Annotated in this window: 225 protein-coding genes, 1 tRNA gene, 4 pseudogenes, 2 riboswitches and 1 other annotated feature (1 of these 233 running past the window's edge); of the genes and pseudogenes, 47 read left to right on the top strand and 183 right to left on the bottom strand. The window is 36.4% G+C overall.

The genetic code is table 11. The annotated features are described in order from the left end of the window. The 7 genes from CEF19_RS22075 to CEF19_RS22045 form a co-directional block, all read right to left on the bottom strand. A protein-coding gene (locus tag CEF19_RS22075) for a glycoside hydrolase family 31 protein (protein WP_100408045.1) crosses the window boundary here: on the bottom strand, positions 1-2017 show its 5' portion. 1334 nt of this gene lie to the left of the window's left edge; the window shows 2017 of its 3351 coding nt (coding positions 1-2017); the start codon lies at positions 2015-2017; the stop codon falls past the left edge of the window. Between the two features lie 103 nt (positions 2018-2120). Further along, on the bottom strand, positions 2121-3974 hold the full coding sequence (locus CEF19_RS22070; RefSeq protein ID WP_100408044.1) for a glycoside hydrolase family 125 protein: 1854 nt from the start codon (positions 3972-3974) through the stop codon (positions 2121-2123). Between the two features lie 66 nt (positions 3975-4040). Continuing rightward, the gene (locus CEF19_RS22065; RefSeq protein ID WP_100408043.1) at positions 4041-5369 is read right to left on the bottom strand and encodes an ABC transporter substrate-binding protein; all 1329 of its coding nucleotides are present in this window, start codon (positions 5367-5369) and stop codon (positions 4041-4043) included. A 111-nt stretch (positions 5370-5480) separates the two neighbouring features. Continuing rightward, positions 5481-6323, bottom strand: coding sequence for a carbohydrate ABC transporter permease (locus CEF19_RS22060; protein WP_406565398.1), 843 nt, complete (start codon positions 6321-6323; stop codon positions 5481-5483). A 34-nt stretch (positions 6324-6357) separates the two neighbouring features. Next, the gene (locus CEF19_RS22055; RefSeq protein ID WP_100408041.1) at positions 6358-7242 is read right to left on the bottom strand and encodes a carbohydrate ABC transporter permease; all 885 of its coding nucleotides are present in this window, start codon (positions 7240-7242) and stop codon (positions 6358-6360) included. Positions 7243-7258: 16 nt separating this feature from the next. Continuing rightward, a complete protein-coding gene (locus tag CEF19_RS22050) occupies positions 7259-8482 on the bottom strand; it encodes an ROK family transcriptional regulator (RefSeq protein WP_100408040.1) in 1224 nt (407 codons plus the stop codon). A gap of 900 nt (positions 8483-9382) precedes the next feature. Then, a complete protein-coding gene (locus CEF19_RS22045) occupies positions 9383-10396 on the bottom strand; it encodes a hypothetical protein (RefSeq protein ID WP_100408039.1) in 1014 nt (337 codons plus the stop codon). A 790-nt stretch (positions 10397-11186) separates the two neighbouring features. Here CEF19_RS22045 and CEF19_RS22040 point away from each other — a divergent pair. Then, complete coding sequence (locus CEF19_RS22040; RefSeq protein WP_100408038.1) at positions 11187-12845, top strand: pectate lyase family protein; 1659 nt, start codon at positions 11187-11189, stop codon at positions 12843-12845. A gap of 603 nt (positions 12846-13448) precedes the next feature. Here CEF19_RS22040 and CEF19_RS22035 read toward each other — a convergent pair. The 7 genes from CEF19_RS22035 to CEF19_RS22005 form a co-directional block, all read right to left on the bottom strand. Further along, positions 13449-15068, bottom strand: a complete 1620-nt coding sequence (locus CEF19_RS22035) for a GMC oxidoreductase (protein ID WP_227522061.1) — start codon at positions 15066-15068, stop codon at positions 13449-13451. Between the two features lie 98 nt (positions 15069-15166). After that, a complete protein-coding gene (locus CEF19_RS22030; RefSeq protein WP_100408037.1) occupies positions 15167-16006 on the bottom strand; it encodes a ThuA domain-containing protein in 840 nt (279 codons plus the stop codon). A 288-nt stretch (positions 16007-16294) separates the two neighbouring features. Beyond that, complete coding sequence (locus CEF19_RS22025; protein ID WP_100408036.1) at positions 16295-17383, bottom strand: GerAB/ArcD/ProY family transporter; 1089 nt, start codon at positions 17381-17383, stop codon at positions 16295-16297. Between the two features lie 54 nt (positions 17384-17437). Beyond that, positions 17438-17680 (bottom strand): hypothetical protein, encoded by a 243-nt coding sequence (locus CEF19_RS22020; protein ID WP_100408035.1) that lies wholly within the window; start codon positions 17678-17680, stop codon positions 17438-17440. Between the two features lie 27 nt (positions 17681-17707). Beyond that, the gene (locus CEF19_RS22015; protein WP_227522128.1) at positions 17708-18817 is read right to left on the bottom strand and encodes a Ger(x)C family spore germination protein; all 1110 of its coding nucleotides are present in this window, start codon (positions 18815-18817) and stop codon (positions 17708-17710) included. Positions 18818-18888: 71 nt separating this feature from the next. After that, complete coding sequence (locus CEF19_RS22010; protein ID WP_100408033.1) at positions 18889-20445, bottom strand: spore germination protein; 1557 nt, start codon at positions 20443-20445, stop codon at positions 18889-18891. Positions 20446-20978: 533 nt separating this feature from the next. Further along, on the bottom strand, positions 20979-21440 hold the full coding sequence (locus CEF19_RS22005; RefSeq protein WP_100408032.1) for a hypothetical protein: 462 nt from the start codon (positions 21438-21440) through the stop codon (positions 20979-20981). A 131-nt stretch (positions 21441-21571) separates the two neighbouring features. Here CEF19_RS22005 and CEF19_RS22000 point away from each other — a divergent pair, with 131 nt between their 5' ends. The 4 genes from CEF19_RS22000 to CEF19_RS21985 all read left to right on the top strand — a co-directional run bounded on the left by CEF19_RS22000 (position 21572) and on the right by CEF19_RS21985 (position 24467). After that, the gene (locus tag CEF19_RS22000; RefSeq protein WP_100408031.1) at positions 21572-21910 is read left to right on the top strand and encodes an aminotransferase yhxA; all 339 of its coding nucleotides are present in this window, start codon (positions 21572-21574) and stop codon (positions 21908-21910) included. Positions 21911-21919: 9 nt separating this feature from the next. Continuing rightward, entirely contained in the window at positions 21920-23146 is a 1227-nt protein-coding gene (locus tag CEF19_RS21995; protein WP_100408418.1) for a glutathionylspermidine synthase family protein, read from the top strand. Between the two features lie 24 nt (positions 23147-23170). Beyond that, entirely contained in the window at positions 23171-23557 is a 387-nt protein-coding gene (locus CEF19_RS21990; protein ID WP_100408030.1) for a DUF350 domain-containing protein, read from the top strand. Between the two features lie 271 nt (positions 23558-23828). Next, positions 23829-24467 (top strand): GDSL-type esterase/lipase family protein, encoded by a 639-nt coding sequence (locus tag CEF19_RS21985; RefSeq protein WP_100408029.1) that lies wholly within the window; start codon positions 23829-23831, stop codon positions 24465-24467. A gap of 51 nt (positions 24468-24518) precedes the next feature. Here the strand turns inward: CEF19_RS21985 and CEF19_RS21980 are convergent, their stop codons facing one another. From CEF19_RS21980 to CEF19_RS21965, 3 genes are all read right to left on the bottom strand, one after another. Next, positions 24519-24764, bottom strand: a complete 246-nt coding sequence (locus CEF19_RS21980) for a hypothetical protein (protein ID WP_100408028.1) — start codon at positions 24762-24764, stop codon at positions 24519-24521. Between the two features lie 595 nt (positions 24765-25359). Beyond that, positions 25360-25875 carry a type 1 glutamine amidotransferase domain-containing protein gene (locus CEF19_RS21970; RefSeq protein WP_100408026.1) on the bottom strand — a complete coding sequence of 172 codons (516 nt, stop codon included), beginning with the start codon at positions 25873-25875 and terminating at the stop codon, positions 25360-25362. A gap of 104 nt (positions 25876-25979) precedes the next feature. After that, positions 25980-26330: a hypothetical protein gene (locus CEF19_RS21965; RefSeq protein ID WP_100408025.1), complete on the bottom strand. Its 351-nt coding sequence runs from the start codon at positions 26328-26330 to the stop codon at positions 25980-25982. A gap of 469 nt (positions 26331-26799) precedes the next feature. Here CEF19_RS21965 and CEF19_RS21960 point away from each other — a divergent pair, with 469 nt between their 5' ends. The 3 genes from CEF19_RS21960 to CEF19_RS24055 all read left to right on the top strand — a co-directional run bounded on the left by CEF19_RS21960 (position 26800) and on the right by CEF19_RS24055 (position 28099). Continuing rightward, complete coding sequence (locus CEF19_RS21960) at positions 26800-27657, top strand: type II toxin-antitoxin system SpoIISA family toxin (RefSeq protein ID WP_227522126.1); 858 nt, start codon at positions 26800-26802, stop codon at positions 27655-27657. 40 nt (positions 27658-27697) lie between these two features. Further along, on the top strand, positions 27698-27862 hold the full coding sequence (locus CEF19_RS23395; RefSeq protein ID WP_157801057.1) for a hypothetical protein: 165 nt from the start codon (positions 27698-27700) through the stop codon (positions 27860-27862). 105 nt (positions 27863-27967) lie between these two features. Next, positions 27968-28099, top strand: coding sequence for a hypothetical protein (locus CEF19_RS24055; RefSeq protein WP_264755148.1), 132 nt, complete (start codon positions 27968-27970; stop codon positions 28097-28099). Positions 28100-28598: 499 nt separating this feature from the next. Here CEF19_RS24055 and CEF19_RS21955 read toward each other — a convergent pair whose 3' ends face one another. The 6 genes from CEF19_RS21955 to CEF19_RS21930 form a co-directional block, all read right to left on the bottom strand. Beyond that, positions 28599-29447 carry a cytochrome c oxidase assembly protein gene (locus CEF19_RS21955; protein WP_100408417.1) on the bottom strand — a complete coding sequence of 283 codons (849 nt, stop codon included), beginning with the start codon at positions 29445-29447 and terminating at the stop codon, positions 28599-28601. Next, entirely contained in the window at positions 29404-29922 is a 519-nt protein-coding gene (locus CEF19_RS21950; protein ID WP_100408023.1) for a DUF2243 domain-containing protein, read from the bottom strand. The genes CEF19_RS21955 and CEF19_RS21950 overlap by 44 nt, the downstream gene beginning before the upstream one ends. 214 nt (positions 29923-30136) lie before the next feature. Next, entirely contained in the window at positions 30137-30568 is a 432-nt protein-coding gene (locus tag CEF19_RS21945; RefSeq protein WP_100408022.1) for a VOC family protein, read from the bottom strand. Between the two features lie 204 nt (positions 30569-30772). Then, positions 30773-31720, bottom strand: coding sequence for a DMT family transporter (locus tag CEF19_RS21940; RefSeq protein WP_100408021.1), 948 nt, complete (start codon positions 31718-31720; stop codon positions 30773-30775). A gap of 115 nt (positions 31721-31835) precedes the next feature. Further along, positions 31836-33572, bottom strand: coding sequence for an ABC transporter ATP-binding protein (locus CEF19_RS21935; RefSeq protein WP_100408020.1), 1737 nt, complete (start codon positions 33570-33572; stop codon positions 31836-31838). Between the two features lie 2 nt (positions 33573-33574). Continuing rightward, positions 33575-35335: an ABC transporter ATP-binding protein gene (locus CEF19_RS21930; protein WP_100408019.1), complete on the bottom strand. Its 1761-nt coding sequence runs from the start codon at positions 35333-35335 to the stop codon at positions 33575-33577. Between the two features lie 195 nt (positions 35336-35530). Here CEF19_RS21930 and CEF19_RS21925 point away from each other — a divergent pair, with 195 nt between their 5' ends. Next, positions 35531-35728, top strand: a complete 198-nt coding sequence (locus CEF19_RS21925) for a hypothetical protein (protein ID WP_100408018.1) — start codon at positions 35531-35533, stop codon at positions 35726-35728. A 103-nt stretch (positions 35729-35831) separates the two neighbouring features. On the opposite strand, the gene CEF19_RS21920 is transcribed toward CEF19_RS21925, so the two are convergent. From CEF19_RS21920 to CEF19_RS21905, 4 genes are all read right to left on the bottom strand, one after another. Then, positions 35832-36773 (bottom strand): AAA family ATPase, encoded by a 942-nt coding sequence (locus CEF19_RS21920; RefSeq protein ID WP_100408017.1) that lies wholly within the window; start codon positions 36771-36773, stop codon positions 35832-35834. A 148-nt stretch (positions 36774-36921) separates the two neighbouring features. Further along, on the bottom strand, positions 36922-41247 hold the full coding sequence (gene pelA, locus CEF19_RS21915) for a pectate lyase (protein WP_100408016.1): 4326 nt from the start codon (positions 41245-41247) through the stop codon (positions 36922-36924). Between the two features lie 111 nt (positions 41248-41358). Further along, on the bottom strand, positions 41359-42234 hold the full coding sequence (locus CEF19_RS21910; protein ID WP_100408015.1) for an AraC family transcriptional regulator: 876 nt from the start codon (positions 42232-42234) through the stop codon (positions 41359-41361). Positions 42235-42596: 362 nt separating this feature from the next. After that, entirely contained in the window at positions 42597-42788 is a 192-nt protein-coding gene (locus CEF19_RS21905) for a DUF4177 domain-containing protein (protein WP_100408014.1), read from the bottom strand. Between the two features lie 171 nt (positions 42789-42959). Between CEF19_RS21905 and CEF19_RS21900 the strand changes: the two genes are divergently transcribed. Further along, the gene (locus CEF19_RS21900; protein ID WP_100408013.1) at positions 42960-43616 is read left to right on the top strand and encodes an SGNH/GDSL hydrolase family protein; all 657 of its coding nucleotides are present in this window, start codon (positions 42960-42962) and stop codon (positions 43614-43616) included. 174 nt (positions 43617-43790) lie between these two features. Continuing rightward, positions 43791-43991, top strand: coding sequence for a hypothetical protein (locus tag CEF19_RS21895; protein WP_100408012.1), 201 nt, complete (start codon positions 43791-43793; stop codon positions 43989-43991). Positions 43992-44193: 202 nt separating this feature from the next. On the opposite strand, the gene gvpU is transcribed toward CEF19_RS21895, so the two are convergent. From gvpU to CEF19_RS21815, 16 genes are all read right to left on the bottom strand, one after another. Continuing rightward, positions 44194-44598 (bottom strand): gas vesicle accessory protein GvpU, encoded by a 405-nt coding sequence (gvpU, locus tag CEF19_RS21890; protein WP_100408011.1) that lies wholly within the window; start codon positions 44596-44598, stop codon positions 44194-44196. Positions 44599-44622: 24 nt separating this feature from the next. Beyond that, complete coding sequence (gene gvpT, locus CEF19_RS21885; protein WP_100408010.1) at positions 44623-45324, bottom strand: YtxH domain-containing protein; 702 nt, start codon at positions 45322-45324, stop codon at positions 44623-44625. Between the two features lie 40 nt (positions 45325-45364). Then, positions 45365-45676: a gas vesicle protein gene (locus tag CEF19_RS21880; RefSeq protein ID WP_100408009.1), complete on the bottom strand. Its 312-nt coding sequence runs from the start codon at positions 45674-45676 to the stop codon at positions 45365-45367. A gap of 25 nt (positions 45677-45701) precedes the next feature. Next, positions 45702-45986 (bottom strand): gas vesicle protein K, encoded by a 285-nt coding sequence (locus CEF19_RS21875; protein ID WP_100408008.1) that lies wholly within the window; start codon positions 45984-45986, stop codon positions 45702-45704. Further along, the gene (locus tag CEF19_RS21870; protein WP_100408007.1) at positions 45952-46227 is read right to left on the bottom strand and encodes a gas vesicle protein; all 276 of its coding nucleotides are present in this window, start codon (positions 46225-46227) and stop codon (positions 45952-45954) included. The genes CEF19_RS21875 and CEF19_RS21870 overlap by 35 nt, the downstream gene beginning before the upstream one ends. Positions 46228-46243: 16 nt before the next feature. Further along, positions 46244-47050 (bottom strand): GvpL/GvpF family gas vesicle protein, encoded by an 807-nt coding sequence (locus tag CEF19_RS21865; RefSeq protein ID WP_100408006.1) that lies wholly within the window; start codon positions 47048-47050, stop codon positions 46244-46246. 10 nt (positions 47051-47060) lie between these two features. Next, positions 47061-47315: a gas vesicle protein GvpG gene (locus CEF19_RS21860; protein ID WP_100408005.1), complete on the bottom strand. Its 255-nt coding sequence runs from the start codon at positions 47313-47315 to the stop codon at positions 47061-47063. Further along, positions 47315-48082, bottom strand: a complete 768-nt coding sequence (locus CEF19_RS21855) for a GvpL/GvpF family gas vesicle protein (protein ID WP_100408004.1) — start codon at positions 48080-48082, stop codon at positions 47315-47317. Before CEF19_RS21855 ends, CEF19_RS21860 begins: the two co-directional genes overlap by 1 nt. A gap of 15 nt (positions 48083-48097) precedes the next feature. After that, the gene (gene gvpN, locus CEF19_RS21850; RefSeq protein WP_100408003.1) at positions 48098-49018 is read right to left on the bottom strand and encodes a gas vesicle protein GvpN; all 921 of its coding nucleotides are present in this window, start codon (positions 49016-49018) and stop codon (positions 48098-48100) included. Between the two features lie 25 nt (positions 49019-49043). Next, the gene (gene gvpO, locus CEF19_RS21845) at positions 49044-49310 is read right to left on the bottom strand and encodes a gas vesicle protein GvpO (protein ID WP_100408002.1); all 267 of its coding nucleotides are present in this window, start codon (positions 49308-49310) and stop codon (positions 49044-49046) included. A gap of 71 nt (positions 49311-49381) precedes the next feature. Then, a complete protein-coding gene (gene gvpJ, locus CEF19_RS21840; RefSeq protein WP_100408001.1) occupies positions 49382-49642 on the bottom strand; it encodes a gas vesicle protein GvpJ in 261 nt (86 codons plus the stop codon). 28 nt (positions 49643-49670) lie between these two features. Next, on the bottom strand, positions 49671-50120 hold the full coding sequence (gene gvpQ, locus CEF19_RS21835; RefSeq protein ID WP_100408000.1) for a gas vesicle protein GvpQ: 450 nt from the start codon (positions 50118-50120) through the stop codon (positions 49671-49673). A 33-nt stretch (positions 50121-50153) separates the two neighbouring features. After that, on the bottom strand, positions 50154-50618 hold the full coding sequence (gene gvpT / locus CEF19_RS21830) for a YtxH domain-containing protein (RefSeq protein WP_100407999.1): 465 nt from the start codon (positions 50616-50618) through the stop codon (positions 50154-50156). A gap of 46 nt (positions 50619-50664) precedes the next feature. Then, positions 50665-50925 (bottom strand): gas vesicle structural protein GvpA, encoded by a 261-nt coding sequence (gvpA, locus tag CEF19_RS21825; protein ID WP_100407998.1) that lies wholly within the window; start codon positions 50923-50925, stop codon positions 50665-50667. 442 nt (positions 50926-51367) lie between these two features. After that, positions 51368-53086, bottom strand: a complete 1719-nt coding sequence (gene cysI / locus CEF19_RS21820; protein ID WP_100407997.1) for an assimilatory sulfite reductase (NADPH) hemoprotein subunit — start codon at positions 53084-53086, stop codon at positions 51368-51370. Between the two features lie 26 nt (positions 53087-53112). Then, positions 53113-54927 (bottom strand): assimilatory sulfite reductase (NADPH) flavoprotein subunit, encoded by a 1815-nt coding sequence (locus tag CEF19_RS21815; RefSeq protein WP_100407996.1) that lies wholly within the window; start codon positions 54925-54927, stop codon positions 53113-53115. Between the two features lie 330 nt (positions 54928-55257). Between CEF19_RS21815 and CEF19_RS21810 the strand changes: the two genes are divergently transcribed. The 4 genes from CEF19_RS21810 (at position 55258) to egtD (ending at position 58272) form a co-directional block, all read left to right on the top strand. Beyond that, complete coding sequence (locus tag CEF19_RS21810) at positions 55258-55476, top strand: hypothetical protein (protein WP_100407995.1); 219 nt, start codon at positions 55258-55260, stop codon at positions 55474-55476. Between the two features lie 146 nt (positions 55477-55622). Beyond that, the gene (locus CEF19_RS23390; protein ID WP_157801056.1) at positions 55623-55781 is read left to right on the top strand and encodes a hypothetical protein; all 159 of its coding nucleotides are present in this window, start codon (positions 55623-55625) and stop codon (positions 55779-55781) included. 293 nt (positions 55782-56074) lie between these two features. Then, entirely contained in the window at positions 56075-57307 is a 1233-nt protein-coding gene (egtB, locus tag CEF19_RS21805) for an ergothioneine biosynthesis protein EgtB (RefSeq protein ID WP_227522060.1), read from the top strand. Continuing rightward, the gene (gene egtD / locus CEF19_RS21800; protein WP_100407993.1) at positions 57304-58272 is read left to right on the top strand and encodes an L-histidine N(alpha)-methyltransferase; all 969 of its coding nucleotides are present in this window, start codon (positions 57304-57306) and stop codon (positions 58270-58272) included. Before egtB ends, egtD begins: the two co-directional genes overlap by 4 nt. 135 nt (positions 58273-58407) lie before the next feature. On the opposite strand, the gene CEF19_RS21795 is transcribed toward egtD, so the two are convergent. From CEF19_RS21795 to CEF19_RS21760, 8 genes are all read right to left on the bottom strand, one after another. Beyond that, complete coding sequence (locus tag CEF19_RS21795) at positions 58408-58617, bottom strand: hypothetical protein (RefSeq protein WP_100407992.1); 210 nt, start codon at positions 58615-58617, stop codon at positions 58408-58410. Between the two features lie 32 nt (positions 58618-58649). Beyond that, entirely contained in the window at positions 58650-58928 is a 279-nt protein-coding gene (locus CEF19_RS21790) for a hypothetical protein (protein WP_157801055.1), read from the bottom strand. A 193-nt stretch (positions 58929-59121) separates the two neighbouring features. Continuing rightward, positions 59122-60408, bottom strand: coding sequence for a glycoside hydrolase family 27 protein (locus tag CEF19_RS21785; RefSeq protein WP_100407990.1), 1287 nt, complete (start codon positions 60406-60408; stop codon positions 59122-59124). A 120-nt stretch (positions 60409-60528) separates the two neighbouring features. Continuing rightward, positions 60529-61413 (bottom strand): carbohydrate ABC transporter permease, encoded by an 885-nt coding sequence (locus tag CEF19_RS21780; protein ID WP_100407989.1) that lies wholly within the window; start codon positions 61411-61413, stop codon positions 60529-60531. Then, on the bottom strand, positions 61403-62275 hold the full coding sequence (locus CEF19_RS21775) for a carbohydrate ABC transporter permease (protein ID WP_100407988.1): 873 nt from the start codon (positions 62273-62275) through the stop codon (positions 61403-61405). Before CEF19_RS21775 ends, CEF19_RS21780 begins: the two co-directional genes overlap by 11 nt. Before the next feature lie 70 nt (positions 62276-62345). Next, positions 62346-63674 carry an ABC transporter substrate-binding protein gene (locus CEF19_RS21770; RefSeq protein ID WP_227522059.1) on the bottom strand — a complete coding sequence of 443 codons (1329 nt, stop codon included), beginning with the start codon at positions 63672-63674 and terminating at the stop codon, positions 62346-62348. A gap of 591 nt (positions 63675-64265) precedes the next feature. After that, positions 64266-64592 carry an antibiotic biosynthesis monooxygenase family protein gene (locus tag CEF19_RS21765; protein ID WP_100407987.1) on the bottom strand — a complete coding sequence of 109 codons (327 nt, stop codon included), beginning with the start codon at positions 64590-64592 and terminating at the stop codon, positions 64266-64268. A gap of 156 nt (positions 64593-64748) precedes the next feature. Then, positions 64749-65468 carry a 3-ketoacyl-ACP reductase gene (locus CEF19_RS21760; protein ID WP_100407986.1) on the bottom strand — a complete coding sequence of 240 codons (720 nt, stop codon included), beginning with the start codon at positions 65466-65468 and terminating at the stop codon, positions 64749-64751. A 189-nt stretch (positions 65469-65657) separates the two neighbouring features. On the opposite strand from CEF19_RS21760, the gene CEF19_RS21755 reads away from it, so the two are divergent. Further along, positions 65658-65981 carry a 2Fe-2S iron-sulfur cluster-binding protein gene (locus CEF19_RS21755; RefSeq protein ID WP_100407985.1) on the top strand — a complete coding sequence of 108 codons (324 nt, stop codon included), beginning with the start codon at positions 65658-65660 and terminating at the stop codon, positions 65979-65981. 117 nt (positions 65982-66098) lie between these two features. Then, positions 66099-66473 (top strand): YidH family protein, encoded by a 375-nt coding sequence (locus CEF19_RS21750; protein ID WP_100407984.1) that lies wholly within the window; start codon positions 66099-66101, stop codon positions 66471-66473. Positions 66474-66815: 342 nt separating this feature from the next. Here CEF19_RS21750 and CEF19_RS21740 read toward each other — a convergent pair whose 3' ends face one another. The 10 genes from CEF19_RS21740 to CEF19_RS21695 all read right to left on the bottom strand — a co-directional run bounded on the left by CEF19_RS21740 (position 66816) and on the right by CEF19_RS21695 (position 75470). Next, positions 66816-68888: a peptidoglycan D,D-transpeptidase FtsI family protein gene (locus CEF19_RS21740; RefSeq protein WP_100407983.1), complete on the bottom strand. Its 2073-nt coding sequence runs from the start codon at positions 68886-68888 to the stop codon at positions 66816-66818. Between the two features lie 427 nt (positions 68889-69315). Continuing rightward, complete coding sequence (locus tag CEF19_RS21735) at positions 69316-70590, bottom strand: IS110 family RNA-guided transposase (RefSeq protein ID WP_100405507.1); 1275 nt, start codon at positions 70588-70590, stop codon at positions 69316-69318. Positions 70591-70860: 270 nt separating this feature from the next. Beyond that, on the bottom strand, positions 70861-71292 hold the full coding sequence (locus tag CEF19_RS21730) for a DUF4362 domain-containing protein (RefSeq protein ID WP_100407982.1): 432 nt from the start codon (positions 71290-71292) through the stop codon (positions 70861-70863). 129 nt (positions 71293-71421) lie between these two features. Then, positions 71422-72663: an MFS transporter gene (locus CEF19_RS21725; protein ID WP_227522058.1), complete on the bottom strand. Its 1242-nt coding sequence runs from the start codon at positions 72661-72663 to the stop codon at positions 71422-71424. A gap of 158 nt (positions 72664-72821) precedes the next feature. After that, positions 72822-73475, bottom strand: coding sequence for a peptidylprolyl isomerase (locus CEF19_RS21720; protein ID WP_227522057.1), 654 nt, complete (start codon positions 73473-73475; stop codon positions 72822-72824). A 207-nt stretch (positions 73476-73682) separates the two neighbouring features. After that, complete coding sequence (locus CEF19_RS21715) at positions 73683-73976, bottom strand: spore coat protein (RefSeq protein ID WP_100407981.1); 294 nt, start codon at positions 73974-73976, stop codon at positions 73683-73685. 14 nt (positions 73977-73990) lie between these two features. After that, complete coding sequence (locus CEF19_RS21710) at positions 73991-74194, bottom strand: hypothetical protein (RefSeq protein WP_100407980.1); 204 nt, start codon at positions 74192-74194, stop codon at positions 73991-73993. Between the two features lie 178 nt (positions 74195-74372). Further along, positions 74373-74636, bottom strand: a complete 264-nt coding sequence (locus CEF19_RS21705) for a hypothetical protein (RefSeq protein WP_100407979.1) — start codon at positions 74634-74636, stop codon at positions 74373-74375. A gap of 100 nt (positions 74637-74736) precedes the next feature. Further along, the gene (locus CEF19_RS21700) at positions 74737-74928 is read right to left on the bottom strand and encodes a hypothetical protein (protein WP_100407978.1); all 192 of its coding nucleotides are present in this window, start codon (positions 74926-74928) and stop codon (positions 74737-74739) included. A gap of 149 nt (positions 74929-75077) precedes the next feature. Then, positions 75078-75470 carry a hypothetical protein gene (locus CEF19_RS21695; RefSeq protein ID WP_100407977.1) on the bottom strand — a complete coding sequence of 131 codons (393 nt, stop codon included), beginning with the start codon at positions 75468-75470 and terminating at the stop codon, positions 75078-75080. Between the two features lie 144 nt (positions 75471-75614). On the opposite strand from CEF19_RS21695, the gene CEF19_RS21690 reads away from it, so the two are divergent. After that, positions 75615-75914 (top strand): hypothetical protein, encoded by a 300-nt coding sequence (locus tag CEF19_RS21690; RefSeq protein WP_100407976.1) that lies wholly within the window; start codon positions 75615-75617, stop codon positions 75912-75914. A gap of 152 nt (positions 75915-76066) precedes the next feature. Here the strand turns inward: CEF19_RS21690 and CEF19_RS21685 are convergent, their stop codons facing one another. The 5 genes from CEF19_RS21685 to CEF19_RS21665 all read right to left on the bottom strand — a co-directional run bounded on the left by CEF19_RS21685 (position 76067) and on the right by CEF19_RS21665 (position 80282). Further along, positions 76067-77074 (bottom strand): anti-sigma-I factor RsgI family protein, encoded by a 1008-nt coding sequence (locus tag CEF19_RS21685; protein WP_100407975.1) that lies wholly within the window; start codon positions 77072-77074, stop codon positions 76067-76069. A 1-nt stretch (position 77075) separates the two neighbouring features. Continuing rightward, a complete protein-coding gene (gene sigI / locus CEF19_RS21680; protein ID WP_100407974.1) occupies positions 77076-77789 on the bottom strand; it encodes an RNA polymerase sigma-I factor in 714 nt (237 codons plus the stop codon). A 109-nt stretch (positions 77790-77898) separates the two neighbouring features. Continuing rightward, on the bottom strand, positions 77899-78678 hold the full coding sequence (locus tag CEF19_RS21675; RefSeq protein ID WP_100407973.1) for a hypothetical protein: 780 nt from the start codon (positions 78676-78678) through the stop codon (positions 77899-77901). 12 nt (positions 78679-78690) lie between these two features. Next, on the bottom strand, positions 78691-79161 hold the full coding sequence (locus CEF19_RS21670; RefSeq protein WP_100407972.1) for a hypothetical protein: 471 nt from the start codon (positions 79159-79161) through the stop codon (positions 78691-78693). A gap of 107 nt (positions 79162-79268) precedes the next feature. Next, positions 79269-80282, bottom strand: a complete 1014-nt coding sequence (locus CEF19_RS21665) for a phosphotransferase (protein ID WP_157801054.1) — start codon at positions 80280-80282, stop codon at positions 79269-79271. A 75-nt stretch (positions 80283-80357) separates the two neighbouring features. Here CEF19_RS21665 and CEF19_RS21660 point away from each other — a divergent pair, with 75 nt between their 5' ends. Then, the gene (locus tag CEF19_RS21660; protein ID WP_100407970.1) at positions 80358-81194 is read left to right on the top strand and encodes a deoxyribonuclease IV; all 837 of its coding nucleotides are present in this window, start codon (positions 80358-80360) and stop codon (positions 81192-81194) included. On the opposite strand, the gene CEF19_RS21655 is transcribed toward CEF19_RS21660, so the two are convergent. Together CEF19_RS21655 and CEF19_RS21650 are read right to left on the bottom strand one after the other, a co-directional pair. Beyond that, positions 81182-81859, bottom strand: a complete 678-nt coding sequence (locus tag CEF19_RS21655) for an SIMPL domain-containing protein (protein ID WP_100407969.1) — start codon at positions 81857-81859, stop codon at positions 81182-81184. The two genes, CEF19_RS21660 and CEF19_RS21655, sit on opposite strands and share 13 nt — an antisense overlap. Before the next feature lie 60 nt (positions 81860-81919). Beyond that, positions 81920-82579 (bottom strand): TVP38/TMEM64 family protein, encoded by a 660-nt coding sequence (locus tag CEF19_RS21650; protein ID WP_227522056.1) that lies wholly within the window; start codon positions 82577-82579, stop codon positions 81920-81922. A 151-nt stretch (positions 82580-82730) separates the two neighbouring features. On the opposite strand from CEF19_RS21650, the gene CEF19_RS21645 reads away from it, so the two are divergent. Together CEF19_RS21645 and CEF19_RS21640 are read left to right on the top strand one after the other, a co-directional pair. Next, positions 82731-83429, top strand: coding sequence for a hypothetical protein (locus CEF19_RS21645; RefSeq protein ID WP_100407968.1), 699 nt, complete (start codon positions 82731-82733; stop codon positions 83427-83429). A gap of 85 nt (positions 83430-83514) precedes the next feature. Next, positions 83515-83667 carry a YpzG family protein gene (locus tag CEF19_RS21640; RefSeq protein WP_100407967.1) on the top strand — a complete coding sequence of 51 codons (153 nt, stop codon included), beginning with the start codon at positions 83515-83517 and terminating at the stop codon, positions 83665-83667. A 53-nt stretch (positions 83668-83720) separates the two neighbouring features. Here CEF19_RS21640 and CEF19_RS23385 read toward each other — a convergent pair whose 3' ends face one another. The 7 genes from CEF19_RS23385 to CEF19_RS21610 all read right to left on the bottom strand — a co-directional run bounded on the left by CEF19_RS23385 (position 83721) and on the right by CEF19_RS21610 (position 88782). Next, positions 83721-83876, bottom strand: coding sequence for a hypothetical protein (locus CEF19_RS23385; RefSeq protein ID WP_157801053.1), 156 nt, complete (start codon positions 83874-83876; stop codon positions 83721-83723). A 173-nt stretch (positions 83877-84049) separates the two neighbouring features. Next, positions 84050-84640, bottom strand: coding sequence for a molybdopterin-dependent oxidoreductase (locus tag CEF19_RS21635; RefSeq protein ID WP_100407966.1), 591 nt, complete (start codon positions 84638-84640; stop codon positions 84050-84052). 94 nt (positions 84641-84734) lie between these two features. Beyond that, a complete protein-coding gene (locus CEF19_RS21630) occupies positions 84735-85571 on the bottom strand; it encodes a sugar phosphate isomerase/epimerase family protein (RefSeq protein WP_100407965.1) in 837 nt (278 codons plus the stop codon). A gap of 18 nt (positions 85572-85589) precedes the next feature. Beyond that, positions 85590-86693: a beta-galactosidase BglB gene (bglB, locus tag CEF19_RS21625; RefSeq protein WP_100407964.1), complete on the bottom strand. Its 1104-nt coding sequence runs from the start codon at positions 86691-86693 to the stop codon at positions 85590-85592. A 206-nt stretch (positions 86694-86899) separates the two neighbouring features. Continuing rightward, positions 86900-87919, bottom strand: coding sequence for an NADH:flavin oxidoreductase/NADH oxidase (locus tag CEF19_RS21620; protein ID WP_100407963.1), 1020 nt, complete (start codon positions 87917-87919; stop codon positions 86900-86902). A gap of 306 nt (positions 87920-88225) precedes the next feature. Next, on the bottom strand, positions 88226-88411 hold the full coding sequence (locus CEF19_RS21615) for an H-type small acid-soluble spore protein (RefSeq protein WP_406565374.1): 186 nt from the start codon (positions 88409-88411) through the stop codon (positions 88226-88228). Positions 88412-88491: 80 nt separating this feature from the next. Beyond that, positions 88492-88782 (bottom strand): hypothetical protein, encoded by a 291-nt coding sequence (locus tag CEF19_RS21610; RefSeq protein WP_100407961.1) that lies wholly within the window; start codon positions 88780-88782, stop codon positions 88492-88494. Between the two features lie 99 nt (positions 88783-88881). Here CEF19_RS21610 and CEF19_RS21605 point away from each other — a divergent pair, with 99 nt between their 5' ends. Further along, entirely contained in the window at positions 88882-89700 is an 819-nt protein-coding gene (locus CEF19_RS21605) for a YwaF family protein (protein WP_227522055.1), read from the top strand. A gap of 157 nt (positions 89701-89857) precedes the next feature. Here CEF19_RS21605 and CEF19_RS21600 read toward each other — a convergent pair whose 3' ends face one another. Genes CEF19_RS21600 through CEF19_RS21585 form a run of 4 tightly spaced genes read right to left on the bottom strand, consistent with a single transcriptional unit; the run spans position 89858 to position 92574 of the window. Next, positions 89858-90559, bottom strand: a complete 702-nt coding sequence (locus CEF19_RS21600) for a hypothetical protein (RefSeq protein ID WP_100407959.1) — start codon at positions 90557-90559, stop codon at positions 89858-89860. Next, complete coding sequence (locus CEF19_RS21595) at positions 90559-91311, bottom strand: hypothetical protein (RefSeq protein WP_157801052.1); 753 nt, start codon at positions 91309-91311, stop codon at positions 90559-90561. The genes CEF19_RS21600 and CEF19_RS21595 overlap by 1 nt, the downstream gene beginning before the upstream one ends. Then, positions 91295-92191, bottom strand: coding sequence for an ATP-binding cassette domain-containing protein (locus CEF19_RS21590; RefSeq protein WP_100407957.1), 897 nt, complete (start codon positions 92189-92191; stop codon positions 91295-91297). Before CEF19_RS21590 ends, CEF19_RS21595 begins: the two co-directional genes overlap by 17 nt. Beyond that, positions 92188-92574, bottom strand: coding sequence for a GntR family transcriptional regulator (locus CEF19_RS21585; protein ID WP_100407956.1), 387 nt, complete (start codon positions 92572-92574; stop codon positions 92188-92190). Before CEF19_RS21585 ends, CEF19_RS21590 begins: the two co-directional genes overlap by 4 nt. Before the next feature lie 169 nt (positions 92575-92743). Between CEF19_RS21585 and CEF19_RS21580 the strand changes: the two genes are divergently transcribed. Continuing rightward, on the top strand, positions 92744-93619 hold the full coding sequence (locus tag CEF19_RS21580; protein ID WP_100407955.1) for a manganese catalase: 876 nt from the start codon (positions 92744-92746) through the stop codon (positions 93617-93619). A 36-nt stretch (positions 93620-93655) separates the two neighbouring features. Here the strand turns inward: CEF19_RS21580 and CEF19_RS21575 are convergent, their stop codons facing one another. Beyond that, a complete protein-coding gene (locus tag CEF19_RS21575) occupies positions 93656-94945 on the bottom strand; it encodes a glycoside hydrolase family 18 protein (protein ID WP_100407954.1) in 1290 nt (429 codons plus the stop codon). 202 nt (positions 94946-95147) lie between these two features. On the opposite strand from CEF19_RS21575, the gene CEF19_RS23620 reads away from it, so the two are divergent. Then, positions 95148-95324: a hypothetical protein gene (locus CEF19_RS23620; protein ID WP_198510344.1), complete on the top strand. Its 177-nt coding sequence runs from the start codon at positions 95148-95150 to the stop codon at positions 95322-95324. A gap of 101 nt (positions 95325-95425) precedes the next feature. Here the strand turns inward: CEF19_RS23620 and CEF19_RS21570 are convergent, their stop codons facing one another. From CEF19_RS21570 to CEF19_RS21505, 14 genes and pseudogenes are all read right to left on the bottom strand, one after another. Next, positions 95426-97039, bottom strand: coding sequence for an ATP-binding protein (locus tag CEF19_RS21570; RefSeq protein ID WP_100407953.1), 1614 nt, complete (start codon positions 97037-97039; stop codon positions 95426-95428). Positions 97040-97138: 99 nt separating this feature from the next. Continuing rightward, positions 97139-98095, bottom strand: coding sequence for a calcium/sodium antiporter (locus CEF19_RS21565; RefSeq protein WP_100407952.1), 957 nt, complete (start codon positions 98093-98095; stop codon positions 97139-97141). A gap of 121 nt (positions 98096-98216) precedes the next feature. Then, positions 98217-99023 (bottom strand): adenosylmethionine decarboxylase, encoded by an 807-nt coding sequence (speD, locus tag CEF19_RS21560; protein WP_100407951.1) that lies wholly within the window; start codon positions 99021-99023, stop codon positions 98217-98219. 131 nt (positions 99024-99154) lie between these two features. Beyond that, on the bottom strand, positions 99155-99850 hold the full coding sequence (locus tag CEF19_RS21555) for a hypothetical protein (RefSeq protein WP_100407950.1): 696 nt from the start codon (positions 99848-99850) through the stop codon (positions 99155-99157). 97 nt (positions 99851-99947) lie between these two features. Next, the gene (locus CEF19_RS21550; RefSeq protein WP_100407949.1) at positions 99948-100799 is read right to left on the bottom strand and encodes an SDR family oxidoreductase; all 852 of its coding nucleotides are present in this window, start codon (positions 100797-100799) and stop codon (positions 99948-99950) included. 53 nt (positions 100800-100852) lie between these two features. After that, positions 100853-101428, bottom strand: a pseudogene (locus CEF19_RS21545) (peptide-methionine (S)-S-oxide reductase); the annotation flags it as partial. A gap of 221 nt (positions 101429-101649) precedes the next feature. Then, the gene (gene dacB, locus CEF19_RS21540; RefSeq protein ID WP_157801051.1) at positions 101650-103116 is read right to left on the bottom strand and encodes a D-alanyl-D-alanine carboxypeptidase/D-alanyl-D-alanine endopeptidase; all 1467 of its coding nucleotides are present in this window, start codon (positions 103114-103116) and stop codon (positions 101650-101652) included. 86 nt (positions 103117-103202) lie between these two features. Further along, the gene (locus CEF19_RS21535; RefSeq protein ID WP_100407947.1) at positions 103203-103850 is read right to left on the bottom strand and encodes a hypothetical protein; all 648 of its coding nucleotides are present in this window, start codon (positions 103848-103850) and stop codon (positions 103203-103205) included. 157 nt (positions 103851-104007) lie between these two features. After that, positions 104008-104922 (bottom strand): EamA family transporter RarD, encoded by a 915-nt coding sequence (gene rarD / locus CEF19_RS21530; protein ID WP_100407946.1) that lies wholly within the window; start codon positions 104920-104922, stop codon positions 104008-104010. A gap of 127 nt (positions 104923-105049) precedes the next feature. Next, positions 105050-105685 (bottom strand): PilZ domain-containing protein, encoded by a 636-nt coding sequence (locus tag CEF19_RS21525; RefSeq protein ID WP_100407945.1) that lies wholly within the window; start codon positions 105683-105685, stop codon positions 105050-105052. A gap of 146 nt (positions 105686-105831) precedes the next feature. Then, positions 105832-107163, bottom strand: coding sequence for a hypothetical protein (locus CEF19_RS21520; RefSeq protein WP_100407944.1), 1332 nt, complete (start codon positions 107161-107163; stop codon positions 105832-105834). Continuing rightward, entirely contained in the window at positions 107160-108266 is a 1107-nt protein-coding gene (locus CEF19_RS21515) for a DUF58 domain-containing protein (RefSeq protein ID WP_100407943.1), read from the bottom strand. The genes CEF19_RS21520 and CEF19_RS21515 overlap by 4 nt, the downstream gene beginning before the upstream one ends. Then, positions 108263-109237 (bottom strand): AAA family ATPase, encoded by a 975-nt coding sequence (locus CEF19_RS21510; RefSeq protein ID WP_100407942.1) that lies wholly within the window; start codon positions 109235-109237, stop codon positions 108263-108265. The genes CEF19_RS21515 and CEF19_RS21510 overlap by 4 nt, the downstream gene beginning before the upstream one ends. A gap of 246 nt (positions 109238-109483) precedes the next feature. Beyond that, positions 109484-110425, bottom strand: coding sequence for a manganese-dependent inorganic pyrophosphatase (locus tag CEF19_RS21505; RefSeq protein WP_100407941.1), 942 nt, complete (start codon positions 110423-110425; stop codon positions 109484-109486). A 194-nt stretch (positions 110426-110619) separates the two neighbouring features. Here CEF19_RS21505 and CEF19_RS21500 point away from each other — a divergent pair, with 194 nt between their 5' ends. Next, a complete protein-coding gene (locus CEF19_RS21500) occupies positions 110620-111252 on the top strand; it encodes a 3'-5' exonuclease (RefSeq protein ID WP_100407940.1) in 633 nt (210 codons plus the stop codon). Between the two features lie 56 nt (positions 111253-111308). Here CEF19_RS21500 and zwf read toward each other — a convergent pair whose 3' ends face one another. The 3 genes from zwf to CEF19_RS21485 all read right to left on the bottom strand — a co-directional run bounded on the left by zwf (position 111309) and on the right by CEF19_RS21485 (position 114269). Beyond that, complete coding sequence (gene zwf / locus CEF19_RS21495) at positions 111309-112811, bottom strand: glucose-6-phosphate dehydrogenase (RefSeq protein ID WP_100407939.1); 1503 nt, start codon at positions 112809-112811, stop codon at positions 111309-111311. Positions 112812-112951: 140 nt separating this feature from the next. Beyond that, positions 112952-113851 carry a 50S ribosomal protein L11 methyltransferase gene (locus CEF19_RS21490; RefSeq protein WP_157801050.1) on the bottom strand — a complete coding sequence of 300 codons (900 nt, stop codon included), beginning with the start codon at positions 113849-113851 and terminating at the stop codon, positions 112952-112954. Between the two features lie 232 nt (positions 113852-114083). Next, positions 114084-114269, bottom strand: a complete 186-nt coding sequence (locus CEF19_RS21485) for a hypothetical protein (RefSeq protein WP_100407937.1) — start codon at positions 114267-114269, stop codon at positions 114084-114086. 231 nt (positions 114270-114500) lie between these two features. On the opposite strand from CEF19_RS21485, the gene CEF19_RS21480 reads away from it, so the two are divergent. Next, a complete protein-coding gene (locus CEF19_RS21480; RefSeq protein WP_100408411.1) occupies positions 114501-114995 on the top strand; it encodes a ribonuclease H-like YkuK family protein in 495 nt (164 codons plus the stop codon). 34 nt (positions 114996-115029) lie between these two features. Here CEF19_RS21480 and CEF19_RS21475 read toward each other — a convergent pair whose 3' ends face one another. From CEF19_RS21475 to CEF19_RS21450, 6 genes are all read right to left on the bottom strand, one after another. Then, positions 115030-117612, bottom strand: coding sequence for a helicase-related protein (locus tag CEF19_RS21475; RefSeq protein ID WP_100407936.1), 2583 nt, complete (start codon positions 117610-117612; stop codon positions 115030-115032). A gap of 207 nt (positions 117613-117819) precedes the next feature. After that, positions 117820-118464: a hypothetical protein gene (locus tag CEF19_RS21470; protein WP_100407935.1), complete on the bottom strand. Its 645-nt coding sequence runs from the start codon at positions 118462-118464 to the stop codon at positions 117820-117822. A 340-nt stretch (positions 118465-118804) separates the two neighbouring features. Continuing rightward, positions 118805-120433, bottom strand: a complete 1629-nt coding sequence (locus tag CEF19_RS21465; RefSeq protein WP_100407934.1) for a Na/Pi cotransporter family protein — start codon at positions 120431-120433, stop codon at positions 118805-118807. Between the two features lie 324 nt (positions 120434-120757). After that, complete coding sequence (gene copZ, locus CEF19_RS21460) at positions 120758-120964, bottom strand: copper chaperone CopZ (protein WP_100407933.1); 207 nt, start codon at positions 120962-120964, stop codon at positions 120758-120760. Between the two features lie 25 nt (positions 120965-120989). Further along, positions 120990-121304, bottom strand: coding sequence for a metal-sensitive transcriptional regulator (locus CEF19_RS21455; RefSeq protein ID WP_100408410.1), 315 nt, complete (start codon positions 121302-121304; stop codon positions 120990-120992). 236 nt (positions 121305-121540) lie between these two features. Beyond that, positions 121541-123952: a heavy metal translocating P-type ATPase gene (locus CEF19_RS21450; RefSeq protein ID WP_100407932.1), complete on the bottom strand. Its 2412-nt coding sequence runs from the start codon at positions 123950-123952 to the stop codon at positions 121541-121543. A gap of 130 nt (positions 123953-124082) precedes the next feature. Here CEF19_RS21450 and CEF19_RS21445 point away from each other — a divergent pair, with 130 nt between their 5' ends. Continuing rightward, positions 124083-124337: a hypothetical protein gene (locus CEF19_RS21445; protein WP_100407931.1), complete on the top strand. Its 255-nt coding sequence runs from the start codon at positions 124083-124085 to the stop codon at positions 124335-124337. 131 nt (positions 124338-124468) lie between these two features. Here the strand turns inward: CEF19_RS21445 and CEF19_RS23380 are convergent, their stop codons facing one another. The 5 genes and pseudogenes from CEF19_RS23380 to CEF19_RS23615 form a co-directional block, all read right to left on the bottom strand. After that, positions 124469-124627 (bottom strand): hypothetical protein, encoded by a 159-nt coding sequence (locus tag CEF19_RS23380; RefSeq protein WP_157801049.1) that lies wholly within the window; start codon positions 124625-124627, stop codon positions 124469-124471. A 112-nt stretch (positions 124628-124739) separates the two neighbouring features. Then, positions 124740-124829 (bottom strand): annotated as a pseudogene (rpsN, locus tag CEF19_RS23905) (type Z 30S ribosomal protein S14); the annotation flags it as partial. A gap of 64 nt (positions 124830-124893) precedes the next feature. Then, a complete protein-coding gene (locus CEF19_RS21435) occupies positions 124894-125454 on the bottom strand; it encodes a class I SAM-dependent methyltransferase (RefSeq protein WP_100407930.1) in 561 nt (186 codons plus the stop codon). Positions 125455-125507: 53 nt separating this feature from the next. Continuing rightward, the gene (locus CEF19_RS21430) at positions 125508-126065 is read right to left on the bottom strand and encodes a class I SAM-dependent methyltransferase (RefSeq protein ID WP_100407929.1); all 558 of its coding nucleotides are present in this window, start codon (positions 126063-126065) and stop codon (positions 125508-125510) included. 426 nt (positions 126066-126491) lie between these two features. Further along, on the bottom strand, positions 126492-126644 hold the full coding sequence (locus tag CEF19_RS23615; protein WP_198510343.1) for a hypothetical protein: 153 nt from the start codon (positions 126642-126644) through the stop codon (positions 126492-126494). Between the two features lie 382 nt (positions 126645-127026). Here CEF19_RS23615 and CEF19_RS23375 point away from each other — a divergent pair, with 382 nt between their 5' ends. After that, complete coding sequence (locus CEF19_RS23375; protein WP_157801048.1) at positions 127027-127182, top strand: hypothetical protein; 156 nt, start codon at positions 127027-127029, stop codon at positions 127180-127182. 139 nt (positions 127183-127321) lie between these two features. Here the strand turns inward: CEF19_RS23375 and CEF19_RS21425 are convergent, their stop codons facing one another. From CEF19_RS21425 to CEF19_RS21400, 6 genes are all read right to left on the bottom strand, one after another. Further along, positions 127322-128122: an alpha/beta hydrolase gene (locus CEF19_RS21425; RefSeq protein ID WP_100407928.1), complete on the bottom strand. Its 801-nt coding sequence runs from the start codon at positions 128120-128122 to the stop codon at positions 127322-127324. Beyond that, on the bottom strand, positions 128123-128914 hold the full coding sequence (locus CEF19_RS21420; protein WP_100407927.1) for an alpha/beta hydrolase: 792 nt from the start codon (positions 128912-128914) through the stop codon (positions 128123-128125). Positions 128915-129017: 103 nt separating this feature from the next. After that, positions 129018-129611 (bottom strand): YsnF/AvaK domain-containing protein, encoded by a 594-nt coding sequence (locus CEF19_RS21415; protein WP_100407926.1) that lies wholly within the window; start codon positions 129609-129611, stop codon positions 129018-129020. A 136-nt stretch (positions 129612-129747) separates the two neighbouring features. Further along, positions 129748-130221 (bottom strand): YsnF/AvaK domain-containing protein, encoded by a 474-nt coding sequence (locus tag CEF19_RS21410; RefSeq protein ID WP_100407925.1) that lies wholly within the window; start codon positions 130219-130221, stop codon positions 129748-129750. Between the two features lie 243 nt (positions 130222-130464). After that, positions 130465-130941, bottom strand: a complete 477-nt coding sequence (locus CEF19_RS21405) for a hypothetical protein (RefSeq protein WP_100407924.1) — start codon at positions 130939-130941, stop codon at positions 130465-130467. A gap of 122 nt (positions 130942-131063) precedes the next feature. Further along, positions 131064-131438, bottom strand: a complete 375-nt coding sequence (locus CEF19_RS21400; protein ID WP_100407923.1) for a group-specific protein — start codon at positions 131436-131438, stop codon at positions 131064-131066. Positions 131439-131710: 272 nt separating this feature from the next. Between CEF19_RS21400 and CEF19_RS21395 the strand changes: the two genes are divergently transcribed. Both CEF19_RS21395 and CEF19_RS21390 read left to right on the top strand, forming a co-directional pair. After that, positions 131711-132748 carry an AbrB family transcriptional regulator gene (locus CEF19_RS21395; RefSeq protein ID WP_227522053.1) on the top strand — a complete coding sequence of 346 codons (1038 nt, stop codon included), beginning with the start codon at positions 131711-131713 and terminating at the stop codon, positions 132746-132748. A 70-nt stretch (positions 132749-132818) separates the two neighbouring features. After that, complete coding sequence (locus CEF19_RS21390; protein WP_100407921.1) at positions 132819-133826, top strand: LLM class flavin-dependent oxidoreductase; 1008 nt, start codon at positions 132819-132821, stop codon at positions 133824-133826. 13 nt (positions 133827-133839) lie between these two features. On the opposite strand, the gene CEF19_RS21385 is transcribed toward CEF19_RS21390, so the two are convergent. From CEF19_RS21385 to CEF19_RS21375, 3 genes are all read right to left on the bottom strand, one after another. Beyond that, a complete protein-coding gene (locus CEF19_RS21385; protein ID WP_100407920.1) occupies positions 133840-135024 on the bottom strand; it encodes an MFS transporter in 1185 nt (394 codons plus the stop codon). Positions 135025-135140: 116 nt separating this feature from the next. Further along, complete coding sequence (locus tag CEF19_RS21380; RefSeq protein ID WP_100407919.1) at positions 135141-138425, bottom strand: EAL domain-containing protein; 3285 nt, start codon at positions 138423-138425, stop codon at positions 135141-135143. Between the two features lie 62 nt (positions 138426-138487). Continuing rightward, positions 138488-138569, bottom strand: a riboswitch (cyclic di-GMP riboswitch). Positions 138570-138685: 116 nt separating this feature from the next. Next, positions 138686-139849 carry an iron-containing alcohol dehydrogenase gene (locus CEF19_RS21375; protein WP_100407918.1) on the bottom strand — a complete coding sequence of 388 codons (1164 nt, stop codon included), beginning with the start codon at positions 139847-139849 and terminating at the stop codon, positions 138686-138688. Between the two features lie 187 nt (positions 139850-140036). On the opposite strand from CEF19_RS21375, the gene CEF19_RS21370 reads away from it, so the two are divergent. Then, complete coding sequence (locus CEF19_RS21370) at positions 140037-140657, top strand: trimeric intracellular cation channel family protein (protein ID WP_100407917.1); 621 nt, start codon at positions 140037-140039, stop codon at positions 140655-140657. A gap of 94 nt (positions 140658-140751) precedes the next feature. Here the strand turns inward: CEF19_RS21370 and CEF19_RS21365 are convergent, their stop codons facing one another. Together CEF19_RS21365 and CEF19_RS21360 are read right to left on the bottom strand one after the other, a co-directional pair. Beyond that, positions 140752-142197 carry a DEAD/DEAH box helicase gene (locus CEF19_RS21365; RefSeq protein ID WP_100407916.1) on the bottom strand — a complete coding sequence of 482 codons (1446 nt, stop codon included), beginning with the start codon at positions 142195-142197 and terminating at the stop codon, positions 140752-140754. Positions 142198-142312: 115 nt separating this feature from the next. After that, complete coding sequence (locus CEF19_RS21360) at positions 142313-142765, bottom strand: GDYXXLXY domain-containing protein (RefSeq protein ID WP_100407915.1); 453 nt, start codon at positions 142763-142765, stop codon at positions 142313-142315. A 204-nt stretch (positions 142766-142969) separates the two neighbouring features. Here CEF19_RS21360 and ilvD point away from each other — a divergent pair, with 204 nt between their 5' ends. Further along, entirely contained in the window at positions 142970-144661 is a 1692-nt protein-coding gene (ilvD, locus tag CEF19_RS21355) for a dihydroxy-acid dehydratase (RefSeq protein WP_100407914.1), read from the top strand. A gap of 150 nt (positions 144662-144811) precedes the next feature. Here ilvD and CEF19_RS21350 read toward each other — a convergent pair whose 3' ends face one another. Next, positions 144812-145420, bottom strand: a complete 609-nt coding sequence (locus tag CEF19_RS21350; protein ID WP_100407913.1) for a class I SAM-dependent methyltransferase — start codon at positions 145418-145420, stop codon at positions 144812-144814. A 207-nt stretch (positions 145421-145627) separates the two neighbouring features. Between CEF19_RS21350 and CEF19_RS21345 the strand changes: the two genes are divergently transcribed. Then, positions 145628-146266 (top strand): YesL family protein, encoded by a 639-nt coding sequence (locus CEF19_RS21345; protein WP_100407912.1) that lies wholly within the window; start codon positions 145628-145630, stop codon positions 146264-146266. A gap of 88 nt (positions 146267-146354) precedes the next feature. Here CEF19_RS21345 and CEF19_RS21340 read toward each other — a convergent pair whose 3' ends face one another. From CEF19_RS21340 to CEF19_RS21330, 3 genes are all read right to left on the bottom strand, one after another. Beyond that, positions 146355-147254, bottom strand: a complete 900-nt coding sequence (locus CEF19_RS21340; RefSeq protein ID WP_100407911.1) for a carbohydrate ABC transporter permease — start codon at positions 147252-147254, stop codon at positions 146355-146357. Positions 147255-147294: 40 nt separating this feature from the next. Next, on the bottom strand, positions 147295-148152 hold the full coding sequence (locus tag CEF19_RS21335) for an ABC transporter permease (RefSeq protein ID WP_227522123.1): 858 nt from the start codon (positions 148150-148152) through the stop codon (positions 147295-147297). 181 nt (positions 148153-148333) lie between these two features. Continuing rightward, a complete protein-coding gene (locus tag CEF19_RS21330; RefSeq protein ID WP_100407909.1) occupies positions 148334-149941 on the bottom strand; it encodes an extracellular solute-binding protein in 1608 nt (535 codons plus the stop codon). Between the two features lie 458 nt (positions 149942-150399). On the opposite strand from CEF19_RS21330, the gene CEF19_RS21325 reads away from it, so the two are divergent. Continuing rightward, complete coding sequence (locus tag CEF19_RS21325; RefSeq protein ID WP_100407908.1) at positions 150400-151308, top strand: AraC family transcriptional regulator; 909 nt, start codon at positions 150400-150402, stop codon at positions 151306-151308. A gap of 120 nt (positions 151309-151428) precedes the next feature. On the opposite strand, the gene CEF19_RS21320 is transcribed toward CEF19_RS21325, so the two are convergent. The 11 genes from CEF19_RS21320 to CEF19_RS21270 form a co-directional block, all read right to left on the bottom strand. Further along, entirely contained in the window at positions 151429-153714 is a 2286-nt protein-coding gene (locus CEF19_RS21320) for a glycoside hydrolase family 127 protein (protein ID WP_100407907.1), read from the bottom strand. A gap of 213 nt (positions 153715-153927) precedes the next feature. Then, entirely contained in the window at positions 153928-155046 is a 1119-nt protein-coding gene (locus CEF19_RS21315) for a glycoside hydrolase family 88/105 protein (protein ID WP_100407906.1), read from the bottom strand. Between the two features lie 116 nt (positions 155047-155162). Then, positions 155163-157214 carry a glycoside hydrolase family 65 gene (locus tag CEF19_RS21310; protein ID WP_100407905.1) on the bottom strand — a complete coding sequence of 684 codons (2052 nt, stop codon included), beginning with the start codon at positions 157212-157214 and terminating at the stop codon, positions 155163-155165. Positions 157215-157265: 51 nt separating this feature from the next. After that, entirely contained in the window at positions 157266-159542 is a 2277-nt protein-coding gene (locus CEF19_RS21305) for a helix-turn-helix domain-containing protein (RefSeq protein WP_100407904.1), read from the bottom strand. 529 nt (positions 159543-160071) lie between these two features. Further along, positions 160072-161391: a Gfo/Idh/MocA family protein gene (locus CEF19_RS21300; RefSeq protein WP_100407903.1), complete on the bottom strand. Its 1320-nt coding sequence runs from the start codon at positions 161389-161391 to the stop codon at positions 160072-160074. 97 nt (positions 161392-161488) lie between these two features. After that, positions 161489-163042 (bottom strand): type 2 periplasmic-binding domain-containing protein, encoded by a 1554-nt coding sequence (locus CEF19_RS21295; RefSeq protein ID WP_100407902.1) that lies wholly within the window; start codon positions 163040-163042, stop codon positions 161489-161491. Between the two features lie 61 nt (positions 163043-163103). Then, positions 163104-163973, bottom strand: coding sequence for a carbohydrate ABC transporter permease (locus CEF19_RS21290; protein ID WP_100407901.1), 870 nt, complete (start codon positions 163971-163973; stop codon positions 163104-163106). Continuing rightward, positions 163973-164836: an ABC transporter permease gene (locus CEF19_RS21285; RefSeq protein WP_227522122.1), complete on the bottom strand. Its 864-nt coding sequence runs from the start codon at positions 164834-164836 to the stop codon at positions 163973-163975. Before CEF19_RS21285 ends, CEF19_RS21290 begins: the two co-directional genes overlap by 1 nt. A gap of 115 nt (positions 164837-164951) precedes the next feature. Further along, the gene (locus CEF19_RS21280) at positions 164952-165176 is read right to left on the bottom strand and encodes a hypothetical protein (protein WP_100407899.1); all 225 of its coding nucleotides are present in this window, start codon (positions 165174-165176) and stop codon (positions 164952-164954) included. 322 nt (positions 165177-165498) lie between these two features. Continuing rightward, positions 165499-166674, bottom strand: coding sequence for a TraB/GumN family protein (locus CEF19_RS21275; RefSeq protein WP_100407898.1), 1176 nt, complete (start codon positions 166672-166674; stop codon positions 165499-165501). 152 nt (positions 166675-166826) lie between these two features. Next, complete coding sequence (locus CEF19_RS21270) at positions 166827-167828, bottom strand: DoxX family membrane protein (RefSeq protein ID WP_100407897.1); 1002 nt, start codon at positions 167826-167828, stop codon at positions 166827-166829. A gap of 255 nt (positions 167829-168083) precedes the next feature. On the opposite strand from CEF19_RS21270, the gene CEF19_RS21265 reads away from it, so the two are divergent. Next, positions 168084-168896 carry a LysM peptidoglycan-binding domain-containing protein gene (locus CEF19_RS21265; protein WP_100407896.1) on the top strand — a complete coding sequence of 271 codons (813 nt, stop codon included), beginning with the start codon at positions 168084-168086 and terminating at the stop codon, positions 168894-168896. Between the two features lie 140 nt (positions 168897-169036). On the opposite strand, the gene CEF19_RS21260 is transcribed toward CEF19_RS21265, so the two are convergent. The 3 genes from CEF19_RS21260 to CEF19_RS21250 all read right to left on the bottom strand — a co-directional run bounded on the left by CEF19_RS21260 (position 169037) and on the right by CEF19_RS21250 (position 172541). Further along, a tRNA-Met gene (locus tag CEF19_RS21260) sits at positions 169037-169110 on the bottom strand. 238 nt (positions 169111-169348) lie between these two features. Continuing rightward, positions 169349-171445, bottom strand: coding sequence for a diguanylate cyclase (locus CEF19_RS21255; RefSeq protein ID WP_100407895.1), 2097 nt, complete (start codon positions 171443-171445; stop codon positions 169349-169351). 90 nt (positions 171446-171535) lie between these two features. Next, a riboswitch (cyclic di-GMP riboswitch) is annotated at positions 171536-171622 on the bottom strand. Positions 171623-171758: 136 nt separating this feature from the next. Next, positions 171759-172541 carry a TIGR00266 family protein gene (locus tag CEF19_RS21250; protein ID WP_100407894.1) on the bottom strand — a complete coding sequence of 261 codons (783 nt, stop codon included), beginning with the start codon at positions 172539-172541 and terminating at the stop codon, positions 171759-171761. 285 nt (positions 172542-172826) lie between these two features. On the opposite strand from CEF19_RS21250, the gene CEF19_RS21245 reads away from it, so the two are divergent. Beyond that, positions 172827-173183: a VOC family protein gene (locus tag CEF19_RS21245; RefSeq protein ID WP_100407893.1), complete on the top strand. Its 357-nt coding sequence runs from the start codon at positions 172827-172829 to the stop codon at positions 173181-173183. 33 nt (positions 173184-173216) lie between these two features. On the opposite strand, the gene CEF19_RS21240 is transcribed toward CEF19_RS21245, so the two are convergent. From CEF19_RS21240 to CEF19_RS21210, 7 genes are all read right to left on the bottom strand, one after another. Further along, entirely contained in the window at positions 173217-174296 is a 1080-nt protein-coding gene (locus CEF19_RS21240; protein WP_100407892.1) for a Gfo/Idh/MocA family protein, read from the bottom strand. A 77-nt stretch (positions 174297-174373) separates the two neighbouring features. After that, entirely contained in the window at positions 174374-175189 is an 816-nt protein-coding gene (locus CEF19_RS21235) for an SDR family oxidoreductase (protein ID WP_100407891.1), read from the bottom strand. A gap of 36 nt (positions 175190-175225) precedes the next feature. After that, positions 175226-175633, bottom strand: coding sequence for a VOC family protein (locus tag CEF19_RS21230; protein ID WP_100407890.1), 408 nt, complete (start codon positions 175631-175633; stop codon positions 175226-175228). Between the two features lie 284 nt (positions 175634-175917). Then, the gene (locus CEF19_RS21225) at positions 175918-176799 is read right to left on the bottom strand and encodes a cell wall hydrolase (RefSeq protein ID WP_100407889.1); all 882 of its coding nucleotides are present in this window, start codon (positions 176797-176799) and stop codon (positions 175918-175920) included. 83 nt (positions 176800-176882) lie between these two features. Next, positions 176883-177857, bottom strand: coding sequence for a hypothetical protein (locus tag CEF19_RS21220; RefSeq protein ID WP_100407888.1), 975 nt, complete (start codon positions 177855-177857; stop codon positions 176883-176885). Then, positions 177850-179721: a V-type ATP synthase subunit I domain-containing protein gene (locus CEF19_RS21215; protein ID WP_100407887.1), complete on the bottom strand. Its 1872-nt coding sequence runs from the start codon at positions 179719-179721 to the stop codon at positions 177850-177852. Before CEF19_RS21215 ends, CEF19_RS21220 begins: the two co-directional genes overlap by 8 nt. Continuing rightward, positions 179702-181963 carry a hypothetical protein gene (locus CEF19_RS21210; RefSeq protein ID WP_100407886.1) on the bottom strand — a complete coding sequence of 754 codons (2262 nt, stop codon included), beginning with the start codon at positions 181961-181963 and terminating at the stop codon, positions 179702-179704. The genes CEF19_RS21215 and CEF19_RS21210 overlap by 20 nt, the downstream gene beginning before the upstream one ends. A gap of 306 nt (positions 181964-182269) precedes the next feature. Here CEF19_RS21210 and CEF19_RS21205 point away from each other — a divergent pair, with 306 nt between their 5' ends. Continuing rightward, the gene (locus CEF19_RS21205) at positions 182270-183163 is read left to right on the top strand and encodes an HNH endonuclease (protein WP_100407885.1); all 894 of its coding nucleotides are present in this window, start codon (positions 182270-182272) and stop codon (positions 183161-183163) included. A gap of 147 nt (positions 183164-183310) precedes the next feature. Here the strand turns inward: CEF19_RS21205 and CEF19_RS21200 are convergent, their stop codons facing one another. From CEF19_RS21200 to CEF19_RS21165, 8 genes are all read right to left on the bottom strand, one after another. Continuing rightward, the gene (locus CEF19_RS21200) at positions 183311-183520 is read right to left on the bottom strand and encodes a transposase (protein WP_227522121.1); all 210 of its coding nucleotides are present in this window, start codon (positions 183518-183520) and stop codon (positions 183311-183313) included. Beyond that, positions 183517-184860, bottom strand: a complete 1344-nt coding sequence (locus tag CEF19_RS21195) for a NosD domain-containing protein (RefSeq protein ID WP_100407884.1) — start codon at positions 184858-184860, stop codon at positions 183517-183519. Before CEF19_RS21195 ends, CEF19_RS21200 begins: the two co-directional genes overlap by 4 nt. Before the next feature lie 433 nt (positions 184861-185293). Then, positions 185294-186157 carry an ROK family protein gene (locus CEF19_RS21190; protein ID WP_100407883.1) on the bottom strand — a complete coding sequence of 288 codons (864 nt, stop codon included), beginning with the start codon at positions 186155-186157 and terminating at the stop codon, positions 185294-185296. A gap of 12 nt (positions 186158-186169) precedes the next feature. After that, a complete protein-coding gene (locus tag CEF19_RS21185; protein ID WP_100407882.1) occupies positions 186170-187636 on the bottom strand; it encodes a glycoside hydrolase family 32 protein in 1467 nt (488 codons plus the stop codon). Between the two features lie 263 nt (positions 187637-187899). Then, a complete protein-coding gene (locus CEF19_RS21180; RefSeq protein WP_100407881.1) occupies positions 187900-188769 on the bottom strand; it encodes a carbohydrate ABC transporter permease in 870 nt (289 codons plus the stop codon). A 15-nt stretch (positions 188770-188784) separates the two neighbouring features. Further along, positions 188785-189678 (bottom strand): carbohydrate ABC transporter permease, encoded by an 894-nt coding sequence (locus CEF19_RS21175; RefSeq protein WP_227522051.1) that lies wholly within the window; start codon positions 189676-189678, stop codon positions 188785-188787. Positions 189679-189737: 59 nt separating this feature from the next. Continuing rightward, the gene (locus tag CEF19_RS21170; protein WP_100407879.1) at positions 189738-191054 is read right to left on the bottom strand and encodes an ABC transporter substrate-binding protein; all 1317 of its coding nucleotides are present in this window, start codon (positions 191052-191054) and stop codon (positions 189738-189740) included. Positions 191055-191214: 160 nt separating this feature from the next. Next, positions 191215-192285, bottom strand: a complete 1071-nt coding sequence (locus CEF19_RS21165; protein ID WP_100407878.1) for a LacI family DNA-binding transcriptional regulator — start codon at positions 192283-192285, stop codon at positions 191215-191217. A gap of 390 nt (positions 192286-192675) precedes the next feature. Here CEF19_RS21165 and CEF19_RS21160 point away from each other — a divergent pair, with 390 nt between their 5' ends. Both CEF19_RS21160 and CEF19_RS21155 read left to right on the top strand, forming a co-directional pair. Beyond that, the gene (locus CEF19_RS21160; protein WP_227522050.1) at positions 192676-193407 is read left to right on the top strand and encodes an aspartate/glutamate racemase family protein; all 732 of its coding nucleotides are present in this window, start codon (positions 192676-192678) and stop codon (positions 193405-193407) included. A 188-nt stretch (positions 193408-193595) separates the two neighbouring features. Beyond that, positions 193596-194402 (top strand): histidinol-phosphatase, encoded by an 807-nt coding sequence (locus tag CEF19_RS21155; protein ID WP_100407876.1) that lies wholly within the window; start codon positions 193596-193598, stop codon positions 194400-194402. A 145-nt stretch (positions 194403-194547) separates the two neighbouring features. Here CEF19_RS21155 and CEF19_RS23370 read toward each other — a convergent pair whose 3' ends face one another. The 3 genes from CEF19_RS23370 to CEF19_RS23365 form a co-directional block, all read right to left on the bottom strand. Then, positions 194548-194700, bottom strand: a complete 153-nt coding sequence (locus tag CEF19_RS23370; protein WP_157801047.1) for a hypothetical protein — start codon at positions 194698-194700, stop codon at positions 194548-194550. A gap of 32 nt (positions 194701-194732) precedes the next feature. Continuing rightward, positions 194733-194999, bottom strand: coding sequence for an alpha/beta-type small acid-soluble spore protein (locus tag CEF19_RS21150; RefSeq protein ID WP_100407875.1), 267 nt, complete (start codon positions 194997-194999; stop codon positions 194733-194735). 75 nt (positions 195000-195074) lie between these two features. Then, the gene (locus tag CEF19_RS23365; RefSeq protein ID WP_157801046.1) at positions 195075-195233 is read right to left on the bottom strand and encodes a hypothetical protein; all 159 of its coding nucleotides are present in this window, start codon (positions 195231-195233) and stop codon (positions 195075-195077) included. 289 nt (positions 195234-195522) lie between these two features. Here CEF19_RS23365 and CEF19_RS21145 point away from each other — a divergent pair, with 289 nt between their 5' ends. Then, positions 195523-196500 carry an aldo/keto reductase gene (locus CEF19_RS21145; protein WP_227522049.1) on the top strand — a complete coding sequence of 326 codons (978 nt, stop codon included), beginning with the start codon at positions 195523-195525 and terminating at the stop codon, positions 196498-196500. Positions 196501-196741: 241 nt separating this feature from the next. Here CEF19_RS21145 and CEF19_RS21140 read toward each other — a convergent pair whose 3' ends face one another. The 8 genes from CEF19_RS21140 to CEF19_RS21100 form a co-directional block, all read right to left on the bottom strand. Next, positions 196742-197014, bottom strand: a complete 273-nt coding sequence (locus tag CEF19_RS21140; RefSeq protein WP_157801045.1) for a hypothetical protein — start codon at positions 197012-197014, stop codon at positions 196742-196744. A gap of 150 nt (positions 197015-197164) precedes the next feature. Continuing rightward, positions 197165-197869, bottom strand: a complete 705-nt coding sequence (locus tag CEF19_RS21135; protein WP_100407873.1) for an SAM-dependent methyltransferase — start codon at positions 197867-197869, stop codon at positions 197165-197167. Continuing rightward, complete coding sequence (locus CEF19_RS21130; protein WP_100407872.1) at positions 197866-198066, bottom strand: hypothetical protein; 201 nt, start codon at positions 198064-198066, stop codon at positions 197866-197868. The genes CEF19_RS21135 and CEF19_RS21130 overlap by 4 nt, the downstream gene beginning before the upstream one ends. Before the next feature lie 84 nt (positions 198067-198150). Continuing rightward, positions 198151-198400: a binding site (T-box leader), on the bottom strand. 838 nt (positions 198401-199238) lie between these two features. Next, entirely contained in the window at positions 199239-200876 is a 1638-nt protein-coding gene (locus CEF19_RS21120) for an ArnT family glycosyltransferase (protein WP_100407870.1), read from the bottom strand. Between the two features lie 21 nt (positions 200877-200897). Continuing rightward, positions 200898-201635 carry an SDR family oxidoreductase gene (locus tag CEF19_RS21115; protein WP_100407869.1) on the bottom strand — a complete coding sequence of 246 codons (738 nt, stop codon included), beginning with the start codon at positions 201633-201635 and terminating at the stop codon, positions 200898-200900. Further along, a complete protein-coding gene (locus CEF19_RS21110) occupies positions 201632-202999 on the bottom strand; it encodes an FAD-binding oxidoreductase (protein ID WP_100407868.1) in 1368 nt (455 codons plus the stop codon). The genes CEF19_RS21115 and CEF19_RS21110 overlap by 4 nt, the downstream gene beginning before the upstream one ends. Positions 203000-203054: 55 nt before the next feature. Continuing rightward, a complete protein-coding gene (locus CEF19_RS21105; RefSeq protein WP_100407867.1) occupies positions 203055-204017 on the bottom strand; it encodes a lysylphosphatidylglycerol synthase transmembrane domain-containing protein in 963 nt (320 codons plus the stop codon). Positions 204018-204034: 17 nt separating this feature from the next. Then, positions 204035-204883, bottom strand: a complete 849-nt coding sequence (locus tag CEF19_RS21100) for a decaprenyl-phosphate phosphoribosyltransferase (RefSeq protein WP_264755146.1) — start codon at positions 204881-204883, stop codon at positions 204035-204037. 406 nt (positions 204884-205289) lie between these two features. Here CEF19_RS21100 and CEF19_RS21095 point away from each other — a divergent pair, with 406 nt between their 5' ends. The 3 genes from CEF19_RS21095 (at position 205290) to CEF19_RS21085 (ending at position 208346) form a co-directional block, all read left to right on the top strand. After that, positions 205290-205982 (top strand): hypothetical protein, encoded by a 693-nt coding sequence (locus CEF19_RS21095; RefSeq protein WP_100407865.1) that lies wholly within the window; start codon positions 205290-205292, stop codon positions 205980-205982. Between the two features lie 569 nt (positions 205983-206551). Then, positions 206552-206740, top strand: a complete 189-nt coding sequence (locus tag CEF19_RS21090) for an OsmC family protein (protein ID WP_100407864.1) — start codon at positions 206552-206554, stop codon at positions 206738-206740. Positions 206741-207413: 673 nt separating this feature from the next. Continuing rightward, positions 207414-208346, top strand: coding sequence for an LCP family protein (locus tag CEF19_RS21085; RefSeq protein ID WP_100407863.1), 933 nt, complete (start codon positions 207414-207416; stop codon positions 208344-208346). A 227-nt stretch (positions 208347-208573) separates the two neighbouring features. Here the strand turns inward: CEF19_RS21085 and CEF19_RS21080 are convergent, their stop codons facing one another. The 10 genes and pseudogenes from CEF19_RS21080 to CEF19_RS21035 all read right to left on the bottom strand — a co-directional run bounded on the left by CEF19_RS21080 (position 208574) and on the right by CEF19_RS21035 (position 217547). Next, on the bottom strand, positions 208574-210085 hold the full coding sequence (locus CEF19_RS21080; RefSeq protein WP_264755145.1) for a malate:quinone oxidoreductase: 1512 nt from the start codon (positions 210083-210085) through the stop codon (positions 208574-208576). A gap of 630 nt (positions 210086-210715) precedes the next feature. After that, positions 210716-211099, bottom strand: coding sequence for an IolE/MocC family protein (locus CEF19_RS21075; RefSeq protein ID WP_100407862.1), 384 nt, complete (start codon positions 211097-211099; stop codon positions 210716-210718). Positions 211100-211344: 245 nt separating this feature from the next. Beyond that, a pseudogene (locus tag CEF19_RS21070) lies at positions 211345-211874 on the bottom strand (DinB family protein). Between the two features lie 78 nt (positions 211875-211952). Further along, complete coding sequence (locus CEF19_RS21065) at positions 211953-212381, bottom strand: hypothetical protein (protein ID WP_100407861.1); 429 nt, start codon at positions 212379-212381, stop codon at positions 211953-211955. A gap of 142 nt (positions 212382-212523) precedes the next feature. Beyond that, the gene (locus CEF19_RS21060) at positions 212524-212925 is read right to left on the bottom strand and encodes a hypothetical protein (protein WP_100407860.1); all 402 of its coding nucleotides are present in this window, start codon (positions 212923-212925) and stop codon (positions 212524-212526) included. A 729-nt stretch (positions 212926-213654) separates the two neighbouring features. Continuing rightward, positions 213655-214269: an FMN-dependent NADH-azoreductase gene (locus CEF19_RS21055; protein ID WP_100407859.1), complete on the bottom strand. Its 615-nt coding sequence runs from the start codon at positions 214267-214269 to the stop codon at positions 213655-213657. A gap of 50 nt (positions 214270-214319) precedes the next feature. Beyond that, on the bottom strand, positions 214320-215699 hold the full coding sequence (locus tag CEF19_RS21050; RefSeq protein ID WP_100407858.1) for an MFS transporter: 1380 nt from the start codon (positions 215697-215699) through the stop codon (positions 214320-214322). Positions 215700-215807: 108 nt separating this feature from the next. Then, positions 215808-216398, bottom strand: a complete 591-nt coding sequence (locus CEF19_RS21045; protein ID WP_100407857.1) for a TetR/AcrR family transcriptional regulator — start codon at positions 216396-216398, stop codon at positions 215808-215810. 247 nt (positions 216399-216645) lie between these two features. Then, a complete protein-coding gene (locus CEF19_RS21040; RefSeq protein ID WP_157801043.1) occupies positions 216646-217056 on the bottom strand; it encodes a hypothetical protein in 411 nt (136 codons plus the stop codon). Positions 217057-217163: 107 nt separating this feature from the next. Continuing rightward, positions 217164-217547, bottom strand: coding sequence for a YkvA family protein (locus CEF19_RS21035; protein WP_100408406.1), 384 nt, complete (start codon positions 217545-217547; stop codon positions 217164-217166). Positions 217548-218039: 492 nt separating this feature from the next. Between CEF19_RS21035 and CEF19_RS21030 the strand changes: the two genes are divergently transcribed. Continuing rightward, a complete protein-coding gene (locus CEF19_RS21030; protein ID WP_100407855.1) occupies positions 218040-218891 on the top strand; it encodes a DegV family protein in 852 nt (283 codons plus the stop codon). A gap of 401 nt (positions 218892-219292) precedes the next feature. Next, positions 219293-220042: an HAD family hydrolase gene (locus CEF19_RS21025; RefSeq protein ID WP_100407854.1), complete on the top strand. Its 750-nt coding sequence runs from the start codon at positions 219293-219295 to the stop codon at positions 220040-220042. 146 nt (positions 220043-220188) lie between these two features. On the opposite strand, the gene CEF19_RS21020 is transcribed toward CEF19_RS21025, so the two are convergent. The 6 genes from CEF19_RS21020 to CEF19_RS20995 form a co-directional block, all read right to left on the bottom strand. Then, positions 220189-222729, bottom strand: coding sequence for a beta-mannosidase (locus CEF19_RS21020; protein WP_227522048.1), 2541 nt, complete (start codon positions 222727-222729; stop codon positions 220189-220191). Positions 222730-222951: 222 nt separating this feature from the next. After that, positions 222952-223449, bottom strand: a complete 498-nt coding sequence (locus tag CEF19_RS21015) for a type 2 periplasmic-binding domain-containing protein (protein ID WP_157801042.1) — start codon at positions 223447-223449, stop codon at positions 222952-222954. 97 nt (positions 223450-223546) lie between these two features. Continuing rightward, positions 223547-224509, bottom strand: a complete 963-nt coding sequence (gene manA / locus CEF19_RS21010; protein ID WP_198510342.1) for a mannose-6-phosphate isomerase, class I — start codon at positions 224507-224509, stop codon at positions 223547-223549. Positions 224510-224651: 142 nt separating this feature from the next. Then, entirely contained in the window at positions 224652-225605 is a 954-nt protein-coding gene (locus tag CEF19_RS21005) for an ROK family protein (RefSeq protein ID WP_100407853.1), read from the bottom strand. Between the two features lie 278 nt (positions 225606-225883). Beyond that, the gene (locus CEF19_RS21000; RefSeq protein WP_100407852.1) at positions 225884-226732 is read right to left on the bottom strand and encodes a VOC family protein; all 849 of its coding nucleotides are present in this window, start codon (positions 226730-226732) and stop codon (positions 225884-225886) included. A gap of 19 nt (positions 226733-226751) precedes the next feature. Further along, the gene (locus tag CEF19_RS20995; RefSeq protein ID WP_100407851.1) at positions 226752-227159 is read right to left on the bottom strand and encodes a DoxX family protein; all 408 of its coding nucleotides are present in this window, start codon (positions 227157-227159) and stop codon (positions 226752-226754) included. A gap of 192 nt (positions 227160-227351) precedes the next feature. Between CEF19_RS20995 and CEF19_RS20990 the strand changes: the two genes are divergently transcribed. Further along, positions 227352-227660, top strand: coding sequence for a winged helix-turn-helix transcriptional regulator (locus CEF19_RS20990; RefSeq protein WP_100407850.1), 309 nt, complete (start codon positions 227352-227354; stop codon positions 227658-227660). 431 nt (positions 227661-228091) lie between these two features. On the opposite strand, the gene CEF19_RS20985 is transcribed toward CEF19_RS20990, so the two are convergent. Further along, positions 228092-229102: a DUF3231 family protein gene (locus CEF19_RS20985; RefSeq protein ID WP_100407849.1), complete on the bottom strand. Its 1011-nt coding sequence runs from the start codon at positions 229100-229102 to the stop codon at positions 228092-228094. A 66-nt stretch (positions 229103-229168) separates the two neighbouring features. On the opposite strand from CEF19_RS20985, the pseudogene CEF19_RS20980 reads away from it, so the two are divergent. Beyond that, positions 229169-229424: pseudogene (locus CEF19_RS20980) on the top strand (DUF3231 family protein); the annotation flags it as partial. 170 nt (positions 229425-229594) lie between these two features. Here CEF19_RS20980 and CEF19_RS20975 read toward each other — a convergent pair. The 3 genes from CEF19_RS20975 to CEF19_RS20965 all read right to left on the bottom strand — a co-directional run bounded on the left by CEF19_RS20975 (position 229595) and on the right by CEF19_RS20965 (position 230651). Continuing rightward, positions 229595-229834 (bottom strand): hypothetical protein, encoded by a 240-nt coding sequence (locus CEF19_RS20975; protein ID WP_100407848.1) that lies wholly within the window; start codon positions 229832-229834, stop codon positions 229595-229597. A gap of 78 nt (positions 229835-229912) precedes the next feature. Then, positions 229913-230095, bottom strand: coding sequence for a hypothetical protein (locus CEF19_RS20970; RefSeq protein ID WP_100407847.1), 183 nt, complete (start codon positions 230093-230095; stop codon positions 229913-229915). 337 nt (positions 230096-230432) lie between these two features. Further along, complete coding sequence (locus tag CEF19_RS20965) at positions 230433-230651, bottom strand: hypothetical protein (RefSeq protein WP_100407846.1); 219 nt, start codon at positions 230649-230651, stop codon at positions 230433-230435. Positions 230652-230686 lie beyond the last annotated feature (35 nt).

The raw sequence follows: 230686 nt of genomic DNA, 5'->3' as shown, positions 1-230686 counted from the left end.
TTGGAATTTGCCATAAAATTAATTCCATACCATGATCGTGAATAAAATCTACTAATCCTTTAGGGTTGGGCCATCTTCCCCATTTGGGATACGTAAATTCTTCATAAGACAATGCTGAGCTGCCATCTGTTGGAGAATATATTGCATCATTAAAAATATAGTAAGTTGTCTCATCACTCCATTGTTCCAATACTAAAACAGTAGATGGGATGTTAAGTTCTGTTGTTTTCTTGACTTGTTCACGTACTACACTATCCCGATCCCAATTATTACTAGACATCCATGGTCCCAATGCCCATACAGGGAGCATTTCTGCCGGACCGGTATCATTTGTGAATCTACTGACAACTTCTATTGGATATCCTTTATAAAATTGTAATGTGGTCGTTTCTTTCTGTTTATAATGGTGACCAATTGAAATGATCAGCACATCATCAAAACAGTTTGCAAAATCAAATTTCGTATAATGACTTGTTTTTACATGTAATCCATAGTTTAAAGAGCTGATAAAGAACGGCATAGGCATATATGTTCTTGCACCTTGGTCTCGATATTGGTTGTACAAATAACAGTCTAATTGTTCACCTCTATATTCCAATCGGTGATAACGTTCTCCCATTCCAAAAAAACGTTCATCTAAAGGACTATGAAATCGAAGTGAGAGGTCAACCCATTTTCCAGTATAGTCAACCAAAATCTGTATGGGCGCTACATAAGGGTCTTCAACTAAACATGGAAGCTGTTGATTAGCCAATACATGATTGGGCTTGAGTGACCCCTTATGTTTCCCATAAACATTCTCTTTTTGAATCTCTAGTACTTGTTTTTTTGTATCGATAAATAAAGCGAGAGGAAAGTTTATGTCGTTTGGCCAAAACTTAAATTGGTGATGGTTCATTTGTTTTCCTGTAAGATTACGCAACTCTATTTTTTTTAAAGGGAAAAATACATAGTTTTCGGTTCTTAACGACTGATTTTCTCCCACCCATTCAATAAAATACGAAACCTTAGTATGGGCAGTGAATGCTCCGATATTTGCTTTCCAATATGGTTCATCTCCAGATATATAATCAGCTTTTACTTTTCTTTCATCTGAACCGTGAATAACATAGAGAGAAGCAGATGCTTCACTCGAAAATGGAGCAGTAAATCGTACCGTAACTTCTTCATTCTCAATCGGCTTATGAGGTATTCGTTCATATAATTGTGGTTCATACTTATTTTCATTTCCATAAGGATCGTGAGTGATTAATGTAACGTCCTCTAAAGATAAATAGTGATTTATTATGTTTTTAACATGTGATGAAACTAGATTTAAAGTATTTTCAGCAAGCTTCAAATAATGCTTTGATTTTGATTGGTCCCCTTTTTCAAGAAAGTACCAAGACAATAAGACAGCCCCAAACTCTGAATGAGTTTTATCAAGAGGAGAAGCTGATACGATACCCCCCTGCACTAACGAATGTTCAATATCTTTTACCGCCTCTACCATAACTAGGTCTTCTGGTGAAAAGAGTCCAAACGGCAGTACAGATAGAAGCAAATCTGTAGAAGCAAACGGGTGATTGGGTGAACAAATCACCATCCCACCTTTTAATTGCCCTTCGAATACACGATCTCTTATCGCTGTTGCCGTTTGTTGGATACTAGGGTTGTAACCGATATTCTTTAAATTAACTAATGAAGAATAATAGATTGCTAAATGTAGAGTGAAGATATCATTTGAAAACGACAAGTAAAGATGCGTTTGTGGCTTATTCCAGTTTCCTTCTATAAGTTCCACTGACGTCTCGATAAAAGACTCAAACTCTGACATTAGTTCGAATTCACCAAAACGCAAAACGTGTTCTGTTAGAAGCCACGTCCATAACGAATGCTCAACAGTAGTGGATGAGGAGCGCGTAATGACCGCTCTTAATGCTGATAACGCCTCTTGTTCACTATTACTTAACTGTAAATGATGTATCTCAAAAAAATCTGTTAGTAGACTCTCTTGCCTTTTACTTATTACGCTCACCCTTATACCTCCAATTTCAAACCAGGTTTTTTAATAAATGCTTCCCAATTGACACAGCAGAAATAAATTCTGCACAAGCCCATGTAAGCGGGTTAATAACCGACTACTCCAATGCCAGGATATGGTTTTTCCATTTATGAACCTCCTCTTGACCAAAGGCAAAATACAATGAATATGCTAAAAAACCAGCGCAAGTAGCAAAATGTTTTCCTGTCTCTGAGACACCTGTATTTTCGTTAATGCTTTCGCATGCAATACCATTATCTAAAGGGGTTCTTAGTAATAATTCTTTTGCTTGTTCTTCCCTGCCTGAGAGTAGACTGTTAGCGATCGATAATACCCATGGATGATCCGCATGTTCACACCCTAACTCCTCAAAAGTACAACCCTTAAAGGCATGTGGGAATCGTTCTGACCGAATTAGGTTAACGGTACTTTGATAAATTGGGTCTTCAGAAGAACAAAAGCCATAATAGGATAGTAACTGTAAACTTCCAGGGGGTTCATCATAGATGTTGTGGTTACCCTCACAATCAATTGACCATGCAAAAAAATTACCAAACTCATTGTCTTTGAAAACGCAATGAGTATAAATGTCCTCTTTAATTAGTTCTGCTTTTTCCTCAAATGATTGGTTAGGTAGTGTGTGATTATGGAATGAAAATTCATGAAGAATCATATAGGTTCTCCATACCAAGACATTATTGTATGTCAAATATGGAAATACAATAGGGTCATCGGTTGGTTGAAGAAACGTACTATATAAATGTAAATCAGGGTGTTTGTTTTCCTCTAACCTTTCTAAAACTAGTTCAATACTTTCTTTAACAAAACTCTTATCTAAGTAAGAGTAATCCTTTGTTTTCTGGATAAACATAGACAATGCTATAATGGGAGCACATAATTCATCCAGTTCAAAGCCAGGCTCAAGTACAATGCCGTCAATATATCGACTATGAATACCGATGTTTTTTCTTTGTGTTGTAAAAACATAAGATAACATTTCTTTTGCTCTTTTTTCATCTACTTGTAAAATCATAGGAAAGCTCCATAACAGACTATCACGATCCCAATATGCTGCCGATACATAATACCGCGGGCTTCTTGATGTAACTAATACATCTTCTTCTGTATCAAATGTTAAGCCCGTTGCATAAAAGTAATTAAAAAATGCATTAACATTCATAATCTCTCCTACTTTTTCTTCTGCATTAATTTCGATCTTCCGTTGCGCTAACCATGTAAGTGAACGATCTAACAACGTAGAAACCGTTTGTCTTTTCATTTCCTTGGCAGAGGTTGAGGCTCCCACTTCTTCTAATCCACCCCCCCAATATACAACAAGTGTTTGTTCTTCATTAGGATTTACTTCTACATTTCTACTGAAATGAAATCTTGTAAAATTCGGACCTAACTCCTCCCACTCTTCATGATCTAACGGTTCATTAAACATTGGTGCTAATGATAGTTGTGACGTTTCTGTATGCAATTCCATAACATAAGAGTGATTCCACCCGCTAGCAAAGGTGTGTAATTTACCATTAAAACTCCGTGATTCATTTATGGTGTGAAAAGTTTGACTCCATTCACCTTCAAAACCAAAAGAAATGTGTTTCTTTTGCGAAGATGAATTGGTCACTTTTAGTTCATAATAAAATCCCCTTTCTCCGACCGGGGCATGAATGGTTCCTGAAAATTGAATGTCTTTTTCATTGCCTTTATAACTGGGTATCCAATAGTTTTGACGGTTCCACTCCAATGTATCAAATTGGATTTGCTGTTTATTCACCTCAATAAATGGTGAAATAAATGGCTGCCCGAGCATTTCTAATAAGCCTCTGTATTTCATACTCATCACATTAATACTCTCAATTGAACCATCTTCTCGTAGAGTAGGAATCGATACCATTTCATTTCCAGTAGGAATATATTTTGTTTCTTTTATAGAATTAGACATAGTAACCTCCTTTTAATTTAACAGGAGAAGAAAGGAACCTTCTTCTCCTGTTTATTACTAGATGCTCTAATCAACTAACGATTGAATTTGAGGTTGAAGATCATTTAATGCTTCTTCCGGTGTCTTCTTACCGACTTTAACTAAATCTAGTTCCTTTCCAAATGCGTCCGTAAGTTTATTCCATTCTTCAATTACTGGAGGAACAACTAATGAATCAAGTGCTTCAAATACAACTTCTTTACTTTCTGGCGGGGTTTGTTGTAAGTAGGTATCTACTAACTCTGTGTTACTAACAGCTGGTAATTCCCATGAACTATCAACACGAATTTTAGCCGCATCCTCACTAGCACTCATAAACTTTAACCATTTCCACGCAGCTTTAGGGTGCTCCGTATCTTTATGTGCTGCTAACCCGTTTGCAAAGAAGTGATGTGCTTTTTGGGTGTTTCCTGGTTCTAATGCAATATCCCATTCGAATGATACATCTTCAAATGAACCCATCATCCAAATACCCGTTCTAAGCATAGCGATCTTTCCTGCTATAAATAGGTCTCCATCAGATTGACCTGACATTTCTGAGTCAGAAGGAGTAACGTTATATTTTTGAACTTTATCTACCATCCATTGAAGAGCCTCAATGTTTTCAGCACTATTAACTGTGGCTTCAGTTTTATCGGGATTAAAGATGGATCCGCCATTTTGTTCAATTGTTTTATAAAACTCCCAAAACTGAATTGGTGCATAAGTTCCATAGATTCCATTTTCTTTGTTCGTTAATGCTTTCGCAGCTTCTAATTCATCTTCCCACGTCCAGTCAGCTGAAGGATAGTCAACACCAGCTTCATCAAATAGTTCCTTGTTATAATAAAGGACAACATTTGAAAAGGATTCTACCATCCCATATTGCGTTTTATTATGTTGAAATGCCTTAAAAGCTTCTTGATTAATTTGAGAAGAGTCAAATTCTGAATCTGATTTAATTAATTCATCAAGCGGTAACAGTACATCTTTAGATGCGTAGTTCACAAAGCTTTCATAATTCAGTTCAAATGTATCAGGAGCTGATCCACCCGCTAATCGCGTTTGAAGTTTAGTAAAATAATCGTCAAAAGATGCCATTTCATAATTAATCTTAATGTTGGGATTCTCTGCTTCGAATGCAGAAATCATTTTTTGTAAATCTTCTTCATGTTGTTCTCCTGGAGAGAATGTAAAATAGTCAATGGTTACAACCTCTTCACTTTCATCTGTTGTACTCGTTGTTTCCTTATTGCCATTTCCTTCTTTTGATTTGTCACCTGCTTCACTGGACGAAGTATCTGTTTGACTACAACCTGCAATTGCCAAAAATAACGCTATACATATAAAAGCTAAAAACTTAAATGAATTTTTCATTTTTCATACCCCCTGTTCAAGATTAAATAAAATATAATCAATGACCACGACTACCGACACACTTACTTTTAGCTGGGTGTTACCACCTCCTTAAAAGGGATCTATCGCCTCTTATTCTTTCATACCACTCAGTGTAATCCCCTGTATAAAATGCCGTTGCGCGAATAAATAAACCACTAAAACAGGAATTACACTAATCACTACACCAGCCATCATTAAATTCCAATCGGTTTCCCATCTACCTTGAAGCAAAGATAATCCCAATGGAAGTGTCATCATATCTGGATCGCTTACAACGATAAGTGGCCATAAAAAGTTATTCCATGATTGCATAAATGAAAAAATTGCAAGTGTAGCAAGTGCTGGTTTCGCTAGTGGTAATATGATTTGCCAAAAGATTCGGAAGTGACTAGCTCCATCTATAAAGGCAGCTTCTTCTAATTCTTTTGGTATTCCTAAAAAGAATTGCCTAAGTAAGAAGGTTCCAAATGCATTAAAAATTCCTGGTATAATAAGACCTTGATAAGTGTCTAGCCACCCTAAATATTTCATTAATATAAACTGAGGTGTCATTGTTACCTGTGTAGGAACCATTAATGTCGCTAAATAAATAATGAAAATCATATCTCTTCCCTTAAATTCAAGTCTTGCAAAAGCATAAGCTGCCATAGAGCATAATAAGATTTGTCCTAACGTAGAGGTAATAGCAACAAAAAGGGAATTCCAAAGAAATTTAAATACCGGAAAAGCTTCAGCAACTCTCACATAATTTTCCCAATTTATTTCATCAGGGATAACTTGAGGGGGTAAAACCATAGTAGAACCCGATGTCTTAAGTGAAGTTGACACCATCCAAATAAACGGAATCAGCATGATAGCAGCCCCAAGTATTAATATTGCGTAAAATAAAACTCGTTTAATAATTTTCTTATAATCTATTTTTCTAGTTTGTATATAAACTGGGTCTGTTTGTGTTTGTAATTGTTTTTTAATTTCCATTGCTAACCATCCTTTTTTGAAACCAAATTTGGATTATAGTTACAATAAAAATAATGACAAATAAAATCCATGATATAGCAGATGCATAGCCCATTTCGAAGTAACGGAATGCATGGTTATAGATTCGCTCTACAATGACACTTGTTGACCCAGCCGGACCCCCATCTGTCATAATCATAATTTGATCAAACACTTGAAATGAGTTAATTAACGAAATAACAGTTACAAAAAATGTAGTTGAACTTAATAAAGGTAATGTAATATGCCGAAATTTCTGCCAAGAGGTTGCTCCATCTATATTAGCTGCTTCATAATAACTTGATGAAATACCTTGAAGTCCAGCAAGGTAAATAACCATTACAAAGCCTAGATCTTTCCAAGCACTAGTTAAAATAACTGCTGGCATTGCCCAACTCGGGTCTTGCAGCCACGCCGGGCCCGTAATTCCTATCCAGGAAAGAGCATAGTTTACTAAACCATAATTAGGATTAAATAACCACTTCCAAATAAGAGATACCGCTACCCAAGAAGTAATAACAGGTACAAAATAAGCTGCTCGAAAAAAAGTTCTACCTTTAATCTTCTGATTTAAAATTAATGCAATAGCTAAAGCCCCAACAATGACGAGTGGTAGATACCCTCCAATAAAATAAAACGTATGTCCTAATGCAGCCCAAAAATCTCGGTCAGACATTAAAGCTACATAGTTATCAAAGCCTACCCATTCAGGGCTAGATAACAGGTCCCATTCGGTAAAACTGATGCCTAGCGAAGCAACGATAGGAACCCCAATAAAAAACAGGAAACCAAGAAGGTTAGGCAGTAAGAATGCGCTTACAATAAGAAGCTTTTTAACACCTTTATCACCGACCATGTTCTTCACCCCTTTTTTATGAACTAACTAAAGAATTTGTTTCTTCATAGATTGGCGGTTGAAATAATTGATTAATCGCCTGTAATGCAGCTCCTTGTACCCATGCATCATTCCCAAGGTCGGATAGTACAATTTCACTGTCGAAGGAACGTTTAAAGAAATTGTTTTTAGATTTTTCAATTGCTTTTTCAATGAAATAATCTTTTCCTAGAAGAGCCTCTCCAATTAGGACAATTTTTTTAGGGTTGAAGATATTAATTGCATTAATAAGGCCAACACTTAAATATTTACTAACTTGTTCAAAAAGAACAAATGCGAGTGGGTCCCCGTTTTTAGCAGCGCTTGTAATCGCTTCATAGTTAATGCTTTTACGAAAAAGATCACTGTTGGGATATCTTGAGAAAAACTCTTGTGCAGTTAAGTTTAAAGACTGATTAGACAAATAAGTTTCTAGACAACCATTTTGGCCACAATAGCATGGTCTTCCATCTACATTTATGATGGAATGTCCAAATTCCCCTGCGCCACCATATTCACCTTTATATAATTTTTTATCGATGACAAAACTAGCACCAATTCCATCACCAATGGAGATGCAAATAAATTGATCACTATTTCTTCCATATCCAAATTCAAGTTCTGCATAAGTATAAGCATTTACATCATTATCAATTAAAACTGGTAAATGAAACTCTTCTTTCAAAGGTCCAGCTAGATTAACATTATTCCAGTTTAATAACGGAGAACTTAGGACAACACCTTCTTTTCCATTTACTAAACCTGATACTGCAATTCCTATTGCTATTAAATTATTGATTTCCAGGTAATTTTCTATAAGGAGTTGTTTGATTGTGTCTTTCATGAGGTTGATGATAAGTTGGGTATCTGATGAAGATTCAAAGTAGATTTCTTTCTTCTCAATTATGTTCGCTTGTAAATCGGTGAGAGCAAATATTAAATGATCTTGCATAATTTTTATACCAATGGCATTTGCAAATAATTTATTAAACTCTAATAATATCGCTTTCCTTCCGCCCGTCGAGTTGGCTTCTCCAATTTCATTAACTAATCCAAAATTATTTAACTCTTCTATTATCTTTGTCATAGTTGATTGACCTAGTTTAGTTATTTTGGCTAACTCTGTTCTGCTAATAGGACCATGACGCCTTATGACATTAATCACGGCGGATCGATTGAGTTCCTTAATTAAGTTTTTATCTGCCTTTCTTAGAATGGACATGACATTACTCCTTACTGTTATTTTCTGTTACCAATACCATAACTTACTTCCTTCAATGAAGCAAGTATTTTTTGTGACTTTTCTGATTCTTTTGTAAATTAATGACTTAGGTGTTTTGAGTAGTACATAGTAAGGTAGTGGTTATAGACTTTAATCATTAAATTAATCTCTCTTCCATCTCTTTTCTTCATCCAAAAACAAAATATTATTCCTGAATTATTCCAAAGTATTGAAAATTGATAGAAAGTAAAAAAGCTATGTTAAAATAAACTGAGATAACCCTTTAATTCGTATTTCTATATGTATATAACTTTGATTCATCGTAGAAGCTCAACAGACCTTAATGATTTATACTCATCCTCGATTCGTAGATACATTCAAGAGCAAATGAATCCTGATTTTATGGCTAGTATCAAAGCTCCGAAACTAAACTCTGGGTTATATTCGAATATGGAGAGGTTAAGATGGGAAGGAAAAAAAAGCGCCAACTCTCCCTTCAACCTTTGTAATACCTTTGTTGAAGGCGTAAAAGGAGTCCTTAAAGGAATATCAAACTCATCCAACAGAGCCTATATTGTTGAAAGAGTTTTCGAGGTAATAGTAGGATGTAACCAAGCCAAACGAAGAGGTTCTCGCCTTTTAAACAATAAGAACCCGCTGCGTTTTAGAAAACGGAGCGGGTCCTTTATTGTTAAATTCCATATTTTCGTTTCATGCGCCCGGTGGCTCTATATACAATTACTCCCACAGATTCTTCTTCATTAGAATGGGTTACTATTGTTTTCTTGCTGTGAGTGGGAGTTTTGCGTTTAGGCTGGCTTTTTCGTTTGAGACCGAAAAGTTTCATTGTTTATTCTCCCCTTCCAGTATATCTTTGGTTCCATTTTACACTACTATGTATCATTTTGCTAACGAATTTAGGATTTCTTCACTCTTTTTAGTTAATACATTTTTAACTGGTTCCCTTCTTTTTGTTAAATGACTAATATCCTTATCAAAGGTAATTAATAAGATATATGGTTCATCATTAACATAATACAATGTATTAAAATAAAACCTTCCTAATTTTTCTCGATCTCCGTGTCTTTTTTCAAAAATGTAGTAATTCAATGAATTGGTCGCTTTAATATAGAGTACTGCTTCAATAATCCCAATTCTTTTGTTTTTATTAAACATCGCCCATTCGTTGCGGTAATTAATTTTGTTATTAATTTGTATTCCCTGGTCGTTTAAAATCTGGGAAGCTACATTTAAGATGGCGTATTTATAACAATCGGTTTGAACGATGTCATCTTGTTTCTTTGCGTTTAAGTCCTCTACATATTTACTGACAAAAGCGGTTAGTTTTGGTGGATTGGTTACAACTTGTCCAAATTCATTTGAAACGGAACTAATAATTTGAATAGATGCACTATCCCAGCTACTAATATCGTTAACATATTCCACCACTCTTTTAATATCCACTTTTTTGGTAGTAAGTGTGAATTTGTAGAGTTGAATGCCGTTCACATAGGTTTCAGCATTGACCATCGTTTCCATTTTATCTTTCAAGTATATAAGTTTATCTTTGGTGTCTCGAGCAGCAAGATGAATCATAGGTTGAGAGATTCTTTTATCAGTGATACTTGAAATTCTATTTTTCAACTCTTTGTTTTCTTCGTGGAGTTGTTCCACATGTTCTTTTAAAGCGTCGCGCTCAGTCCATAATTGAAAGGCGAAAAATATCGTTCCTATAAGTAATAATAGTAAAAATATGTATATGTCCGGAGGTAGCATAGGTAACTTCTCATGAATACTCTGTATAATTGCAGAAAATTTGTAGCCAACGAATGCTTCTGCGAAAACACGAACAATAAAAAGAATAGGTACAGATAGAAATGCGAATATATATAAAATTATTGTTACTTTTCTCAAAAATCAACCTCCTCTACCATCTCTGACAAATACCACATAAAAAAATAATACTAGTTTTGCTTGAAATACTCAAGAAATCAAATAATTTGAAGAAGATAGTGCAATTAACCTTAATAAATAAACGAAATAGTAAAAATTGAAATTAATACGACTATGTAAATGCATTAGCATTTCTCTAATGATTTGTTCATCATAATCTTCCTGTCCCCTAACAATATGATCTAGACTGCATCGACAGCAAGTTCCTTTCCATTTTTGAAACTTTTAATTTACTGTCATGCTTATCCTTATGAATTTTTATAAACCAACTGATGATTAAGTGTAGCATTTGAATAATCTTCTGTTTCTTCCTCAGTATAGTTAAAAAAAATTACGTAAAAATACGGCGGGATATCATACTGTACCAGTGAGATGATGTTAACAGCATCTTTATAACTACATTCAAGTTAACCAAAAAGAAAGTTGACCAACAATACCTACAAATCCCATATAAAACTAATAATCATTATATTAGTTTTTGGGAGTAAAAGTGCCACAAGACTCTGAATTCTCTAATAAATCGTTATCACCTCTATACAAAACTAAAAAAAGACGTTTATAGTAGGAATAGACATAAAAATCATACATAAAATTACAACGTTGTTATTATTTATTGTTAAAGGGGTGATCGATGGGAAAAAAGTAATCGCTTTTACGATGTTGTTGATGATGAGGAAATTTCGTTACTATTATTAAAATTGTGTTGGTGATGAAAGAAAAGCTTATATTATTCGATCCTAGGAGGAATATTATGAAATTTAACAAGACAATAATCTGGTTATTGGTTCTAACATTTCTTACTTCATCGTTATTATTAAGTGAAAGTATTGTAGCAAAGGCGGCAGTTATTGATTCTATACCGAACACAACAAGAGATATTAAGGAATACGACAATAGTTTTCTGTCAGTAAGCGGTTTTGCGTCATTAGGGGTTAATGACCGAAGCAGTTACATCGATACCTCTTATTATCGTAAGGTTAAAACTGGAAGAGAGTTTTTGCAGGCAATTTTGGATGCTAGAACTGGAAGTGTAAAAGTAATTGAAATAGCGAAAGATATAAACTTAGGGTGGAAAGAATTAAATCTAAGTTCAGAAGAAGCTAAGAAGTATAATTTTATAACAAAATATCGGGATCCTATGAATGGATTCACAAATCCAACATTAGCTTCCTCCGGTGTTTCACAATTAAGTTTAGCTGATGTCGATGGGTTAACTATTTTTTCGAAAAAAGGGAAAACAATAAGGCATTTAGAAATAAAATTACAAAGATCAAGTAATGATATTGTCTTTAGGAATTTGAATTTTGATGGAATGTGGCAATGGGATGATACTGGAAAACATAAAGAAGTAGGCTGGACTTTTATTAAGGTAAATGGTGCAAATAATGTCTGGATAGACCATTGTAAATTTTCCATTGCAGCGGATGGATTAATTGATACTGAGAATGGCGGCTCCAATATTACCATTTCCTGGTCTGAATTCGGATTACCTGCAAATGAGAATCCGCCTGAAGATAGTGATATTTATCAATCGATTCAGTATATGGAAGAAAAATATGCCTCAAATGTACTGAATTCCGATAGTATGTACTATAACATGCGTAATGGCGGTGCGACCAAAGAGCAGATAATGGCATATGCAGCATATCATAGCAAGGTGCATTTAACTGGTTCCGGAGATAAAGACTATGTAAATTATGTGTCTAGTAATGGAAATGAGATAAAAGATGGCAATCAAAGAATCCGGTTAACCCTTGCCTATAACCGTTATACCAATGTTGGGCAGAGAATTCCGATGATACGTCAAGGTAGTGGTCATTTATACAACTGTTATCTTGACAACTCAACTCACTATGATGTTTTAGAGAATGTAAGCGCTATCGCTGAATACGGAACCGATCAACTATCTCGAGCGCTGAATGCAAGAAATGGTGCTTCCATTGCGGCAGATTCCTGCGTCTTCCATGATATTAACGAGCCAATCACAGGGGCTGAGATTCAAGGAGAAGACACAAAAAACATGGGTGAACCTTGGGATAAGTTATTCCAAAGCGCTTATAACAATAATTTAATTGTAAACTCCCAAATAACAAATAAATATGGAACCTATACAGGAAGTAGTTGGGACAATAATGGTGAGAATCTATTTACAAAAGGATTTACATGGTATGACAAATCAACTATAGGAAATTGGGCATGGTCTTCTCATATTGTGGGAAGTGAAGATATGAGTAAATCAAATCCACCGACTGATCCATTCACCTTTGAATATAATTATAATGAGGAGCTACCGTATACTTATAATGTACTTCCTTTAAAGAGTGTTGTGGCTACACTTACAAAATATGCAGGGGCAAACAAAGTTAATATGAGTCCAAAAGATTGGTTAATAACAGATTATAGTAGATAAAGGAAACGCAATAGCATCTGTCTAGATTAATCGTTAACTTCCTCTGTGACCCATAATCTGTGTCACAGAGGGTTGTTAATAACAATGGGATCTGACTTAGGAACCTATAAATAATTCCAATGATGGAGCCTTTTCTAGTTGCTGTATTTTTAAAACCCTTTAGAGTAGCCATTAATGCAGTTAATAAAATCTTACATTGAAAAGCAATAAACCTATCCAGGATTTAGCAAACCCTCTAAAAAACCTTCCAACTAAGATAAGGAAGGTTTTTTGTATGTGTACTTTTAGTATAGTTTTTCATTTTTTATTGAAGAATGTTGATAAACGATTAGCTAGTTTAGTTTACTATGATGAACGTTATCCAAAAATCCTTTTATATTACCATCTATACAATGTTAAAGTCCCACCCCATATTGATAAGATTGATAAGTAATTGATGTCATCCATCGTTAATTTATTCGTCCCTGCCGTTTTACTCCCAGTGCTTCTTGTGATGTTTCAGTAAGCAAGACGTATATTTTCCACTCGAACTAATTAGTTTCATTAAGTCATATAATTTTTGACCATTGATACATTCTGAAATTCGTCAAGTTTATTATCAAACTATTGCAAACGTCCAACCAAATGGTCGGCAGTTCGAATGGCTAAAGCAACGGTTGTAAGTGTGGGATTAGCCGTTCCACTTGTCGGTATAACACTGTTATCTGCTACATAAAGACCCGATACCCCGTGAACTTGACCGTACGTATTGGTTACTGAAGTAGCAGGATCATCTCCCATCCTGCAAGTTCCTGCGTCGTGGATCGCCTCTATTAATTCACCAAATTCTTCTTCAACAGTAGTGGCTTGCATAGCGAAAAAAAGATCTCGGGTCCCTTCTTGCATTTGGCGAATAATCGCTTGATCTTTCTCACTATAGGTAAAGTGAACGCGAATGACTGGTACCCCGTATTTATCGCACTCCGATGGGTCTAACTCCACTCGATTCTCAAACCTTGATTCGACCATACCGAACGCGCCAGCAACCACTCTCAATTGTTTCTGTAGCGGTTTAATCAGATACTGCTGATAAGCATTATATTCTTCCGGAGGACCTCCAATCATAACTTCATAAGGACGGTCTTCCTTGCCGGGGATTAGAATGCCGAGAGCTCCTAAAACTTCCGGAAATTGGTCACGGTCAAAATATCCTGTTAAGCCCATAAGAGAATGGGTAGTAAGATAATGACCAATCGCCCGTCCCCGAATTCCAGAAGCAAGCAGCAGACGCGGGTTTTCAAACGTACTAGCCGACAGTACGACAGTTTTAGCCTTTAGAACATACGACCTCTTGTCCGGGGACATCACTCTAACACCGGTGACTCTGTTTTGGTCAGTGAGGATCTCCACGGCGCGTGCGTTGACTGCCAAATCGTAAGGTCGCCTATTTAAGGCTTCGGCAAACAAAGCGATAGAGCTAAAAGCGGGATTGGAATGAAACTGTCCATATTTTGTCGGTTCACGGTCAACGGCTATCGGCATCGGAATTGCATCTGGATACCCTCGTTCATGAAGCCGGTTGAGCAGAACGGTCGTGTAATAGGACCCTTCTTGATAAAAGGGAGTGACGTTCATGGCTGCTTCAGCAACCGAGTAATAAAATTGCAATTCATTCGGATGTATAGGCCAATTAACTGTCTCAGAAACAGGCATACGCGGAGATACTAATTGCCAAGCCAAGGTCCTGCCTCCAAATGCAATAAGCTCTCTGAAATGCGTTTGCTCAACCTGCCTTGACACTTTATCGAAATAGGTTCTAAATCGTGGGAGAGTGTACGTTGGAATGTTATAGAAATGTGTCGGTAATAGAAGATCGCCAGCTTCGACGACACCGATCTTTTTCCCATTATCACCCCATTGCTGCGCTAATCTCCAAAGAACGGATCCACCCCCAGCTCCCGATCCGACAATGAGCACATCGTATTCCGTTTGTTCCATTTCTTCCAAAGTAGTAAGCGGAATCCATTCATTCTTGAAATCCGTTTCGGTATGTGAAGATGTTCCTTGCTTCCGATTGTCCGATCCCGATATTGGAACTGGAGGAAGCTTGACTTGACGTCCGGAAATATTTGAACTTGGGTTTGGCACTTGTGGGTTGAGAGAAATGAGTTGTTCTAGTGTGAGATTCTGCTTGCACGCAATATCTTTTAATGTCTCACCGTCATCCGCAATATAAATCCTCATTATGCACTTCCCTTCGTTGCTAAAAAGCAGGGCGTTGTGACTAAATCTCTGTATGATTTATATGAGAGAACGGGTCAATTATGACATCGCGGTATAAATTATCTAGCGGCCCAAGCCATTCCGCGCCGCATTAGAGTCAAGACTTCAGGCATTAGTAAAATTTCGGGCGAATGGCCAATTGAGTTGTAAAACACGCGTCCCTTACCGTATTTTTTCGTCCACACTATAGGCATGTAAACAGGTTTTGATACTTCAGGAGGATAGCTCTCGTAATAAGAAGTTGCCAGAACTTCGATTGCAGGATCAAGCAACATGTAGTAGTGTTCGTCGATCACCTCGAAATCCGACAGTCCACGGGTAATGGGGTGAGCTTTGTTCGTGATTTCCACTTTGAAGCGGGTTCCAGGATGCGTAACAAAAACTCCGCCTACCATAAACTGATACCTCAGCTCAGTGGGGAATGTATACCCCATCCCGCCGTGCATACCGGCCACTCCAGTACCATTATTGACAGCATCCAAAAAATTATCAAGTTGTTGTGGAGTAATGGTTCCTTCTGTCCAATTGGGAACAATTAAGTCCATCTGCATCACTTTTGCTCTATCATTAAAAACTTCCCAGGTATTAACAATTTCAACTTCAAAATTTTCCTGCTTCAATAACCTAGCCAATATCTCAGCAATCTCCATTGGCTTATGTGGTTCCCATCCTCCTGCAACAATTATTGCTTTTCTTGACCTTTGTTGACGAGAGGATGTATTATGTCTCTGTTCAATCTGATGTATTGGTAATGGTGGGAGGTTGACTTGGCATCCAAAAATGTTTTCATTTGGATTTGACACATGCGAGTTGAGGGAAGTGAGTTTTTCTAGCGTGATATTCTGCCGGTCTGCGATATCTTTTAAAGTCTCGCCATCATCAGCAATATAAAGTCTCATAATCCACTTCCTTTCGTTACCAGACTTTGCAGTAGCAATTATGACTAAATCTCTGTATCATTCATATGAAAAAGTAGGTAGATTATGCCAACCAAATTAGACTAAACCTTTGCTATAATAGTGCTATTCCACATTCCAAAGAAAGTTTCTTCTATAAGCCACTTCTCACACCAACGCAACGGTTAAGCTCACTGCTTCGAGCTTTCTCGAATTTAGAGCAATTTCATTTCAGGTATAGCCTTCCCCCTCGCTTTCAGTTGGTTTCACTTATATTTAATGACACACAGCTCATTTTCTTTTGAACATTGTTGCGATTGTGACCAGAAGCACAGGCGTAACGGTATAAGTTAGGTGAGTGAGTGGCAAAACCACGAGTACTTTCTCAACCAGTTCCGATTCATTATCAAACATGACGAGGGTGAGCAAAAAGCAAATTATCGAAATTGGAAAAATCAAGATTTTATTGTCCTTCAATTTAAATAATTTTGTTATCATTAGATTAAGCACAAACAATGCGATGGTTGCTTTCATATATGAACCTGCGATTAAGGAAATCCCGATGACCGACTCAATTCTTGTTAAGAACTCCCCTATATTAATTAATCGCGAAAGCGAGTACAAAGAATACTTCATCTCACCTGCTATAGGTCCAAAAGCCATAATTGTACAGATTGTAGCGATAATTAAAACGATCACGTTTAGGATAATGGCCGTATACATGTACCGGGCCATCTTTGTTTTTTTCTCCTCTTTCATGAAGGGAAAAACCATTGTAAATATAATGATTTCGGAATATGGGAAACCGAAAGTAAAATAACCTCCGTGAATAACCGGCATGATCCCGTCCGGAAGTATAGGCAGGACAAATTCCGGGTGATAATTAGGGATAGATAGTAACAGAATAATACCTACAAAACCTAGTAAAAAACATATAAATATAACAAAAATTCTAGTCATGACTTCAAGACCAGCCCGTATTGTCATAGCCGAAGTAAGGATAATAAGCGAATGAAACATGTAAAGTGGGGTTTCTCTCATCATTGTGGAGACCATAAAGCCTCCCACATCCAACACAATATATGAAATAATTAAAAACAAAGTGATAATAAAAGGAATTGCAAGTAAAACAGTTAATGTGTTGCCAACAGTTTTCCGACTATAATCAACAAAAGTCATATTAGGATGCTTTCGATACAAATACAACACACAAGTGAGTATCAACATACCGAATACCATTGAAATTAATAATGATATCCAAGAACCATTTTGGGCAATCCCAATTAAAGGAGCAGGAACATTAATAATAGAAGAACCAGTCATAAAAGCGAAAAGTAGTATTGCCATTTGACGTGAAGAAATCGTCTGCTGTTCTTTCACTTTAATACCTCTCTTTTCAAAGCAATTTATATCGGCTCAATGCAATATGTCTTATTATGAAGAACCCTCCAAATAGCCAACAATTATTTTAGCTGGTTCAGTTATTGTCCAATCGAGGAAATCGACTGGATCTGGTAGATTTTTCGCCAACAGGTAATCAATTGCGAAATACACGGCTACTAACATTATGCAACTGTAAACAATACGTTCACGATGCTCTGCATGCCTTAATTTCGGTGTTTCATAGGCTATAGCAGCAATAAATATGATAACTAAAACGGTTAATTTTTCGAACACTTTTATCGTCTCCTCACTAGCTCACTTTTAGAAACTAGGTTTACTAATAAACATCCCACTATCGGAAATTCTGACCTCGACTTCGATGTCAAATGAGGTACGCGCAAAATGCTCATCCCATTCCTCTTTTATATCCTTCCATAGCCTTGGATCTTTTCGGTAAACCTGATTGCCTATTCCCAGTACATCAACTTTTTGCTCTTGTAATTTCTTTAGTGTTTTCTTCAATCTTTGTTTCAATGTATCTTGAACAGTTTCAATAAAAAGTTTCTCCGCTTCTTCATCCCCTAAGTCTGAACAATTTAGTTCGCCAATAATTACATCAAGCTTTGTTTTTATATGTCCACTAATTGAATCTGCTTTGGGAGTTGTTTCTATCTTTGTTTCAGCTAAAATCACTTCAAGTGTTTCCATCATGTTTTCATTATTAAGACAGGGTACTTCGATAATTCCGTTTATGTATTCATTCATTAGCATAACTAAATCCTCAGTTTCAACAGAGGTTAAAGTATCGATCATTTTACCATTTTGAATTAGTGCTACTCCTTCTACTGTTTTATCCGTTGGTCCACTAGTAATAAAATAAGGGATAACTGTATTCTCTGTTTCGCTACGCAAATCTAAAAAAACCTTTAATAGCGTCATATCAACTGTTCTAGCAGAAATTTCAGCGGAAGAACGAATCGCTTGTTTAAACTCCTGACTTACTGTATTTTCAATGTGTGGCTCAGTTTCTAAATATGTTCGGGCCTCGTCTTTAGTTATTAATAAATAACTATTAAGTCTTGGTTCATGATCCCTGATAAAAAAATCCAAAACTTCCTTAATATTATGTGTTCTAGCAAATTTTTCACTAATAATCAGAATCTGTTGATGACTCCATTGTGTCCTTCGCCCTAGGTTATTAGGTATAGAACGAATAGATTGAAAAACAGTTTTTTCGCTTGTCTCAATATTGACAAAGGCGGGCCCTTGTCTAGTCGCCTGGTTCCCTGATGTTTGTACAGGTTTGTATACCTGTGTTGTCACTTTGATGTTTCCATCTTCTTCTTCATCGAATGCGACTCCCATAACAAACCCTCTTTCTGACAATTCGATTTGGTTCCAGCACCCGGCTAGAATTAGGAGCAAGAACATAAACCATATTTTAATGCAAAATAATTTCATCCTGTCAATACACTCTCCTTTCTCCTAGGTAGAATGCTCTCTTACTGTTTATGTGAGTACCGACTTCGTGGCGAGCGAAACAAAGTCTTTAAAGGAGCACGAACAAAAACATCCATTAGTTGTCTTGGTCGCATAGGAGCTAGAGGAGCTAAATAGGGCTGACCCAACGTACGCAGATTTGTCAAATGTAACATCAACCAAATGAGTCCTATCATCATTCCGAACAAACCCATTGAAGCTGCCATAATCATAAGAGGGAATTGTATAATACGTAACGGAATTGCGATCGTATATTGAGGAATCGCAAACGATGCGATTCCAGTCAATGCAACGATTACAACTATAATCGGAGAGGCAATTCCAGCAGTAATGGCAGCTTCACCAATGACAAGCGCCCCAACAATACTTACTGCTGATCCGACTGGTCTTGGTAGTCGAATTCCAGCTTCGCGAAGTAATTCGAAGAAAAATTGCATGACAAGTGCTTCCACAACTGTGGGAAATGGTATTCCTTCACGCGAATCAATAATTGCCAGTAAGAGAACAGTAGGAATTAATTCAGGATGAAAGGTTGATAAAGAAATATAAATACCTGTCAAATTTAAAGAAATAAAAAACGCCATAATTCTTAATAGACGAATTAATGTTGAAATAACTGTTCGTTGATAATAATCTTCACTTGATTGGAAAAACTCAACAAACAGTCCCGGACAAATTAAAATAGAACCCGTCCCCTGTACTAAAACGATAATCTTCCCCTCTAATAATGCGGAAACAGCGACGTCTGGTCGTTCTGAATAACGATGTTGCGGAAAAGGAGAATAGGTCGAATCTTCTATCCATTCCTCGACATAGGAGGTTTCCAATATCTCTACTTTTTCTACCTGAGATATTCGCTTTTTAAATTCAGACAGAGTCGCTGGATCTACAGCACCTTCGAAAAAACTATAAGCAACTTCTGTTTGTGCTTTTCCACCTGATTTTATTACTTCAAACTTTAAATTTTGGTTTTTTAACCTAGTCCGAATCAAACCGATGTTTTTATATAAATTCTCCACGGTTCCTTCACGAGGACCTTGAACCACTGATTCTGCTATAGGTTCGCTAACCTGCCTTGATTCAACCGAAGATGCATCATAACTGAGTGTCTGATCCCACATATCGAAAAAGATAACGACATGTCCCTTTAAGATATTACTGATTACTTGATTGAAATCTGTTAGTACTCGAGCATTTTTAGCGGAAACTCCGTTATTATCAAAAAAGGAAATGACATGTTCAGGTTCAATTGATGTTGCAGGCCCTACTTCACGATCCAATAAATCCTGCATGGAGTATTTCATATAATTTATCGTTTTATCCAATGTAAGGGATTCAAAATAAACAGAAAATGCCTTATGCGAAAGTTCAGGTCCATAACCCCATGAATAAAAAGTGAGATCATAACAGTTAGAAAAAATCTCTTTCAATTGACGAAAATTTTCATCTATATCTTGGGAAATTTGATTATTCTCTGATTCTAATTTCTTTTCAGGGATATTAAAGTGTGAAGATGTATGCTTGTTATGTTTTTTTTTGAGTCCTACTAAATCCTTCATTAGAATTACCCCTTGACGACCGACTTTTCCTAATTACTACTCAATTAAGGTTACTTATTTTAGTGTCCACAAAAATCACTAAATTTATACTCCAAATGTTGGGCCAAGGTCTTACGACTATAATTGGTTGAAGGGGACAGGACAATCTCATTCAATCGCCCAACACGTCCACGTCGATCGAGCTATAAATTACTGTTGTAGTTTGGTCAGTAATCCTCTTTCTTTCGAAAATAATGAAGAAGGATTCGCTAGACTACTACCACGGATCAACCAATTATTCCTCCTCCACTATCCGTTAACTCAGCTTTATAATCTCCAATGTGTAATCTACATAATTGTATTTCCTATTTTAATTTGCGTTTTAATTAGAAAACGCCAAGCTTATAAAAGCTTGACGTTTTCTCCTAAATTAGTTGTCTAATTTTACAAATATATTGTAATTTCCTCTGTCAACATGACATACGTTCAAAGAGGTTCTTCATCACAACTGAATGTGGGGTTCTCGGTATTTATAGCTAGGTCTTTATTGTTTTTTACTCATACGCTAAAACCATATTTGAAAATGTCCCATAATAAACGTAACATTTACGATCTTCATCAATTTCTCTGCTATCCACTTTAAATTCCTTTAGTGAACCATCTTTTTCTAAATATACCGCATCGCAATGTAAGGTCAGTAATGCTTCATCATGCGATTCAAGTTCTTTCGTTTGTATTAATTGATAATTATCTTTTTCGATAACTTCTTTATATTCGAAACCGATTAAATCGTATTTAAAATCCCCGCTATTATTTTTGAATTCTTCTCTTTTTACGTAAATGACAGTCAGGTTCTCGGGTTCCTTTGCAGTCATGATCACATGATAGGTATTTCCTTCGATAACAAAATATTCGCATGTCATCCTAGAGACCAGTTCACTTACAGATAAGTTATCGTAAAGCCAAAGGGCTGGATAATCTTCTTCTTTACTATCTAATCGATATTCTAATTTCATTATTCTATCTACCCTCTTCTCTTTCAGCTACTGGGATTTCGGTATTTTTCGAAAAAAAACTTTTCTGTGCTATCTATCAGTTTACTATATTTGTTAAACTAAGTGTATGAAAAGAGATAAGGAGGAGAAACATGGAATCCAAAAAGACAAAAAGGTTAATTGCTGGGGCCAGTGCTACTATTTTATCCCTAACTTTAACAGGATGCGGTACTCAGGCATCCTTACCTGAACAACCTGACACAGATGATTGCTCCGATTGGGAATTTGATGGAGATTTAGGGGTTTGGGAATGTGATGACGACGATTCTGATTACTATGGTCATTATTTTTTACATGGAAAACGCTACAAAAGTAAATCAAGTTTGGTAAAAAGCTCTGCGTACAGCCAATATAAATCATCATCTACTTACAAAAATGCTACTTCAAAGAGTGGATTTGGTTCAGGAACAACAGGTGGTTTCGGAGGTTAAAGTGTGGAGATGTTAACGAACAGGACATTATACAAGCGTAATAGATTAGAATTTTACTCCCAATTTCAAGAGTTTTGGTACGATCTTAACGGTGAGTATAGTTTGTATCATCTATTAGAAGTTGAAAAAGAACTCATACAAGAAATACGAATCGCTACAAAAAAGATGGGTGATATCTTTTTTAAAACCTCTACTTTACTGCGGCAGCTACCAGACAAGACCTTAATTGAACTTGGTTTTCCAAAAGAAAGCGTCCCTTTCTTACGGTTTAAATCACTGTTACCTGAATCAATTATTTCTCGGTTTGATTTTGTTTCTACTAATGAAGGGCTTAAACTTTTAGAGTTGAATTCTGATACACCTACCTTCATCATGGAATGTTTTAAAATAAACGGCCATGTATCGAAACATTTTGGATTTGAAGAACCAAATCAAAACTATGAAAAGCAATTATCTGCTGTATTAAATAAGGCTATTACAGAAAGCATAAAGGATATTAAACATACGCCCAACATTGTTTTTACAGCTCATAACGATCATCAAGAAGATTGGAATACTACTGTGTACTTAGCTTCTTGTGCGAAAGTTCCGTGCCAGCTGATTCCCCTATCTGAATTACAAATCACAAAGGACTCCCTTATAGATCCAAGCGGTAATGTAATTGATGTGCTTTATCGGCAAACCTATCCTTTAGAACATTTAATTAATGATGTAGATGAAGCATCGAAGGATAAGGTAGGAATTCAATTACTTCATTTAGTGAAGAGAAAAAAACTAGTAATATTAAACCCTATCTCATCGTTTTTACTTCAATCAAAAGCGATACAGGCTTTGATTTGGGGGTTAGCTGAAGAAGGCTCTTTTTATACAAAAGATGAACAGAAATCAATTTATCAATACATGTTACCTACATACTTAGATGCTGGACCTTTTATTGGTAGAATGCCTTTTGTAAAAAAACCATCCTTTGGAAGAGAAGGAGATACCATCACGATTCATCACGATTCTCAAACTATTGAAAAAAACACGATGCAAACTTATGAAGATGAATTACCAATTTATCAAAAATATGTAAGCTTACCTACCGTTACACTAGAGACCGAAAAAGGATTAGAAAAATTATCATATATGTTTGGTTCTTTTCTCCTTGCGGGTCAACCGAGTGCGATTGGTGTTCGTGCTGGTGAAAAAATTACAGGTAATGAATCTTACTTCTTACCTATTGGTTTTAAATAAACTTTAAACTTAGGAGGATTATGAATGATAAACTTTTTACTTTATTTAGGTGTTAATGTTGGGTTGCTTATTGTTGGATTGTTTCTTATGGAGTTAACGACAAAAAATAAAGAATTCACTTTAATCGCTAAAGGAAATAAGGCAAGTGCTTATGTCCTTGGTGGTCGCTTAGTCGGGTTAGGTCTAGTTCTTTATTCTACGTCTGCTCACTCTCTTAATCTTATGGATTTACTAATTTGGGGTTCGATTGGGATTGTTGCTCAAATTGTTGTCTTTTATCTTGCAGAGCTCTTAACCCCGAAATTCAACATCACGAAAGCTATTGATGAAGATAATCAAGCTGTAGGTATCTTTCTTTTACTATTATCTATTGCAGTAGGATTACTGGTAGCAGGATGCTTGACTTATTAAGTAATCAAAAAGGATTGCCCCAAGTCATCTAGGCAATCCTTTTTTTATATTATTTGTGAGTAAATATTCTTAGTACAGGTAACTTAACTTTGCTTCTTTACTGTCGATTCTCTATTATGTTACCTGCTAACTCAAATACGATTGGATAGATTATAGTTCCTCGATTTTTTCTCTGTATTTTCCATATTTTACTCTGGTTTCTGGCCTGCACTTTGAACTAACCTTTTTCATATATTAATAAGAGCTAATTTTCTAGGGAGGAGGAAAAGCGCTGAATCATATAACGTATACCGCTATAGGTGATTCATTAACTGAAGGAATTGGAGCTTCCTTCTCAGCAGGTTTTGTTCAAAGGTACGATCAGATGACTGAAACTACTCTCAACGTCCCTGTAAACACAAACAAATTTGCTAGAAAAGGTCTAACGTCAAATGAGTTATTAAAAATCCTTAAAAATGAGTATGTACGAAGAGGAATTGAGCAAGCCAATATCATTACTATTACAATTGGAGGAAACGATTTACTACAAGCATATCGTGCTTATAGTAAATCAAATGACAACCGTTTTCTCCGAAACTCACTCCATCTGCTATATGGTAATTTCAAAAATATCGTTGCTGATATAAATGCTATAAAATCTAACTCCCCAGTATGCTCATATTTCATTCGCATTATTGGATTATATAATCCTTACCCGCATCTTCCTTATAGTGATTATTGGGTTCAACAAGTTAATCATATTCTTGATTCCTTTACTTCTAGCAGTGTTAAAATTGTCCACATATATCCAACCTTTCAACAGCATGGAAAGAAACTATTGTCGTTTGGAGGAATACACCCTAACGAAAACGGATATCACGTAATTGCTGAACAATTAGCAAAATCAGGGTATTTTCCTTTAAATGTTTAAGTCTTCAAAAGATAAAAAGTAGTCAATTAGTTACCTAATTGACTATTTTCCCTATATCCAAGAAAACCCTTTCTCCTTACCATCACTTTTTTCACTATCCTCATTACCTTCTACCTTCGTTTGTTGTCTTTCTGTATCTTGAGTTTCTTGAGGTTGCTCTTTTTTTCTTCCACCAAATAATAGTTGTTCCCATGGGTCAATAAATTCTTTTCTAGCCGATTCATTTGTAGCAGCCTTTACTTCTTCTGCTTTTTCTTTAGATGCATTTGATACCTCAGCGCTCTTTTTCTTATCCATTGTTCTCCTCCTTCATTCAATTACTCACTACCATGGTATTCTCTCCCCTCGAGGATGTTTGGGCTCTTGAATATTTAGCGTCTTTTTCTTTTCAATATCATAATTTTCACTTGTGAATATCCATGTTAGAGCCTTGTTGTCTGTACCAACCTTAGATTTGTCGATATTTTTAGTCTCGTATCCATAATGGTTATTATATGTACAAAAAATAAACCTCAATATATCAAGGTTTACAAATGCTTTTGATGTCATTGAATTATTTCAACGGATACCTTCTCATAAAAAAGGTTTTTATAGACTCAAAACCGGATGTGCCACAAGGTGAAAAACCGACCTTTTGAGACACAACCTTCTTCATAAATTAGTGAAAAACTTATAATAAACCGAGGCCCCTGAAAAAGTCCCTTTTAGCAGATTCGAGGAAGAAGCAATGGCTCCACACGTTGCGCGCCTGCTCATTTTGTTAAAATGGATTCTTTTTTTACTGGTGCTCTCATTTATCTATTAAATTTAGTTCATACTATGTAATCTAGTAAAATCATTAAAAGGGTTGTGTCATAGGGTAAAAACCGCCCTTATGACACAACCCTATTCTTTAACTTAACACTTTAAGTGACTCTTCATTAAACGCAGGGATATCGTCTGGTTTACGACTTGTTACTAAATTACCGCCACATACAACGACTTCCTTGTCATGAAGATTAGCTCCAGCATTTTTTAAGTCGACTTGAATCGATTTAAATCCTGTCACATCTCGGCCTTCTAACACCTCCGCTGTAATAAGAAGTTGTGGACCATGACAAATCGCCATGATGGGTTTTTTGCTCTCTGCAAATTCTTTTGTAAACGCCACGAAACGGTCATCCGCTCTAAGTATATCAGGTGAAAAGCCACCAGGAATAAATAAGGCATCAAAATCAGATACGCTTACTTCATCAATTCCTTTATCAATTGTAAGAGTTTCTTCTTTGTTCTTCCCTGTAACTTGCTTTCCTTTTTCTTTTTCAATAGTTACAAGAGTATGGCCAGCATCTTTAAATGCTTGTGCTGGTTTTGTATACTCAGAATCCTCAAATAAATCTGTTAGCACTACTGCTATTTTCTTACTCATGCATATCACACTCCTATACAAGACTAGTAATAAAATACCCGGTAAGAAAAATGATAAACCTATTCTAAAATATACTATTTTAAAGTGAAACTCTTATCTGTTAATCATAGAAACGCACTCTCATTAGATATTTTTTCGATTTTTTCAATTAAATTGGTACCACTGTTGCATCCTTTTTCTTTTGGATATATCTTCATTCGATAACCTTTGAGCCATTCCAAAAAGTCAGAGGTACCGTTCTCTTTCAAATGATAAATAATTTCTTTCTCCGATTTCCAAATCCCCATACTACGAATTTCCGCAATGACAATTTCCATATCTGCCTCTTCATAAACATCTAAAAACCAATGAATTGTATCTCCAAATATTTGATTTAATTGATTTAAAATCTCTTGTCTAAAACCATCTTTTGGGATTCGCATAAAACAAAAATCTAGTATCACTTCACTTTTCATTGCTGTCTTCTCCTTATCCGTTGAAGATTTCTTTTCATCATAATAACTCTTTTCCTTTTTACATGAACATTGGAAAAGGATTTATTCTCGTCAAGAATAGAGTTGATTTCAATCGTCAAAAACCACTACTTATCATCTGTGAAAGTTAGTTCTATATTCTTGCATAAGCCTAATTCATTCACGCCTTTACCGTTAATTTTACCATAAAAAACCATTTGTTTTCACTTGAATTGTGACTCAACAAGAGAGTATTTCATGTTAATACGTAGCTAAGTTTGAAAAGTACCGTGCTCTTTCCCCCGCCATGTATGCTGCTTGTTATGTATAATCCACTTCCATACAAACTTTCTTTTTTTATATTGAATAGAAAAATGGGTTTCCTACTAAATTATAGTAGTTTAATATGAAAGGATACGGTGCACTTTTTTAAACTAGTAATACAAACATAAAGAAAGGAGATGAATCATTGGTGGCATTTAAGGCGTATATCGTGATAATGTTAGTATTTGTGGTGGGGAATTTTGCTTTTTTCTTTTTTTCTCCGTTAAAATATCACTTGTCACTAAGAACAATAAGAAAGGCACTCTATACATTATTTATTGGAGCTATCATAGTAGGTTTATTGGTGAATGAAGTAAAGCTGTCAAATTGGCAGTTCTTATTGACCTTAACCGCTATCGTCATCTTTATCGACCTTGCTCTTTTGTTAACGCCTAGTATCATGAAGATATGGAATACAGAATTTCAATACAGCGACTATGTTGAAAATATCATTATGACAAACCGAAAAATTCAAAAAGGTACAATGAGGCGTGTTGGAACAATGTCTGAAATGATTCAAGACGCCGGAACATATTTTAGTGAACTTCAAAAAGAAGAATTGAGAGATAAAAAGAAGCAATTAGAAAAGTATCTTCGGATGTATGCAGAGAAATACGGTTTTCTGGTTCAACTGTGGGATTTAGAGTATGATCCTATAGAGGCTACTCACCTCTCTTCCAAACAAAAAGAAGGATTAGAGGAGGCTGAAATAAATTCTCTTGCCGATAATTTTGGGTTTTTGGAAGGAATCAAGAGAGTTCTCTCCGACATTGAACGGCTAAACTCGTTTGAATTTGGGAAAGAAAAAGAAGTCTATGCAGAGTCATTGTTTCAATCGGAAATTGTTTCATTAATTAGTGAAGATAGTATGATTGTTCCCATCTATTTAGACGACGGAAACATGATAGTTATCTTAAAAAATGAAAAAGGAGAACTGTTAGAAGTTGATGCTATTCATATCACCAATCTAATCGTGCTTTTTTATACATTTGATTTAGACTTGTGATATAATGGTAAAAAGACCACTTCAAAAGGAGGTTTTTTAAATGGCGATAAAATTGAGAGTTAAAGAAGGAAGTTCAAAAGTAAAAAAAACGGAGCTTTCTAGGGGGAGAAAAGTCACTCACCTATCTGAAAAATCTACAAGTCGAATGTCTCATAATGTTCAGAAGCTTAATAATAAGGTAATGAAATATATTAATAATCAGTAAAAAAGCAGGATGCTGTCAAAAAGCATCTTGCTTTTTTTATTAATATTTCCTCTTTTTTTTGTGTAGATTAATAATAAGATACTATACAGGAAAAGAGGAGCGAATATGTCAAAGGCAAAACCAACAAAAAAAATAGTTCCCAAAAAAGTAACTCGCTTTACAGGCGAGACGAAAATGGACAAAGAAAACCAAAAGGCTTTAACGAAGATAAGGGCTTTTAAAGGTATGTTTGGTTAATGGTGACCAATACAGTTCAGGGTCCTAGTGCTGATATGTGACGAACGCTCTAACTCTAAATTAAACGACCCATCCCTATTCGCTATTTTGTTCTTTTTTTAGGTGATTCCCAATAAAATACATTAGCTCCTTCATCGGAAAGCCTGTAATACCTGTACCGACAACTTCCCAATTGTATAAGTCGTCACTTTTATAACATAGTTCGTACTCAGTTTTAGTTCAGCGTCGCTTTTTTACCTTATAACACACCCTCTAAGCAATGTAGCGTTCGGTGCCATTTCCATTTCCTGTATACTTTCCTTTATTTGTTTCTAAGGAACTCAATACAACTAAACTGATTTATAGTTTAAATTGACGAACTAAACCATTAAGCTTTTCAGCTAATTTAGAGAGATGATTCGAACTATCTGTTACTTCTTCCAGAGAACTACTTATTTGTTGTGAGGAAGCAAATGTCTGCTCTCGCAAGATTTCGTCGAATTCTAGCTTCCCCCTCACATTAACTTATTGAATATGTATCGCTCACTAAAGAATGGCGAGGTCGACTAGCTTTATACCACTGTACGCAAAGAATTAAAATAAGTAATATCTCTATAGCATCTCCCCCGTAGTACATAAGCTTACCTCCCCTTTCGGCTTGAGATAGAGATACTCCAGACGGTGGATTAACATAGATATATTTTGATAAAATGCCGTGAGCAGCCATTGCAAATACCAAGATAATGGAACGGTAGACATAACTAGTTTGATGTGGTGTTGGGTCAATATAAATCATTGAAAGAGTAAAGAAAAACCCAGCTAAAAACACATGAACATGTATAAATACATGAAGAATGAGGTTTTCGTGCATGGCTGAGTATAAATCAGTCGTATATAAAACCCATAGGCCTCCTACATTGAGTAAAGTAGCAACAATCGGATCGTTTATAATTCGAACGGGTACAGTCTTTAGCAGTCTGGATAGTTGCCTAGCTAAAGTGACATTAAGAGTACGCATAAGAAGGGTCATTGGTGCAGCAAGTACGAGCAAAAGCGGAGCTAGCATCCCAAGGAACAAATGTCCAAGCATATGTGCCGTGAAGTCTACATGCGCACGCTCGGCTACGGGACCAGATACTGCAACGACCGCAATGACGATTCCAACCACCCAACTAAGAGTACGATAGAGGGACCAATGTCTGTATTTACGATTTGAAATGAAGACAGCAACTATATAAGCAATGAGCGCTATCAAAAACGGGATAATCAAGATGATCTGGGGAATAATTCCTATTACATCATGATTGTGAATAAGAGGGAGATGTTCATGCACGCTCACTTGAAACAACTCCTTCTTTTGGTTTGCCATGCTGTGTGCGGAACATAAGAAGGAGGCCAATTACAATCATAACTATAGCAATCATATTCCATATAAAATCATAGATAACCACATTCTCTACATACCTGATCTGATGTAATTGCAAAAGTTTGTGTTGCACAATACCGTCGTATAATTGGAAGAATCCTGCTCCAAGAAAAACTCCCCCCCACCATCTCGTAAGCCATAAACCATTTCGGCGCCGAAGATCAGCAAATAAAAATAAGCCCGCAATGGTTGCAAACCAACTGAATGCATGGAACAAACCGTCTGAAAACAACCCTAAATCAGTTGTCGATTTATCATAAAAATGGTGCCATCTTAATAGTTGATGAAAAACCACCTCATCAAAAAATGCTATTAATCCTAATCCAAACAAAATACCAGACCATAAATTCCGAGTAGAATGTAAATACTTGTTAAAAGAATTTGAATTATTTTTAGCATAACCTGATTCTAGACTCATCTAATACACCTCTTACTATTTTGGTTAGACCTGAAGGTAGATACAGAAGTATACACCCTTAACATGTTACCCCAGAAAAATACGAAGTAATCATCGCCCAATACATTTAATGATATTGGTCTTGGCCTACTTAATAAATAAGCTGTAAGATAATAGAACTCTCTCATGAACTGAACTAGAAAAAGCTGCCGAAGCAGCTTTGGTGTTCTTCATATTATTTATTATCAGCAGTTTGTGTGGAAACTTGCCAGGTTATTCCGAATTTATCTATTACCTGTCCGTATAAAGGGCTCCAGAAAGTCTCTTGGAGCGACATGATAACTTGACCATCTTCTTGTAATTTCTCGAATACTTTTTTAGATTTTTCGACATCGTTGATGATAATAGCTATCGTGACTTGCGAGCCAATATGATAGGGCTGACCTGGAAATGTATCAGAAAGCATTAAATCTGTATTACCGACTTTCAAGTGTGCATTTAATATACGATCTTTTGCTTCCATAGGAGTAGGGTATTCGGGATTATCAGGCATATCTCCAAACGTTTGAACTCCAAGAACTTTTGCTTCCAATACATCTTCATAAAACTTAACAGCTTCTTGTCCATTCCCGTTTAAAACCAAATAAGGATAAATTTCTAAAATCATCAAAAACACCTCTCTTTTAATAATATTGATTTTCAATACACAGAACTAATGTTCGTATTTACTTTACCATATTTTTCAAATGAATACAACAAACTTATTAAACTATCCCGTGACATATAGAAAATCGGACTCTGTCGATACTTTATAGTTGTTCAAAAACATAAGCTACTTTAATTTAAAATTCTTATAGAGTGTTACTCAAACTTAAAGCAAGATTTTTTGTTCGTTGTTTTTATCCACTGAAGAAACAATGCTTGCCTTTGAAGAGTCCCTAGCAGCTATGAATAAAATTCCAGTAATAATACAAAGGATCCCGACAAAGTGATACCAATAAACTGACTCACTAAGAAAAAAGTAAGAAAACACTACTGCACTTAGTGGCATGACCGCAGTGAAGACTGCAGTGGAATTTCCAGGGATTTTTTTCACCCCTTGATTCATCAACACTACAGCAATAACTGTGACCACGACTCCTGTGTATAGAATTAACAACCAATCAACGGAAGATACAGATGAAAAAGAAAATTGTGTGGCTTCATAAATTGCTAAAGGTAAAAACAAAACAGCGCCAAATAATGCCGTCATGGTAGAGATAAGAAGAGGACTAACTTTCGAAGAAACTAATCTTCCAAATGTAACAAAAACACCTTCTCCAACAACTGCCCCTAATATCATCACATTTCCAATTAAAGAGTCCATCGTCCAATTTATATTAGAAAACACTCCCACTACATTAATAATTAGTGCGCCTAGTAATGCAAAAAAAATGCCGATTCCTTGGTTCCGATATAAACGTTCCTTTAAAAGAAAAAAGGAAATTAACGAAACAATTGCAGGGGTAATACTCGTAATAATGCCACTTTCTACCGCAGTGGTTAGCTTAAGACCATACATTAATAACACACTAAACATAAATACCCCAAGGAAACTCTGAACGAACAATATTTTATAATCTCTTTTTGAAATTTTCGGAAAACCTTTCTCATAGATAAATAGGAGTGAAACCAATATGACCCCACCTATAATCATCCGCAGTTCAGATGCCAAAAAAACTGGAAATCGTTCAGTAATAACTTTATTCACGACAATAAAACTTCCAATAATCAACATTGCTAAGGTGATTTGGATAGAACCCAAAAACTCTTTGGACAAAATTTATCTGCTCCTTTAATTTTTTAATTTAAAATAATCAAGCCTCACCGACTTCAGTGGAATCTGAGCAGATTATTTCGTTAGTTTTTTCTAGTACCCAGCTTCACACTATATGTTACACTGTAGCTCTTATTGACGTCTCTTCTTCCGATTGAACTAAGCTTTGATATACTGTTCCTTTTTTTATTAATTCGATATGCGTACCTTGTTCGACAAGACGACCCTGATCCAAAACCAAAATATAATCAGAGTTTTGGATTGTTGATAATCGGTGTGCAATGATAATTGTTGTTTTTCCTCTTCTATAGTGGTCTATGTTCGATTGTATGACTCTCTCTGTGATTAAATCTAGTGCTGAAGTGGCTTCGTCTAGGATTAGAATTTCGGGATTTCGAATTAGTGCTCTTGCAATGGCAATTCGCTGCCGTTGTCCCCCAGATAATGAAATACCACGTTCACCAATAATTGTCTCATAGCCATTAGGTAAAGAAAGGATATAGTCATGAATTTGGGTAGCCTGACAAATTTGATATAGCTCCAACTCGGTTACCCCTTCCTTACCCATGAGAATATTATTTTTTACTGAATTTGGATAAAGATAAGGTTCTTGAAAGACAATGGCTACCCGATTTAACCAATCCTTACGAAGTATGTTAGAAAGACGGTCCTCGTTAACAAAGATATTCCCTTTGGTTGGTTCATAAAACCGTACCAAAAGCTGCGCAATTGTCGATTTCCCCCCACCACTTGTTCCAACGACTGCCACCTTCTTACCAATCGGTATATCTAGATTCAAATTTGAAATAATTTCGTTTGTACCTTCACTATAACTGAAGTGAACATCTTTTAATTGAAGTGACTTTACGTTTGTCTTGATTTTCTTTGTACCATTCTTCCAAGTTGGCGAATCCATTACGTTGCGAACTCGCTCTAAGCTCGCCAGTTTTCCTGAAAAGCCCATCACCAAATTAAAGAGATTTTGAAAGGTTGAGACTAATTGATTACTAAATTGATACAATATAACAAATGTTCCGATCGTCATTTGCCCTTGGAGAACAAGATACCCGCCGTACGCAAGAATAAAAATTGTTACTCCCCACTTTATCGGTTCACTGCTGATAAGCTGCAAGTTAATGAGTTTTCCTTCTTTCATTACAGCATCAAAGTAACCAGCAAAATATCTATCGTAAATCCGTTTTTCCCAATCCATTCGGTGGTAAGCAATGACCTCTCTTGTTGAGGAGATCCCTTCTTCCATATGGACAATTAAATTGGAGCGTGCATTTTGAACGTCCTTTGCTCTCTTCTTCAGCCTTTTTGAAAAATAACGTCCTAAAAAAACATAGGCGATACAACAAACGAGACTAAATATCAAGATAACAGGGCTATACATACCAACCACGAAAAATAACACGAGCGCTGCTCCTAGCTGCTGAAGTCCTCTAGGCACATCATTTCCAATCATCCCTCCAACCGTTCCTATATCATGAACCACATAGTGAACAAAGGAACCTGTTCGTTCTTTGTGTAAAGAGGAGGTAGGAATTTGATACATATAACGCATAAAATCATGAACCAAATTCTCAGTAATCGCAGCATTTGATTTATGAATCATATGTGGCCCAAATGTAAATAAAAAGGAGTAGACGATGAAAGCTACAATAATAAGAAGTAACACTTGATTTAAGCTGTCATAGTCACGAGCAATAAGTACATCATCAATCAAGGTTTGTTGAAGTCCAATTGTTGCTAAAAAAGCATAACTTTCTGCAATCATAAGGAGCGTAGCTAAAATCACTAATCCCTTGACAGGAGATACATACCTACTTAACCATTTACTATTATTCTTCATGTCTATGCACCTTCTAACGTCTTTCCATCGGCTAGTCGATAGAAAGCACCTTGTTGATTCATCAATTCCGCAAACGTGCCGCTTTCAAATACACGACCTTCCTCGACCATAACAATATTGTCATAGTTCTTTATCGTTGATAATCGATGAGCGACAGTAATGGTCGTCCTTCCTTTCATGAGGCGATAAAGAGCAGCCTGTACTTCTCTCTCACTAATTGTATCAAGGGAAGCAGTTGCTTCATCAAGGAGAATAATAGGAGGGTTCTTTATAAACATCCGGGCAATTGAAATTCGTTGCTTCTGACCGCCAGATAGCTTTACCCCACGTTCGCCCAGTAAAGTTTCGTATCCTTGAGGTAATTCACTAATAAAATCATGAGCGAAGGCAGCTTTTGCAGCATCGATAACTTCGTTTTCTGCTGCATCTGGTCTACCGAACAAAATGTTCTCCCGGACGCTCGCTCCAAAAAGATACGTTTCTTGAAATACAAAACCTAGATTTTCTCTTAAGTCTTCAAAGGTAAGCTTATCTATGGGAATATTGTCTAAGAAAATTTTTCCGTTAGTAGGATCGTAGAAGCGGTTAATAAGCTTCAAGATCGTCGATTTACCATTGCCACTTGATCCGACTAAAGCCACTTTTTCTCCTGCTTTTACATGTAAATTAAACGCATGTAACACCCTCGGTCCTTTTTGGTACTGAAAAGAAACATTTTCGAAGGTGATATTCCCTTGTACCTTACCGATCCGTTCTGTTTGTTTAGCTTCCTGAACAACGGCGGGAATCTTTATAAATTTATAAAGTTTTTCTGCTTGATTCATAAGAACCTTTTGTTCGGTAATCATCGTCACGACCACTGTTAAAATATGCATCGTTTGAAAATAATAAAGAAGAAAAGCAACAAATGCTCCCGTTGATAATTCTCCTGCTCGTGAAAGATGGACACCGTAGATGATGATAATTACACCCCCTATGTAATAGGACATTCGCCGATTTGTGCCTCTCCAATAGGCAAACCAGTACGTTTTTATCATTGTTTGGTTTAACAGTTTATGCCGCTCCCTCACACTATGAAGATCCCAAGATTCTGCTGAATTTGCACGTATGTCATTAAGTGAAGCAATACTTTCATATATTTTTTGATTAAAACGAACACGATCATCTGCCAATTTCTTGCCGAAAATAGATGCTTTTCTTTCAAGATAAGGACCAAATAAATAATATAGAAAAAAACTTGGAATGAGGATGAGGCTTAATTTTAAACTGATTGTTGCCATCAAAGTGATCGAAATAATTGAAAAAATTAATCCATTAATCATCCCCGGAAAAAATTGCCGATATAAGCTTTGAAGAGAGGCGACCTCGGTATTCATTAAGGAGAGGCTTTCACCAACGGGGTGCTTTTCAAAGTAAGCAAAGCCTAGTTTGCGTAGATGTGAGTAAATCGAATACTGCATATCACGGGAAGCTTTTTCTTGCAATGAACGTTGAATCAAGTTACGTAACGCAGTAAACGCAATCATAATTACGACAAATATCGTAATCAAACCGATTAAATTTATGTACAGATCTGATTGCTGTTCAGTTAGAATAGAATCAATAAAATATTGGATGAACTTAGGTATTGCTAGCTCGACCCCGGTAATCATAAACCCACATAGGATGAGAAGAAATAATTTTAATAAGTAAGGTCGTAAAAACGAAAGAGTCCAATAGTAGACTGTTAGAGATGTATAAGTGCTTTCTTCTTTTTTTAACATGGGACCCCCTTGTCATACTGTAAATTAAATTAACTATTATAAAAATATACCAATTTATAGAAACATTTACAATTATATAGTTACAATTTTATTTTAGTAATTAAACGTTTTTTCAATGCAGAGTTCTTAAGGTGCGAAATTTGGAGTATGAATGTAAGGAAACACCTCTAGTAAATTACAAGGAGATGATTAGAGATGTCATTATGGTTAGCCATTTTACTGGTCGTTGTTGTAATAGCGGTGATTGTTCTGATTATTAGTTCTAAAAAGAACAAAGGATTAGGTTCAAGAGTGGATGATGAATCGATGCGAACCTGCAAAAATTGTAGTAAGACGATTGCGGAAGACTATTTGAAATCTCTTTGTCCACATTGTAATAAATTCTTAATTTAACTATTTTCTTTTTAATAACGCTTACAGTTTTTACCTCCTAATCATAAAAAGAAGTGTCCAAGTAAATTCTTATTTGGACACTTTGCTTTTACACTTCATTTTATTAGCTGATTTGTTCAACAAACTTGATTCGTTCCTGTTCAGTTTTTAATAATTTATTTCTGACACTTTCCTTTTGTTTATGTAATTTGTTTAAAATATCATTTGTTTGTTTTAACGTTGTAGACGCATGTTCATGAGAGTCTTGAATATGACCGTGGACAAACCAATCGACGATAAAACCATCAAAAAAGTAATCGGCAAATGTCAAGAAACCACCTATATCCAAGTTTGCTTTGGCATGATTATTAACATCTTGAAGCTCCTCTTGAAAAAGTCGAAGCTCTCGTTGTGCTTGATGGATTTCATCACGAGAATCGTCCATATGACTATGTTTAATCGCCGTTGAAATAGCCCCGCCACCAATCATATCCCATGTAGACCAGCCTTGAGCTTTATGTAATGATTCAAGTGCGCGTTCAAGTGAACCACGCGCTTGTTTTCCTGCAGAGAGTGCTTCATCATATTCCTTTAGACTAGCACTTAATTCTGCCTCCAAATCAACCAAATGATATAATTCTTCACTTAACAACGAATCATGACTATGAATAAGTGTTTCTTTTTTCTTTAATAATTCTTCATACATAGGTTCTGCATCTGTGACAGACAGAAGCTTTTGTTTCAAAGTTTCTAATTCATGGGTTACATCTTCGATCGTTTTCGTTGCCTCCTGATATTTGAGCTCAACAGCTATTAATTCTCGCTTTTCTTTATCTACCTTCTCAAGTTTACGTCCAGTGAGAGAGTAAAAAAGGTTAGCCACACTTAGACCTTCTAATCGTTCAACATCCTGCTGTTCTTTTTTTAGTTGCTCTTTTAATTTTACCGTCTTCTTTTGTTCTTCTTTTAAGTGGGATGACATCCTATTAAAATGTTCTTGATATTTTCTTTTCTTCCATAGCTTTTCCTTCGCAACCTTTAATTCTTGATTTAATACTTCAATCACGGTTATCCCTCCTCTATCTATAACTACGATTGAAAAAATCATATGTTTCAAAATTTTCCACTGTTATGTTAGGACACTAATAGGGTGAGTTCAAAGGTTATGAAACCTTTGAACTCACCCTAACTTTTGTTGAAACCATTTTTAGTTTTTATTCAGCTTTTGGATTCCATCCTTTCAACACGTTCTCAATTGTCCATTCTGAGGCTTCTTCCTCTGTTAATAATGTTCTTGACTCAGTCTCTTCCTGAATCGCACCTGGTCCATAATTATTATATTCATAGAATCTAGCATCCGCTGCTGAAAAACCTGACATATCTGTCCAACCTTGTTGATGGATATGCTCCCCTAAATAACTATCCCTAAACAAAACACTAGCAATCGCATCTGGGTTACCACTTGGATGCCACGGTCTTCCTAGGTATACCGTACCTGGTGCTGCATCACTTGTTAACTCACAATCAATAAACATATAACCATAAGGCTCGGTAATCATCGTACTAGCTGCTGTAATGTAGCCATTATTTGAGGATGATCCTCGGTCCAATGAATGGATCACAGTCTCTTCAAATACAGCACGAGCTCCACCAAAGATGAAATCTACATCCCCTTCAATATAGCTTTGATAGAAGTATTGAGTTCCTCCATTAGTAAGCAGTGTGTCTTGATTTCCTAAGAATCGAACCTGTTTAAACGTCATTCTTTCACCGCTTGAATTAACAGCAACAGCCTGCTTGCCGTTTGTGTCGGTGGTTTCATCAAAAGAGTTCTCAAAAGTTAGATTTTCGGCTGTGAAATCATCAGCTTGTAAGAAGGCGGTTGCACTTCCACTTGTACCAAGAGTACCTCCCACACCATTCTCTCTGCCTGCATAATTATCGTACGTGATAATTGTTTCCGTTTCATTTTCACCAATCATCGTAATAAACGGCTTATCGGCAGGAACGCGTACCACTTCCTTATACACGCCATTTTTTATATGAATGGTGACGGGTTCTGTATTATTACTTGGTATGGCATCAATCGCCGCTTGCACATTTTCATAATCCCCTTCACCTGCTTGATCGACAGTAATGTCATTTTCTATTTGTTTCAACTGCTCCGTTAAATCTTCCATTTGTTTTGTATCCCCCGCTACAAGCGTTCTTCCCTCAGCATCTACAGAGTTTGTATTGTTTACCTGAGCAAATACCTTATTTGGGAAATAACCGGTGGTTTTTGCAACCTCTAATAATTGCTCAGCATAATTCCCTGCCCATGAATAGCCATCACGACGCTCTTGCTCAATTTCTTGAATTGTCCGTTTGATGACACCGTCACGTCCAGAGAAAATCGGCTCATTTGTACCAATTTCGTAGAAGCGATACCACGTTACCGCGTTCGGGTCCTCAACAAAATATTCCCCCTTTGGATCACCACTTATATAACGGATTCCTTCAAGCTTCACTTCATCAAACCATTCGAGGGCACCGATGATTGCTTGCTTAATTTCAGGAGTTTGTTCAGGTCTACTCATGAGAAATCTAACAATACCTACAGCTTCTGATCCTGATAAGGAAGGATGTTCATATGACCGTGCTCCTCTAGGTTCGTAAGTATCGCGGTCATGCTGGGCGCTCCAGCCTTGTAATACTCCATCAACCTCAATTTGCGATTTAAGGATATAGTCAATACCTCTTTCAATTGATTCCTTAAGTTGTTCCGCTAATTCATCACTTACTAAGTCACCATTAAATGGATAGGACTTGTTTGACGCTTTTTCCATTAAGTCTAGAACGTTTATCATCGCTTCATCATTAAATGTTACATGATTTGAATACTGAACGTTACTACCAGGTGTTCCTCGTTCCGGATAAACTTGCGGGAAGCCACCTGTTTCAACTTGTAATGTGAACAGAAAATCAAAGCCTTTTAAAATACTTTCTTTTAATTGCTCGTCTCCAGTTTCGTTGTAAATTTGAGCAAGGAAATTAAGTTCTTTTATGGTTGCGTCATTATCAATCATTCCTAGCTCTTCACCATTTGGACTATGCCATACTGAACGGCTTCGAGTCCCGTCCCACGCACTGCTATAATTAGTTCCTTTAGAGAATCCACCATGATCCATTTGCCATGAAACGATATTATTAGCCTCTTCAATGGCAGCTTCAAGATCACCTGAAAATTTAGACTGCTCCGTATCCCAGTTAAACTTTGCCTCTTCATTCCAAGCATCACGACTTTCAAAGAGTAAAACGGTTTGACCAAATTTATTAACACCTTGAGAGGCCTTAGTTATCGGGAGATTCTTTAATCCTGGATTTAATGTTTCCCATTTTCCTGTTGGAGCAACAATCGAAATGTCTTCGAAGTCAAACTCTTCAATAAAGCTGTTCAACGTTACAGCGACGATAGTAGGGGAAACAGAATGAACGCCTACCACTTTCACTTCAGTGGACACATTTTCACTATCCGCCACCATACGCTTTACCACTTCTTTTGCTTCTGCGATAGACATGTTCTTTTCAGGGCTAAAGCCACCATTTTCATTATCCATATAGCCTTTTCTTGCTACGGATCCTACTGTGTTAGGAGATAATTCAAGCACTGTTGCAATCATATTTGCTGCTTCTTGACGATTTAATGCATCGTCTGGATTGACTTTTCCATCATGGTCAAAAGAGATATAGTCTGCTGCTTGTGCCGCTTCTAGCACATATGAATACCACTTATCTAACGTAACCTCACCAACCTGTGAATCAAGACCTAGATTTTTGAATGTTTCCTCATTCGTAAAGCCGAATGCATCGTTAATGAGTGACATAAATTCAATTTTGGAAATAGGTTCATTTTCAGGTTTTTGTTCCGTTACAAGTAGACCAATATTTTGCAACTTTTTCATTTGTAAGCCGCTCATGATGTCAGTCACTTCTACTTCTTCTAATTCTACAATTTCCTCGGACTCTGAGGATTTATTATGAATACGAAGATGATCAATATTCGCACCGCCGTTTGCTGCAATTCCAGTTGCCCGAATGACATTTTCTCCAGCTTCTAATGTCGCGGTCATCGTCGTGGTCTTCCAACCAGCCCAATCACCTGTTGGATCAAATGCTAATTCAGGTTCCGCAACCTCTCCGTTTACTAGAATTTCAGCAGGGCGTTTATCCGTTCCACCATGTGCATATCTAAATTCAAGTGTGTATTCATCAGTAGTCGGGATATCAACAGTCCATTCAATCCATCCACCTGGAGCATTTGGATTGTAATCTGTAAAGCCTGTACCAGTAAATCCGACATGCTTGTTATCAACAATGACGTCTTTCAGCACTGCATCTTCTGCTTCACTTAAAATATCAACCTCTTTATAGACATTCAAGTGGTCAATGTTTGCTCCACCGTTCGATGCATTTCCTGTAGCACGAATAACGTTTGCTCCAGCTTTTAAATGTACTTGAGTCGAGGTAGTAATCCAGTTTGCCCAGTCTCCACTAGGATCAAAAGGTAGCTCTTCTTCTACAACTTCTCCATTCACTTGAATTTCAGCAGGGCGTTTATCGGTTCCTCCATGAGCATAACGGAAATCTAATGTGTATTCACCATCTTCTGGGACATCAACTACCCACTCAATATACCCACCTGGAGCATTCGGCGCATAATCAACAAATCCTGAACCTGTAAAACCAACATGTTTATTATCGATGATGGCATTATGTAGGCTTGCATCCTCGGCTTCATAGATACCCGTTCCAGTTAAATCCCCTGGTTCCTCATCATCAGGTTGTGAGTTGTCATCTTCTTCTGGCTGTTCTTCAACGGGAGGGAACCCTGAAACAGAAATATCATCTATGAAATGACCGATTGTTTTGCTATTAGGTGTAAATGATTCAAAAAAATCAATGACGGTAGCAGTTTGGTGAAAAGGGGCTGCTTCAATTTTAAGGTCGCCATCTATTTTTACGTCTGCAGTTTGCCCATCAACGTCCATGATTACTTCAATGTCATACCACTTATTCTCTTCAATTGCTATTAATGGTTCATGAGTTTGGTCTCCATGACGATAGGTCAAATTTCCTGAATTAGTTTCAATAACAACAGCCGTACTTCCTTCCCCTTTTATTCTGGCAATCTTTGATGCACTTGTATATTCTGGTTGCATAAATTTCATTTGAAAAGTTACTAATCCACTAACAGCATCAAAACTTTTACTTAAGAGGACATTCGTCTGCTCGCTTGTATCATTCAAGTGAACATATTTATTTGAGGATTCTGGGTCCTCTGAGATACGAACCGTTCCACCGCTTTCGGCGATTGTAAATCCTGAGGGTTCAGCCCCAACTTCTTCTTGTTCAAAATCACTTTCAACTACGGTGTTTAATTCCCCTTCTTCTGCAGAGACTCCTTTTGTCAAAGGAACGGTTGACATCACACTCATTGCCGTGAAAACACTGATAAAAGATACTTTTCCCATTTTATTAATTCGTTTAGATGGTTTCATTGATTTCTCCTTTCAATCAGTTAGTTTATAAATCTAAGATAAGAGCAATTATCCTAATATTCAGTATATTATTGAGGGAAATCACCTCCTTAAGTGGTTGTTAATGGTAAATTAATAAAACTTCACTACTTTATTCTCTGAAACATTTCTGTATTGCTTCGGTGTCATATGAACATACTTCTTAAAGCTCCGAATAAAGTTTGAATTGGTGATGAAACCAACGCGCTTTGAAATGTCCTTAACTGTCATATCCGTATTGATTAGTAATTTCTTTGCTTCGTGGATTCTCCTTTGCTGAATATATTGTTGGACAGTTAACCCAAATTCACGTTTAAAAAAATGACATAAGTAAAATTTATTAATATGTAAATTTTTTGCAACAACATCTAAACTCCAAGTTGTATCCCAAACTGAATTTAATTCTTTTAATACATTTTCAAGCATGGTTACTTTTTCCGTGGAACAACTTGGTAAGAGAACGTTGTTTGAAGGGGATTTGATTTCTCGACAAATAAACAAACATAACTCAAATAAATAAAGTTCAATGGCTTGTTTTTGCCCCCAATACTCTTCATGTTCATATTCATCTAACAGCCTTTCCATGATTTGTTGAAATTGCTGAGCTTCCAATGGCGAGAATTGCAATAAGTGGTGAGGATGTGGCAGATTTTCAAGAAAAAGCTGTAACTCACTAAGAAAGTCATTTTTGTTTTTAAAAAAATCATTTCTAAACTGGAGAACCATTCGTTCATAAGGAACGTCATTGTTTGCGTGAACTTTATGTAATTCATCTGACTTAAAGAATAAAACCTGCCCTTTGGTCATATGATAAACTTTTTCCTCAAATATGTATTGGGCTTCTCCCTTTGTCATCCAAACAATTTCATAGCCAGGATGTGAATGAAAATGAACAGGTATTTTGTAGTCATCTTTTAACACGATCGAAAAACTTTTACGTTCGCATAGCAATTCTTGTTGATTACTCACATCCTTTCCCTCCTAACTTAACTTATATTAATTTAAGAAAGCGATTACAAAAGCAATGGTAACATGAATAAATTAGAAAACATATCCTATAATTGTTCTAAATGTGTGCAAATATTGCTCTATTATTTTCACGGAAAATATATAAATAGGTAAGAAAACATTTAGATTATAAAAATAATTGATTAAAAGAGTTTCTTTAGAACCACAACAAGAGTCCTGGTTTTTTGCTTTGAAAACGATGATGTCAAACAGCAATAAAATAGTCCTATTTTCTAACGATGCCCTAAATATTCCTAAACAAGATTTTTATATTGTACTTCAACTCTGACTTCAAGATTTATCCAGTTTTTTATGCGCAGCATTTAGTCTGTTACTTCTCTTTCAAAAATAATTTCAAAATATGAGGACGAACCGGAGCCTCGAGTACTCGGGGCAAATATTTGAACAAGTCTCCAACCTTTTTTGGCATGTTGATGAGTCAACTCTTGATATTCTTTTTTTGGACTTGAACTCCAAGTACTTAATTCGATTCTTTCAAACTTATATTCGAACATTTTGCATCCCTCCCTCTTTGTATATGTTTATGAATAATTACAAGCTATGCTTAAATAAATTATTTTTATAAAGGTTAATGGAATTCTTTTGATAAAAATGAGATAATTTCAAGGTAGGTTTTGTTAAGATGACAGTCTACTAAAATATAATGTAGGAAGAAGGCATACGATATGAAGCTTGAACAGGGTATGAAGTTTTTGTTGATTGGTGATTCTATTACAGATTGCGAACGAGCTAAGCCTGAAGGCGAAGGTTTATTTGGCGCATTAGGTAAGGGGTATGTAGCTTTCGTTGATGCACTTTTGCAATCAGTTTATCCAGAGTTAGGTATTCGTACCGTTAATAAAGGAATTAGTGGTAACACAGTTCGAGATTTAGAAAAGCGTTGGCAAGAGGATGTAGTAGACCAACAACCAGATTATTTATCTATCATGATCGGAATTAACGATGTATGGCGCCAGTATGACACACCCTTTATTAAGGATTATCACGTGTATATCGACGAATACAAGGAAACGCTTGAAGCATTGATTAAGAAGACCAAACCGCTTGTAACAGGACTCGTTCTGATGACTCCTTTCTACCTTGAAAGCAATGAGAAGGATGCGATGCGCCATACAATGGATCAATATGGTGAGGTTGTCAAACAACTAGCAGAAAAGTATGATTGTCTTTTTGTTGATACACAAGAAGCCTTTAATATTATTTTGAAAGAACTCTATTCAGCGACCTTAGCATGGGATCGCGTCCATCCAACTGCTACCGGTCACATGGTTTTGGCTAGAGTGTTATTAAAAGAGTTGGGGTTTGACTGGAATAAATCTTGAAGAGAAATTCTTTTCCATTCTGAATTACCTCTCTAAAAGCTTACATATCTCTTTAATTAGTTACTTAACATCGTGATAATTATCTCTTAAATAGAATGTTTATTGGGGCTCATAAAGAGGTATGGGACTAATAAGAACAAAGAAATAATCATATCACCAAAGGAGCTGATTAAGATGTCATCGTGGTTAGGCATTCTTTTAGGGATTATCGTGCTTGTGATTATTGTTTTTATTGTTACTTCTATGAAAAAGAAACGGTCAGCAACATCAGATGAAGTGGTTGACCCAGAAAGAACTTGTAAGCATTGCCAAGGGGTCCTCCCGAATCAATATGATAAATCACTATGTCCTCACTGTAATGGGTTCTTGATGTAAAAAAGATTAAAATTCTGAAAAATGTATGCGTTTACAGCTAGAATCTTTAGTATATGAGTCTAGATAATAACTAGTGTCCTACCATTAATATAGTAGGACACTAGTTATTTAATGAATTTATCTCTTGTTTAAGAATCATCTAATGATAGCGAAGCCGCACCAAGTAGGAAACCTCAATTTCCTACTTGGTGCGGCTATAGTGTTATGTTTTTTTCGCTGGGGTATCAGAAATCTTCCCTAAGAAGAAACCGTCAACTTCACTTAACTTGCCTCTCCACAGAATTTTTCCTCTGGAAGGTGTAGGCTTACTGTCACCACAATATACTTTTGTGTTTTTTAAATGGATAAAATAAGCTTCAACATCGTCTTGCGCCTCAAATTCATCTCCTGCCTTAGTAAGTCGGTCACTTAGCTTCTGAGCAATCTCACTGCCATCTTCAAAGGACTCGCTAAGTATATCAAAATATTCCTTAGCCGATACCAACGTACCTGTAATAACCGCACCTTTGACATTTAATGAGATGTCTAATGAAAAATCATATTTGTTTGCTGCTTGCACAAAAAACTCAAGGATATTATCTTTTGCTGGACTCGGATCATTACTCATTTTCACTTCTCCTTCCGTTATTTATTAAGAAGATGTGTCATCATCACTTGAGAGAGTGGTGTCGTCACCTTCATTTTCCTCATCTTCGTTTGAGGAACTTTTTGATTTTGAGGACTTCTCGGCAGAGCTATTCTTTTTTCTTTTTGTTCTGTTAGATTTTGCACTCGTGTTATTTTTCTTTGTTTTCTCCTCCTCTTCTCCTTCGTTGTCATCTTGATCGTCTTCCTCGTCGCTTTCGTCCTCTTTCTTTTCGTCTTCAGATTCTTCTTTTGGCTCACTTTCTTCTTCATCATTATTGTTTTGGGTAAGTTTTGTAAGCATCTCTTCTAAACGTCCTAGACGATCGTTCAGATTTTCATTTTCTTCTTTTAAAGATTCTTCTTCTGTGTTTGACTCCAGACTTGTTTCCGTCTCAGTATTCTCCTCTTGTTCTTCTGAGTCGTCGTCTTTATTAAATAGGTTTAAAGCGGAATTTTTAATTGAACCAGCTGCTTTTTTAGACTTTTCTTTAGCAGATTGACCAAATTCCATTCCTTTGCTTTTTAATTTATCTCGATCAATTTTCTCCATAAGCTTTTTCCCATTCTCAGGAGTAGCTAAATAGCCAACTGCAGCGCCGATTATTCCCCCTGTTACTGACCTTTTTAGTGGACTACCATAGTCTTTATTTTCATTGTTTGTCGCTTTTTCCTCTGTTTGATTTTCTACATTTTTAGTTTCTGCCATTGTAAAAACCTCCTAGGATTAGTTTGAAATCTTTTTTCATTTATACGGTTTTTGTATCAAATTTCTTTTCAAGAGATTCAAGTCTCTCAAGTAGTTTTTGATTCACTTCTTCGAGATTTTTCGTGTTGTTCTCAACAGCTTTAGAACTTAAGTACGGATCCGTTTCCCACCAATCCATGCCAATTTCTTTCGCTTTATCAACAGATGCGACAATTAAACGTATCTTAATCGTTAACAGTTCAACATCAGCGATTCCTACTGTGATATCTCCTGCAATCACGACCCCTTTGTCTAATATTTTCTCTAACACATCTACAATCGTACTTGATTGCATGGAATGCTCGACTGTCATTAAGAGGCCCTCCTTGGATTTTGAATTAAAGTAAGCTTCCTAAAGGCCCAAGGTCAATATTTAAGTCCTCTGCATCAAGACCAAAAACTTCCTTTAACTCATCCATTTTTTCTTCAAGATTCATTAAAGCTTCACCTAGTTTTTCGATTTGTTCGTCTGATAAATTTCCACCTTCTACCCGTCGAATGGCATGCTTCTCGACGATTTGTCTCAGCAACTCAATGACGGTTAAAACTAGCTGTGCTAATCCATGTTCAGCTTTTTCAGGGTCTAAGTTAATTCTTCCACTTGTTGGGTTGGCCGGTTGCATCAATTAGCTCCTCCCTTTGTTTATCAAAATTCACTGAAGATACTGTTTGCTCATTTTCTTGCTGAGCTTGAACTAGAGATTCTACCGAAGCAATTAAAACTCGTAAATCTAAGTACACTAAGTCAACTCCAGCAATGGAAATGATTAAATCAGCTTTTATCGCTACGCCCTTATCTAGGATGACATCTAAAATATCAATAAGCGCGATGTCCTTGTTTTCAACCGATTCTCTTAAAGACATATAGTGTCTCCCTCACTTAGGAAAAACTAGAAAAGTGGTACGCTGGCCAAGGACCTGTTACCTCAAATTGCCAACCCATTTCTTGCATTTCCTTTTCATATCGTTGGATTTGTTCTAAGAAAGTCTCTACCTGTGCCTGTGGGATAAGATAAACACCATTCCAAGTCATATTTTCTTTTTTTCCAGTCATGTTTTTACCCCAATTTTTTTTGCTGTTTCCTTGAAGAACAAACTTTTTCAAGTGCGAATCAATTTTTTCACTTATTCGGTTCTTTTCTTCTTCAAGTTCCGATTCAATTAACTTATCTAACTTCTTTTTTTCAAAAAATTGTCTTCCTTTAGGTAATTCATTTATTTCAATTCTCTTCGCTTCGATAGAAGGATTGTTCTTGCTAATCTGTTTTTTAAGTAATGAATCATCACAGTACATTTTTACATTCCATTCTTCATTTCCATCTAATAAAGAAAATGTATTTTCCATTTTTGCTTTATTTGACTGCACTGCGTTTATTAAGCTCTCCTGATTTTTGTATAACGTACAAAACTTTAATGGAATGATTGTGAACATCTTTGATAAATTCAGGACTGTTTCATGATGATGAAAAGCTTTTTCTTGAAGCCATTCCATATCATTTTCAACTTTATCCTTGATTATATCTTCAGAATAATTATCTGAAGGAAGGTTACAAACAACCGCTGTGCTATTTTCTATAGGAATGGTGTAAATGTCACCATCTCCTTCAAACCCCTTAAAGGAAGGTAGGGATTGATTAGTTGTTTCATCTGTTGGAATTAAGCCGTATAAGTAAAGTAAATTACTCATTTTTCTTACCTCATTTCTTCTTGGTCATCTGCTCCCATTGTTCCATTTCTAAACGTTTTGCTACTTCATAGCGCATTAGTAATTCTTCTTCTTTATTTTTATAGGCTTCTTCCGGAATTTCTCCAAGCTCATACATCATCTGCAATTGAATTAGTTTTTGTTGAATGGTGGGAAGGTCATATAATTCTTTGTCTGCCTCTTCTTTCACCTTTTCTCCGATTTTTATGACTAAATTAATCGGTGCAGAGATTAATTTATGGATCATTAGGCATTCTCAACTGTTAGTCTGATATTGACAAAGTTATAGGCTGGCCAAGGTCCACTATAATTAAAATCGACCTTATCCTTCCAACTGTCATGCGCTTCGTTTACTTTCTGGTCAAATTCTTCTTCCTTGTCTCGGTCGATTAAGAAGGAGGCATTTAATAGCATTTTTTCCCCGATTGGATCATTTGCTTTTGATGCTTCGGCAACCTCTTTTAATGGCTCAAATAATTCCTGCTTTACTTCTTTTTGCAAGGAGGTAAAGAGTTTCTGAGCCACTCCACCTAGTTGAATTCGTTCATAATAGCTAGCTGCTTCGGACTTCCCTCGGACGGCTTCTGCCATCTTTTCAACCTCGGCATTCTCACTAACAAGAGATTCTAACCACTCTTTTTTTCCAATTACCTTTAATCCTACTTCAATTTTTCCTTTAATTTCTGGAAACAGTTTTTTGAACTGTGGATATAGGTTTTCGAGTAGAACCCCTACGTCCTCTTTTGATTGAAATACATTGCCAAAACTAACAGGAATGACAGTATCATTCTGCTCCACCACAAGAGAAACTGTTTTTTGATGCATCATTAAGTTTTCTTTATTAGGATGGTAGATTTTCATTGGCACTTCAGCTGCAACAATTGCTGCATCTTTAAAGCGGATGGTAAAAAGTTTTCTTTTCTCGCCTTCGAATTCAATTTCACCAAATTCATCATTCGTGTCTGTTTGAATCCCGCAAAATATATAAATACCTGTATTCTCATCCTGGCTCATGGTCAATCTCTCCTTTTATTCCCGAATAACCTTCATATTCTTGCAAGCTTTTCTAATTAACTCTTCTGCTGTTTGTACTGGTTGATTTGAGTCGATACATCGACTTAATTGATGAGTTAATATGTCAATAGCTAAACGTACAAAGTCACTATCGTCTCCATCAATGGGAATATCTTCTTCCTTAGCTAATTTCGCAATCATCAATGAAGCTCGTAAGCTTGGACCGCCATCCTCTTTGCATGCTTTGCGTAAGTCAGATACAAGCGTCGTGATTGCTTTGGCTTCATACTCTTCCATGTCTACTTTTTCTGAAACAATCCTTGTTTCTCGGTCGATGTCTTTGTAATCAACATAGAGCGTAATTAACCGATCGAGTAATGCATCCTGTGTTTGATAAACGCCAGCATATTCTTCAGGATTGCTAGTAAATATGACGGAAAAATCAGGGTGAACCCGGACAAATGGTTCAGTCAATTTTGAACCATATAGAGGAAGAATGCCTTCTTCTAAAATGGATAAAAAGATATTATTTGTCGTTGGTTGCGACCTAGTAAACTCATCGTAAACAAGCGTATATCCGTTCTTAACAGCCTCTAGCAAACGTCCGTCTCTCCATGTACCGCTCACACTTTCATCCTTTTTATAAACCGAACGAATATAGTTATCAACAACCTTTTTACTCGTATATCCAGTAAAGTCGCCAATTAAATCTTTATTGTTTAATTCATGGTTACCATGGATGAGCATAACTGGCTTTTTTCTTTTTTTAGCTAGGGCGAGAGCTAGCGAGGTCTTTCCTGCTCCAGACGGACCTGTGAAATGAATGGGATAACCCGCTTTTGCGTATTGTAAAGAGCGAGAAAGTAAATCTTTTGTCTGTTCGTCTTGAATTAGTAATCTAGCATCCTTTTTAAACATTTCTTTAATGACCGTCACTCTTTTCCCTCCTACTCACCACGTCCTACATTTCTTGACCGATAGCACTTCTATAACGAATATCACGTCTTTTAAAAGAGATGACTTCCTTTTCTTGATTAAGATAGACGTCATATACCCCTAGCATTTCGTCTTTTGCATATTTTTTCATGTATTCTTTTTCTTCAATAACTTCAACAGTTAGCTTCCAACCCTCGTTATCGATGCCTTCAACGGAAGTGATTTTATGAATTGGTGCGACATGTTCATTAAAGAAGTCAGCAACATTACTCATGATTTTTTTTATTTCCATAATGCCCTCCCACTAAATATAGGATGGCAAGTCAGGGTTTGTTGTAACCCCGACTACATCCTGAACTGCGCCTAGATACTAAAGCTTGCATTTCTATCATTTTGGTTGGATGGTAGGCCGTTTTCCTCAACTTCATCTCGAAGTAAGCCAACCGCTTCGGCATAACGTAACCAAGTATCGACACTCGCAATAACAACTCTTGCCTCTACCGTTAATATTTCTATACCTACAACAGATACTCTTACAAAAGCATCAATCACAATTCCCTTATCCAAAATTCGGTCAATAACCTCTGCTAAACTAGAACTATCTGTACTTTTTTGAACTGACATTTTTCTCATTCTCCTTCCGCATTCTTATTTAGGAACTCATCGTTTTAATGTTATTTGACGATTTGATATTCTTTGAGCTCTTAATATTAGTAGAACTCTTAATATCGGTTGCACCTTTAATGTTTCTAACACCCTTCACTTTCCGTTGCTCATTATCATTCGTAGATGAAGAGACCTTTTCTTGGAATTCCTCACCAGCTTCTACCACTTTACCTATCTTATCTCGAGCAGTAAGCAACACATCTTGTGTAATTTCTTTTGCTTTTTCGGCTTTGCTATGGACATTATCAGCATTTTCGTTTTTGGCGTTCTCTAATTTTTTTGCAGCTTCATTCGCTTTATCTTGTACATTCTCAACAAACTTATCTTTCGTTTTATCGATTATTGTTTCTTTTACTTGTTCCTTTATGGGTTCAGGAGTATGTTCAGCTACGGTTTTAGCAGCTTTCCCTACTAACTTTTTAACGGGCTTATCCATTAAGTACCCCCTCTGGAATCATCGAGATTGTCCTTACGATTTCTTTGAATCTACTAGTTCGTTTAACATGTCTTCAATTTTATCAAGGCGATTACTTAAGTTTTTGTTATCTTCTTTAATCTCGTTGTACTGAGAGGAATCCTTTTCATTCTTAGAAGTGCTTTCCTCATTCTTTTCATCCTGTTTCTTCAAATGCCCTAATAGACCTCCCTCAGACTTACTCATGTAACTAGAGGCCGTTTGACGAATACTATTAACTGCTTGTTCTGTAAAAATTTCTTGTGCGGTTCTTTTTAATTCTTTCCCAGCAACTCTCATCACTTCAGATTCACTTAAACTTTTCATGAATTTCTTGCTCGTCCCAGGGCTAGATAGTAATCCGATACCAGCTCCTAAAACGCCCCCAATGATGGCTAAATTCATAGAGTGATTCGTATCACTTGCTTCTTCATTTTGTTTAGTCTCTTCTTTATGTTCTTCCTTCTCTTTGACTGTCATCTTCTTAGACCTCATCTCTGTAATTTTTTTATTCTTTTATCTTATTTTAGAAACTAAATTGCGGATTAGAATTGTCTTCTCTACTGGCAAGACCTTCTTCTTCCACTTCATCTCTGAGGAGTCCGACTGCTTCGGCATAACGCAACCATGTATCGACACTTGCAATGACTACTCGAGCTTCAACTGTCAAAATTTCAATCCCAACGAGTGAAACCCTAACAAAAGCGTCAATGACTATACCTTTGTCTAAGATTCTATCAATTACTTCAGCCAGGCTAGAACTATCTGTGCTTTTTTGAATACTCATTTGCTTTCCCTCCTCTCATAACGTTATGTAGTTAACTTGGGTTGTTAAGTGACTAGCTAATTTTTTATTTTGTTTAATGAATCTATACCATTAAAAAACAAAATTAAAACAGAGATTTTTTAACAATAGAGAGTTGTTGTTAAAAATTAGCAAAAAAATACTCTCTTATTTAACTTTGAAATATTTAAAACATATAAGTAGCTTGGTTTTTTCGGGATTTAAAATTAAAACATTACATATATTAAAATAGTGTTACATCTTAAAGAAGTTTAAGAGAACATGATTTTCGAGGATAATAACTAGAGATTCGCATTGTTTTTAGAACGCTATGAGTCGGTTTTTCATAGCCTTCGGAGCCATTGCAGCTTCTTTGAAGAACGAAAAGGATTCGTTTAAAAAACGCAAAAAAAGACAGGAAAAAGTTCCTGTCTCTTATACTTACTTAATTATGAAAATTTGTACCATCAGTCACTGCTTTGATAACTCCAGCTCGGACGACAAAGTTACCAAAATGCTCGCCTTCCTCACGTTCTTTTGCATAACGAGAAAGAAGTACACGTAATTCACTTAAAATCTCGCCTTCTCCAATGTTCTCACGGTACATTTTGCTTAGGCGACTTCCATCAAACGCAGCTCCAAGGTACATGTTGTATTTACCTGGTGCTTTGCCGATAAAGCCAATCTCACCGAGGGTAGGACGGGCGCAACTGTTTGGACAACCAGTCATGCGGATCGTAATTTCTTTATCACGCAGCCCGGTTTCATCGACAATTGTTTCGATTTTATCGAGCAAAACAGGTAAATAACGTTCTGCTTCAGCCATCGCAAGTCCACAGGTTGGAAAGGCTACACATGCTAATGAGCTTCGACGAATGGCTGAAGAGTGCTTACCATCAGTTAAGTGATATTGTTCGATTAATTCATTAATTTTTTTCTTTTTCTTACTAGTGACATTGGCAATGACTAAATTTTGGTTTGCAGTCAAACGAAAATCGCCTGTATGGATTTTCGCAATCTCGCGTAGCCCTGTCATTAGCTTGTAATCATCAAAATCAGCGATTCGTCCACCTTGAACAAATAAAGTATAGTGCCAGCTTCCTTTAACACCCTTTACCCAACCGTAACGGTCCCCATTATCTTCAAAATGAAACGGCTTTGCTTCTTTTAAACTCCAACCTAGACGATTTTCAAGTTCCGTTTTAACTGTTTCAAGCCCAAGACGATCTACTGTGTATTTGAATCGTGCATTTTTTCGAACCGAACGGTTTCCATAATCCCGTTGAATGGTAATAATTTTTTCAGCCACATCATAAATTTGTTCTGGTGTACAGAATCCAATGACTTTGGCAAGTTGTGGGTACGTTTCTTTATCGCCATGTGTCATCCCCATGCCACCGCCAATAGCCACGTTAAAGCCAATTAACTTGCCTTCCTCCACTATAGCAATGTACCCCAAATCTTGGGAGAAAACATCAATATCATTTGATGGTGGAACAGCCATACCAATTTTAAACTTACGTGGCAAATAAAGCGGGCCGTACATTGGTTCTACGTCATCAACTTCGGGCGTAGAAATTACTTTTTCTTCATCTAACCAAAGTTCGTGATAGGCTCTTGTACGTGGTAATAAATCATCGCTTAATTGTTTCGACCATTTGAATACTTCTGAATGTATCTCGGATTGATGCGGGTTTGGGTTACACATCACATTTCGATTTACATCTCCACAGGCCGCAATGGTATCGAGTAGGGAGGCATGAATTTCTTGTATGGTTTTTTTCATATTCCATTTTAAGATGCCATGCATTTGAAACGCCTGACGTGTTGTTAATTTCAATGTGCCATTACCGTAATTTTGAGCTAATTCATCCATTACAAGCCACTGCTTTGGAGTTGAGACTCCGCCCGGCGTACGGACACGTAGCATGAATTGATAAGCTGGTTCTAGCTTTTGTTTTTGACGTTCGTTGCGAAGATCACGGTCATCCTGCAAATAGCTGCCGTGAAACTTCATCAACCGGTTGTCATCATCGGAAATCCCTGAGCTGATGCGTTCCAACATCGTTTCTCCAAGTGTACCACGCAAATAATTACTTCGTTCTTTTATGCCCTCAACGTCACTCGGTGGGCCTTCTGGTGCTTTTAATATTTTATTGACCATGTTGATAAAACTCCCTTCGACCAAAATCAGTAAACATCACGCTGGTAACGTTTCTGCTGTTGCATATCGGCAAGATACGCTTCTGCTTTTTCACGACTCAAGCCACCTTCTTTTTCAATAATTTCAAGAAGAGTGTGATGAACGTCATGAGCCATATTCTTTTCATCGCCACAAATGTAAACGACTGCTCCTTCTTGAAGCCATTCGAATACTTCATTGCTCTGTTCAAGCATGCGGTTTTGAACATATACTTTTTCATTCGTATCACGAGAAAATGCGACATCCATTTTTGTTAACGCGCCATCTTTCAGCGCCTTTTGCCATTCAGTTTGATAAAGGAAATCTGTCACAAAATGTTGTTCTCCAAAGAATAACCATGATTTTCCTTCTGCCCCAGTTTCTTCCCTCTCCTGTATAAAAGAACGGAAAGGCGCAATGCCCGTCCCAGGTCCGACCATAATAATCGGTGTATCGGGGTTAGGTGGCAGTTTAAAGTTTTGGTTATGTTGAATATATACAGGCAGAGTATCACCTGGTTCTAGTCGCTCAGCACATAAAATGGAGCAAACACCATTGCGCTCGCGACCACTTGTTTCATACCTAACTGCACCGATTGTAAGATGCACTTCATCTGGATTGGCAGATAAACTGCTCGCAATTGAATACAAACGAGCTGGGAGTTTACGGAGATTGGAGATAAACTCTTGCGGTGAAGTACTCCAAGGACCATAATCACGAACCAAATCAAGCAAGTCACGCCCGTTTATATAGTCTTTAACTTTTTCCCCATTAGCTAATAACTCTTTCAACTCTTCGTTTGCTGAGAGTGTACCGAGCTTCTCTAAAAGTGGTTTTGTTAATACCGTTATTTCAAAGTGAGTTATAAGCGCTTCTTTTAAAGGGAGAACGTCTCCTTCTTTATTAATTGTTACCTTTTCTTCCGCATTCCATTTCATTTCCGTAAGAAGCAACTCTACAAGATCCGGATCATTCTCAGGATAGACACCAAGACTATCTCCGGGTTCAAAGGTGAGACCAGATCCTTCTAAAGATAACTCAAGATGACGAGTCTCTTTATTAGACCCTCGACCGTTCAAATTTATATTCTCTAACACTTCTGCTTTAAACGGGTTCGTTCTAGAATACACGGATCCATTTACTTGCGTCGATGCGGTAACAGTAGGAGCAACACTACTCGCTTGTGTTACATTAAACGATTCAATGACGCCTTCCACCCATTCAGATACTTGCTCATCAAAATCAAGGTCACAGTCAACGCGTGGAGTAAGTCGTGTACCTCCAAGTTCTTCTAGTCTTTCGTCAAATTCTTTTCCTGTTTGACAGAAAAATTCATAGGAACTATCACCAAGGGATAATACAGAAAACCTGAAATTATCAAGCTTTGGCGCTCTTTTGCCATGAAGAAACTCATGGAATGATAACGCATTATCAGGAGGATCGCCTTCTCCATGAGTACTCACCACGATAAGTAGGTTTTCCAACTTTTTCAAATTATTTGGTTTGAAATCATTCATAGATGAGACATTTACTTTAAAACCAAGGTCTCCTAGGGTCTTACCTGTTTTTTCTGCAATCCCCTGTGCGTTACCTGTCTGTGATCCGTATAGAATGGTTACTTCTTTTGAAATCGATTGCTCAGTGCTTTGAACAGGAAGTTCTGCACTTTGCGATTCTGGTGTTTCAGTTACCATAGTTGCTTGAGATGCAGCGAGATAACCACTGATCCATACTTTTTGTGATTCTGTTAAACTTGGTAAAAGTTGATTAAGGAGTTCTACCTGTTCTTGATTAAACGGACTATTCATAACCTGCAATTGCAAAAAAATCCACCTCACAAAGGAATCCTACATTCAGGACATCTTATTATTTCATTGATTGTTTCAATTTACTTACCACTTACTAATTATATATTAATTTATTTAATCGTATCTCCATTATTCATATGAGTCAAATTGCTTTTACTTATATCAATCATATAAAAAACTTATGATGGGAATTTACCTGAACGATTTTAATGATGATTGGAAATGTTCCCTCTACTGTCAAGTTGGATATTTAGGGTAAAAAAGTTTCTCTAGCTTATATTTTGCTGAATCACTATGTTTTATTTCTATGTATAAAAGGTAAACAACCAATAAGAGGTGATATTAATGGTAAATGAAGATAAAGCTAAAAAGAAACCAAGAGAGAAAAAAAACATGGACCACCCAGAACAATATCCAACAGAAAAAGAAAGCCTATTTGACCAGTTTGAAAGTCAACAAAATGTTGACCCCATTCCAATGGAAGATTTAAAAATAGAGCGGCGTGAGGAAAAAGAAAAACATAAAACAAAAAATGAGTCTTCAAGTGAAAATAAGTACAAGTAATAGAATCCCGTATAGCTATGTCAGAAGATTGAGGATAATCCCCTCAATCTTTTTATTTTTCACTCTCCTAAAAAGATACCAAAGCGAATATTTCAGCCTGAATTGTTGATACTAAACTAAAATAACTACTATAGGAGAATCAATATATGACTCATAAAACGAATCATCGTAAAAATCATTTAAACAAAGCATACAGCATTAGCCAAGAACTCGAAGTAGATTCAGATGTGAATGAAGATCCCCGCCGTGAAACGTTACTGGATGAATCGCTTGATGCGTATCTCGATTCAAAAGAAAAAAGCTAAACTGGTGCATTTATGTGCCGCATAGTAGTGAGCAACGTAAATCCTGATACTAAACTCCAAATTATTATTCCCCCCCACGCGTATAAATAAATCCAGACCATAATATCTTGACTGAATGAATAGTTAAGCATAAGAGCATCAATTAATGAATAAAGTTACCAAACAACTCGTAAGAGCAGACCACCGTTTCGTCACTCTAGAGGTCTTTTTATGGTTTAAAGAGATGTTGCTTAGGTAATAGAACTAAAAAAGGAGGGGTTAATATTAGAGTTCACTTACTAGAAAGGAAGTTATTGTTAGAAAAATATCAACAGACGCGAGATTTAACGTTGAAAATTGTGGAACCATTGGAGATAGAAGACTTCATGATCCAGGCAATGCAAGATGTGAGTCCTCCCAAGTGGCATTTAGCTCATACCACTTGGTTTTTTGAAGACTTTATATTAATACATTATAAACCCAAGTATCACTTTTACTTAGAAGATGCACGTAAGTTGTTTAATTCATATTACGAGTCATTAAGTACCCCTTTCCCAAAATCAATGCGTGGACTTATTTCTCGTCCTTCAGTTCAAGAAGTGTTGGAGTATAGGCGTGCTGTCGATGAGGAAATTCATGCTCTTCTCACACAAAACGATGAGCTCGATGAAAAGTTTTATTTTCTCCTTCAACTAGGTATCCAGCATGAACAGCAACATCAAGAGTTGCTAATAATGGATATTAAATATAATTTTTCAATGAATCCTCTTCACCCAGTCTATAAAGAAGATATTAATCAGACAGTAGAAAATCCATCTATTTCACCACCTGAATGGTTATCTTTTCAGGGGGGAATCGCAACTATTGGAACAAATGAGGCTGATTTTTCATTTGACAATGAGCAACCGGCTCATAAGCAGTATCTTTACCCTTTTGAGATTGCCGACAGACCTGTGACAAACGGAGAATACATCGAATTCATCAAGGATAATGGATATGAATCACCAGAATATTGGCTTTCTGATGGCTGGTCAATTGTCAATGAACAGAAATGGAAAGGTCCTCTATATTGGCAACTTATCGATGGTTCGTGGTACCACTTTACCCTTTCCGGTTTAAAACCAATTGAAAAAAATCAGCCTGTTACTCATGTCAGTTACTATGAAGCAGATGCTTATGCAAGATGGGCAGGATATCGACTTCCAAGCGAACAAGAATGGGAACATGCTTTTTCAGATGAATTGATTGAGGGTAAATTTTTAGAGAATCTGCTATTTAATGAAGGAAATCAATCAGTAAAAAATGTGTTTGGCACTGTCTGGGAATGGACGCGAAGTCCTTATACACCATACCCACAAAGCGCCAAACCAGACGGAGCACTGGGAGAATACAATGCAAAATTTATGAGTAATCAGATGGTATTACGTGGAGGCTCTGCAGCCACCCCCCGCAACCATGTAAGGTTAACTTATCGTAATTTTTTCCACCCCAATAAAAGATGGCAGTTTAGTGGAATTCGCTTAGCCAAAGAAGGAGTATTAACATGACCAAGACAGCTATTGATATTCTTGATTTGAACCCTCTACTCTCTTCTTTTAAAGAAGAGGTTTTAATGGGGTTAAGTCAAAACCAAAAACAGTTACATCCAAAGCTTTTTTACGATGTAAAAGGAAGCCGCCTCTTTAACCAAATCACTACATTACCTGAATATTATTTAACACGTGTCGAAAAAGAAATTCTAGCAACCTATCACTCTGACATTTCTTCATTTATTGGAAACGATGCATCTTTAATTGAGTTAGGATGTGGCAGTGAGGAGAAAATTCAACTTATCTTGGAAACTTTACAACAGAGTAAATGCTATATTCCTATAGATATTTCAGAAGAAGCTTTAGAAAACACGGTTGAAAAATTAATGGACACCAATCCCCTATTGGAAGTGCAAGCCATTCGTGCTGATTATACTCAAGCGTTATCATTTTTAAGTCGTGAGCAAGGAAAAAAGAAGGTTATTTTATTTCTTGGATCCACGCTGGGCAATTTTGAGGTGGGCGATAGAAATTACTTTTTGCAACAGTTAGCAACGTATTTAAATCCAGGGGATGGTTTAATGATTGGGATTGATTTAAAGAAATCACCAACAATCCTTGAAGCAGCTTATAATGATGCAGCAGGAGTCACTGCTTCATTCAATAAGAACCTTTTACATCGTATCAACCGGGAGTTAGGAGCTAATTTTCAAGTGGAGCAATTTGAGCATCGTGCATTATTTAACGAGGAGGAAAGTAGAATTGAAATGCATCTTGTTAGTAAAATCAATCAAGATGTTTTGATTGGTGAAGAAAGCTTTTCATTTTCTGCTGAAGAAACGATACACACAGAAAACTCATATAAATTTGATCTTGAGGATTTCCAGCTAACCCTAAAGAAAGCAGGGCTTCACTTTAGTAAAGCTTGGATCGATCCACAAAGTTATTTTGCTGTCACTTATATTGAACCTTTAAAAGGATAATCGTAGAATACCGACTATCCTTGTTTATCGAAGCTATAAGGGCCTTTTTCGGTGGCCTCCGTTTAAGCTTATGGCAAACCCCTTTTAGGCACAAGAATTGTAGATTGTTTAAGCAAAAGTAGCTAATATCTAGCATTAGCTTTGGTCAGTAGAACAATCAAGAGACGTCCCGAGGAGTCCTTTAACCATCACCTGACTAAAAACATTAGAAGCAACATTATTGTAATTCTGAAATGCATCTGTTAAATCATCGTTGAAAAACTGAATGACCGCTTGCTTGAACACAGGATAGATAACGGTTGGTGCATTCGGATAAGGAGCTACCTGCTTAACAATGACATCCACAAAAAATTCATTATCTTGAAATGCCTTTTTTATTAAAGGGAAATGTCATTAATGGAATGAAGGGGTGATGCTTTATAAGCTAACCCTTTACTATCTTCCACTTTCACTATAACGGCAATATTTCCAAGCTGGTGTAAGGAATTTAATAGAGCTGTCAACGCTCTTCCTTTTTCTTCATTTGCAGTAACGATTTTTATTACGTAGGGATGAGTTGTCGTATCAAGTGGTAAAATACGGATTTGGTTGTCCTTACCAACCGAGTACTTTAATTCATTCCATAACGTGTACCATGGTGGGGATAGTATAGCCAATTCATTCACCCTTTCTTTTCTTTCTAAACTATCTATATTCAAGAAGCAGGTAATAAATACACCATCTCTCCTCTTATCCTGTTTGAATGAAGAAAAGAACAAATAAGTCCGATTACTGTTGGATTCATTGGGAAATTATAGAAACCCCCTGTTTTCTTATTACGGGGGGTTTTGTATATGTGTTTTCTTCTTTCTAAGTGTTCGAGAGTCTAACTAGCATTGAAGAATGTGGAGAAAGCTGATGCTCAAGATGTTTTTCGGTAACCCCTATGTCTTCTCTACTCCAGAGATCTCTTACTTGCTGATTCCGAAATAAACCAAGCTTATCTAAGGCTACTTTAATAGTAGCTGTGTCTTCACTTAAATTAAAAAGCGCAACAAATGTTTCATCGTTTTTGGCCTTCGCTGTCCAAACGACTAAATCGTCTTTACGTGTTAACAAACGATTACTATGACTATTTTTATGAACATCTAGAATTTCTACATTTGTTAACAAGGATGTTGTCCATTCATCATTGTCACGCAGTTCGCCCCCGAACATAAGCGGAGAACGGAATATGCTCCATAAGGTCATCATTGTTTGCTGTTCATCCTTGGTAAACCGGGTCCTTCTATCTCCGCCCGGACCATCTACAGAACGTATACCAATATGTCCAAGTGGCAACATATCGCAGTCGGGCCACGATCCTATTCCTACATACTTCTCCCATTTTTCACAACGCTGAAACATATCATATAGTAGATCCCAGTGATCCCAATAATCATCTGTCATTCTCCACATATTAGAGTTTTCTATTAACTCCTCAGCATAATCAAGTTTTGCGGGTCCCGGCGACAAGCTTAACACCATCTCTCTCCCACATTGATCAATTGCATGACGAATCATTTTGATTTCATCAAGATGCGTATCATAAAGCTTTGAGGCGGCAATATCATCTACTTTTATATAATCAACGCCCCACTCAGCATATAATTGAAAAAGAGAATTATAGTATTCTTGAGCTCCTTTTTTAGATGCATCAATACCATACATATCTGTATTCCATGGACAAATTGAATTTGGATGAGCAATATCTCTAGCCCTAACATCACTTCCTAAAATCGAACTATTATTATGAACAGCTTGTCTTGGAATACCTCTCATTATATGAATACCAAATTTCAATCCTAGACTATGTATATAGTCGCCCAGTGGTTTAAAACCTCTTCCATTTGAAGCTGAAGGGAAACGATTAATCGCCGGGCGTAAACGTGAATATTCATCCATCTCTAACGGAGCAAAAGAATGATAACAAGATGAATTAGCTGTTGGTTCGTACCATTGGATATCAACAACAATATAGTCCCATCCATAGGATTTTAAATACTTTGCCATATAGTCTGCATTACCTTTTACTTCCTCTTCTGTGACGCTCGCGCCATAACAATCCCAACTATTCCACCCCATTGGTGGTGTTGGCGCAAATAAGTGATGATTCATGATAGTCCCTCCATTGTCGACTGAAATTCTACTAAGTTGTCATTTTCTTTCTAACGATTAATATGGAGAATAAATATCCTATCCAAAAGACTCCATATTAACCGAAGTCAAAATTTTTAATTACCCTTTTACACCTGTAATGGCAATACCTTCAATGATTTGCTTCTGAGCAATTATATAGACGATAAGCACAGGAATAATTGAAATAACCGTGCCTGCCATCATCAATGACCAATCAGCAGTATATAAACCTTTAAACTGATTTAATAACAATGGTACGGTAAAATTACTAGGAGAATTTAAGTAAATTAAGGGGTCAATAAAGTTATTCCAAGCGCCCATAAATGTAAATATACCGATAGCTGCTAATGCTGGGCGAATAAGTGGTAAGATGACACTCCAATAAATCCTAAAGTATCCAGCGCCGTCCATCACTGCAGCTTCTTCTAACTCTTTTGGTACGCCCATTACGAATTGCCTTAGTAAGAATACAGCAAAAGCATTAAATAATGCACCAGGAACAATTAATGTTAGATGAGTATCCAACCAGCCTAACCAATCCATTACTAAGTAGAGTGGAATCATTGTTACTTGTTTAGGTATCATCATTGTAGCTAGAAACAAGATAAACAGTGCATTTGACCCTTTAAATTTTATTCTAGCAAATGCATATGCAGCCATCGAAGCCGTAAAAAGTGTAGCAATAACAATAATTATTGTAATATAAAAACTATTAAAGTAAGCATTAGCAAAAGGCATAGCCTTCAGCGAAGCTGCATAATTTCTCCACACAATAGGATCGGGTATCCATTTTGGGGGGATAACAAAAATTTGAGACATATCTTTTAATGAGCTTAGTATTGTCCAGATAAACGGGAATATCATCACAAATGAGCCAAGGACAAGCACTAAATGTAAGAACACTTTAGCAATTCGTATCTCTTTGCTTTTTTTCGTTATTCTATTCAGAGTAGGAACATTGTTTAATTCTATCTTATTGTCCATAGTGTACCCACCTATCTTGTAGCTTAAATTGAATAAGTGTAAACGTCAAAATTACTAAAAATAGAATCATAGCAGCAGCTGCACTTTTCCCCATTGTGAAATCAACGAAAGCTTGATGATAAATATGAAAAACCATGGTATAACTCGCTTTTGCAGGACCCCCATTTGTCATGACGAAAGCTTGGTCAAACACCTGAAACGAAGATATAATTGTCATGATTGTTACAAAGAAAGTCGTAGGTGTTAGTAAAGGTAGTGTGATATGCCGAAACTTCTGTACAAAACTAGCCCCATCCATTTCAGCTGCTTCATAATAACTTTTTGGTATGCCTTGTAGACCAGCAAGAAAGATAACCATGTTATACCCGAGTCCCCACCAAATACTTAGAAGTGCAATGGATGGAATGACCCAATTGGTATCTGTTAACCAATGAGGACCTGCCACGCCTATATTAGAAAGAAGTTGATTGAGAATTCCAAAATCACCATTTAAAATCCACATAAATATAATCCCTACAGATACCGAACTTGTTACAACTGGCATGAAAAAGAAAACCCTATAAACTTCTTTTCCCTTAACTTTATTAAGCGCAACTGCAAGAACAAGTGCTATTGCAATACCAATTGGTACAACTAATATCATATAATACACAGTATTGACCAGAGCCTTCCAAAAATCAGGATTGAGAAATTGCTCAGTATAATTAGTAAACCCAATGAAATTTGACTCTCCAAAACCGTTCCAATCTGTGAAGCTTAACCACAGAGCATAAATTAACGGAATTAAAGAAAAAGCCAATAACCCTATTAACTGAGGGCTTATAAAGATAAAGCCCCATAAATTCCTTTTTCTATTGGTCATATCAACTCACCTCTCTTGGAATAAAACACCAGGAAGAGAGTACTTTCTCTTCCTGGTAGATTATTTAATTTTACTGAGCAGCCTCGTATTTTTTAATAATGTCTATAACTTTAGTAATTGTTGTTTCAGCATCTTGCTTTCCTAAAAACATTAAATCCATTTCTTCAGCTAAATCAGCACTAAGTCCAGGATACTGAGCATCAAAAGCTAAATTTGACCCATGAGTAAAACCATTATCCCGAGCATCAAAGAAGTACTGCAAATGCTTCGATGAATCAGTTGTTGCTAAGGTCGCTTCATCCGCTGCTGGGTGAGAGGGCATTGCACTACCACCTTCGCCTGTTCTCGCCTCCTGACCTTGCTGTCCAACATAATATGAGATGAATTTCATCGCAGCGTCCTTATTTTTACTAGATTGATTAACAGCCATGTAGGCAACAGGTAAACCTACAGGGTTTTGAGTTTTGTCTGTGTTACTTGGCATATAGATATAGTCATATTCTAAATTAGCATTTTGATCAAATTGAGGTGTAAACCATCGACCTCCGGATATCATACCGACCTGATTAGACATAAACATTGCATCTACACCTTGCCCTTGTGGAAGAGAACCTGCGTATACAGCTTTACCTTCGCTGACTAGCTTTTCCATGAATTTAATACCTTCTTGACCTTTTTCATTTTCATGTAATACTAGTTTTCCTTCTTCATCAAAAATCAATCCGCCATTTGACCAAATCCAACTGTACCAATGAGCCCACCAATTTTCTAATATAAATCCTTTTTTTCCCGCCTCCACTAGTTGATTTGTGACTTCCTCGAAACTATCCCAATTCCAATTTCCTTCATCATAATACTCCTGTGGCGACTTTACTCCAGCTTCGGAAAATACTTTTTTGTTATAATAAATCACCATTGGATTTACATCAGGTGCAACCCCATAATAGATACCATCCTTTTCAGCAGGGCCATACAGTCCTTCAGGGAAATCCTCTAATTTAGAATAACTTTGATCAGACTCAAAAAAATCATTTAAAGGTTCTACTACTCCAGATTCAATCATTTTTGCCATTGTTGGTTCATATGCATAAAATACATCAGGGCCACTACTTCCCTGTAAAGAGGTCATTAATTTTTGTTCATATTGTTCTCCAGGTGCAGGTAATAATTCAACTTGAATATTCGGATTTTCATCCATAAAACCATCCACCGCTCTTTGATAAACATCGAGTTCAGCGGGATTACCCCAAGCCTGAAAAGTGATTTTTACATTTTCTTCCCCACTATTACCATTATTTGATTCTGTATTAGAACTACCTGTACTATCACTGCTACACGCACTAAGTAAGAAAACAGCAAACGACAACAAAAGTATTAATATTGAAACGTTATTTTTCAATCTGACCGCCCCCAATTTCAATTAATATTAAATATCCGCTAGCTAGAAGAGCATGAAGAAAACTGGCATTATCCCTCCTTTCAAATAATTTTTTAAAGTGTTCGTAGTTAAATACTAGGTACAAAGAAAAGCAAAAATAGAATCGTAACTTTTTAAGCTTTAAAGATGTTTTTGCAACGCAAATCTAAGCGCTTACATTTCGTTCTTTTAACCTCTATCCTTCCTTCGTAAGAGGTTGTTCTTCGTGTTACTGTAATGTTATTGTAACAACTGTTAAAATCTTATGTTTTTAAAATTCTGACAGTTAATTTAAAAAAAGGTTTAAAATACTCACTTGTTTAAATTACTTGAGCGTAATTCCTTTCAAACACAGCGAGAAATACAAAAAGGTGTAAGTCATAGGTCGGGTTTTGACCTTATGCATACACCCTAAGTGATTAGCGAACGGAACCCATTGAGCCCCTTGCTATATCTTTTAAATGCCTTTTAAGAGATAACCCCAGGATATAAACGTGTCACGGGGTTTTCTCTTGACACACTTCTTTTTCATCACTTTCGATCTCTTGTCACCTTCTTTAAGATGAAGCTAATTTACGGATTTTCGGATGCTGTTTTTACTGTTTTTACGTCAAATAAGCCCCCCTCAGAGCTGATAAAATAGTCTGGTTTTGGCTTACCTATGTTTGCTTTGTGACCTGCAATATGGGCTTCGCTCTTTTCCCACTTCTTCCAACATTCTTCTGATTCCCAGCGAATTAAGATGACTACTTCTTCGTCACCACGACGCACCTTCTTAACCATTGTAGTTGAATCAATGAATCCCTCTTGTTTTTCAACTACACCTTCCCCACTAAACCTTTTCACAACTTGTTCCGCATTTCCTTCTGTAACGGTTATTTTTCTCATCTGTACAAACATGACATTCCTCCAATTCAATCATTTTTTTCTACTAATCTATTATAAATGTATTTGATAATGATTTTCAATATCAAGGAGGGTGATTTGTTTTTTTTATTCATACATAATAATAGAAAAAACCATCTGAGAAGAAATTCTCAAATGGCTTTATCTATTTTATGGATTTGTCGACCATAACCCTGCAGATTTAAGGAACACACGTGGGTGAAGCTTTAGTTGCGCCACAATAAATTCAGCTAAATCTTCAGGCTGCATGACCTTTTCTGGGTTGCCGTCCGTTAAATTCTCTTTCAAAGCAAGTTCAGTTGCGACAGTACTCGGAGTGAGGGCCGTGACACGGATGTTATGTTTGCGAACTTCTAAAGCTAAAGATTCGGTTAAACCAAGTAGACCAAATTTCGAGGCACTATACGCACTTGTAACAGGTGCCCCCTTCTGACCAGCTGTAGAAGAAATATTGATAATATCTCCTCCATTTTTGTTAATTAATTGCGGAAGAACCGTTCTAGTCACATAATAAACACCCATGAGGTTAATATCAATTATATTTTTCCACTCTTCTGGTGTGAGTTCTAGAAAGCCTCCAAATTTTGCAACGCCCGCATTGTTAATTACTATATCAAAGGCACCAAGTTGAGTAGTTACGTGGTTAACTGCTTTTTCGACTTGTTCTAGAGAGGAGACATCAACCGTTGCATAGGCAACGTTTACTCCATATTGTTCAATTTCGACGGCAACCTTTTTTAAGTCTTCTTCAGTTCGTGCCAATAATCCGACGTTTACCCCTTCTTTCGCGAGGGAAATTGCAGTCGCTTTGCCAATACCTTTTCCAGCTCCTGTGATAAGTGCTGTTTTACCTTTTAGAGATTGTCCCATATTATACCTCTCTCACTATCCAAATGTTGGATATTTATTATGAAGAATTCTAATCATACAGAATGAATATTTTTATGTCAAAGAGATTGCCTCATTTCTTTTTCATGAATTGGTCTTATTATACTTTCCTTCTCCAATATGTTAAATTTTACTTGTAACAATAAGCTAAATTTTAAAGGAGGAGTCTGAATGTACAAGATTAATGTGGATGGAAATGGTTCATACGAAGTAGAAGAAGGAAAGAAGCTGGTTCTTGCATTAGAAGATAATGGGGTTGATATCCTTCACCGTTGCGGAGGTAATGCCCGATGTACAACCTGTCAGGTAGAGGTCCTTGATGGTGAACTTGGACCAATTGGTGACGCCGAAGCTGCGATTCTTAGCTCGAAAGGAATTACAGGTTCAAATATTCGCCTTTCTTGTCAAGTTCGCGTAAACTCAGACCTTTCAGTAAAGCCTCTCAAGACAGCAACTACTTCAGGAATGGAACCCGGCCCCCGACCTCAAGACTAATTATCTGGGTATCTCAATGTGAATGTATCCATTGAGATACCTTTTTTTATAAAAAATTTGACTGCATCCAATCTAATTTTTTACATATTACCTTTAAGAATTGGAAAGATAGTAAGTATGGATAGTCAAAAACCGAAAACTATTGATTCCAAGTATATTCAACAACACTTAGCAAATGAGCGTACTTACTTAGCGTGGATAAGAACTGCACTAGCATTTATTGGTATTGGATTTTTAGTATCCAATTACCACTTTACTACTCCCTCATTAACTCGAGAGATAAGTGTAGTATTTGCTAAGGGAATCGGCTTTGCTTCAGTCTGTTTGGGAATTGCAACTATTATTTTCTCCACATCCATCTACTTTGCTAAAGGAACAGCTATTAATAACGGGACATATAAACAATCAAAATTATTTGTTTTACTCTTATCAATTCTTCTTACGTTATTAGTTATTTTCTTTGGTGTTTATTTTTTATTTTTATTGAATTAGGGTGAAAGTGAAAAAGGGAGATTTACGATAAGGTCGGATTTTGTCCTTATCGTATTCTCCCTTTTTCTAATTAGTCCTGGGCAAGGTTTAATGCGGTCTCGGCCGTTTGGATATCAACTTGAAGTTGCTTCGCTGTATCATAGGGATGATCATAACCATTCTTAATCATGTATTCTGAAATTTGCTCATATAAACGGATAGCCTCTTCTAAGTAACGTCGGTTGCAATCACCTGATCGGTTAGTGGTGCCATTCCTGATATTTTTCTAATAATTCATTGATTTCCTCCTAATGAATATGATGTTTTAATTCTTCAATATGGCGAACCGTCATCGAGTTTCTGTTAAGAATCGATTATCAATTTTGGACCATGCCGACCTTTTTTTAACTTAAAGTAAGAGCTTAACGCTTCATGTGCAATGTCTTGAGCAATGCCTTGACGTCCACCCTGTTTCCGAATTTTTACATTAGGGACAACGACTGCAAAGGCTACCTCAGGATTAACATAAGGTGCATAACCTACGAGCGTTTGGGTATTGCCTTCAACGTATCGCCGATTGGCTCCTTCTCCTACAGGTACCTGAACCTGGGCTGTTCCTGTTTTACCAGCAGGTTGATAGGTTACGTTTGAAAAACGTTTGCGTGCTGTTCCTCTAGTCATTACACCACGAAGCCCCTCTTGCACGCGCTTAATTTGATAATCACTCATATCGATACGGTTTAAAATTTTCGGTTCAAATCTTTGAAGGGTAACAATTGGATCGTCACTATTTATAACAGGTTCACGAATTTCACGAACAATGCGTGGTTGCATTCGATAACCATTATTCGCAATTGTAGCGATGTATTGTGTTAATTGAAGAGTTGTGTAAGTATCATATTGTCCTATCATTAAATCCATTAAATTTCCACCAATCTCACGTCCTCCTGTCAAACCTGAGGAGTAGGAAGGTAAATCAATTCCTGTTTTAGAACCTAAGCCAAACTGACTAAAATTATGTCGTACATCGTCGTAAGCTTGTTGAATCGATTCATGGTTCCAGCCGCAGCGTTGGTTCTCCCCACGGTAATAACACTTTGCCATTCTCATTCCGATTTGAAACATAAAAACATTCGATGATTGTTCAAGGGCACGAATATCATTAACGACGCCTAAGCCCGCTGTCCAAGACTTTTTTTCTTGGGTAGCGGGCAATTTGATTGGGGCGTCCAAAAATGTATCACCAGGGCGAATGATTCCTGCTTGAAAACCCGTTAACACTGATGCGGCTTTAATCGATGACCCCATTTCAAATGATTTCGTTACAATCCCTATATGGTCGGCGTAACTCGTCCGTTTTTGATTTGCAGGATCCGAAAAACCAGCCATTGCTAGCAAATCTCCTGTACGTGGGTCCATTAACACAGCATAAGCTGACCGATCAAGAATAAATGATTTTTTCCCTGCTCTTCTCATTTCATTAGCAAGGATTTCCTCTAACTGCTGCTGTAACTCCATATCAAGAGTAAGAACTAAATCATTACCTCGTTTGCCTAATTTTTCGTTTGTTTCATATTTAGTCTCCTGCGCCCCTTTTCTCTTCGTAACCTTTTCTACAACAGCCTTTTGTCCACGAAGAACATCTTCATAGTAAGCTTCAAGGAAGCTCGTCCCTACTAAATCAGACCTGTCGTAGCCGTGTGATAAATAATAGTTAATTCTCTCGCTAGGAATTGCATTTGTCGTCCCAAAAAAACTTCTAAATGAGTCACCATACAAATAAGTTCTTTTCGAATCCCGCAGGATATCAATTCCTGGTAAGTGATCTAAGTTTTCGCTAATAATATGAGCTTCTTTTTCCGTCAATTGCTGCTTGATACGTTGAGGTATATTTGCATAGCCACGCCTCATTTCGCGGTAAAGCGCGATTACCTTATAATCACGTTCTGTTAATTTATTCACTAATTCCTCTGGTATCCGTTCAATTTCCAAACGATATTCTTTTGATGCAGATGAAAGTTTGCTACGCTCCACTCTACTAACAAGTTTGTATCGCTGCTCTTTTTCCATTTGTAAAAGAAGATACTCTTTTTTATTTAATTCAGATATGCGTGACGTCTCAACTTCAAGCATTGGTTCAAGATCCTTCGCAATTTGGAGCATGAATTCTGGCTTTGTTTGTCGCGAAGGGTTTGTATATGTAAGTGATAGTTCTAGTTGATTATCAACAACAACATAACCATTTCGATCGATCATTAGTCCCCTTGGTGCTTCCGTTTTAGATGTAGTATTTGTAAGAGTTGCTAATTCGTTAGCAAATTCTTCACCCTGTACGATTTGAATAAACCCTAAACGTAGAATCAATACTGAAAACAATAAAAACAAACTAAAAAATAACACATTAAGCCGTACCGAAAGTTGCTTCTTTGTATTCATACTCTCTCCTTCTTAAACTCCCTCAGTTAGATTCATAATTCTCTCAAATACTCGCTTATTCGCAGGATTTCAAACCACTTGTAAGAACAATGACGGAAAAGTGGAATAAGTATTGATAATAAAGGCTACATGAAGGCATGCGGGAATAGAGGAGTCAATCTATGCTCCATTTATTACCATATACTGCACGCATTCTCCACGCCGCCCCTGGAGGCTTTCCCTCCCATGTCTCAACGGGTCTTTTGCCCTTTCATTCCTTCGTCATGCCTATCCAAGGGGTGGAGGCCGGTTTTGCTAAAGGAATGGGTCTGTGCCCTTTTGTTTAAGTATTCCAGTACTCCGTGCTTTCTTTGAGATCCTACGAATAAGCCAACATTCAATAAAGTAACTTTTACTGTTTCATATGTTCAGTTATAAGGCAATTAACTTATGCTGCTAAAGGTGTCAAAGGGTGTACTTTTTCTGCACAATAGGGTTCATTACGTCGGGCAATTCCTACTATCATTCTTGCAAACTTACCAACCAGTTTCATGATAGATTTCATTTTTTTCATCTTTTTTACTTTGACATTGTAGGCATGAATTTCTTTGAACTCTGGATTGTTCATCACAAGACACATTGTTCCTAGGTATAAGAATCGCCTTAGACGAGACCTTCCTCGCTTAGAAAGGACAATTTGCCCTTTCCATTTACCAGAGCTGGCTTCGACTAGATGTAAACCCGCATGTCGTAATAGCGAATTACCATGTGCGAAGTGACTTAAATCACCAGTTTCAGCTAAAATTCCACCTAACGTTATTTCTGTTAAGCCTTTAATACCAAGTAATTTATCGGTGAAAGTAATGCTTTCAAGCGCTTCAGATACTTCTTTTTCTATTATTTCGAGTTGGGTTGTGGCGAGATCAAATTCCTCAAGTAATTGTTTTAGGTGTAATTTATATGCATCGTGTGCTTTATCATTACCAACAGAATTCTTGGCTAGTTGAATGAGGGCTTGAGCTTTTTTTATACCAGGTTGACGCTTCATCACGGTTCTCCACTCATTAACGATATCGATGGCTTCCATCGAACGTAATTCTTTCGGTGTAGGGAATAAACGGAGAGTAGCGAGTGCTCCTTTGCCTTTCACGTCTTTAAAAACTTGTCTAAATTCAGGAAAAATAATATCAACCCAACGATTGATTTGGTTCGCAGCACTGACAAATCGTTTTACTACTGTATCTCGATTAGACATCAGTACTCTCAGTTTTTCGAAAGCCTCTCCAGTTGGACGAATAAAGGAATAGTATCCATTCTTCACCATATCAGCAATAACTAGAGCGTCTTTTTTATCACTTTTGGACTGAGTATTATCTCTATTTTCTTTATTCTTTTTAACAAGGTGGGGATTAACTGTCACAACATCAATATTTTGTTCGTAAAGCCATCCTGATAAGTTTAACCAATAATGCCCTGTAGGTTCCATACCAACGATTTCTGTATCAAGACCTTTGGTGTTTTTAAGCTGTTTTATCCAATCTAGTAACCTTGCAAAACCATCATCGTCATTTTCAAAAGGTAAAGGATCACCAACCACAATACCACGATAATTCACAGCTCGGGCGACATGTGTTTGTTGGGCAATATCCACACCAACAACGAGATGTTTATCGGAAATTCTTTCTATTAGTTGATTTTGTTTTTCTTGCATTTTAAACTTCATATAAGAGTTCCTCCTTAGAATTTGAGTAATAGAGTGGTGTCTATACTCTTATCTTACTGAGGGGCTCTATTTTTTTCAAAGTCGAAATTAACGCACTACAGGAATGCTAGATAAGGTTTGTAAGATAGTATGGACAAATCAAGAGTAAAGTATCATTGAACCCGAATAATGGCTTAACATCTAAAAAAAACAGGCTAATCTTTACTCGATTTCAAGTAAAGATTAGCCTGTATAACAGAAGAATCGGTTCTCTGGAAGGCACTTTTTTGCTTAATCAATCATTTCATATACGCGAAATAATTCAAATGAATCAGAAGAAGGAGAATCACAGTTAAGGAGAGAGTATGTTTTTGACTGTAATTCCTTTTTTATAAGCAAATCTTTGCATAATAGCTTATCTGGCACACTTCCTCTTAATTTATCTTTTGAATAATCTATTTCTAGCATTAAGTTTGATTCTTTGTATTCTAGATTATAATGAAGTGGCTCTCCTTCGTCTGTATAGGTGAGAATACGTATATAGCTCTCTTGTTTATTGTGAAGATTATCTATAAATGTTTCAAATATTGAAAAATTATAAACTGAACCATTCACATGAACGACATCCCCATTATCAATTGCCCTTGTTCGCTCACTAGAACATGCTGTTAACACTGCGCTTAGCATAACGAAGATACATAATCCTAAAAGTTTTGTTAGCATTCTTTTGCTGTCCTCCTTATAAATCGTTCTCGAAATTTGTAGTATGTAATGGGAAAAGGGATTGTGTCATAAGGGTGGTTTTAACCTTATTCACAACCCCTTAATTATTTGGGACAGTCCTTTTAAGTTTTAACCTTCAATTTGTTGTTTCGTTATATGAGTTACCCTCGTTTTTCTAGTCATAATAACGATTAAGATGATATTTATCATTAATGCGGCCATCATTAAAACAAATGGTATTTTGGGGTCAAGTTTATAGGTTAGCCCTCCGATAATTCCTGCAGGCGATATAAAAAGAAGGACTAATACTTGTAAAATGGAAGAAATGTTCGCTCTATTCTCATCTTCAATCGCATTCGCAACAGCTGTTTCTAAATAAGGATTAGAAAGCAATAAACCAGCAGCAAGTAAAATCGTACTAATGATTATTGGAAATAACTTTCCTTGTGCTGACGTTACTAATAAGACTAATGCAAAGATCGAAAGAGTAAATCCAATGACCATATAGCGATTTTGTAATTCTTCCCGAAATTTCGGAACCACAAATACGAGCAAAACAAGCATACATCCAGATGAAACAGCAGGGAAAATAGCGATCATTGAATCTCGAAACGATAAAACATCTACAAGGTATATAGAGAGATAAGTGTTTTGCATAATAAGTTGGAACTGAAAAAGGATATATACACAAAAGATAATTAGTAATGGTTTATTATGAAAAATATCTTTAACTGTTTGGACGTAGAGCTTTAATGATTTTTTAATATCCAATTGTTTCGTTTCTTGTTGTTTTCGAATACCGATTTCACTTTCAGTTGTTGTTAAGTGACGAATGATAAACATGAGAGTCATGCTGATGAAAGCAATAAGATACATAATACGCATCGCGGGGACTAAAGATAATTGGCTTACCAATATTCCGGCAATTGGCGCAAACAATCCTCCTACAACCGAGATGAATTGTAAAACGGTAAACACAAGGGATCGTTTTTTCGGTTCAGTATCCTCAACAACAAGACACATCCAGGCGATATGGGGTATTTTGTGAAACGAGTTGATCATAGCAGCAATTAAAAAGAACCAAAAATTTTGTGAAACGGCCCATAGTAATGTTGCTACTGACCAGCTTAGTACATCAAAAATAAGTAACGCTTTCTTTCTTCCAAGTCGATCAGTAAAAAAACCGCTGATGAACGAAGCGAAGATTTGTGCTACTAGCCCAAGACTTGTAATAAGTCCGATTTCTAGCTCGTTTAACCCAAGCATCAGCATATACACCGAAGCATAGGTCATAAATAAGCTGTACGGAATAATGAACATAGGCTCTACTATCATACAAGCTCTGGCATTTCCTGTTATTTGTCTGAACAAGTTTGCTCCCTCGCCTTATTAGTCTTTTTAACTTTCTTAATATCTATTATTACTATGGTTGAATTATACAATATTGTTATTCATTAAGATATACAAAAGGCCGCTGAAAACGGTCATTTTCACCTTTTTTCAGTGGCCTTGCCTACCTTAAGTTTAGATTATTGAGTCATAGGTTCCGGATAATCATAACCTTTTGTATCGACCGTGACAGTTTTCATAATCTGATCCTCAATAGGTTTATCTTGAGCCCCACGTTTAGTACCAACAATAGTATCTGTTACTTCAATTCCTTCGATGACTTGTCCGAATGCAGCATACTCGCCATCAAGATGCGGAGAATCTTCAACCATAATAAAGAACTGAGATCCTGCAGAATCAAGTTCCATAGAACGAGCCATTGAAATGACACCGCGTTCGTGTGTTAATGAATTTTCAAAACCATTTGAGTTAAATTCACCTTTTATTGAATATCCAGGACCACCTGTTCCAGTACCCGAAGGATCCCCGCCTTGAATCATGAAACCTGGAATGACTCGATGAAATGTTAGCCCATTATAGAATTCATCCTCAATTAGTGAAATGAAGTTCGCAACTGTATTCGGAGCAATCTCCGGATACAACTCAAGAATAATTTGTTCGTTATTCTCCATCGTAATTGTAACAATTGGATTTTCTTTTGGAACGGGGTACTCTACCGCATCATTCTCTTGGTCTTCGGGTTGGTCACCTTGCCCTTGATCTGATTGTGTTCCGCAGCCGGTTACTAAAAATAAGGCTACAAATAAAAGTAGTTTAATCATTTGTTTACACATTGTGCTCCTCCTCTATGTTGAAAACATCTTCTTTGAATTTACTTTCATTTGAGGCGGATGTCAAAAAATAAGCTGGACGATTATTTATTATATGAATAATTCAACAAGGAAAGGAGAGATGGTTTTATTAGTGATTCTTAGAAATGTAAACTAAAAAAAAAACAGGATTTTTTCATTCCTGTTTTTTTATGTAATACAAGCGCCACATTAAAATTGGTGATCGGGATGAAGATTATTTTGCATGTATTCCTGAACTTTATTTATTTGTTCAATACTTGCTGTTTCTGTTTTATACCATCCCTTTTCACTCATGATTTGATAAAGCGTGGTATGGTTATTGTTTGCTGTTTCAAAACAATCCTGGTAAATGGTGTTCAGCTCTTGATGACTTGTTTCTAACAATGAATGACTTATGCTGCGGATTCGTCCCTTTTCTAACTCTAAACAGAGTTGAAGCATTTCGCGGTCCGTTAATCCTCTGCCTTCGATATTATTTGGCATCGTTATCCCTCCTATTATTGAAGTTTTCTTGAACGGTTAAAATATTGTGATAGGTCGGCAATTTTTAATTGATGTTGCTCAGCCAGCTGCTCTAAAGTTCTTTTTAAGTTTGTATCATCACATTGAGAAGCACACCAGTTCATGGTTTTTGCGGTTATTTCCTCAGCTCTAATCTCATCTTCAAAGAAAGCTAATTCTTTTGTTGTTAATTGCGTCATTGTAGTCACCTCCAAAATGAAACATATTACAAATAGTATGACTATTTTTTTACTATTTATCCTAGAAGTGAGGCGCTAAATAATATCCGTATCAAAGTATTACAATGCAGCTTTTATATGTATTACGATGTCCTGCCACCAAGGAAAAACCCCTTTTAGGTGACAAGACACGCTTTAATTAAAAAGGATGTGGAAAGCCATACCCTCCATATCCTAAACCTATGCCAGGATAGCCAAAACTAGGTCTAGGTCTTGGGTAACCATATCCATACCCGCCGTATCCACCATATACCGGATAACCATACCCGTAGCCTGGGCCTGTTAATAAGCTACCACCTAAAAAGCCTATTCCTGCTCCAAGTAGACCTGCGCTTAAAGGGGATATTGCACCATAACCAAAACGAGTATCTGGCACCGGTGTAAACTGATCATATGTGTACATTACATTCTCCTCCTAGACTCTAATTCATTACACTTTTAGCCTATGAGAAATACTCTGAGTTCGAAACGGGCATTCAACTATCTTTTTAGGATTAGGCGGTTTATCGATGCCCTAAAGATTTTTTCTTTTCCATCACTTGATATGATTTTTCAATTATATCTGTTAAAACATCTCCTTTATATACCCTTCCATATTTAGTGTTTTCTTGATAATACTCGACAATCTCGTCTAATTGGTCAGACGTTTTCTTGCTTACTCGAACATTTAATTGAATGCGTGAATTTGGTTCCATCTAGTTGTCCCCCCTGTTATAATAGGAATCTATCAAAGTGCTAGCATTCGCTATCTTATTGATATTATAAAGATAGCTCTATTTTACATGTTTCGACTTCATTCTGGCAAATTTTTTGAATGAGGTTCTGACCATAAAAAAAGTAGGAATTATCCTACTCTAGATATACTTATAATTTTGATATCATCACATGGCACTTCTTTATTGTCACATGCAGGGTTGGCAAAAAAGGTCACTTTGCAAGTTTTTACATTTACTTTTATTTTTGGTGTTTGTTGATGTGGAGGGTTTGTTTCCACAATATAGCGAGGGCTATATAATTCGTTTTGCCTTTCAATTTCAAAGATGATGCGATAATTTTCAGATGTTTTTTTTATATAAGATTCAAGCTTGACACATACTTTTGGACAATCGGCACAATCAATAGCTTTCGATTGCGGTTTAGTTTTTGTTGGTGGTTGACAGTGACTTTTTTTGTGACGAACAATGGTTTGCTTAATTATCGGAGGGGCATAAAGCTTCGGTACTGGGATGATTTTCAAGCTGAACACCTCAATTCAAGGAATTACTATATGTATATGTTTTCTTTTGAGAACGGTTTGTTGATTGGCTTATAAATCCGCAGATGACCCATATGGTTGCATTATGTTATTCTTTTAACAATACGTACATAAGGAGAATTCATGATGAATCAAAAAGAAATAGAAGAACAAGTTATCCAAAATTACAAACAAGAAGAAAATATGATGATTCTTGTTTTTGCGCAATGGTGTATTAACCACCAATTGAATCCAAGGGACTTATATTCTCGAGCTTACCCAAACCAAGTCTCTAATCCAATCCTTGAACAAACCCTAGAGTTAACAGTATCTAAAGAAGAGTCTGAAGACATTCCTGACCAAACATTGCTTGGTGTATTATCGTTGTTTGGAAACGATGATTTAGCGATAGTCGTTACTGAGGAAATTAATCAACGGAAAAAATAATGCTAACAAGCCCAGCTTAGCAATGGCTCCACACGTTGCGCACCTGCTAGGAGAACCCCACTTATAGCAAGCATTAAAACAAAGCAACGGCTCCGCGCATTACTAAGAGGGCACTGAAAAAGGAAAAGCCCCCTTTTTCAGTGCCCTTCTTTTTACTCTTTTTTTCTATCCTTTGGTGGTTTTTTTGGGTCATTAGGTTGTTCGCGGTTCTTTGTCTGAGAGGGATTCTCTGAAGGCGAATTCCCTTGATTTTGTTTGTTACTTCTTGGAGTCTCCACGGCTTGAGATGGGTGATTCTTTGGTTTCTCTTTTTGGTTGCCAGGAGAGCCTTTTTCCTGATTTATTTCTTTGTTTGTTCCGTTGTTGTCTTTTTTAACTGGTCGATCGTTAGACGGTGAATTTTCTACTTCGCGTTTTTTCGATTTCTCTTCGTTGTTTTCAATTTTCTTTAAATCGGCTAAGCTTTTCCCTTGAATTTCTTCTTCGTCAATATCAATTCCTTTTTCTTCGAGGTTTACCAATTCTTTGTAATAATTAATAGATACTTTAGCCTCTTTTGCTTGTTCATACGTACTTCTTTGATCGTTAACCACAGAAACATCTGAGGTTGTATTAGTTAAAACAAGTGTATCTTCTATGGTTGCTTTAATTTTTGGCGTTATGTCAGCGGTTTGATCGTTTTTAGGAACGATAGAGGTAGAGATAAGTGAATCTCCGTCTTGAACATACCCTAATTCCACAGTTTCACTAATAATTTGTTTTAATGCATCATATACGTTACTTTCCAAGCTCAGACGTGCAAGTATTTCTACACCCTCACTATTTAATCCTTCTGCTCGGATGATTTCATCCTTTTCATTGGTTGAGAGTTCAATGCTTGGATTTATATCCAATGTGATAATATACGTTTCTTCTGCGCTGCCTCCATTTGGAAAGAGAAAATAAGCTAGAATGATTAAACACAGAGCTGCGGCAGTTGAACCATATTTTAAGAATATATTGTAATTACGTTTTCTTTGTTCGTAATGTGTATATCGTTGACCAATTAAAGGAATCTCATTAATAGAGGCTGGGTGAGGAACATTCTTAAACGTTCCTTTCTCAGTTAATAGAACGATATGTGTATCAGTGATTTTAAGCACTAGACCTGATGTATTCATACTAACTCTGCTCCTTCCGAATAAATTGAGACAAGTGTTCCCATTGTGGATGAAGCTGTAATAGTATTAATGTTATTAAATATTTACGGTGGCGATCTAATGTTTTTTTCTTGGTCCCTAACTTTTTTGAAATCAAAGTGATTGGTAGCTTCTTTTTTCGCTGTAATAGAGATAGACATTCCTTATCACAGGAACAAAACGCTGCAATCTGAAACAATGCCAACCTAGAATCTTCATGTTTTGGAGAATAATCTTCAAGTTCTTCAAATGTAATATTGTAATTCCGTAATATCTGATCGAACTCTAGAATTTCCTCAACTAATTCGGTCGTCTGTACTTCTCTCTCATACGATTCAAGGGCTTTGGTTTGTTCTTGAATCGTCGAATTCGATTCCTCATTATCCTTCGTAGAATCAAGTGAAAAATGTTGTTCTCGTTGTTCCTTTCGATAATAATCAATTAAATCACGTTGAATAAGGAGATAGACATAATTCAGGAAAGTCCGCCCACTATTTTCTTTGAAGGTATCGATAGCTCGGTTAAAAGCTAGTAGAGATATACTCGCCTCTTCATCACTCCAAGAGATATACCTTTTTGAAATATGTCCAGCAACGTTAATCATATAAGGTTTATAGTGGTTAATTAATCGTTCGCGAGCGAAATTATTCCCTTGCCTTGCTTGTATAAATTTAGTCTCTAAATCATTCTCTTCCATTTATATGACACCTACTTCAATTACGATGATAGTCTAATTACAAGATATCATCTTCAACCTCTCTAGAACATAATTAAAAGCAGTTTCCCCTCGTCTATTTTTCTTTAACTTATTTCCCTGCTTTTTCATTGTTTTGTTTACTATTTTCATTACGTACTTCATTAGCACGTTCTAACCCAGTTGCTTTTGGTTCCTTCACTTTTTTTGCTTTTTCGGGTTGTTCTTGATTTAGATGTTTCTCAGTTGCATTAATATCTAAATCTGGTTGATCCTTTTTGCCTTGTTTCTCGTCTTTTTTTGCTTCTTTTTCTACTTGCTTTGCTCTGGTTCTTTGTTCTTTTCTTTCTTGAGCTAGTGGATGTTTTAACTTAGCTTTTTCCTGATTTGCTAATGCTTTCTCTACACCAGTTCGAGCGGTTTCAGGAAGGTTTTCTCGTGTTAAAAGCAACTGTAGGTTCACACCACGCATTGATGTCTTTTCAATAATATCTTCTTCTATCTTCTCAAGCTGAAGCTCTTCTTCCTCAGTCTGAGAATCTTCAGTTTTGCTAGTGACTTCTGTATATAATTTTTCTGCGGATTCTATATCTTCATTGTACTTATTTAAATAAATAACAGCCTCCTCATAGTGTTCCTCACTCAATAAAGTAGCCAGTCTATCATTAGAGCGTGAAACAAAGGAGAGTAATAATTGCAATCTTTCTTTTTCGTCTTCTGCTAACTCTAAGGTTACATCTTGAAAGAGATTAACATAGCTAATTAAATCTGTGTCACCGACGGTAGAAACGTCTACAGGTTGTTCTATTACGGTAACAGTTTCTTGGGCATAAACAGGTAAAGAGGCAATAATAAACGCTGTGCTTAATACTCCTATAAGTATTTTTTTCATTATTTTCACTCCTTAATGAATTAGCTCAATATTATGTCTAAATAAATCTTTTCCTTCTTTTTGTTGTTCATATTCTATCACTGGTGTTAAAAATGTAACAATTAGGGTATCGTCAGCATTTGTATGCTCGATGTAAATATCAGATCGGAAGTTTTTTAATTCATTCATTTGAAACGAAATGTGATATTCTGACTCCTCAATCAGCTGTATGAATTCATCCGTTAAACCTAACTCATTTTTAATTTGATGAAGTGACTTCTTGCCAGGAAGTATGGAAACAATCGCCTTTGCACTCTCCTGTTTAAATGTCGCATTGAACGGTTCAGATGAGACTTCTGTATCTAGTAACCAATCCTCTGATTCATAGACTTTTAATCCGGCTTCTTCATTTTTGTAGATAACCGATTTATCTACTTCCTCTGCTTTGGAAAATTGACATCCTGTCATAAATAAAAGCGCTATGATTAGACATGTTTTTTTCACTTCGGCACCTCTTTTCTCTGTATATAGATACTCTTCTATATGAAAAAGCTGCTTTCATATTCTATACGATGTACGTTGTTGTTTTTAGGGGGTCGTTTTAAAAAAGTTTATATTTTTTTTATCCAAAATTCAGCAAGAACATTTCCATAATACTCTAAGTTATTAAGATGATTTGCTGTTTTCTTGATTTGCTCCTCTAAAATTGAAGCGTCGTCTATCTCTTTTAAAAACCTGCTTAAAAAGTGTACGAATACATCTAAGCGTCTAAGCTTAAATAAAATGTGAATACATTCAACTTCTTCCTTAGTTAACTTTAGAATAGAAGAAAATCCTAAGATAAAAGATTGAGCAAGTTTTAAGAAGGTGTTTGAACTTGCAGTTAGTAGAAGTTCTGCTAAACAGACAGCAGGTTCCATCACCCGTAAATCAAATGTAACAAATTCAAAATCAAGGATAGCGTCGACTGAATCCCCCGTCTTGGAAAGGATATTAGATTCGTTAATATCACCGTGTATTATTTGATGAGGCAACGTTTTCAAAAAGGGCACAGATTGTCGAAACAGAATCAATTCCTGAATTAATCGTTGTAATTCATTTTCCAAATGCTTAAATGGTTTGGGAGGATTTTCGCACCATTCTAAAACCATATCTATAGGACAGTTTGGATACGAATTTTCAATTTCATAATATGGACGATACAAAGGTTCTCGCGAAATAGTGATTGATTCAAGTGTTTTTAATAAAGTTGCAACAGTTTGACCATAAGAATATACGATCTTTTCTTTACTCAGTGAGGGATTTTCTCCTTCTATGTAGTGAAACATGCTGATGAGTTTACCCGTTTCCTTCTCTATTACGACGGTTTCCCCTGTTAGAGAAGGTATGGGCAATGGAATTTGATAAGGTGATTTCTGCTCATGAAGTTTAAGTAAAACTTCATGCTCCACCTGAACTTTTCGTAAGTCTTGATGTGTTTCATAAATCCTTAGAATATAGTTTTGACCGCTTCTTTCAACGTAACGCGTTGTGTTGTTATACCCGCTTTTACCTTTCTTTATTACAGTTTGATGTGTATTTGTAAAATAATTTTCTACAAGATTCTTTATGTATTTATCATTCATTGTTAAACTCCTTTGTATGAGGCGTTTTCTAATAGCTAAGACTATTATAAACACATTCCCAAAGCAGGTGAAACAATGTTTTTTGGAAGTCATGTTAGTATTCGTTCTGGTTATCTTCATGCAGCAGAGACAGCTTATAAACTAGGCGCTACGGCGTTTCAGTATTTTCCAAAGAATCCGCGTAGTTTAAAGATAAAAAAATGGCAAGAAGTCGATGCTCAAAATTGTGCTAGCTTTTGTCAGAAACATCAAATTAAAAGTGTTGCACATTCTCCTTACCCATCAAAATTAATTCCAGAATCAAAAGAAATGGAGACCTATGTAATGGAATCTCTTTATAATGATCTGCAAATCGCAGAATCTTGTGGTTCTATTGGGGTTGTAGTTCATTTTGGAACCACAAAAAAAAACGATATTTTGGAAGGGTATCGAAAAATGATTGAAATGCTTGATTGTATATTGGAGAAATGGGATGGAGAGGCAAAGCTATTAATTGAAAATAACGCAGGGACTGGTACGGATATGGGGATAACGATAGAAGAAATGATTCAAATTCGCTCACTCGTTGATAAGAAAGAAAAAATCGGTTTTTGTTTAGACACATGTCATGCATTTGCTAGCGGTCTTTGGGATGGGGATAATTGGAAAACCCTTAAAGATAAGAACTTAAGTTATTTCCATCATCTTGATGTTATTCATTTTAATAACTCCAAGTATCCTTATCGATCAAGGAAAGACCGCCATGCAAACCTGATGAGTGGACATTTAAACGAAACGCAAATGCAGCAAATTCTCAATGACAGTGATTTGGAACAAATTCCATTTATCTTAGAAACTCCAAAGGACAACTCTATGTCACATCAAGATGAAATTACCTTACTTAAAGAGTGGCGTACCCATTACCGAACATAGGAAAATTCCATATCTACTGTTGCTGTTACGTTTAAAGACCCGGGTTGAATGGGTGTTTCGGTTGATGCGCCTAGAACATAGGAATCAAATGGGCGAGATTGTGTTCCTTCCCTTTCCACAATCGATTTCGGTGTTTCAATTAATGAAACATCAAGTGAGTCAGCAATGGTTTGAGCTTTGCTAGTTCCGTTCATTACCGCAAGAGCGAGTGCTTGGTTTTGTGGTTCTTCTTGGTCAGTTACAGTAAACTGAATTGAAGGGACAGAATTCGCTCCCTGTTCGACAGCAGCGTCAATAAGGGTACCAGTTAAATTTATGTCGTTAATCGTTATACTGAGTAAATGGGTAACCCGGTAATTACGAAATAGTTGTTTCCCATCAACATAGTCATATTGCGAATCAATTCGGTAGGTTGAAGTCTGTACATCCTCAGGCAACACCCCAATGGCCGTTAGTGTGGAAATAATATTGCGAAGAGATGCTGCATTCATCCTTTGTGCTTCACTAACGCTTTTGTCTTCAGTTATCACTCCAAGGATAACGATGGCACGATTAGGTGTCACAGAAATAGTTCCCTTCCCGATAACTTTAATTGTATTTTCCCCAAATTCTTGTCTAGTTTTTTGGGGTAAAAGTGGTGAAAATCGTATCTTATCTTCTAGCATATGAGTTACCACCCTTCATGTTATAGTACATAAATATGAGCGATAACTTTAACACATACATTATTTTTTAATCGATGTTGGTTCCAATCTACTTTTTAATATCTTGCTAAAAGCTAGTGGAATAATTACCAATAATACAAAAAGACCTAAAGCCACGGTAATTGTAAAGCGGTCAGGTCGTACAAAACTTGCGCCGACAAAATTATAAGCAATCGTTCCTGGAATAATTCCTAAAAAAGTAGCAAAAAAATACGATTTAAATCTTACTTTTGAAACGCCTGCAACATAACTTATTAAATCAAAATTAATAATTGGTAATAAGCGCACGCCTAATATGTAGAAAAAACCTCGCGTTTCTAACTGTTTACTTATCGACTTGGCAAGTCCTGATGGTTGTTTTTTCAAGAATACAGGACCTAGTCTTCTTGAGATAAAAAAAGAAAAGACCGCACCACTAGTAGCACCTAGTAAAGCATAGATAATTCCAAAAGGTAGTCCAAACGCTAGCCCCCCGACAATGGTGAAAATCGATGCAGGAAACAAAATAAGTGGTCGAAATGTATATAACAGAATATAAAAGATTGGAGCGAACCAACCGTAAGACAGAATCCATATTCGAAATTCTTCAGGTCCTATATCTAAAAACATTAGATTCATCCAGATAATCAAGAGCATAACAGAAAGAATGACTGCTCCTCGGATAACTATTTTTTTTAGCAAGTCGTTTCTCTCCTTTCTTTGTGCTTTTCTATATTTTAAACTCATTATACCCAAAAATAAAAGGAAACCTCCTTTTTTTCGAGCAATCCTGTTATGATAAATAGAGATTACTTCATATTATTCATTGATAGATAAGAAAGGATTAGGTTGTATGGAAAGCTCGTTACATGAACATCTTAAAATTCAAGCACTTTACTGGCTAAAAGCAAAAATGACGGATTTATGTGCTAACGAAGTCAAATTATTTGTTCGTCGAAAACAAGTTAAGGCTGACGCGATGGGTATAAATATAAAAAGAAATGAAGCGAGAATTATTGAAGTGAAAGTTTCACGTTCCGACTTTTTAAGAGACGAAGTTCTTCAAGCTCCTTATGGTTACCATGCTATAGCACACTACGCTTACATCATGACTCCTGTTGGGTTACTCTCATCTGAGGAAATTCCACCTGGGTATGGCTTGTTAGAAATAGACGATTATGACAACATTACTGTGAAGCGTAACCCAAAGAAAAATGAAACCCCTATTCTCACGTTTGACACATTGATTAAACGAACGGGTCGAGCGGCAACAAATGCAGTGTTGTTTCAGGAATTATCAAAAGAAACGAAAGACCCGACTAAAGGAACGTATTCCAAAGGCGCCAAAGTGCATCTTATCAGTGCAACATGTCCTCAATGCAAAAAACGAAAAAAATACTTAGTCCGCGTAAATGAAGAGAACACTTTATGTAAAGTAAGAGCGTGTAAGCATGTAATTCCTCTTAATAAAGCAAGGGTTCACACGATTACATCTTATAACAAAACCTTTTACAATCAACTCTCTTCGCTAATTAAGGACCCAGAAATGTAGCATTCCAGCCGGTATTAAAATAAACATGACGTACATACTAAAGAATGCTTCAGACTTTCCAATCCAAACTATGAGGTGACTCCGCATGAGCTTTAAAGATCAATTAGATCCACATTCTCAACAGTTTCACCACAACTGGACAAGACCTAAGCGTTCAAAGTCCCAAGTTAACGGACACACGGAAATGTCTCAAAAAACGATCATTCTTCGTAGTAACGCAAAGGCTCATAGGTGGTAGGATAACCTGAGCACACAAAAAAAGGAAGAAGACCCAGTCTTCTTCCTTTTTTTCTAAATTAAAAATGATAAAGCAATAATAAAAATTGAGGCATCATAAAGCAATTCCAGTAGGCTTTTCCTTGAATGTATCAAATGATTAAACACAGCAAATCCCGATCTAATTAAAATAATGACAATAGCAATTTGAATCAATAAGGATGGAATCAAGTAAATCGCCCCCCTCTTTTTGCGTTCTCTTTATACTATGTTACATAAATAGTTTTACATCTATATAGAGAAAACACTCCCAAAACAGTGCAAAAGACCTGATTCATGTAAAGAATTGAGTGAAAAAGATAAGGGCAAATTTGCAATAAAAAAACCATCTTTATTATTCAAAGTTAGCGAAATCGCTCTTCATTATGAGGATTAGCCGTCATTGAATAGCCTCGTTCCTCCCAATATCCTGGCTCATCCTCTGTCATAAGTTCAATACCTGTTGCCCATTTAGTGCCCTTCCATAAGTAGAAAGAAGCCGGCGGAATAAAACGAAGGGGATATCCGTGCTTTGCTGTGATATCCTGCCACTCATGATGTGCATCCTTGTAGCGAGTAACGAATAATGAATCGTCGCCGTTTAACTCGTGAAGTGGTAAATTTGCAGAGTACCCAAAGGGATCATCATTTAAATAACCATATATTTTTACATACTTAACATTCTCACCAACCGTAACTAATGATAGTAGGTCACGTAATAAAATTCCTTCAAACGTAGTACCAAATTTAGACCAGGTTGTTACACAATGCATATCAATTGTAGTTCTTGCCTTCGGTAAATTCATCATTTCTTTGTAAGAAAGAATGACTTCAGTTTCCACTTCACTAAAAATTTTGAACTGCCATGCATTTTCTTTAAATTGATAGATTTCACCTTCATGTAAAATTGGCCACTTTTCTGTTTCAAATTGACCAGGAGGTAATTTATGAGTCATGTTAATCATCCCTTCCGTTCACTATCCTATCAAAAAGAGGATACCTTATGATTGATAGTAAAATCAAGGTATCCTCTTTCTAACTTATTAAATTTTAAGCTTGTTCATATTTTGCTTTTAAATAGGCAATACTCTCATCAATGAATGGCTCCGTTTGGTCTTCCATCAAAAAATGAATATGAGGTTTTCTTTTTTTGACAAGATCCATTACAAAATCATAATTTAATAATCCCTTACCAATTGGAACGACTTTAATATCATTATCTTCAACGATAAAGTCCTTCACATGAACAATCACGATTTTATCACCGAACCATTCAAACGCTTTAGTGAAAATTTCTTCTTGTTGCTGATAATTGTCCACCTTCATTAAATTTACAGGGTCAAAAATGACTTGTAGGTTATTTGAAGGAATACGATCTAAAACAGTTTTCATTGTTTCAATCGAGTGTACAGGGTGTGTCAAGGCTGCTTCAAGTCCAACCATTACACCGAACTTCTCCGCTTCTTCGACCATTTCCTTTACACTTTCAATCACAGTTTCTAACACTTCTTCTTTTCGGTTTTCAAGAGTAAACGGAACAGAGGGATCAACTGTACCTGTTTCGGTACCAATGATACTGCACCCGAAATCTCTGGCGAAGCGAATATATTCTTTAAACCGTTCGATATCGTGTCTTCTTGCCATTACGTCAGGATGAACCGTATTAATATAGCAACCGAGAACCGCAATTTGCAGATTTTCTTTTTGAAAAGTACGGCCAATATGACCAGCGAGCCCAGGCGTAACCGTTCCTAAATCAGTCCCGATATAGTCAAAAGACTTTGGCAAGGCTAATTGAACCGCATTAAGTTTTTTACTTGCAATTTCTTGAACTAACTCTTCTAGTGTGTTTTTGTTAATATCATGCGCTCTTACACCTAAATTCATATGATCTCCTCCGACATCTTAAATGTAGTAGTGTAAAAATTCAGCTAAGCTAAGTACCGCTAATGATTGACCGTATGGCATTGTTGTAATTTTAATTTCCTTATAGAAATCCAACGTATCACCCATGCCAGTTCCTACTGATACTTTTTGTAACACGCCTTCTTCGTTAATTTCTTTAACCATTCCTTGAATTGCTTTATAAGCCACTTCTTTGTAATCTTGACTAATATAACGTTTATGAACTGATTTTAGAATTCCATAAGCAAATCCTGCTGTAGCGGAACCTTCAAGATACGAAGTTTTATCATTAATAAGTGTATGCCATAAGCCACTTTCATCTTGGTATTTAGCTAAGGACTCTACCTGGCGATTCAGTGTATCAATAAGAAATTCTCTGAAGAAATCACCCTTCTTTAAATCTAAAATTTCGATAATTTCAGGAATTGCAATCGTAATCCAACAATTTCCTCTCGCCCAAAGAGCTTCGGCGTAATTATGATTTTCTTCAAATGTCCAACCATGGAACCAAAGACCTGTTTTTCGGTCGCTTAAATATTTAATATGTATTAAGAATTGCTTCTTCGCTTCCTCAATATACTCAGGCTTATTAAAAAGCATCCCAATTTTCGCCAAAGGTAAGACGGTCATCATTAAGGTATCGTCCCAGAGTTGGTTTTTATTTTCAGGACCGTACGTCATATGTTGTAAGCCATCTTCCTTTGTACGTGGCATATCATACATAACCCATTCAGCCCAATCTTCTAAATAAGGAACAAACGTTTGATCCTTTGTATCCTCATATAAATAGGCCAATGTTAAAAACGGTGCCATCGTATTAACATTTTTCGGTGGTACTCCTTCTTCAAGTCTTTCTTTAAACCAATCTGTTACAATCGTTAATGCTTTTGGGTCATTTGTCAGTCTCCAATATTTGTAAATACCATAAAGGCCAACACCTTGTGGCCAATTCCAAACATTCCAGCTCTTATCATCGACAACCAAACCATCAAAATTCAATAAAAATTCACCGGTATTATCTTTGATCTGTGATAGATTATCCATAAGTAAATGAATGTAGTTGATTACCTCTTTGCGTTCAATAAAAGATTCATGTTGCGTCATTACTATCGCCTCCACTTTAATTAAGTATAATGACAACGTTGTCACACTTATCATAAGTTTAATTTAGAACAGATTGAAGGTCAATGTTAATATCCAAATATCAATATAAAACAAAGATATTTGTTCATAAACAAAAACTTCGTATTCTGTTTATGTTGATTTTTATCAAAATTAAAGCCCACATATTTGAGTGGGCTTTAATTTTCTTAAATTGAAAAACCAGCATTTAGAGGGCGTGCAATAATAGGAGGACCACCTAGTGCTAAAGAAGCTTCATTGGCCCAGTATGGATGTCGAAGCATCCCACGACCAACCGAAACTAAATCAGCCTTTTCATCATTCACTACTTGTTCACTCAAATGAGGATCCTCCATTCGACCAACTGTAAGGACAGGAATATTTAATGATTTTTTAATCGCATGAGCGAATTCAACTTGGTAGCCAGGACCTGCGACGCTTGGACCCGTATCACTCTCCCCGCCGGTTGAGATATCAAACATATCAACCCCTGCTTCCATATAGCGTTTAGCTAGCTCTATTGAATAATTAAGATCATAGCCATTCTCAGCATATTCCACAGCAGAAATTCTCATCGTGAGCGGCATGGTATTGGGTAAAACGCGTTTTGCAGCTTTGATAATCTCAACACCAAATAAGCTACGATCTTTCCCGTATTTATCGGTTCGCTGATTCGTTAGAGGTGAGTGGAATTGATGAATCAGATAGCCATGTGCTCCGTGTAACTCTATCGTGTCTACACCAGCTTTAACAGCTCGCGAACAAGCTTCTTCAAATTTAAAAACAAGTTGTTCTACCTCAGCAGTGGTAAGCTCTTTAGGCTGCTTGTATTTCTTTGAAAACGCCATCGATGTGGACGACACTGGGATAGATGCATCTTCTGCTTTGCGGCCTGCATGAGCGATTTGAATCGCTACCTTTGCACCGTAGCTTTGACATGCGTTGATAAGACGTTTAAACGGTTCGATATGCTCATCAGACCAGATGCCTAAATCATAATCACTAATTCTTCCATCGGGTTCTACATCGGTCATTTCGATGATGATTAGCCCTGTTCCACCAATTGCTCGACTAGTATAGTGACTAAAATGCCAATCATTTGGTTTTCCATCTTTTGCTGTGACTGAATATTGACACATTGGTGACATAACTATCCGATTTTTTAGTTGAAGTCCTTTTAATTGAAATGGGTCTAAAATTGAAGGCATTCCTATCTTCCTTTCGTTTGAAACTCTTTAGTGATTCACAAATTATATATGAAGAGTTTCTATAAACCAAATGATTTGCTTGTTAGAGAACCGATGAAAAACGCTAGTAGCAATACATAAAAATGGATAACTCAAATGGCAATTAGACCTTGAGTTATCCATAAGTCCCACTATTATTTTCGCTTTTTTGCATGTCTTTTTTCACGGTCGTTATAGTCTGGGTACAGTTGATTCTCGTCATCTGTTTTTATAGATTTCGGGTTTTTCTCTACGTTTTTTTTCATTGGTTGTCCTCCTTCTTTGTTGTTAACTGTTTTCTTCCAACGTATCAACGGGTAAATCCAAAATATCTTCATCTTTCGTCATTGTTTTGACTGAGACTGTGTTTGATTTTTCATCTGTGTTTAATAGCCATACAGATTGACCCATATAGGTCACGTCAATTTCTGCTGAAGAGGAAATAATCTGCTTTGCTCTATTAATGTCCATCATAACTGCTCCCTTCATATCGAATTCAGTATATTATTCGTCTCGATACAACCGTTTATGCAATAGAAAAGTCGCTACGATGTCTACCTGTTTTGTAAGTAAGTCTCTAGAGCTTGTTTCACTCGTTCTGCTTCTTCTGTTTGGATAATATAGTGATCTCCTACTACATTATCCGATACTTGCTGAATGCCTTGCTTCTTTAAAAAACTCAGAATGTCTTCTGGCTCTTCACTTTCGGTTATTAGCACCTTTTTTCCTACATATTCGTTATTCACATATACGTCGAAGGCTTCATGGGAATTTTTTATTTCTTCAGAGTCATGAAACAGCGCAAAAAGTGCAAACCCGTAAGTACCGCCTGTGTTATAAAACATCAAATCACCTCAAATTTGTTTCCCTTAGTTTATACATTTTTCTTCTGGTTATGTGAAATTACAACAAATCCGAACGAATGACAGTAGCAGAACCTCAGCATGAATAATACATCTAAGGTGATGGACAATACTAAAAAGCTTTCAATATGTAACTTTCAATTTCCAAAGAAAGGTGATTCAATGACTAGTTCACGCTTTTGGGAGCCGACTTTTTATGGGGAAGAAGCCTTGTTTTTATCATCAGCTCACGTCCTTGGGATCATCACTCTTTTGCTATCACTTGTATGGCTTTATCTTCACAGAAACAAGCTGTATATGAGGTCGTATATTCGTTGGCTCTTATTTACGATATTAATTTGCTCAGAGCTAGGTATTCTTTATTGGTCAATTTCGACAGGGCTTTGGGACATACGAAGTCACTTACCTTTACAGCTTTGTACGATTAGTTTACTCATATGTTGTTGGATGTTAGTTTCGAGGCAATATGTATCTTTTGAAATTGTTTATTTTTTTGGAATTGGAGGGGCACTTCAAGCGATTCTGACACCGGATCTTTTCTACACGTTTCCACATTTTCGTTATTTACATTTTTTCATTGCTCATATTACGATTATATTGGCGATTTTATTTATGGTTTGGGTGGAGAAATTTAGGGTTACCCTTTACTCAGCTTTAAAGTCATTTTTAGCATTAAATGTGATTGGTGCATATGTTTTTATGATGAATTACATTCTTGGAACTAATTATATGTACTTAGCAAGAAAGCCCGAAAATCCAACAATAATAGATTTTCTCGGGCCTTATCCATGGTATATTCTCTCTCTTGAATTTGTTGTCGTGTTTATTTATATCCTGCTTTATCTACCCTTTTATCTTACTAAGAAAAAAAGCAAATCTTCTAACGAAGTAGCTCCCTAATCCCAAAGCAAAGATAGGCAGAGGTTCTGCCTGCTACATACATTGCTTTGCTAAGAAATGGTGAAACTTAGTTCGACTTTTCCATCTTTGGTCCCTACTATATATGGCTCTTCTATTGGAATTTCTATCATTATAACTATTAGATTGCACAGTAGTTTCATTTAATAAACGAAATGTGTACATCATCACCATATTCAAGCTCCGCCTCAAGCGGAATTGTAATAACCAAAGCATTTGTGCCCCATTGGCTACTATGCTTTTGACCTTGATTTTGACCTTTAGTGAATTGATTTATCGTGAATTCTTGGTCGAACTTTGTAACATCTAGTTGATAAGATTCAGGTTGAACAAGGAGAAGTTTGTTTTCGTGTTTTACTACTGTCGGTACAGGTAATTCCTTTGTGAAATCTATTTCATCAATTATTGTCCTTGTGGTGTAGTAATCGACCTTAATTTCCTCTGTGTCTTTCTTTTGAGCAACAATAAAGTGAATATCCTGCGAATACTGTTCATATTCAATTGGTCCACCTTGATAAGGAAACGTCCAGTTCTTAGAAAAATAAACCTCATCTAAATGTTTAATGTTCCCCTGCCTAATTGCATCATTAAAATCCTCTTGTTCTTCATTTAAATCCTCAATTATTGTTGAGCTTTTCGTTTCTGTAATCATTCCTTCTACTGGCATCAAATAAAACAAACCGACGGAAAGCACCAAAAATATGACATAGCCAAGAAATAAAATACGTACATGGCTCCCCTTCATATTAGAAAGATACAATTTTTTCTTTTTTAAATTTACTATTACCAATATGATTAGACCTATAAATAATAGTGGTAATAAGGTACCTAGCCACATCATTATCTCACCTCCAGTCTGTTTGATAGCGCTAACGTAGCTGCTTGTAGAAGACCAACAGTCAATACAACTTTTAGTAGAAATAAAATAAAAGAGGACTCAAAAATAAAAAATTGAAAAACACTAGTAATCAATTCAATTTGACCGGGGATTCTTGCTCCAAATAATAAAGAGCCAACAAAGAATGCAGGTAATATTAAAATAAATATCCGTTGCCACTGAACAAGGGTGCCTACTAAATAACCAAGAGAACAGAGCAATACTAAATAAAAAATTGTCCCTATCACTCCTTGTATATAATCAAAAGCTGCCAAGTGTGGTGAAGATAAAAACAAATAGTCGGTTCCGAAAAAATAATACATCATTACCTTCAGTAAAAATCCACTTAGCATAGCTGTTACCCCACCAATGATACTAAGCGTAATTAAATATAAATAATTTGCAACATGGCTAGAAAATCGATTTGTGATGAAAACAAAATCATCATTACGATATGCTTTTGTGGTGATTAATACTGCCATGATAAAAGCCCAAATCATCGTAAACATAATGACTATATTTGCTGAGTAATACTGTATAGAAAAAGATATATTACTAGAACCTGAACTACTTGACCCACTTCCATTAAATGAAAAGAGCAATGCAATTAATTGGGCAGTTAATAGTGCGCTTAAAGCACCGGTATAGGATTTTATTTTAAACAGGTATTGTTTTTTAATTATGGATAGCATGCTTAGTTCATTTAAAGACATCATCGATTCCACCTTTCGTTTGATTCGTTAAGTAAATACATAAATCATCTGTGGAAACTGAGGAACACTCTATACCCTGTAGTCTTAATTTTTGAATGTCCTCCCCTTTTAAATCATTACGAATAACGAAATAAGAGCGAGTTGGAGCGAGTTGTTTAGTGAAAAAGATAGCTTTATTCCTAACAAATGTCTCAACAAGTTCCCTCGGCCCCTCTAAAGCAATGGCATATTCTTTTAACGCTGAAATAGAAAGTTGCAGATGCTTTTGACCGTCTTTAATTAACAGAACCTCTTCTAATAGGTCCTCCATTTCATTCAATAAATGACTCGATAAAATAATCGTTCGAGGATATGCAAGATAGTCTTTTAATAAAGCACGGTAAAAATCCTTCCGAACCGATGCATCCATACCTGTTGTTGGCTCATCATAAATTGTCAAAGCGCATCTTGATGCCAAACCTATGATCATATTAAAGGTACTTTTCTTACCCTTCGATAGGCTGCTATGCCGCTGGTGCGAATGGAAAGAAAAGTAGTCAAACAAGCGTTTTGCTAGAACCATATCCCAATTAGGGTAAAATAGCTGTGCCGTTTCCAGTATTTCAATTAACGTGAGAGAGGTCGGCATATCCATCTGATCGTCAATAAAAATCGAGTTAGTAGAAACTTTCAAGCTGTTGAATGGATGCTCGGAAAACACGCGAACCTCTCCTGACTTTTCTTTCATAAACCCAGAAATGATTTTTAAAAGTGTCGTTTTCCCAGCACCATTTCTCCCAATTAAACCAGTAATTTTATTTTCTTGAATTGAAAAAGTTAGATTATCTAATGCTGTGATCTGTCCGTATTGTTTTGTTATTCCCTTGCACTCAACTACATTCATTGTCCTTCCTCCTCCAGTACCCGTATGGCTTCTGCTATCATTTCGTATAATTCCTGCTCCTCCACATGAAGTCGCTTCCCTTCCAGTACTAAGTCATAAACTAGCTGTTTTAATGTTTGGTTTTTTCGTTTTGTTGTAATTCGCTCTTTTGCATTTATCGACACAAACATTCCAAGTCCTCTTTTTTTGTAGACAATTTCTTCATCAGCAAGCAAATTTAACCCTTTTGCTGCCGTTGCAGGATTTATATTAAACATTTCAGCCAATTGATACTGTGAATACACTTTTTCGTGTTGCTTAATTGTTTCTGCAAGTATTTCTGTTTCAAGCCACTCCGCAATTTGAACATAAATCGGCTTTGTACCATTATGATTCAGAATCAACCTCACACCTCCTTTAATTCTACATTACAACTTATAGTGCGTTAGTGTTGTAATGTAGTATATATCATTTGAGAAAATCTGACAATGCCTTCTGGTATTTATTTCAACTTATATCTCTCCATTTTTAACAAATTCTAAGAAAAACACTTACTATAAAGGAGGTTATCTTATGTTCTATCATGTAAAAGAACTTCAGTATCATGCTAAACCCTCTCAGCCAGATCCTGTTTATGCAAAGAAACTCCAAGAAATCTTGGGCGGACAGTACGGCGAAATGTCAGTTATGATGCAGTATTTATTTCAAGGTTGGAATTGTCGAGCTGAGGGCAAATATCGTGATATGCTTTTAGATATTGGTACGGAGGAAATAGCTCATGTGGAAATGATTGCAACAATGATTGCTCAGCTTCTAGACGGTGCCCCTGCTGGTGATCAGGAATATGCTGCAGCAGATCCTGCGGTGCAGGCGGTCCTAGGAGGAATGAATCCTCAACATGCAATTGTGAACGGTTTAGGTGCCCAGCCCAATGACAGTGTTGGGTTTCCATGGACGGCTCGTTACACAATAGCTAGTGGGAATTTACTGGCTGATTTCCGTGCCAATTTAAATGCTGAATCACAAGGAAGACTTCAGGTTGTCCGTTTATATGAAATGACGACAGATCCAGGTGTTCGTGATATGCTCTCTTTTTTAATTGCGAGAGATACTATGCATCAGAACCAATGGATGGCAGCAATTGAAGAACTTGAACAAACCCAAGGTGCAATTGTACCAGCGACCTTTAATCAAGAGTTTGAAAAACAAGATGTGTCCTACTCTTTTATGAATTTTTCAGAAGGGGAAGAAAGTCGTGAAGGACGATGGGCACATGGTGCAACGTATGATGGACAAGGTGATTTCCAATATGTAAATAATCCAAAGCCTATGGGAGGAAAACCGCAGCTTAGCCCAGCCCCTCCATTTATTCATGGAACCCCCCCGAAAGATATGAGAATCATGCAGGGTTCTGGAAAAATGGAACCAAACCAGACGTTCTTTCAATAAAAGTTTAAAAGCCCACTATGCATAGTGGGCCTGATATTAACGTTTAACAACTTCGAAATTTTCTGAAATAAGTAACCAGTTTTGAGGAAAAGATAAACCTAGTTTCCAATAACTTATTCCTCTTAGATTAAGTCTCTTTATTAGGTCAAATTTTGCTTGAATGGAACGCGCATCTTCAAACCAAACTTTATGAGCTCTCCCTTCTTCATCGACATAATCAAAATGAGGTGCTTGTGCTTGCGTATCATATTGAATTTGCACCTGATACTGCGTAGCGAGCTCTATCGCTCGTTGAGGACTTACCGCTTTGGCATACTCACCACCTTCAACAAAAGGAAGGGTCCAGTCATAACCGTATAAATTCTGTCCCATCATAATTTTTGAGCCAGGCATTTCGGTAAGCGCATATTGCAGCACTTCTTCAACTTGACGTATTGGAGAGACCGCTAAAGGAGGTCCTGCTGAATAGCCCCATTCGTATGTCATTAGTACCACGAAATCGACTATTTCACCGTGTGCCCTATAATCATGTGCTTCGTACCATTGTCCTGGTTGGTCCGCTCTCGTTTTCGGCGCAAGTGCACTAGAGATAAGCAAGCCTTCAGCTCTTAAACGGCTTGCAGCTTTTCTCAAAAAGTTATTATATGCCTGACGCTGATCTCCGGGCAAAAATTCAAAATCAAAGTGAACATCAGTATATCTTCCAACTCTTTTGGTCTCAGCAATAATATTATCAATCAATAAATCTTGGACCGCTTGACTTTGGAAGATATCCCGACCTAACTCGCCACTAAATTGACCACCCTCTAAATTGGTTACAACCATCATTAATGAAGTACCTGTTTCTTGGGCAACTTCAGGAATCCCTTGGAGAGGGAGCCTTTGAAGAGAACCATCACGCCTGGCTTCATAACTAAATGGTGCCAAATACGTTAAGTAAGGACCAGCAATCCTTGCCTCAGCTAATAATGCCTGACTTACTGAGGTGCCCCTTGGTTCGATATAAGCATTTGTTTCAATACTTCTTCTTTGTTGCGGGGGAAGATAAAGCCTAAATCCAATTTGAAGTGGCTGATTAGGATTAATTGCATTAATCTGAGCCAATCTTGTATAATCCATTCCAAATCGTTGGGCAATAGACCATAAGTTATCACCTGCTTGAACCCAATAAAAACTTCCGACAATTGGAATAACCATCGCTTGTCCTATGACCAATTGATTCGGATTAGGTATTTGATTTGCTTGGACAATTAAGTCTATGTTTGTATTATAGGTTTGAGCGATCTGCCAAAGAGTATCTCCTGTTTGAACTACGTGGATTTGCATAAATTACCTCCTGTTTTATAAACGTATTTTATTGCACTTTTTTATAAATATGTGGAAACTGGTTCTAACATGAACGATTTATCTATGTTATGATAAGGATATACACCAATAAAACGGGATATGTTTATTTCTTCTGGAATCGTGCAATAGTATTAAAATAACTCCATTAACTCTGTTGGTGCATAGAAAGTTGGATTGTTACATGAAAAATAAGAATAAGTACCAAAAAAATCAAAGGGTACGACTGAAATCAACTGGAGAAATCGTTACGATTGTTCATTATAGTTATGTAGCTAATATGAAACGATATTCGTATACGCTTTCTGAATACCCACAAACGTTTTATTTTGAAGAAGAAATTGAAGCTGTAGAAGAGTAAAACATAAAAATAGGGTGCCTCAATCAAAAGATTTTGAGACACCCTATTTTTGTTTGCTATGTAATTATCCCTATCTGAATGTAGATAGAGAGGGATAATGATTAAAACGGTAAAAACAAATAGAAAGTCGTTCCTTCAAACTTTTTTGAGAAAGCAGAAATCTCTCCCTTATGTGCATCCATGATTCGTTTGCAGATAGAGAGTCCGAGCCCTAGTCCAGATTCCTTTGATGTATAAAAAGGTGTGAACATTTCGTTAACTTGCTGTTCGCTCATTCCTTCGCCCTCATCTTTTATTTCAATTTGAATACCCGCTCTCATTTCAATACTCTCTTCTTTTACGGTTATGTAAACATTTCCGCCATTTCCCATAGACTCGATTGAGTTTTGTATCAAATTAATAAGAACCTGTTTGATCTGGCTTTTATCAAATAGTAAGCTTTCTTTCTCTATCTTTTGTAAGTCGACATGGATGTTGACATTTTGCAAATTGGCGTGACCCTTTAGTAATTCTACGGTTTCCTTGATAGTTTCAACAATATTATTCTTAGCTTGTAATGGTTGATTGGGCTTAGCCATTAAAACAAATTGAGTCACTAGGCTTTTAATTCGTTCTAATTCTTGTGAAATGATATTGAAAAATCTCCCCGATTTTTCGTCAGTATTATTCTGTTTTAATAATTGAATAAACCCAATAACAGACGTTAGTGGATTTCTAATTTCATGAGCTAATCCAGCCCCTAACTTACCTATGGCTGATAACTTCTCATTTGCAATAACTTGTTTTTCAAGGGCAATCCGCTCCGTAATATCACGAAATTGACCTAATACACCAATTAACTTCTTTTCGTCATCCTCAATTGGGAACACATCAATTAAACAAGTCCTATCACTCTTTTGTGATTCATTAAAAAATGAGACTTCTAGATTTTCAATCTTTCTTTTTTCATATAATGATTTACGGATAAATTCTCTGACTGACTGAATCCTGTCGATTGACTCTCCCACAGCTTCTTCTCTGGAAATCCCTGTCATTCTCTCAAGGAATGGATTAAAATCATTAATAATTCCATCGCTATCAACGATGAGAATTCCGTTGTGAGTCGAATTAATCATCGATTGGGTTAAAATGTTTAATCGTTTGTTCTGTTTACGGATTGTGAGCTCTCTTTCTATTGAATCAACAGCTGAAGAAAGCAATCCTAAGTGAAAGTTATTAGCTGTTTGGATTGAAGTCATGATTGTAATTGTACCTGTCAGTTGATTAGTCTCATAGAAAAATGGGGCTGAATAACAAGCAGCTTGATGAAGGCTCTCTTGATAGTGATCTTTTCCTATAAGCATAACAGGTTTTTTTAGTTTGAGAGCCATGGATATAGAATTAGTTCCTGTCTCTTCTTCTTTAAATTGGCCACCGATAGTTATCCCAAGTGATTCAATCATTGCCTTAATAGCTTGGTCCCCGAACAGACTTAAAATGTAACCCTCTTCATCAGTAATTGCTATTAACATCGGTGTGCCTTCCATAAATTGAAGAGTTTTTTGAATGAAATGCCGAGTAACTGTCAATAATTCTTGGTAATCTATTAATTTTTTTTCTAGACATTGAGGCTCTAAATAACTTTTCGGACCTGGACTATCAGTAGTTTTTAGACCATAAAGGTATTTACATCTATTATGAGATTCTTCAATTAGACTAGCCAGTTGTATTTGCATTATTGTACCTTCCCTGTCTTTGTTATTTCAAATATACAACAAAAACAGGAAATATGACACTTATAATTTCAGAATTGGTTAAAATAACTAAATAACTCATCAATTTCGGATGATAATATAGACTATGTAAAGAACATAAGTTGCTGTTAAAATTAGCCCTTCATACTTTCCAATTCGAAAATGAGTTCGTGAGAAAATAAGAATGACGAATGTTAATGCAATCATAAATAAAACGTCGATATAAATTTTTCCATCAACAGGTAAAGGATTTACAACAGAGGCGGAACCAAGAACAAATAAGATGTTAAAAATATTACTTCCTACAATGTTTCCAAGCGCGATTTCACTTTGCTTTTTTATTGCGGCAGTAACCGAAGTAACAAGTTCCGGTAAAGATGTTCCAACTGCGACAATTGTCAAACCTACTAATGTCTCACTCATTCCTAAAGACAGAGCAATCTGGGTGCTACCTCTTACGACAAAATCGCCGCCAATAATAATTCCAGCTAAACCAACTATAGTTAAGGTAATTTGCTTAGTCCAATCCTTTGAAGATGCTGTAACCTGTTCCAATTTCTCTTCATTTCGGCTTTTACGAGCAACTTCAAAAATATAATAAAGAAACACTGAAAAAAATAGTAAAAGAATAAATCCTTCACTTCTTGTAATTATATTAAGACTTCCCGATTGTAAAAATACATCGCTAATTAATATAAACAATGCAATACTCGCTAATAATGTAAACGGTATTTCTTTACGAATGGTTTCACTTTCAACCCGTAAAGGGTTTAACATCGCTGTTATGCCTATAACAAGCGTGATATTAAAAATGTTGCTTCCTACCACATTCCCAATCGCTACATCTGCATTTCCTCTTAAGGATGCTAAAATACTTACTGTTGCCTCTGGAGAACTTGTTCCAAAGGCAACGATTGTTAACCCAATTAACAGAGGTGAGATACGAAGAAATGTTGCAATAGTTGAGGATCCTTCGACAAAATAATCAGCGCCTTTAATTAACAAACCAAATCCTAAAAGTAAAAGTACATATTCCACTTGAGTAATCCCCTTTACTACATTCTATATTTATATATATATATATATATTCCCTATTAGAATCAAAAAACCTTTACCATTTGGCAAAGGCTTAACATTCCATTCCTATCCATACAATGGATTAACTCATATTTTTTCCGTAATAAATTTCGTCCATCTCTTTTACTAATTGCTCTGTAATCTCATCAATTTCTTCTTCTCTTAGCTTATCTTTTGTGTATCCAAACAGATAGTTATTAAGGTCAAACTTTTTCAGTTTACATTTCGTATGGAAGATATTTTCTTGATAGATGTTAACGTCAATCATATCGTAAAGTTCTTTTGCTTCATCAGGAATATAGTTTTGAATTGAACTAATTTCATGGTCAATGAAAAGCTTATGTCCGTTAATATCCCTTGTAAATCCCCGAACACGGTAATCGATTGTCATAATGTCTGAGTCAAAGGAATGAATTAAATAATTCAAAGCTTTAAGTGGAGAAATTTCACCACATGTGGATACATCAATATCCGCTCGGAATGTACTAATTCCTTCATCAGGGTGATATTCAGGATATGTATGCACCGTAATATGACTTTTGTCCAATTGCATAACAACCGAATCAGGAAGTGGACCAGGCGATTCGTCAAACGATTCTGTTGGGACTTCAACAATTGGTCCTTCCGATACTAATATCGTCACACTTGACCCTTGGGGAACATAATCCTGTTTGGCGACATTCAATACATGGGCCCCAATAATATCAGATACATTTTTTAAAATTTCTGTTAACCTGTCTGCATTGTACTGCTCATCTATGTATTCAATATAAGCTTCTCGCTCTTCTTTTGTTTGGGTATAACAAATATCATACATATTAAAGCTTAATGATTTTGTAAGGTTATTAAATCCATGCAGTGTAATCCGTTGTTCATGAGTTAATTTCATGTTTTTTTCCCCTTACTCCAATTATTTGTTCTTCTTTTATAATACCCAATCGTAGAAATAAAAAACATCTGCTCTGAATAAAGAACGATTAGCTTTCGATTTTTTGAACCAGTCCATTTTGATGTGGATCTTTATTCGTGTTCATTTTCGAATTCTCTCAATAATGCTTTGTAGCCATTTCTAGTAAGATTAAATTGTTGATCAACATAACTATTTGCTTCAAGTGATTGAATGGTCTCAGCCGTTAAAAGCCTTTTAATACTATGAATCTCCTTATTCAATCCATACATATCTCCATTGATGGCTAAGTCAGAATCGAGTGATGTTGCGACTTCTTTCATTGGGTTATCTTTAATAAAATACTTTTTTGTATCTAGAAAGACCTGTTGAATTCTATTCTTAGCTTGCAATAAATCACTCATAATTCCAGACATCTCAGTGTCCTTTTCTTTTATTTTGCTTCTGTATTGTTGCTTTTCTGCCTCATTAAGCGAAGCCTTTTTAAAAAGTTCTTCTAGAATCATTGTTCGATCAAGATCAACCTTTTCAAGCTCAATTTCTTTTAACTCAATGTCTGATGGCGACACAGATTTTGTTTGTCTTATCAACTCATCCTCTTCTGACGTTCTGGAAGTTATTACGTTCAATTGGTTGAGTTTTCGATGAACACTATAAGAGAACCCAATCAAGCCCGCTATAGCGACAATCCTAAAGATGATTTCATTTACTACAGCACCGTATATCGTTGCGCCTCCAATAAAAAGTATAGCAAGAACTAAGCTCCACTCACGCGTTGATTTTGACCTAAGGATGTCTTGAATTTTCATGATAGTCTCCTTTTAGATAAGATATTAATAAAAACAGAATGTTTATATCCTACCATATCTAACTTCAAAGATGATATTCATGAAAAACTATGAAAAATTACCTGGAATCATTAAATAAATTCCGTTTGACGATCCATTCAACTATTCGCCATGGCAATAATTGTTTAAGAATAACCATTGTTCGTACACCTTTTCCCACATGGTAACGAAATTTAGGTTTAGGATTTTGACAAATTTTTAAAATTACACGGATTACTTCATTTGGTTCAGCTGCAGTACTAGCAGACGTTTGAACTTTATGAATGATCGTCTTCAGTAAAGGTTGGTAGTCTAAAAGCTTTCCTTGACTCACATTCTCTAGACTTTTTTCCCGGATTTTCGTTTGAAAGGGTCCTGCTTCTATTAAACTCACTTTAATTTGAAATGGCAGGAGCTCTAATCTTAACGATTCACTAAAACCAGCAAGTGCAAATTTCGAAGATACATACGGACCCAAACCAGGAAATCCAATTCTTCCACTAATACTACCTAAATGAATGATTTTTCCGCTTTTATTCTCACGCATTAAAGGAAGGCATGCTTGTGTCAAGGAAACAAGGCCGAAGAAATTTGTTTCAAATTGTTCTCTCCATTTATTTATACTAAGCTCCTCGGTCATGCCTCCGATACAAAATCCTGCATTATTAATCAATATATCAATGGTTTGGTAGCGTTCCCTCACATAATTTACTGCCGAATGTATATCTATATCGCTATTGACATCAAGCTTTAGAATATCAATATTGGCTTGGGTATGGTGGCTTTCTGAAAGAGCTATGAGTTGGTTTTGCTTGGTGGTATCTCTCATTGTAGCTATAACCAGGTAACCTTCCTTAGCTAAAGCTACTGTTGCAAGCATGCCAAAGCCACTGCTAGTTCCTGTTATTAATACAACGCCCTTTTTCATCATTTTCTCCTTTAAAAATTTATCGGTTACATTCTATATTTTTTTCGTTACTTACTTTACCATTTTAATGAATCGATAAACTTTGATAACTCTTTACATTCTTGTTCACCAACCCCCCAGCTGTTAAATTCTAATTTCAACTCCTGTATGTTACCAAGGCCTCGAACAAAGCCATTTAATCTAGCTACCAGAGTTGAGTGAATGAACTCAGCATGTGATGGAAAGATATCAAGTAATTTAGTATATGCTTTCTGGTATCGTTTCAAATAATACTTTTGATGCTTATCCTCAGCAAGATAAAAGGAATGAAGAAATTCAATTTCTGTATAAACTTTTTCTCCTAAAAATAATTCTGTTGCTTCTTTTGATCTGGAAGCTAACTCTCGTTGCTGTTCATTTCGGACTAAGATTAATGAGATATATTGTCGACCCTTGTAACCATATCTAAGAGGGTTATGTTGCTTCCAAAAGTGTTGTAGGATTTGCTCATATGTTAATAAACGTGGATTATAATCAATCTGAATCGTTTCAGTATGATTTCCCATGTTCCGATATGTTGGCAAATCTTCAGTTCCTCCTGCATAGCCAACCCTTGTTCGAATTACACCTTGTAAATGCCCGAACTGAGCATCAGGCCCCCAAAATCAACCCATTCCAAACGTTGCTGTTTCTAAGGTTGACGCTTTTTTCGTTAAGCCATTAACAGTTAAATTCACCTTTATCTCCCCTTTTAAAAATAATTCGTTAAATATTTCTTTAAAATGATCCTCACTTCTTATTCTAAACTAAGTGTATCATGTATTTTTAATTGGTTATTATTTCGTTTGCCACTACTCTACTTTACATAATATAATTATTGTTCGATTAAGGCAGCTACAATTTTATCTTCAATTTCCTTAGCATTAATGCCCTCACCCAAATTATTTATCATAATCGAAAAGATAAGTGATTCTCCCTTTTCCTTTTCTACATAGCCTGATAAGGAACTAACCGTTGAAAGTGTACCAGTCTTTGCGCTTAGTTTTCCTATTGGAATATGGGTAAACCGTTGACCGAATGTACCTGCCTCGAGTTTAGTGCTTGAACCGGAAATGGGCAAAGATTTAAGAAACGTTTCAAACCACTGTTCTTTTTGAACCTCATATAATAATCTAGTCACTTGGTTAGGTGTAATCAAATTCACATGCGAAATTCCTGAACCGTCTCTTATTATTAACGTTTCATTCTTTAATCCAAGCTTTGCTAGTTCGTTCTTTAAAACAATAAGTCCTGAATGCCAACTGCCATCCAAAAGTGTATGCTTTCCCATTTCTTTTACAAGGACCTCAGCATGATTGTTATTGCTGTATTTCATGAATGGTATTAGTAGTTCTGATAAAGGAATTGATAGATGCGATGTTATTGTCGACGTTGCAACGGGAGCTTCTTCAAAAAGAATATCACCAAGTAAACGTATGTTTTGCTCTTTTAAAGATTGTTTAAATAAGCTAATTGTATGTTTTGTCGGTTCCCAAACTGGAAGTAAAAATATCTCCTTACACGCTTGCATTGGGATAGAACCCTTTACAACTATATCTGACTTTCCATGTATACGTTCAATTCTCACATTCTTCTTATCCCTTGCCCGAACTGTTTTTGTTAGATTAATGATGGTTATATCCTCTGATTGCGGAAAAGTTTGAACAAGACCTACTTTATCAAGTGATCCAGGACTCACTTCTATTAAAATATTTCCCGTGTTGAAATCTTGGTCTGCCGAAAAGGTTAACGCAGAAATTTGTGAACCATAACTCATCGTTTCGTCGCTCCATGGCAAGTCCACAGGGTACCGAATGGAATCGTACCAAGTATCATCAGCGATTAAATTACCCGATATCACGCGTACCCCTTTATCTTTTAGTTGAATGACCATTTCATCAATATCTTTCTTCTGAAGTGTGGGGTCTCCTTTACCAATAATATATAAATCTCCGTGGAGCCAATTCCAGTTTATACTACCGTTTGTTTTTAACTCAGTTTTAAATTGATACGTTTCTCCTAGGTTAGATAAGGCAGCGGCTGCTGTAAATAACTTCATATTTGATGCTGGTTTTAATCGTCGATTACCATCATAATCAAAAATAGGTTTGCCGGTTTTTGCAGAGCGAACACTAATTCCAAAGGTGGCACCAACTAAACCTTGTTCTTCTTCAATAATTTTTTCCAAATTATTAAACCAATCCTCTATAGCATGTACTGATTTAACATTCGTACTAAATAATAAACTAATACTTACGAACACTAAGAAAATGTTCTGTAACTGCCGCATATATATCCACACCTTCCTTCATCCTTAAGTTGACCAATTAATTAAGAATTAATAAAAAAACTGCAACCTTTTCGGTTACAGTTAGTTAAGTTATTCGTTTACTGATAGCCATATTGACTGTTGTTTTGCGATTGTGAAGAATTTTGCATTTGTTGCATTTGTTGCATTTGGTTTTGTTGTTGCTGCTGTTGCTGTTGCTGTTGTTGAAGTTGTTGCTGTGATTGATTAATTTGGTGTGTCATTTGATTTAGGACATTAAATGATTGTAGTGATTGACCCACGCTACTTAACATTTGTGTAGCTTGTTGAATAGATTGCTGAAGGTCTTGGAAGGTTTTTTGCTGCTGTTGCTGAGCTTGTGTCGTTAATTGTTGCATCTGATTTATAAGTTGACTGGACTGTAGACTACTTTGACCACTAGATGAAGATATCATTGTGTTTGCTTGTTGTTGAGTTGATTGAAGTTGGTTAAGTGTATTTTGCATTGTTTCTAGATGACCTTTTAATGGGCTTAGCTCTTCACCAATTTCTTGGCCCACTTCCTCTGCAGCTGCTCGTTCTAATATCTCTTCTGTATTTCGTTCCATTGCAAATTCCTCCTTATATGGTCCCTGATTTACTTCTGAAACTTGTTCCTGCGTGGAAACATAAGCGGGTTGCGTAGATGCCTGATTACGAAACCAAATAATGATCCCAATTGCTGCCGCAGTAAGCATGAAAAGGAAGATTAACATTCCACCGTTCATGGGTAACCCCCTCTCAGTAGAGCGTTCCTTATTTGATGGAACACAAGTTATTATGTTCTGATAAGACGATTCTTATGTCAAAAAAGCGCAGAAGATATTTCCTAGGTATGGTTCTCCTATCGTAATTTTAGAAGGAAACTGCCTAAAGACAATACACTTAACTTGCATCCAATAAGAGTTCCCTTTTTTTGCGAGAGGATGCATATGATCGTGATGTTGAAAAAATAATTAAACTAAGCCATATGAAGAAAAACGAGGTGAATTGGATAGAACTAAATGGTTCATTAAATAAGAAAATGCCGATAAGTAGCATGATCGTAGGTCCTAGATACTGAAGAAATCCAATTAAAGAAAATGAAATTCGCTTTGCTGCAGTAGCAAATAACAATAAGGGAATAGCTGTTGCTACGCCCGCACTCATTAACAAAATACTCGTTTCAATCCCGCCCTGTAAAAAGGCACCTCCCCTTTCAGGAAGATAATATAAATATAATAGGGCACATGGTGCCATAATGAATGTTTCAATTGTCAAACCGGCCCAAGCACCTAAAGATGTCATTTTCTTAATAATCCCATATATTCCAAAACTAATCGCAAGGAAAAAGGCAATCCAAGGAATACTTCCGTAATGCAATGTCATATATAATACCCCAGAAAATGCAAGGATACATGAAAAGACTTCCCATTTTGTTAATCTTTCTTTTAGAAAAATTAACGCTAATATTACATTGATGAGCGGGTTAATATAATAGCCTAAGCTTGCTTCAATCACTTTATCTACGCTAACGGAATAAATAAAAACAAGCCAATTTATGCTAATAAATACTGAAGCAGCAATAATGGCTAAGGCTGATTTCCAATGAGAGAAAGTAGTCCGAATATCCCTCACCACTTCGGTGAATTTGCCAATAAGTAATAAAATAATACCCATACATACGACTGTCCAAATGACACGGTGGGCCAGAACCTCTCCAGCGGATACCTCATCAAATAATTTCCAAAATAAAGGTAAGACTCCCCATATTAAATAAGCAGCAATGGCTGCAATAACACCAACTTGTTCATTTTTCATGTTTCCATCCTCTATTCTCTCCGAAGTAACTTAGCTACTAGTATAATCGCAAGTACAAAATCTTTACAACACAGGAGTGCCCCAAGAGGTATTCAAACCTGTTGGGGCACAGAAGATTATTTCATTATTAGCTAATTTTATTTTTAAGCTCTTGTAGTTTAGTATTCAAATGTGAACCTTGTACTTCGCTTAAGTTTAAAAATTCGATTGAATAATAGTAAACAAAATTATTCTCACACACACTAACAATTCGACTAACAACAATTTCATACTCTTGCAAAAAGGGCTTTTCTAATAATACTTCAATAATTTGACCTTTACTTAAATATTCCTCCCGTTTAACCTTTACTCCTCCGGTACTAATATCAATAATATCTGAAGTAAACCACTTCTCGTCAATAGGTGGGAATTTTCGAATGGATAAGCTAACCTTTTTGTTGAAATGTCTTGAGATTACGATTCTATTGCTTCTCCGATTATTAACTACTTTCTTCTGTTTTTGTATATAAAGAATTAAAAGTTCTTGGTCGACAAACTTATGTGTGGAAATTACTCTAGCTTCATAAAAATAAATAAACTCCTCTTCATTTTGTTCAATTTGAACACTTGTGTAAAGGTCCTCGTGAAGCTTCAAGTTGTTTTTTTTCTCAATAATTTTTAATGCTAGTTTTTCTCTTTCGAAACTCACCACTTCAGCTACGATAATTCCAATTTCTGTATTAACAATACACAATTTCCCCTTGTGATTTTCGTAACTTTTCAATGACTTACTCCCCTTTTGCCTTTCTGAATTTCTTTATCTAATTATCATCTATATTGTTCAACTGTTTTATATTTTTTATATTATCTATAAAAGCAAAAGTTGAACAGTAACTTCTATAATAGTAATAAATACCCATTGTTTTTCATTTATTTGTTTTTAATTCTTGAAGTAAAAATTTTAGATAAATGTTTTATTTTCTTTTCCCCTACATCAAGATCTCCGTAGCGTGTAGCTTCGTAAGCTTTTAGTAATTGGTTTAATTTATTTTTATCATAATCCCCGCTTGTGTAGAGTTTCTCGAAAGCTTCAAAAGGAGTATCAATATGATGTATTTGTCCTCCTTTGGTAAGATGCTCTGAGAGAATTTGTCGATACAGATAACGTATTTTCTCCTGATTTGATAATGAATCCCACTTTGGCTCTCGTTTAAATAAAGTTGATGTAAATGATTTTAACTTTTTCTTTTGTTCATGCTTCCATAAGTTCCAATTAAATATCGTTTCTTTTTCATCGACATATCCATAATTATCATGTTGTTCAACTTTGGCGTTGATCGTTTTTTTAAGGTAATCAATTAACCTTCGAATACCTGTTTTTAACCAATCCCTCGTTTTTTTAACCAAAAATAACAAACATAAGATGATGACAATCACACAAATACCAAAGATAAGATAGGTCATCAACCGATCGATAAAAATAGCAAAAGCAGAAGGCTTATATTCATCCGTTGGAAGTATTGATTCCATTCTTGCAGAAGGTGGACCTTGTTCTACTTGAGTTACGCCATCTTCTGAAAAGAGGGAAACCATAGCTTGGATTAATGCTCTTAACATATTCAACACTGCTTGCTGAATTACTTGCCCGTTTGTTAACAAAGTAACAAAAATCAAGGTAATCATAAGAAAGAACCGATTTTGATTTTTTATTGATTTTCCTAGATAAGGGTCTTTTTTCTTCGATAAGGTAGCCGTTCTTAAGTGCTGATTATTTGTCCGAAACAATGTAAAACTAATAAGAATAAAAGCTAAACTTGTTATTAGAGGTAAATAGAATTGAAGGGCTTCGACATACTTATAGACAATGTAACCAAAAAAGTATATCGTGAGTCCTCCGCCCCACAGAAATGATGTAGGTAGTAATATTATCCAGTCCCGTTCCGCATACATCATACCACGGTACATAAATGTAAAATGGATTGGTATTAGAATAAAAACCATCCATAATGAATCTGTAAAAGCAAAGGAAGTTGCCACACTGACGAGTAATACAATCATCATAAAAAGCCATATGGCCTTGGTTGAAAGAAGAGTTTTTAATAATAGACCAAGGGCGAATAATCCACTTAGGCAAACCAGCCAGAAATACAATAATGTAGGATCAATAAGAAAAACACCGGATAAAAGAACAACCGGAAAGAAAAGAAGATATTCAAACATTCCTTTTATAAATGTCCGAAAGAGGTTGTTTAGCTTTATCATCGCGCGCTCACCTCTTCCCTGACTATCTCGCCTTGCTTAAGCATTAGAATCTTTATGGCATTACCTTGGGCTTCTAACCGCTTGATTGACGCTCTCATACTTTCTGTGACAACTGCAGTTATTAAAAGAACATCCGTGCCTTTTAGTTTGTTTTCTATATCTTCCTTTAAAAAATAATTGAAACTCTTACTAGTATCTAGTTTCACCTTTGCCAATGTTTCAAGGATAAAGGTGAGTTGTTGTTTACTTTGTTCAGGCTCAATACGAATTGCTTCTTTTTCTTGTTTATCAAGATACGAATTACAAGCAAAACCTGTACTTATCCCCTGTTCAATTGCATAGTTAGCAACGGAAGCAGCATAACTAATCCCTTTTTCCATTAAAGCTATATCGGTAATCGGTAACCAATGATCTTCCGATTGATTGAAATTCAAGTAAATCATTAAATGATGATCAGCGGAAAAATCTTTTTTTGTTACTTGTAAACGACTCGTTCTTGCTGTAGCCTTCCAATTCACTGTATTCATTGAATCTCCATTTGCATATTCACGTACACCCGAATGCAAAAATGGGTCTTCAATAATCCAACGACGTACAGTTATGTCACCTAGCCAACTATGAGCAGGAAGCGGTAATTCTTTCATAGAAACAATTTTCGGATAAACAATGACCTCTGCTGTTGATGGTATTTGCCTAAATGTTGAACTAAATCCAAATACATCACCGGTTGACAAGGAAACAGCTTCGAAACGATAAAACCCTCGCTTCTCACATGTTACATATTGTTTACGTGTTATTTTTTGATAAGGCAATAAACTAAATAAAGTTCGGTGAAAATCATTTCCATCAACATCATTGTCTGTGTCTGATTGCTTACGAAACTTTAAGCTTGCATCAATTTTTGATTCGAGACGTAACCAAGGCATTGGAAGAAACTTTAGATTTGCTACTTCATCAACCATTTCAATACTATCGCCTTCAAAAACAAACTTTTCACTAAAAGACCTCTGGTACTGGATACGTTTAAGTCCCCATTTCGTATAAACAAACGTCTGAACCCCTATGATAAGAAATGTAACGATAATGAACCAAGCAATATTCATTTAAAAGATGTCTCTTTTAAAGCTAATTCTTCAGATGGAACAGCTACTTTCTCGAGGATTTGTTGGAGAATTTGCTCAGCTTGATTTTCTTTCATTCTCATTGAGTAATCTAATACCAGACGATGAGAAAGAACTGGTTTCACTAAGGCTTTAATATCATCGGGAACAACAAACTCTCTACCTTTTAGCAGAGCATAGACTTGGACTGCTTTTAATAATGCCTGACTTCCACGTGGACTTACACCTAATTCAATTAGTTCATGATTACGTGTTTGTTCTATAATTTCCATCATATAGACAAGAAGTTCCTCACTAACGTGAACTTTAGAATAAATTTGTTGTGCATTAACAATATCATCTCTATTCGCAACAGGTTGTATCGTATTAATAGGGTTGTTTTCTTTAAAACGTTTCAAAATTTCAAGGCCTTCGTCTTTTGTTGGATAGCCCATGTTGATTTTAAGTAAGAATCGATCCAGTTGTGCTTCAGGCAAAGGAAATGTTCCTTGGTTTTCCAAAGGATTTTGTGTGGCAATTACCATAAATGGCGCTTCGAGTATATGTGTTTCTCCATCAATCGTCGTTTGTTTTTCTTCCATACACTCTAGTAAGCTAGATTGGGTTCGGGGTGTTGCTCGATTGATTTCATCCGCTAAAATAATGTTAGAAAAAATTGGTCCAGGACGAAACTCAAATTCTCCCAGTTTTTGATTATAGAAATGTAAACCGGTTACATCAGAAGGGAGAAGATCAGGTGTGAACTGTATCCGTTTACAATTACAAGCTAGTGACTGCGCCATTGCCTTTGCTAGTAAAGTTTTTCCTGTACCGGGTACATCTTCTAAGAGGACATGCCCTGAAGAAATAAGTGCAACTAATAGATAATCAATTGTCTCATCTTTTCCGATTATTACTTGTTGGATATTCTTTTTCACTTGCTCTGCCAAATCTTTTATTGTCATTAAATCCATTATAAAGCCCCATTTCTTTCTATTCTTTTACAACAGTCACCTTACCTACTTAGATATTCAAAGGGTAAATTCCTGTTTAAATTAGAATAGTAATACATTTGTAATAAAAGAATTACCGTCAAGCGTTCTGCTAATGCGTAAAAAAGTTGATGTTCCAAATCAAGGGTTAAGATAAAAAAAGAATTCATGAATGGAGTATGTTGTTCGAAAAGAGCCCCTCCAAAAATGGATGGGCTCTTTAGCTGTTTATTTTGATTCAATGCCACTCAATACATCTGTTAAAACTGGAACAATTTGTTTTTTTCTAGAGACAACACCTTTTAAGACTGCAGTGTTATTTTTAAGTGTAACATTGTATGCTTTCTCTACAGCTGAAGCTTCTTTTCCTAAAGCAAGGACAGTGGAATCGTTCGTTAAGATATCCGTAACAACAAACAAGAACATATCTAAGCCTTTCTCCTCAATAACACTAGAAATGGCTTCTTCAATCTCATTCTGACGAGATAGAACATCATTTGTATCAACTGTATTTACCTGTGCTACTTCAACTTTAAATTGACCCATAGTAAATTCTTTCGCATCAAGTGTGATTAACTGCGCAATAGTTTTATCACTTAAATCAGCGCCAGCTTTTAACATCTCAAGACCATAAACGTCTGCATCAACTCCAGCTATTTCTGCTAATTCTTTGGCAGCTGCAACATCTTGGTCTGTACATGTAGGAGACTTAAATAAGAGTGAGTCAGAAATAATGGCAGATAACATCAATCCTGCTGTTGCCTTGCTTATTTCAACTCCATGTTCTTTATAAAGCTTGTTTAAAATTGTCGCTGTACAACCAACTGGTTCTGCTCGATAGTATAAAGGATCGCTTGTCTCAAAGTTAGCAATACGATGATGATCAATTACCTCTAAAACTTGAACTTTTTCCAAGTCATCGGCACTTTGTTGTCGTTCGTTATGGTCAACTAAAATAACTTCGTCTACTTCATTTGCAACCGTACTTACTAGACGGGGAGCATCTGCGTTAAAATAATCAAGAGCATATTGCGTCTCTCCACTTACATCACCTAAACGCACGGCCTCAGCATCAACACCAATTTTCTTTTTTAACTCTGCATAGGCAATCGCTGAACAAATTGTATCTGTATCAGGATTTTTATGACCGAAGACAAGAACTTTACTCATTTTCTCTACCCCTTTTGTTTTTAATTTTTTATGTACGTCCCACTAAAATTACAGTACAATTGGACTCTTCAGTCACTATTGTACTACACTATCTGTAGTCGAAAAAGAGAAAGCTTTATTTTTTCTGTGATAATTAACAGTTTTGACAGAAATATTATAACTACAACAGAAACATCTCAAAAAGGAATGATGGAATGAACGCAATCATATTTGATTTAGAACTTATGAAAAGATTTAAAAAAGGTCAGTTAAGTGAAATTGTCGAAATTGGCGCGTGTAAAGTGGATATTCATAACAGAAATATCGTTGATCATCTTCAAATTTATATTTCACCAAAACGAGGCATATCAAAAAGCACAAGAAAATTTATAAAAATGACAGAAGAAGATGTGGCTAATGCTGTTTCGTATCAAGAAGGCATCAAAATTTTCAAAGATTGGTTAGGAGAGGATTATTATCTTTGTGCATGGGGTAAGGATGACAAATTTCATTTACTTAACCAATGCTTACGATATCACATGAATCTTAATTGGCTTCGAAATTATAATGATATTCAAATACAAATTAGCCGTCTTTTAAAAGCGGAACATGCACTATCTTTAAAAAGTGCACTTGCTTTATTGAATATCGTACCAACAGGTAAAGCTCATCGCGGCATTGACGACGCTTTTAATACTGCTGAACTTTTCCTTCGTTTCCAGCCAGAACTCAATCTACAAACAAATGAAGTAACTGCAGCAGAGCGAGCAAAACATCTCCTCAAGAAACGCAAACGCAGTTTTCAAGGAAATCGTTCAATACGGTTACCGGACACTACCGAAAATTAAAGGGGTTGTGTTATAAGGTTTATACCGCCTTATGACACAACCCCTTGTCCTATTTTTTAGATTCCACTTCCGTAAAAGTTAATTTGATTTGTGTATTCCCACCAACGGAAACCATCTCTCTCTAGTAATTCATGAGATTCTTTTGGTCCCATCGTACCTGCTTCATACATCGTCAAATCTTCAGAATGCTTTGCCCAGTAATCTGAAATAGGGTCAACAAAACGCCAAGAAGATTCTACTTCATCCCAATGTGTGAAATTGGTCATATCACCCAACATACAATCATTAAGTAAACGCTCATAGGCTTCTGGTGAATTAACTGTAGTTAAACAATTATGACAGTAATTTAATTGAACGGGTACACTACCTTCAGAGATACCAATTTTCTTACCATTTAAGAACAAGGTAATTCCCTCATCAGGTTGGATGTGAATAATTAATAAATTTGGATGTAACTTTTCTTCATCCTTGCGATAGATGTTCATTGGTAAATCTTTAAATTCGATTATAATTTCAGTTGTTTTTACACTCATTCGCTTGCCTGTGCGAATATAAAAAGGGACGCCCGCCCAGCGGTGGCTATCGATTAATAACTTTGCTCCAACATACGTTTCAGTCGATGATTCAGCATCAACATTCTTTTCACTACGATAACCTGAGACTTCTTGATTATTTAATGTGCCCGGCTCGTATTGACCGCGAACAACATAATGCTTCACTTCATCTTTTGAAATTGGACGAAGGGCACGTAAAACTTTTATTTTCTCATTTCGAACATCATCAGGTGTTAAACGATTTGGTGGGTCCATTGCTAGCAAGGCAACCATCTGCAGCATATGGTTTTGAAACATATCTCTAAGGGCTCCTGAGGATTCGTAATAGCCCCCACGGTCCTCAACACCTAATGTTTCACTTGATGTAACTTGAACATTTGATATGTAGCGATTGTTCCATAATGGCTCAAATATGGCATTACCGAAACGAATCATCTCAATATTTTGCACCATTTCCTTGCCTAAGTAATGATCAATTCGATAAATTTCATCTTCAGAGAATGCTTCTCGAAGCTCATGATTTAATTGTTTTGCTGATGCTAAATCATGTCCGAATGGCTTTTCAATGATTAGGCGTTTCCATCCAGAAATGTCTGTGATGCCAGATGCTTTTAAATTGGTCGCAATCGTACCAAAGAATTGCGGTGCCATCGCCATATAGAACATCCGGTTTTCAGGAATATTATGTTTTTTCTCAATATTCTCAACTAATGATTTGAGTTCATTAAATGACTCGATATTCGTGACATCCACAGGTAAATAATAGAAATGTTCACAAAACTCACGAACTAATTCCTTATCTTCGCTGTCAACGGACTCGCTGACAGTTTTACGAAGTTCCTCATTGGTCCAGGGTCTTCTTGCGACGCCTACAACAGAGAATGATTTTGAAATTCGTCCTGCTTTATAAAGATTGAAAATAGACGGATATAATTTCCGTTTTGCAAGGTCTCCGGTTGCTCCGAAGATTACAAGTGTTGTGGCAGGTTTAACTATTTGATTCATGAATGAAAACCTCTCTTTGACAAAGACTAAACTAGACATACGCTATTAAATTGTCTGTCGTTTGAAAACTATTCTTACATTATAGAACAAAATCAAACAAAATCAAACGAAAAAGACTGAAAATCAGTTAATTGTGGGAATTATCTTATCTTTTCCATATAGGCAGTAACCCATTCATTGTTTTGTATCATTTGTTTCATATAAAATCCCTTAGATAAGTATAAATCAATGACTTCCCTATAATTCCACTCAACCATTCCAGAAAGTATGACCCGGCCTTCCGATTTCAAATGTGATTTAATAAAGTTAATCAATTCTTTATTTTCATTTGCAGCAACATTAGCAAAAATAAAATTAAACGATTCGTTAACTGTAAATAGAGGATCTATTACATTAGCTTGTAAAACTGAAATCGTCTCAATATTATTTAGCTCAGCGTTGTAAAGGACTTCACTAGAGACATCTTCAATATCAATAGAAACCACTCGTTCGGCCCCAACAAGTGTTGCTGCTACACTTAATAACCCTGAGCCTGTCCCAAGATCCAGCGCTGTTTGACCATCCAATTTTTCCCCTAGAATCATTCTCAAACAATCTTGTGTTGTTTCATGAAGGCCTGTCCCAAAGGCATGCGGCGGTTCAAATACAATTTCTTTCATTTCAAGATTCACATCATCTAGATTGTTAGGCGGCCGTATTTGCCAACCATTTCCTAAGTCAATGGTTGGGAATGGTTGATGCCAGTCATTATTTTCAAGTTTATCATATTCAACGTCAATGCTTTCGATTGATAGTGCTTTTGAGATTTTTGTTGTTAATTCTTTTACAGAACTATTTTTTATCTCTGTATCTTCAACAAACACCTTTAACTCTACGATTTCTTCAAGCATCTCTGCACTATACCCATTCTCTTCAGCAAAAATATCAAAAGGTTGGTCATAATATAAATTGTAAAACCCTTCTACGGTTAAGCGTTCAATTGCTAAATCTATTTGCTCGTGTGGTAATGACAAGGTAAATACATGTAACACTTTACTCATCCCTCTTATAATCATCTTTTGAAACAAAGACTGTTTCTTTGACTGAAGATGTCTATCTCTGAATAGATAGTAACACAAATTTTAAAAAAATTCTTTGTATTGCATAAAAATACTCACTTTTTGTCGGTTTTCTGATGAAATTAACTATTTAATTAGTCGTAATATCATCCATTATTGATAAAAATTCAATAAAAAAAGTGTGTAGTTTATCGGTCTACCCACTCTTTATCTATTATTGTTCTTTCGACTTTCTTCGCTCTTTTAGATAAGTAATTAATATGAATGTCATAACTAAGGCACTTAAGATAAACATACCGTAGCCTCCTGTACCTTCTAGTAAAACAATCTTTATGAGACTCCGAATAAAAAATAAAAGAGAGAACCCATACAAAATTAACAACACGGTTTTCTTACTCAAGAGACCACCCCTTTTCTATCTTAGTTTAACACTTATTTGCCAAGCTGTCTTTTTTTGGATGGACGTCCTTAAAAAGCAAATCTCAGCCGCTGTATTTATCAATTTCCGTCATGACTTTTCTGCATAATCTTATAGTTACATATCATATGTATAATAATACTTGCTCGTAAAACGTAGGTTAGGTGTGATTATTTGAAAGAATATCCCTATCAAAATTTACAAGAAAAAGAAATGAGCTTTGAAGACGTGTTCTGTCGAATCCTGAAATTTATTCGTATTCAACCTAGTGGCAATTATCGATTAATTCTAGGGACCGATTCACAAGTACACGCAAAGGAAACCATTTTCATAACAGGTATTGTAATAAAAAATAACGGTAAAGGTGCATGGGCTTGTATTCGCAAAATTGCAATTCCTAGAAAAATGATTCATTTACATGAGCGCATTTCTTATGAAACTCAATTAACAGAAGAAGTGGCATCTCAATTTACAGAATCCCATAAACATAAATTAATTAATATTATCCTACCATACGTCTATCAGGGTGCTACATTCACCATAGAAGGTCATATTGATATCGGATCGGGTCAGCGAAATAAAACACGTAAATTTGTGCAAGAAATGGTTTCAAGAATCGAATCAATTGGCATAGAACCCAAAATAAAGCCTGATGCTTTTGTTGCATCGAGCTATGCAAATCGGTATACAAAAAGTAATAGACGATGACCCAAGACTGTAAAGTAGCCTTGGGTCATCGTATTTAATATCGTTTGGAATACACATAGTCACGTTTTTTTCTGTATCGATTAGAATGACAAAAATCACATATCGAATAGGAATGTTCCCAGGATAACTTTTTACCACAATGTTTACACTTTTTCGTTAACAGACGTAAGTCATTTTTAAGAAAGTCATGAATGACATCACTCATTTCTTCACGGACACGTTCCCAATATAGTGCCTCTGTTCTTTGCTCTAAGCGATACAAAAACAGTAAATGAAGCCCTACTGCTTTATAGGATAATTCCAAATCCTCTAAACTTCCTTTTTTAAGCTGAGGCTCTGGTAGCTCATTTCTTGTTACAATCGCCTTCATTTTCTCTAGCCATTGCTTAATGAGTTCAGGTTCCTTTGTTGAAAAAGGTAAGTGGAGAAAACCGTATAAATCCATCATCGATAATCGTGCTTCAATATCCGTATCACGAATTGTTTTAAAAAGTTCTCGCTCTTCCGATAGAGCTGCTTTTTTGGTTCCTTTTGGACTCTCAAATTTTTCCCATAGTTCAAAAAAGTATCCAAGATCTCTTGAGTACTGGAAAAACCGTTCAAATACTGCTGGTGTCGGTGCAATGGCAAACGTCTGAATGGGTTCATCTTCTTTATTCAGTAGTCGTTTCATTAACTTAATATTAGAACTAAAAGCAACTTTCCCTACATCATAAATCCCTTTTCGCCCTGCTCTTCCTGCAATTTGTTTTATCTCTTGAGATGTAAGCAGTCTTCTTCTTATCCCATCAAATTTTTCATTTTCTAGAAAAACAATACGGCGTATTGGTAAATTTAAACCCATACCGATTGCATCTGTTGAAACAATGATCGTAGTCTCTCCATCAATAAAACGTTGCATTTGTTTTTTTCTTGTTTCAGGTGGCATACTTCCATAAATCATACTAACGGAATGACCACTTTTTTGAAGCTCTGAAGCTGTTTCTAAAACACGTCTTCGGGAGAAACACACAAGAGCATCTGCATTTTTTGTTTGCTGCATTTTGAATTCTTTCGACTCTATTTTAAGCGGTATATCACGATAATAGTCATTTACGGTTATACTCGAGTCCCCTAATAATTGAAGTAGCATATGTTTTACATTCGCGCTTCCGATAATGTGAACTTCATTCGCATTTGTTTTAGTAATAGCTTTATACCAAGAGAAACCCCTATCTTTGTCAGCGAGCATTTGCGCCTCATCAATGACAACGACATCATAGAATTCTTTTTCATGGAACATCTCCACAGTACAAGAAATATGGCGAGATCCCTCGACTTCTTTTTCCTCTTCCCCTGTTTTGAGGGCACATGGCACTCCATCTGCATTTAAACGGTCATATACCTCAAGAGCAAGTAACCTTAAAGGCGCTAAATATAAGCCACTTTCTGCAACCTTCATTCTTTCTAATGCATGATGTGTCTTACCGGTATTTGTTTCACCAATATGAAGAACATAGCGAATATCCCTTCCTGCCGATGGTCGATACTCTCTACCGAAAATATGGTCAATCATTCGGGCTTCTTCTGCTTTTTTACGCTCAATTTCGGCTAATTCTTCTGCTTTTTGTCGTTCTCGTTCCGTTAATGCTTCATTAAGTAATTGTTTATGAGTAGCCTCATCAAATGGTATTTCAGCTATCTTAAGAAGGTCATTTAATCGTTCCTCTTCAATCCTTGTAAAGAAGACTTGTTGTACTTTAATAAGTTGTTCCCGAACAAGTAAAAGCAATCCTTCATCAGTAAGTTCTTCTTTAAACCCCTCCGCATAGTCAGTATAAATAGAGTGATCTAATGATTGTTTAACTTCCTCTGAAACCCAATTGGTAAGTTTGGTGAAAACAAAATCACCATAAAAATCATGATAAGATTCATACACATAATATGTTTCGCCCCAATAAGTGGTTTTCTGTACTGATCCGGTTAATTCATCGAAGAACCTAGCAACTGTTTGATACTCATCCGCTTTAAAAGATCCGGCTTTAATCAACTTTTCCTCAATTTTGAAAATATTTGCAGACTGATACTTGGATTTAGTTTTAAAATCTTCAACTAATTGATTGGCGACCTCGGATCTTACATACAAGTAAAGCAAATCATATTGTTGTTTAATAACCATCTGTGCTGTAAGTTCAATTGTCTGAACCGACTTTAATCTAATATCAGCAAGTCTTTCTTCTTCTTCTTTATTTAAATATTCTTCACGTGCGTTACTATATCTAACTTCCCATTCCTCTTCATCATTAAAATGAGTTTGTACCCAATCCATGATATCAAAAGGGTTATAGTGTTTAATTTCGCTTCGAAACAATTTGTTTATTAATTTCCTATCAACTCCATCTGTCTCGTAGCCTCGAGCGTGTAGATAGGCCTTTTTATCTTTCTTTGATACCTCGTTAGATGCTTTATTCATCCAAACATTGGACCATATTTGATTTACATAATCTTTTCTTTCCCTTAGATATTGTTCTAGTGATGGCAGAACTTCTTTGTTTCCAAGGAAACGGTCAAGATCCTCACTTACTTTATTCTTCGTGTGTGCAACTGCACGTGGATAAAGTTCAGTTAATGAGTTCATAAAAAGTTTCCTTTCCCTTGAAGATAGCTGATAATGTACTGTAGGGAGAATGTTTAATACTGATTTGTGCTCATATGCTTAGGATGAGGTTTCAGCTGTATTGTTATTCTTCGATATATAAAGCAAGGATTCCTCTATTATAAGGTCAAATGACATCCTACAAAAAAAGCTGTTTAACGGAAATCCGTCAAACAGCTTTTTTTGTAATTACAATTGGTTATCTAGACTTTCTAATGAATTCATATGACTGGCAATTAACGCAATAATCGTACCTGCTTCTTCCTTACTAAATACGAAGTTAAACTCATCTTTAATCAATTCGTCGTCCGTTGTTCGAACCCGATTTACCCTTTGTAAAATACCATCGCCTGTTTCCTGTAAAACCCCGAATTTATAAGTAATCTCAATGTCTTCATCTTCATCAATATAAGCTGTAACCTCAGGAGTTTCCCACTCGACATCAACTTCGTCAATCAAAGAATAATCGTCTTCTTCATTATCAAGGACATATTCCTCAGACATTTCAAAATCATCATCATTTAAATAATCATGAAAGCTATCGTGAACTGCATCCACGATATCTTCAATATCTTCAAGAATTGTTTTAGAACTAAGGTCTAAATCTAAATCATATGACTCCATATAAAATTCATTGTTATATGGGTCAAAAAACAATGCACAGAAGTAATCACGATCGTTATCTTCCGTCTCTACGAAAAACTCGATTCTCGGATGCTTGGCCGCTTTATCAATTGACATGTGGCCCGCTTGGTCATATTTCTCACAAATTGAGGTGAGATGGTCTTGAAGCTCGCCACTCACTCGGTCAAACCATTCAATCGTCGTCGTCATATTACTCCCTGCCCTTCTCCAAAATATTAATAATCGGTGTACAGATTCAAGTTTCTACCAAGACGAATTAAAATATACGGAAAAAGGCCATTTTTCTCTTTCAGTTTACGAAGAGAGTTCTCCCCGCTCATAAAAAAACGACCTGTTTAGATTCTAAAAGGGCACAGAAAAAGGAAAAATCGCCTTTTTGATTTTAAAAGGAAAGTTACAATGGCTCCGCACGTTGCACGCTGCGACGAGAAACCCACTCATCGCAAGCTTAAAACAAAGCAACGGCTTCACTCATTGTTTAAAAGGGCACAGAAAAAGGAAAAATCGCCTTTTTCTGTGCCCTTTTATTTTATTTGTCACCGATAACTGCTTCTGCGATATTTACAGCATGGTCACCAATTCGTTCTAAGTTACTAACAATATCTACGTACACAATGCCTGCACTTCCTGAGCAGAGTCCTTCGTTTAAACGGACAATATGTTTCTTGCGTAGTGAACGTTCCATTTTATCAATTAGATTTTCTTTAGAAATAACAGTATAAGCTAAATCTAGGTCGAAATTTTGAAGACAATGAAGGGCATCGTTTAACGTTGAGATTGTCAACTGTACCATTTCATTCAATTCACTTTTCGCTTCACCTGATATATTCACGCGATTAGCAAGTTGATAATCAATAAGTTCAATTATGTTCTCGATATGGTCACCAACGCGCTCAATATCCCTAACCGAATCAACGAGTATTGCGTGTTTTTCTGATTCCTCATGTGATAATGACTTTGACGCTAGATCAACTAAATAGTTCGTAATGTTTCTATCTAAATTATTTATTGCCTCTTCTAATTGTATGGCAGTATCTGCATGCTTTTTATCATGAGTCTCAAAATATGCGGATGCTTCATTTAACCCTCTCAGTGCATATTCTGCCATTCTAATGACTTCTTCTTTTGCCTGTTCTAGAGCAATAGAAGGTGATTGTTCAATGAAAATTGGATTCAAATGCTTTGGCTTATAATCAATCGCCGCATCCTCTCCACGGATAAGCTGTGTCACTACCCATGCAAGAAAAACAATAAATGGAAATTGGATAATCGTATTTGTAACATTAAATGTTCCATGAGCAAATGCGAGTGTCATCTCAGGATTCAGATTTAACGACTGTTGGAAGAAGATAATAAGTTGAGTAAATGGATAAAGCAAGATTAAAAAGATAATGGTTCCAAAAACATTAAATATGACATGGACAAGTGCCGCACGTCTTGCTGCGATCGAAGTCCCTAATGCTGCTAATACTGCTGTAACCGTCGTCCCAATATTATCACCAAATAATACTGGTAGCGCCGCTGTAAGTTCAACAGCACCTTGTGCGTATAAACCTTGTAAGATACCAATCGTTGCACTTGAGCTTTGAACAATAAACGTGAAGACCGTTCCAATAAACACACCAAGCAGTGGATTTTCACTCATGCTTATAGTTAATTCCTGAAAGCCTTCTAGTGTTCGTAATGGTTTCATTCCAGTACTCATTAAATCAAGACCATAAAAAAGAGCACCAAATCCAAATAACACTTGACCTAAATATTGAATATGTTGTTTTTTAATAAAGAAAATACAAAATGCACCTAAAGCGATAATAGGAAGCGAATATTCGCTAATTTTAATACCAATAATAAAAGCTGTAACCGTTGTACCAATATTGGCACCCATGATTACCCCAATCGCTTGCCGAAGCGTCATAAATCCTGCGCTGACAAGTCCTACCGTTAACGCAGTAGTACCTGAGCTTGTTTGCAATAATACTGTGACAAAGATACCTGCTAGGACACCCATAAAAGGATTTGAGGTTGTACGATCAAGAATATCTCTCAAACGATCTCCCGCTGATTTCTGAAGACCATCTCCCATATACTTAATACCAAATAAAAATATACCTAACCCACCTACAAACTGAAAAATCAGTTCTTGAATACTTAAACCCATCAGACCCATCCCTTATATTTCGACATTTTTCTTATACTTTGTCGATAATACTCTGAGGAACGAGTTCTGTAAACACTTTGCTTATAAAATTTACAATACCTTTACAAACGACTTTTAAATTTACAATTCTGTAACATTGCCTTGGAAAAACAGAGTAAATTTGGTTCTTTTTACCAAACTAGGAATGTATGACGCACGTAAATCAAAGCACCGTTTCCCTCATTACAAAGAACACGGAAAAAGGTGAAACTCGTACCTTTTTCCGTGCCGTCAATCCCCTAGTTTTTTTATGTATCTTAAACAAGATGTGTCTTGCAGATGTTTTTATATAACGTCATAGCCTTGATCATCAATAACCTCTTTAATTTCATCAAGACTTACTTCACTTCCATTAAATTCAACCTTGACTCGAGCTTCTTCTAGTTCCACGTGTACCTTGCTTACTCCCTTTAGGGCGCCTACATTTGTTTCAACTGCCTTCACACAATGGCCGCATGACATTCCTCTTACATTTAAAGTGACTTGTTTCATTATCTTCATCTTCCTTTCTCATTCATTATTTTTTCATTAATCGATGTACCGTGGTTAATACTTCGTCCAAAACGTCCAAGTCTCCTTCTTGAATTCGTTCAACGACACAGCTTTTCAAATGCCCTTCAAGTAAAATTTTACTAACTCCATTTAAAGCCGACTGAATCGCAGCAATTTGGTTAATAACATCATCACAATAGGTATCTTTTTCAATTAAAGATTTTACCCCGCGTATTTGTCCTTCGATACGATTCAGTCTAGTTGTTAAGTTTTTCTTTACAGTATCGGTATGATGACTCTTTCTCCCAAAGGATGTAGAGCATGAATCCTCATGTTGCATAACATTCTCTTCTTCATCAGCCACTCTTAATCACTCCCCCCATCTTATCTTAATAATTGCAGCTATCAGTAAAGGTACAGATTCTTCTCCTTTAAAAAGCTTGATAAATGCTATAACCACCGACTACTAATAAAAGGTAAATAACTGCTGAAACTGTCCATTTTTTCATAAGTACGCTCCTAACTATTAGTGTCTGTTCCAAAAGGGAAGCGTCACCGCTTTTGGAACAGAGACAACTATAATTTAATTTTTTGGAGACGGAGAGCATTTAATACTACTGAAACTGAACTAAAAGCCATTGCAGCACCAGCCAACCAAGGAGCAAGAAAACCAAGAGCAGCTATCGGCAAGCCTATCGTATTGTAGCCAAATGCCCAAAAGAGATTTTGTTTTATATTACGGATCGTCATTTTACTCATGAAAATTGCATCAGCAATACTATTTAAATCTCCACGAATCAAGGTAATATCTGCTGCTTCAATTGCTACATCCGTCCCTGTACCGATTGCCATTCCAATATCCGCTGTGACAAGTGCGGGCGCATCATTGATTCCATCTCCAACCATGGCGACCTTTCTTCCTTCAGCCTGTAACTTCTTCACTTCTTCTGCTTTTCCTTCTGGTAATACTTCTGCAATTACGTTGTTAATTCCAACTTCCTTGGCAATCGCCAAAGCGGTTCTCTCATTATCACCAGTTATCATCACTACATCCAAGCCCATATTCTTTAACCTTTGAATTGCTTGTTTCGAAGTGGTCTTAATAGTATCCGCAACTGCAATCATCCCAACATAGCGTTGATTCAGCGCAACGATCATAACTGTTTTTCCTTGTTCTTCTAATTGATGCATGTCACTCTCATTAACAAAATCTATCTGGTTCTTTTGCAAAAGCTTTCTCGTACCAATCACCAGTTCATCTCCATCAACTATTGCTTCAATACCATACCCAGGGATTGCTTGAAATTCACTTACTTCACTTAAGTTAGAGATCCCTCGTTCTTGCACCCCTACTACAATTGCTTGTGCTAAGGGGTGCTCAGATTGCTTCTCAGCGGATCCGATTAATTGTAAGAACTTCATTTCATCTCTCTCATCAACTAAAATGACATCAGTCAGAGTTGGTGTACCATTTGTAACGGTCCCTGTTTTATCAAGAATCACTGTCGAAATGCGTTGGGCCATTTCAAGATGCTCACCACCTTTAAAAAGGATACCAAATTCAGCAGCTCGACCAGACCCTGCCATAATTGAAGTCGGTGTTGCCAAGCCAAGTGCACATGGACAAGCAATAACGAGAACAGCAATTAATTTTTCGAGTGAACCCCCAAGATCACCTGGTGTTATCAAGAAAAACCATGCAATAAAGGTTAAGAACGCAAAAAGAACAACGATTGGAACAAACACACCTGAAACTTTATCTGTCATTCGTTGTATAGGGGGTTTAGAACCCTGCGCCGATTCTACAACTTGAATGATTTGAGCAAGAACTGTATCACGACCTACTTTTGTCGCTTTCATTTTAAGGAATCCGTGATTATTTACAGTTGCCCCAATCAATTCATCCCCAACGGTTTTATCAACTGGCACACTTTCTCCGGAAATCATCGATTCATCTATGGAGCTCTGACCTTCAATTACTGTACCATCAACAGGTACTTTTTCTCCTGGCTTGATATAAAGAATGTCACCAGTCATAACATCTTCAAGTGAAACTTGTTGTTCGATACCATTTCGTTCAACTGTGGCCGTTTTGGCTTGAAGACCTATTAACTTTTTAATTGCTTCTGACGAGCGTCCTTTTGAAATCGCCTCAAACAGTTTACCTAAAATTATAAACGTGATAAGAATTGCACTCGTTTCAAAGTAGAGTTCAACCATATGTGAATGAATACTAAGACTTTGGATAGCAAGATATACACTATAAAAGTAAGCAGCCGATGTCCCTAGGGCAACTAGAACATCCATATTTGCACTTTTATTTCGTAAGGCCTTATAAGCACCCACGTAAAATTGTTTACCAATAATGAACTGTACGGGTGTTGCTAAAGCCATCTGCACCCATGGATTCATGAACATGTCTGGTAAGTAAATAAATGAAGTAAATTCAAAATGACTAACCATCGCCCAAAGTAAAGGAATAGAAAGAATGAGCGAGAATAAGAATTTACCTTTTTGCTCTTCTATCTCCTGTAAACGTCTATCTCGATTTTGTTCTAGTTCCTTTTCTACTGTTGCCGAATATCCCAACTTTTCAATTTGAGTGATTATCTCTTTCACTGTTACTTCAGATGGATTGTACTGAATCGAAGCAGATTCAACTGCAAGATTAACATTCGCAGTAACAATACCAGATAATTTCCCTAATCCTTTTTCGATTCTATTAGAACAAGCCGCACAGGTCATTCCTTCAATTGTTAAATTAGTTTGTTCAAAAGCAACCTCGTATCCTAAATTATTGATTTTCTTTTCGATTGCATGAATACTTGTAATATTAGGGTTGTAATGAATGTTCGCTTTTTCTAAAGCAAGATTAACTGTCGCTGCTTCTACACCAGGCATTTTGTTTAATCCTTTTTCTACACGAGTTGAACAAGCGGCACAAGTCATCCCTTTTATTTGAAGATTGGTTGTTGTACTCATTATCATTCTCCCTTCTATAAATAATATAGCATACCCCCCTATAGTATACAAACAAAAATACTCTCTTTCTGAATAAAATAGTTCAGTTCAAGCAAATTAGGAAGGTACAACTTTTAATGTTAAAAAGGAGAATCTAATGAAAAATAATAGTTCAAGTCTACAAACTCAAAATCAATTGTTCCAAGCTCAGCAGTCATTAGCAAAAGCACAAGATGCAATTAACCAAGCTCACAGTCACCCAGGACAAGAAACCATTAAAAATGCTGAGAATGCACTTGAAACAGCAGAACACTCTCTGCAACAAGCAGCTGAATTTGATAATCAAGACGCAATTGAACTTGTTCGTGAACAATTACAAGAGCAAAAACAAGCATTACAAAATCTTCAATAGTCGGAAAAGTACTGTGCATTCAGCCAGCGTATCAACGAAAATGATACGGTAAATCAAAATTAAGGGGGTGCCATTTGGTCAAAATACGACTTTATGCCACCCCCTTTTTATTTATCTTTAAACTTTATAAATTACTCATATATTTCGTCAGCATGATCGTATCGCATTTTTTCTGAATTTGTTGCACCCTTATTACTGTTTGTATTTTCCTGCTTGCCTTGTTCGGTGTCTACTTTGGTTAAAGTATCTTCGGTTGCCGTTGTCCGTAACTTATTATTATTAACTGTCATGTTTCCACTCCTATTCTGTAATGTTTAATGTTATTTTACCCAAGTTTATAAATCCAATGAAGGCTATTTTTAAATAAAAAAAGAACCTAACGAAATCATTAGGTTCTACACTTATTCGACCAAGTTTAAACTTTCTAAGAACTGAATGAGGTCTCCCACACTTTTCACAACGAGTGTATTCACGGACATTATACTTGTGAATGCGTTTTGCTTTCTCGTAGCCTCTTGGTTTTTAAGTCTCGAGACCCTTCTTCTTTCATTCACTATCATTTCACAGCTTCATATAACCTCATTGGAGGAAGGTTTCTTAAGAAATATTGATCTCGTACAGAAGAAAAATGATCAACTAAATGATTTTTTAAATGATGATCTTTCTGAAAAAAGGTTTGATAAGGTAGAAACTTGCCGCCTGACTTTAAAACCCTCTTCGTTTTTTCGACAATATCTTTTCTAAGTTCCACATTAAAAAAGGTAAACGGAATACCCGAAATAACATAGTCGGCCTCTTCTGTATATTGTCTCATTATTTCCTCAACGTTTTCAGCACTATCGTGAAAAACTTTCAATCGGTTATCTTTCATATTCTTTTCTAAATATTTCACGAAATTCCTGTTTAACTCTAGGGCTATAATTACAGAGTCTTTTGTCATCCGTTCTAACAAATGGTTTGTGAATACGCCTGTAGCTGGACCATATTCAATGACAATAATTCTTTTATCGAAATTCATTTTGTCGCATACTTCTCTTACACACGGTTTAGATGTTGGTGTAATAGAGGCAATATTAGGGTCCTTAAATAGATTTACCACATATTCTTTTGTACTCATTCTTCTCTCCTTTATATTTCATCGTTTATTGTTCCTATAGCTTCTTTGACTTATTAGTTTTTACAATGAAATACGTAAGCGGGAGGGAGATTTCTATACTCTCTTTTTACTTCAATTTCCTCAAAAAAACGACTAATGAATTTTCTCCTGCACTGAGAATATTGGAAGGTGATAAATCTACCTTCTTTTCCTAGTATTGTTTTTGTTAATCCTAATATCGTCTCAGAGACAGTCATTGGCAAAGTAGCAAAAGGAAGTCCCGATATAACGTAATCAACGTATGGGATGCCATATTCAAGTAAATATTTATCTATGTATTCTACATTCCCATTTACAATCAATACATTTGTTTCATCTTTATATTTTTCCTTCAGGATATTACAAAATTTTTCATTAGACTCGATTAGTAAGAGAATCGTTTGCCCATTTTTCTTTTTAATTAACTTGTCAGTAAAAACACCTGTTCCAGAACCATATTCCACAATATATTTTGCCTTTTTCAAATCCAGGCGCTCTATCATCATATTTGCTAAGTATTTTGAACTTGGAGTAATCGCTCCGACTGTTCTTGGGTTTAACAAATATTGCATCATAAAATATAAGGGCTTCAAGTTAAAATCAAACCGTTCTGTTTCATTTTAATTACCCACCTTTGTTGTTGTTATCATCTTCTTTTAGTTCCTTCCCTTTAATGCTTGATAGGACCTAGGGGTATAAAATTGTTTTAGAAAGATGGTCACTGCTATTCAAGTTATTTTTTAATTATTTCAGAATTCTTTCAACAGGCGAAATGCCATATATCTCGCCTTTAAAATTTATCACTCATAACTTAAACTATCCAATAACCTTAAATATATCCTCTTCAGGGACACAAAATCATAGAAGGGATATTAAAAAAGCTGAGGAAACCCTAACGAGCGTAAATCATTATTTCGAGAACTCTTTTACTAATTTTTGGTGTGCCGATTGCTGTTTGATTTGTTACATCTGTGCCAGTGGCTATACCAGAGGTGGAAATTTCACCTCTGGTATAAATATTAAATCCCCCAAAGCCTTTCTTTATTCAATGGTATGTAGACTTTATCTCCGTGAATTTCGCGGTGAAAAATTGGATTTTTAAAGAGATCCTTAACATCATATTTCTCCTGCTTGGCTCTAGCAATCGAATAAGTCATTATCTTCTCATTCATCCAAATGCCTCCTAACTATTTCGGTTTGTGATACGAACTTAAATTAACCATAAATAGAGGAAATATGTAATCCGAAATATTTTTCGACATTTACAGCGTGTATTTTCAAGATAATTATTTTCTATAAAAATATTTAGCCACATTTTGTTACTTACTTTCCTTCGTTACCGCAAAACTAAGCTGTATATAGGGAAAATGAAATGGGGGGTTAAATTCAAATGAGCTTGGTAATTAAAGCCTGTTTATTTTAGAGGTTAAAAGTAAAACTTATCTAATGTTTGGAATGGTCATTTGATATTTCAAGCATTTAAGAAGTTAACTCTTCTGGCGAAATGACAATTAGTTCGTCGTTTTACCAAAAACAATTTAAGGAGATGTTTTTATGTTTGGGATGGGACGAAATAATAAGGGTAATGGAAATACGCTAATGATGACAATAGTCGGCATAGGAGTAGGCGCTGCTGCTTACGGTCTTATGAGAGGTCGAAACAATAACGGTAACAACAGTAATAACATGATGCAACCTGGTCAAAGATAAGATGAGGAATTAGTAAAACGATTCGGCGTTAAAAGGAACAGCTTATCTAAGATAGGCTGTTCTCCGATATTACTGTTTGCTGATTTGTATAAGAGTACATAAATTCCTTCGACATAAGCATTAAATTATTATGAACATCTTATATTCCGATATAGTTTGAATCTTCTTTTCGTAAGCCAACATACTGTAGAAAATGAATAATTTCTCTATCCCAAAAATCCCATGCATGTCCGTAGCCTTTCACTTCAACATATCGGTACTGAAAAGGATTATCCTCAAAGCTTTGAAAAAAGTTTCGAACCACTTCATTTAAACCTAACCAAGGATCCTCACTTCCACAGGAATGATATATTTTGGGTAGTTCAACACCTTCTTCGAGCGCTTTGCGTCCTAAATATTTAAGATCATGCTTTGTGTTATAAAGATCACCTTCTCCAAAAAGACTGATGCGATCTTTTGCTCTCTTAGACCCATCATTGACGAATTCAACATCCGCTTTATCTCCAGCCGAGAATGCACCTATTGCCGCATACAAATCTGGCCGGCCTAAACCAAGTTTTAAACAACCATATCCTCCATTTGATAGACCTGAAATAAAGTTGTCCTCACGTATCATAGAAAGTCGAGGAAACATATGTTTTAGAATGGATGGTAATTCCTCAGTCATGTATGTAAAATATTTTCCTCCATGAGCCATGTCGGTAAAACAAGATTGATGTACTCCAGGAAGGATAACAGCAACCCCATACTCATAGGCATACCTTTCAATACTTGTCATTCGAGACCATGCTGTATTGTCGCCTGAGCCACCATGAAGCAGCCACAGTACTCGAAGCTTTTCATCTACCGAATATGGCTGCTTTTCTTGAGGAATAATAAGTGTTGCCTCCATCTCCATACCTAGCATCTCTGAAAAAAAGTGCGCTTCAATTAATGCCATTTAAACCTCTCCTTTAATGCCTGCTTTTCTAATCGGTAACCAATTCATAATAATATGTTTAATACATTCATCCCAATAACCCCAACTATGGTCACCAGGCCCCTCTTCAAAAGTCAAAGGTAAATCAAGTTGTTTAGCATGTTCTCTAAAGCGAAGATTATCCTCATAGAGAAAGTCCTCTGTCCCGCACCACATGTACAAATCTGGTTTGAGTTTAGTAGAATGCATTAGCAACTCAGCATTGGCAAATAAATCATTTATACTTCCTTTTAAGTCAGATTCCTCTCCAAAGATATCGGTTACAAATTTACGTTCTAACCGATTATAAAGTGTCATAACATCCAATCCGCCAGAGAATGAAGCTGCAGCACAATATTTCTCTGGTGCTACCAGACCTGCTTTTATCGCTCCATATCCCCCCATCGACAACCCTGCAATAAAACGGTCTTCTCTTAGGTTAGATAAAGGAAACATCCTTTCACAAATTGCTGGTAGCTCCTCTGAAATAAACGTGAAATAATCTCGTCCATATTTCATATCTGTATACCAACTTAAGTGTGCAGCAGGCATAATAACAGCTAGCGGTAAACGCTCAACATAACGTTCGATGCTTGTGCGGCGCATCCAGGCCGTATGATCATCACTCATGCCGTGCAATAAGTACAGTGTCTGAAAAGGACCAGGATTTTCTACTCCTCGTCCCCCGCCATGTTGGTGTTGCGGCAACAGGACTTCCATAGGCACTGGCATTCCAAGTGCTTCCGAATGATAATGAACATGAAGCCAAGCCATAAAAAACCACCTCTTTTTCGTTATGTTAATTAGTTCGTCTCCCGAGTGTTATTTCCCTTCAAGTGTTTTTGAATAAACAAAATAAGAAGGATAGAACTCAGGATTATTCTTTATCTACTTGGGGCCTTTTCGAATTTACATCTGTTTCATCAGACATTTCCACCGCTAATGTTTCTTTTTTTAAATTTGTTTTTACTTGTTTCAATTCATTTATTTTTTTTGTGGAAACTGAAACATCGGCAAGCTGTACCCGTTGTTTTGTAATATGAATTTCTTCCTCACTAATTGGAATGCGTGTCACTTCTCTATGTTCATCTAGATTCTGATCTTTTTGGATACTTTCAATGACTATTTCCTCTCGTTGTACTGGAATCGTTACCTTTTTCTCATCTTCAACGATTTCTCGGTGCACATTTACTTCCCCGGTATTAATTTCCTTTTTTCTAATATCCATTACTTCTTCTTTAAGTGGTATTGTTACTTTAGAAGAATTAGTCATCTTATCTTTCTCTTTACCCTTATCCTTATCTTTATATTGCATTTTTTGATTTTTACTGATTAATCCCCCTATGAAAGCCCCTAATATGACGCCAGAGAGAATGTTTAATGAAGGACCAGAGTCTGTCCATCTTGTGAAAGTTAACAACCAACCGAATATCCCACCAAATATTGCTCCAATAAGAATTAATTTCGTCATAATTTCCTCCTACCTAGAAATGGTAATCCAAACAAATTAAGAAAAGGGTTGTCCCGAAAAGTTAAAATCAACTTCTTGGGGCAACCCCGCAGCAACTGCGCCAACACGCTGACACCTTTAAGATAGGACCCTTGGATTATTCGTCTATAATGTCTGCGTTACCTTCTGTTTTAATGTCTGCTACTTCTCGATGAAGTACTTCGTCGACATGTTGCGTCTCCTCAACACTACGTTTTCTAGCAGTAATTTCATCGGTTACAACGGTATGTTTGCCAACTTCAACTGTTTCAGCAGTAAGAGGAATATGAATCGTTTCTCCATCAGTGATGCTCTCTGAGGTGGACTCATGCCCTAATGATTTCTTCTCAATCACTACTTGGTCATGAGACAGAGGTACATCAACCACTTTTTGTTCTTCAATTACATCTTTATCTAGAACCACTTCGCCCGTTTCTACACGAGATTTATTTATATCTAATTCTTCCTCATGGAGACGTATAGAAGCTTCATCTCGGGCGAATTCAGTGTCTGTCTCACGATTTAGGTCACGGGCATCTTTCCGTACTTCCTTAGATTCTTCTTCTGCATTAAATAAGTCAAAGAAACCCATAAAAACCCTCCTAGAATAGTGGTAGTGGTACCTACTTAACTTATCCTTCTAGGTTAGTTTAAATTCTTGGTACATCTTGTAAATGAGCTCTCTCACAAGGAGTGAACCAACAAATTTTTCGTTTATTTCCCTTTTATAATATAAACGGTTACACACTTTAGAGAAGTTAAAAAAGGGATATCTCAAAAGGCATAGTTACCTTTTGGATATCCCTCATCAATCTTACAAAAACAATAGGACAATCTAATCGATTCGTTTAAAGCCTTCTTCATCCAAATACTGCTTTGCTTCATTATATGATGGAAATGTGCCATCAAGCATGTTTCCTGCATAAACGTTCCACATCTCTTCTTCCCTAATTAACGTTAAAGTATGTTTCTCCCTATTAACCCAATTCTCTTCAATTGAGTCCTCCAATTCGGAGTTTGTCTCTGATTCATCCTCTTGCTCCAGTGACTCAATTGCTTGAGTAATAATGGTACGAAGCTCATTTTCAGAGAAATCACGAATGTTTACCATTCCTTTTGAATCGGATTTATAGCCACTAAGTTTTTCTGCATAGACGTAACCGTTTCCATTTGGGTGAAGATGGTAAACCACATTTTTCTTATCACTTGTACTTTCTTCAAAGTGAAAATTGACCCGATTAAGAGAGACATTCTTTCGTTCTAATTCGGGAAATGATTCTGCAATTGTAAGTTTTTGTTCAAACGTTAACATAAAGCCTCCAAGAATAACAATTTTTATTCAGTTCATTATAGCACTTCTCGGAAATTTAACAAAAACAATTAACAGACAGAAAGATTTGTTCCCTTTAATTCACAAGATTCAAAATGTTTCGTTTAAATTTCTTCATTTACTTTTATATCGTGGCTTGCTTTTGTTTGCTTTTTCGTAACCGGATGATATTTAATTTGAAACAGCTTATTCGTTAATTCAGTAAACCACTCAAAATCTCGCGTAGAAAGTGATATATCAATAAAATTCAATAATTCTTCTTCCCTTAACTTAGATGGCAATGTAAGTTTCACGGTTCGGTACATTGAAATGGAGGCTATTTCACCCACCATTTTTTTATTATCTGAAGCAATGACTCTAGAGTGAATTGTCTGGCGCCGTTTATCAATATTCTCAACATACCCGTGCACCAACTTATCTTGATCTGTCATTCCTTTAATCCAATCACCAATTTTAATTTCCTTATTTGTCGAGTACATTTAATCACCAACCTTGTGAAAAGAATTCCTCTTCAATTATTTTTGAAAATGTTACAGTTAAGTTATAGGAGTTTCAAATGGATACTTTCTTAATTATCTTTTACCCTGTTTGAAATATCATTAATCCTTTAGTTGAACTATTAGAGATTCTTTGAGTTTTCAATTTCAATTTAATTTAGCATTAAACCCCCAGCTAGTTCATTATCGTTGCAAGACATGTATTAAAATGTAAATCTTAAGTAGACATGATTTACTTAAAAAGGAGTCTTTCTATGAAACTTCGAATAGCTGAGACATTACTCGTTGGTTGTATTGGTGGTTTGGTTTTTAGTGTTTTAAATTTACCTTTGCCGTGGATGTTAGGTCCGATGGCCTTTGTAATGATATGGCAAGGGCTGACAAAGAGGGCATCTCATTGGCCAGATAAATTTAAAAATAGTGGACTGATTGTTCTAGGTATTTATTTTGGCTTATATTTCACAACGGGAACATTTCTAACACTTTCATCTTATCTTATTCCTTTTTTACTTGTTACATTTTTAATGATTTTATCAAGTGTTTTTATAAGTATATTGGTCACAAAATGGATTAACGTCGATCCTGTTACAAGTGTATTTGGTTCTATACCAGGCGGATTAACCGAAATGGTTATTGCAAGTGAGGCTCTTCATGCGAAGTCTTCCTATGTTGTTATATTTCAAACAATACGACTTATCACTGTTCTTTTTTCAATTCCAGCAATTATGCTCTTTTTCTTTAGTTCTCCTGCTGAAACTAGTTATACAACTACGCCCATCACAGCTACTCGTTCGAGTTATCTATGGTTTGTCCTACCACTTCTCGCTGGCTTATTCATTCGAAACCGAGTGCCAGCGGGCTATGTTATCGGTCCACTTGCCGTAACTGCCTTATTACAGATGAATCTTTCTTTAGCGAGCGTACCAGAGTCCTTATTGGTGATTGGGCAACTTTGTGTCGGAATCGCCCTTGGGAAAAACATTTCATTTTCCGATATGAAGGCTGGTGGGAAATACGGTTTTATCTACTTCTGTATCTCCGTTATTCTCATTTCCCTTTCCTTTTTGTTTGGTTTTTTACTTGCTCAATTTACGTCCTTGTCTCTTGCAACGGCAATGCTTAGCGTTGCACCAGGAGGCTTAATCGAGATGGTGTTAACTGCGTCCATTGTAGGAGCAGACCCAGCCGTTGTTAGTGCGCTACAATTGTCTCGTATTCTCGTAATATTACTCGTCGTTCCCCCTTGTTTAACTTGGTATTTCAGGAAAAAGGATCGGGGGTATGCTGCATAATCAAATCTCTACTCTCAAAACTAGTATAAGAAATGGAGAGACAAATCTTAAAAAGAAAGAGGATGAACAGATGTCTATTGAAAAAGGTTTACGAAATGTAAAAAAATCGGTTCTAGATTTAGCGCCAATTATTGAAGGAAGTACGCCAACTGATTCGTTTAAAAACAGTCTTGACTTAGCACAACATGCAGAAAAATGGGGATATAACCGCTATTGGTTTGCTGAACATCATAATATGCCAGGAATTGCCAGCTCGGCAACCTCGATAATTATCGGTCATATTGCTGCTGGAACATCCACCATTCGAGTTGGTTCCGGAGGTATTATGCTTCCAAATCATGCACCTCTTGTCATTGCCGAACAATTTGGTACCCTTGAATCTCTATTCCCAGGGCGGATTGATCTTGGTCTAGGGCGAGCTCCTGGGACGGATCACCGTACAGCCTTCGCTTTAAGACGAGATCGTCGAAGTGATAGCCATAATTTCCCTGAACAATTAGCAGAGTTACGTGCCTACTTTAATCCCTCTCTTAATGATGAGCCAGTTTATGTACGGTCAATCCCTGGAGAAGGATTATCTATTCCGATTTGGCTTCTCGGGTCGAGTGGATTTAGTGCGCAACTTGCCGCCCAGCTTGGTCTACCCTTTGCGTTTGCCAATCATTTCGCCCCAGAAAACACGATGAAAGCATTAGAACTTTACTATGCAAACTTCAATCCTTCTGAAGTTCTTGAAAAGCCTTATGCTATTGCGGCAGTTAATGTTATAGCAGCGGATACAGACAATGAAGCTCAATGGCTCTCTACATCCATGCAACAGCAATTTTTGAATTTAGTTCGAAACAATCCTTCACCACTTAAGCCTCCAGTGGACAGTATGGATGACGTGTGGAGCTCGTCAGAAAAAATTGCTTTGCAAAGTAAATTAACTTCAGCGATGGTTGGAAGTCCAGATACAGTAAAAACGGAACTAGAAGCATTTTTAAAGAAAACAAACGTTGACGAGATAATTATAAATGGTCAAATCTATGACCATAAAGCCCGTTTACGCTCCTTTGAAATCGTAAGCGAACTATAATCCCTCTCCTTTCCTAAGAGTGATTTTTGGTGGTAGGAGCTGAAGGACCTCGGTCCTGGCTCTCCCTTCTAATCAAGGTTAAGCCTATTAAGAGCGCACCAATCATACTTAGCATACCTGCAAATTGATACGTCGCTTGTGGAGAAACAAATTCCATAAACCAGCCCCCACCCGCATTTCCAATTAATCCTCCAAGTCCTATCGTTGCAGCAATAAACAGCATCTGTCCTGTTGCAACAAACTCACGTGGAATTAGTTGGGTCACATAATGAAATACTGCAACAAAAAATAGCGGAAAGGTTACGCCTTGCATCAGCTGTAAAAAGGTCAAAACTTCTGGCTGGTCCCAAAAGCCATAGAGAAACCATCTTACTGAGAATAAACAAGAAGCGACCAGCATTAATACTAGCTCGGAGTAACGTTTTAGTAAGACTCCTGTTAACGAAAATAACGGAACAGACGAAAAGGTTGCTAGCATCCAAGACAATCCAATTTGTTGTTCGTTTGCTCCTAAATCAGCTAAATAAATGGTAAACAAACTATCATTCATTTTGTGGGGAGTAAAGATAATCATGCTAACGAGAAGTATCGATATATATTGTTTATTTCTAAGCAAGGTTTTTATAGAATGTAAAGAAAGTCGTGGTTTTGAAGCATCACGTTTCTCGCGTCCACTTTCACGAACAAAAAATACCAAGGGTATCGCAGCAATCATAATGGCAGCATATATCCAACCAAGATAATTAATCCCCACGCCCCCAATTAGTATTCCTAAAAAAAGCGCTGAAGTTCCGACACCAATCGAACCAAATGCACGCATAAGTCCATAATTCTTGTTATTCTTCAGAGCAAATTGCATCGCCATACTATCAGTCAACGGTCCACACGACGTCATAAAAAACATAAATAGTGTAAAAAGTAATACTAAGGAAAGATATGTATGAACTGAAAATAGGAAGAAACTTGATAATAAAGCACAGACCATTACAAGTAGAAGTACAAATCTCGTCGATTGAACCTTATCACTTGCGTAGCCCCAAATTGGCTGACCAAAAACTGCGATAACCGAACCCATCGCCATAATAAAACCTATCTCATCCTTCGTAAGTCCTTGCGCTTGTAGATATAGCGGAACAAACATAAAAATCGCAGCAAACGATGAATATAAAACAAAATAAAACATGGAAAATCGAACCATTTTAGACCCCCTTACACTGTAAGACAAATACCGCACACTTGAAATTTTGATTTTAACAAAAATAAAGAGTCGTCCCAAAAGGTTGTTTTACCTTTTGAGACAACCCAGATCTTGAGCTATATCACTTGTACATAAAATGGTAAACGAATCGTTACTGATGTTCCTTTATGCTCTTGACTCTCTATCTTCATTTTCCCATGATGTTTGCGGACAATCCTGTAGCAAAGCATTAAACCTAACCCCGTCCCTTTTTCCTTATTACTATAAAATGGTTCTCCGAGTCTTCGCATGCGCTCCGGACTAATACCAATCCCATTATCACTAATTTCAATCACCAAGTACTTCCCTTCTTTGTAAAGTTTGAAGGCAATAATTCCTCCTGAAGGTAAGGCATCAATGCTATTTTTCACTATATTTATCAACACTTGTTTTATTTGATTTTGGTCACACATTATGGCAGGTAATTCATTGTCAATTGACTGAACAAACTGAACATTTCTCAGATGTGCTTCCGATTCTAACAACGTTTCTACTTCACCTAATAACTGAGTCATAAACACTTCGTTAAGTTTTATCTCTTGTGGTTTAGCAAGAGATAGAAATTCCTTAATTATACTTTCCACGCGCGTAAATTCCGGCAAAATAATATCAAAATACTCATCCTTAACTTGACCTTGTTGAATTAATTGAATAAACCCTTTAATTGAGGTAATTGGATTTCTGATTTCGTGTGCAACACCTGCAGCAAGTTCCCCAACTAACGACAGTTTCTCCGTTTGCCACAATCGTTCCTCGGACGCTCGTTTTTCAGTAATATCTCGTCCAACCACCATAACATGCTTTACCTTTCCGTTATCTGCTATCACAGGTGTACCAACACATTCTATCAATCTTTCCTCTCCAGACGAATGAATGAAACGGAATTCAATTTCAGCTGATTCTTGGTTTTCAATGATGTGTTGGAATTGGTCTTCAACATGGCTAATATCTTCAGTATGAATTCGCTGCAAAATACTTATTTTTTCAGTGTTTGTTTTAGGCAATCCTAAAACAGACCCGTAGGAAGGAGAAACATAGACACTATTCCCAAGCGTATCAAAAAGAATAATAATATCTGTCATGTTTTCAGCAATCAAACGGTACTTGATTTCACTTTCAATCAAAGCTTTTTCAGTTTTTTTACGATCGGTAATGTCAACACAAGACCCTATCACTTCTACAACCTCACCACCGCGTTTTATCGGACGAAGTGCTATAACAAAACAAATCCCATTAATTTCACCCTCATATGTAACGTTCTCGGCCCCATCCCATGCCTGTTGATAATAAATTAATTTTTCTTCAAATAAGTCCACAGAAAGGCTTTCATGTAATTCCTTTCCAACCACATCCTCTTGTACAAAACCTAAACGATACATTAGCTCACCATCACAAAGTGTATGGATAAATCGCTCGTTTACTTTTTTAAATTTAAAGATCATTCCTTGTTGGAGACGGACCGTTTGATTTAGTTCATTTTTGGCTTGTTGCAAAAGTTTTTCGACCCAGATTTGTTCATTATCATCTTGAGAAATTCCATTTTCTGCAACAACCTTTTGAACCTCTTCAATTTGCTCTAACAACTTTGTGCCGGGTAGTGGTTTACTAAAAAAGAAGCCCTGCCCCTCCACACATAAATGTTGTTGTAAAAATCTAAGTTGCTCCTTAGTCTCAATACCCTCAGCTACTACACTTAAACGAAAGTGATGGGCGAGTGAAATAATCGATTTTACTAACGCCTCGTCATTTGGATTGCGAGCAAGTCCGTTTACGAAGGATTGGTCAATTTTTAACGAATCAACAGGAAGTTGTTTTAAATCATTTAATGAACTATTCCCTTTTCCAAAGTCATCAATACTAATCAGTATTCCTAATTGTTTAAGCTTTTGCAAAATGGAAATGGTCCGCTCTTTATCACCGGTCATGCTTTCGGAAATTTCAATTTCTAAATAATGAGGTTCTAGCTTTGTATCTTCAAGGACATTTGAAATCATTTGTACTAAATCCTCTTCAACAAACTGATGTGGGGAAATATTAACGGAGACAACTGTATAAAATCCCTCTTGCTGCCACGCTTTATTTTGCTGACAAGCCTCTCTTAACGCCCATTCTCCAATGGAAATAATTAAACCTGTCTCTTCAGCCATTGGAATAAAATCATTTGGCAAAACCTGACCAAATTGAAATGAATCCCAACGAATTAATGCTTCTACCCCGACAAGGTTCCCTGTAACTAAGTTAACTTTAGGCTGATAGTGCAAAACTAATTCTTGCCGTTCTAATGCTTGATGGAGGTCCATTTCCATTTTGAATGGGTTCATTTTTAAATTATGGTCAACTGATGAATAAAAAGAAAAATTCCTTTTCCCAGCTTTTTTTGTTTGATACATCGCAAACTCAGCATGCTTGATTAAAGCTTCCATCGACTCACCATCTTCAGGAAACAAACTGATTCCTATACTCGGCGTGGTAAATAAACTATAATGTTCGATGAAAATAGGCTTGGAAAATATATTTACTATTCGATTAGCAACATTAGTCGCAATTGTCCTATCTGAATTCTTTAACAGAATAATAAATTCATCTCCACTTTGTCTAGCTAGAACATCGATGTGTTTAATGATTGATTTTAAACGTTTTGTGACCTCTAATAATAATAGATCCCCAACGTTATGACCAAGGGTATCGTTAATTCCTTTAAAGCGGTCAAGATCGATAAATAATGCAGACATCTGTTGGTGATTTTCTTTCATCTCGCGAAGTTCATTTGAAAATTTTGTCATAAGCATCGATTGATTTGGTAACCCTGTGAGTGGATCATAGAATGCTAGCTTCTCTAGAGCACGCTCTGTTTCAACAAGTTTTGTAATATTTTCGCAAATACCGAATATTCCGATAATATTTTCATCGTCAAAACTCGGAACTAACGTTAGGTTAACATGGACAAGGTTTCCATCTTTATGTACGATATCGGTTCGGAAGTTTTGAGGTTCTCCTTGCTTTACTTTTTCTAAAAAAACTTTCACCGTTTCCTGTTGATTTGATATGACTAATTCAATAACATATTCAAACTTAGAAAGTTCTTCTTCGGTAAAACCTGTTAAAGTAAGACAATTTTGATTAAAACTCGTCACATGACCATTAGAATCTAGTGAAAATACACTGTGTGGGTTATGCTCAAACAAGGAATAAAATTGTTTCTCTAGCTCCTTATGATGACTCCGGTTAGTTTTTTTATAAATCATTGACCGGTTTGATTTATTGGTCTCCCCAATCACTTCTGTTTTCATTAAATCACCATCTTTACAATGATATAATCCTTTTTTAGAACATGGAAAATTCAGCCAATTTGATTCAATCAAGTAATTTTACCTCATTTACATAAAAAAAGAAACCTTATATGCCAAAGGTTTCTTTTAGAACATTCGGCAACCCGGCGGCCGTGTCATAGATTTAGGCCCGTAGCTTTGCGTCACTCCCTTTCGAAAGTTTTGCCAATATAATTCTTGATTTCAATTGCAATATATATATATTACCTTATTTTCATCTAAATGTTTACCTATATTTAATTAATAATTTAATATAAAGCCTCGCACACATACTGTAGTGGAGGCGCTACTTCTTATTTAGCTAACTTATAAATTTCGAAAACATCAGATTTCTTTAATTTAATAAAATTTCCTAAAGGACTTCTTTCTGTCGCTTTTCTAGCCATTTCCTCGAAATGCGTTTCATCAATATTTGCTTCAGATAACGTTATAGGCATCCCAATTGATTGGAAGAACTGTTCTGTTTTCTTAATTCCTTCAAGGGCTGTTTTTTCTAAATGATTCAAATCAATTTCCACATCCCAAACTCGGTTCGCAAATTGTACAAATCGATTAACATCATGTTTATAAACATATTTCATCCATGCGGGAAAAATAATCGCTAGACCAGCACCATGAGTAATATCATATATACCACTTATTTCATGTTCAATATCATGGCTCCCCCAATCCCCAATTCTTCCTGTTCCTAATAGATCGTTATGAGCAAGGGTACCAGCCCACATAATTTCTGCTCTCGCTTCATAGTTCGTCGGGTCTGAAATGACTGTATGAGCATTTTTAATGATTGTTTTTAAAGTTGCCTCACATAGGCGATCGGTAAGGTCAACATTTTTTTCATTAGTGAAATATCGTTCCAATATATGAGCAATCATATCAGTTATTCCGCAAGCTGTTTGATACACTGGCAATGTGTATGTAAGCACTGGATTTAAAATTGCGAACATAGGTCTCATTAATTCGTGTCCTACGGCTCGTTTATATAAACCATCTTCATTCGTGATGACCGTTCCTCCGCTACTTTCACTACCTGCAGCAGGTATTGTTAAAATTACACCGATTGGTAAACAATCCGTAACGGGGCTTTTTCCTTCAAAGAAGTCCCACACATCCCCTTCATAATGAACCCCTGCAGCAATTGCCTTTGCTGAATCGATTACACTACCTCCGCCAACAGCAAGAATAAATTCAACGTTATGTTGCTTACAAAGGGCCACCCCTTCCCTAACAAGACTTACACGCGGATTGGGCTTAACCCCACCTAACTCTATAATTTCAATTCCTTGGTTATGTAATGAATCAACGACTCTTTCATATAGACCACTTTCTTTAATACTTCCTCCACCATAATGCAGAAGGATTTTACTTCCATACTGAACGGATTCTTCTCCAACTAACTGCTCAGTTTCTTGACCAAAAATGATTTTTGTCGCATTTTGAAATACAAAGTTTTGCATTCTATCGCCTCCTTTACATATAATAGGTTCTTCTTTTATTTAAAGCAAACGTTTACACTTTGCTGAAACATAAATATTATTAAATTTTCCTGTTAGTTTAGTAGAAGTAAATTGATTTTGTGCTATTTTCCTATATAATAATTGTAGAAGATCTAACATCTAGGTAAACATAAAGGTTGGTGTCGACTTGGTTTGGGACGTATTAAATATAATTGGAACGATTGCATTCGGTTTGAGCGGAGCAATGGTTGCTCTTGATAAAGAATGTGATTATGACTTACTTGGCGTGTACGCATTAGGCTTTTGCTGTGCTTTCGGCGGAGGAGCTATTCGAAATTTACTAATTGGAGTTCCTGTTTCCGCACTCTGGGAGCAAGGGACATTATTTTTTATTGCATTCATTGCGATTACTCTATTATTCTTATTTCCACAACCATTAATGAAACATTGGAATCGTTGGGGGAATTCATTTGACGCGATGGGATTGGCTGCGTTTGCTATTCAAGGCGCACTCTATGCGAAGGAAATGGGTCATCCAATCAGTGCGATTATCGTAGCAGCAGTTTTAACTGGTACCGGTGGTGGTGTAATACGAGACCTACTTGCTAGAAGGCAGCCACTAATTTTCACGAGTGAAATCTATGCAATGTGGGCGATGCTCGCTGGTCTATTAATTGGATTTAATGTATTTAAGAACGGGATTGAATTATACCTATTATTTACAATAATCGTCGTGTTAAGGCTCGTATCCTTGCATTATCAATGGAAATTACCAAAAACGAAACTTAATCGAGCACAAGCTTTATAGTTCTCTCTTCCACCCTTTACGTTTCTTTAAATTTAAAACAACTCAACCGAGATTAGACAACCGGTTGAGCTGTTTTTATTTATAGGATCAAAGTTTACTTCTTCGCTTTATGAACCTTTAATTGCTTTCCCTTTATTGTCGTATTCTTCATAGCATTTAAAACAAGTGGACCTTTTCCATTTAAAATATCTACATAGGAGACATTTTCCTGAATTGTAATAATGCCAATATCATCAGCACTGAGTCCTTCTATTTTGGTAATTGTCCCCACAAAGTCAACTGCTCTAATCTTCTTTTTCTTTCCCCCATTAAAATAGAGCTTCATAATATCTTGATTTAACTGATCACTTTTATCTTTTTTTATAATTGGACTAGCGTTTAGTTTTTGTTCAAACGAATGTCTTGCACTTCCTACTTCTGCTCTAGAAGGTCGAGAAAGTTTAAGTAATTGAAAGCCAATATAGTCCTCTATGTCTGCAAGATACCTTTTCTCGTTCGGTGTTATGAATGTAAGGGCTTTTCCAGTTTTGCCGGCCCTTCCCGTTCTCCCAGTTCGATGGACATAACTCTCTTTTTCAAGTGGTATGTCGTAATTAATGACGTGTGTAACACTATCAATATCAATTCCTCTTGCGGCGACATCCGTCGCGATTAAATAGCTGAATTCCCCTCTTTTGAAATCATCCATAACCGCAAACCGGTCTTCTTGAATAAGACCACCATGGATTTTATCACACGGATAATTATCTCGAGTTAATTGTCTCGACAAGAAGTCGACTTGTTCTTGTGTTCTACAAAAAATGATGCAACTATCAGGGTTTTCAACCGTTGTTACATCTTTCAAAAGAGAGTATTTTTCCTTTTCATCTATCTCCAAAAGATAGTGTTCGATTTTATCTGTAGTAAGACCTGATGCCTTCCTTTCGATATGCTCCGGATTCTTCATGTACTTCTTACTAAGGTTATTGATATCTTCGGGTAATGTTGCCGAAAACAACATCGTTACTCTGTCACTAGGAAGTTCCTGTATAATCGCTTCTACCTGCTCAATAAATCCCATATTTAGCATTTCATCGGCTTCATCAATAATTAGAAAATTTAAGCGTTCAACGACAAGGGTCCCTTTTTGAATATGATCAAGAACTCTACCCGGCGTACCAACGACAACATGGGATTTTTGTTTTAATTCATTTTTTTGTGTATTGAACGGTTGTTTTCCATAAATAGCTGTTGCTTTAATTCGTTTGAACCGACCGATATTCGTAATGTCTTCTTTTACTTGTGCCGCAAGTTCGCGCGTTGGTGTTAAAATTAACGCTTGTGGCTTATTTTCTTCCCAATCAACCATCTCACAAATTGGGATGCCAAACGAAGCTGTTTTTCCACTCCCCGTTTGTGATTTTACAATTAAATCTTTCTTTAATAATGCAACTGGAATGACTTCTGCTTGAACATCAGTTGGATGTTTATAGTTTAATTTGTGCAATGCCTTTAGTATTTCTTCGCTTAATTGATAATCTTGATAAGTTTTCTGTACCATATAATGACCTCATTTTTATTTAAATATCATTTCTATTATGTAACCAAGAGTCCTTCCTATGCATTATACCCTCTCTGTCCACGAAACATCTTGGCTTCCATAATTAAATAAATCTTTATTCAAGTTCAACTAATAAACTATTTCCCGTTGTGGCAACTCTAACATAAGCATGTGTCACATTCTGTTCCACATCGATACCTGTACCTTCTTCGACAAAATAGCTTTCGATTCCGTAAATAAAACTTCCCCATCCATTCGCCTTCGTATTAATGATAACATCTCGTTCTGACGGTTCATAAGGTATGTTCGGTTTTCCATTCTTAAAGTAAATACCCGCATACTCATAAACATCATCCACTAAGGGTCGCTTTTGTAACATCCAGCCAAATAAAAAAGAACATCCATAAAAACTCAATATCAGCAATGAAATTAACACTATTTTTGTTTCGCGATTAAATCCGCCCCAATTAGCAGCAAAAAAGTAGACAATCGCAGCAATGATAAGGGATAAACCAAGAATATAGGTATAATCAATGAGTCGATTTTTTTGCAATGTATAAATTTTCATATCCCACCAACTTTTTCTTCTATTATATAAGAACTAGAGATAAAAGTATCTATATTCAGTTAAACCTTCTTCCTGAATATGATTCTTTTCTTCTTTCACAAAATACTACGCAGATTAGAACACCTTTCTCCATCAGTTAAATAATTCTATGTTTAAAGATGAAATAAATAGGGAAGATATATTGTTAGTCTCTCTGAAAGGAGAATGAAAATGAGCGAAGAAAATGACTTAAGAATCCGAAGCATCGATATTAGTGAGGGGGAAAACCGCTCCCCCAACCGTGCCATGCTACGAGCTACAGGGTTTAAAGATGAAGATTTCAAGAAACCAATGATCGGTATTGCTAGTACATGGAGCGAGGTAACACCTTGCAACATCCATATTGATAAGTTAGCCATCAAAGCAAAAGAAGGCGCAAAAAAGGCCGAAGGTTCCCCAATTATCTTTAACACAATCACAGTGTCCGATGGTATTTCTATGGGGCATGAGGGCATGCGATATTCACTACCTAGTCGCGAGGTTATCGCTGATTCAATTGAAACCGTGATGGGTGCAGAGCGACTAGATGGATTAGTGGCAATTGGTGGCTGCGATAAGAATATGCCTGGCTGTATGATCGCAATTGGTCGCTTGAACGTTCCTGCAGTGTTTGTATATGGTGGGACAATTGCACCTGGTAAATCTAAAGAAGGGAAAGATATTGATATTGTGTCCGTTTTTGAAGCGGTTGGTCAGTACAGAGCTGGCACAATTGATAAGGAAGTCTTAAGAGATATTGAATGTCATGCTTGCCCAGGGGCGGGTTCATGCGGTGGAATGTATACAGCCAATACAATGGCCTCTGCCATCGAAGCAATGGGAATGAGTTTACCAGGAAGTGCATCCAACCCAGCTATAACCTCAGAAAAGCTAGATGATTGTCATGATTCTGGGGAAGCCGTTGTTGAACTGCTTCGTAAGGGAATTTATCCAAAAGATATTATGACTAAGAAAGCGTTTGAAAACGCGATTACCGTGGTTATGGCATTAGGAGGATCAACCAATGCGTTTCTTCACCTGCTTGCCATCGCCCACTCGGTTGATGTTGATTTAACGCTTGATGACTTTGAACGTATCCGTAAAAGGGTCCCTCATTTAGCTGATTTAAAACCAAGTGGACATTACGTGATGCATGACCTCCATTCAGTAGGAGGAGTGTCGGGAGTGATGAAACTTCTTCTTGAGAAAGAATTGCTTCATGGTGATTGTCTAACTGTTACTGGAAAAACTTTAGCGGAGAACTTATCCGAACAACCCCCTCTCAAAGAGGGACAAGTCATTATTCGACCATTCGATAATCCGATTCGGGAGTCAGGACCGCTTTTTGTCTTAAGAGGAAATTTAGCTCCTGAAGGTGGCATCGCAAAAATGTCGGGTCTCAAAATCAAAAAGATTACAGGCCCCGCAAAAGTGTTTGATTCTGAGCCAGAAGCAACAAAGGCTGTTTTGGATGATGAGATCCAAGCTGGGGATATTGTTGTTATTCGTTATTCGGGACCAAAAGGCGGGCCCGGAATGTCCGAGATGTTATCGATTACCGGAATTATCGTTGGCAAAGGCTTAGGGGAAAAAGTTGGCTTAATCACTGATGGTCGCTTTTCCGGAGGAACGCACGGATTAGTCGTCGGCCATGTTTCACCAGAGGCGCAAGTTGGTGGCCCGATTGCATTATTGAAAAATGACGATATGATTACCATCGACAGCGAGACTCAAGTACTTTCTGTTAATATTTCAGTAGAAGAAATGAGCAACCGTATGAAAGAATGGCATGAGCCACCTTTGCGTTATTCAAGAGGAGTTCTTAACAAATATGCAAGACTGGTTTCTTCTGCATCAAAAGGTGCTGTAACTGATTAATTAATTTAGAGGGTATTTTGAAGGAACTATGTTCCTTCAAAATACCCTCCTTTCATTGTTTTACTCTACATTTGCATGCCTACCGTGTATTGGAGTCTAGTCCGTAATTTGTCGAATCGTTCGTCACACATGAACCGTGACACCCTACATCTAATAAGCCAATCCATATATTAAAAATCGTTCATTGGAGTTACTGCTATATAAGTCTGGAATCACCACTTCCTTTTTTAACTCAAAAGAGGTATAACTGTCCAGAAAATAGACATAGTCTTCTGATGGATAGTACAAAACAATTTCTATATCGCGTTTTGATTTTTCTACAGAAAGCAATATGTTATTTACAATATTCATAAAGACTTGAATGGAAAAAGGATTAAAAAAGTAAAATCGATTGTCTAAAGGATCAATCGGATACTCTTCTGCTAAACAACAATGAAAGTGGATCTGATCTTTCTCTTTTTTTATTTTTCTCAAAAACCTGTTTCGGTTTTCAATTGATTCTTGAAAGAAGGATTTGTTCATCTCGATGCCTATTACCGTTGCATCAAATAAATAGTTAATATAGAAGTTTAATCGTCCTTTTCCGCAGCCGAAATCAACAATTCTATCTTTACTTTTCAGTTGATAATGGGCAAATAATTCTATTAGCGCACTATATGGTGTGGGCTCATAGCGATGGTAATGAGCAGACTTTTGAAATCCCTTCTTGCCAGCTCCGGTTTTTATGTTCAATAATGCATCATAAAACTGTTCTTTCATTACTTCCCTCCTACTCTTAGATAAGTATATCAAAGGGATGGGGTATTTCCAGAATTCCCTTAACGTCAAGAATCATTTAAACTAAAAATAAAGCGAATGCCTTTACTGTAGTTGAAAGCGTTTACAGGTTAGGTCTTTTAGTACTATAATAGGAAATAGTTAGTTAAGATAATCAGTATACTATGTTTCACTACGGGGGCTCATCATATGAAAAATCTGTCAGAATGGTATATTCGTTTAGGCGTGTGGGGACTCAACTTATTTCTATTAAATTTGTTCTGGTTTTTATTTTCGATAGTTGGTCTTTTTGTATTCGGAGTCTTTCCAGCAACGGTTGCCTTATTCACTGTTATGAGAACATTAGTTATGGAAAAAGAAGAAATACCTCTATTTAAATTGTTTTGGCGTACATATAAATCTGAGTTCTTAAACTCAAACCTTATCGGATATCTTATATCGCTATTTGGTTTTATTTTATACATAGATTTAAGAGTACTTCAACAACTAGATAATAGCCTCCTACATCTATCTTTGACGATCATGACATTCGTGATTATTTTTGTATATTTTCTTACTTTATTGTATCTATTCCCAGTACTCGTTCATTTCGATTTAAAGACATTTCAGTATTTTAAATATGCTTTAATCTTAGCTATAGGCAGACCTTTCCAAACCTTATTTATGATTGTTGCTTTGGCTATTCTTGCATTTTTCTTTATGCAAGTACCGGGATTAATTCCTGTCTTCGGTGTTAGCTTAATCAGTTTAACAATTATGAAAATATCTTCATTATCATTTATAAAAAAAGATATTACTAGTATCTCCTCTCCGAATTTGACGAGTTAAGTTTTGGTATGAGAAAACATGAGACGAATTAATAACCCATGCTGTTTTAACCAGCATGGGCTTCTAAGATGTTCAATTTCTAACGTTGTTAACCTTTTACCGAGCCAATCATAACTCCTTTTTCAAAATACTTCTGTATAAAAGGATAGACAATTAAAATTGGTAAGGTCGAAACGATAATCACTCCATATTTAATTTGGTCAGCATATCTTTGCGCATAGCCTCCCGATGCCCCGCCACTACCCGCACCTTCAGCAAACACTTGATTTGAGATAAGAATATCTCTTAAGACAATTTGTAGCGGTTGTAAACTATAGTCTCGAACATAAATTAAGCCAGTGAAGAAATTATTCCAGTGAAAGACTAAATAATATAAACCAATAACCGATATGACTGCCTTAGACAAAGGCATAACGATCTTCATAAAGAACCTAAAATGACTGCAACCGTCAATTGAAGCGGCCTCATACATTTCTCTAGGAATGGTATGTTCAAAAAACGTTCGCGTAATTATCAGATTAAAGACATTTACAGTTGCAGGATTAAGAATGAAAACCCACATGGTGTTAACCAAATTTAAATCTCTCATTAAAAGATAGGTGGGGATTAATCCTCCATTAAAAAACATTGTAAATATAAAGAAAAACATCAATAAACGTCTTGCTTTAAATTCATATCGTGAGAGAACATATGCAGCTGGTAATGTTAACAATAAGTTAACGAACGTTCCCCCAAAGGCATAAATCATTGTATTTCTGTAACCCGTCCATATTCTAGAATCTTGAAAGATTTCCTGGTAGCCAAATAGACTAAATCCTTTTGGAAATAATAGTACTTGGCCTGTGGAAACAAGGGTTGAATCACTGACAGATGCAATGATCACAAAGTACAAAGGATAAGCCACAATCAAGAAAATTAACGCACATGTTGTATAGACAAAAATATCAAACAGTTTATCTGATAATTTTTTATGCTTAAAAAGACTCATGATTTTTCCTCCTTGCAAGTTTGATAGACAGTGTCAAACACTACCACAAACTAATTTTTGACGTTCTTTTGGCAATGTAATTCACTAATATCAGCAAAGAAAAATTAATTAGTGTATTAAACAAACCAATCGCTGCAGCATAACTAAACTGATTAGACATGATTCCGATTTTATACACATAGGTTTCGATAACTTCAGAGATAGGAAGATTTAGTGGGTTTTGCATTAGATATATTTTCTCGAAGCCCGTACTAATAATTGAACCCATGTTCAGAATTAGTAAAATAACAATCGTAGGAATGATGGCTGGTATCTCTACATTTCTTATAATCTGCCATCTATTAGCTCCATCAATTTTAGCTGAATCATATAGTTGCGGATCAACGGCTGCAAGTGCTGCTAGATAAATAATGCTATTCCAGCCAACATGCTGCCAAACATCTGAAAGAACGTATACAGGTATAAAAGTTTGCGTTGAGGCTAATAGGTTTATATGCCCTAGCCCAATTGAATCCATTAAATGCCCAACAATCCCTGTGTTTGGCGATAATAAAACATTTAATAACCCTACTAGGACAACCATTGAAATAAAATGGGGTAAGTAAACCGTTGTCTGTAATACTCGCTTAGCACGCTTAAATTTAATTTGATTAATTAACAAGGCTAATATAATAGGAGCTGGAAAACCTACAATAATCGTTGTTAAGCTAATTAATAGTGTATTTCTCATTAAATTAGTAAACAGATGACTTTCAATAAATTGACTAAAGTATTTTAAACCCACCCATTCTCCACCAGTGATACCTGCAGTAAAGTCATATTCTCGGAAAGCTAATTGAATTCCATACATCGGTATGTAGTTAAATATAATGACACAAAGGATCGCTGGAAGTACCATCAACCACAACTGATAATCTCGCTTAAAAGTATTAGCAATTGTTGGCTTTTTTTTGACATGGACATTAGTCAGGTTTATTTCTTTTTTAGTTTGAGAGTTTATAAAGGCCATTAGTAGATTCTCCTTTATTTATGGAAAATGCTATACCGTCTAACATAGGTATAGCACCCCATAGCTTTAATTATTGAATCGCTTTTGCATATTCATCGTAGTACGATTGCATAATTTCAATATTTTTGTCGATTCCCATCGTTCTCAATTGTTCAACGTATTTGTCCCAGTCGGACTCTACTCCACCTTCAGTAATCCAATAAGAGTACTTAGACATCGCTAGATTCATCAAATCCGTGTTGATTAAACTCATCGTGTTATTATCCTCATCAGAATATTTTACAAACATTCCTGGATACACATCATTAACGGTATCGATTGAATCGAAAGCTTTCCTTAACGGTTCTGTTTGCTCACCAACCGATTGCATATCAGTTCCTAACTCTAAGTTTAGGGAATCTGCAATATACATCGGTCCGTTATCAGCCCAAGTTGATGTCCATTTCCATGTACCAGGATCCATTGATTCATCTGCAGGTGGTAGAACAGTATAAGTTCCATCCTCATTTTCAGAGATATTTGTCCCTAGCGACCCGAATAAAACTTGCATACTAACTTTCGGATCGTACAATTCATTAATAAATTTCATTGCTTCTTCTTTATGATTGGTTGCTGCAGACATTTGAACCATATTAATTCCATAGTTTAACTCGTTATAATCGTAACTCCATGAAACCTCTTCTGTTGAATTCGCAGATACTTTTATTTGTGGCATAGCTTCATATTGTGCTGAAAGCTCATTTCCTAATCTATCTGTTAACTCCCAGCCATACGTATAGCCAACTTTTGCATTTGAACCTTCTCCACGAGAAATCGATTGAAAACTTGTGTAATCCTGTGTAAACACTTCAGAATTAATTAATCCGTCTTTCCAGAGCTTATTTAAGAATTGAACGAGCTCTTTATAGCGGTCGTCTACTAAAAAGTTTTTCACGACACCATCCTCAACAAAATAACCCTGCCCACCTCCACCAGATATTGTTATTCCCGTGCTTCCTAGAAGAACTGTAGGCTGGAAAAATCCGAATCCAGTTGTTCCTGTTGGAGCAAAGTCCATGGGGATTTCATCACTTGGGTCACCATTACCATTGGCATCTTGTTCTTTAAACGCTTTCAAAACGACATACAGCTCATCCCAGTTTGACGGCATCTCTAACCCCAAATTATCCAACCATTCTTTATTAATAAATTGTCTAGTTGCTGTTTCTGGCCAAAACCTTTGATATTTAGGAAGTCCAAGAATTTGACCATCTAATTGGGTTGCAATAATTGCTGTTTCTGGTTTTTCTTCAAACATCGTTTTCACGTTCGGTGCATGTTCGTCAATTAGTTCAGATAAATCTTGAAATAAACCCGGAAATTTTGCGAAATCTGCATCTGTGATAACATTGGGTCCAACAATGATATCTGGAATGTCAGCACCAGCTAGCATAGCACCTTTTTTCTGATCCCAATCGGCAGAAACTTCTTCCCACTTAATTGATACACCGGCCTTTTTCTCCGCTTCTTGTAACCATTCCATTTCTGAAATGTTCTTTGTTAGCGGATGTTTCAGAATAATCCCGGTAAGAACAATACTGCCATCTTCTGCCACTTCATTACTTGAATCCTTGCTACAACCTACTAATGCAGTAACAAACAAACAAAGAACTAAACTAACAGCTACAATCCTTTTCATCTTTCATCCCCCTAGATTTTAAATACATATAAGTTAAAATGATCGTTGGAAGCCTATTAAACTCTTACAAAAATGCGCCCATTTGACTAGAGATATTATTCAGAAAAACAGTTTAAACAAATAATAGTTTTACTATTCCGAAAATAGGAGGCGCTTTCATTTCTACAAAAAATAGGATGTATTATTTTATTCAATTTATTGTTTTCTTTTCTTCATCACTCTCCTCTTCTTTTAAATTTTTATTGTTAGATTATGTTAATGGATTAATAATAACACTACCTACTTCTATTTGTCGGTAGTGAATGTTCAATAATAGGTAGATGAATCCGACTTAGTACAAGAATATAATCCTGCTTGTTTTCTAGTGATTTTCTTAATAAGATATAAGTACAAAAGTATTAATATATAAGAATATAAACTAAAAAGTTATTCCTAGAAAATAAGGGAGCTGAACATAAATGGAATATATAAAAACAGACGTAAGCAAACCTATCAATTTCATAAATGGTGGGCAATTTATTACGACCGATAATTCCTGGAGGCATATGAAAAGAAATCATCTAGATGATTTATTTGTCATTATAATTAATATAAACAATGTGTTATTTATTGAGCAAAATGGTATTGAATATGAAATAAATCCAGGAGATGTCTTTTTTCTATTACCGAAACAATTACATTTCGGATATAAAAATTCAAGTTTAGGGACTTCTTACTATTGGTTTCATTTCTACTTCCCGAATTCAACTGAAATTCTCGATACATATAAAATGGATCAAGAGGTCACAAATATTCGTTCAAATCATTATTCTCCTACAACTGAAACAAATTCATCTGTCCTACTACCTCTCCACTCAGCCCCCGAAAATGTGGACCGAATACGAATTCTTTGTAAACAATTATTAGATGTTTCTAAAGCAAGTTACTATAACAACTATTGTGTTAACTATTTGGCGACCTCCTTACTTATCGAAATCTCAGAACAAACAATTACAAACTTTAATACGTCACTTCACAAAACAAGCACCGAGAAAAAAATAGCCACCGTATTGGAATGGATCCGAATTCATGCATTGACTAATATAACAGTTAGCATGATTGCGGAACAATTCAGTTACAATAGTGACTATTTATCACGAATCTTCAAAAATAGCACCGGAATGAATCTCCAAGAATATATACATTCACTAAAAATATCAAAAGCGAAAGAATTATTAATTCGCACAAATGAAAGTATAAAGATGATCGCGTACACTGTCGGGATTAGTGATGAGAAGTATTTTATGAAACTCTTTAAAAAGTATGAAAAAATAACCCCGTCGGAGTTTAGAAAGGCTTATTATCGAATGCCAATGAACAATGAATAATCCTGTTATTTCCACAAATCTAACAGAAAAAAAACTACACAGAGGAATGGTTAGTTCCCTTGTGTAGTTTGGAAAGTATTTAACTATTGAGCCATTTGCCTAAAAATTATCATGATATGCTTATATTTCACTAGTAGATTTGATAATTCTAACACCAAAAACCCTTCCCGCGGCTTTTCCTTCAGTAGATGCAAATTTCACTTCTACTTTTTGCTTTCCTTTTGTTAACAACTCAGGAATCTCATAATCAATCGTGAAAATCGTGTCGGACTGTTTTTCAGCTTCAAGTTTTTGCTTAGCAATCACGGTTCCATCAACTAGAATATTAAATTCACGCTCATATTTTTTTCCGTGCGCAAAAAATGTGTGATCTCCCCCAAAATAAGTAACTTGAAGAAACATTTTTTTATGAGCTTCAACTGCCATTTCATAACTGAAATAGCCTTCATCACAGCTTTCTCGCCAACTCTTTTGTACGATATTCAAATAACCAGAGGTTGAATTTTCTTTTTTTATGCCATGCTCTACTTCTGGCTGTTGTTCATTTGGCTGAACTTCATCAACAGTTATTGCTCTTAGCCGTTCAAGTTCCTCTTGTTCTTTGTCGACAAATGTCTTATAGGTCTCTTCGTTCATCAGATTCCAATATAATGTATAACGTTGGTGATGCAATTCAAAAAATGGGATAAGCGATACTTTCACATTTCCGGGTTGTCCCACTGCTTCTGTTTCAAATTTCAAAGAGTTGCCTTCAATAGGTTTAATCCAGTGATTTAGCTTGTCTTTATCAGCTATAAGGCTTGGTACTTCGATTAATGGATGGTTGTTTAATTTTAGATGGTCACCTAAAATGTCTGTTTCTGGATAGCCTTGTCTTCCTAACGCTCCTGCCAAAACAACGGGACCGTACATGATACCTACTTTTTTAGGGTCATCCTTTGCTGTGTAGGTATGAAGTGCCATTGGAAGCTCAATATCAATTGTATCCCCGCCAGACCATTTGCGCTCAATTGTTAAATACCCATTTTCACAACTAGAAAATTCATTGTTGCCATTTACAATTGCTGTTACATTTCCTGCAGCCCAATAAGGAACTCGAATATGTATCTTTGAGATGTCCGTATTCTTTTCCCAAATAACAAGTCTCGTTTTGTTTGAACGAGGAAAATCTGTTTCTTGTTGTATTTTTACTTTTCCATCTTCGTTTAATAGTTTCGAAGCAATAAATAAATTCACATACAAATCCCCGTCATTCTCATAATAAATGTTTCTTGTATATCGAGCTGGATTTTCCATCCCTGTCCCCGTACAACACCAGAAAGAATTATCAGGTGAACAATATACCTTGAAATGACCGGGCTGTGTTGGTATAAAATAGGTTTTCATTCCGGAAACCGGATCCTGTGAAGCGAGAATATGATTATAAAGAGCTTTCTCGTAGTAGTCCATGTATTTTGCATGATGAGACCAATCAAATAGATGCTCAGTAAGCTTTAACATATTATAGGTATTGCATGTTTCTGTTGTTTGTATGCCAAGTTTTTCATTGTTTATCGGTCCAAAATGTTCATTGATGCTATTACCACCAATAATATAAGAGCGGTTGTTCGTTACTTCATTCCAAAAGAAAATAACCATTTCTTTATATTGTTCTTCTCCAGTAATTTCATAAAGTTTTGCAGCCCCAATTACTTTTGGAATTTGAGTATTGGCATGTTTACCCTCTAAGTCATCGACTCCTCTAGATAGTGGGGTAAGTATCGCTTTATGACAAAATCTAATCGCAAGCTTCAAATAATCCTCATTTTCCGTGATTAAATAAAGATCAGCCATTGCTTCATTCATCCCACCATGTTCGCAAATGAGCATTCGTTCAAATAACTCGTCATCAAGATTATCTGTGCCTTTTTTTGCCCAATCCGAAAGCTTTATTACAACCTCTAATGCCTTTTCATTTCGGGTAAGTGTATAGACGTCAATTAGCCCTGCATAAATCTTGTGGATACTGTACCAAGGAACCCATTGACCCGCCAGGCTAAAATGCTCAACGTCAAAAACCCCGCTAAAAGTCTGGTCAAAGCAGTCTCGAGGAAAGCCACTAACATATCCATCTTCATCATAGCTTTGGATATGAGCAAGCTCATCCACAGCATATTGTAATTTTTCCTTAAGCTCCTCTTCTTTTGTTACCGCATACATTTGAGCAACCGCTGAAAGCCAGTGCCCAATTGAATGCCCGCTAATTCCCGTTGATTCCCAGCCACCATACCGCGGCTTTTTGGGAGTTTGAGAAACAGCCTCATAACAAGGGGCAACTAGCCGATCAATGTCAAGGTAGTAAAGATATTCTTTTCCTTTTTTCTGTGAATCCTTAAAAATACCATTAAGTAATTTAACATTGTCCATTTTTTAATCTCCTTCAAAGTTGTAAGCTTAATAATATCATGGAATAGTAACTTTGTCGGTGGTGCAATAAAAACATTAACTAGACAAATCCGACTTTGCTTCAATTCATATTTACAACTATGAAGTAATTTGTTTTTAGTTGTCGATATAACAATGATTCGCTGATATTTTATCCGCGTACATACAAGGAATGACTAATTTCCCCGCTTGTATTCAACCATCTAATTTTTCTAACTTCTCCATCTCAATACTTGCTAGTAAAAATGGTGCAACCCCCATTTGGACATCGCTAACAACTTGCTCACTTATATAATACTCATAAGAGCCATCTCGATACTTCGCTCCTCCAAGTCCAGCACCATGACATATCTGGTGAAGATGAACGCCATGACTATCTTCTGTGACCAAATGCTTGAGAATTCCATCGTACGCACGGTTTACGACCTCTTGCTTAATTCCCGATAAATACCCTAATCGAATACCCTTTGCTATTGCATACGAAAGCATGCAAGAACCCGAGGCCTCTAAATAATTTCCTTCTCGTCCGTTCTGATCCATGACTTGATACCAGAGACCACTCTCTTGGTCCTGAACATTCTTTATCGCATGCGCCATTCGCTCGAAAATCCCCATAATTTGACCACGCTTAGCGTGATTCACAGGGAAGTGTTCGAGAGAATCAACAATAGCCATGGCATACCACCCCATCGCCCGTCCCCAGATGTGAAAAGATTGACCTGTCTCCTTATCACACCAACGCTGCTCACGACTTTCATCCCATGCATGATGAAGAAGTCCGTTTTTGGGGTTACGCGTTTTTTCTTCAATCAACAAAATTTGCTGAGCAACTTCGTCAAAGCTCTCCGGTGAATCAAATGTTTTTGCAAACTGAGCCAGAAAAGGGGATGACATATATACCCCATCAAGCCACATTTGAAAAGGATAGATTTTTTTATGCCAAAATCCTCCTTGGCTCGTTCTTGGCTGTCCCGATAACTGTGTAACTAGCTGCTGAATGGCTTGTTTATATCTTTCTTGACCGGTACGTTGCCAAAGAGAAAACAAATTTTTCCCTTCGTTAATATGATCCAAATTGTATTCCTCGATTGCATAGTTTTTTACTGTTCCATCCTCTTGAATAAATAAATCCATATGCCTTTGAACCATCTGTTGGTACTTTTCCTCACCAGTCCACTCTGAAAGGACATCGAAAGCTTTTAACATCATCCCCCCTACATATCCCCATTTATTTGCAATGTTAGGGTGGTAGCCATTATTGCATTCTGATAGTATTGTTTCTGCTATTTTCACAGACCATTGATTTGTTTGCATATTCAGTCTCCTTTTTTACTAAGAACTAAATTTTAATTATGGTTGTGCTTAGAAAAATCACTCAGACAAATGATAGAACGTCTATTAGTGTGGACCTTGGACCCCAGAAGTTTAATCTATAGAAGAGCTCTCAGACCTTCCCATTTCACAATCCATCTTCCGTCTACTGGAAATCCCGGGCAATTTTCCTTAGATGATCCCTTCCACCCACAAATCATCATCGCAACAGCTGTTAGAAGACCTCCGTTGCCAGGTAAATATGCGGTTAATCCTGGTCTTTGATAATTATGTCCGCTCGGAAGATACGTATTTTTCGTCGCATCCATTAATAAGAAATCGATTGCCATTTCTCTCTCTCCAAGACGTGCGGCTGTCATCGCACACATCGGAAAATCCCATCCCCATGCCGATTCCCAGTCCCATACTTCCTTTACTTTATTTAATGTATTTCTCATAATTTCCGGATCGACCAACGTTCCTGGAAGAATCCCGAGTGCCCCTAGCATTGAAGGATGATCGTGGTTTTTTTCAGTAAAGGTAGTTAGACAATTCTCGTGTGCTAGATAAACCCCATTAGCTTGCGGTGGCTTTGCCATAGAGTTGGCTACCTTTGACCACATCGGATCCGCTTTAACGTTCAAACGTTCCGCCCACTTTATCGCTATTTCTAAACCATATTTCCAATATTCTAGTTCATACGGGGGATTGAGACTATCATTCATATGATGGCACTCTTGAGCCGGAATAAGAGGTGGACCAAGTATATATGCACCTTTTTCTTCATCCCAATGAGCATATGAGACCATGAAATCAGCCGCTTCAAATACGATGTCCTTAAAGCGTGACAAGAACGCATCCGATTGGTTAGCTTGGTAGCAAAGCTCGGCTAATGTCATCGGATGGGGTTGTTGCCAAATCAATCCTGGTGCGACTGGAGAAGGACTTTGCTTCCCGTCCATGCCGACCATTTTTGGCCATCTTGCCCCTGAATATCCTTGAGACGTGGCCAATTCCCTCGCCAAAGGTAAAATAGTTCTGTACCATTCTAAGCTTTTTTCTAATTTATCTTCTCGTCCCCAAACTGGAAAGTGAGCGCTGTGCCACCAATGCATTTCTAAATGAAATTTTCCAAACCAACTATTATACATATAACCTGTTTCTTGTGGAGGAAATGATCCTCCACTATGAATAGCAGATAAATATTGAGAAAGAACGATTCTTCTTTCCAGTTCAAACGCTCTTGAGTCCGTGCTCTCGGAGAAGTCAACCGCTGCACCGTTCATCCAAAATGATTTCCAGTACATTCTACTATCATTAAAAACGTCCTCAACATTAATGAATGATGGTTCTTGTGCTGCGAAAGAAACGGCAAATTCGAACTGATTCGATTGGCTATCTGCCTCTAGTGTAAATTCATGTGTTTTAGTTTGTGTAAACGTCCCACTGCTCCAATCCCATCTTACATCATAGTGATCTTCATCTAGTTCTCGTTTTAGTAAAGCTGCTTTCTCAGAAAGAGATATCATCTCTGTAGAATGGCGATCATCCTGCTCCCAAGAAGGATGCGTAGCTTTAGCCCAATTGTTATGGGTGACATCCGGCGCTGGAAAAAGTGTAAACACTTGCAATCGCTTCTCTTCAATGAGACGTGACAAGACTTTAACAGCGATGATATCATGCTCTGGGTGACACGCAGTTCTTACCTGAACAGAAACACCTTCTACAACAAAATTACTTTCCACTATCCCCGTCCACAAATCCATTTCTTGACTCATTTCTGTTATGTCATTCAAATCAACACTCTCACCATCTTTGTTGAGAAATCGAAAAGAAATACGACCAAGCTGCAGCCTGTGAGGATTTTGACGTAACCAATGATATGCCGTTTCCTTATCTTCCGGTTTCATAGGGTAATCGACTTTACGTCCGTATGTTTCAAAGCTTTGATAGGCAATGTCTTGTTTAGAATAGACGTCTGGACCTCCCGTGTAATGCCACCCCCAATTTGTTTGCGTGCCAAAAGGAGTCTTATACATCTCAGGAAAGGTTTGTAGGCCTGTAAAATCAAAGCTAAAACCAAACTCTCCATTCCCGATTGAGAGCGGAGAAAGAGATTCAATTTTCGTAATAGTTGGGTTATGTCTGCTTACAATGTCTTTTCTATTCATTGTTTATTCCACCTAACTACTCATTATTTTGAAGGATATAATTATCATTCCTTACATGATGTCTTTTCTTTTTTTCAACACATCTCTATATTTTCCAGGGGTAATATTTTTGTATTTACGAAAAGCCCGGATAAAACTATTTTCATGCTGATAACCTACCCTAGATGCAATATCCGAAATTTTCTCGTTTGTATTAAGTAAAAGTTCTGCGGCGTGTTCCATTCTCAGATTCGTAAAATAGCCGTAAATCGTCTCATTCTTTTCTTTTTTGAATAATGAACTTGCTAAACTAACACTAATTCCAATTGAATCTACTATTTCTGCAATGCCAATTGGTTCATCCAAGTGCTTCTTCATATAATCAATCATATGTTGGCTCAGAATGGAGTCCTTTCCCTTTTTTGAAATTTTTAGGGCCTCAATTTGTTTGTTTGTCTGTTGCTTGAGCACTTCCGCTATATCATGCAGATGAATCGTATGAAGATGCTCGAAGAATACCATTTCTTCGTCTTTTTTTGATTCTTCGCTAATTTGATGAATACTTTCGCCGACTCTCCTCAGAATTGTAAATGCTAATTTATTTTCACAATGAGACTCTTGTATTTCACTAATTATATAATCGATCAATTTTTGTGAGAGTTCCTTATCTCCAGTATCAATCGCTTCAGTTAACTGATCCAATATAGGATCCTTTACAGAGATATTTCGGATCGGTTTCTCTGTAAAATCTTCAATATTTAATAAACTACCGTAGCCTTTATACAGTCTATTGCTAAGTGCTGTATCAGCCTCCACGATAGCTTCCCTAAGTTTTCTGATATCTGTTTTCTGCTTACTTATTCCAATCGAAACACTAAATTTCAAAACTTTCTGAACTGTCGAAAGCGCTTCCTCGAACGTGCTCATTAACTTAGAGATGTCTTCACCAGGATGTAGAACAATAGCAAGCTTATCTTTTCCTAAGTCTACACACTCATTATGTGAGTATTCAGCTAAAATCTCAGAGATGATATTCGCTAATGCAAACTTTAAGAGTGAATGATCCGATTTTGGATTACTGATTGACCAATCGTAGAAATGATCAATAGAAATCATTGCGACTATCAGCGGTTTGTTCGATAATTCCCGGAAATAACCACTCCATTTTTCACATATTTCTTCCTGATCTGTGATATTTTCATGATAAATATCATGAAAAAACTTTGAAGAGGCCTCTGTCTTAACTTTCCGAATCACTTGGTTCAACTTGGCATAATCCATTAACAATTCTACGGCTAATCCTTCTAAGTGGACTAAATCCTGACGGGACTTGTCTTGCTCTCCCATTTTAAACAACTGCTTCATTCGTCGAATCGGTCGAAACGCAACCATATTAATATAAAAAATCGTCATACCACCTATTAGTAATGCTAGGACAGAGACAAAAAAGACCACATTTCCGACTCTTTTGGATTTCTCTAGTAAACTTTCTTGAGATACGATAGAAACATATTTCCAGCCTGTTAAGGGGGATAGCACTTGACTTGCCAGTAATTTTTTGTCTTGATACGTGATATCCCCTAAATTCTTCTCATTTAATTCTGCAATTGCCCTCTCAATCGATTCAGGTTCGAAATATCGATTTGATGTGGAATAAAGAAACTCATTATTCTGATCCAAAATGAAACGCATGCTATTTAGGTTCGAAATTTTTGATGAATCGATTGGTGAGAAAAGCTCTTCATGAACGAGATTCATTGCAACAATACCCTTGAATTCGCCTTGAATCATAATCTTTCTAAACAAGGTAATTTCTGACCCTCGATATTTTGCTCCCTCAGGAATAACTCTTTTCTTTATTAGCATCATTTCATCACCGAACTCGTCCGCAACGTCAATCCACTCTGAGTCTATAAACGTTGTTTTGCTAGAGCTATAGCCTTGTGGCATCGAGACAAAACTATCGTGCTGTAAGTCATAGATATAAATACTTTTAATATACGGAGAATTGTTGATAAGCGTAGATAATAGCTGATAAATAGCTGTGATATTGTTGTAAGAATTTTGCACATCGCTAGTTAAAAATTGGTATACATTAGAATTTAGTGCAATCTTGATAGCGATGTTATCGCTTTCATTAATGTAATCATCAATAAAATCCATACTGATTTGCAGCATTTGTTGCTGGGGTTCACTTACCTGCTCCTGCAGTACCGATTTAGACGTATGGTACGAGGTAATGCTTACACCCAGAATAATAAAGAAAACAGCAATGGTTAAAAATAAAACTAGCCTCGTTTCCGTTTTTACTAGAGTGAATTTTAACCACTTTCTGAAAAATTTAATCATTCTTTTTTACCCCCTTTTTCTGCCATTATACTATACTATTTTTATTATATTATAGGAGGTAAAAATATATTTGTGTTTCAAAGATACTTCGCACCTTCGCGCAGCATCCTAAGTGTTTCTATACCGGTTAATAGAATAATGCCAATTCCATCGGTATCGTTCTATTTCCACGATAAATTATCTTTATAATAATAGTTGGTAAAAGAATAACTAGATCCTTTGCAGACACCGTAAATATTTCCTTCATTATCGATAATTTTACCCAAACGTCACTGTTTCGGTGTAAGATTTCCAGTTTTTAAGCCAACCAGCGCGGATGCCAATAGTAAATGCATACATAAGCATTGATGTACAAGAGGTTTCTTCTAAGACTCAGAATCTTTCAAGACTTGATACCATAATCCGTTCATTGCCTGTAGCTTCAAGCAACCTTCAGCTAGTTCTCTCTGTAAAAGTTCAAAATCTCCTTGTATGACTCGCCTCGACTTATATGCTTTCTTGTGGTTAAAAGTATTCAGAGAGCTTCGACTTATTTCCTCGCCTCGACTTTGGGAGGTTCTTGTTGTTTACCAAGAATTTCTTCAATTGTAATTGGACGATTTTCTTTAGCTGATTTCCAGACTGCTTCCCCAGTAGACACAGAGTATGCTCCGTCTACCGCGCCAGACATAATCTCGTACGGTCGTTTCGGATTCGCTCCCATAAACAAGTCCTCTAAGAGTAACGGATCGCCCCCTCCATGTCCTCCCTGACGTTGAACGACATGTATCGTTTCCTTAGACCCAAACAAAGGGAAATAATCAATGGTTTGTACCGGGGTTGGAAATGGCGTCCGCCCTGGTGAATGGTATTCAACCGTCTCGATTCTCCCTTTTGTCCCGTTAATAGCTAGGCGATATCCTTCATAAGGAAGAGAAAAGTTAACAGAGTAACTAAGCAATGCACCCTTACTATACTTTATGGACGCAGTATACGTGTCCTCAATATTAATCTCGGAGTCATATATACATTGATCAGGTCGATAATCTGTATAAGGATATTTATTTTTATCACTAGTGAGTGATCCTAGATGATCATCCGGTACTAGCACTCTTTCCTTCCTTGAGTTCCACCGAGAATAGTACGAGCAGTCCTCTGTATAATCACATGTTCCACAATGTCTTCCATCTTCTTTCTTAGGATTTAATTCTCCTTCTGGTCCGTAGTAATTTAATGCACCATAAGCAAAAACTTCAACTGGTTTTTGGTCAATCCACCAGTTAACTAAATCAAAATGATGCGTACATTTATGAATGGACAGTCCTCCTGAGAGTTCCCTCATCCGATTCCATCTTTTGAAATAACTAGAACCGTGATACGTATCAAGATACCAATTCAAATCAACTGAGGTCACTCTTCCTACCTTGCCTTCTCGTACTAATTCTTTAATTTTTGTATGAATGGGTGAATAGCGGTAATTGAAGGTCACCGTTACCTTCCCTTTACTTTCCCGTTCAGCTTCTAACACTTTTCTACTATCTTCTGCAGTGGTAACCATAGGTTTTTCGGTAATCACATCTAAGTCGCGACGCAACGCGGCAAGAATATATCTCGCATGGCTATCATCTCTTCCTGCAGTGATAATCACATCTGGTTTTGCTTCATTAACCATCAGATCGAACTCAGATTCTCCGTATGTCTTCACATGGCCGTGTTCTGGAAATCTAGTACCAAACAATTCAAATCGTACAGGATCACGATCCAACAAGGCAACGATTTCGCAACTTTGTGAAAACGTCGTAATAATTGACTCGGCAAACAAACCGAGAGCTCTCCCGCTTACACCACAAATGGCATATCTTTTTTTCATCGATATCAATCCCTTCACCATTAATGTTATTCATTTAGTTTAAGAGAGAGGTTGCCCAAATAGACTTTGGGCAACTTGCATCTTAAACGTTTATTCATTATTTTCCCATTCTTTCGTACCATTCCTGAACCCGTTCTGTCACAGTATCTCCACCTGATTGATACCATCTATCTACAAATTCATCAAATTTATCAATCGGCCACTCACCAATAACAATTTTCGTTAAATATTCCTCAAATAATTTATGAGATTGAATATCTGGGAACCCTTCATAAACAGTACTTGGCAAGCCATCACCCGCAATTCTTCTAGCATCAGCTGTGCTTATCTCAAAGATATCTTTAACCATTTCTTGTTGTTGTTCTGGCATGGTTTGTTCAATTCGAATTTCCATATCTTCAATGGTCGTGAAATTTCTCATTCCTAATGGAATCGGCGTTTCATCCGTTGCTGGAATCAACACCTTGTTACCATCTTCTACTTCATGATGTGCGCCTTCAATTCCATATCGAATAAAATCATCAAATTCCGTATTATAAAAGAAGTCTAATAATTTTAATGAAGCAGCTGCATTTTCTTCAGATGCCACAGGAATCATCCACTCTGGTTCTCCCATACTTTTTTGCGTAACGAATCCTTCAAAACCATCAACTTCTGGTAAAGGCATTCCTGTAACATAGGCATCAGGTGCGCCTTCTAGCATTGCGTTATAACGGTCATGTAAATTGGCAGGAAGATGATACCAGCTACCTACTAGATTATTATTAATTTTTGCCGTCCAAACATCACCTTTATTTAAAAACGTTTCATTGTCTAATAGCTTTTCTTCATATAACTCTCGAATGAACGAAATGGCTGCTTTCATATTCTTTGACACACCAGCATATTGAATTTCACCTTCATAGATATCCCATTCAGGTGACCCTTCCCACATTGCAACCCCATAAATCGCAAATAAATGATCCATCCATTTACCAAACTCTCTTCCTGAGGTCGGAAGTTCATCCTTCAAGCCATTTCCGTTAGGATCCTTGTCACGGAATGCGATTAATAATTCTTTATATTCTTCAACCGTTGTTGGCATGTCAAGTCCTACTGCATCAATCCAATCTTGTCGAATCAAAGGAGCACGTTCAGGAACGAGGAATACTTTTGGGACATAGTAGATTTTCCCATCAGGTGTGGCAGAACGGACAACGTCCCACGCCTCTTCAGGAATATTATTCCATACATTAGGTGCATACTTTGGAAGAAGATCATCTAGAGGTAAGGCCGCACCTTGATTTATTAAAGTTTGTTCCACTCCGCCAATTGGGCGGAAAATATCTGGGAAATCATTTGACGCAAACATCAGATTTAAATATTCGACAGGATCAGCTCCTGCTGGAGGAGTTAATAATTCATACTCAACCCCCGTTTCTCCTTTCACATATTGAACATGTGCGTCATCAGGACCCGGAAGAGTGCCTTTTGTTAAGTGACTTTTGAATACTTTGACATTAGCCTCTTCAATTATTTCTTCTTTAACATCCTCTTCATTAGGTGATGAACTATCTACCTCTTCATTACTGTTGTTACAGGCAACCATCATACCCAAAATTAGAGTTAACATTAGAGATAATAAAAATATTCGCTTTCTGTTAGCTAACATGCCTTTTCCTCCCTTTTATATTAAATTATATAATCAAACCGATAGTTCGGTTTAATATCTACTATTCTTTCAGTGATCCAAGGACTGCACCTTTTACAAAATACTTCTGAAGGTATGGGTATACTAGTAGTATAGGTACGGTAGCAAAAATAATTGTAGCCGCTTTCAAAGTTGTTGTATTAAAGTCAGCATCGTTTGTGATTAGATTAACAGCAGCGAGCTCTTCTGGTGAGGTGAAATAGGCTCGAAGTCTCATCTGTAACGGCCATAATTCAGGACTTCTAATGAACAAAACGGCTTTTTGGAAAGTGTTCCAATAGGCGACAGCGTAGAATAAACTAACCGTAGCAAGAACTGGCTTAGATAGCGGCAAATAGATTTGGAATAACAATCTAAAATCATGGCAGCCGTCAATTTTTGCGGCATCGTCCAAGTCACTTGGTACCGCCATAAAAAAGGTTCTCACAATGACCATGTTAAAGGTACTAATTAGCGCTGGAATGATAAGCGCCCATAGCGAGTCCATCATCCCTAGTTCTCTAACTGTTAGAAAAAACGGAATCATAGGTGCATTGAAAATCATCGTGAGGACAATCGCTAGCATTATAGGTTTACGTAACAAAAATTCCTTTCTCGATAACGGGAACGCCGTTAAGACTGTAAAAAACATACTTAAGAAGGTTCCAACAACTGTAATATAGACTGTAACGGCAAAAGACTTCCAAAGAACTTTATTTTGCAGGATATGTGTCCACGTGTCCAATGTAAATTCTACTGGTAGCAAGAATACTTTTCTTGAATCAGCAGCAATCGGTGAACTAAAAGACACGGCTAACAATTGAAGTAAAGGAAGAATCATAGTTAGCGCCATAACAATTAAAACCGTATAGTTGAAAAATTGAAAGCATTTTTCTCCATATGATTGTCTCATTACCATAACCCCTGTCCTGATTTTCTTGCGAGTCTGTTAAATATCCAGAGTAATATGAAGCCAACAACAGATTGGAATAAACCAATTGCAGTGGTTACACTATATTGTCCTTGGAGCACACCAGCTCGGTAAACATATGTTTCGATAATATCTCCGACGGAATAGGTCATCGGCGTTAGTAAGTTAAAGATTTGATCAAACCCAAGTTCTAAGAAATTTCCGATATTAAGTAAAAATAGAACTAAAATTGTGGGAAACAATAATGGTAGCGTGATATAGATTGTCTGTTTCCAACGGTTGGCCCCATCGATGACAGCCGCTTCATATAAACTGGGATTAATTGCGGTTATCGCAGCTAAATAAATGATCGTTCCCCAGCCAACCCCCTTCCATATATCAGAGATAACAACAATTGTCCGAAAGTACTTTTCCTCCTGCATAAAGAGAATCGGTTCTGCGCCGAACAGTACACGAACAGCATTGACAATCCCTTGCGTAGATAATAATTCAAAAACAATTCCCCCCACGACAACCCAAGATAAAAAATGTGGAAGATAAAATAAGCTTTGAACAGTTCTTTTTATAATCATTAGTCGGATCTCATTAAATAATAATGCGAGAATAATTGGTGCTGGAAATCCAAAAACAAGTTGATAAAAAGCGATCATCGCCGTATTCCTTAACACTTGATAAAAATCTTGATAGGTAAAGATAAATCGAAAATTATCTAATCCAACCCATGGGCTAGCCAATATCCCTTTGAAAATTTGGTAATCTTTAAACGCAATAACACTTCCTAGTAATGGGATATATTTAAATAGAATGTAAAATAACAAACCAGGAAGAATCATGACATAAAGCATCCAGTTTTTTCTGATATTTTCGTAGTACGGATTTTTTCTTTTTTTAATGAATTTACTTGTGTCAATTTCTAACTCAGATTCTCCATAGGGTTTTACTGATGAATCCCCCATTATGCTAAACCCCCTTTTCAAATAACTTTTCATTTTCAGTTTGATTATAACCAGCCAATTTCGGCAAGGACAATCGTTCAATATTCCACGAAATGCGCATATAAAATATTCCTTCATCTTTGTTGCTTTGGTTCACATCTACATTACTTGTTAACTGTTCGTAACCGCTTACAAAACGCGTCGGTAAAGCTTTTGTAAAAATGGTTTGTTCTAAATAAGAATGGTTCATTCACCTTTTTTTAGTTTTGAGTTGGCTCAAAAAAAGATTTCGAGTTTCCAGTGATATATGATTTTAAAAAAACTAGGATCCTACCTGATAAAACAAAAAAGACTACCCATAAAACGGTAGCTTTTGTTTCTTGCAAATGAGGTTTTAATACTTTTTAAGGAAGGGTAAGTTTGCATGTTTTTTAGACTCAAAGCTACCCCTTCCTAGCATATATAGTCGCTCCTTAAAAATGCCTGCCACAAATGTATTAAGCAAACACACTTAGTAACAGGCATAAAGGTCAATATATGTATGTTACACAATAATATTAAAGCTAGATTTGTTACGTTCCTAATATGTTTCTGATAAACAACCGGATAACATCTGCCCCACCTATTACTGTTCCGAGTGTACTACCTAAATTTGTTAAAACAACAACAAGTAAGACTCGAGTGACCTTATTGCTCCAAAACCCTTTTAAGGTAAACACATCATCTGAGAGATTTTCAAAGTCACTTACTTTTGGTCGTCGCAGATATGCTTCCATAATCCCCGAAAACCAACCAGCTGCTAGAAGAGGATACAATGAACTAAAGGGCGCAATAACAAAAGCGGATATAATCGTTAAAGGATGTCCAAATGCTATCGCAGCACCAATTGCTGCAAAAACCCCATTCCATAATATCCAACTCATTGTTAAATTAACACCAACATCAGGATTCATAAAAAAGGCATACCCAATGATACCCAGAATGAGGAATGGGATGATCCAAGCAATCATAGTAGGCACTTTAGATTTTACAGGTCGTACAGATAGCGCTTCTAAATCATGGTCTTTATTAATTTCTTCTTTAATACCAGGAACATGTGCAGCACCTAAAACAGCCACAACTTTACTTCCAGGAGCTTCTTTAATTTTCTGCGCTAAATACTGGTCACGTTCATCAATTAAAGGTGTTTTCAATTTAGGAAAGTTTACAGTGAAATCTTGAAGCATCGTGTTTAACATATCTTCGGATTTCATTTTCTCGAGCTCTTCTTCAGAAATCTCATCTTTATTGAAAATACTTCCGATAATCTCCATAAGAAGTCTCGTTCTTCCCATTAGACCAACACCATGCCAAATTCTGGAGAAAGTGATTTGTATATTTCTATCGGCTAAGATAAGTTCCGCACCTAGTTCTTCTGCCGATTCAATTCCCTGAATCATTTCTTGACCAGGCTTAATATCGTATTGCTTGGCTATTCGCTTTTGAAAGGAAGATATGACAAGGTTCATTAGTAAAAACGTTGCTTTCTTTTCTTTAATTACCTTGAAAATATCCATATCTCTCCATCGATTTTGGTCGATAATGGATTGATACCTTTGCTCATCCAATTCGATGCAGACGGAGTCAGGTCTTTCTGCTTCAATAACTTCCTTAACTTGCTCTGCGCTTTGCTTGGATACATGGGCGGTACCAAGAAGGATAATCTCTTTACCATTTAAGGTTATCCTCGTAATATTCTGTTCCGACATAAATACCTTCCTTCCAACATTTTGAGAGTGTCTGTCTCTTATCGTATCATTAATGCTTCTCTTGACCAGTATAAAGAGCTCTGAAACCAAGATTCTCTTATATTATAACTTATAGTTTAAAGAGATTGTTAGCATTTTCCGAAAACGATAATTTAGGCAAAACGATAATACAATAAAACAAATGTCGCTAACACAAATAGAAAATTCAAGAAAACAAACACCATTTGGTCAATCTTCGTTTTGTGAATAGAAATTGGCGGATCATAAAAAGAAACACCTTCGATAATAAATATGATGAGGATGATATGGATCATAAAGTGTCCGATAATTTCAGTTATTCCAAACAACATCGTAGTTGAAATGAAAATTAACGTTAATACTAAAGCAAGAAGACGATTCAAGATACCCACAATCAGTAAATATCCGACAATAAATTCAATGAAAGCCGCTAGAACGATAAATGTTTCAGGTGGAAATCCAAATGTAGGAACACCATGCTGGTGGATAATATCCACAGTCATAGAAGGGTATACCCACTTCTCTACCGCGACCCAACATAATGACAGTCCTGTTCCAAGATATAATAAAGGAAATCCCCAATTTTCAAGCTTGGTTTTCCCAATCAATAATACGAAGATAATTGCTAAATAAAATCCATAATCTAACATATGAAACAAGCCAGACTCTGTTAATTGATAGATAAACAATGCTAATATTATTAGTGCCCCCGCTTTGGTTGAATAGTGAGTTGGTACTAACAATAAAATAATAGCGATCCATACTAAAACCTCAATAGTGACAGTAGTAATCATAAATTCAGGTGCAAAAATCGTACCTGATAGAACTTGAATAATTAAAGCTAGGGCCGTCCCATATTTTAATATGTATCTTGACGAAATGCGGTAACGATCGAGGAACTGATTAACCTTTTCTAATGGCTTAATTTTATCTAGCTTTGGAAGAAGCTGAGTCAATATAGCAAGCAGGATAGCAAGCAATATCGCGATTACCATAAATAAAGGGGATAAGATTTGTTCCATTGATTCCTTCTCCGGTGATGTGTCTGTAAACCATTTTACATGAGCCTTTACAAACAAAGGTGCAGATGCCAGCATAATAATGAATGCTACAAACCCAAGTGATATTCTTTTCATTATTTCCTCCTGAAATTCATACCTATTTTATTTTCCAATCTACTTTCCTTATCCTTTAATTAAGAAAGATTATATAAATTGTACCAGTTAGTGCCATGAAAGCAAACTATGCTAAGGACTCTCCATTCAGACGAACCTTTTAACAATTAGCCTATCTAATTACCACAACTAATTTCCCCTAGAAAAATTCAAGAGGCATATCTCCTTCGACTTCACTCATAAATATAATTACTGAAAAAAAAAGGAGCGCTTTAAATGCCGATACAGCCTGGAACACATATTCTTCACACAGTTCAACCTGGAGATACGGTTTATAACCTTTCTGTGCAATATGAAAGTAATCTCGACGCCATTTACCGTGCCAATGCCTTATATCCTCCATTTGTCGATCCGTATGTCATTTTCCCGGGTCAACTACTCGTCATTCCTAAAATATTGTCAAATGAAACCATAACGCTCTATGTCGTTCAAAGAGGAGACACACTTTGGTCTATATCACAGCGTTTTTCGGCATTTCCATCACTCTTAGCTGGTATAAATATGACCATTCATAACCCGAATTTCATTTACACTAATCAACAAATTCAATTACCTGCAGTTGTTTACGACGTCACAACTGGAGATTCACTCACAGAAATTTCTGAGAGGACTGGAGTTGCCATTCCGACAATCATTCAAGCTAATGCAGAGCGATTATATATTTCACCAGATGTTCTATTTGAGGGCATGAAACTCATAATTCCTCTTCCCACGTCAGAAAATATTGTCGTAACACGACCTTATCCGAGCTCCGTTATTCGAGAAAATCAACTCATAACAGGCTACGCCAGGGCCTATGAAGCCAACGTTCTTTACAGAGTTGTAGACGATAATAATATCGTTGTCACAAACGAAACCTTTACAACGGCAGATTACGGCGCTCCAACATATGGTCGTTTTCAGGACGCCATTCCCTTTAATACCCAGCCCACCACTGCCGCAGGAACACTACAAGTTTACACAAGAAGTGCGATGGATGACTCTATTCAAGATCTTGTCCAAATACGAATCTCGTTTGAGGCCGCTTAATCCTTTCAACACATTTTCTTTAAATGAGCACTCCTTCTCACTAAAGGAGGAGTGTTCGTTTCGCTTAGAAAAACTAGAAAAATTAAAAGTGACCCTAAACGAAAAAAAAACCAAAACATCTCTGTTTCGGTTCCTCGGTATTGCGGGGGAAGGATTTGAACCTCCGACCTTCGGGTTATGAGCCCGACGAGCTACCAGACTGCTCCACCCCGCGACGTTATATATAGTATTACCATTACTCTAATTTTAATTCAAATAAAGAATGTATGATTCTTAACTAATTCTTATTAAAAAATCAACAATAAGTATCAGACAAGTGCATTCGTTATTGAAGACAATTATAATTATAACATATCAAAACATTAACCGCAATTTTTTTTCATTCATTATAGTTATAAAGGAAAAACCGCTTATCAAAATAAACGCATTTTCCCTTTATCAAATTATTTAGTTCATTGAAAAATTATACGATTTCGCCCATTAGCTTTAGCAAGATACAAAGCTTCGTCAGCTCGGTGGAGTAGCGCCTCAATGCTGTTGTCTTCACTCGCAAATTGAGATATCCCTATACTTATCGAAACCTTAATCGTGCCTCTTTCTGTCTCAAAACTATGATTGGCCACGTTCTTTCTCATACACTCCGCAATGGTTCTAGCATCTTCACCTTCTAGGTTTGGTAAGAGTAGGACGAATTCTTCCCCACCGTAGCGAGCCAATACATTTTTCTTAGGAATGGATTCCAAAATAACGCTAGCCAATTGACGAAGTACCTTATCACCTACAAAATGTCCATATCTGTCGTTAATTTGTTTAAAATGGTCAATATCAAATAACACGACAGATAAGGGAACGTTGTTTGTCTTAGTTTTTCCAAACTCCTCTTGAGCCAATCGATAGAAATAACGACGATTATACAAACCTGTTAAATCATCTGTCACTGCCATTTTTTCCATTTGATAATATAGATTAGCATTAGAAATCGCAACGACCACTTGACTTGAATAACTGAGTACTAACTCCACTTCACTTCTTTCAAAATTAAGTTGTTCTCGCTCAATAACATTAAGTCCTATTAATTTTCCGTGAAGATGGTAAGGGATAACGAGAATATAGCTATTTTTGTTCTTGTATTTAGAAAAGATTGGCTGTTCATCTTTACTAATTTGTTCGTAGTATTCACGTATTTGATTTGTGTTTAATTGCGGTAACTGATGATCGCTGTCTTCTGATAGAGCATTCATAAGTAATGTATGATTATCATAAGACCAAATGCTAGCCCGATTATAATGGACAAATGCGTGTAATTCTTTTAATGCTACCTGTTGAACTTCATTCACATCTAAACTAGAACTTAATGTATGCATTGCGGATCTAAGCATCTCCGACATCCGGCTTCTTTCACGCTCAGAAACATTTTCAACCACTAGTTTATTTGCCTTTTCTTGCGCTTGCATCAAATCCTTTATCCTAACAAGCATTTGATTAAATGTACCAGCAAGCACCCCAAATTCATCCTTAGATTGTAACCGTACTTGAGCATCCAAATCTCCTGAGCTAACATCAGTAACCGTTTCCATGATTATATGCAATGGTTTAGTCACCCACTGTGATAAGAAAAAAAACACTAAAATAAGGGAGATTGCGAGAGCTAGCAAAAGGACAATCAAAAACTTCATAGATAATTCTTTCAATGGGCTTTTTATATCCTCAATATCATCCTCGACAATGACAATCCAATCAGCCAAAGGAATCTTCGAAAAACCTACGTATTTCGTGACTCCATGGTCCTCTATATAAACGGTCCCTTTTAAAAGATCATCTCCTGGCTTCTCATTTAATAAAGAAAGAATTTGAGGATTGTCCACCTTTGTTTTAATTAAAGAATCATCTGTAGAATGAGCCAAAATCATCCCGTTTGAGTCAATAATATACAACTTGCCACGATCATTCACCTTAATTCCTTTTAAAGGATCTGAGAAAAAAGCTGTATAAATAGAATTTCCAATTACGCCATACACTTGTCCTTTATTATCTTTAATAGGGGCTACAGTGACAATAATCGTTTCTCCGTTTGCTCTTGAGTTTATCGTGCCACTTACCGCAGGCTGCCCTTTCAAAGCAGCAATATAATAAGGTCGATCCGCAACATTAATACTTCCTGTTTCGAGTTTCTCCTCACTACTGGCGATAACAACCCCATCCATATCCCCTAACCAAAATTTTTCGTGGTTAGACGAACCTTTGTATGCGTCTCTAAGCGCTTGCGTTGCCATGCCAAAATGGATGAAATAATCTCTATTTGAACTTTTCGCTTCTAACGTATTCTTAAATAATTGTTGAGATGCTAGAATTTCCGTTTTTCTAATTTCTGAAGTAACTAATGCATGGATCGCTTCACTAGTTCGGAATGCATTCGCTTTAATCTCATCCTTACTCTTTCGCAACAAAAGTTCCGAACTAAACGAATAGGTTATAAATCCCGAAATCAAGATTGAGAATATTACCAATAAAACGATGAAGAGCGGTAGTTTTGTTCTTAAATTATTCATAGTGCGCTCCCTCTGATTTTTAACCAATGCACCAACATTACGAAAAAAAAAAGAACTGCACCGAATGGCACAGTTCAATAACGAACTAAACTCGGCAACCCGGCTACCATAGAATTTACATTCCTTAGGCCCAAGGCTTTGCGTCCCTTTCTTTCAATAGGTTTGCTTTTTTTCGACTAAATTCGACATTACTCTCATATAATACTCCACTTCTATTTTTTTGAATAGATTTGATAAAAAATTTAGTATTTTTTGAAATTCAAGAGTAGTTATCGATACGACTCGTACAAAAGATCCTTCAGATTACTTTGCTTTATTTTCCATTTATTATATTAAACAAACCTTTTGCAAGACTTCCTTCGTCTTTAGAGCCACCCGTTTGAGGCATTGCTGCAAACACTCGGCTAGCAAGTCTGCTAAATGGTAAAGATTGAATCCAAACGGTGCCCGGACCCTCTAACGTAGCAAAGAACAAACCCTCTCCACCAAATAAAGCAGTTTTAACTCCTTTTACAAACTCAATATTGTAGTCTACCTCACTTGTTATCGCAACTAAACAACCTGTGTCTACCCTTAATTTATCTCCTGATTTTAATTCTTTTCTATGTATGGTCCCACCTGCATGGACAAAAACCATCCCATCTCCTTCAAGCTTTTGCATAATAAATCCTTCTCCACCAAAGAAACCAGTACCGATTTTACGTTGAAACTCAATACCGATTGAAACTCCTTTAGCTGCAGCTAAAAACGCATCCTTTTGGCAAATGATTTTCCCTAATTCTGATAAATCCATGGGAATGATTTTACCTGGATAAGGAGATGCAAAAGAGACATGCTTTTTACCGTGGCCTTGATTCGTAAACGTAGTCATGAATAAACTCTCGCCTGTTAGGATTCGTTTCCCAGCACCAAGTAGTTTACCCATTAACCCATTCGAACTAGCACCATCACCGAAAATGGTTTCCATATGAATCTCATTATCCATCATCATTAAACTTCCAGCTTCAGCAACTACTGTTTCTTGAGGGTCCAATTCCACTTCAACAAACTGCATGTCATCTCCATATATCGTGTAATCAATCTCATGATTATTCAATTTTCATTCCTCCATACTTTCAGAATTATGTAATATATTCTACATTCTAAATTATTCCATTTACTTTCGCTATATATTTTTTATATGTATGAAAAAAAGCTGGATTTAATCCAGCTTTATTCTACACTAATTATCTAATTTGTTAAAATCCACCTATCTGAACAAACGTAAAACCATGAATGAAAGCAATCACTTTCCCTCTAAAGTTAAACAGGATTTTTGCTACCGACAGCGAATAATTCTTTACTGTGTCTATGCAATTAAGAAATAAGGAGTGTGAAGATTTTGGGTATTATTACGAATAAAGTTGGAGCGATTTTTATACCAGTACGTGACATTGTAAAAGCTAGAGAATGGTACTGTTCATTATTAGATGTTGAACCTATATTTGAAATTATTGTAGGACATCTTTGCTGCATTCCTATGGAAAATAACGGATTAAATATTGTACTAGACAGCAATATCTACAAGGAGGACTGTTATGCAAGAACACCGATGTTTCATTTCAACACCGAAGATATACACAAAGCTTATCAATTAATGAAAGATATGAATGTTGAAATTGTAACAGAAATTGAGCACGGTCATTCTTTTAATATTAAAGATCCTGATGGCAATATGCTCATGATTTGTGAGATTTGAAAGAGAAAGGGTTGTGGCATATAATTTCTTAGCTTATCCCCATGGTTGTCGAACAGTCTGAACCGATTTTCCCGTCTGTATCGCTTGTTCGATCATGAGTCCAAGATATTGATCTTGAGATGCTTCTTCCAGACTGTAAAATTCAGGTCCACCCTTAATGTATAAAGCCATTTTTTTCAGACAGGTGGCGATAGCGATTTCATCATCATAAAGTCTCGCAGGAATAAACGGGTTTTGATATACCCAGCGTTCACCCACCATAATTCCTTGAAGATAATGACCTTCCTGATTCTCCTCTTCCCCTTTGTTTATACGTTTAAATTCTAAATGAAGGGGTGTAGCATAATCGAACATAAGATCGAGTCGATTATCGAAAATCTCCCCTTTCTCTCCCCTAACCGACAAATGATTAGATCGTATCCAAGAGCGATGTTGGTTGTCTGTGAAATCATAGATACCCAATTTTCCGTCAAATTCAATCCAAGCTAAATTGCGCTTAACCGTTACGATTTCCTCCCTCGTTGGTGGACCACTTCGATCGGGTCCAGCAGAAATAGGCACATCAAAGCTTATCGCCTTTATTCTTGCTTCCTCAAATCCAACCCCTAGCATTTTTCTGATTAAGCTGACACCATGGTACATATGGGAGATGGAAACAGTTGCCTCTGAAATATTACCTAACCGACCTGATTTAATCACTTCTAAACGAGCCGCCTGTATCGGATGGAGATGATATTGCTCAGCTACTTGAATTTTTGCACCTAAATCTGTTAACCGTTCATGTAACAAGACCAAATCCTCTACCGTTTCAGCTGGCGGTGTTTCTGCTAACATGGGTATTTTTCGTTCCGCCAATTGCATTAAATAAAGAGGGATAACTGATTTGCTAACGGAAACAACGACAAAATCAGGCTGCTCCTTATCTAGAAGTTCCTCTAGTGTTCTGTATGTAGAAACATTCAAAGTTCTTTCTAATTCTATACCCTTCTCTTCGTCACGGACAACCATTCCAGCAATACGAAAATGTTCTGGTAATGCACTTGCTATTCTTAAATAATACTGAGCTCGAAAGCCTGCCCCCCCAATAATGCTAAATGAAACGGGATTTGACATAAAGATTCCTCCTTTTACCAAACTAATAGAATAATAAAGGTAGACTATATCCTCACGTACAGTCTACCTAACTTTTCTCACTTATTTAATCGTAGTTTATAAAAATCCTCGTCGCGTGCATCACTAGCAACCGTTCTTAACTTCTCCACATCATCATACACAGACACAATGCGACCAACATAGTCATTAAGCTCACCTGTTGCCATATAGTAGGCAAACTGAGGAGCTTGATGGGGCGCAACATCAATATTTTCGTCAAATAAGTCCTCTATCGCACTTAAATAGCGTTGTCCATCTTCTGTATCCCGTTGGTACCGAGTCATGTCAGTATCATTTAAGCCTGGATCTAAGGCAAATACGCGAACCGGGGTATCTGCTAGCTCTTCAGCTAAATTTTCAGTTAAACGAGCAACCGATGTTTTCGAGGTACCATAGCCATTTCCATATTTAAACGCACCGATTGTGCCACCACCGACAATATTAACAATGCTTCTAAAGCTTTGTCTTATCATAATTGGTACAACTGCTTGAACACAATGAAAGGTTCCAAAAAGATTTGTTGTTACATCATTCATCCAATCCTCTGCTTTGACTTCCCAAGTTGGACCAATTGCTTTGAAGGCACCGGCATTATTAATCCATACATCAATGCGTCCATGTTGACTCATGACTATATCGACAACTTGTTGCACGTCATATGCTTTGGTTACATCCATTTTGATCATCAAATGTTCATTTGAGTACTTATTTAGTTCCGTCTGTACTTCTTTTAACTTAGCGGTGTTTCTTCCTGTACCAATTACGGTGTAGCCCTTTTCCGCAAAAAATACGGCCGTGTTACGACCTATTCCTCGTGTAGCGCCTGTGACTACAACCACTTGTTTTCGTTCCATGTAAAATTCCCCCTAAAAAGTTGCAAATAACGTAAATTAACAGTTCATATGTGGTGAAGACGGATCAAGCTGCATAAATTCAATCCGATTTCCATCTGGGTCTTTAATCCAACATTGATAATTATTATCTTTACCCTGCGTTGGTTCAACATCTAAGGTAAGTCCTTTACCCTTGAGATGATTTGCTATTTCATGTATATTTCCAACTTCTAAACATAAATGATGAAAACCGATTTGCTGATTCATTTCTTGTTGTTTATGTACGCCACCATAAAATAGCTCAATAAACTGTCCAGGAGCCACTTTAATATATTCAATCCAAGGATTATTCTCGTCATCACGAATTTCGAAAGCCCTTTCAAAACCTAAAATGTCACAATAGAATTCAAGCGATTTATCCATATCCTCAACAATTAAAGCTAAGTGTCCAATTCCTTTAATCAAAACAATCTCTCCATTCTATTATTTTTTATAACTGAACTCCTTGATTCTATATTTTATATTACAATCCCTTCACTACGTGTTATAACCGATTGTACTGAAAATAATAGAAAAATAGAAGTACTGAAATTATTTAAAGATACTTACTATAAGGTTACTAACTATCTTTTAATATTAAAACGTAAACTATACTTACCTATACATTTTGAACGATCAGAAGCCATGGATGATCCCATAAGATCTCCATGGCTTCAACTATGTATTAACATTTTCCAGTAACAAAATTATTAAAAAGCAAAAACATGATTCCCAATAACTTTAGAAACTGTTCGAGTCCTTATCCATGAATCGTTCGTCTTATCAGGATTAAAAAAGTAGAGTGAGCCCTCCGTTGGATCCTCTCCAGCTAAGGCGCGTTTTGCCGCTTCAATACTAGAATCATCCGGTTCTGCTGTAAGAATTGCGTCACCAGCAGCTGGGCTAAATTGAAATACACCTGATGTTTGTTCGAAAATAACCTCTTCAATGCTATCCGGGAATTGCTCATTGTCTACACGGTTTAAGATAACGGCACCAACAGCAATTTTCCCTCCAAGTGACTCGCCTCTAGCTTCAGAATAAATCATCTTAGCAAGCCATTCAAATTCTTCTTCACTTACTGGAAGTTCATCATCTGCTTGTGGTTCTTCCTCAGCTCGTTCTGGTATCGCTAGAGGTTGAGCAAATAATGGTAACTCATCAATTAACGGTAGGACGATGTCTATTTGCCCACCTGGTAAAGTTAGAACTTCCTCTAAATTAATTGGACCATTTACAAATAAATTAGTATCTTTATTATTTTCCGTCGTATCTGCATATGTTAAAAGTGTATCTTCTTCGTTTTCATTAAAATCGGTGTCGTCTATTTCAGCTGCACGAGCCTTTTCCTCTGTACCCAGTACAAACGTCGTTACTAACATTGCTCCCCCCATAACTTTGATAACGCAATCTTTTAGATACGGAAGTTTTTCTTCAATCAAATGAGCCGCCTCTTTCTCAATTCTTTTCTTGTCTTTGTTTACTACTAATCCTAATTCTTCTGACATCTCTTCCATCGTATCATTAAGATACAACATCACATCATAACCACTTTCATTTTCTTTTAATTTATAGTGACTAAATGAATACATGCAAAAGCCATCCCCTTTTAGAGTACTATTCCCAAGTTCGGCTATTTAAAAACTTGGGAATGTTTGTCTTTTTAGAGACACTTTCAAAGAAGTGCAATTAGTTGTATGGCGATAATCACCGCTTCTCCGACCGCCAGTCCAACAATCACTCTAAAAGTAAAACGATGCTTCTTTTCGTTGATTCGCTGGGTTGTTTCATTTGTCTCCATTAGATTTAAAAACTGAGCTTCCACAAGTTGTTGCTGAGACTGTGCTTGAGTCATTGCTACTTCTTGGAGCGACAAACTTATCTCTTGCTGCACATGCTCAGTTTCGTGGAGCTTTTCAGTTATCGTGGTTTCTAAGGTTTGTAGATTTCTTGTTTGCTCACTGTTCAATTCCTTAAACTCTTTGATGACGGTCTGGACTGTGTCTGAGTAACGGTTCGTAACGTTGCTTTCAACGTTTTTAAGTAAATCCTTTATCAACGTTACATCATCTAACAGTGTATTTAACGAGCTTTGGTGCCTTTTTGATATATTATCGATGCTGTCTATTTTGGTTTGGAAAAAATCTGTGGTTGTTTTGTTATTCTCCTTTATTAAAGAAGTCAGCAATTGCATTAGTTCTTGTCTATGCTGCTTCCATTCATTCTTTTCGTTTTCCACATATTCTTTTAATGCATTTAGTTGTTCTTCAACTTGTGATTTTGACAGCCCTTGAAGCTTCACGTAGTTTTGAAGAATTTTTTCGAAGTGAGCTGACATATTCTTTAATACTTGTTCACGATTATGAAAAATGTCTTCAACCTTTTTGGTTGTGTTTTCCACGGCATCTGAGGAATTAAGAATAAATAATTCTGTCACTTTCTTAAGTTCTTCGCCAAGTGCACTAGGAAGTCTTTGTGTCATCATTTCCATTTTTTCTAGCGCTTCTGTTGACTTATCAAAGCTTTCCTCATAGCGATTAATCGAGTCCGTCATCCTCGTTTTTAAGTCATTGTAAAAAAGCTCATTGTTAAGTTGTTTTAACGACTGAACCGCTTGGTTGTAATCTTTATTAACATCTTGTTTAGACATTTTTCGTTATCCTTTCAACATCGCTATAAATGATGTTCAAATATTGATGATACAACCACTTCTCCTCTGATCTAGTGTGGGTTGCTACGATTAATTGTTGCAGTCTCTTTGCTTCTATCACAAAGGCGTTCTTTAAAAACTCATTAAATTTTTTTGACCGTTCAATATCAAGATTCCATTCGTGACGAGCTGTTTTCATTAGTTTCTTAATCTCTACAAGTGATTGTTCTAGTCGTTGAATCTCTTTCTTTTCGTTCATTATTTCCTCATCAATGGTTTGAATCAGTGCGTTTCTTCTGTAAATAAGTGAATTTACATCTTTCACGAGTTTGTCTTTTTGTGTTTCAATCGCTGTCGCCACTGTGGCATACGATTCATCATTGGCTTCGAGAAGTTTTCTATCAAGAATTTCACAGTCCTCATTAAAATTTCCCTTGCGCAAGTAGGTTTTCATTATGTAATGATTGTCCAAAAAGCTAGCTGATTTTTCCTTGAATTCTAAAGTAATCGGGTCCGTTTTCAACCCGTGGTGTTGCACGAATGTTTTTACTTTGCGATTCCAAGATTCGATACGGTCCTGATACTCTTCTTTTAAATTATCTAAATAAAAATAGAAATCGTTTTTTAACACCGTCGTTTTCTTCTCACTTAAAGAGCGATACTTCCACCGTCTCAGTTTGGCTGCAACTGGTTTCGTTAAACGCTCTTTCTCTATTTCTTTCCCTTGCTCGATAAATTCGTCGAGCTCGTCTACTGCCTGAACTTTTTTTCTGCTACGCAATTTTATTGAACGCTCTACGTCCTGCAATTTGTCTAGGTGTTGTGCTTTTTTTCGTGCTAACGCTTCAAACTCTTCTTTACTACGTTTGATTGCATATCTCTCTAAATCTTTTACTTGCTCAATTTCACTTTGAGGCGAATGAACTGAGCTAAGATCTTCAACGAGTTGCGCCATCGTCTCATCTATCCAAGGCTTTGTTCGATTATATAGCTCAACATCTTGTTTTTTGATTCCATCCCATGAATCCCCGAATTCAAGTGGATAAACCTTTGTTGCTATCTGCTCATCTTCTGTCGCGTAACGGTCTAACTCTGATTCGAAAAAACGTTGAAATTGTGTCGTAGAAGTAAAGGCTTCGTTTTTAATCAAACGGATAACCGATGAACTTGTCACCGCTCGTGTCAAGACAATCCTGAATTGGGAAGGCATCCATTTCCAATCACGCACAAATTCCCGGTCAAGCTGTGTTAAAGAAACAAGTTGACTCGAGATTTCCATTAATATGCACACCCGACATAGAGGTAAATATTCTTTTAAACAACGGTTTACGTGTCTTATTTCCTTGACTTCACGACTGTCATCACCAGGAAGGTCAATAATTTCAATGTCTTGCTTACGTTTCATTAGTTCTCTTTCATTGAAGAAGGTGTTCGCAATTTTAATGATTAGGGGTTTCGTGGAAAAGATATCATTCTCTTCTACTTTCACACGTACGTCATACAGTGCATCTTCGAGTTCAGAAAGGGTGTCACATCTTTTTTCACTTCCCTCCGGATATACCAAGACAAAAAAGTCACTACTGGAACGTTGATAAATCGTACTTGTTACGGTTGCTGAATGACCAGCACTCCGTTTACCACGAAGTGCCTTTGAAAGAATGTTCATTTTATCTTCAGCGATTCCTAATACTTTTAAAATCAAGGTTGTTTTTCCTACCTGGGTAGGTCCGTACACACCGATTAGCACTCTTTTTTTTTCTGGATTTGTCTCTTGCAGGCGTAAAAATCCATTGCGAAATTCTTCTACACCTTGTTTAGCCCAATTCCAACGTTCCCTCTCTAGCTTATATAATAAATCCTGCACGTTGATACACCATCTTCTGAACTTGTCCATTCATATTCTTAATTCGTCGTATCTGGTATTGAATTCTCTCTAATGTTCCATCGTCATCAAACTTCCCTAACTTTTCACTATGAACTTCATAAAGTTGATCAGCCATCTTCTCAAAAATTCGACGTTGCGCTGTTATAAACGCTTTTGTTTGCAGAGCTGGAAGTTGCTCAATCGCATGGTGTCCAGCTTGGGCTAACTCTAACTGACGTTTATTTGTCTCTTGCACTGCCTTTTGGATGGCATTTACCCCATAAGTTAGCGCAAGGCCTGCACCTATAACTGAGACAAGTTGAAGCGGCACAATTGGCAAACCGACTGCATTCAATGCTTTAACCACATGATTAATTAGGTCCGCTTCACCATCTAGGGCAATATCAATTCCTAAAACTAGCGGAATGCTTTTTAAAATCGTTGGGCTAAGGTTCCCAAGTTGTTTTACATTTGATGAAAAACTATCAACGTCATTCACTGTTTTATCTAATGAATTCCGATAAGTTTCAACGTTCGTATTCGTTATTTTAGAACGATTACTTAATTGTTGTAACAAAGGCTGTGCTACAAGAGACTGACGACCAATCATCGTCCCGATTATAACCATGTTTTTTATATCATCCCGCTCTAAAACAATAAGAGAATCCTTTTCCTCTTTATTAAAGAAAGCATTAATTTTTTGTAATGACGTTCCCTCATTTCCCGCCTGAGTGATTTCCATTTTTTCAAATGTAGGCTCTGTAATTGATTCAAACCCTTCTATAGTAACATCTTCTAAATCAAGTTCTTCGAGACCCTCGATGTTAAACTCTTCTAGTGGGTCCTTTGTTTCTAGTTGAGAAGGTGCCACTTCCTTAGAAGCTGGATCTTGTAAAATGCCTTTATCATTCTCATGAATATAGTCAGTTACTACATTTACAATCGTTCCTTCTGGCTTTTCTTGATTGGCATAAATCCATGAATCTTCTATTGCCTCTTGCAACTTTTCTTGTTCTTTTAAGGCATTTGCACTGAACTTCGACGTTAAATTTTGTAAAAATCCCGTGTTTTTCTGAACAAATTGATTAAAATTTTTCCGTACCGTAGGTGTTCTTTTTTCTAAATCTGATTTGATGCTGGCTTCTAATTCTTTTAAAACTTTCTCATAAAACGTCTCAAATTGATGAACTAAACGATAGGTACTATCCTTACTCGAAAGACCCTTTGAATTAATAATTTTATTCTCTTCATGTTTCTTAAGAAGTTCTTCAACCAATTCAATTTGTACGCGTATCTCATTAAAAAGTTGCTCTAAAAGACGTACCTTTTTCTGTTCACTTTCCTCTGTAATATAGCCATACGTTTGAATACTTTTCATTAACTGTTCGATCCAAGGTTCCTTGTAAGTCGTTGGATCTCCACTAATAATAATCCGATCTGTCTCACTTTCTTCGATTCCAAAATCATTAACCATCTGTTCGTGCATATGTTGGTTTTGCTCTGGATTAATATCTCCGTGCGAGAGAACGAAAATCGGTTTGACATTTTTATAAATATCTTTCACTCGTTTAAACATTCGTTCACTTGCTTCTCGTGCATATGTATCTTTACGAAAAACAACAACACTTGATGTTGATAAATACAATAGATGATAAAGCAACTGTTGTGATTTTTCGTTCTGATCTTTTTCGAAACCGGGTAGTAGCGCCAAGGACTTCCGATTAGCATGTGAATGGTCAAGCTCTTCTGAAGATCCTTGAAAATATTTGTACGGCACTTTTAATTCTAACCATACATCTTCGGTTCCAGGTTCTTTTGCAATTCGATTAAACTCTTGACTGTCTACTTTTCTACTTTTTAATTGAAATCCGTTTTCTTCCTCAAATGATGAATAATACAAATATCCTTCTGGTGATTGAACCTTTGATTCTGTAATTAAAACAGGCAGTTGTTCTCCGCGGCTTAAGTTTTCTGGGAGGAACGAATCGTCTAAATCATAAAGGCGTTTGACGACAGTCGTTTTTCCAGCTCCTTGAAGCCCAGTCACAGCTAAAATATCACGTTCTTGCGTTAATGTTACTAAGGCTAGTTTATTTTGAACGTCTTTCATTTGTTGAATTAGCTGATCCCCGTTTATTCCATTAAAAACATCGATATTTGCTCCAATTATCTCACTTAGTAAATTCCGCCAGTAATCTCGTAATTCATTCGTAAGCAAACTTACAGTAGCATAGTCTGACATATTCCCAACCTCCAACTATATTAGTTCTTTTATACTACTATAATTTCACATATACTTCGACAAAAGTTTCACGATTTTAAAAAAAGATTCTGCTATAGTTACAACCTGTCTTTTACGTAATAGACTCATTATTGTCTTTATAATCTATCTCATTTTTAAAATATTAAGTTATGATAGTATATTTCAGCTTACTAAATCTAATCTAGATTCTTTAGAATTAATACGTTTAAATTAGGTATTTAGAATGACTATGAATCAATCTAAATGCTATAATCAGGGATATATTATTTGAATGGAGCGAAAATTATGGGTCTACTACGAGTAATGGGAAAAGCTGTCAATAGTGTCGCTGGAGGAACCGCTAAAACAGGGGTAGACTTTGTCAGTAATGCAATTTCCAAGAAAAATGAAAAACTCGGAACGTATCTAGGAGAAGTTGGTCATACAGTTATTGAAGCTTCACAAGGCGCAATCGATTCTGTGACACAGTTTGCTGACGGGACAATCCAAGGGACGTATGGCGTGATTACAAAGGGTGATTTACATAAACAAGAAGGCTGGGGTGACATCAAAGATTCTTCAGGACGAACATTAAAAGGCATTGGCTCTTCCATTACATGTACCGCCAAAAGTGTTGGAACGACGTTTAATGGAGTGATGATTGGCGATAAAGATCAGATTATTGCAGGGACGAAAAACCTCGGAAAAGTTGTAGCTGTTGCTGGTTTAGCCATTGGTGTCATGGATCTCGTGGATGGGTCGTACACAGCCGAAGCTGAGAGCCTTGATACAAGAAATGGAAGTTTAGCAGGTGAGGTACATCCAGAAACAGGGGTGCCTTTTGAAACCAAAACGATTGAATTAGCGAATGGTGACCAAACTGGAACATTTCCTGTCTTTGAATCGAAATTTAGTGTTGTATTAGCGGAAGAAGTCTATTTAGAAAGTGACCGTGCTCATTTTAACATCGCGAATGAAACACTCTATCAATCGATACAGGAAAACCCAGAACTTGCAAATGAATTGGGCTTATCTCCATCTCAAGTTATTGAACTAGAGTATGGTCAGACTCCGACTGGTTTCGATTGGCATCATTACGAAGAACCTGGTGTTCTGCAATTCGTCGATGAAAACACACATCAACAAACTGCCCATACTGGTGGTAGAAGTATTTGGGGTGGCGGAACAGAAAATCGGTAAATAATTAAAGCTCATCGTTGTGGGCTTTTTCCTTGGACTTTATCTGTCCAACTACTCCCCTTAGCATCCTCTTATTTAAGGGTACAGCCAACATTTTAACGGAAATATACACTAAGACAATAGTTGGAACAGAAAAGCCGAAATTCCCTACGCTAAGGGAATTTCGGCTTTAGTTGTGTTCAATGAAGGTAAAGATTGTAAACTAGTTTTACTAATGGAAGCGAACTTGTATTCACAAAGGAAATTAATATGTTCCCATGCTAGAGGTGAAACATGAGGTAACAAGTCTTCCTCTAACTCCGCATTTTGTTTTAAATGATTAGTGGCTCCTGTGAGATAAACTGTATTCCAATTTATGCTCCTGGCGTTGGAGTGGCTCTGAATGCATTTACAGTCTTGTCCATAACAACCTGTGCATCACTTCCCGAATCAAGAATCGTATTTTGAAGCGATTCTTTTTCTACCAATACTGTTGTTACGGTAAGCGGATCTGATGCTTCGGTAGTCAACAAAGCGTCTACTTGCGCAGAGAAACAAGAATCACTCATCTTGGCATGAACCTCGTTGGCAACAACATGATTACTAGAAATATAATTTCCATTACCCGAAACAATACGTATGATTACAGGTGTGGCACCTACCGGCTTGAGGTTCTGAGTATTAATTACTTCAGAAAAGTGATTAGCAATTACAGAATTATTATTGCCACTAATATAGAGGAGACCATACAAATCATCTAAACCATTGTCTATTCCCAGAAAAGGAGTCCAAGGTTCATGGTCACGTAAAAAGTGATTTGAAGAAACCAAGTTTTCCGAACAATTTTCCCTGAATACCACCATTCCTGGATAAAATGAATGAAGTCTATTATTTGTGATACTCGAACGTGTCACACCATCAAAATAGATACTGCTCGCACCTCGTGGAAAAACATTATTCGCTGTAATCAAAAGTCCACCAAAATTTTGAGCGTAAATTGAATATCCTTTAAAACCGGCTCCTATCAAGTTATCGGTTATTTTTGAAGCCTGTCCCCACCCTCGTAGTTCTATACAGTTACCACATTCAGCTATGAAATTATCATGTATAGTCAGTGCATCTGCATGATAAATAGTAATTCCATGCTCTAAATACACAAACCCCATGCCTGTAATCCGAAATGAGTCACAAGCACTTGCAACATAAATACCCGTTTTCCCGTTAGTGTATGTGTTTTCCGGATTTGTTTCTCCTGAACCATCTTCAATAAAATGCAAACCATCAATACAAAAGTCAGAAAACTCTACCGAACTTATTCGGGGATTTCCACTTCGTTCAACATAAAATGCAGCTCCGTTATATTCCTCGTCATTCACTTCTAGGGGAATATCTACGAGTATGCGACTTCCCCCCGGCCACAATTCATGCAAATCCGCCCATTCAGTCTCGGACGTATTAAAACGAATACTCGAAGATGTAAACCCGTGTCCAGAACCCATAATTTTAAGATAACTGATGTCTATAACTACTTGACTGCCAAGATGATAATCTCCCGGTGGAATATAGATAACCGCACCCGGCTTTCCGCCTTTATTCACATCAGTGTCCGTTTGCCTACTTTTAATATCTGCTATAATGCTATTGATTACCTCACCAATATCCTCATACGGATTACCGACAGGCCACTCTGTTACGTCGTAATAATTTTTACTAGCCATAAATAAATTCTCCTATCGATTTAGTGTGTTTGTTCATAAACTACTTTTTCCTTGATTTAGCTGGAAGTAAGCCTTACGAATTCGTGCTTTTCCTGCAACTTTTCTGATTATTTTCGCTCAGAAGGATTATTACTTGACAAGAAAAATCAGTATTTTCCTATAGACGTTCAGATACTTCATAAGACTTTATGAACTCACTCAATTCTTATTATCTTTCATTTAAAACGAAAAGCGCTTTCTAAAAACTTCAATACATTGCAAGAATAATATCATTATACTAATTTTCATTTGAGAGACTCCTTGATACTAACAAAAATCTTCTATCAACTTTCCATACTAAAGCTAGAAACTTATGCTTTAGGACTCTATTGAGTATTGGAAAAGCAAAAAGGGGTTATGCCCCCCTTTTATTTTTCCACTTACCTTATACAATTTATTTCCCTTGCTTTACTTTTTCTGCTAATAATAACGCACCGACAATACCAGCATCACCTTTTAAACCTGGTGAAACTATATAACTTGTAAGTTGTGGTGTGTAAACGTATCGGTTTAAAAGTTTTTCAAATTGACTTCTGATTGAGTGAAGTAAATGGTCCTGCGCCATCACACCGCCACCGAGGATAATTATCTCTGGTCTAAGTGTTAATGTATATGACATAAGTGCTTGGGCCATATAATTGGCTTCAATCTCCCAAAATGAGTCGCTCTCGGAAAGTTCGTTACCTTTTTTGTTAAACCGTTCTTCAATAGCTTTACCAGACGCCATTCCTTCCAAGCAATCCTTATGAAAGGGACAAGCACCTACAAATAGGTCACTTTCATGCTTGCGAACTAAAATATGCCCCATTTCCGGATGACTAAATCCTTCGAGAATTTGATCATTTATGATCATTCCTCCCCCGATTCCTGTTCCTACTGTTAAGTACAGACAGCTTTTACTATTTATAGCGGCCCCCCGAATTTTTTCCCCGTATGCAGCAGCATTCACATCCGTCGTCCAAAAAATAGGAATGTTATACCTTTTTTTCATCGTTCCCAAGAAATCAAAATTACTCCAATATTTTTTAGGTGTGTCTGTCACAAATCCGTATTTTGAAGAATTTATATCAACTTCAATTGGCCCAAAGGAACCTATCCCCATTGACTTCAGTTCATATTGGTCAAAGAACTGAAATACATTGGAACATGTCTCTGAAGGAATCGTTGTAGGAAACGAAACACGATCGATAATGTTAAAGTCTTCATCTGCAACTGCACATACAAACTTTGTGCCTCCTGCCTCTATAGCTCCTAACAATTTTCTTCCTCCTCAATCTATTACTTTTTTGATTGACCATACTTTAAGGTCTTCAATTTTTATTTTCCCTGCTGATGCAAATAGCTTACATAAATTGCTGTTTAGATTTGGGAAGATACGCTTTGTAATAACTTGCTCTCCACCGTTTATAAACAATTCAACTGAAGTTGTATCTAATAATATTCTTAATTCTAATTTACCATTTATAAGTGAAATAGGAGCTCGCGAAACACTTTTTTCACCAGTTCCAGATAAATTACGGTCCACAATGACTTCTTGTTTCATTATATCTATTATAATTTTCGTTAGTTCGTGACCATCTTCACTTGACCTAACAAATAAACCGAACTCATTTGAGGTACTTTGTGCGATATCGTAGACAATTTGAATCTCAGACGATACAGATTGTTGAGAATCTATCATATATTCATTTTCATATTGGAATGACTGAAATTCTTTTAGATTCTCTCTTAAAGATTCTATCTCCTTAACTGGCAGTTGGTATAATTTATTATCAATGACTTTCAATTCACGAGGGAAAGTCATCGCACCAGCCCATCCTTCTTTCTGAGATGGTTTATGTGTAAACCACATGTCCATCCATGCAATCATAATGCGCCTATTTTTATCATCTACGAAAGTTTGTGGTGCATAAAAATCAGAACCATAATCTAAAGTATATTCTTGTCCTTGGGTAAATTGTTTAGTCTTGTAGCTCATATGACCGATGGTATAAAATGGTTTTTCGTTTTTTGTGCCGTACATAGGTGAGACGATAAGGACATCCTTATTATCCAATGAAAACAAATCTGGACATTCCCACATATCTCCTTGAGTTCCATCACTCTCGGCTACTACTCCGATATATTTCCATTCATAAAGATCTTTAGATTGATATAAGAGCGCTTTACCTATTCCATCTTTTTTTGAGCCAACAATCATATAAAAAAATTCTTCGTACTGCCATACTTTAGGATCACGAAAATCCTTTGTTCCATCTTTCGGAAAGTCAGTAATTATGGGATTTCCGTCATGCTTTTTGAAGTTTATTCCATCTTGGCTGGTCGCCATACATTGAACTTGCATTGGATCTTTTTCAATTGAGTGACCCGTATAAAACAGATATAAATGATCATTTTTAACAATAGCACTACCTGAAAAGCACCCATGATCATTAACTGTTCCATTGTCATATTCCTCTGAAGGAGCTAAAGCAATTGGCAAGTGGTCCCAATTAATTAAATCTCGACTCTTTGCATGTCCCCAATGCATTGGCCCCCATTCTGGACTATAAGGATCATGTTGATAAAAAATATGGTACTCACCTTTATAGAAGACAAGACCATTAGGATCATTAATCCAACCAGTAGGTGCCATAAAATGATAATTCAACCTGTACTGGCTCTTTTGTGTTTCTTTCCTTAGCTTGGTAATAAAATCATTTGCTTTTTGTTTTTCTTTCTCATGATATATCATCATAGAATTCTCCTATTTCAATATAGAATAATTTAAAACAATAATTAGATTTCGTATAAGTTCTCACTTAACTTTCGCCGACCAAATTAGATAGGTAAGCACTACTTATAGAGTAAAATCGCAAAACAGCAGTGTCCATTTAGCTATTTTATACATTTAAGAAAGTGCGACTGGTAGGGAAAACGTTCCTTGCAGCACTGACTTCTCTTCGATGATGTGAATCCATTATCTGGAGGTAGCAACACTAGTGTTCTAAAATACACTTATTATTCTTTTACAGCACCTAGTGTCATACCACTGACAATGTACCTCTGAACTAAGATTGAAAATACCATTACTGGCAAACTGAAACTTACAGCGGCAGCTGTCATTGGGCCTAGATCCAAGTTATATGCTGTCAAAAATTCTGAAATTCCAACAGTCGCAGTTTTTGCTTTGGTACTAGTCAATAGTAATGCAAATAAGAAATCATTCCAGGCTAACATGAAACAAAATATTGCCGCTGTAGCTAATCCAGGGAGAGATACAGGAAGTATCACTTTAATAAATGCTGTTAAAATATTGCACCCATCAATTCTAGCTGCTTCATCAAATTCTTTTGGAATATTTTTGAAAAATCCGATCATGAGCCATATTGCAAAAGGAACATTGATGGCCGTATAGGTAATGATTAAGGCAACTCTAGTATCAATTAGCCCCATTCCATTAATGATAATATACATCGGTATTGCTATACTGATCATTGGGACCATTCGAACACACAATGTTAGTAGAAGGAATATATTCCCTGTTTTCGAAGAAAACCTAGACAGTCCATATGCTGCAAGCGCTCCTAAGAAAACAGCTAATATTGTACTAATTGAAGCTGTAATAAAACTATTGAAAAAGTATCTTGCAATGGGCATCTGATTAAACATTGTCACATAGTTTTCGAATGATAATTCTCGCGGAAAAAATGTTGGTGATGGACTGATCGCATCTGATGAAGGTTTAATAGACGTCAAGACTATATAGATATATGGACTAATAAATAGTAGTGCTAGGACAGTGGTAATTAAACCGATAATTGTTTTATTCTTCTTAAATAGTCTTCCTAGCGTATTCTCATTAGAAATTCTTGCATTAGGTTGACTCAATTTATATCTTCCTTTCTATTTCTTGTTAGCCTTGAACATTGCTATTAAGAAGTATGAGCTTATTACTAACAAGAGAGTAATGAATATTACTGCCATTGCACTTGATTCTCCAACTTGCCCATATCTAGTAAGTGTTTTGTACATGTAAGTGCTTAATACTTCTGATGAATTTGATGGTCCCCCTTGTGTTAACACCCATACAATATCAAAGGTTCTAGCAGCATCAACGGTCCGAATGAGCACAGCTACAATCATTACTGGAAACAGCGATGGTAGCGTCACATAGAGAAATGTTTGTATTTTATTCGCCCCATCAATATCGGCTGATTCATATAATGTTTTAGAAATCCCTTGAAGTCCGGCTAATAAAACTAACATCATAAATGGAGTTGTTAACCATATATCCGCAATTATTGTCGATAGTAAAGCAAATCTCTCATCTGATAACCATTGAATTGCATGTCTACTTGAAGTAATGTTAAAATCGTAGAGTAGCTTATTTACTATTCCAAATTGGTTATTTAACATGAATCTCCATATTAAACCTGTTACTAAAGGGGCTAGCATTAACGGAGCTAGCATTATTGTTCTTACAATACCATGCCCTTTAAAAGCAGTATTCAATAACAAAGCAAAAAATAATCCTAGTACTAATTCGAAACCTACTGCTACTACGACATAAATGATCGTGTTCATTGTTGTATCAATAAATCTTTCAGATCTTATTGCCTCAATGTAATTACTCAAACCGACAAATGTACCTCTACCTTGAGCAATCATATCGATTTCAAAGAAACTATCTCTAACTAGCAAGGCTACAGGAAAGAACAAAAAAACTAACATAAAAATTCCTGCAGGAGCGAAAAAATAAATGGAAACTCTCGATTCTTTTGTCATACTATCACTCACTTCGATAATATTTTTTAAATGGATAGGGATGTCCCCTACCCATTTAAATTTAGTTATCTCTAGTTCACTATTCCTTTAATTACTTCTTTCGCCTTATCTAAGGCTTCTTGCGGTGTTAGTGAACCACTAAATACACTTTGAACTGCTGGAAGTAAGGCTTCGCTTTCAATTTCTTCCCATTTTTCCGTTGACGGTCTATTTTGAGTTTGGTTTCCGTTTAATGTGGTAGCTAACTCGTTTAAATGTGCAAACTCCTCTTGTTGACCATACTCTTCGAAGACTGACTGTCTAGCAGCAACACCTAGAGCATCTGCATACAATTCATTATTTTCGTACAAAAATAACAAATATTCTTTAGCAATATCCTTTTTCTGTGATGAAGATGGAATGACCTGATACCAAGGCCCAGGGACAACACCTATTCCGCCATCTCCTGCAATCATTGGAGCCGCACCTACATCCCCGGCTACATCTGATGTATCTGGATCATTTGAAGGAACAAAGAAATGCCCCCATGCTAACATCATTGCTAACTTACCATTATAAAATAATTCTGATGTTTCTGCCGAAGCTGTTTCCAGAACCCCTTCTGGAACTACACCTTCCTCATTCACTAAATCATTAAGAAATTCTAAAGCTGCTACATGGTTCTCGTCATTTACAATAACTTCACCAGATTCATCAATCACTAAGGATTCCGCCCCAGCCTGAGCCACATGATCTAACCAACTCGCCACTGAGTCACCTGACGTGGCTCCAAAAACACTAGTACCATATAATTCAGGATACTTCTCATTTTTTCCAAAGAAACTGGCTACATCCTTGTATTGATCCCAAGTTTCCGGAGGTGAAAGCTCATACCCGAATTCCTCAGAAAATTCATCTTGATTATTGGAGTCATTAAATAAATCTTTCCTGTAGAGTAGAATTTTAGAGTTTGTCCAAGTCGGGAGCCCATAAACATTTCCATCCATTGAAGCCCCGTCTATTAAACCAGGGAATAAATCGTTCTCCATATCATCAGTTATTTCTTCTTGAATTGGCTCTAAGCCTTTGTAAAGAGCCGGTAACCAAATGGTATCAATTGTTGCAACGTCGAAGGCCCCCGCACCAGACGTTAATTCTGTTCTCATTCTGTCATATACACCTGAATATGGTACTGACTCGATGATAACCTCATAGCCAGTATTTTCTTCGAACTCTTCTTTTGTAAGCTCTGCAACTGTTTGAGCTGGACTACCACCTTCAACAAGAACGGTTAATGTCTGATCACTATTACTTTTATTTGTATTATTACTGACTTCATTATCCGAACTACAAGCAGATACCAACACAATAAGTAATGAAATACCAATTAGAAATGGTGATTTCCTCAAATTAATTACCCCCTTCATACCTTCTCATAATAAATATATTTTTAAATAGTACTGCTAAAAAAATGACACCTCCTTTAATTAATATACCTTACAACTACTATTTTTTGTGCGATTCCGCAATCGATTACGTAATCGATTACGTAAATCGTACAAAATCAATTTAATACGAAGATCTTTTTAGATTTTCGGTCTTTAATTGAATTTGGTCCCAATTAGAGTTGGGATTTTTTATTCTGTTCAGAATCGACTCTGCAGCTCGCACACCTATATCAAATGCAGGTTGTTTAATTGCTGACAGGGGTGGAGTAGTAATTTCTGTCCAGTCATAATTGTCATAACAGATAACAGCAATGTCATTTGGAATTTTCATTTTCTGTTCTTGAATACATAAAATCGAACCCATAGTCATTATGTTGTTCGCTATAAATAAAGCATCGATGCCTTTTGATATTAATTGATTAGTAAGATCATATCCTGATTGAAAAGAGGACTCACCAAATAATACATAATTGGGATTAAAACTTACTTTATTATTTGATAGTGCAGCCTTGTATGCTTCAAATCTTTCATTATTAGGATTAAAATATATGTTGTCATTTTTTATTCCAACTCTGAAAGCTTCAAATTTTTCAATAGAAGTAGTTATTCCTAAGCCAGAACTTAAAAAGCCAATATTATTATAACCAGATTGAATCAAATCAGTGACCCCTTCATATGTCCCTTGAAAATTATCTACTAAAACATAATCTCCATCATAACCAATAGGCAATCTATCAATCATGACTATTGGGAAGTTACTATCAACCGTGTCTTTTATGTTCTTAAAGTCTTCGTTTGTAGGAGCCAAAATTAAACCATCAACTTGTGTGTTAAACATTTTTATAAGGTTTAATTCTTGTTCGGGATCTTCTTTTGAATTACTGAATATTAAATTATACCCCTTACTTTTTAATTTTTCCTCGATACCTTCTGCAATGTGCATAAAAAAAGATTTTGAAGTGTCCTCACGTTTTAATGGAATGATAAATCCTATTGTATTTGTCCTAGAACTTCTTAAACTTCTTGCTGCAGAATTGGGTTGGTAGTTAAGTTCCTTCATTACCTCATTCACTTTTTTACTAATTTCTTCAGATACATATCTAGTTTTATTAATTACATGTGATACTGTTGCAGTAGATACTTTAGCTTTCTCAGCAACATCTTTAATACGTACACCATTTTTATTTTTCATACTAATCACCAAATCTCATTTGTTATAAAATCGATTACGTAATCGATTAACTAGATTTATTATAAAGTCAAAACCAATCTGATGTCAACACTTTTTTGTAAGTGCTTTCACTTTTTTATAAAGGTGATTGCTACAAGTGAACTTTTATTAATATTTCACACGCTTCTTTTAAATTAACGTACAACAACCCTCAAAAAGCCTAACTTTCTTTAGCGTCAGAAATTAGGCTTTTATAATCCATATTTTGTCTTAGCGTAAGTTTTCGTTAAAATGTTGGCGGTACCCCGTTTAGGGTATGCCCCCTTCCTAACTTGGATATTTAGACTTATTTCCCCTAATAAGGTGGAAACGTGCTGGTGATACTAAAGTTACCATAAACGGAAGGGGCCAATGATGATTTATCATGCAAATAAAGGACAAGTATTCTACGGGCACACAATTGGTATATTAATGCTAGATACCTTTGTACCAATGATTCCAGGCGATGTGGGCAATGCTACAACGTTTCCCTACCCTGTGCTTTATCGAACATTAAAAAATATCACAGCTAAGAAAATGGTTGCTATGGATTCAAGTGTGCTACCAGAACTAATCTCAAAAGGGAAAGAACTTGTTCAGGATGGAGCAAAAGCCATTACAGGAGATTGTGGCTTTTTGCTCCTTTACCAAAAAGAATTACGAAGAGCATTGAATGTCCCTGTTTTTCTTTCAAGTTTACTACAGCTACCTTTTATGCTTCTTATGCTTGATAAAGAAGACAAAGTTGGGATAGTAACAGCCGATTCAACACAACTTACAGACAGGGTACTAGAAGAGGTTGGGATTGAAAAAAATCGTGTGAAAATAGGCGGCCTAGAAAATACGAAACATTTTTATAATGCTTGCATTGCCGAAAGCGGAACGTTAGATTATGAAAAAAATGAGCAAGAAATTATTACAACAACTTTAAATCTAATAAAAGAAGACAAAAGTATTAAAATCATTTTACTCGAATGCAGCTTCCTCCCCCCTTATTCGAGAACCATTCAAGACAAAGTAAAACTTCCTGTTTTTGACTTTAAAACAATGATAGATTATGTACATTCCTCATATTTAAAACCAACTTATCATGGATATCTTTAGACAATAAGTAACCAATCTATATTAGCTTGATGTTCTTACGAATTTGAAATAGAAATATAAAGGTTTAACCTGGAGTTTGTTGAATTATACAGAAAGAGGCCATCTGAAAACCTACACTTTTCTATCATAGAAATGCTTCAAATTCTTTCACAGCCTTATAACCTATTTTTAGAAAGGGTGTTACTTGAGTGAAATTTGATTTACATACTCACCACGAACGCTGCGGTCATGCGATTGGAACGATTGAAGAGTATATTAAAGCAGGGATTGAATGCGGATTAGACGTGATTGGGATTTCTGATCACACGCCTTTTTTTTATAGTGAGGAAGACCAACTTTTTCCGAAAATAGCGATGAGTAAACAAGAATTGACCCGTTATGTGGAAGAAGTCTTACGGTTAAAAGAAGCCTATAAGGGTAAAATAGACGTTCTTCTTGGTATTGAAAGTGATTTCTTTCTAGAACATATTGACGTCTATCGAAACAATTTAACGAAACACCCTTTCGACTATGTTATTGGCTCCGTTCACTTTGTGGGTGATAGTAATATTTTTGAAAAAGGACGCTGGGAAGGCTTATCCGAGCGACAAAAAATCGAAACGAAAGAAAACTATTATCATCTTATTGAAAAGTCTGCTCGTAGCGGATTGTTTCAAATTCTCGGTCACATTGATGCAATGAAAGGCTTTTACCCCGAGTTTTCTGGGATTCAGACAAATATCATCGAACCAACCTTACGTGTTATTGGAGAACAAGGTATCGCAATTGAGATTAATACATCAGGAAAAACAAAAGATTGTGGTGGCTGGTACCCTGCAGATGATATTTTAGAAAGAGCCTTGCACTACAATGTTAGCGTCACATTTGGTTCCGATGCCCATCATCCTGACCGTGTTGGTGATGAATTTCAGGCTGTACAACAAAGATTAAAAGAAATTGGCTTTAAAGAAATGTGTTATTTTAGTCAAAAACAAAAAAGAACCGTCTCTCTTTAAAAATATGATGTAATTATTATGGCCCCTAAGCAATATAACAGACTGCAATTCATGTGTATCCTCGATTCTCTTATCAACAAAAGGATATCAAAGGAGTCATTCCTTTTGATATCCTCTATACATAAGCTTCAATAATCTCCACATCTTACTTTAAATCGGAAGAGTCATCATAGTCATAACGAAACCCATCTTTTTGGGCGTTACCTGTCTGTTTTGCTTTTGAATTGTTCGATTTATTCTGGGTCGCTTGTTCCACGTTGTTCGATTGATTTTGCTGTTTCTTATTGAAAGAGTCCATCTCGTTCCTCCTAATATCTAATCAGTAAACGTTCATTTCTCTTCAGATAGCTTATTTTGGGCGATTTTAATCATTTCTTTGACCATAGAACCGCCAATTTGACCGCCGACTCGTCCAGCCTGTTTTGATGTTAATTCGCCATTGTCACCTCGTCTTAGGGGGATATCGAGATCTTTGGCAACCTCATATTTAACCTCTTCAGGTGTGGAGGCTTGATACCCTTTCCTATTCATAACTTGTCCTTTGAACTGATTGACTGCAGAGTGCGCCTCGGGAACGAGTAATTTATTTCTCGTCATTTGTTCAGCCCCCTTTTACTATCAGGATGTTTGATTCTTGTTGTTTGATTCTAAGGAAAGCTTAGAGGTTGTTCATTATTTACCTTTATGATTAGCTTTAAGCGTTTGTTTCTCATTTTCTAAGCCATTGTCACTAAATGCATTATCGCTAGTTAAGTCATTACTAATAGGCCCCCCGTCTAAATGACGACTACCATTTGTTTTATTTTTAATTCCTTTATTTGCTTTCGCCATAAGCTCAGCCTCCTTTAACATGGTAACCTTTAGTATTTGCATAGGTCATTTTTCAATACGAAAAAGGATAAATTAATATGTTAAAATGCAGTGCGCGCCTTAAAATTTACTTATTATTTATGCCTCAATTATTAAACCTTACTTTAAGGTGATGAAATACCCTATTCACCCTCTTTCCTTGATAACCTAATCAAATTAGATTACATTGAAAATACGACGATTTAAGCTACATCTACATATCAAATGGAAAAATAGTTAATGAATAATTACACGAGGAGATGATCGAGGTTTGAAAACACTACCAATCAATGACTATGGCTTAACGGCAAATCAACTTATTTTTGGATGCATGGGACTCGGTGGAGGATGGAACCGCGAGGCCATTCAACCTGAACACATTACTGTAGCACATGAGGCGGTGGAAGCTGCGTTATCATCTGGAATTAATATGTTTGATCATGCAGACATCTATGCATTCGGAAAAGCTGAATCCGTCTTTGGACAAGTGCTAAGAGAGAAACCAACCCTTCGTGAAAAAATTATCATTCAATCAAAAGTAGGCATACGTTTTCCAGATGAAGAAAAAGGACTGCCTACTCGCTATGATTTTTCCAAATCATATATTTTAGACAGTGTTGATGGCATTCTTTCAAGACTTGGCATTGACTACTTGGATGTCCTATTATTGCATCGTCCTGATGCCCTCATGGATGCCCGTGAAGTTGGCGAAGCCTTTCATCAGCTTAAATCTTCCGGTAAAGTGAGGAATTTTGGCGTTTCGAACATGAGCGCTGGTCAAATACGCTTGCTGCAACAACATTGTAGCGAAAAAATAATTGCCAACCAATTGGAAATGAGCTTACATAAAATCGGATGGCTTGAAACGGGTGTGCATGTGAACCAAAAAGCTGCGCGCAATAATATTTTTCCTGAGGGCACATTAGAATTTTGTCAAATGGAGAACATCCAGATACAGTCATGGGGCTCTCTCGCAAAAGGTTTATTCACTGGGAAAAATATCGAAAATGAAAACGAGAACATACGGGAGACGGCTGCTCTTGTACACAAGCTAGCTGAAGAAAAAGGGAGCTCAACAGAAGCTATTGTTCTTGCGTGGTTAATGAAACATCCCGCGATGATACAACCTGTTATTGGTACAATAAACCCAAATCGAATTAAAGCCTGTGCGGAAGCTATGAATGTGACATTAACGCGGGACGAATGGTATACCCTTTATGTAAGTTCAAGAGGCGTGTCTATGCCTTAAACTTTCAGAATTGGTTTGAAATAAAAGTGGTGTTTCGTAAATTTGGCGAACCGAAAAGAATCCATTTTATTAAAAAATGGATTCTTTTCTTGATCTACATAAAATTGCACTATCTCAATCATCTTATTAGCATAATCAAGAAGGTTTACATGCTGAACAGCCAAGATTTGGCTATCGGTAACTTTTTTTAATCTTTCTCTGTAAATTCGTACTCCGCTTATTCCAAAATAGTCAACTTGGTTTAATTATCTAAATCATTTTCAAGAAACTTATCAAGAAATGATTTTTTCTTTTTTGTTAGAACAGGTTTTTCATCTCGGTATCGTACAGCTTTTTCTAAATTATGTAATTTATCCGCAATAAACAATAGTAACATAACAATCATACCAAGCATTGCAGCTAAACCGGCAACAAAGCCTGTAAAAACCTCATTACCTTCGAAAATACTAACTACGCCAATACCAGCGATTCCTCCTATAAACAGCAAAAATAGCATTCCTACCAATTTCCACACAACAAATCCCCCAATCAATGCCATTTTACCACCAAAAAACAAATCATAATAAAAGATTCTGCTCCTACTTCTATGAAAAACAGCATCCTTGGTTTAGGCATACACCAGGTAGCTGAAGAAAAATGCAATCGTATAAAAGATTGCACCTTTCTAACCCTTTATTATTTTTAACATTGAGTTAGCATTTGTTTGAAACTCATATGGTACTTTAATTTCTTCAACTGTACAGCCGTTCTCAGCAAGAAAATTTATTATTTTATCTAAATGCTCATATCGCTTTCCTTCTAAATCAACTAAAGGAAAAATACGGATTTCCTCTTTCGTAACTCTTAATAATTCATTTAGCGTTTCTATATGGAATTGATAATTTAATCTATCCGCATACATGAATAGAAAATGTGCAGAGAGAATGATATCAAATTCTGCATTATTAAACGGCAAAGTAGGTAAAGTAACAGGGATGTAGTGTTCGCTTGATTTACACATATCATTAGTACAATCATTTAAGGCACTTAGACGATGTTTTTTAAGTCCTTCTATATCATTGAAATAATCCCATTTATAATTATTTTTGGCTTTTTCCATATGCTCCATTGCGTGTTCAATATCTTGTAGACCTTTAGTTTTTAGAGCTTCACTCGAATGATAATACGCAATATCACAAGCGGTTACATCTAAACCTGTTTTGTTACCGATAGCAGTAAACGAACAGGCCCCTGCTGGACAATCAAGTATTTTCTTCCCGTGTAGTTCTACTTCGGAAAGTGAGAACATATCCAAATACTCGTCAAAGGTTCTCCCAATAAAAATAATACGCTCTAAATCTAACTTTGTACTCTGCTCAGCTTTACTCAACTATACTCACCTCTTAAAATTAATTTTACGTGCAATTCATTTGCGAAGTCATTCATCGTACGATAAATCGGTGCCATTGTTACTTTTATCGCACTCCTATTACTTAATCTACACCGACTATCTTGTTTGACTACTTGGTAAACGTTTTGAATATCAGACGAAGTTATTTTTCTTAAAATAATTCGAACTGTTCTCAAGCACACCTCTTTCAATATTTTATAGCGGATATTTTAGGTAGTGACTCAACTACATTAGAACGCAAAAAGGGTCACTCATCCTCTAACAAGGACGAGTAACCCGCGGTGCCACCTTCATTCGTTTATATAAATAAACGCACTTAATCCGTACAGAAACAAAATGAAACATTTCGATACGTAGTCTTTTTTAACGGTAAGACATCCGCTAAACCTACTAGTAGTTCAGTCCAGAAGCTCAGAAACCCATTCGACAATAAGCCCGTACGGATTCTCAGCAACCATCCGCTCTCTGAAACGTTCCTTAAAGCCTACTCTTTTTCTTCATCACTCTTGTATATTAATTAAATTGTAAATTATGGATAACGAAAAATCAAGTGGTATTAAAAAATTTCAACTTTTATGATGTAATTTACTTTTTCTTGTCCACGAAAATGCTTCTATATATGGTTCCCCAATTAAGCGCATCAAACATTTTAACAGCCCAAAAACTACATATTAAACTATTACTGGATAATACTAATATTTTTTTTACTTGAATATATTTAAGGAATTAATTACGCTTTTATTCTTGGTTAATATCATAATAAGAAAACAAATGAAATAACTAATACATGGGACAATAAACCAAGCAAAGCTTCCAGGTGTAAACATTAAGTACAAACTGATTGGCAAAGACCAAATAAATGCGATTAACAAGAGATACTTTTTATACATTAAAGAAGAAATAATTGCTAAACAAGCAGGGAGGCATAACATAACAAATGTATTAGCTGCCATAGCTTCAGATGTTGTAGTTGTGTAAGGATTATAAAAAACTAATACAATCCACAAAAAAATGCTGCATAGACCAGCTATAACTCCCAAGATTAATCCTGTTATTTTCAATTTTATTACCCCTCAAATTAAATTAATTCACTTATTATTCGACAAACCCTTAAACAATACCTTCCTATTCCATTTAACTGCGGTGTTAGAAGAACAAGTAAAGCGATGCCTTTAAGCATCGCTACTACAACGTTTTGGTCCTAAGCATTCTATTTCTATTAACACAACTCTCGTACAGACTATATTAAGGGTTTGAAGAAATTTTTCCACCGGAACTCCTGTAATTCATGGATTAAGGTCTCCCCACTTGGTTTCTATTGATAGAACATCCAAATAGCGGTCACTAATTAAAATTCTATAGAATCAATTCGACCGATAAAATAAGTCGGATGCCCTCCTTTCCCAGTGATAGTTCTTTCATCCCCCCAGGTCATTCCAAAAACAAGGGTTAATTTATCTTTCGTATCCATGGAAAGAACATATAAGGTATTAGGGTTGGCTTTCGTAAAAATGGTTTCCCACCTGTTGTAAAAAGTGAAGTCTTTCTCATTTTCCCAATTCGGTGGAACCTCCTGAGCTTCACGACCTTCATTCGGATCTATTCCCACCAATGGACTGTTAAATCCCTTCACTCGAAGCATCTTGCTAAGAGCTTCGGCTTGTTTACCTTGCTTGTCCACGGCGATAATTGTTTGATGGTCGGACTCGAGTGTTTGGATTGCTAAAAACTCAGCAGAATTGTCACGACCGGATTGAATATATGACTCAGCATAACTGTATAAATGGTATAGGGGCAGAGTCAGAATAAGCGCCCATGCCACCAGTAAAATCATCCCACGCTTTATATTCCATTGTTTATGCTTGTCGTTTCCGATCCAAGGTTGTATCCATGCACCAAATGCTACAGCTATAGCGACCAAACAAAGTGGTAAAAGATAAGCGATGTATCTGGTCCATAAATAAAACTCATATTGATCATTTAATACAGGGATCACAAGAAGACTCGCAATCACAATCGCCAACAGCAGAGCCCCATGACGAAACCTGATTAACCGACGAAAGCCATCTATCAAACCAATGATAAAGAGAAGCATGATCAGTAAACTAATCACATTCAACCCTCCTTCTCCGTCAGGAAACGTGCTTGACAAAGAACGGATAAGTTCTGTGATCATCTCGAAAATATTTTCAAAATAACCTCCAATTGAAAATTCCTCATTAAGTGCATAGTCCTTTCGTTTAACCCAAAGAAACGAGTCAAAAGGTTTTATAATATTATGAATAATCATGTTGCTGTATCCGGCAATAAAAACAATGATTGCTGTTCGATATCCGGATTCTCGGTAAAAAGCTCGCCATCCAGAATGGATTATCAGGTAGAAAATCACACCTAATAAGACGGCAATAACGGAAGGATGAGTCTGAAGGGTTATTGCCCAGGTTAAACCAGCTAAAGCCCATAAAGACTGCCTCTTTTGACCGATTGTCTTTAGGGTGATCAGTACAGCTAAGGCTACAAAGAATGGCGTTGTAACGTTTGACCATGCCATGTGTGTGACAAATATATGCATGCTGTTAGTGGCTAAAAGTGAGGCCACGATAATGGCAGGCAGTCGTCCAAACCAATGTCTGGCTATCCAATAAGTGACAACGACGGTCGCTGCACTGAGGAGGACTACATATAATCGTGGCAAGTACACGCTATATCCAAATAATTTAAATAACCCCGCCAGTATATAATTATGAAATGCCCCAATGTCATGGGACGTATTATGCAACGGCCAAACCTCACCTCTTGCAATCCGAGCGGATAATTCCACCTCTCTCCACTCATCAATGAACCGAGGGACATCATACATGTATGGAATCCGGACGAGAAGTGCAAGAAAAAATAAAATGAAGCTAATTCTCCAATCACTTTTTCGGACTTTACTAGTACCCTCTTTCTCTTTAGCATGAGTAACATTAAGCTGCTTTTCTTTCATCTCAATAACTCCTCCACACTACTACAACTTAAGTCTTTTAAAGACTCGCTCTGGAATTGACTTTAAAATGAACATGATTATAGACCAATAACCTGGGACATAAATGACATCATGTTTCTTGCGAATGGAGTCGTGTACCCTTTTGGCCACGTCCTCCGGCTTTGCTACCAGGAACAGCCCGTTCAAGCCATACGTCATTTGAGTATCAACAAACCCGGGTTTGATGGTAGCCACATGGACTCCCGAAGCATACAAACGGTTCCGTAAGCCTTGTACATACACAGATAAGGCCCCTTTGGATGAGCCATAAATATAATTGCTTTTCCGCCCTCGATCCCCAGCAACGGATGAGATAACTCCAATGAAACCGCTTCTTTCAACCTCAAAATAACGGGCAGCCGTTTCAAGCAAGGACACATAAGATGTAAAATTAACATCTATCATTTTTTTTGCCTTCGTGAAATCAGTTTGAGCCGTTTCCTGATCGACCATATTTCCATAGACCAAGAGCATCCCGCTAAGTTTTCCGGCTTTCTCAACACAAGAAGCAAAGAAATCGGAGTGTGTATCAAAAGACTCAGCGTCAATGGTTTTTACATTGACAGGAACTTGATAGCGAATGCGGATATCAGAGGCAATTCTCTCCATTTCAGCCTTATCTCGCCCCGCGAGGATCAAAGAATATTCTTCCTTAGCATATTGATGAGCGAGTGCTTTACCGATCCCAGATGTGACTCCTACGATCAAAATGTCCTTCATCCGATATCCCCCACAATGTTTAACCTCCTGGCCATCGAGGACGAGAAGAGGCCTTCGGGATCGAATTTGGCCTTTATCTCTTGAAACGCGGAAAGTTCCGGGTACATTATGGCAAACGTGCTAGGAGTCATTAGTGAATCCTTCGCTAAATACAAGACCCCCCCATAACCTAGCACCAATTCATCCAATTCCCGTATAAACGTCAATAACCTGTCTCCGCCCCTAAACGGAATATCCAAAGAGAGCGAGTATCCTTTCCGAGGAAAACTGAGTAAGCCATTTCCACTCTCACCAAACCTCTTCAAAACTCCAAGAAAAGAGGAGCACCGTGCTCGACTTAATTTCTCCAGAACCTTTGTAAGTCCTTGGCGACTTGTTTCAAGGGGGAACACAACTTGATATTGAATAAATCCTGTTTTTCCGTATATGCGATTCCAACTTAAAATCACATCTAGCGGATAGAAAAAAGAATCATAGTCAACGAAAACCCCAGAAGTATTTTTAAAGCGCCGATAGTAAAATGAATTGAATGCTTTGATACTATAAGGATTGAGCACAAAAGCGGGTAGGTTAAAAGGCACCTTTAGCTTTCTTCTGTTTTTTAATGAAAGAGGCTCATTAATTTCCACCTGGTCTTTTGAGGCATGGTTTCCTAACATAAGCACCGAGCGCCCCATCATGCGATTTCTAGATAGACAATCGATCCAGGCCACCGAGTATTGATACAGTTCCTCCGTTTCATTGAGCATGTCGATGGCTTCATCAAGATGGCCTGCCTTTTTGTAATCAACCTGAATAAAGGCCGATTCCACCTTCATTAACTTAATCCTTGTACTAAGAATGATTCCAGTGAGGCCGATTCCCCCTATTGTCGCCCAGAATAAATCTTGATTTTCTTGACGGGAACAGTTCATAATTTCACCTGAAGAAGTAAGCACATTTATATCAAGTATATGACTCGAGAGTGATCCGTCCCTATGATGATTCTTACCGTGTACATCATTAGCTATCGCACCGCCCACCGTCACATATTTCGTTCCTGGTGTGACCGGAAGTGCGTATCCCCGCGGCAAAAACACTTCAATAATTTCTCTAAATGTAACCCCCGCTTCACATTCCAACACTTGCGACTGATCGTCAAAATAGAGAAAGCGATTAAAACGGGTATGCATGATAATACCACCTTGGTTATTTAAGGCGGTATCGCCATAGCTTCGTCCCAATCCTCGAGAAATATAGTGAACCTGGGATTTGGATTGGAGGATTTCCCGTAAATCTTTATATTTTTCCGGTCTATACATATATCCCGTTTCTTTCGGAAAGTTTGCCCACCCCGATAAAGTACCTTTAACACTTCTACTCATTTAACATCGCTCCTAAAAAACCCCATAAAAATTTACCATACAGTTTAAAAGCCAATCATTTTATTTGATTGTCAGCCTTTACATAAAACCATCTTTTAGAATTTATAAGTAAAACAACGCTTCCAAGGATGACCCCAAACCAAAGTGTTGCAAACCTACCCATTATCATTGCAGCTATGGCCTTAGAATAATCAATGCCTAGCCCTACCATTAACCCAGTCATACTAGCTTCCGTTACCCCTAATCCGCCTGGGAGCATTGATAACGCCCCGGCAATAGAAGAAAAGGAAAAAACAAAAACAGCTTCCAAAACACTTTGATTCAACTCAAGTCCCCGAAGTACAAAATAAAAAGATAGACATTCTAAAAACCATGAAACTATACTGATCATTGTCGTGTATAGAATCGTTTTAAACCGCAGAAGCTCACTCGTGCTTTCATATAATACTTCAAATCGGCCTGAAATCCAGCTCAAGACGGGATATTTTTTAAATTTATTAAAAATGCCTTGAATTAATCTTTTATTTTGCAACAATAGAACAGCTGAAAGGAGTATCAGAGAAGTAATAACGATGAACCAACCACCGGTGGAAAACCGAGTAATGCCCCACGCAGCGAGGAAAATCATCGCCAACAGATCCGTAAGTCTTTCAACAAACACAACTGGAGCTGTCCTAGCAATATCCACGTTCTCCGATGATTTGAGCAAAAAAGATTTCAGAACCTCTCCTGCTTTTCCGGGGGTAATGGCCATTGACATACCGCTGAGGAATATCATAAGACTGTTTTTAATGGAAATCCGAATCCCTATCGTACGCAAAAATACTTCCCACTTCAAAAACCTCAACAGATACCCTAAAAACGTTAGTCCAAATATTAGGGCAAAGTAATGCCATTCAAAACCGGTAAAGGATTCCCGTAGAGCATTGAAATCTGTCCAAAGCCCAAAAGCTATCAAAGCAAGCAGGCCTAACAATAAACTAATCCTTAGTTTCTGCTTTATATACATTGCATCCATTGTTGATTACCCCATCATTACTGCAAAAAAATTTTTATTAACATCACGCTCAGGGTAAAGAAGATAACCGTCAGCAAAATATGCTTATCCTCAAGCAAAACCCTTTCCGGACTCCCTCCCTCTTGCTTCATGTGAACGAGATATAAATAGCGGAAAATGCCATAGATAACAAACGGAATCGTCCACATCATATAAGCATTCTCATCTGTGTTCGCTGTATAAAGAGAATAAGTAATAATTGTAGCAGCGGTAACAATAGAAATTAATTGATCCAAAAAGTGTAACGAGTAATGTTCTAAAACTTTTCTTTGCTTAGTTTTATCGCCGTTTAACAATTTCAATTCGTGCCTTCTTTTCCCCAATGCAAGAAACAATGCAAGCAGCATGGTGCAGAGGATAAACCAGGAAGTCACGCCGACATCCACAACCACGGCACCTGAGAAACCACGTAGGACAAACCCTACAGCGATAACCATGACATCAATTATCACAATATGCTTTAGCCAAATGCAATAAAGGATGTTTTTGGCCAAGTAGAACAAAAGAATGCCGGCAAATAAAGGAGTAATCCAGTAAGCCGTAATTAAGGCTAAAACCAATAAAAGAGTCCCAAAGGACATAGCAGTTCTGATGCTCAGTGCCCCGGAGGCGATTGGACGCTTCGATTTTTCAGGGTGCAGCCGGTCTTTTTCTACATCCATAATATCGTTAATTATGTACACGCTGCTGGCAGTAAAGGCAAAACAGAAAAAAGCCGTGATGGTCATGACCATTATCTCGGTTTCTAGGAATTTTTCCGAGAAGACCGGTGCAGCAAAAATAAGCAGGCACTTTGTCCACTGCTTCGGCCTAAGCTGGGCAATCAACGGTTTCAGGTATATGCCCCTCCTTTCATCTGTGAACATATTTAATTAGTTGAATACTAATGTTCCCTGCCCTAACAAGAATATTCATTAATCGTATTAGACTTATTCGAGATCAAAGTTAAATGGATAAATTGATTATAATCTTTTAGTTTATTCCGTTTGTTTAAAGGCATTGAAATGATGATAATGAATCGAAGGAAAATTCCTCTGAAAAGTAGAGGGAATAAATATGAGCTTTTGTTAGAGTTAAATAATTTATTTTCCACTAGTTGAATAACACTATTTTCCTTGTCATTTAGTCATGACACCCGTTTGTTAAATAAGGAAAACATCATCTATTTACTGTATTTATTTATAAATGTTTCGGATACTAAGAAGAATTAAATGAATGAAGAGGGTGGATTTTATGGAACAAGAAGAAAAATGGAAAACTGCAGCTGTCTCAATGGCAAGCGATATCAAGGTACAAACTTTTGGCGGAGCGGAAAAGATAACTCAAACTATTGAAGATATGGAAAAGGTTCAAGCGATTATTAATAATTGGAATGCTATGTCAAAGAAATCGGCAAATCTTACAATCGAACAATATGGTTCTCCGAATGAAGCGATTCCAAGTCGATTAATCTGGTACAACAATCGACCTTGGAAACGAACTATTGTCTATCGTGATGAAATCCCACATGATTTCCCACAACCCCATACCGATGTTATCGAGCAAGTTATTAATTATACGGTCCCCCAAGAGATGTTTAACGAGCTTGCTAAGTTTGATGGAAGTTTAATCGTTGAAAAGACAAGGGGCGAGGTATCTTCTCGCTGTGATATGGAGGCTGCGAATTTTACTGCCCTTAACATAATGCACGATATTTGTACTGGAAAGTTAAATGCCGAAAGAGGACGCGCTCTTCTCTGTGAGGTTATGTCGGCTCATATGATGAATAGACCAGCACCTTATGCTGAGAAACTACAGTTCGATGTGTCAAAAGAAGAACAATATGATACAGACGTAGTAATGATTGCTGATGAAATGGTAGAGCAAGCGATAGAAAAAGTAAACGATATAGTCGATGGTAGTATCGGTAATGGTAGGTACCATTAAAAATATAAAAATTCTTTAAGCGTTGTCTTGAATGACAGATTTCTTTTAGGTATTATTACCACACCACTTAAGCATGGACCCTGTACAGGGTCCATGCTTAATCAATGTAATTTTTTATTGAACATTCTGCCCTTTAGTTAAATTAATTCATTCTTTTTTACAGTTCTCCCAAAAAACCCAATTAAAATCAAAAGTGATGGAACTAATGAGAACAAAAAACCAAGTTTTTCATAAAGCATTTCATCCATATCAATTAATAAATAAACGAACTATATCCAGCCATATGAGATCAAAAGTATCTGTGGTTAAATGAACCATCCACAGTAATAAGCCAATTACGACAAATAAAAAAGTCGAAACCAATACTACTTTTTTATCTAACCCATCACCTCTCTCTTTTTCTCCAACTATAATAGTTCTTCTAGTGAAACAAGGAATAAGCGATGCCTTGTTAACGCATCGCAACCTTAAGTTGAATAATTTTCACAACCATTGGAATGGTTTTAGCTAACTCATCATGTTCTTAACTTTTTTACCCCAACAAGTTAAAAGGGTCTTTCAAAGGAACTATTGAGGCACCAGAAGGAGTATTGAAGATCACGCAGATTTCTTGTCATTACGATCTGACGGTACCACAAGGAACACGTGAAAAAGCAGAACGTGCGCTAAACGTATTTGATCGCAACTGCCCGGTTTCACAAACATTAAAGGGTAGTGTAGAATTTGCACATAGTTGGACAATAACAGAAGAAGAGTAATCACATATGTAATACCGTTTATAATAAATAAGCGGTATTACTCTCTTGGAGTATTTTAACCGATTGTCCATTCTACTCCAACTTGGTGAACCTCATTGTCGAATGCTCTGATAAATTCCCCTATTTCTACTTGTTCTCCTATTTTCTCAATATACTCTCTTATCAATACTTAAAATATACTGCCACTTAACTCTTTCGAATACTAGTAAATAACATCTCTAACTGATTTTAGGACAATTCATTTGCATGATTATAGAGTGTAATGTACAATAGAACTCTCCGACATTTATTAACAATTAAGGGGTAATGACCGAAAAGTAGACATTATCTAACTTGATTTCACTCTTGCTCAGTTAAATATAATTTCCCTGTTTTTTTTTAAAATTTCAGATAATTCTGCTATATCAAAAATCCTAGAATTAATATGATTTCTAACTTAATACACTCAGAAACTTCCCGTTAGGCTTACTCATAGATCTCGAAATGCACACACATCAGGAAATAGTTTTCTTGGTAGATACGGTGATTTCAAACCCCTGCAACTGTTTGGGATGTACTCAATTACCTCTGTGTTCCCGTTTTACTTCAAATCACAAGTTTCCCATTTTTCTTGTTACTATTATATTTATTAAATTTTTATTTGTTATTTTATTTAGTGATGGTGGTGTATTCTATGGATAGTAGGTTAAATCGGAAAGGTAAAAAAATGAAGAAAAGAACTGTTCTTAAACGGATAATTCTTATATCAATGATATTATTACTCTCAGTGATAGGATATTCAGGTTATCAATATTTTATGGGTATTAAAGAGGCAGATGCTTCAATCAAAAAAAAGCATGAGTTTAATGCTCCTGAACAGAAAGTTAAGGGTACATTTAATGTCCTCTTACTAGGATCCGATGCCCGTAATGGTGAAGAAATTTCACGTACAGATACAATAATGATTGCTCAATACAATACAGAAACGAATAAACCAAAACTTGTTTCTATCATGAGAGATACGTATGTAACGATACCTGGCTACGGTAATAATAAGATTAATGCTGCTTTTTTCCATGGAGGGCCAGAGTTACTTCGCCAAACGATTAAACAAAATTTTGATATTGATATTCATTATTATGCAATGGTTAATTTTGAAGGCTTTGAAAAAATTATAGATGTGATCTCTCCCGACGGAATCGAAATAAATATAGAAAAACAAATGTCTAAACAAATAGGTGTAACTTTAGAACCTGGTCTCCACAAGTTAAATGGGAAAGAACTACTTGGTTATGCGCGTTTTCGTCATGACCGAAGAGGAGACTTTGGTCGTGTAGAGCGTCAACAAGAGGTCATATCAAGTATAAAAAATGAGTTTACAAGTTTATATGGAATAAGCAAACTTCCGAAAGTGATAGGCACCCTACAACAATACATTGATACAAATTTAGAGACCTTAACGATTTTTAGTATTGCAACAGAAGTGATGTTAAATAAAAGTGAGATAGAAACAATGGTTATACCGATTGACGGGTCTTTTACTGAACCTACTTATCAAGAAGTTGGACAGGTGCTAGAAATAGATTTCGAAAAGAATAAGAATGCTATCCATGATTTTCTTAGGTAGTAGTTAACTCACTACAACTGCGAATGTTAAAAAAATAACCTTTAATCTAAAGATAGATTAAAGGTTATTTTTTGTTACAATGTTATTCTACTATTTACCCAATTCCTTGAGTTTTTTTACCTCTTTTTTCAATCATGCCTTTACAATCTCTTCATCATCGTAACGATAGTCCATTGATGAAAAATATTGGTTACACAATAAATACCTTTGTTTCTACATCCAAAGAATTAACTATAAGCTAGCTCTTTTTCACGTAGCTCAAGGATCTCGGCTGTTGAAGTATGAATTTCCTCTAGAAGCTCTGGATTTTCCATAAGTGACACGCCATATGAAGGAATCATTTCTTTAATTTTTGGTTCCCACGCTTTAATATGTTGTGGGAAGCATTTTGTTAATATCTCAATCATAACTTGTACGGCAGTAGAAGCCCCCGGAGAAGCACCTAGTAATGCTGCGATCGAACCATCTGCGGAAGTAATCACTTCCGTACCAAGTTGAAGCGTACCTTTGCCGCCTTCAACAGTATCTTTGATAACTTGTACACGTTGGCCCGCTACTACTAAATCCCAATCCTCGCTCTTGGCGTTCGGGATAAATTCACGTAATTCTTCCATGCGCTGTTCTTTCGATAACATAACTTGTTGGATCAAATATTGTGTTAATGGTATCTCTTTTACACCTGCCGACAACATCGTTAAGAGGTTATCAGGTTTTATGGAAGTCACCAAATCAAGCATTGAACCTGTTTTTAAAAACTTTGGTGAGAAGCCTGCAAAAGGTCCAAATAGCATCGATTTTTTATTATCGATATATCTTGTGTCAAGATGCGGAACAGACATTGGAGGAGCACCAACCTTAGCTTTGCCGTATACTTTTGCATGATGCTGCTCTACCACATCTGGATTATTACACACCATGAATATGCCGCTTACTGGGAATCCTCCAATATGTTTTCCTTCAGGAATACCTGATTTTTGCAGTAAATGTAAGCTACCGCCCCCGCCTCCGATAAAGACGAATTTTGCAGTATGGCGTTCGACCTGCCCGCTATCAACATTTCTCACTTTCAATTCCCACAAGCCATCGCTAGTACGTTTAATATTATCAACACTATGTTTGTAGTTGATGTCGACGTTTTTACTATTTAAGTGGTCAAATAACATACGCGTTAAGGCGCCAAAATTGACATCAGTTCCTGAGTCGATTTTAGTTGCTGCTATAGCTTCATTCAATGGACGATCTTGCATAATAAGCGGCATCCATTCCTTCAGTTTTGCCGGGTCATCGGAGTATTCCATCCCTTGAAACAGAGGATTGTTTGACAGCGCTTCAAAACGTTTCTTTAAAAACGTTATATCTTGTTCCCCTTGTACCATACTCATATGAGGCAATGGCATGATAAAGTCCTGCGGATTATTTATCAGTTTGCTGTGTACAAGATACGACCAAAACTGCATTGAAACCTGAAACTGTTCATTAATTTTTATAGCTTTGCTAATATCTATAGATCCGTCCGGTTGCTCGACGGTATAGTTAAGCTCGCACAGTGCCGCATGACCCGTTCCCGCATTATTCCATTCGTTAGAGCTTTCCTCTCCCGCGTTTGCGAGCTTCTCAAACACTGTAATTTCCCAGTCTGGTACTAATTCTTTCAGAAGTGTTCCCATAGTCGCACTCATGACTCCGGCGCCAATTAATATGACGTCTTTTTTAGTTTCTCTGTTGCTCATATTTACCAACCTTTTCCCCTGAAATTTGCAGAAAAGATGTAGACGCCACACTAAGCTAAGGCGCCACCTAGTCACACACCTATTCTGTCTTATTATAACTATATCATAGTGTATTACAATGATTTATAGATTAAACTATCTCTTATTATATGATAATTATAAGTTATTTAAAAGCTAGTAAAAGTGAGAAGTCTATCTACAAGGCTTTGGTTTGCCGTTACCAGTGAACCGCCCCTTCTAATTTTCGCCTTACTTATTAAGCGCACTATGAATCAAATATAAATCTAAATAATACACTTTTACTCGTTTCAGAGATTTTGCGAATGCTTACTTTGCACTCTCATATCCAAAATCAATGATTATTGTTAAAACATAGTTTGTGTGAAGAAATGAACTTAACTAAACTACATCTTGTCTAAGTATAACATTTCACAATCTAAAAAGTCTTTTAAAGATTTAAAATCTCAATGAAAAGCTGACTTCACACCTTATAGTAACTTTAGACAACTAAATCTCTCCCTTTATAAAAACCTATTTTTTTATATGCTGCCCGTTACTTTATGTACAGTTCTTCACAACCTTTTTAAAATGACTAACTTCTTTAAGCATCCATCATTTAACATGAAAAGGTTATTCTTTTTACCTAGGGGCTATTTGTAATTCTTCATCTATAACTTTGGTAGCCTCATAAATTACACCACTGTCGGAACTTTTCATATCGAAATAACCGTTATAATACTCCCATATATTTTGATGATTAGAGTATTCTATAAAACTAACTAATATTTCATTAAACAAGAAGATTGCTTCCTTTTCTGTTGGGTGTCCTTCTACCATAAGTCTAAACTTGATATCGTTTTTACCATCAAATGCTGAGGTTGTTGTTTCTATTTCTTCTAATTGTATAAGGTAATCTTCAGATTTTCCAATTGTTTCATTTATATCAATGTCAGGCTGTTGACTACAACCAACAAAGACCAACAAAGTAATAGAAATGAGAGAAATTAAATTTATTTTCCTCATAAATTCTCCTCTCCTCTCCTCTCTTCTTAACACTTAACTTTTAATTCTAACACGTCAGCCTGGTATTTATTGTGGAATTTTCTTGTAATCAACTGCACCCCTAGTCAAATAACGAAAGCGATGCCTAGTTAAAGCATCGCTACCCGTTTGTCTAAGTACATACCCTTCATAAATTTTATATTTATACATGAAAAGTATTTTATTTATAACGAAAAGGCGCATCCTGTACTGAAGAAATTGCGCTTTTAATTTGATAGAGAAATTTTATTATACCACTTTCTAAGCTGATTGATATGAGCCTGATGATAGCGGTTATGGTCAGCCATATGCCATAGACCCCATCGAATGGTTGCTTGCTTTTCGTTTTCATGTCCAAAAGTGACAATTTTATCTAAATCAGTATCGGTTAATTGTGTGCAGGCATCTTTCAACATTTTTATTACAGCTTCGTATTCAGAGATAAGGGTATTTAAAAACTTCCTTTGACCATCGGAAGCCTATTATTTGCATCGATCATGGGACCATATCGCTCTTTTAAAGAATCGGGAAGGGGTTGACCTTTTATTCTATAAATCCAATTAAGATCAACATACATCATATGTTTTATTAACTGAGCGGTAGAATTATTGTTATTATTTGGACCTTTATAATCTACTTCTTCTTGCGTCATGCCATCAGTGATAATTTGTAATCGTTGGCTATTTTCTTTCACCGCGGAATATAATATTCCCACAATTGGTGTCATATTTGCTTCACCTTGTAAATCGTAAAACATCACAGTCCTCCCTCGTCTATTCACAGTTAATCTAATGTTCGCCAGCGATTATAGCATCCGGTACTTGAAGAAATAAATTTATTCACAATGATTAGCTTTATAATATTTCCCTTCATTTGGATATTTCCCATCTGGTGGTGTCCACCCATTTTGGCAAATATTTGTTTCATTTACGACTGAATATGTATAAGTCCAGCCTTTCTCGTTTTCAAAAGTAACTTCTAAGTGATAAGGGTTGTATTGTCTTCCTACTCTACGTTTAATTTGCCACTCTTGATGAGGGTATTCCCCCTCTAAAAAACGGTTTAGTTGTTCGGTCTTTTTTGAAACATGATACTCAATCCAAAAGGGACGAATCGTATAAAATAAAAGCAATAGTACAATCAATGACGATGCAATAATCAAACTAAGTTTCCTGACCTTACTCGGTAATAAAAACGGAATAATAAAAATAACAATTGCAAAAGCAATCGACACTGTAATTTCTATTACTGTTATTGGATGCAATAACATCCCCCCTCTTTTTTATAGAATGTAACAATTAATTGATTGTTTAGTAGTTTTCAACAAACTTGTAGGTTAGTAAAACAACGTTTGCTTACTTTCCAAACAGTATCATTAAGTATTTCTGTTAATTTTAGTGTTATAATTATCTTTTTTCAATTGCCATACGTACGTTCGAAATGACTCCAAGGGACAATATTAACGAACAAACCATTTTTTCAAAACTTGTTCCAAACAATTGTTGTATAAACCCAAAAGACCAAAGTACAACAAAAAACCAACAAATAACGGTTAATGCTCTTTTGTATTTATATAGTATATTTCTGCCAACAATCAGTGTAAAAACCCCTCCAACGATAGAAATAATGAGATTGATAATAGAGATTGGAAGCTGAGTAGCAAAGGATTCAGACCGTCCACCGTTAACCCACGTGAATGGAATAATACCGCTAATAATAAGAACATGGATTAAAATGGTCATCGAGTAAAAAATAATCCCCATAAATACAGCAGTTTCCATATTAATTTTTCTAAGTTTTTTTATCATAAATCGCCTCTTTTCTCCTATGTCATTTATTTAATTTGGTAATGTTCTATTCCTAGAGGTTTAGACATCTTAACCTACTATGAAGTTTTTCTTAAATTACTTGTTTTTTTTGATTAGATAACTTGATATAGTAGCGTTCATATAGGTGAGCCAATAAGTAATATACTATACCACTAGCTACAGTAAAAAAACGAAACTCCCACAGTGTAACAATACTTAATTGAAAGAAGCGGGAATTAATAATTCAAATAGTATGTGCTTTGCTAATCAAACGAGGAATGCGATGCTCTGATACCAAAAATAAAAGAATTACTAATAATGAAAGAAGAATCTTTCCCAAATGACCACACTCCCACAAATTTATACTCACTATGCTAAACTACGTACACACTTCGTTCCTGAAGTTTGGCACTCGCTAATAAAAAATAAGGTATTTAAGGGTTATTTCTGTCTCATTCTTTCTGAAAATAGCACTATCGCTCATCCACTACCAACAATCACAGTTGGTACAAATGCCATGATAACAACCTTTCCCTTTATAAATTTTACCATATTTACAAATAAGTAGTTAATTTATCATTTACCTTTATTTTAATAAAATGGTGGACAGGGTAAACCTTAATTTTCTCTATACAAAAAGACCATCCTTTCAATGGTCTTTTTGTATAGAACGTAATGTAACTCACGCTGAGGATCTGTTCAAATTTTAATGAAATGCGTTCTAATCATTCAGAAATTCTTGGCCGTTTGAACAGCTTTATATAGCCCATTATTAATAATCGCTTCTCGTTGATCTGGAAATTGATTATGTCCCTCAATAACGACTGTTGTAATGTCTGTTATACCAAATACATTCAAATGATTCTTTACAAAGCTCACAGCCATTTCTGAGGAATCTCCTTCGACATATACCCCGCCTCTTGCATTTAATAATGTCACTTTCTTATGAGGTAAAAGTCCAATTAAGCCTGCAGCTGTATATTTAAATGTTTTACGTGGGTGATGCAAATAATCAAGGTACGTGTGTAAAACGGCAGGAATAGTTAAGTTCCAAAGTGGAAACGCCATGACCACTTTATCAGCAGCTATAAACTGTTCAAGGTGCTTAGCCACAACATCATATACAGACTTTTCCTCTAATGTAAGCTCCATTCCTTGAGATGATTTGAAATTTCCATTAATCATCACATCACCTAAATAAGGTAATGATTCTTTAAATAAATCGATTTCAATCACCGTGTCATTAGGATGTGAGGCTTTGTAGCTCTCTAAAAATACATCATATAATCTCCCACTAACAGATTCTTGACGATTGTTCGCTTTTACAAATAAAGTTGTTGTCATTATAATCTCCTCCAAATATGAGTAATAGTGAAACTTAATCTAGACAAACTTCAACCTTCCAACTGAATACTTTTTCTCTTTGCTCTACCATACTGAAAATAGTAAACCAACAGAATGCCCACATGTAAAGCAGCTAGGACGAAGAAGATATTACTGTAAATGAAACCATTTTGGTTGATATTTAACGGATTCCAGTGGACCTCAGAACCAATATCCACAACCGAGCTATAAACCCCTGTAGCTATTCCTCCAGCAATAAAATTCATCATTGAAAAGAATCCCATTCCCACTCCAACTTGATCCTTTGGTAACGTTCTTGAGATTGAATTAGCCATAGCAATAAGCATAAAAGATTGACCGACATTGCCGAAAATCAGAAACAGAGCAATGAAAAATGGAGAACTTCCAGTAAAAGTTGAAAGTAAAACAAAACAAGTCAATAATGCTCCAGATGCAACAAAGAATAGATGAGAGTTCCCCTTCAAATCAGCTAATTTACCTCCCTTTTTCCCCAAAATGGCTGAAGCAACTGCGGCAGGAACCATTGCAAAACCAATCCAACTAGATGTTAGCTGATGAACCTGTGATAGAAGCAGGGGACTAAGAAAATAAAGAGAAAAACCAATTCCGTTTATTAGAAAAGCAAGCATTAAAACGAGGATATACTCCTTGTTTTCAAAGAGCTTAGGTTGAACAAACGGATCGGCAACGGTACGAATTCGAGTTATGAAGAACACCAGAGATAGTAAGCCCCCAATCACAAACCACCATGTACCATTCGTTACACCTAGAAGAAACAAACCTACCGCTACAGCTAATAAACCTCCTCCAATCCAATCAAATTTTCTATAAACCTCCCGCTTCTCATCTTTCAAATATTTACGGTAAAAAGGTAGCGTGATTAAAATTAAGAGAGGGATACAGAATAACCAACGCCAATGAGCAACACCGACAATTAATGCAGAAATTACTGGTCCAAGAGCACTGCCGATTGCCAAACCTACTGCTGCCATGCCTAAAGCTGAACCTCTTTGCTCTTGAGCGATGTAACGCACCGGAATAAGCATGGCGGTTGCTGGGATAACAGCAGCACCCATTGCCTGCAAGCACCTTCCGATAAGTGCTAACCAGAATGTTTGGGAAACTAGACCGACCAGTGAACCGATAGCAAAAAGTATCAATCCGAACGTCAGCAAGCTTTTGAGCTTGTAGCTATCTGCTAACTTACCGTAAGTCACTGTCCCAATCGCATAAATCAGAGCATATGCAGAAGAGAACCAACTTACTTGAGAGATAGAAAGATTAAACTCTTCACTAATATCAGGAAGAACGATGTTAAACATTAACCCACTCATCGCTGAAATGATAAGGGTAAACATTAGAACGATCATCAATTTCTCACCTGTTTGTTGCTGAACTTCCTTTTCCATTCCTTCCACTCCTTTCGTTCTCTTTTTAAAAACAAGATTTTCCTTATCCTTAACACAAATTACACTTCTGACTGTCTGTACTGACTGACATACTGTTTTTAAAAAATACTAGGGGGTTAAAGCCCTAGTGAATATCTGGACACTCTCTATTATAAATTCTTCTAGTGATACGGTTGGAAAGTTGGCATCGGAATCTAGATCGTTCATAAATGCACCAAAATTCATCATCATGAACGACAACGCCTGAACTTCCGGGTTCGTACGTATCAGTTTGTCTTTCTCTAACATAACCTTGAAATAATCTGTTAAGATTTCCATTAATTGTTGAGGTTGTTGCTGTGTTCTTTCTCGAAATCCTGGCATATTGCCTTCTTCTTTAATGCTGATCTGAATCATTTTCCGGTTGCGATTCATAATTTCATGGTACGTCCTGCTTATCAAAAGCAAATCTTCATGTAAATCCCACGTAAGCTTCTCGTTAAAAAGTTTTTTCATCTCTTCGATGTAATGAAAACGCTCAAAAGCAGCCTCGAGAAGATTTTGCTTGCTACCGAAGTGTCGAAACAGAGTCTTTTCACTTAAACCTGCTGTGGTAGCAATTTCCATAGTGGTTACGCCATTGTAGCCTTTCTCGGCTATTAGATTGATAGCTGCCAACAACAATTTATCATTGCTACTTTGATTTTTACTAGTGCTCATTCTTTCACCATCTTTTTTAAATATCGACTGTCAGTACTGACTGTAATTTAAAGGTTATACCATTTAATGTGAAATGTCAAAAGGAATGTTTCTTTTTACGTAAAATTGGGTTTTATGTAAACTCTTATTCCGTTAAATAACCCACTATTTAAAAGTGATATGAAACACAATAAAAAGTATTTTTCATAGTCACCTCCTAAATTCCTTACCTATCAGTCGAAATCAAGCAATCTGCCCTATTTCGAAATTATTTTTTTATCTTATGTAGACTATCAGAAATGTAGTAACCACATAAAATCCAAGCAAAATTGGATAACATATATAAATCAAATATTCCTAAGTTCACGATTTTTCTAAGTTGGTCGTCAAACAAAACAATGAGTAAAACTACTATATTTGGTAGAATTCCGAGTATAGTCATCTTAGTAAAATTAACGCTCCAACTTCCTTCTTTTTTAAATTCTTTTATTAAATGCTTACTTCTAAGAAGCATTCCAAATAAAATTAGTATAGTTATAGGAGTTACAATCGATAAAAAATGTAACATTGGTGTGGTTGGAAAAAAATAAGTATTTTTCCATCCTCTAGATGTCTCTAGAATCAATACTGAACTAAATAAAAATAAAAGCCAAAAGATAAATTTTATTAGATAACCCATCTTCTCACCCTTCCCTATAAATAAGAATACCGGAAGCTCTAATTGCTGCATACTTTTATCAAAGATGTGCCCCCGTTAAACGACAATCTTTGAGCAAGCCGGACCCTTTAATTAAGTAACTGATAAACCTTTATGATAATCCATAAGATAATTAAGATCCAGACCAGAAGTATTATTGAACCAACTATCCAATTTTTCGGCTTACCATTTCTCATTTTCTCTTTAGCTTTAACTTCACAGTCAGATAATACATCCTTGGGTATCATCTTTAAAGAAAACATAATTCCTAATGGTACAATAATAACATCGTCTAAATAGCCAAGTATTGGTATAAAATCAGGTATTAAATCAACTGGACTAAACGCATATGCTACAACAAAGCCTGTAAATAATTTAACATACCAAGGTACTCTTTTATCTTTGTAAGCAAAGTAAAGAACGAATATTTGTCGTTTTAAATTCTGAGCCCAAGCCTTTATCTTCTCCATCATTTCTCCCCATAACATTTTAATAAATAATCTCTACTATAACATTTTTCTACGATGTTAGTGGCACAAGTAAAGGGTGTGATGCCTGTTAAGACATGTACCCTTTACTTGAATACGTTGATTTATTGAACTGAACTACAGTGACCTGCGATAACGTTTAATCCATCTTTATCCCTCCGCCAAACACATATGTAGTACATTTCATCTTCAATCGGTTTCTACAATCATCTTGCTGACAATTGTCTCATCATAGCGATGTTAAATTTGGTCGAGGGATTTGAATCTTCTTGTTGGTGAGTCACAGCCTTTAATGAAATAAAGTTCTCTTTTAACGGTTAATACTACCGCCAAGTCCTACATTAGTGGCCGATGATTTTTATATACTTCTATTTCAAGTACCTATAAAATACCCTCAATGAAAAGGGAGAACAGTAACATAAGTAGAATATAGTAGAAGGACGTAAAATCAAGGATTGTCTAAGAAAGGGGTATACTTTGGGAAAAATTATTTTATCTACAGAAAGTGGAGCAGATTTACCAAGAGATTTAGCTGAAAAACATGATGTTCAAGTAGTCCCCATGCATATCATTATGGATGGAAAGGATTATTTAGATGGTTCATTACCGGTAAAGGATATATATAACTACTATGAACGTACAAAACAAATACCATCTACAACGGCCACAAATATTCATGAATATCACCAATTTTTCAAGAAGATAAAAACAGACTTTCCTGATTGCACCATTATTCATATCGGTTATACCTCAAGAGCTTCTTCTTCTTTCCAAAATGCAATGAATGCAGTAGAAGACTTTGATAATGTGATTCTAATTGACGCTTTAAATGTAACAGGTGGATTAGCTGCTATTGTAATGTATGCTGTTACCTTATTAGAAAATGAACCTACCATTGAACCTGCACACTTAGTAGAAAAAATAGAATCTAAAGTTCCCAAATCAAGGCTGGCTTTTGTTCCCGGTAACTTAGAATTCTTAAGAGCAGGTGGACGTGTAAGTAATGCCGCTTATATCGGAGCGTCTTTGTTAAAAATAAAGCCACGCATTGATTTAGTTGAAGGAAAGCTTGTTTCAACGAAAAAATATCGTGGAAAAGTGAGTTCAGTTACAGAAAAACTACTACGTGATTATTTAAAACAATATAACATTGATCGAGAACAACTTTATTTAATATACTCACTAGGCCTTGACGAAAGGATCCAGCAACGCCTGTATGAAATTGCAAAAGAAACTGGCTTCAAACATGTAAGATGGATACAAGCTGGCGCAATGATTTCAACTCATGCAGGTTCTGGAGGCTTCGGGATAGCAGGATTAGAAGTATAAGGTTTTTTAACCGTTAGTACCCCAATTATAAAGGAAATTGCCATGCATCCTATTAACTTTCTCTTACTCTTCATCACCTTTGCCCCATACCTTAATTTGAATAAGTGTAACCTCAAGTTAATTTCAGCATTAATTTCCTTTTGATTGGGTACAGTACAAAAAAAGCATTCCTACTTATTGTAGAAATGCACTCACTAGTCAATCATACAGAGTACCCATCAGCGCTGTAGCAAAGAGAACTCTGGAATCCTATCTCAACTCTTTTAATTTTCAGACAAACACAATTTTAACTCAATTGTAAATAACTAACCAATACGAATAGGGACTTTACTTCAAGTAATATTATTTTAGACATGGTGGGACACTAGTTAGAGCTTAAACTACTTAGAAAGGAGTAAAAAATGCAAAAACAAACCATTTTATTTAACCTTGACGATACATTATCATACTGTAATAGATATTTTAACCAAGTTATAGGTGAGTTCGCTGATCAAATGACCAAATGGTTTGACTCCATATCCAAGGAAGAAATAAAACAAAAACAACTTCAAATTGATGTTACAGCAATTAGTCAGCACGGTTTAAAGTCGGAACGGTTTCCCGAGTCATTTGTTGGAACTTATAATTACTTCTGTGACTTAAAAGGGAAGGAAAAGAAAAAAGACGAAATCCAATATTTAAGAGAGTTGGGGTTTAAGGTATTTGAAATTCCCGTTGAACCAATTCCATATATGAGTGACACACTACACCGTTTAAAAGAAGAGGGACATGAATTATATTTACATACAGGGGGAGATGAGGCTAATCAAAGCAGGAAAATTACCCAATTAGAACTCGCTACATTTTTTGAACATCGTGTTTTTATTTCAGAACATAAAGATACAACAGCTCTATCTGATATTTTAAAAACAATTGATTCCGATCCTAAAGTAACATGGATGGTTGGAAATTCATTAAGAACTGATATTGTCCCAGCACTTGAAATGAATATTCATGCGATATATATTCCAGCTGAAACGGAATGGCAATATAATGTGGTTGACGTTAACGTTGAGCACAGTAGTTCTTTCTTGACACTTAATTCCCTTCAAGAAGTTCCTGATGTAATTCATACGCGTATCCAAGAGCATGCAATGTCAACTTATAGATAGTACTTCAATAGTTTCGTGAAAAATGAAAGCTAATGCTATTCTCTTGCATACAGTGTACCATTCCTAGAATAGACGCCTCCCACTTACAGCCTAAGCATAAGTGGGAGGTGTCTATCCTCTTACTATTTTCATTTAAAATGACATAATCACTTCACAAAATCAAACATTGAGCGCACTTCAATGTTTGAAGGCAACTTAGAAACAAAGTGATTCTCTCCACCAAATTCACGTGATAAGAAACTTATTTTCTTTGGAACTCCTGGTATTAAATCAAAATAGTTATCTGTAAAGATGCCTTCCGAATCCGTCATTACCCAAACGTTTTTTGCAAATACATCTGTCTCAAAAGTTAATTCTGTTTGTCCATTGATAGTTGATTCTTTAACTGTAATCTCAGCTAACGAAAGTTTAATTTCCTTTAATGAAACAAAGTAATGCTCTTTCCAATCAATTACTTCTCCACGTTCCTTCAATGTCACAGAAAGGATTAGTCGGCTAGGATCATGATTAACGATAAGCTCTTTTGTAGACAATGTCATGACAGATTGACTCGAGTTCGCTTGTACCTCGACATCTTGTTCTATTGATAATAACTGGTTTCCATTAAAATCAAATAATTGTATTTGAACGGTTCCCTCTACTGCTTCAAGTAAGTCTGTGATGACGTAGATATCTGTTGAATCATTAGTGGAAGTTATCGATAATGCCTTGTCCTGATAACTCTTTTTCGTGTAATACTGAAGTGCTTTCCATCTACCGTAATAATCCATACTAGACCAAGAAGCAACAGGCCAGCAATCATTCATCTGCCAATAAAGTGTCCCCATACAATAAGGCTTATTTCTTCGATGTGCTTCAATCGCTACCTTAATTCCTTCAGCTTGAAGAATGTGACTCAGATATAAAAACGATGGGAAATCCTTCGCTTCTTTTAAGTACATTTCCATGTAACTTTTTATTAATTGATTTCCTTGTCCATTTTTTTGATGCCAGAGCATTACTTCCGACTCAAGTTCCATTTCATCTTCTTTTGCAAACGATTTTACCGTTTTAAGTTCTGGGAATGACTGGAACCCGTATTCACTCATAAAGCGACCAACATGATTTGTATATTCCTCGAACGGCTTTAATCCATGCCAGACATCCCAATAGTGTATGTCACCGGTGGTTGAATCCGAATTAGAATGTTGATGTTTATCTCCAGTAATTTCAGTCATAGGAGAAGATGGCCAGTACTCAGCGCCAGGTGCATATTTTGTAACCTCTTCCGGAAGAATACGATGAAATATATTTTCATAGTCGCCCCAAATCTTCTCGCGAATTTCTGGTTCGTAGTGTTTCTTCCATCCCCAGCCAGCATCTTCATCATAATGAGCCCATGCCGCGTCAATTTCATTGTTTCCACACCATAATACGATACTAGGGTGATTTCTTAGTCGCTTAATATTCTCTTCAGCTTCTATTCTAACATTTTCAAGAAATAACTCATCACCAGGGTACATACTGCAAGCAAACATTAAGTCTTGCCATACAAGAATTCCGTATTCATCACATAGATTATAAAACTCGTCATATTCATAAATGCCGCCACCCCAGATACGAAGCATATTCATATTGGATTCGGCTGCGCTTGCAATTTCGTGTCTATATCTTTCGTATGTCACTTCTGTTTGAAAACTATCATTCGGTATATGATTAGCTCCCTTAATAAACACCGGAACGCCATTTAATTCAAAGAAAAAGGTCTTCCCTTTATCGTCTTTCTCTTTGACAATCCTTACTGACCTAAGCCCTGTTTTAACTGTTTTTGTAGCATACTCTTTACCATTTTTATTTATTGTAGCCGTACATTCATAAATATGCTGGTCTCCTAGGCCTCGGCACCACCACAGTTTTGGATTAGGGATTGTTACATCAATCTCTACTATATTTAACCCTTGATTAAGTTCAACTTCTTTAGTTAATACCTTTTCGCCAATTGTTACCATAACCTTTTCCTTACAAGCTTTTTCCGCTTCGACTTCCAAAACAGCAGTAACTTCTGCTAACGTAGACGTGACATTATTTTGACGAATAAAAAATGATTCAATTTTATGATCGAACCATCCTTCTAACTTCACTTGCTTCCAAATTCCACTTGTAACAAACCTCGGTCCCCAATCCCAACCATAATGGTAGGGAGCTTTTCGTGCAAAAATACTTACTTTCTTGTCACCAAGTCCTCCATCTTCAGAATGGTCATTTGTTGCAGGAAGATCGTATCCTAATTTCTCAAGTTTCGGTAAATCTTCATTTATCGGTGAGCGAAACAAAACATTTAATTTGTTATTTTCTCGTTTTAGAAGTTCACGAACACTTTTTTTCCAGGTTCTAAACATATTATTAGCAGATAGAATCAATTGATCGTTTAAATAGACATCTGCATATGTATCGAGTCCTTCAAAAACAAGATTTATTTGGGAAGAGAATAATAGCTCTTCAGCTACATGAAATGTTGTCTCATACTCCCAATCCTTTTTATCAATCCACTGGACGTCTCGTTCATTTGTCCCAATAAAAGGATTGTTAATCTTTTTATTTGCTAACAAATCTGTATGCACACAGCCGGGAACTTTAGCCACCATCCACTCATTTTCATCTTTTGCTTTGAATTTCCATTCCGTTAAATATATCTGGTTTGGTAACAACTCTACTCTCCCCTTCTATAATTCACTTTTTGCATTATACTTTTCTAAAAAGTATTTTTGTTATATTTGTTATTCTTTTGTTATTAAATAATATAACATAATTAGTATTTTGTAAATTATATTAAGAATACTAAAAAAAGATTCACTTAATAAAGTGAATCAAAGGTGTTTGTCTAAGAGCTGAAAGGAGTATTTGCATACTCCTCCGTTTTAATTCGAAATTTATTCTGCTACTCGAGCTCTTCCAGCTGCCCATTTTTCGTTTAAGTCGTCCATAATATCATCGAAGCTTACTGAAAGGTTTCCAATTCCCGCTTCAATAATCATCTGTTTGAATCCTGGTTGCCATAGACCAACTTCACTCTCGTTATCAATTTCGTCTAACCAGCCTTCTTCCCCTTCTCTATGAGTCGCATCAGAAATAAACTCTACGCCTAGCTCTTCAAATGCTCTTAAGGTTTCTGGATAGTCCTCTCCTACAACTGGAGAAATTCCTCCTTGGTCAATCGCATAGTTTGATTCATTGATAAACCAATCCAACCACGCTCTTGCTGCTTCTTTGCTCTCTGAATTCACATTAATTCCGATGTTGAAATCTGCACCTACTACCGAGTAAACTATGCCATCTTCTTGTGTATACCGGATAGGCATGTACCCCATTGATAGTGGGTCAGCCGCTAATTCTTGTATTTGTGTAATTGCCCACGACCCTAGTACCATTGTTGCTACTTCCCCATTTCCCAATCCTTTAATTCTGTGCGTGAGATTTTGAATATCTATATATCCCAATTATTAACGAATTAAATCCTCTCCAATACTATCTAGATGTGTGAGAATAGATAAAGGTAGAATTTCCTTTCATTTCAAAAGAACAAACCGTTGCTGGAATAATAAAATGATCTCCTTTCTTGATTTCATACGAGACCGAGTTTACAAGAATTTCCCCTTCACCATCAAGAATGCTGAACAGCAAATACTTTCCAGTTGTTTCTATTTTTGCTTTTCCATCTAATAAACCGTGAAACACCGTAAAGTATCTTTCTAAAACTAGCCTCGTTTGGAGTAAATCACCAACTTGAGTCACCATTCTCTCTTGACTCACATCATGATGAGGAATCATTGTTACATTAATTGATTGATAAAGGTGTAGATCTCTTTTTGCTCCTTTATCATCTGTACGTTCATAATCATACACTCGATAGGTCGTATCTGAACTCTGCTGTGTTTCTAAAATTACCGAACCTTTTCCGATAGCGTGAATCGTCCCACTCGGAACGTAATAAAAATCTCCCGGTTTAATTTTCACCTTTTTTAATAACTGTTCCCATTGTCCGGTTTCAATCATTGAAACGAATTCTTCTTTCGTCTTTGCATAATGACCAACAATAAGTTCAGAATCAGGTTCACAATCTACAACAAACCAACATTCCGTTTTACCTAATTCGCCATCTTCATATTTTTTCGCATACTCATCATCTGGATGAACCTGAACAGATAAATCCTGACTCGCATCAAGAATTTTTACCAGAAGCGGAAATTGCTCCCCTTGCTCATTTGCAAAAAGTTCACGATGACTTTCCCATACTTCAATTAATGACTTTCCTTTTAAGGAGCCATTTTTGACATATGACGGGCCATGCGGATGAGCTGACATTCCCCAACACTCTCCGGTCGTCTTTGTTGGAAGAGGGTAATGAAATTGGTCTCTAAGCTTTTCCCCACCCCAGATACGGTCTTTAAAAACAGGTTCCAAAAAAAGCGGTTCCATGTAATGTGTCATTTTTTCCACCTTCCTATCCGATTCGTTACTGATGAATTAATCTGAAAGCATTCGCAACTTTTTAGCTGCCTTTTCGTATGTCAGTCAATAACCTAACTGATTTCACTGTTCCTCCATTTTTCCAAGTTTTCTATATTTCTTATCACTTTAGTTTGTGATATTTTACAAGTGATGCAGCCCCGATTAATCCAACATCATCGCCTAAAAAAGCTGGGAGAAAGTCCACTTGATCACCCATTGGCTTCATTGCTTGTTTCTTTGCAAATTCAACAGCAGGCTTTATCAAATAATCACCAACTTTACTAACCCCACCTCCAAAAATAATCACTTGAGGATTGTAAAGATGTATAATATTTACAAGTACGACACCTAAATATCGCTTTGTTTCCTCTACCACTTCCAAAGCTAACGGGTGGTCCTTTTGTGCTGCTGAAAAAATTTCTCTCGTATTCCATTCATGTTCTCGTAAAACAGAATTCGGTGTTTCCTCACTGAACTTAGTCTTCATACGTCTTTCTATCCCTGTTCCTGAAACGTACACTTCAACGCAACCATTATTTCCACATCCACATAGAGGTCCATTAGGGTTAATAATCATATGACCGACTTCCGCCGCACTCCCATTATTTCCTAATTGGAGTTGGCCATTATCGATAACTCCACTACCAACACCCGTGCTTATTGTTAAGTAGACAATATTACGCTTACCTTTTCCATTTCCGAAATAATATTCACCTAGAACAGCCGCATTGGCATCATTATTTAAATAAACAGGCATCGAAAATTCATCCTCAAGAATCTGCCGCAAAGGGATATTTATCCAGCCCTTTAAATTTGGTGGAGATTTAACAATGCCATCAAAAACATCTAGAGGACCTGGACAGCCTATGCCGATTCCAAGAATACTCTCTTTTCCATGTTGCTGAACTACTGAGTGAGAGACCTCATAAATAAGTTCTTTTAATCTTTCAATCACTGCAGTGGGACCTTCTTCCGCTAAAGTAAGCGTCGTTTTTTTTTCAATGAGTTCCCCTTTTTCCGTAAAAAGCCCTACCCTTATTTGAGTTCCACCTAAATCGACACCTAGTATATACATTTCTCCACCCCTTCATCTATAAAAAGAGAACAGACCATACTCCTAAGAGATGCTCTGATTCCTTATAGCTATTCTACTTTGATCATCATTATAAAACCAACCATCGCGTCTGCTCCTACATTTGTCCAAATTTCTCAATAGCACTCAACAAAAAAAAGACCGCCCTATGGACGATCATCGTGGTTAAATCTTGTAACCTTTAACAAAATTATTTATTCTTGCCTTTCTGTTTCCTGATATTTAAGCAACTACCAAATATACTGAATACCCATCACCTATTAAACACGCAAGTAAATGCGATTACCAGAAGGATCTGAAGTAACGAAATTCCCATTTTCTTCATCGAGAGGTGCGCCTATATTCTTCAACTGTTCAATAATTTTATTTCTCTTTTCCTCATTTGGTAGCATTAGATTAAATGATTCAAGTCCAACACTATTAGGAAATGGATTAGGTGCACCTACGCCATTCCAAGTGTTTAAGCCAATATGGTGATGGTATTTACCATCCGAAATAAAAAGTGCCTGATTACCAAATCGGGTGACAACTTCAAATTCAAGTCCCTTGATATAAAATTCTGCCGTCTTTTTTAATTCGGAAACATGTAAATGGATATGTCCCATAACAGTGCCAGCAGGTAGCTCTGTCCACGATTGCTGTTTCTTGCCAGATAGGAGGTCTGGAAAGTTCAACGGATCAACCGCCATTTTAACTTCACCATTTTCCCAATTCCATTCGGTAGGGTCACGATCTGCGTAAATTTCAATTCCATTTCCATCTGGGTCTGATAAATATAGAGCTTCACTCACAAGATGGTCTGATGAACCGAACTGTACACCACTGTCTACAAAATGTTGTACTATATTAGCTAAATCAGAACGTGTTGGTAGAAGAAGTGCAAAGTGATATAATCCAGTAGTTCTTCCTTGCTTAGGAACAACGTTATGTGGTTGTTCAATTGATAATATAACTGTCTTTCCATCTACAGTAAGATTTGCGGATTTTTCAAATTGTTCCAATACCTGAAAGCCAATCACTTCTTGGTAATATGCTAACGAGCGTTCTAAACTTTGTACCTTTAAGTTTACTTGACCGACGAATGTAATAGGTTCACGATGAAAGTTCATTTTGTTACCTCCTTGTTAATTAAGCTTTCTCCGTACGAAACAGAACGTTATCTAAAGCGAAAAATGAATGTTTGGTTGTGGCTAGATATATTGAAATTGCCATTAAAGCTAAGTCGAGTTCATAGCCTGCCATTTGTCCATTTCCAAGAAATCCGGCAGCGAGTTTAACTTTAACAATCGCAACAGCCAAAATAATAACAAATAGAATTGAAATAATCCTGGTTCCCACTCCTAAAACCATAGCAATCCCACCAATTAATTCTATAAGAGCTACCAGATAGGCGCTAAAGCCTGGAAGACCTAAACTTTCAAAAAATCCGACAGTATTCTCAATACCACCTTGAAATTTTGCTAACCCATGTATTAAGAATGTTGTACCTAAAAATAATCTTAACATTGTTGTAGCTACTTCATCTTTTCTTAACATTTACTTCGCACTCCTTCGTTATCATTTTATTCTTAACTAACAAACAAACCACTTTCAAAACACAATTCATTAGCTAGTTACTTAATGTAAGTAAGTATAGTATTACAATTAAGTGAAGTCAAGTAAGTTTTTTATAAAAAATATTTAATTATTTGTAAATATGTTTATAATATTAGTAAGGAGTTGATTTAATTGGATAAGTCGATTTGTCCTAGATTCGAAAAAGCCATGGGGATACTAAGTCAAAGATGGTCTGGAATAATTATTTATCAGTTATTATTAGGACCGCAACGTTTTTGTACTATTGAATCTTCAGTTGGTGTAAGTGGTAGAGTACTTTCAGAGAGGTTAAAGGATTTGGAGAACGCGGGGATTGTTAAACGAGAAGTTTACCCAGAAACTCCCGTTCGTATTGAATATTCGTTAACAGAAAAAGGTTTTGCCTTGGAACCACTTATGAGAGATATTGAAAAATGGTCCCAAACATGGTTAGAAGCTTAATAGTAACCTCTTTCGAATTTAAGAATTTATATATAAAAAGATACAACGGGGTAAAATATTAGCCTTTGTATCCTTTTTTTTTGTAAATGAGGTTGATTACAGCCACAAGAATGTACCATCTCTGCCATGTTTTTTACCAGCAGTTGCCACGAAATTTACCACTTGTTGTCAACGTATTACCAATAGAAAAACATCAAGGATTTTAAAAGTAAAAAAGCCTAATCCTCTATTTTCACCGAGGAATAAGGCTTATGTTCTTCAGCAATCGTGCCCGATTCGTAGAATATCATCTTCTATTGAATAATATATTTGTACTGTGCAGCAAATGACTTTGTTTTGTTAGTTGTTCTTCTTAAACGTAAGCACCCATTAGTTTAATTTTTTCAAAAAACACGTGTGGTGAAAATTTCCACCACACGTGTTAAGACTTTTTATTTATTAATTAGTTGCTTCCGTTCTTCCATCTGAGGGGGCTCTTCCATCCACCCATTATTAATCATTATTTTTGCACCTTTATGGGCATATTCAAAGGTATCTTTCATAAAAATAGCCATTTTTGCTGGTAAATCATTTCGTAAACTAAAAGCAGTTCCTAATGAGTTGCTCCCCATAGCAAAACTACAAAAAAGACTTGTGCAATACATCATCAATTTATCAGAAAATGGAGCCACCGTTGAACGAGTTGGATTGCCACCCGATGATTCAGGGGTTTGTATACCGCTTTGTAGTAAGGATTCGGTTAATTCCTTTATAATACCTTTAGCAAGTTCTACTCCTTCATTAAAGAATTTGCCGACTTCTTCTTTATTTGCACATTGAGCAAAACCTGTAATCAGCTGCATCCCAGTGAGATTTGATTCAATAGAATGGTGAAGATGAGCAACCTCTACCGCATTTAATGTCCGCTTTTCACTAAATGGATTAATGGCGAGTCCACCTAAATAGGTTATATTTTTTACAAACTCAACCGATTTTGGCATTGAAACATAAGGAGGGCGAGCAAGCATGCCTTTTTCAAGCAAATATTGTGTACAAAGCTTATAATACTTCTGAGTAACGGCAGTAAGGTCTTCAAAAATTGTTACAATATCTTCTCGATATGCCATTGTTATATTTAGTGAATGCAATGCCATACTAATTTCTTTTAGTAGACGAACAAACATTATGTCGAAACCGTTATCATATAACTTCGGCACCCCTATGTTGACATCTTGATCGGTATACCCGACTGGTATAACAGCACCGTCATTTTGTAAAATTCCCATTATTTTACCAACATATAGGTCAACTTCTCCATGTAAATTAGTCAAAATTCCCTTGGCTTTATCATCATCGGCTCTCTCAATAAAATACTCTAACATTCGTAAAATCATTGTTTTCTGTTGATATGTAAGCCATAACGCACCTAGTTCAGATGAAGTAATTGCTGGTTTCTCAGGCATATAGCGTTCCTCCCTAAAGTTATTCTCACTTTAGTTTGACCTCATTATGTATAGTTATTCTGTACAAGATTATTTTCCGACATATTCTGTCTACATTATTTACATATTATGACCTTTCATGGTTTATTAGGACATACGACCTCACTTAGTGTCTCTGTGAGAAAAGATTTAAGAGATTTTTTATGATTCGTGTGATGATGACGGAAAGAAAATGTATCATCAAACAGTTGAACTCCTGTTAGAAAAGGGACATTTCCAAAGAGACCCTTATTTCTACCCTGAAGAAAATTCGCAGCTTGTTTCTGGGCAACAATTTTTAGATGTTTTATCACGGTTATTATTAACATGAGTTTCTCTTTCCTTATGCAACAATCCTGTCTCTACAGTTTAACATTAATTTCCTTTTTATTAGCACAGAAAAGATGCATTACCGTTGTTGTGGTAATGCACCCGTTAGTTCAGTATCATTCCTTTAATAAAACAGTTGTTTAGCTATCCATTATCTTTAGTTGTTACAACAATAATATCTGTTGAACCAACCTTCCATTCGTCATCCCAATCACTATAATGTGAATGACATAACTCTACTTCTCCAATTCCTTTTCTATGTTGTTCTTTTACTTCTTGTAGAAACTCGATTATTTTATCTAATTCTTTTATATCAGATTGAATAGAAACCTCTTGTAATTCCATTAAATTCTCACTATCTTTTTGATAACCAAATACTTTCAAACCATTCTCCTACTTTCCATACTTTTTTCAAGTATCAACTTGTTCTTCACCTCTTGCCACCCGTTTGTTGAAGAAGCATTACTCTTTCTTATCTTGAAATGCTTTGATTTCATCTAATTTATTATCAATTTTGTTTAATTTCTCATTGGTATTATTAAAATAATGAGCAATTCTTGATATTCCGTAAATCACTAATACGAATAGAATAAGACTAAAAATCGCACTTAAAGCATCCATAACTTCACAAATCCCTTCTTCCATTTAATATTTCATCAAATATCGATTACTTCTTATACTCTTCTGCACCGATAGATGAGTAACACCTAATACTTTATTTTATCTTAGCATTAATTTCCTTTTATTTAGGAGAAAAAAGAAAAAACGTTCCTGCTTTTATTACAGAAACGCACCCGTTAGCCATCCATGCAGCGCAAAAACGGCGCTGCACCACAGAGAATGAAAATGGTTGAAAACCGTCAATACTGATTCTAAGGCTGGGAGAGGAAGTAGGATTTTCCTTATTGAAGTAACCTGCTTCTTTACTTTAATAAAAAAGGCGATTACCTTGTTAAGCAATCGCCACCCTTTAGTTAAAAAATTATTTTTTCTTATTTTCCTTTATCCATAACACGACTATCCAAGAAATCACTAGAGAAATTGCAAGCAAAAAGATATTACGATTGTCATTAAGACCTCTTTCCCAAAACCCACTATATCCGAAAAGACTCGCTGTACCTATTACAATAAATAAAATGACAAAACCAATAATCACTTTAAAAAACCAATCTTTAAAAAAGTCCAGAATACGCATCCTCATTTTTAGGTTACTCCTTGTAAGATATTAAACCTATG

Source organism: Bacillus solitudinis (genome assembly GCF_002797395.1).
Lineage (GTDB): Bacteria > Bacillota > Bacilli > Bacillales > Bacillaceae_D > Halalkalibacter_A > Halalkalibacter_A solitudinis.
The sequence above is the reverse complement of the archived record's forward strand: the minus strand, read 5'-3'. Positions and strand labels throughout refer to the sequence as shown.

Coding starts and splice junctions, on each gene's coding strand:
- CEF19_RS22070 (WP_100408044.1), bottom strand. CDS start 3,974: ATGTCTAATTCTATAAAAGAAACAAAATATATTCCTACTGGAAATGAA.
- CEF19_RS22065 (WP_100408043.1), bottom strand. CDS start 5,369: ATGAAAAATTCATTTAAGTTTTTAGCTTTTATATGTATAGCGTTATTT.
- CEF19_RS22055 (WP_100408041.1), bottom strand. CDS start 7,242: ATGGTCGGTGATAAAGGTGTTAAAAAGCTTCTTATTGTAAGCGCATTC.
- CEF19_RS22050 (WP_100408040.1), bottom strand. CDS start 8,482: ATGTCCATTCTAAGAAAGGCAGATAAAAACTTAATTAAGGAACTCAAT.
- CEF19_RS22040 (WP_100408038.1), top strand. CDS start 11,187: ATGAAATTTAACAAGACAATAATCTGGTTATTGGTTCTAACATTTCTT.
- CEF19_RS22035 (WP_227522061.1), bottom strand. CDS start 15,068: ATGAGGATTTATATTGCGGATGACGGTGAGACATTAAAAGATATTGCG.
- CEF19_RS22030 (WP_100408037.1), bottom strand. CDS start 16,006: ATGAGACTTTATATTGCTGATGATGGCGAGACTTTAAAAGATATCGCA.
- CEF19_RS22015 (WP_227522128.1), bottom strand. CDS start 18,817: ATGTTCTTGCTCCTAATTCTAGCCGGGTGCTGGAACCAAATCGAATTG.
- CEF19_RS22010 (WP_100408033.1), bottom strand. CDS start 20,445: ATGAAGGATTTAGTAGGACTCAAAAAAAAACATAACAAGCATACATCT.
- CEF19_RS22005 (WP_100408032.1), bottom strand. CDS start 21,440: ATGAAATTAGAATATCGATTAGATAGTAAAGAAGAAGATTATCCAGCC.
- CEF19_RS22000 (WP_100408031.1), top strand. CDS start 21,572: ATGGAATCCAAAAAGACAAAAAGGTTAATTGCTGGGGCCAGTGCTACT.
- CEF19_RS21995 (WP_100408418.1), top strand. CDS start 21,920: ATGTTAACGAACAGGACATTATACAAGCGTAATAGATTAGAATTTTAC.
- CEF19_RS21990 (WP_100408030.1), top strand. CDS start 23,171: ATGATAAACTTTTTACTTTATTTAGGTGTTAATGTTGGGTTGCTTATT.
- CEF19_RS21980 (WP_100408028.1), bottom strand. CDS start 24,764: ATGGATAAGAAAAAGAGCGCTGAGGTATCAAATGCATCTAAAGAAAAA.
- CEF19_RS21970 (WP_100408026.1), bottom strand. CDS start 25,875: ATGAGTAAGAAAATAGCAGTAGTGCTAACAGATTTATTTGAGGATTCT.
- CEF19_RS21965 (WP_100408025.1), bottom strand. CDS start 26,330: ATGAAAAGTGAAGTGATACTAGATTTTTGTTTTATGCGAATCCCAAAA.
- CEF19_RS23395 (WP_157801057.1), top strand. CDS start 27,698: ATGGCGATAAAATTGAGAGTTAAAGAAGGAAGTTCAAAAGTAAAAAAA.
- CEF19_RS24055 (WP_264755148.1), top strand. CDS start 27,968: ATGTCAAAGGCAAAACCAACAAAAAAAATAGTTCCCAAAAAAGTAACT.
- CEF19_RS21955 (WP_100408417.1), bottom strand. CDS start 29,447: ATGGCAAACCAAAAGAAGGAGTTGTTTCAAGTGAGCGTGCATGAACAT.
- CEF19_RS21950 (WP_100408023.1), bottom strand. CDS start 29,922: ATGAGTCTAGAATCAGGTTATGCTAAAAATAATTCAAATTCTTTTAAC.
- CEF19_RS21945 (WP_100408022.1), bottom strand. CDS start 30,568: ATGATTTTAGAAATTTATCCTTATTTGGTTTTAAACGGGAATGGACAA.
- CEF19_RS21935 (WP_100408020.1), bottom strand. CDS start 33,572: ATGAAGAATAATAGTAAATGGTTAAGTAGGTATGTATCTCCTGTCAAG.
- CEF19_RS21930 (WP_100408019.1), bottom strand. CDS start 35,335: ATGTTAAAAAAAGAAGAAAGCACTTATACATCTCTAACAGTCTACTAT.
- CEF19_RS21925 (WP_100408018.1), top strand. CDS start 35,531: ATGTCATTATGGTTAGCCATTTTACTGGTCGTTGTTGTAATAGCGGTG.
- pelA (WP_100408016.1), bottom strand. CDS start 41,247: ATGAAACCATCTAAACGAATTAATAAAATGGGAAAAGTATCTTTTATC.
- CEF19_RS21905 (WP_100408014.1), bottom strand. CDS start 42,788: ATGTTCGAATATAAGTTTGAAAGAATCGAATTAAGTACTTGGAGTTCA.
- CEF19_RS21900 (WP_100408013.1), top strand. CDS start 42,960: ATGAAGCTTGAACAGGGTATGAAGTTTTTGTTGATTGGTGATTCTATT.
- CEF19_RS21895 (WP_100408012.1), top strand. CDS start 43,791: ATGTCATCGTGGTTAGGCATTCTTTTAGGGATTATCGTGCTTGTGATT.
- gvpU (WP_100408011.1), bottom strand. CDS start 44,598: ATGAGTAATGATCCGAGTCCAGCAAAAGATAATATCCTTGAGTTTTTT.
- gvpT (WP_100408010.1), bottom strand. CDS start 45,324: ATGGCAGAAACTAAAAATGTAGAAAATCAAACAGAGGAAAAAGCGACA.
- CEF19_RS21880 (WP_100408009.1), bottom strand. CDS start 45,676: ATGACAGTCGAGCATTCCATGCAATCAAGTACGATTGTAGATGTGTTA.
- CEF19_RS21875 (WP_100408008.1), bottom strand. CDS start 45,986: ATGCAACCGGCCAACCCAACAAGTGGAAGAATTAACTTAGACCCTGAA.
- CEF19_RS21870 (WP_100408007.1), bottom strand. CDS start 46,227: ATGTCTTTAAGAGAATCGGTTGAAAACAAGGACATCGCGCTTATTGAT.
- CEF19_RS21865 (WP_100408006.1), bottom strand. CDS start 47,050: ATGAGTAATTTACTTTACTTATACGGCTTAATTCCAACAGATGAAACA.
- CEF19_RS21860 (WP_100408005.1), bottom strand. CDS start 47,315: ATGATCCATAAATTAATCTCTGCACCGATTAATTTAGTCATAAAAATC.
- CEF19_RS21855 (WP_100408004.1), bottom strand. CDS start 48,082: ATGAGCCAGGATGAGAATACAGGTATTTATATATTTTGCGGGATTCAA.
- gvpO (WP_100408002.1), bottom strand. CDS start 49,310: ATGGAAATAAAAAAAATCATGAGTAATGTTGCTGACTTCTTTAATGAA.
- gvpJ (WP_100408001.1), bottom strand. CDS start 49,642: ATGTCAGTTCAAAAAAGTACAGATAGTTCTAGTTTAGCAGAGGTTATT.
- gvpQ (WP_100408000.1), bottom strand. CDS start 50,120: ATGGATAAGCCCGTTAAAAAGTTAGTAGGGAAAGCTGCTAAAACCGTA.
- gvpT (WP_100407999.1), bottom strand. CDS start 50,618: ATGACAGTCAAAGAGAAGGAAGAACATAAAGAAGAGACTAAACAAAAT.
- gvpA (WP_100407998.1), bottom strand. CDS start 50,925: ATGAGTATTCAAAAAAGCACAGATAGTTCTAGCCTGGCTGAAGTAATT.
- cysI (WP_100407997.1), bottom strand. CDS start 53,086: ATGGTCAATAAAATATTAAAAGCACCAGAAGGCCCACCGAGTGACGTT.
- CEF19_RS21810 (WP_100407995.1), top strand. CDS start 55,258: ATGGTAAATGAAGATAAAGCTAAAAAGAAACCAAGAGAGAAAAAAAAC.
- CEF19_RS23390 (WP_157801056.1), top strand. CDS start 55,623: ATGACTCATAAAACGAATCATCGTAAAAATCATTTAAACAAAGCATAC.
- egtD (WP_100407993.1), top strand. CDS start 57,304: ATGACCAAGACAGCTATTGATATTCTTGATTTGAACCCTCTACTCTCT.
- CEF19_RS21785 (WP_100407990.1), bottom strand. CDS start 60,408: ATGAATCATCACTTATTTGCGCCAACACCACCAATGGGGTGGAATAGT.
- CEF19_RS21780 (WP_100407989.1), bottom strand. CDS start 61,413: ATGGACAATAAGATAGAATTAAACAATGTTCCTACTCTGAATAGAATA.
- CEF19_RS21775 (WP_100407988.1), bottom strand. CDS start 62,275: ATGACCAATAGAAAAAGGAATTTATGGGGCTTTATCTTTATAAGCCCT.
- CEF19_RS21765 (WP_100407987.1), bottom strand. CDS start 64,592: ATGTTTGTACAGATGAGAAAAATAACCGTTACAGAAGGAAATGCGGAA.
- CEF19_RS21760 (WP_100407986.1), bottom strand. CDS start 65,468: ATGGGACAATCTCTAAAAGGTAAAACAGCACTTATCACAGGAGCTGGA.
- CEF19_RS21755 (WP_100407985.1), top strand. CDS start 65,658: ATGTACAAGATTAATGTGGATGGAAATGGTTCATACGAAGTAGAAGAA.
- CEF19_RS21750 (WP_100407984.1), top strand. CDS start 66,099: ATGGATAGTCAAAAACCGAAAACTATTGATTCCAAGTATATTCAACAA.
- CEF19_RS21740 (WP_100407983.1), bottom strand. CDS start 68,888: ATGAATACAAAGAAGCAACTTTCGGTACGGCTTAATGTGTTATTTTTT.
- CEF19_RS21735 (WP_100405507.1), bottom strand. CDS start 70,590: ATGAAGTTTAAAATGCAAGAAAAACAAAATCAACTAATAGAAAGAATT.
- CEF19_RS21730 (WP_100407982.1), bottom strand. CDS start 71,292: ATGCTAACAAAACTTTTAGGATTATGTATCTTCGTTATGCTAAGCGCA.
- CEF19_RS21720 (WP_227522057.1), bottom strand. CDS start 73,475: ATGTGTAAACAAATGATTAAACTACTTTTATTTGTAGCCTTATTTTTA.
- CEF19_RS21715 (WP_100407981.1), bottom strand. CDS start 73,976: ATGCCAAATAATATCGAAGGCAGAGGATTAACGGACCGCGAAATGCTT.
- CEF19_RS21710 (WP_100407980.1), bottom strand. CDS start 74,194: ATGACGCAATTAACAACAAAAGAATTAGCTTTCTTTGAAGATGAGATT.
- CEF19_RS21705 (WP_100407979.1), bottom strand. CDS start 74,636: ATGTACACATATGATCAGTTTACACCGGTGCCAGATACTCGTTTTGGT.
- CEF19_RS21700 (WP_100407978.1), bottom strand. CDS start 74,928: ATGGAACCAAATTCACGCATTCAATTAAATGTTCGAGTAAGCAAGAAA.
- CEF19_RS21690 (WP_100407976.1), top strand. CDS start 75,615: ATGAATCAAAAAGAAATAGAAGAACAAGTTATCCAAAATTACAAACAA.
- CEF19_RS21685 (WP_100407975.1), bottom strand. CDS start 77,074: ATGAATACATCAGGTCTAGTGCTTAAAATCACTGATACACATATCGTT.
- sigI (WP_100407974.1), bottom strand. CDS start 77,789: ATGGAAGAGAATGATTTAGAGACTAAATTTATACAAGCAAGGCAAGGG.
- CEF19_RS21675 (WP_100407973.1), bottom strand. CDS start 78,678: ATGAAAAAAATACTTATAGGAGTATTAAGCACAGCGTTTATTATTGCC.
- CEF19_RS21665 (WP_157801054.1), bottom strand. CDS start 80,282: ATGAATGATAAATACATAAAGAATCTTGTAGAAAATTATTTTACAAAT.
- CEF19_RS21660 (WP_100407970.1), top strand. CDS start 80,358: ATGTTTTTTGGAAGTCATGTTAGTATTCGTTCTGGTTATCTTCATGCA.
- CEF19_RS21655 (WP_100407969.1), bottom strand. CDS start 81,859: ATGCTAGAAGATAAGATACGATTTTCACCACTTTTACCCCAAAAAACT.
- CEF19_RS21645 (WP_100407968.1), top strand. CDS start 82,731: ATGGAAAGCTCGTTACATGAACATCTTAAAATTCAAGCACTTTACTGG.
- CEF19_RS21640 (WP_100407967.1), top strand. CDS start 83,515: ATGAGCTTTAAAGATCAATTAGATCCACATTCTCAACAGTTTCACCAC.
- CEF19_RS21635 (WP_100407966.1), bottom strand. CDS start 84,640: ATGACTCATAAATTACCTCCTGGTCAATTTGAAACAGAAAAGTGGCCA.
- CEF19_RS21630 (WP_100407965.1), bottom strand. CDS start 85,571: ATGAATTTAGGTGTAAGAGCGCATGATATTAACAAAAACACACTAGAA.
- bglB (WP_100407964.1), bottom strand. CDS start 86,693: ATGACGCAACATGAATCTTTTATTGAACGCAAAGAGGTAATCAACTAC.
- CEF19_RS21620 (WP_100407963.1), bottom strand. CDS start 87,919: ATGCCTTCAATTTTAGACCCATTTCAATTAAAAGGACTTCAACTAAAA.
- CEF19_RS21615 (WP_406565374.1), bottom strand. CDS start 88,411: ATGATGGACATTAATAGAGCAAAGCAGATTATTTCCTCTTCAGCAGAA.
- CEF19_RS21610 (WP_100407961.1), bottom strand. CDS start 88,782: ATGTTTTATAACACAGGCGGTACTTACGGGTTTGCACTTTTTGCGCTG.
- CEF19_RS21605 (WP_227522055.1), top strand. CDS start 88,882: ATGAATAATACATCTAAGGTGATGGACAATACTAAAAAGCTTTCAATA.
- CEF19_RS21600 (WP_100407959.1), bottom strand. CDS start 90,559: ATGATGTGGCTAGGTACCTTATTACCACTATTATTTATAGGTCTAATC.
- CEF19_RS21595 (WP_157801052.1), bottom strand. CDS start 91,311: ATGATGTCTTTAAATGAACTAAGCATGCTATCCATAATTAAAAAACAA.
- CEF19_RS21590 (WP_100407957.1), bottom strand. CDS start 92,191: ATGAATGTAGTTGAGTGCAAGGGAATAACAAAACAATACGGACAGATC.
- CEF19_RS21580 (WP_100407955.1), top strand. CDS start 92,744: ATGTTCTATCATGTAAAAGAACTTCAGTATCATGCTAAACCCTCTCAG.
- CEF19_RS21575 (WP_100407954.1), bottom strand. CDS start 94,945: ATGCAAATCCACGTAGTTCAAACAGGAGATACTCTTTGGCAGATCGCT.
- CEF19_RS23620 (WP_198510344.1), top strand. CDS start 95,148: ATGAAAAATAAGAATAAGTACCAAAAAAATCAAAGGGTACGACTGAAA.
- CEF19_RS21570 (WP_100407953.1), bottom strand. CDS start 97,039: ATGCAAATACAACTGGCTAGTCTAATTGAAGAATCTCATAATAGATGT.
- speD (WP_100407951.1), bottom strand. CDS start 99,023: ATGAAATTAACTCATGAACAACGGATTACACTGCATGGATTTAATAAC.
- CEF19_RS21555 (WP_100407950.1), bottom strand. CDS start 99,850: ATGAAAATTCAAGACATCCTTAGGTCAAAATCAACGCGTGAGTGGAGC.
- CEF19_RS21550 (WP_100407949.1), bottom strand. CDS start 100,799: ATGATGAAAAAGGGCGTTGTATTAATAACAGGAACTAGCAGTGGCTTT.
- CEF19_RS21535 (WP_100407947.1), bottom strand. CDS start 103,850: ATGAACGGTGGAATGTTAATCTTCCTTTTCATGCTTACTGCGGCAGCA.
- rarD (WP_100407946.1), bottom strand. CDS start 104,922: ATGAAAAATGAACAAGTTGGTGTTATTGCAGCCATTGCTGCTTATTTA.
- CEF19_RS21520 (WP_100407944.1), bottom strand. CDS start 107,163: ATGATAAAGCTAAACAACCTCTTTCGGACATTTATAAAAGGAATGTTT.
- CEF19_RS21515 (WP_100407943.1), bottom strand. CDS start 108,266: ATGAATATTGCTTGGTTCATTATCGTTACATTTCTTATCATAGGGGTT.
- CEF19_RS21510 (WP_100407942.1), bottom strand. CDS start 109,237: ATGGATTTAATGACAATAAAAGATTTGGCAGAGCAAGTGAAAAAGAAT.
- CEF19_RS21505 (WP_100407941.1), bottom strand. CDS start 110,425: ATGAGTAAAGTTCTTGTCTTCGGTCATAAAAATCCTGATACAGATACA.
- CEF19_RS21500 (WP_100407940.1), top strand. CDS start 110,620: ATGAACGCAATCATATTTGATTTAGAACTTATGAAAAGATTTAAAAAA.
- zwf (WP_100407939.1), bottom strand. CDS start 112,811: ATGAATCAAATAGTTAAACCTGCCACAACACTTGTAATCTTCGGAGCA.
- CEF19_RS21490 (WP_157801050.1), bottom strand. CDS start 113,851: ATGAGTAAAGTGTTACATGTATTTACCTTGTCATTACCACACGAGCAA.
- CEF19_RS21480 (WP_100408411.1), top strand. CDS start 114,501: ATGAGCTTTGAAGACGTGTTCTGTCGAATCCTGAAATTTATTCGTATT.
- CEF19_RS21475 (WP_100407936.1), bottom strand. CDS start 117,612: ATGAACTCATTAACTGAACTTTATCCACGTGCAGTTGCACACACGAAG.
- CEF19_RS21470 (WP_100407935.1), bottom strand. CDS start 118,464: ATGACGACGACGATTGAATGGTTTGACCGAGTGAGTGGCGAGCTTCAA.
- CEF19_RS21465 (WP_100407934.1), bottom strand. CDS start 120,433: ATGGGTTTAAGTATTCAAGAACTGATTTTTCAGTTTGTAGGTGGGTTA.
- copZ (WP_100407933.1), bottom strand. CDS start 120,964: ATGAAACAAGTCACTTTAAATGTAAGAGGAATGTCATGCGGCCATTGT.
- CEF19_RS21455 (WP_100408410.1), bottom strand. CDS start 121,304: ATGCAACATGAGGATTCATGCTCTACATCCTTTGGGAGAAAGAGTCAT.
- CEF19_RS21450 (WP_100407932.1), bottom strand. CDS start 123,952: ATGATAATGAGTACAACAACCAATCTTCAAATAAAAGGGATGACTTGT.
- CEF19_RS21445 (WP_100407931.1), top strand. CDS start 124,083: ATGAAAAATAATAGTTCAAGTCTACAAACTCAAAATCAATTGTTCCAA.
- CEF19_RS23380 (WP_157801049.1), bottom strand. CDS start 124,627: ATGACAGTTAATAATAATAAGTTACGGACAACGGCAACCGAAGATACT.
- CEF19_RS21435 (WP_100407930.1), bottom strand. CDS start 125,454: ATGAGTACAAAAGAATATGTGGTAAATCTATTTAAGGACCCTAATATT.
- CEF19_RS23615 (WP_198510343.1), bottom strand. CDS start 126,644: ATGAATGAGAAGATAATGACTTATTCGATTGCTAGAGCCAAGCAGGAG.
- CEF19_RS23375 (WP_157801048.1), top strand. CDS start 127,027: ATGTTTGGGATGGGACGAAATAATAAGGGTAATGGAAATACGCTAATG.
- CEF19_RS21425 (WP_100407928.1), bottom strand. CDS start 128,122: ATGGCATTAATTGAAGCGCACTTTTTTTCAGAGATGCTAGGTATGGAG.
- CEF19_RS21420 (WP_100407927.1), bottom strand. CDS start 128,914: ATGGCTTGGCTTCATGTTCATTATCATTCGGAAGCACTTGGAATGCCA.
- CEF19_RS21415 (WP_100407926.1), bottom strand. CDS start 129,611: ATGACGAAATTAATTCTTATTGGAGCAATATTTGGTGGGATATTCGGT.
- CEF19_RS21410 (WP_100407925.1), bottom strand. CDS start 130,221: ATGGGTTTCTTTGACTTATTTAATGCAGAAGAAGAATCTAAGGAAGTA.
- CEF19_RS21405 (WP_100407924.1), bottom strand. CDS start 130,941: ATGTTAACGTTTGAACAAAAACTTACAATTGCAGAATCATTTCCCGAA.
- CEF19_RS21400 (WP_100407923.1), bottom strand. CDS start 131,438: ATGTACTCGACAAATAAGGAAATTAAAATTGGTGATTGGATTAAAGGA.
- CEF19_RS21395 (WP_227522053.1), top strand. CDS start 131,711: ATGAAACTTCGAATAGCTGAGACATTACTCGTTGGTTGTATTGGTGGT.
- CEF19_RS21390 (WP_100407921.1), top strand. CDS start 132,819: ATGTCTATTGAAAAAGGTTTACGAAATGTAAAAAAATCGGTTCTAGAT.
- CEF19_RS21385 (WP_100407920.1), bottom strand. CDS start 135,024: ATGGTTCGATTTTCCATGTTTTATTTTGTTTTATATTCATCGTTTGCT.
- CEF19_RS21375 (WP_100407918.1), bottom strand. CDS start 139,849: ATGCAAAACTTTGTATTTCAAAATGCGACAAAAATCATTTTTGGTCAA.
- CEF19_RS21365 (WP_100407916.1), bottom strand. CDS start 142,197: ATGGTACAGAAAACTTATCAAGATTATCAATTAAGCGAAGAAATACTA.
- CEF19_RS21360 (WP_100407915.1), bottom strand. CDS start 142,765: ATGAAAATTTATACATTGCAAAAAAATCGACTCATTGATTATACCTAT.
- ilvD (WP_100407914.1), top strand. CDS start 142,970: ATGAAAATGAGCGAAGAAAATGACTTAAGAATCCGAAGCATCGATATT.
- CEF19_RS21350 (WP_100407913.1), bottom strand. CDS start 145,420: ATGAAAGAACAGTTTTATGATGCATTATTGAACATAAAAACCGGAGCT.
- CEF19_RS21345 (WP_100407912.1), top strand. CDS start 145,628: ATGAAAAATCTGTCAGAATGGTATATTCGTTTAGGCGTGTGGGGACTC.
- CEF19_RS21340 (WP_100407911.1), bottom strand. CDS start 147,254: ATGAGTCTTTTTAAGCATAAAAAATTATCAGATAAACTGTTTGATATT.
- CEF19_RS21335 (WP_227522123.1), bottom strand. CDS start 148,152: ATGGTACTTCCAGCGATCCTTTGTGTCATTATATTTAACTACATACCG.
- CEF19_RS21330 (WP_100407909.1), bottom strand. CDS start 149,941: ATGAAAAGGATTGTAGCTGTTAGTTTAGTTCTTTGTTTGTTTGTTACT.
- CEF19_RS21325 (WP_100407908.1), top strand. CDS start 150,400: ATGGAATATATAAAAACAGACGTAAGCAAACCTATCAATTTCATAAAT.
- CEF19_RS21320 (WP_100407907.1), bottom strand. CDS start 153,714: ATGGACAATGTTAAATTACTTAATGGTATTTTTAAGGATTCACAGAAA.
- CEF19_RS21315 (WP_100407906.1), bottom strand. CDS start 155,046: ATGCAAACAAATCAATGGTCTGTGAAAATAGCAGAAACAATACTATCA.
- CEF19_RS21310 (WP_100407905.1), bottom strand. CDS start 157,214: ATGAATAGAAAAGACATTGTAAGCAGACATAACCCAACTATTACGAAA.
- CEF19_RS21305 (WP_100407904.1), bottom strand. CDS start 159,542: ATGATTAAATTTTTCAGAAAGTGGTTAAAATTCACTCTAGTAAAAACG.
- CEF19_RS21300 (WP_100407903.1), bottom strand. CDS start 161,391: ATGAAAAAAAGATATGCCATTTGTGGTGTAAGCGGGAGAGCTCTCGGT.
- CEF19_RS21295 (WP_100407902.1), bottom strand. CDS start 163,042: ATGTTAGCTAACAGAAAGCGAATATTTTTATTATCTCTAATGTTAACT.
- CEF19_RS21290 (WP_100407901.1), bottom strand. CDS start 163,973: ATGAGACAATCATATGGAGAAAAATGCTTTCAATTTTTCAACTATACG.
- CEF19_RS21285 (WP_227522122.1), bottom strand. CDS start 164,836: ATGCTTTATGTCATGATTCTTCCTGGTTTGTTATTTTACATTCTATTT.
- CEF19_RS21280 (WP_100407899.1), bottom strand. CDS start 165,176: ATGAACCATTCTTATTTAGAACAAACCATTTTTACAAAAGCTTTACCG.
- CEF19_RS21275 (WP_100407898.1), bottom strand. CDS start 166,674: ATGTCGGAACAGAATATTACGAGGATAACCTTAAATGGTAAAGAGATT.
- CEF19_RS21270 (WP_100407897.1), bottom strand. CDS start 167,828: ATGAAAAGAATATCACTTGGGTTTGTAGCATTCATTATTATGCTGGCA.
- CEF19_RS21265 (WP_100407896.1), top strand. CDS start 168,084: ATGCCGATACAGCCTGGAACACATATTCTTCACACAGTTCAACCTGGA.
- CEF19_RS21255 (WP_100407895.1), bottom strand. CDS start 171,445: ATGAATAATTTAAGAACAAAACTACCGCTCTTCATCGTTTTATTGGTA.
- CEF19_RS21240 (WP_100407892.1), bottom strand. CDS start 174,296: ATGTCAAATCCCGTTTCATTTAGCATTATTGGGGGGGCAGGCTTTCGA.
- CEF19_RS21235 (WP_100407891.1), bottom strand. CDS start 175,189: ATGGAACGAAAACAAGTGGTTGTAGTCACAGGCGCTACACGAGGAATA.
- CEF19_RS21225 (WP_100407889.1), bottom strand. CDS start 176,799: ATGTATTCATTTAGTCACTATAAATTAAAAGAAAATGAAAGTGGTTAT.
- CEF19_RS21220 (WP_100407888.1), bottom strand. CDS start 177,857: ATGTCTAAACAAGATGTTAATAAAGATTACAACCAAGCGGTTCAGTCG.
- CEF19_RS21210 (WP_100407886.1), bottom strand. CDS start 181,963: ATGTCAGACTATGCTACTGTAAGTTTGCTTACGAATGAATTACGAGAT.
- CEF19_RS21205 (WP_100407885.1), top strand. CDS start 182,270: ATGGGTCTACTACGAGTAATGGGAAAAGCTGTCAATAGTGTCGCTGGA.
- CEF19_RS21195 (WP_100407884.1), bottom strand. CDS start 184,860: ATGGCTAGTAAAAATTATTACGACGTAACAGAGTGGCCTGTCGGTAAT.
- CEF19_RS21185 (WP_100407882.1), bottom strand. CDS start 187,636: ATGATGATATATCATGAGAAAGAAAAACAAAAAGCAAATGATTTTATT.
- CEF19_RS21165 (WP_100407878.1), bottom strand. CDS start 192,285: ATGAAAAATAAAAATGGTGTACGTATTAAAGATGTTGCTGAGAAAGCT.
- CEF19_RS21160 (WP_227522050.1), top strand. CDS start 192,676: ATGATGATTTATCATGCAAATAAAGGACAAGTATTCTACGGGCACACA.
- CEF19_RS23370 (WP_157801047.1), bottom strand. CDS start 194,700: ATGGACTCTTTCAATAAGAAACAGCAAAATCAATCGAACAACGTGGAA.
- CEF19_RS21150 (WP_100407875.1), bottom strand. CDS start 194,999: ATGACGAGAAATAAATTACTCGTTCCCGAGGCGCACTCTGCAGTCAAT.
- CEF19_RS23365 (WP_157801046.1), bottom strand. CDS start 195,233: ATGGCGAAAGCAAATAAAGGAATTAAAAATAAAACAAATGGTAGTCGT.
- CEF19_RS21120 (WP_100407870.1), bottom strand. CDS start 200,876: ATGAAAGAAAAGCAGCTTAATGTTACTCATGCTAAAGAGAAAGAGGGT.
- CEF19_RS21115 (WP_100407869.1), bottom strand. CDS start 201,635: ATGAAGGACATTTTGATCGTAGGAGTCACATCTGGGATCGGTAAAGCA.
- CEF19_RS21110 (WP_100407868.1), bottom strand. CDS start 202,999: ATGAGTAGAAGTGTTAAAGGTACTTTATCGGGGTGGGCAAACTTTCCG.
- CEF19_RS21105 (WP_100407867.1), bottom strand. CDS start 204,017: ATGGATGCAATGTATATAAAGCAGAAACTAAGGATTAGTTTATTGTTA.
- CEF19_RS21095 (WP_100407865.1), top strand. CDS start 205,290: ATGGAACAAGAAGAAAAATGGAAAACTGCAGCTGTCTCAATGGCAAGC.
- CEF19_RS21085 (WP_100407863.1), top strand. CDS start 207,414: ATGGATAGTAGGTTAAATCGGAAAGGTAAAAAAATGAAGAAAAGAACT.
- CEF19_RS21075 (WP_100407862.1), bottom strand. CDS start 211,099: ATGAGGAAAATAAATTTAATTTCTCTCATTTCTATTACTTTGTTGGTC.
- CEF19_RS21060 (WP_100407860.1), bottom strand. CDS start 212,925: ATGATAAAAAAACTTAGAAAAATTAATATGGAAACTGCTGTATTTATG.
- CEF19_RS21055 (WP_100407859.1), bottom strand. CDS start 214,269: ATGACAACAACTTTATTTGTAAAAGCGAACAATCGTCAAGAATCTGTT.
- CEF19_RS21050 (WP_100407858.1), bottom strand. CDS start 215,699: ATGGAAAAGGAAGTTCAGCAACAAACAGGTGAGAAATTGATGATCGTT.
- CEF19_RS21045 (WP_100407857.1), bottom strand. CDS start 216,398: ATGAGCACTAGTAAAAATCAAAGTAGCAATGATAAATTGTTGTTGGCA.
- CEF19_RS21040 (WP_157801043.1), bottom strand. CDS start 217,056: ATGGGTTATCTAATAAAATTTATCTTTTGGCTTTTATTTTTATTTAGT.
- CEF19_RS21035 (WP_100408406.1), bottom strand. CDS start 217,547: ATGATGGAGAAGATAAAGGCTTGGGCTCAGAATTTAAAACGACAAATA.
- CEF19_RS21025 (WP_100407854.1), top strand. CDS start 219,293: ATGCAAAAACAAACCATTTTATTTAACCTTGACGATACATTATCATAC.
- CEF19_RS21015 (WP_157801042.1), bottom strand. CDS start 223,449: ATGGTACTAGGGTCGTGGGCAATTACACAAATACAAGAATTAGCGGCT.
- manA (WP_198510342.1), bottom strand. CDS start 224,509: ATGACACATTACATGGAACCGCTTTTTTTGGAACCTGTTTTTAAAGAC.
- CEF19_RS21005 (WP_100407853.1), bottom strand. CDS start 225,605: ATGTATATACTAGGTGTCGATTTAGGTGGAACTCAAATAAGGGTAGGG.
- CEF19_RS21000 (WP_100407852.1), bottom strand. CDS start 226,732: ATGAACTTTCATCGTGAACCTATTACATTCGTCGGTCAAGTAAACTTA.
- CEF19_RS20995 (WP_100407851.1), bottom strand. CDS start 227,159: ATGTTAAGAAAAGATGAAGTAGCTACAACAATGTTAAGATTATTTTTA.
- CEF19_RS20985 (WP_100407849.1), bottom strand. CDS start 229,102: ATGCCTGAGAAACCAGCAATTACTTCATCTGAACTAGGTGCGTTATGG.
- CEF19_RS20970 (WP_100407847.1), bottom strand. CDS start 230,095: ATGGAAGAAGGGATTTGTGAAGTTATGGATGCTTTAAGTGCGATTTTT.
- CEF19_RS20965 (WP_100407846.1), bottom strand. CDS start 230,651: ATGAGGATGCGTATTCTGGACTTTTTTAAAGATTGGTTTTTTAAAGTG.